Annotated in this window: 191 protein-coding genes and 1 riboswitch; of the genes, 94 read left to right on the top strand and 97 right to left on the bottom strand. The window is 68.5% G+C overall.

Going from position 1 to position 189,903, the window contains the following annotated elements; translation table 11 throughout:
• Positions 1 to 1,132, top strand: a 1,132-nt coding sequence (locus E0H50_RS43195) for an HNH endonuclease signature motif containing protein (RefSeq protein WP_165547370.1), incomplete at its 5' end; no start/stop codon positions are given.
• A gap of 328 nt (positions 1,133 to 1,460) precedes the next feature.
• Here the strand turns inward: E0H50_RS43195 and E0H50_RS32335 are convergent.
• Both E0H50_RS32335 and E0H50_RS32330 read right to left on the bottom strand, forming a co-directional pair.
• Positions 1,461 to 2,204 (bottom strand): metallophosphoesterase, encoded by a 744-nt coding sequence (locus tag E0H50_RS32335; RefSeq protein WP_131294722.1) that lies wholly within the window; start codon positions 2,202 to 2,204, stop codon positions 1,461 to 1,463.
• Between the two features lie 10 nt (positions 2,205 to 2,214).
• A complete protein-coding gene (locus E0H50_RS32330) occupies positions 2,215 to 3,720 on the bottom strand; it encodes a PstS family phosphate ABC transporter substrate-binding protein (protein WP_131294720.1) in 1,506 nt (501 codons plus the stop codon).
• 121 nt (positions 3,721 to 3,841) lie between these two features.
• Here E0H50_RS32330 and E0H50_RS32325 point away from each other — a divergent pair, with 121 nt between their 5' ends.
• The 6 genes from E0H50_RS32325 (at position 3,842) to E0H50_RS32300 (ending at position 9,957) form a co-directional block, all read left to right on the top strand.
• The gene (locus E0H50_RS32325; RefSeq protein ID WP_131294718.1) at positions 3,842 to 5,200 is read left to right on the top strand and encodes a dihydrolipoyl dehydrogenase family protein; all 1,359 of its coding nucleotides are present in this window, start codon (positions 3,842 to 3,844) and stop codon (positions 5,198 to 5,200) included.
• 45 nt (positions 5,201 to 5,245) lie between these two features.
• Positions 5,246 to 6,265 carry an energy-coupling factor ABC transporter permease gene (locus E0H50_RS32320; RefSeq protein WP_131294716.1) on the top strand — a complete coding sequence of 340 codons (1,020 nt, stop codon included), beginning with the start codon at positions 5,246 to 5,248 and terminating at the stop codon, positions 6,263 to 6,265.
• On the top strand, positions 6,262 to 7,020 hold the full coding sequence (gene cbiQ / locus E0H50_RS32315; protein WP_131294714.1) for a cobalt ECF transporter T component CbiQ: 759 nt from the start codon (positions 6,262 to 6,264) through the stop codon (positions 7,018 to 7,020). Before E0H50_RS32320 ends, cbiQ begins: the two co-directional genes overlap by 4 nt.
• The gene (locus tag E0H50_RS32310; protein WP_131294712.1) at positions 7,017 to 7,790 is read left to right on the top strand and encodes an energy-coupling factor ABC transporter ATP-binding protein; all 774 of its coding nucleotides are present in this window, start codon (positions 7,017 to 7,019) and stop codon (positions 7,788 to 7,790) included. Before cbiQ ends, E0H50_RS32310 begins: the two co-directional genes overlap by 4 nt.
• 197 nt (positions 7,791 to 7,987) lie before the next feature.
• Positions 7,988 to 8,773: an SGNH/GDSL hydrolase family protein gene (locus E0H50_RS32305; protein ID WP_131294710.1), complete on the top strand. Its 786-nt coding sequence runs from the start codon at positions 7,988 to 7,990 to the stop codon at positions 8,771 to 8,773.
• Positions 8,774 to 8,967: 194 nt separating this feature from the next.
• The gene (locus tag E0H50_RS32300; protein WP_131294708.1) at positions 8,968 to 9,957 is read left to right on the top strand and encodes a winged helix DNA-binding domain-containing protein; all 990 of its coding nucleotides are present in this window, start codon (positions 8,968 to 8,970) and stop codon (positions 9,955 to 9,957) included.
• Here the strand turns inward: E0H50_RS32300 and E0H50_RS32295 are convergent.
• Positions 9,946 to 12,207 carry an ATP-binding cassette domain-containing protein gene (locus E0H50_RS32295; RefSeq protein ID WP_131294706.1) on the bottom strand — a complete coding sequence of 754 codons (2,262 nt, stop codon included), beginning with the start codon at positions 12,205 to 12,207 and terminating at the stop codon, positions 9,946 to 9,948. The two genes, E0H50_RS32300 and E0H50_RS32295, sit on opposite strands and share 12 nt — an antisense overlap.
• Before the next feature lie 82 nt (positions 12,208 to 12,289).
• Positions 12,290 to 12,835, bottom strand: coding sequence for a MarR family winged helix-turn-helix transcriptional regulator (locus E0H50_RS32290; RefSeq protein ID WP_131294704.1), 546 nt, complete (start codon positions 12,833 to 12,835; stop codon positions 12,290 to 12,292).
• Positions 12,836 to 12,882: 47 nt separating this feature from the next.
• Between E0H50_RS32290 and E0H50_RS32285 the strand changes: the two genes are divergently transcribed.
• The 5 genes from E0H50_RS32285 to E0H50_RS32265 all read left to right on the top strand — a co-directional run bounded on the left by E0H50_RS32285 (position 12,883) and on the right by E0H50_RS32265 (position 17,900).
• The gene (locus tag E0H50_RS32285; RefSeq protein WP_131294702.1) at positions 12,883 to 13,590 is read left to right on the top strand and encodes an SDR family NAD(P)-dependent oxidoreductase; all 708 of its coding nucleotides are present in this window, start codon (positions 12,883 to 12,885) and stop codon (positions 13,588 to 13,590) included.
• A gap of 44 nt (positions 13,591 to 13,634) precedes the next feature.
• Entirely contained in the window at positions 13,635 to 14,684 is a 1,050-nt protein-coding gene (locus tag E0H50_RS32280) for a LacI family DNA-binding transcriptional regulator (RefSeq protein WP_131294700.1), read from the top strand.
• 89 nt (positions 14,685 to 14,773) lie between these two features.
• Complete coding sequence (locus tag E0H50_RS32275; protein WP_202868423.1) at positions 14,774 to 16,060, top strand: extracellular solute-binding protein; 1,287 nt, start codon at positions 14,774 to 14,776, stop codon at positions 16,058 to 16,060.
• A gap of 14 nt (positions 16,061 to 16,074) precedes the next feature.
• The gene (locus E0H50_RS32270) at positions 16,075 to 17,010 is read left to right on the top strand and encodes a carbohydrate ABC transporter permease (RefSeq protein ID WP_131294698.1); all 936 of its coding nucleotides are present in this window, start codon (positions 16,075 to 16,077) and stop codon (positions 17,008 to 17,010) included.
• 74 nt (positions 17,011 to 17,084) lie between these two features.
• Positions 17,085 to 17,900, top strand: a complete 816-nt coding sequence (locus E0H50_RS32265; protein ID WP_238151498.1) for a carbohydrate ABC transporter permease — start codon at positions 17,085 to 17,087, stop codon at positions 17,898 to 17,900.
• A gap of 523 nt (positions 17,901 to 18,423) precedes the next feature.
• On the opposite strand, the gene E0H50_RS32260 is transcribed toward E0H50_RS32265, so the two are convergent.
• The 8 genes from E0H50_RS32260 to E0H50_RS32225 form a co-directional block, all read right to left on the bottom strand.
• A complete protein-coding gene (locus E0H50_RS32260; RefSeq protein WP_131294694.1) occupies positions 18,424 to 18,774 on the bottom strand; it encodes a YciI family protein in 351 nt (116 codons plus the stop codon).
• 73 nt (positions 18,775 to 18,847) lie between these two features.
• Complete coding sequence (locus tag E0H50_RS32255) at positions 18,848 to 19,303, bottom strand: carboxymuconolactone decarboxylase family protein (protein ID WP_131294692.1); 456 nt, start codon at positions 19,301 to 19,303, stop codon at positions 18,848 to 18,850.
• 31 nt (positions 19,304 to 19,334) lie between these two features.
• Positions 19,335 to 20,108 carry a sugar phosphate isomerase/epimerase family protein gene (locus E0H50_RS32250; protein WP_202868422.1) on the bottom strand — a complete coding sequence of 258 codons (774 nt, stop codon included), beginning with the start codon at positions 20,106 to 20,108 and terminating at the stop codon, positions 19,335 to 19,337.
• Positions 20,108 to 20,932: a carbohydrate ABC transporter permease gene (locus E0H50_RS32245; RefSeq protein WP_131294688.1), complete on the bottom strand. Its 825-nt coding sequence runs from the start codon at positions 20,930 to 20,932 to the stop codon at positions 20,108 to 20,110. Before E0H50_RS32245 ends, E0H50_RS32250 begins: the two co-directional genes overlap by 1 nt.
• Positions 20,922 to 21,869: a carbohydrate ABC transporter permease gene (locus E0H50_RS32240; protein WP_238151497.1), complete on the bottom strand. Its 948-nt coding sequence runs from the start codon at positions 21,867 to 21,869 to the stop codon at positions 20,922 to 20,924. Before E0H50_RS32240 ends, E0H50_RS32245 begins: the two co-directional genes overlap by 11 nt.
• Positions 21,866 to 23,176: an ABC transporter substrate-binding protein gene (locus E0H50_RS32235; RefSeq protein WP_131294686.1), complete on the bottom strand. Its 1,311-nt coding sequence runs from the start codon at positions 23,174 to 23,176 to the stop codon at positions 21,866 to 21,868. Before E0H50_RS32235 ends, E0H50_RS32240 begins: the two co-directional genes overlap by 4 nt.
• Positions 23,177 to 23,184: 8 nt before the next feature.
• Positions 23,185 to 24,327, bottom strand: coding sequence for a mandelate racemase/muconate lactonizing enzyme family protein (locus E0H50_RS32230; protein WP_131294684.1), 1,143 nt, complete (start codon positions 24,325 to 24,327; stop codon positions 23,185 to 23,187).
• Positions 24,328 to 24,345: 18 nt separating this feature from the next.
• Positions 24,346 to 25,398: a hydroxyacid dehydrogenase gene (locus E0H50_RS32225; RefSeq protein WP_131294756.1), complete on the bottom strand. Its 1,053-nt coding sequence runs from the start codon at positions 25,396 to 25,398 to the stop codon at positions 24,346 to 24,348.
• Positions 25,399 to 25,513: 115 nt separating this feature from the next.
• On the opposite strand from E0H50_RS32225, the gene E0H50_RS32220 reads away from it, so the two are divergent.
• From E0H50_RS32220 to E0H50_RS32210, 3 genes are read left to right on the top strand one after another with little or no spacing between them, the layout of a single operon-like run.
• Complete coding sequence (locus E0H50_RS32220) at positions 25,514 to 26,404, top strand: LysR substrate-binding domain-containing protein (RefSeq protein ID WP_131294682.1); 891 nt, start codon at positions 25,514 to 25,516, stop codon at positions 26,402 to 26,404.
• A gap of 34 nt (positions 26,405 to 26,438) precedes the next feature.
• A complete protein-coding gene (locus tag E0H50_RS32215; RefSeq protein WP_131294680.1) occupies positions 26,439 to 27,392 on the top strand; it encodes an SDR family NAD(P)-dependent oxidoreductase in 954 nt (317 codons plus the stop codon).
• Positions 27,393 to 27,404: 12 nt separating this feature from the next.
• Positions 27,405 to 28,196: a putative protein N(5)-glutamine methyltransferase gene (locus tag E0H50_RS32210; RefSeq protein ID WP_131294678.1), complete on the top strand. Its 792-nt coding sequence runs from the start codon at positions 27,405 to 27,407 to the stop codon at positions 28,194 to 28,196.
• Here the strand turns inward: E0H50_RS32210 and E0H50_RS32205 are convergent.
• Positions 28,181 to 28,825, bottom strand: a complete 645-nt coding sequence (locus E0H50_RS32205) for a TetR/AcrR family transcriptional regulator (RefSeq protein ID WP_131294676.1) — start codon at positions 28,823 to 28,825, stop codon at positions 28,181 to 28,183. The two genes, E0H50_RS32210 and E0H50_RS32205, sit on opposite strands and share 16 nt — an antisense overlap.
• 100 nt (positions 28,826 to 28,925) lie before the next feature.
• Here E0H50_RS32205 and E0H50_RS43190 point away from each other — a divergent pair, with 100 nt between their 5' ends.
• Both E0H50_RS43190 and E0H50_RS32200 read left to right on the top strand, forming a co-directional pair.
• Positions 28,926 to 29,063 carry a hypothetical protein gene (locus E0H50_RS43190; RefSeq protein WP_165547369.1) on the top strand — a complete coding sequence of 46 codons (138 nt, stop codon included), beginning with the start codon at positions 28,926 to 28,928 and terminating at the stop codon, positions 29,061 to 29,063.
• A 40-nt stretch (positions 29,064 to 29,103) separates the two neighbouring features.
• A complete protein-coding gene (locus tag E0H50_RS32200; RefSeq protein WP_131294674.1) occupies positions 29,104 to 29,487 on the top strand; it encodes a VOC family protein in 384 nt (127 codons plus the stop codon).
• Here E0H50_RS32200 and E0H50_RS32195 read toward each other — a convergent pair.
• Positions 29,484 to 31,448, bottom strand: a complete 1,965-nt coding sequence (locus E0H50_RS32195; RefSeq protein ID WP_131294672.1) for an elongation factor G — start codon at positions 31,446 to 31,448, stop codon at positions 29,484 to 29,486. The two genes, E0H50_RS32200 and E0H50_RS32195, sit on opposite strands and share 4 nt — an antisense overlap.
• 172 nt (positions 31,449 to 31,620) lie before the next feature.
• On the opposite strand from E0H50_RS32195, the gene E0H50_RS32190 reads away from it, so the two are divergent.
• The gene (locus tag E0H50_RS32190) at positions 31,621 to 32,385 is read left to right on the top strand and encodes a phosphotransferase family protein (protein ID WP_165547368.1); all 765 of its coding nucleotides are present in this window, start codon (positions 31,621 to 31,623) and stop codon (positions 32,383 to 32,385) included.
• Here E0H50_RS32190 and pyrH read toward each other — a convergent pair.
• Positions 32,378 to 33,085 carry a UMP kinase gene (gene pyrH, locus E0H50_RS32185; RefSeq protein WP_131294668.1) on the bottom strand — a complete coding sequence of 236 codons (708 nt, stop codon included), beginning with the start codon at positions 33,083 to 33,085 and terminating at the stop codon, positions 32,378 to 32,380. The two genes, E0H50_RS32190 and pyrH, sit on opposite strands and share 8 nt — an antisense overlap.
• Before the next feature lie 132 nt (positions 33,086 to 33,217).
• On the opposite strand from pyrH, the gene E0H50_RS32180 reads away from it, so the two are divergent.
• Both E0H50_RS32180 and E0H50_RS32175 read left to right on the top strand, forming a co-directional pair.
• Positions 33,218 to 33,799, top strand: a complete 582-nt coding sequence (locus E0H50_RS32180) for a VOC family protein (RefSeq protein WP_131294666.1) — start codon at positions 33,218 to 33,220, stop codon at positions 33,797 to 33,799.
• Positions 33,800 to 34,017: 218 nt separating this feature from the next.
• On the top strand, positions 34,018 to 34,965 hold the full coding sequence (locus tag E0H50_RS32175; RefSeq protein ID WP_131294663.1) for a small ribosomal subunit Rsm22 family protein: 948 nt from the start codon (positions 34,018 to 34,020) through the stop codon (positions 34,963 to 34,965).
• Here E0H50_RS32175 and E0H50_RS32170 read toward each other — a convergent pair.
• The gene (locus tag E0H50_RS32170) at positions 34,955 to 35,275 is read right to left on the bottom strand and encodes a nuclear transport factor 2 family protein (protein WP_131294662.1); all 321 of its coding nucleotides are present in this window, start codon (positions 35,273 to 35,275) and stop codon (positions 34,955 to 34,957) included. The genes E0H50_RS32175 and E0H50_RS32170 overlap by 11 nt on opposite strands.
• Positions 35,276 to 35,354: 79 nt before the next feature.
• On the opposite strand from E0H50_RS32170, the gene E0H50_RS32165 reads away from it, so the two are divergent.
• On the top strand, positions 35,355 to 36,155 hold the full coding sequence (locus E0H50_RS32165) for a MerR family transcriptional regulator (RefSeq protein ID WP_131294660.1): 801 nt from the start codon (positions 35,355 to 35,357) through the stop codon (positions 36,153 to 36,155).
• A gap of 6 nt (positions 36,156 to 36,161) precedes the next feature.
• Here E0H50_RS32165 and E0H50_RS32160 read toward each other — a convergent pair whose 3' ends face one another.
• From E0H50_RS32160 to E0H50_RS32140, 5 genes are all read right to left on the bottom strand, one after another.
• Positions 36,162 to 36,923 (bottom strand): SDR family NAD(P)-dependent oxidoreductase, encoded by a 762-nt coding sequence (locus E0H50_RS32160; protein WP_131294658.1) that lies wholly within the window; start codon positions 36,921 to 36,923, stop codon positions 36,162 to 36,164.
• Between the two features lie 70 nt (positions 36,924 to 36,993).
• Positions 36,994 to 37,869, bottom strand: a complete 876-nt coding sequence (locus tag E0H50_RS32155; RefSeq protein WP_131294656.1) for an AraC family transcriptional regulator — start codon at positions 37,867 to 37,869, stop codon at positions 36,994 to 36,996.
• 3 nt (positions 37,870 to 37,872) lie between these two features.
• A complete protein-coding gene (locus tag E0H50_RS32150; protein WP_238151496.1) occupies positions 37,873 to 38,661 on the bottom strand; it encodes an alpha/beta fold hydrolase in 789 nt (262 codons plus the stop codon).
• On the bottom strand, positions 38,658 to 38,804 hold the full coding sequence (locus tag E0H50_RS32145) for a VOC family protein (RefSeq protein ID WP_238151495.1): 147 nt from the start codon (positions 38,802 to 38,804) through the stop codon (positions 38,658 to 38,660). The genes E0H50_RS32150 and E0H50_RS32145 overlap by 4 nt, the downstream gene beginning before the upstream one ends.
• 19 nt (positions 38,805 to 38,823) lie before the next feature.
• Positions 38,824 to 39,780, bottom strand: coding sequence for a helix-turn-helix domain-containing protein (locus tag E0H50_RS32140; protein ID WP_131294654.1), 957 nt, complete (start codon positions 39,778 to 39,780; stop codon positions 38,824 to 38,826).
• A 71-nt stretch (positions 39,781 to 39,851) separates the two neighbouring features.
• Between E0H50_RS32140 and E0H50_RS32135 the strand changes: the two genes are divergently transcribed.
• Positions 39,852 to 40,838, top strand: a complete 987-nt coding sequence (locus E0H50_RS32135) for a saccharopine dehydrogenase NADP-binding domain-containing protein (protein WP_131294652.1) — start codon at positions 39,852 to 39,854, stop codon at positions 40,836 to 40,838.
• Positions 40,839 to 40,898: 60 nt separating this feature from the next.
• Positions 40,899 to 42,497: a hypothetical protein gene (locus tag E0H50_RS32130; protein ID WP_131294650.1), complete on the top strand. Its 1,599-nt coding sequence runs from the start codon at positions 40,899 to 40,901 to the stop codon at positions 42,495 to 42,497.
• A gap of 9 nt (positions 42,498 to 42,506) precedes the next feature.
• On the opposite strand, the gene E0H50_RS32125 is transcribed toward E0H50_RS32130, so the two are convergent.
• Positions 42,507 to 43,958, bottom strand: a complete 1,452-nt coding sequence (locus tag E0H50_RS32125; RefSeq protein ID WP_131294648.1) for an amidase — start codon at positions 43,956 to 43,958, stop codon at positions 42,507 to 42,509.
• A gap of 158 nt (positions 43,959 to 44,116) precedes the next feature.
• Here E0H50_RS32125 and E0H50_RS44035 point away from each other — a divergent pair, with 158 nt between their 5' ends.
• The 6 genes from E0H50_RS44035 to E0H50_RS32095 all read left to right on the top strand — a co-directional run bounded on the left by E0H50_RS44035 (position 44,117) and on the right by E0H50_RS32095 (position 48,774).
• Positions 44,117 to 44,242, top strand: a complete 126-nt coding sequence (locus tag E0H50_RS44035) for a mycothiol transferase (RefSeq protein WP_238151493.1) — start codon at positions 44,117 to 44,119, stop codon at positions 44,240 to 44,242.
• 36 nt (positions 44,243 to 44,278) lie between these two features.
• Positions 44,279 to 44,722: a helix-turn-helix transcriptional regulator gene (locus tag E0H50_RS32115; RefSeq protein WP_131294645.1), complete on the top strand. Its 444-nt coding sequence runs from the start codon at positions 44,279 to 44,281 to the stop codon at positions 44,720 to 44,722.
• A 10-nt stretch (positions 44,723 to 44,732) separates the two neighbouring features.
• Positions 44,733 to 45,143, top strand: a complete 411-nt coding sequence (locus E0H50_RS32110; RefSeq protein ID WP_131294643.1) for a VOC family protein — start codon at positions 44,733 to 44,735, stop codon at positions 45,141 to 45,143.
• 99 nt (positions 45,144 to 45,242) lie between these two features.
• Positions 45,243 to 47,603 (top strand): ATP-binding cassette domain-containing protein, encoded by a 2,361-nt coding sequence (locus tag E0H50_RS32105; protein WP_131294641.1) that lies wholly within the window; start codon positions 45,243 to 45,245, stop codon positions 47,601 to 47,603.
• Positions 47,604 to 47,685: 82 nt separating this feature from the next.
• On the top strand, positions 47,686 to 48,030 hold the full coding sequence (locus E0H50_RS32100; RefSeq protein WP_131294639.1) for a VOC family protein: 345 nt from the start codon (positions 47,686 to 47,688) through the stop codon (positions 48,028 to 48,030).
• A gap of 126 nt (positions 48,031 to 48,156) precedes the next feature.
• Positions 48,157 to 48,774 (top strand): HAD family hydrolase, encoded by a 618-nt coding sequence (locus E0H50_RS32095; RefSeq protein WP_131294637.1) that lies wholly within the window; start codon positions 48,157 to 48,159, stop codon positions 48,772 to 48,774.
• A 1-nt stretch (position 48,775) separates the two neighbouring features.
• On the opposite strand, the gene E0H50_RS32090 is transcribed toward E0H50_RS32095, so the two are convergent.
• Complete coding sequence (locus E0H50_RS32090) at positions 48,776 to 49,186, bottom strand: Ohr family peroxiredoxin (RefSeq protein WP_131294635.1); 411 nt, start codon at positions 49,184 to 49,186, stop codon at positions 48,776 to 48,778.
• Positions 49,187 to 49,263: 77 nt separating this feature from the next.
• On the opposite strand from E0H50_RS32090, the gene E0H50_RS32085 reads away from it, so the two are divergent.
• A complete protein-coding gene (locus tag E0H50_RS32085) occupies positions 49,264 to 50,055 on the top strand; it encodes a helix-turn-helix domain-containing protein (RefSeq protein ID WP_131294633.1) in 792 nt (263 codons plus the stop codon).
• On the opposite strand, the gene E0H50_RS32080 is transcribed toward E0H50_RS32085, so the two are convergent.
• From E0H50_RS32080 to E0H50_RS32070, 3 genes are read right to left on the bottom strand one after another with little or no spacing between them, the layout of a single operon-like run.
• Complete coding sequence (locus E0H50_RS32080) at positions 50,052 to 50,501, bottom strand: GNAT family N-acetyltransferase (RefSeq protein WP_165547366.1); 450 nt, start codon at positions 50,499 to 50,501, stop codon at positions 50,052 to 50,054. The genes E0H50_RS32085 and E0H50_RS32080 overlap by 4 nt on opposite strands.
• Positions 50,502 to 50,514: 13 nt before the next feature.
• Complete coding sequence (locus E0H50_RS32075; protein ID WP_131294629.1) at positions 50,515 to 51,963, bottom strand: dihydrolipoyl dehydrogenase family protein; 1,449 nt, start codon at positions 51,961 to 51,963, stop codon at positions 50,515 to 50,517.
• Between the two features lies 1 nt (position 51,964).
• A complete protein-coding gene (locus E0H50_RS32070) occupies positions 51,965 to 52,540 on the bottom strand; it encodes a hypothetical protein (protein WP_131294627.1) in 576 nt (191 codons plus the stop codon).
• 138 nt (positions 52,541 to 52,678) lie between these two features.
• Between E0H50_RS32070 and E0H50_RS32065 the strand changes: the two genes are divergently transcribed.
• Positions 52,679 to 53,242: a TetR/AcrR family transcriptional regulator gene (locus E0H50_RS32065; RefSeq protein WP_131294625.1), complete on the top strand. Its 564-nt coding sequence runs from the start codon at positions 52,679 to 52,681 to the stop codon at positions 53,240 to 53,242.
• 3 nt (positions 53,243 to 53,245) lie between these two features.
• Positions 53,246 to 54,106 carry a PHP domain-containing protein gene (locus E0H50_RS32060; protein WP_202868421.1) on the top strand — a complete coding sequence of 287 codons (861 nt, stop codon included), beginning with the start codon at positions 53,246 to 53,248 and terminating at the stop codon, positions 54,104 to 54,106.
• On the opposite strand, the gene E0H50_RS32055 is transcribed toward E0H50_RS32060, so the two are convergent.
• Together E0H50_RS32055 and E0H50_RS43185 are read right to left on the bottom strand one after the other, a co-directional pair.
• Positions 54,071 to 55,153: an NAD(P)/FAD-dependent oxidoreductase gene (locus E0H50_RS32055; RefSeq protein WP_131294623.1), complete on the bottom strand. Its 1,083-nt coding sequence runs from the start codon at positions 55,151 to 55,153 to the stop codon at positions 54,071 to 54,073. The genes E0H50_RS32060 and E0H50_RS32055 overlap by 36 nt on opposite strands.
• Complete coding sequence (locus tag E0H50_RS43185; protein ID WP_165547365.1) at positions 55,140 to 55,289, bottom strand: hypothetical protein; 150 nt, start codon at positions 55,287 to 55,289, stop codon at positions 55,140 to 55,142. Before E0H50_RS43185 ends, E0H50_RS32055 begins: the two co-directional genes overlap by 14 nt.
• A gap of 62 nt (positions 55,290 to 55,351) precedes the next feature.
• On the opposite strand from E0H50_RS43185, the gene E0H50_RS32050 reads away from it, so the two are divergent.
• Complete coding sequence (locus E0H50_RS32050) at positions 55,352 to 56,341, top strand: GlxA family transcriptional regulator (RefSeq protein ID WP_131294621.1); 990 nt, start codon at positions 55,352 to 55,354, stop codon at positions 56,339 to 56,341.
• A 61-nt stretch (positions 56,342 to 56,402) separates the two neighbouring features.
• Here E0H50_RS32050 and E0H50_RS32045 read toward each other — a convergent pair whose 3' ends face one another.
• Positions 56,403 to 56,720: a hypothetical protein gene (locus tag E0H50_RS32045; protein WP_131294619.1), complete on the bottom strand. Its 318-nt coding sequence runs from the start codon at positions 56,718 to 56,720 to the stop codon at positions 56,403 to 56,405.
• A 126-nt stretch (positions 56,721 to 56,846) separates the two neighbouring features.
• Here E0H50_RS32045 and E0H50_RS32040 point away from each other — a divergent pair, with 126 nt between their 5' ends.
• The 3 genes from E0H50_RS32040 (at position 56,847) to E0H50_RS32030 (ending at position 58,543) form a co-directional block, all read left to right on the top strand.
• Positions 56,847 to 57,143, top strand: a complete 297-nt coding sequence (locus E0H50_RS32040; protein ID WP_202868420.1) for a helix-turn-helix transcriptional regulator — start codon at positions 56,847 to 56,849, stop codon at positions 57,141 to 57,143.
• Positions 57,144 to 57,221: 78 nt separating this feature from the next.
• A complete protein-coding gene (locus E0H50_RS32035; RefSeq protein WP_131294615.1) occupies positions 57,222 to 57,920 on the top strand; it encodes a class I SAM-dependent methyltransferase in 699 nt (232 codons plus the stop codon).
• A gap of 35 nt (positions 57,921 to 57,955) precedes the next feature.
• A complete protein-coding gene (locus E0H50_RS32030) occupies positions 57,956 to 58,543 on the top strand; it encodes a hypothetical protein (RefSeq protein WP_131294613.1) in 588 nt (195 codons plus the stop codon).
• Positions 58,544 to 58,548: 5 nt separating this feature from the next.
• On the opposite strand, the gene E0H50_RS32025 is transcribed toward E0H50_RS32030, so the two are convergent.
• The gene (locus tag E0H50_RS32025) at positions 58,549 to 58,953 is read right to left on the bottom strand and encodes an NUDIX domain-containing protein (protein ID WP_131294612.1); all 405 of its coding nucleotides are present in this window, start codon (positions 58,951 to 58,953) and stop codon (positions 58,549 to 58,551) included.
• Between the two features lie 68 nt (positions 58,954 to 59,021).
• Here E0H50_RS32025 and E0H50_RS32020 point away from each other — a divergent pair, with 68 nt between their 5' ends.
• Positions 59,022 to 59,516, top strand: a complete 495-nt coding sequence (locus E0H50_RS32020) for a DinB family protein (protein WP_238151491.1) — start codon at positions 59,022 to 59,024, stop codon at positions 59,514 to 59,516.
• Between the two features lie 86 nt (positions 59,517 to 59,602).
• Here E0H50_RS32020 and E0H50_RS32015 read toward each other — a convergent pair whose 3' ends face one another.
• Together E0H50_RS32015 and E0H50_RS32010 are read right to left on the bottom strand one after the other, a co-directional pair.
• Entirely contained in the window at positions 59,603 to 60,148 is a 546-nt protein-coding gene (locus E0H50_RS32015; protein ID WP_131294610.1) for a hypothetical protein, read from the bottom strand.
• Between the two features lie 64 nt (positions 60,149 to 60,212).
• Positions 60,213 to 61,103: an acetamidase/formamidase family protein gene (locus E0H50_RS32010; RefSeq protein ID WP_131294608.1), complete on the bottom strand. Its 891-nt coding sequence runs from the start codon at positions 61,101 to 61,103 to the stop codon at positions 60,213 to 60,215.
• A gap of 186 nt (positions 61,104 to 61,289) precedes the next feature.
• Between E0H50_RS32010 and E0H50_RS32005 the strand changes: the two genes are divergently transcribed.
• Positions 61,290 to 61,778: a GNAT family N-acetyltransferase gene (locus E0H50_RS32005; RefSeq protein WP_131294606.1), complete on the top strand. Its 489-nt coding sequence runs from the start codon at positions 61,290 to 61,292 to the stop codon at positions 61,776 to 61,778.
• A 301-nt stretch (positions 61,779 to 62,079) separates the two neighbouring features.
• On the opposite strand, the gene E0H50_RS32000 is transcribed toward E0H50_RS32005, so the two are convergent.
• From E0H50_RS32000 to E0H50_RS31975, 6 genes are all read right to left on the bottom strand, one after another.
• The gene (locus tag E0H50_RS32000; RefSeq protein ID WP_131294604.1) at positions 62,080 to 62,475 is read right to left on the bottom strand and encodes a DUF3592 domain-containing protein; all 396 of its coding nucleotides are present in this window, start codon (positions 62,473 to 62,475) and stop codon (positions 62,080 to 62,082) included.
• Positions 62,476 to 62,569: 94 nt separating this feature from the next.
• Positions 62,570 to 63,658 (bottom strand): endonuclease/exonuclease/phosphatase family protein, encoded by a 1,089-nt coding sequence (locus E0H50_RS31995; protein WP_165547364.1) that lies wholly within the window; start codon positions 63,656 to 63,658, stop codon positions 62,570 to 62,572.
• 312 nt (positions 63,659 to 63,970) lie between these two features.
• Entirely contained in the window at positions 63,971 to 64,888 is a 918-nt protein-coding gene (locus tag E0H50_RS31990) for an aminoglycoside phosphotransferase family protein (protein ID WP_165547363.1), read from the bottom strand.
• 156 nt (positions 64,889 to 65,044) lie between these two features.
• A complete protein-coding gene (locus tag E0H50_RS31985) occupies positions 65,045 to 65,821 on the bottom strand; it encodes a class I SAM-dependent methyltransferase (protein WP_131294598.1) in 777 nt (258 codons plus the stop codon).
• A gap of 106 nt (positions 65,822 to 65,927) precedes the next feature.
• A complete protein-coding gene (locus E0H50_RS31980; protein ID WP_131294596.1) occupies positions 65,928 to 66,512 on the bottom strand; it encodes a DEAD/DEAH box helicase family protein in 585 nt (194 codons plus the stop codon).
• Positions 66,509 to 67,246: a class I SAM-dependent methyltransferase gene (locus E0H50_RS31975; RefSeq protein ID WP_131294747.1), complete on the bottom strand. Its 738-nt coding sequence runs from the start codon at positions 67,244 to 67,246 to the stop codon at positions 66,509 to 66,511. The genes E0H50_RS31980 and E0H50_RS31975 overlap by 4 nt, the downstream gene beginning before the upstream one ends.
• An 89-nt stretch (positions 67,247 to 67,335) precedes the next feature.
• On the opposite strand from E0H50_RS31975, the gene E0H50_RS31970 reads away from it, so the two are divergent.
• Positions 67,336 to 68,259 carry a phosphotransferase family protein gene (locus E0H50_RS31970; protein WP_131294594.1) on the top strand — a complete coding sequence of 308 codons (924 nt, stop codon included), beginning with the start codon at positions 67,336 to 67,338 and terminating at the stop codon, positions 68,257 to 68,259.
• Entirely contained in the window at positions 68,256 to 69,182 is a 927-nt protein-coding gene (locus E0H50_RS31965; protein WP_238151490.1) for a phosphotransferase family protein, read from the top strand. Before E0H50_RS31970 ends, E0H50_RS31965 begins: the two co-directional genes overlap by 4 nt.
• 162 nt (positions 69,183 to 69,344) lie before the next feature.
• Here E0H50_RS31965 and E0H50_RS31960 read toward each other — a convergent pair whose 3' ends face one another.
• Entirely contained in the window at positions 69,345 to 70,118 is a 774-nt protein-coding gene (locus tag E0H50_RS31960) for a class I SAM-dependent methyltransferase (protein ID WP_165547362.1), read from the bottom strand.
• Between the two features lie 379 nt (positions 70,119 to 70,497).
• Here E0H50_RS31960 and E0H50_RS31955 point away from each other — a divergent pair, with 379 nt between their 5' ends.
• Positions 70,498 to 71,220, top strand: coding sequence for a class I SAM-dependent methyltransferase (locus E0H50_RS31955; RefSeq protein ID WP_131294590.1), 723 nt, complete (start codon positions 70,498 to 70,500; stop codon positions 71,218 to 71,220).
• Between the two features lie 5 nt (positions 71,221 to 71,225).
• Here E0H50_RS31955 and E0H50_RS31950 read toward each other — a convergent pair whose 3' ends face one another.
• Positions 71,226 to 71,561 carry an HIT domain-containing protein gene (locus tag E0H50_RS31950; RefSeq protein WP_131294588.1) on the bottom strand — a complete coding sequence of 112 codons (336 nt, stop codon included), beginning with the start codon at positions 71,559 to 71,561 and terminating at the stop codon, positions 71,226 to 71,228.
• A 60-nt stretch (positions 71,562 to 71,621) separates the two neighbouring features.
• Here E0H50_RS31950 and E0H50_RS31945 point away from each other — a divergent pair, with 60 nt between their 5' ends.
• From E0H50_RS31945 to E0H50_RS31925, 5 genes are all read left to right on the top strand, one after another.
• Positions 71,622 to 73,376 (top strand): ABC transporter transmembrane domain-containing protein, encoded by a 1,755-nt coding sequence (locus E0H50_RS31945; protein WP_131294586.1) that lies wholly within the window; start codon positions 71,622 to 71,624, stop codon positions 73,374 to 73,376.
• Entirely contained in the window at positions 73,369 to 75,102 is a 1,734-nt protein-coding gene (locus tag E0H50_RS31940) for an ABC transporter ATP-binding protein (protein WP_202868418.1), read from the top strand. The genes E0H50_RS31945 and E0H50_RS31940 overlap by 8 nt, the downstream gene beginning before the upstream one ends.
• Positions 75,103 to 75,129: 27 nt before the next feature.
• Entirely contained in the window at positions 75,130 to 76,650 is a 1,521-nt protein-coding gene (locus tag E0H50_RS31935; protein ID WP_131294582.1) for a serine hydrolase domain-containing protein, read from the top strand.
• Positions 76,651 to 76,739: 89 nt separating this feature from the next.
• Complete coding sequence (locus E0H50_RS31930) at positions 76,740 to 77,066, top strand: YciI family protein (RefSeq protein ID WP_131294580.1); 327 nt, start codon at positions 76,740 to 76,742, stop codon at positions 77,064 to 77,066.
• The gene (locus E0H50_RS31925; protein ID WP_131294578.1) at positions 77,063 to 78,289 is read left to right on the top strand and encodes an RNA polymerase sigma factor; all 1,227 of its coding nucleotides are present in this window, start codon (positions 77,063 to 77,065) and stop codon (positions 78,287 to 78,289) included. Before E0H50_RS31930 ends, E0H50_RS31925 begins: the two co-directional genes overlap by 4 nt.
• Here the strand turns inward: E0H50_RS31925 and E0H50_RS31920 are convergent.
• From E0H50_RS31920 to E0H50_RS31910, 3 genes are read right to left on the bottom strand one after another with little or no spacing between them, the layout of a single operon-like run.
• The gene (locus tag E0H50_RS31920; RefSeq protein ID WP_238151488.1) at positions 78,274 to 79,005 is read right to left on the bottom strand and encodes a DUF3626 domain-containing protein; all 732 of its coding nucleotides are present in this window, start codon (positions 79,003 to 79,005) and stop codon (positions 78,274 to 78,276) included. The genes E0H50_RS31925 and E0H50_RS31920 overlap by 16 nt on opposite strands.
• Positions 79,006 to 79,013: 8 nt before the next feature.
• Positions 79,014 to 79,493, bottom strand: coding sequence for an NUDIX domain-containing protein (locus tag E0H50_RS31915; RefSeq protein ID WP_131294574.1), 480 nt, complete (start codon positions 79,491 to 79,493; stop codon positions 79,014 to 79,016).
• 1 nt (position 79,494) lies between these two features.
• The gene (locus tag E0H50_RS31910; RefSeq protein WP_131294572.1) at positions 79,495 to 79,890 is read right to left on the bottom strand and encodes a tautomerase family protein; all 396 of its coding nucleotides are present in this window, start codon (positions 79,888 to 79,890) and stop codon (positions 79,495 to 79,497) included.
• A 104-nt stretch (positions 79,891 to 79,994) separates the two neighbouring features.
• On the opposite strand from E0H50_RS31910, the gene E0H50_RS31905 reads away from it, so the two are divergent.
• Entirely contained in the window at positions 79,995 to 80,459 is a 465-nt protein-coding gene (locus tag E0H50_RS31905) for an NUDIX domain-containing protein (RefSeq protein ID WP_131294570.1), read from the top strand.
• On the opposite strand, the gene E0H50_RS31900 is transcribed toward E0H50_RS31905, so the two are convergent.
• Entirely contained in the window at positions 80,448 to 81,278 is an 831-nt protein-coding gene (locus E0H50_RS31900; RefSeq protein ID WP_131294568.1) for a phosphotransferase, read from the bottom strand. The two genes, E0H50_RS31905 and E0H50_RS31900, sit on opposite strands and share 12 nt — an antisense overlap.
• A gap of 72 nt (positions 81,279 to 81,350) precedes the next feature.
• Between E0H50_RS31900 and E0H50_RS31895 the strand changes: the two genes are divergently transcribed.
• Positions 81,351 to 82,304: an aldo/keto reductase gene (locus E0H50_RS31895; protein ID WP_131294566.1), complete on the top strand. Its 954-nt coding sequence runs from the start codon at positions 81,351 to 81,353 to the stop codon at positions 82,302 to 82,304.
• A 17-nt stretch (positions 82,305 to 82,321) separates the two neighbouring features.
• On the opposite strand, the gene E0H50_RS31890 is transcribed toward E0H50_RS31895, so the two are convergent.
• The gene (locus E0H50_RS31890; protein WP_131294564.1) at positions 82,322 to 82,831 is read right to left on the bottom strand and encodes a cysteine dioxygenase family protein; all 510 of its coding nucleotides are present in this window, start codon (positions 82,829 to 82,831) and stop codon (positions 82,322 to 82,324) included.
• Positions 82,832 to 82,905: 74 nt separating this feature from the next.
• On the opposite strand from E0H50_RS31890, the gene E0H50_RS31885 reads away from it, so the two are divergent.
• Positions 82,906 to 83,784: a LysR family transcriptional regulator gene (locus tag E0H50_RS31885; protein ID WP_131294562.1), complete on the top strand. Its 879-nt coding sequence runs from the start codon at positions 82,906 to 82,908 to the stop codon at positions 83,782 to 83,784.
• A gap of 37 nt (positions 83,785 to 83,821) precedes the next feature.
• Entirely contained in the window at positions 83,822 to 84,463 is a 642-nt protein-coding gene (locus E0H50_RS31880) for an HAD family hydrolase (protein WP_131294560.1), read from the top strand.
• A gap of 79 nt (positions 84,464 to 84,542) precedes the next feature.
• On the opposite strand, the gene E0H50_RS31875 is transcribed toward E0H50_RS31880, so the two are convergent.
• The 5 genes from E0H50_RS31875 to E0H50_RS31855 form a co-directional block, all read right to left on the bottom strand.
• Positions 84,543 to 85,418 (bottom strand): metallophosphoesterase family protein, encoded by an 876-nt coding sequence (locus E0H50_RS31875; protein WP_131294559.1) that lies wholly within the window; start codon positions 85,416 to 85,418, stop codon positions 84,543 to 84,545.
• A gap of 24 nt (positions 85,419 to 85,442) precedes the next feature.
• Positions 85,443 to 85,521: riboswitch (ZMP/ZTP riboswitch) on the bottom strand.
• An 8-nt stretch (positions 85,522 to 85,529) separates the two neighbouring features.
• The gene (locus E0H50_RS31870) at positions 85,530 to 86,081 is read right to left on the bottom strand and encodes an isochorismatase family protein (protein WP_131294557.1); all 552 of its coding nucleotides are present in this window, start codon (positions 86,079 to 86,081) and stop codon (positions 85,530 to 85,532) included.
• 523 nt (positions 86,082 to 86,604) lie between these two features.
• On the bottom strand, positions 86,605 to 86,910 hold the full coding sequence (locus E0H50_RS31865; RefSeq protein ID WP_202868417.1) for a DUF1905 domain-containing protein: 306 nt from the start codon (positions 86,908 to 86,910) through the stop codon (positions 86,605 to 86,607).
• Positions 86,892 to 87,596: an alpha/beta fold hydrolase gene (locus tag E0H50_RS31860; RefSeq protein WP_131294555.1), complete on the bottom strand. Its 705-nt coding sequence runs from the start codon at positions 87,594 to 87,596 to the stop codon at positions 86,892 to 86,894. Before E0H50_RS31860 ends, E0H50_RS31865 begins: the two co-directional genes overlap by 19 nt.
• Entirely contained in the window at positions 87,596 to 88,573 is a 978-nt protein-coding gene (locus E0H50_RS31855) for a helix-turn-helix transcriptional regulator (RefSeq protein ID WP_131294553.1), read from the bottom strand. The genes E0H50_RS31860 and E0H50_RS31855 overlap by 1 nt, the downstream gene beginning before the upstream one ends.
• Positions 88,574 to 88,666: 93 nt before the next feature.
• Between E0H50_RS31855 and E0H50_RS31850 the strand changes: the two genes are divergently transcribed.
• Positions 88,667 to 89,626, top strand: coding sequence for a helix-turn-helix transcriptional regulator (locus E0H50_RS31850; protein WP_131294551.1), 960 nt, complete (start codon positions 88,667 to 88,669; stop codon positions 89,624 to 89,626).
• A 96-nt stretch (positions 89,627 to 89,722) separates the two neighbouring features.
• On the opposite strand, the gene E0H50_RS44030 is transcribed toward E0H50_RS31850, so the two are convergent.
• Positions 89,723 to 90,025, bottom strand: coding sequence for a hypothetical protein (locus E0H50_RS44030; RefSeq protein ID WP_238151485.1), 303 nt, complete (start codon positions 90,023 to 90,025; stop codon positions 89,723 to 89,725).
• Between the two features lie 15 nt (positions 90,026 to 90,040).
• Between E0H50_RS44030 and E0H50_RS44025 the strand changes: the two genes are divergently transcribed.
• Entirely contained in the window at positions 90,041 to 90,640 is a 600-nt protein-coding gene (locus tag E0H50_RS44025; RefSeq protein ID WP_238151483.1) for an LppU/SCO3897 family protein, read from the top strand.
• Positions 90,641 to 90,674: 34 nt separating this feature from the next.
• Here E0H50_RS44025 and E0H50_RS31840 read toward each other — a convergent pair whose 3' ends face one another.
• Together E0H50_RS31840 and E0H50_RS31835 are read right to left on the bottom strand one after the other, a co-directional pair.
• The gene (locus tag E0H50_RS31840; RefSeq protein WP_131294547.1) at positions 90,675 to 91,100 is read right to left on the bottom strand and encodes a nucleoside deaminase; all 426 of its coding nucleotides are present in this window, start codon (positions 91,098 to 91,100) and stop codon (positions 90,675 to 90,677) included.
• Positions 91,101 to 91,105: 5 nt separating this feature from the next.
• Entirely contained in the window at positions 91,106 to 91,957 is an 852-nt protein-coding gene (locus tag E0H50_RS31835; RefSeq protein WP_131294544.1) for a TIGR03619 family F420-dependent LLM class oxidoreductase, read from the bottom strand.
• Positions 91,958 to 92,050: 93 nt separating this feature from the next.
• On the opposite strand from E0H50_RS31835, the gene E0H50_RS31830 reads away from it, so the two are divergent.
• Genes E0H50_RS31830 through E0H50_RS31820 form a run of 3 tightly spaced genes read left to right on the top strand, consistent with a single transcriptional unit; the run spans position 92,051 to position 94,143 of the window.
• On the top strand, positions 92,051 to 92,512 hold the full coding sequence (locus E0H50_RS31830) for an Lrp/AsnC family transcriptional regulator (protein ID WP_131294542.1): 462 nt from the start codon (positions 92,051 to 92,053) through the stop codon (positions 92,510 to 92,512).
• An 18-nt stretch (positions 92,513 to 92,530) separates the two neighbouring features.
• Positions 92,531 to 93,370 carry a hypothetical protein gene (locus E0H50_RS31825; protein WP_131294540.1) on the top strand — a complete coding sequence of 280 codons (840 nt, stop codon included), beginning with the start codon at positions 92,531 to 92,533 and terminating at the stop codon, positions 93,368 to 93,370.
• Positions 93,367 to 94,143, top strand: a complete 777-nt coding sequence (locus E0H50_RS31820) for an SDR family oxidoreductase (protein WP_131294538.1) — start codon at positions 93,367 to 93,369, stop codon at positions 94,141 to 94,143. The genes E0H50_RS31825 and E0H50_RS31820 overlap by 4 nt, the downstream gene beginning before the upstream one ends.
• A gap of 4 nt (positions 94,144 to 94,147) precedes the next feature.
• Here the strand turns inward: E0H50_RS31820 and E0H50_RS31815 are convergent, their stop codons facing one another.
• Both E0H50_RS31815 and E0H50_RS31810 read right to left on the bottom strand, forming a co-directional pair.
• The gene (locus tag E0H50_RS31815) at positions 94,148 to 94,579 is read right to left on the bottom strand and encodes an OsmC family protein (protein WP_131294536.1); all 432 of its coding nucleotides are present in this window, start codon (positions 94,577 to 94,579) and stop codon (positions 94,148 to 94,150) included.
• Positions 94,580 to 94,620: 41 nt separating this feature from the next.
• Entirely contained in the window at positions 94,621 to 95,271 is a 651-nt protein-coding gene (locus E0H50_RS31810) for an SDR family oxidoreductase (RefSeq protein ID WP_131294534.1), read from the bottom strand.
• 17 nt (positions 95,272 to 95,288) lie between these two features.
• On the opposite strand from E0H50_RS31810, the gene E0H50_RS31805 reads away from it, so the two are divergent.
• Positions 95,289 to 96,071: an alpha/beta fold hydrolase gene (locus E0H50_RS31805; RefSeq protein ID WP_131294532.1), complete on the top strand. Its 783-nt coding sequence runs from the start codon at positions 95,289 to 95,291 to the stop codon at positions 96,069 to 96,071.
• On the opposite strand, the gene E0H50_RS31800 is transcribed toward E0H50_RS31805, so the two are convergent.
• Positions 96,036 to 97,922 carry a propionyl-CoA synthetase gene (locus E0H50_RS31800; RefSeq protein ID WP_131294530.1) on the bottom strand — a complete coding sequence of 629 codons (1,887 nt, stop codon included), beginning with the start codon at positions 97,920 to 97,922 and terminating at the stop codon, positions 96,036 to 96,038. The genes E0H50_RS31805 and E0H50_RS31800 overlap by 36 nt on opposite strands.
• A 49-nt stretch (positions 97,923 to 97,971) precedes the next feature.
• On the opposite strand from E0H50_RS31800, the gene E0H50_RS31795 reads away from it, so the two are divergent.
• On the top strand, positions 97,972 to 98,892 hold the full coding sequence (locus tag E0H50_RS31795) for a threonine/serine dehydratase (RefSeq protein WP_131294528.1): 921 nt from the start codon (positions 97,972 to 97,974) through the stop codon (positions 98,890 to 98,892).
• On the opposite strand, the gene E0H50_RS31790 is transcribed toward E0H50_RS31795, so the two are convergent.
• Positions 98,885 to 99,493: a rhomboid family intramembrane serine protease gene (locus E0H50_RS31790; RefSeq protein ID WP_131294526.1), complete on the bottom strand. Its 609-nt coding sequence runs from the start codon at positions 99,491 to 99,493 to the stop codon at positions 98,885 to 98,887. The genes E0H50_RS31795 and E0H50_RS31790 overlap by 8 nt on opposite strands.
• 110 nt (positions 99,494 to 99,603) lie before the next feature.
• Here E0H50_RS31790 and E0H50_RS31785 point away from each other — a divergent pair, with 110 nt between their 5' ends.
• On the top strand, positions 99,604 to 100,803 hold the full coding sequence (locus tag E0H50_RS31785; RefSeq protein ID WP_131294524.1) for a Cmx/CmrA family chloramphenicol efflux MFS transporter: 1,200 nt from the start codon (positions 99,604 to 99,606) through the stop codon (positions 100,801 to 100,803).
• On the opposite strand, the gene E0H50_RS31780 is transcribed toward E0H50_RS31785, so the two are convergent.
• Complete coding sequence (locus E0H50_RS31780; protein WP_131294522.1) at positions 100,745 to 102,154, bottom strand: APC family permease; 1,410 nt, start codon at positions 102,152 to 102,154, stop codon at positions 100,745 to 100,747. The genes E0H50_RS31785 and E0H50_RS31780 overlap by 59 nt on opposite strands.
• 40 nt (positions 102,155 to 102,194) lie before the next feature.
• Here E0H50_RS31780 and E0H50_RS31775 point away from each other — a divergent pair, with 40 nt between their 5' ends.
• Together E0H50_RS31775 and E0H50_RS31770 are read left to right on the top strand one after the other, a co-directional pair.
• The gene (locus tag E0H50_RS31775) at positions 102,195 to 103,148 is read left to right on the top strand and encodes a DUF389 domain-containing protein (RefSeq protein ID WP_131294520.1); all 954 of its coding nucleotides are present in this window, start codon (positions 102,195 to 102,197) and stop codon (positions 103,146 to 103,148) included.
• Between the two features lie 156 nt (positions 103,149 to 103,304).
• Positions 103,305 to 104,252: a MarR family transcriptional regulator gene (locus E0H50_RS31770; protein WP_131294518.1), complete on the top strand. Its 948-nt coding sequence runs from the start codon at positions 103,305 to 103,307 to the stop codon at positions 104,250 to 104,252.
• Here the strand turns inward: E0H50_RS31770 and E0H50_RS31765 are convergent.
• The gene (locus E0H50_RS31765) at positions 104,249 to 104,857 is read right to left on the bottom strand and encodes an HNH endonuclease family protein (protein WP_238151482.1); all 609 of its coding nucleotides are present in this window, start codon (positions 104,855 to 104,857) and stop codon (positions 104,249 to 104,251) included. The two genes, E0H50_RS31770 and E0H50_RS31765, sit on opposite strands and share 4 nt — an antisense overlap.
• A gap of 234 nt (positions 104,858 to 105,091) precedes the next feature.
• Here E0H50_RS31765 and E0H50_RS31760 point away from each other — a divergent pair, with 234 nt between their 5' ends.
• Positions 105,092 to 106,408, top strand: a complete 1,317-nt coding sequence (locus E0H50_RS31760; RefSeq protein WP_131294514.1) for an acetamidase/formamidase family protein — start codon at positions 105,092 to 105,094, stop codon at positions 106,406 to 106,408.
• Here the strand turns inward: E0H50_RS31760 and E0H50_RS31755 are convergent.
• Entirely contained in the window at positions 106,405 to 107,166 is a 762-nt protein-coding gene (locus E0H50_RS31755) for a YaaA family protein (protein ID WP_131294512.1), read from the bottom strand. The two genes, E0H50_RS31760 and E0H50_RS31755, sit on opposite strands and share 4 nt — an antisense overlap.
• Positions 107,163 to 108,107, bottom strand: a complete 945-nt coding sequence (locus E0H50_RS31750) for an aldo/keto reductase (RefSeq protein WP_202868416.1) — start codon at positions 108,105 to 108,107, stop codon at positions 107,163 to 107,165. Before E0H50_RS31750 ends, E0H50_RS31755 begins: the two co-directional genes overlap by 4 nt.
• A 34-nt stretch (positions 108,108 to 108,141) precedes the next feature.
• Here E0H50_RS31750 and pepN point away from each other — a divergent pair, with 34 nt between their 5' ends.
• The 3 genes from pepN to E0H50_RS31735 all read left to right on the top strand — a co-directional run bounded on the left by pepN (position 108,142) and on the right by E0H50_RS31735 (position 113,211).
• A complete protein-coding gene (gene pepN, locus E0H50_RS31745; protein ID WP_131294510.1) occupies positions 108,142 to 110,592 on the top strand; it encodes an aminopeptidase N in 2,451 nt (816 codons plus the stop codon).
• A 204-nt stretch (positions 110,593 to 110,796) separates the two neighbouring features.
• Complete coding sequence (gene sepH, locus E0H50_RS31740; RefSeq protein ID WP_131294509.1) at positions 110,797 to 112,122, top strand: septation protein SepH; 1,326 nt, start codon at positions 110,797 to 110,799, stop codon at positions 112,120 to 112,122.
• Positions 112,123 to 112,149: 27 nt separating this feature from the next.
• Positions 112,150 to 113,211, top strand: a complete 1,062-nt coding sequence (locus tag E0H50_RS31735; RefSeq protein WP_131294507.1) for a hypothetical protein — start codon at positions 112,150 to 112,152, stop codon at positions 113,209 to 113,211.
• On the opposite strand, the gene E0H50_RS31730 is transcribed toward E0H50_RS31735, so the two are convergent.
• A complete protein-coding gene (locus E0H50_RS31730) occupies positions 113,208 to 114,185 on the bottom strand; it encodes a BtrH N-terminal domain-containing protein (protein ID WP_238151479.1) in 978 nt (325 codons plus the stop codon). The genes E0H50_RS31735 and E0H50_RS31730 overlap by 4 nt on opposite strands.
• 234 nt (positions 114,186 to 114,419) lie before the next feature.
• Between E0H50_RS31730 and E0H50_RS31725 the strand changes: the two genes are divergently transcribed.
• Positions 114,420 to 114,827 (top strand): hypothetical protein, encoded by a 408-nt coding sequence (locus E0H50_RS31725; RefSeq protein ID WP_131294502.1) that lies wholly within the window; start codon positions 114,420 to 114,422, stop codon positions 114,825 to 114,827.
• A gap of 636 nt (positions 114,828 to 115,463) precedes the next feature.
• Here the strand turns inward: E0H50_RS31725 and E0H50_RS31720 are convergent.
• Positions 115,464 to 115,847: a winged helix-turn-helix transcriptional regulator gene (locus tag E0H50_RS31720; protein WP_165547361.1), complete on the bottom strand. Its 384-nt coding sequence runs from the start codon at positions 115,845 to 115,847 to the stop codon at positions 115,464 to 115,466.
• A gap of 56 nt (positions 115,848 to 115,903) precedes the next feature.
• Here E0H50_RS31720 and E0H50_RS31715 point away from each other — a divergent pair, with 56 nt between their 5' ends.
• Positions 115,904 to 116,713 (top strand): NAD(P)H-binding protein, encoded by an 810-nt coding sequence (locus tag E0H50_RS31715; RefSeq protein ID WP_131294500.1) that lies wholly within the window; start codon positions 115,904 to 115,906, stop codon positions 116,711 to 116,713.
• Here the strand turns inward: E0H50_RS31715 and E0H50_RS31710 are convergent.
• Positions 116,685 to 117,251: a TetR/AcrR family transcriptional regulator gene (locus E0H50_RS31710; protein WP_131294498.1), complete on the bottom strand. Its 567-nt coding sequence runs from the start codon at positions 117,249 to 117,251 to the stop codon at positions 116,685 to 116,687. The two genes, E0H50_RS31715 and E0H50_RS31710, sit on opposite strands and share 29 nt — an antisense overlap.
• Before the next feature lie 91 nt (positions 117,252 to 117,342).
• Between E0H50_RS31710 and E0H50_RS31705 the strand changes: the two genes are divergently transcribed.
• From E0H50_RS31705 to E0H50_RS31695, 4 genes are all read left to right on the top strand, one after another.
• Positions 117,343 to 118,233 carry a DHA2 family efflux MFS transporter permease subunit gene (locus E0H50_RS31705; protein ID WP_202868415.1) on the top strand — a complete coding sequence of 297 codons (891 nt, stop codon included), beginning with the start codon at positions 117,343 to 117,345 and terminating at the stop codon, positions 118,231 to 118,233.
• Between the two features lie 4 nt (positions 118,234 to 118,237).
• The gene (locus E0H50_RS43575) at positions 118,238 to 118,708 is read left to right on the top strand and encodes an MFS transporter (RefSeq protein ID WP_202868414.1); all 471 of its coding nucleotides are present in this window, start codon (positions 118,238 to 118,240) and stop codon (positions 118,706 to 118,708) included.
• Positions 118,709 to 118,773: 65 nt separating this feature from the next.
• Positions 118,774 to 122,562: a glycosyl hydrolase family 28-related protein gene (locus tag E0H50_RS31700; protein WP_131294496.1), complete on the top strand. Its 3,789-nt coding sequence runs from the start codon at positions 118,774 to 118,776 to the stop codon at positions 122,560 to 122,562.
• A 7-nt stretch (positions 122,563 to 122,569) separates the two neighbouring features.
• Positions 122,570 to 123,658: a Gfo/Idh/MocA family protein gene (locus E0H50_RS31695; RefSeq protein ID WP_131294494.1), complete on the top strand. Its 1,089-nt coding sequence runs from the start codon at positions 122,570 to 122,572 to the stop codon at positions 123,656 to 123,658.
• 63 nt (positions 123,659 to 123,721) lie between these two features.
• Here the strand turns inward: E0H50_RS31695 and E0H50_RS31690 are convergent, their stop codons facing one another.
• The 7 genes from E0H50_RS31690 to E0H50_RS31660 form a co-directional block, all read right to left on the bottom strand.
• The gene (locus E0H50_RS31690) at positions 123,722 to 124,279 is read right to left on the bottom strand and encodes a GNAT family N-acetyltransferase (RefSeq protein WP_238151477.1); all 558 of its coding nucleotides are present in this window, start codon (positions 124,277 to 124,279) and stop codon (positions 123,722 to 123,724) included.
• Positions 124,276 to 125,541, bottom strand: a complete 1,266-nt coding sequence (locus tag E0H50_RS31685) for an ROK family protein (protein ID WP_131294492.1) — start codon at positions 125,539 to 125,541, stop codon at positions 124,276 to 124,278. The genes E0H50_RS31690 and E0H50_RS31685 overlap by 4 nt, the downstream gene beginning before the upstream one ends.
• 68 nt (positions 125,542 to 125,609) lie before the next feature.
• Entirely contained in the window at positions 125,610 to 126,863 is a 1,254-nt protein-coding gene (locus E0H50_RS31680; RefSeq protein WP_131294490.1) for an enolase C-terminal domain-like protein, read from the bottom strand.
• Complete coding sequence (locus tag E0H50_RS31675) at positions 126,864 to 127,739, bottom strand: NAD-dependent epimerase/dehydratase family protein (protein ID WP_238151475.1); 876 nt, start codon at positions 127,737 to 127,739, stop codon at positions 126,864 to 126,866.
• The gene (locus E0H50_RS31670; RefSeq protein WP_131294488.1) at positions 127,736 to 128,629 is read right to left on the bottom strand and encodes a carbohydrate ABC transporter permease; all 894 of its coding nucleotides are present in this window, start codon (positions 128,627 to 128,629) and stop codon (positions 127,736 to 127,738) included. Before E0H50_RS31670 ends, E0H50_RS31675 begins: the two co-directional genes overlap by 4 nt.
• Complete coding sequence (locus tag E0H50_RS31665; protein WP_131294486.1) at positions 128,626 to 129,540, bottom strand: carbohydrate ABC transporter permease; 915 nt, start codon at positions 129,538 to 129,540, stop codon at positions 128,626 to 128,628. The genes E0H50_RS31670 and E0H50_RS31665 overlap by 4 nt, the downstream gene beginning before the upstream one ends.
• Before the next feature lie 3 nt (positions 129,541 to 129,543).
• A complete protein-coding gene (locus tag E0H50_RS31660; RefSeq protein ID WP_131294484.1) occupies positions 129,544 to 130,938 on the bottom strand; it encodes an ABC transporter substrate-binding protein in 1,395 nt (464 codons plus the stop codon).
• A gap of 205 nt (positions 130,939 to 131,143) precedes the next feature.
• Here E0H50_RS31660 and E0H50_RS31655 point away from each other — a divergent pair, with 205 nt between their 5' ends.
• Positions 131,144 to 131,620, top strand: a complete 477-nt coding sequence (locus E0H50_RS31655) for a GNAT family N-acetyltransferase (RefSeq protein ID WP_131294482.1) — start codon at positions 131,144 to 131,146, stop codon at positions 131,618 to 131,620.
• Here the strand turns inward: E0H50_RS31655 and E0H50_RS31650 are convergent.
• Positions 131,617 to 132,672: a DUF4185 domain-containing protein gene (locus E0H50_RS31650; RefSeq protein ID WP_202868413.1), complete on the bottom strand. Its 1,056-nt coding sequence runs from the start codon at positions 132,670 to 132,672 to the stop codon at positions 131,617 to 131,619. The genes E0H50_RS31655 and E0H50_RS31650 overlap by 4 nt on opposite strands.
• A 224-nt stretch (positions 132,673 to 132,896) precedes the next feature.
• Here E0H50_RS31650 and E0H50_RS31645 point away from each other — a divergent pair, with 224 nt between their 5' ends.
• Positions 132,897 to 133,634, top strand: coding sequence for an SDR family NAD(P)-dependent oxidoreductase (locus E0H50_RS31645; protein ID WP_238151473.1), 738 nt, complete (start codon positions 132,897 to 132,899; stop codon positions 133,632 to 133,634).
• Between the two features lie 5 nt (positions 133,635 to 133,639).
• Here the strand turns inward: E0H50_RS31645 and E0H50_RS31640 are convergent, their stop codons facing one another.
• Both E0H50_RS31640 and E0H50_RS31635 read right to left on the bottom strand, forming a co-directional pair.
• The gene (locus tag E0H50_RS31640; RefSeq protein WP_131294478.1) at positions 133,640 to 134,473 is read right to left on the bottom strand and encodes a sulfurtransferase; all 834 of its coding nucleotides are present in this window, start codon (positions 134,471 to 134,473) and stop codon (positions 133,640 to 133,642) included.
• Positions 134,470 to 135,123: a thymidine kinase gene (locus E0H50_RS31635; RefSeq protein WP_131294476.1), complete on the bottom strand. Its 654-nt coding sequence runs from the start codon at positions 135,121 to 135,123 to the stop codon at positions 134,470 to 134,472. Before E0H50_RS31635 ends, E0H50_RS31640 begins: the two co-directional genes overlap by 4 nt.
• Positions 135,124 to 135,232: 109 nt before the next feature.
• Here E0H50_RS31635 and E0H50_RS31630 point away from each other — a divergent pair, with 109 nt between their 5' ends.
• Positions 135,233 to 136,876, top strand: coding sequence for a S8 family peptidase (locus E0H50_RS31630; RefSeq protein ID WP_238151471.1), 1,644 nt, complete (start codon positions 135,233 to 135,235; stop codon positions 136,874 to 136,876).
• Here the strand turns inward: E0H50_RS31630 and E0H50_RS31625 are convergent.
• The 5 genes from E0H50_RS31625 to E0H50_RS31605 form a co-directional block, all read right to left on the bottom strand.
• The gene (locus tag E0H50_RS31625) at positions 136,873 to 138,000 is read right to left on the bottom strand and encodes an alkaline phosphatase family protein (RefSeq protein WP_131294472.1); all 1,128 of its coding nucleotides are present in this window, start codon (positions 137,998 to 138,000) and stop codon (positions 136,873 to 136,875) included. The genes E0H50_RS31630 and E0H50_RS31625 overlap by 4 nt on opposite strands.
• A 4-nt stretch (positions 138,001 to 138,004) precedes the next feature.
• Positions 138,005 to 138,619, bottom strand: a complete 615-nt coding sequence (locus E0H50_RS31620; RefSeq protein WP_131294470.1) for a DUF5998 family protein — start codon at positions 138,617 to 138,619, stop codon at positions 138,005 to 138,007.
• 68 nt (positions 138,620 to 138,687) lie between these two features.
• On the bottom strand, positions 138,688 to 140,337 hold the full coding sequence (locus E0H50_RS31615; protein ID WP_131294468.1) for an FtsX-like permease family protein: 1,650 nt from the start codon (positions 140,335 to 140,337) through the stop codon (positions 138,688 to 138,690).
• A complete protein-coding gene (locus tag E0H50_RS31610; RefSeq protein ID WP_202868412.1) occupies positions 140,334 to 141,035 on the bottom strand; it encodes an ABC transporter ATP-binding protein in 702 nt (233 codons plus the stop codon). The genes E0H50_RS31615 and E0H50_RS31610 overlap by 4 nt, the downstream gene beginning before the upstream one ends.
• 18 nt (positions 141,036 to 141,053) lie before the next feature.
• Positions 141,054 to 142,193, bottom strand: coding sequence for a P1 family peptidase (locus tag E0H50_RS31605; protein ID WP_238151469.1), 1,140 nt, complete (start codon positions 142,191 to 142,193; stop codon positions 141,054 to 141,056).
• 45 nt (positions 142,194 to 142,238) lie between these two features.
• On the opposite strand from E0H50_RS31605, the gene E0H50_RS31600 reads away from it, so the two are divergent.
• Positions 142,239 to 142,763 (top strand): DUF2087 domain-containing protein, encoded by a 525-nt coding sequence (locus E0H50_RS31600; protein WP_131294466.1) that lies wholly within the window; start codon positions 142,239 to 142,241, stop codon positions 142,761 to 142,763.
• Between the two features lie 206 nt (positions 142,764 to 142,969).
• On the opposite strand, the gene E0H50_RS31595 is transcribed toward E0H50_RS31600, so the two are convergent.
• Entirely contained in the window at positions 142,970 to 145,675 is a 2,706-nt protein-coding gene (locus E0H50_RS31595; RefSeq protein ID WP_165547360.1) for a bifunctional acetate--CoA ligase family protein/GNAT family N-acetyltransferase, read from the bottom strand.
• A gap of 41 nt (positions 145,676 to 145,716) precedes the next feature.
• Here E0H50_RS31595 and E0H50_RS31590 point away from each other — a divergent pair, with 41 nt between their 5' ends.
• Genes E0H50_RS31590 through E0H50_RS31575 form a run of 4 tightly spaced genes read left to right on the top strand, consistent with a single transcriptional unit; the run spans position 145,717 to position 149,487 of the window.
• Positions 145,717 to 146,763: an ArsB/NhaD family transporter gene (locus tag E0H50_RS31590; RefSeq protein WP_238151468.1), complete on the top strand. Its 1,047-nt coding sequence runs from the start codon at positions 145,717 to 145,719 to the stop codon at positions 146,761 to 146,763.
• A gap of 10 nt (positions 146,764 to 146,773) precedes the next feature.
• Complete coding sequence (locus tag E0H50_RS31585) at positions 146,774 to 148,474, top strand: AMP-binding protein (RefSeq protein WP_131294460.1); 1,701 nt, start codon at positions 146,774 to 146,776, stop codon at positions 148,472 to 148,474.
• Positions 148,475 to 149,242 (top strand): ABC transporter permease, encoded by a 768-nt coding sequence (locus E0H50_RS31580; RefSeq protein WP_131294458.1) that lies wholly within the window; start codon positions 148,475 to 148,477, stop codon positions 149,240 to 149,242. It begins immediately after the preceding gene.
• Positions 149,239 to 149,487, top strand: coding sequence for a DUF2630 family protein (locus E0H50_RS31575; protein ID WP_131294456.1), 249 nt, complete (start codon positions 149,239 to 149,241; stop codon positions 149,485 to 149,487). Before E0H50_RS31580 ends, E0H50_RS31575 begins: the two co-directional genes overlap by 4 nt.
• Positions 149,488 to 149,499: 12 nt before the next feature.
• On the opposite strand, the gene E0H50_RS31570 is transcribed toward E0H50_RS31575, so the two are convergent.
• The 4 genes from E0H50_RS31570 to E0H50_RS31555 are packed head-to-tail and all read right to left on the bottom strand — an operon-like array spanning position 149,500 to position 152,254.
• Positions 149,500 to 149,922 (bottom strand): TIGR03667 family PPOX class F420-dependent oxidoreductase, encoded by a 423-nt coding sequence (locus E0H50_RS31570; protein WP_131294454.1) that lies wholly within the window; start codon positions 149,920 to 149,922, stop codon positions 149,500 to 149,502.
• Positions 149,923 to 149,952: 30 nt separating this feature from the next.
• On the bottom strand, positions 149,953 to 150,354 hold the full coding sequence (locus E0H50_RS31565) for a CoA-binding protein (protein WP_202868411.1): 402 nt from the start codon (positions 150,352 to 150,354) through the stop codon (positions 149,953 to 149,955).
• Between the two features lie 2 nt (positions 150,355 to 150,356).
• Positions 150,357 to 151,010: a response regulator transcription factor gene (locus tag E0H50_RS31560; protein WP_131294450.1), complete on the bottom strand. Its 654-nt coding sequence runs from the start codon at positions 151,008 to 151,010 to the stop codon at positions 150,357 to 150,359.
• On the bottom strand, positions 150,992 to 152,254 hold the full coding sequence (locus E0H50_RS31555) for a sensor histidine kinase (RefSeq protein ID WP_131294448.1): 1,263 nt from the start codon (positions 152,252 to 152,254) through the stop codon (positions 150,992 to 150,994). The genes E0H50_RS31560 and E0H50_RS31555 overlap by 19 nt, the downstream gene beginning before the upstream one ends.
• 107 nt (positions 152,255 to 152,361) lie before the next feature.
• Here E0H50_RS31555 and E0H50_RS31550 point away from each other — a divergent pair, with 107 nt between their 5' ends.
• The 7 genes from E0H50_RS31550 to E0H50_RS31520 are packed head-to-tail and all read left to right on the top strand — an operon-like array spanning position 152,362 to position 161,435.
• Positions 152,362 to 153,129, top strand: a complete 768-nt coding sequence (locus tag E0H50_RS31550; RefSeq protein WP_131294446.1) for an ABC transporter ATP-binding protein — start codon at positions 152,362 to 152,364, stop codon at positions 153,127 to 153,129.
• Entirely contained in the window at positions 153,129 to 155,072 is a 1,944-nt protein-coding gene (locus E0H50_RS31545; protein WP_131294444.1) for an FtsX-like permease family protein, read from the top strand. The genes E0H50_RS31550 and E0H50_RS31545 overlap by 1 nt, the downstream gene beginning before the upstream one ends.
• A gap of 57 nt (positions 155,073 to 155,129) precedes the next feature.
• A complete protein-coding gene (locus tag E0H50_RS31540) occupies positions 155,130 to 157,577 on the top strand; it encodes a DNA gyrase/topoisomerase IV subunit A (protein ID WP_131294442.1) in 2,448 nt (815 codons plus the stop codon).
• Positions 157,578 to 157,582: 5 nt separating this feature from the next.
• Positions 157,583 to 158,287, top strand: a complete 705-nt coding sequence (locus E0H50_RS31535; RefSeq protein WP_131294440.1) for an LppX_LprAFG lipoprotein — start codon at positions 157,583 to 157,585, stop codon at positions 158,285 to 158,287.
• Positions 158,288 to 158,292: 5 nt separating this feature from the next.
• Positions 158,293 to 159,954, top strand: a complete 1,662-nt coding sequence (locus E0H50_RS31530) for an MFS transporter (RefSeq protein WP_131294438.1) — start codon at positions 158,293 to 158,295, stop codon at positions 159,952 to 159,954.
• Between the two features lie 57 nt (positions 159,955 to 160,011).
• Positions 160,012 to 160,941 (top strand): sucrase ferredoxin, encoded by a 930-nt coding sequence (locus E0H50_RS31525; RefSeq protein ID WP_131294436.1) that lies wholly within the window; start codon positions 160,012 to 160,014, stop codon positions 160,939 to 160,941.
• On the top strand, positions 160,938 to 161,435 hold the full coding sequence (locus tag E0H50_RS31520) for a beta-class carbonic anhydrase (RefSeq protein WP_131294435.1): 498 nt from the start codon (positions 160,938 to 160,940) through the stop codon (positions 161,433 to 161,435). Before E0H50_RS31525 ends, E0H50_RS31520 begins: the two co-directional genes overlap by 4 nt.
• Before the next feature lie 22 nt (positions 161,436 to 161,457).
• Here E0H50_RS31520 and E0H50_RS31515 read toward each other — a convergent pair whose 3' ends face one another.
• A complete protein-coding gene (locus E0H50_RS31515) occupies positions 161,458 to 162,165 on the bottom strand; it encodes a carbonic anhydrase (RefSeq protein WP_131294433.1) in 708 nt (235 codons plus the stop codon).
• A gap of 131 nt (positions 162,166 to 162,296) precedes the next feature.
• On the opposite strand from E0H50_RS31515, the gene E0H50_RS31510 reads away from it, so the two are divergent.
• Positions 162,297 to 163,619: a hypothetical protein gene (locus E0H50_RS31510; RefSeq protein WP_131294431.1), complete on the top strand. Its 1,323-nt coding sequence runs from the start codon at positions 162,297 to 162,299 to the stop codon at positions 163,617 to 163,619.
• 32 nt (positions 163,620 to 163,651) lie between these two features.
• On the opposite strand, the gene E0H50_RS31505 is transcribed toward E0H50_RS31510, so the two are convergent.
• From E0H50_RS31505 to E0H50_RS31480, 6 genes are all read right to left on the bottom strand, one after another.
• Complete coding sequence (locus tag E0H50_RS31505; RefSeq protein WP_131294429.1) at positions 163,652 to 164,866, bottom strand: Gfo/Idh/MocA family protein; 1,215 nt, start codon at positions 164,864 to 164,866, stop codon at positions 163,652 to 163,654.
• Between the two features lie 9 nt (positions 164,867 to 164,875).
• Positions 164,876 to 165,706, bottom strand: coding sequence for a carbohydrate ABC transporter permease (locus E0H50_RS31500; protein ID WP_131294427.1), 831 nt, complete (start codon positions 165,704 to 165,706; stop codon positions 164,876 to 164,878).
• Positions 165,703 to 166,692 (bottom strand): carbohydrate ABC transporter permease, encoded by a 990-nt coding sequence (locus E0H50_RS31495; protein WP_131294425.1) that lies wholly within the window; start codon positions 166,690 to 166,692, stop codon positions 165,703 to 165,705. The genes E0H50_RS31500 and E0H50_RS31495 overlap by 4 nt, the downstream gene beginning before the upstream one ends.
• Positions 166,692 to 168,161 carry an extracellular solute-binding protein gene (locus tag E0H50_RS31490; protein WP_238151465.1) on the bottom strand — a complete coding sequence of 490 codons (1,470 nt, stop codon included), beginning with the start codon at positions 168,159 to 168,161 and terminating at the stop codon, positions 166,692 to 166,694. The genes E0H50_RS31495 and E0H50_RS31490 overlap by 1 nt, the downstream gene beginning before the upstream one ends.
• 18 nt (positions 168,162 to 168,179) lie before the next feature.
• Positions 168,180 to 171,284 (bottom strand): endo-1,4-beta-xylanase, encoded by a 3,105-nt coding sequence (locus E0H50_RS31485; protein ID WP_238151464.1) that lies wholly within the window; start codon positions 171,282 to 171,284, stop codon positions 168,180 to 168,182.
• A gap of 114 nt (positions 171,285 to 171,398) precedes the next feature.
• Entirely contained in the window at positions 171,399 to 172,499 is a 1,101-nt protein-coding gene (locus E0H50_RS31480) for a LacI family DNA-binding transcriptional regulator (protein WP_165547359.1), read from the bottom strand.
• A 253-nt stretch (positions 172,500 to 172,752) separates the two neighbouring features.
• Between E0H50_RS31480 and E0H50_RS43180 the strand changes: the two genes are divergently transcribed.
• Positions 172,753 to 174,663 (top strand): MGH1-like glycoside hydrolase domain-containing protein, encoded by a 1,911-nt coding sequence (locus tag E0H50_RS43180; RefSeq protein ID WP_165547358.1) that lies wholly within the window; start codon positions 172,753 to 172,755, stop codon positions 174,661 to 174,663.
• Here the strand turns inward: E0H50_RS43180 and E0H50_RS31475 are convergent.
• Positions 174,647 to 175,297 (bottom strand): HAD family hydrolase, encoded by a 651-nt coding sequence (locus tag E0H50_RS31475; protein ID WP_238151462.1) that lies wholly within the window; start codon positions 175,295 to 175,297, stop codon positions 174,647 to 174,649. The two genes, E0H50_RS43180 and E0H50_RS31475, sit on opposite strands and share 17 nt — an antisense overlap.
• Before the next feature lie 167 nt (positions 175,298 to 175,464).
• Entirely contained in the window at positions 175,465 to 177,549 is a 2,085-nt protein-coding gene (locus E0H50_RS31470; RefSeq protein WP_131294419.1) for a DNA gyrase/topoisomerase IV subunit B, read from the bottom strand.
• A 392-nt stretch (positions 177,550 to 177,941) separates the two neighbouring features.
• On the opposite strand from E0H50_RS31470, the gene E0H50_RS31465 reads away from it, so the two are divergent.
• Complete coding sequence (locus E0H50_RS31465; RefSeq protein WP_130385795.1) at positions 177,942 to 178,175, top strand: DUF7455 domain-containing protein; 234 nt, start codon at positions 177,942 to 177,944, stop codon at positions 178,173 to 178,175.
• Positions 178,176 to 178,282: 107 nt separating this feature from the next.
• Here E0H50_RS31465 and E0H50_RS31460 read toward each other — a convergent pair whose 3' ends face one another.
• Entirely contained in the window at positions 178,283 to 179,758 is a 1,476-nt protein-coding gene (locus E0H50_RS31460) for an aminotransferase-like domain-containing protein (RefSeq protein ID WP_202868410.1), read from the bottom strand.
• Between the two features lie 81 nt (positions 179,759 to 179,839).
• Here E0H50_RS31460 and E0H50_RS31455 point away from each other — a divergent pair, with 81 nt between their 5' ends.
• On the top strand, positions 179,840 to 180,466 hold the full coding sequence (locus E0H50_RS31455) for a LysE family translocator (RefSeq protein WP_131294415.1): 627 nt from the start codon (positions 179,840 to 179,842) through the stop codon (positions 180,464 to 180,466).
• Here the strand turns inward: E0H50_RS31455 and E0H50_RS31450 are convergent.
• Positions 180,424 to 182,436, bottom strand: a complete 2,013-nt coding sequence (locus tag E0H50_RS31450) for an amylo-alpha-1,6-glucosidase (RefSeq protein WP_131294413.1) — start codon at positions 182,434 to 182,436, stop codon at positions 180,424 to 180,426. The two genes, E0H50_RS31455 and E0H50_RS31450, sit on opposite strands and share 43 nt — an antisense overlap.
• Positions 182,437 to 182,478: 42 nt before the next feature.
• Between E0H50_RS31450 and E0H50_RS31445 the strand changes: the two genes are divergently transcribed.
• From E0H50_RS31445 to E0H50_RS31430, 4 genes are all read left to right on the top strand, one after another.
• Positions 182,479 to 182,964, top strand: a complete 486-nt coding sequence (locus tag E0H50_RS31445) for a DUF456 domain-containing protein (RefSeq protein ID WP_131294411.1) — start codon at positions 182,479 to 182,481, stop codon at positions 182,962 to 182,964.
• A gap of 179 nt (positions 182,965 to 183,143) precedes the next feature.
• Positions 183,144 to 183,680, top strand: coding sequence for a hypothetical protein (locus E0H50_RS31440; protein WP_131294409.1), 537 nt, complete (start codon positions 183,144 to 183,146; stop codon positions 183,678 to 183,680).
• Between the two features lie 77 nt (positions 183,681 to 183,757).
• Positions 183,758 to 184,459, top strand: a complete 702-nt coding sequence (locus E0H50_RS31435) for a response regulator transcription factor (RefSeq protein WP_130385800.1) — start codon at positions 183,758 to 183,760, stop codon at positions 184,457 to 184,459.
• The gene (locus E0H50_RS31430; RefSeq protein WP_131294407.1) at positions 184,459 to 185,958 is read left to right on the top strand and encodes a sensor histidine kinase; all 1,500 of its coding nucleotides are present in this window, start codon (positions 184,459 to 184,461) and stop codon (positions 185,956 to 185,958) included. Before E0H50_RS31435 ends, E0H50_RS31430 begins: the two co-directional genes overlap by 1 nt.
• A 259-nt stretch (positions 185,959 to 186,217) precedes the next feature.
• On the opposite strand, the gene E0H50_RS31425 is transcribed toward E0H50_RS31430, so the two are convergent.
• Together E0H50_RS31425 and E0H50_RS31420 are read right to left on the bottom strand one after the other, a co-directional pair.
• Entirely contained in the window at positions 186,218 to 186,844 is a 627-nt protein-coding gene (locus E0H50_RS31425; protein WP_131294405.1) for an SAM-dependent methyltransferase, read from the bottom strand.
• 60 nt (positions 186,845 to 186,904) lie between these two features.
• Positions 186,905 to 188,218 (bottom strand): MFS transporter, encoded by a 1,314-nt coding sequence (locus E0H50_RS31420; protein ID WP_202868409.1) that lies wholly within the window; start codon positions 188,216 to 188,218, stop codon positions 186,905 to 186,907.
• 93 nt (positions 188,219 to 188,311) lie between these two features.
• On the opposite strand from E0H50_RS31420, the gene E0H50_RS31415 reads away from it, so the two are divergent.
• Positions 188,312 to 189,121, top strand: coding sequence for a phosphotransferase (locus E0H50_RS31415; RefSeq protein WP_131294403.1), 810 nt, complete (start codon positions 188,312 to 188,314; stop codon positions 189,119 to 189,121).
• The last annotated feature ends 782 nt before the right edge of the window (positions 189,122 to 189,903 follow it).

Genomic DNA, 189,903 nt, shown 5'->3' with positions numbered 1-189,903 from the left:
GGGCGTGTTCGTCGCCCCGTCCGACGACCACGGCACCAAGCAAATCTGGGTCCGCGCCGCCGCCGGTGACGTGATCCGCTTCGACGCCACCATCGACGATCTCGCGCGTGCCTTGAAGATCCTCGGCGACCCCGACGACCTGGACCAGCGCCGCGCCAAAGCCCTCGGCTGGATCTCCGACCCCGCCGCCGCCCACCAACTCCTCGAAGTAGCCCGCTACCTCGCCCGAACCCAACCCACCCAAGAACCCCCGCACCCCGCGCCCCCGAACGCCGCGGCCGCGGCCTCGGGCGGTGCGGCCTCGGACGGTGCGGTCGGTGACGGTGGTGCTGATAGTGCTGGTGATGCTGCTTGGGGCGACCCGGATGTGCTGGACTGCACCGACTTCGAGCACGAACCGACGCCGTGCGACACCGCCCCGTCCCACCACGACAGCGGAGACGACCCGGGAGACACGGGCCACACGGGAGACGCGGAGTGCACGGGGGACGTGGATGACGCGGATGCGTTCACGCGGCGGGTGCTGGCCGGTGCGCTGCCGGCTCGGCTCGCGGCGATCAAGCGCAAGGCATACCGCGACGGGCTTGGGGCGGGGAGTGGGCAGCGGAACCGGCACACCCTGTACGTGCATTTGACCGACCGGACGCTTGCTACCGGCAACGGTGTGCTGCGGGTCGAAGAACTCGGACCGCTACTCGCCAGCCAGCTGAGCGAGCTTCTCGGCCACGACCAGATCGTCGTGAAGCCGGTGATCGACCTCCAGGACCAGGTCAGCGTCCACAGCTACGAGATCCCCGACCGGATCCGCGAACGCGTCAGACTCCAGCACCCGGTCGACATGTTCCCGTTCGGCGGGGCCGAGGCTACGGTGCGGATGGATCAGGATCACATCGCGCCGTACGAGCGTGCTGGTCCACCGGGCCAAACGACCACCGACAACCTCATACCGCTGACCCGGATCCATCACCGTGCGAAGACGTTCGGTGGGTGGCGGAGTCGGCGTCTGCCCAGCGGTGCGGTTGATTGGGTCAGCCCGCACGGGTTCCGGTTCGTCGTCGACTACACCGGCACGCATCCGGTGTCGCCGCAAGCCGCCGTTCAATGGGTCCGATGCGAATGGTCCGCCGGCTGACCGAGGTACCGCTGCGGGCCTGTGATGAGCCAATTGGCAAGCCACCTCCCGGTGCGCTCGACTTGCTGCCGGCAACGCCCTTGGCCTGAGTGATCGCCTCCGTCGCCGCTGATCCGCCCCGGAGCCGGGACGTTCGATTTGGTGCATGCCGGCCTGACCCTCGCGCCGCTGATCTCGGCTTGGGGACGCCGTCCAGCCGGACATCCGCCGACACGGCTAGACGCAGCGCGCCTCCAGGCGTAGTCCGACGTACCCCAGCCCTGCTGGCCCGCAGGTTTCCCAAGGACCGCCAGGCCTACATCGCGGGTAAGGGCGCCTTCGTGAACGGTCAGCGGGGGTATCTGTAGATCGTTTGGAGGGGTTCGCCGGCGGTATAGGCGTGGAAGGCGAGGCCGGGGTGGGCTTGGGGGTCTACTACCGAGTCGGTGGTGGGTTCGAAGGGGAGGGGGACGGTGGAGCGGATGCCGGGGGCTCCTAGGACGGGGTGGCCGGCGAAGTGGGTGACGATGGCGTTGTGGACGTGGCCGGTGAGGATGGCCGTGATGGGCTTGCCGGTGAGGACCTCGGCGAGCGGTTCGCGGTCCTCGAGTTTCCACTGGTCCATGACGGGGTGGTACAGGTCGAGTGGCGGGTGATGCATCGCGACGAACACCGGCCCGTCGAACGGTTCCCGCAGTACACCGTCGAGCCACGCCAGCGACTCCGCCGACAGCAGACCGTGGTCCGCGCCGGGGACGGTGGTGTCGACGAGTACGAAGCGCGCGGCGCCGACCTCATGCACCTGGTGCACCGGGTGCGCATCGCCGTCCGATGTCACGAAGGAGTCGAGCCCGGCCCGCAGCGGCGTGCTGACGTCGTGGTTGCCGGGAAGCACCAGGACCGGTACGTCGAAGGACAGTTCGCCGGCGAGCTCGTCGTACTCGGCCGGCAGTCCGTGGTCGGCGAGATCGCCGCTGACCAGGACGACGTCCACCGACGACTCACGCACGTACGACGTGATCTTCCGGAGCCGCGACCGCGCCTCCTCGGAGCCGTCGAGATGCGGGTCACTGAGGTGCGCGATCACGTACATGTTCAGCACATTAGCCGCAGAACCCCGGTGGCAGCTCACCGCACGGCACCAGCCCGCCGCGCTCCAGTATCGGCCGCGCCTGCGTGGAGCGCATGTAGTCGAGAAATGCAGCGGTCAGCGACTTCGCGTCCGGTGCCTGGTACGTGTACGCGTGCTCGACCTCCCAGAACTTGTACGACCGGTCCGCAACCTTCGACGTGTCCGGTACGACGCTGTCGATCGTGACTGCGGCGAGTTCCGGGAACCTCCGTGCCGTGCCGAGTTCGGCGTACCCGATGGCGCCGTCGATCTCGTTCACCCGGGTCAGCAGCTCGTCCGTCGTACCGACCTCGCACCGGTGGTACTTCGCCGCGGCCGCGTCGTCGTCGCGACGGCAGTCGTCGGACGTGATCCCCAGCTCCTGGACGCCGCCGAGCACCTTCTCCCGGAACACCCGCCGCGAGCCGGAGTCGGGGCCGACCCGGCTGACCATCCGGATCGGCAGGTTCTCACCGCCGAGCTGGTTCCAGTTGGTGACCTTGCCGGTGTAGATGTCGCGGAGTTCGGCCGCGGTCAGTCCGGTGACACCGGCCGACCGGTTGACGACGACGGCGAACACGACGACCGCGACCGCCTCGCCGTTGAGACTGGGCGAATCCTGCGCGGGCCCGTCCGACATCGCGATCACCTTGCTCGCCGCGGCCGGGTCCTTCGCCCCGAGGCTCGCGAGGTCCTGGACGCCGCGCAGGCTGCCGTTGGACGCGATGACGATGTCTGCCTGTGAGCACTCGCTCGCGTACGCGCTGCGCAGCTCGGTCATCGTCGGCTCCACCGCGGTCGACCCGCTGACCCGGAGCTGCCCCGACGAGCAGTTGTCCGGCGGCTGCAGTACGTCGACGAGGAAGAACGCGACGAACGCGCCGACGAGCACCAGCGTCGTCGCGCCGAAGATGAGCGTACGGCGACCCGGTCCGCGCGGCCGCGGCTCGTGGTAGACACCGCCGTTCGCCCCGCCGGCCAGGTACCCGGAGTGCTTGACCTCCTTGCCCTTCCCGGACAGCACGAGCAGGAACTTGAAGTGGTCGCCGCGGTTGATGGCGAGTTTCGGCACCGTGATCGTGTCGGTGTCGACGTATTCGGCCGGCTTCAGGTCCTTCTCGATCAGGTCGCCGAGTTTGGGCGGATGCGACTCGACCACCTTCATCCGGACGATCTTGCGGCCCGGGAAGCTGAACTCGACCTCGCCCTGCATGTCGCGGGCGTCGATGTCGGTGCCGGCGTTGTCCACGCGGAGCAGCACGATGCTCGGCTCCTGGACCGGCCGGCCCTGGTGCACGACCTCGATGTCGACCATCTCGCGGGCGCGGTCCTGGCGCGGGTGGACGCCGATCTGCGCGTCCACCTGGACCCGGTACACGAGTCGTTTGCGGCGCCACAGGTACCGGTCGAGCAGCCACACGATCGACGTACCGAGGAGTGAGACGAGGGCGATGACGGTGCCGAGATCGATGGTGCCGAGCTCAGAGAAATCGAACAACTTTGTCCTCACTTCTACGAGGACGGAACGTTAGTGGCCGGTGGTGAACGGCTGCTTACGGTGCGATGACGCGCCGGGTGGAGACTTGGCCGGTCCGGGCTGCTCTGGGAGATTGGGCGGCATGGCTGAACAGGTTGATGTCGTCGTGGTGGGGCTCGGGGTCGGCGGGGAGGAGACGGCTGGGAGGCTGGCGCAGGCCGGGCTGCGCGTGGTCGGGATCGAATCCCGCCTGGTCGGCGGCGAGTGCCCGTACTACGGGTGCATCCCGAGCAAGATGATGATTCGCGCCGCGAACCTGATCGCGGAGACCCGTCGCGTCGACGGCATCGCCGGTACGGCGACGGTGCAGCCGGACTGGGCGCCGGTCGCCAAGCGGATCCGCGAGGAGGCGACCGACACCTGGAACGACCAGGTCGCCGTCGACCGCCTGGTGAACAAGGGCGCCACGGTCATCAAGGACGTTGCCACCGTCACCGGCCCGAACACGGTCCGCGCCGGCGACACCGAGTACGAGGCCGCCCGCGGCATCGTGATCGCGACCGGGACGGTCCCATCGGTCCCGCCGATCGACGGGCTGGCCGGTACGCCGTACTGGACGAACCGTGAGGCGATCGAGGCCGAGACGCTTCCCACGTCGCTGGTCGTGCTGGGCGGCGGCGCGATCGGTATGGAGCTGGCGCAGGTGTTCGCGCGCTTCGGCGTCCAGGTCACCGTGGTCGAAGGTGCTCCCGAGGTGCTGTCGATGGAGGAGCCGGAGTCGGGCGAGCTGGCCCGTGAGGCGCTGGCGCGCGACGGCGTGACCTTCCGCCTCGGCGCACACGCGCAGCAGGTCGGGTACGCCGACGGCACGTTCACCGTCACGCTCGCGGACGGGGCGACGGCGCGCGGCGAGAAGTTGCTGGTGGCAACCGGTCGGCGGGTGGCCACCGCGGAGCTCGGCCTGGACAAGCTCGGTCTGGACCCGTCGGCGCGGCGGGTCGAGGTCGACGAGCACGTCCGCGCCGGCGACAAGGTCTGGGCGGTCGGCGACGTCACCGGGGTCGGCGCGTTCACCCACAACGCGATGTACCAGGCCGACATCGCCGTACGCGACATCCTGCAGGAGGCGGATGCGCCGACCGCGAGTTACCACGCGATGCCGCGGGTCACGTTCACCGACCCGGAGATCGGGGCGGTCGGGCTGACCGAGAAGCAGGCCCGGGACGCGGGGCTGAACGTACGGACCGGGTCGACCCCGATCCCGGCCTCGACCCGCGGCTGGATCCACAAGGCCGGCAACGAGGGGTTCATCAAGGTCGTCATGGACGCCGACCGGGGCGTGCTGGTCGGGGCGACGAGCGCGGGCCCGACCGGCGGCGAGGTGCTGAGTGCGCTGGCGGTCGCGGTACACGCAGCGGTACCGGTGAGCACTCTGCGTCAGATGATCTACGCGTATCCGACGTTCCACCGCGCGATCGGTGAGGCTCTCCGGCCGTTGTAGGAGGTTCTTGTTGCGATCGGGTCGCAAGAAGATCAAGATATTCGCGTGCATGTTCCTGACGGCTTCTTCAACGCGTCCACCTCCGTCGCCACCGGCCTGATCGCGGCCGGGGCGGTCGGCTTCAGCCTGCAGCGGGCGAACCGTGAGCTCCGCGAGACCGGTCCGGCGCTGGCCGGGCTGACCGCGGCGTTCGTGTTCGCGGTGCAGATGGTGAACTTCCCGGTCGGCGCGGGGACCAGCGGCCACCTGCTCGGTGGTGCGCTCGCGGCGGCACTGGTCGGGCCGTGGACCGCGGTCCTGGTGATGTCGACGGTGCTGCTGGTGCAGGGGCTGTTGTTCGCCGACGGCGGGTTGACGGCGCTGGGTACGAACATCACGTTGATGGGCCTCATCACCGTGCTCGTCGGGTACTTCCTGACGCGGGCGCTGCTGAAGGTCCTGCCGCGCCGGGTCGGCAGCGTCGTACCCGCGGCGACCGTCGGCGCGCTGGTGTCGGTCCCGGTCGCGGCCCTGGCCTTCACCGGGCTGTACTCAATCGGCGGCGCGGTTGACATCCCGCTCGGCAAACTCGCGACCGCGATGGTCGGCTGGCACATCCTGGTCGGCATCGGCGAGGCCGTGATCACGGCCGCGGTGCTCAGCGCGGTCGTCGCGACCCGCCCTGATCTTGTGTACGCCGCCCGGCACCTGCAGCAGGACCTCGTGCTGGTCGATGCCGACGGCAACACTTCGACGGTCTCGCCGGACCGGCCGATCGCCGCCAAGCCGGCCGGCCGATCGCTCGGTGTCGGCATCGCGGTGACGCTGCTCGTAGCGGGCGGCCTGAGCCTGTTCGCGAGCGCGCACCCGGACGGGCTCGAGTTCGTCGGCGCCAAGCTCGGGTTCGAGGGCGCCGCGAAGAGCTCGGCCGTCGCGGGCAGTCCGCTGGCCGATTACGGCGTCCACGGCATCGGCAACGCCCAGGTGTCCGGCGCGTTGGCCGGGATCATCGGCGTACTGGTGACGATCGTCGTCGGCCTCGCGATCGCGAAGCTTGCCTCGCTCCGGACCAACAAAGCGTCATGAGTGGGGACGGGCTGCTCGTCGCGGTCGACAGTCCGGTGCACCGCGTCCCGGCGCAGGTGAAGCTCGTCGCGCTGTTCGTGTTCGTGCTCGCCGTCGTCTCCACCCCGGCCGCGATCTTCTGGGCGTTCGGCGTGTACGCCGTGATGCTCGTCGCGGCTGTTGCCGTGGCGAAGGTTCCGGCGACCGTGGTGTCGCGACGGCTCGCGGTCGAGACCCCGTTCATCGTGTTCGCGTTACTGCTGCCGTTCGTCGCGACCGGCCCGCAGGTCGACGTACTCGGGCTACACCTGTCTCAGTCGGGTGTGCTCGGTGCCTGGAACGTACTGGCGAAGGGCACGCTCGGCGTGATCGCGGCGATCCTGCTGTCGGCGACGACCGCGCCGCGCGACCTGCTGGCCGGGCTCGAGCGGCTGCGACTGCCTTCGACCCTGGTGGCGATCCTGTCGTTCATGGTTCGGTACCTGAGCGTGGTGTCGGACGACCTGCACCGGATGCGGGTCGCTCGGGAGTCCCGCGGGTACAACGGCGGGAAGGTCGGTCATCTGAAGGCGGTCGCCGGGGGAGTAGGTGCCCTGTTCGTCCGCAGCTTCGAGCGCGGCGAGCGCGTCCATCTGGCGATGCGCTCGCGTGGCTACACCGGACAGATGCCGCTGCTGAGCGTCTCGGGCGCTACCCGCACGCAGTGGCTGGAGGGTCTCGCGATCTCCCTGGCCGCGGTGGCGATCGCGGTCGCGGCTAGGGTGGTGAGCTTGTGAGCGGTCCTGCGATTCAGGTCGAGCGGCTGGTGTTCGCCTATCCCGATGGGCGGCAGGCGTTGTTCGGCGTCGACTTCACCGTGGAGCGCGGCGAGCGGGTCGCGCTGCTCGGTCCGAACGGCGCCGGCAAGACCACCCTCGTGCTGCACCTGAACGGCATCCTCGGCTCGGTCGCCGGCGGCACCGGCAGCGGCCGGATCCAGATCGGCGGCACCGCTGTCCATCGCGAGCATCTCGCGGCGATCCGGCGCAAGGTCGGGCTGGTGTTCCAGGATCCCGACGACCAGCTGTTCATGCCGACGGTCCGCGACGACGTGGCGTTCGGTCCCGCGAACCTCGGGTTGCGGGGCTCGGAACTCGACGACCGCGTCCACGAGGCGCTGGTCCAGGTCGGTATGCAGGACCACGCCGGCCTCGCCCCGCACCACCTGTCGTTCGGTCAGCGCCGCCGGGTCGCGGTCGCCACGGTTCTCGCAATGCGCCCCGAAGTACTGGTCCTCGACGAACCGTCGAGCAACCTCGATCCTGCGGCCCGCCGCGAGCTCGCCGACATCCTTGCCGGGCTCGACGTGACGTTGCTGATGATCACCCACGACCTGCCGTACGCGCTGCAACTGTGCGAGCGGAGCCTGCTGATGGACGGCGGCCGGATCGTGGCCGACGGCAAGACCCGTGACCTGCTCGGCGACGCCGATCTGATGGCCGGGCACCGGCTCGAGCTCCCGTACGGTTTCGATCCGCTGTCCGTCCCCGGTCCGGAGCGTGCCTGAAGATCACCGCGGTCACCGTCGACGTCACGTCGGTGCTAGCCGCTGCCGACGGGACCGGGTTTGTCCAGTTGGTGACGGTCACCTGGAATCCACGGTGAATTTGTTACCAGGATCTTGTTTGTTACTCGCCGGTCGGGGAAGGTGACGTTAAGTACTTCAGTCGCTACCTCCCGCTCAGGCAAAGGCGGTCCGCCCCCATGAAGTCATTCGCCAGTTTGCTCTCCGCCGCGGCCCTCGGCGCCGCGATGCTCCTCAGCCCAGGTGTCGCGCACGCCGCGGCACCGAACTACGTCGCCCTCGGCGACTCCTACGCCTCCGGTGTCGGGACCCGCACCTACATCGAGAGCAGCGGGTCCTGCCAGCGCTCGACGAAGGCGTACGCCTACATCGACGCTGTCCGGATCGGCGCCAACCTCACGTTCGTGGCCTGCTCCGGCGCGCGGGTCGCGGACGTCACCGCGAACCAGTTGTCGTCGGTGACGAGCTCGACCAACATCGTCTCCGTCCAGGTCGGCGGCAACGACGCCGGGTTCTCGTCGGTGATCACCGAGTGCGCGAAACCCTCGAGGCTCGGCGACTGCTCGAGTGCCGTCGCGAACGCCAACGCGATCATCAACAACACCCTGCCCGGCCGGCTGAACAGCCTGTACTCGTCGATCCGCAGCCGCGCCTCGTCGGCGAAGGTCGTGGTGGTCGGGTACCCGCGGCTGTTCAACGGCACCGACTGCAACGCCGGCACCTTCTTCAGCCCGGACGAGATGACCAAGCTGAACGCGACCGCCGACCTGCTGAACTCGAAGGTCCAGGCCTCGGCGAACTCGGCCGGTTTCACCTTCGTGAACCCGACGTCGAAGTTCATCGGCCACGCGGTCTGCGGCAGCCCCGAGTGGATCAACGGCCTGTCCAACCCGGTCAGCGAGTCCTATCACCCCAACGTGACCGGCCAAGCGGCGTACGCCGACCTGGTCCAACCCGCCCTCTGACCGAGCCGCATTTCCCTGGCTGACCCACCAAATGGGGGGTTCCTGACCCGCATTCCGGGTGGGGAACCCCCCATTTCGTGGGTGAGCCAGGCAAATTCGTGGGTCAGCCAGGCAAATTGGTGGGCCGGCCAGGCAAATTTGGAGATGCGGACGGGGCCGGTTCGTGGTGTCATGCTGAGGTGGCGCGGAGGTCTGTGGACTGGTTACTGGCGGCCAGGATGCAGGCCAACTGCCTTGCGCGTCCGGTGAACGAGGCCGGCCCCGGAGGGGTGGCCGACGTCGTGCGCCGGACGGGGGGACTCCAGGCGCAGACCTGGCGAGGAGCGGCGTACGCCGTCCGCGCCCGATCGACCGCGACCACGCTCGCCGACGTCGCGACCGCCCAGGAAGCCGACCGCTCCGTGATCCGCGGCTGGTTCATGCGCGGCACCCTCCAACTCGTCGCGACCGAGGACGCCGGCCCGCTGCTCGGCCTGCTCGGCCCGAAACTCATCAAGGACACCGAACGCCGGTACGGCGAACTCGGCCTGCCGGACCGCATCCGCGCCGAGGCCGCTGACGTACTCGAGAATCACCTGCTCGCGCACGGACCGAGCAACCGCGCCGAGCTGGCCGACGTACTCGTCCGCGCCGGGCTGATCGCGGAGCCGAAAGGACAGGCGGTGTACGCGCTCATCCGGCATACCGGCCTGCTCGGACGCCTCTGTTACGGACCCGGGGAGACCTGGGTCGCCGTCCGCGACTGGCTGGGCAAGCCGTTGGTCCTCGAAGGCGATCCCGAGGACCTGGCTCGCCGCTATCTGACCGCCTACGGCCCGGCCACCGCCCGCGACTTCGCCACCTGGTCCGGCCTTCCGGTGCCGCTCGCCCGCAAGGCCGTGGACGCGGTGGCCACGACCTCCTTCGAGATCGAGGCCACCGAAGCCCACGCCGTCGACGATCTGCCCGGCTGCCACGACGTACGACTCCTGGGTGAGTTCGACGCCTACCTACTCGGCTATCAGAACCGCCACGTCGACCTGCCGAAATCGATCTTCCCGGGCGGCGGCATGCTCCGGCCCGCCATCGTGCGAGCCGGACGCCCCATCGGCACGTGGACGCACGCCACCCTCGCGGTGGACCTCTTCGAACCAGCCGACCTCACCCAGGAGCTCGTGGACATCAACCGTTTCTCAGGCCACTGACACGTACTCGCGGAGATGCTCGGCAGTGATCGTCGGGCTGCTCTCGACCAGGTCCGCGGGCGTCCCGGTGAAGACGACCTGACCACCGTCGTGACCGGCTCCCGGCCCGATGTCGATGAGCCAGTCGGCGTGCGCCATCACCGCCTGGTGATGCTCGATGACGATGACCGTGTTGCCTTGGTCGACGAGGGTGTCGAGCATGCCGAGCAGCTTGTCGACGTCGGCCAGATGCAGCCCGGTCGTCGGCTCGTCGAGGATGTAGATCGACCCGGTCCGGCCCATGTTGATGGCCAGCTTCAGCCGCTGACGTTCGCCACCGGACAGAGTCGTCAGCGGTTGCCCGAGCCCGATGTACCCGAGTCCGACCGTCGCCAGCCGGTCCAGGATCGTCCGCGACGTACCGGTTGTGAAGAACTCCCGTGCCTCGGCCACGGTCATCCGCAGTACTTCGCTGATGTTCTTGCCGCGCAGCCGGTACCCGAGCACCTCGGCCGTGAACCGCGCGCCGTTGCAGTCCTCGCACACGGACGCGACCTCGGCCATCATCGCGAGGTCCGTATACACCAGCCCGATGCCCTTGCAGGTCGGACACGCACCGACCGAATTCGCGCTGAACAACCCCGGCTTCACCTTGTTCGCCTTGGCGAACGCCGCGCGAATGGGATCCAGCACCCCGGTGTACGTCGCCGGGTTGCTCCGCTTCGACCCGCGGATGGGCTCCTGACCGGCGATGATCACGCCGTCCCGTCCCGCCAGCGAGCCGTGGATCAGCGAACTCTTCCCGGATCCCGCGACCCCGGTGACGACTGTGAGGACGCCGAGCGGTACGTCGACACTCACGTCGCGCAGGTTGTGCAGCGTCGCGTGCTCGATCGAGATCTTCCCGGTCGGCCGCCGTACGTCGTCCCGGACGGTCACCCGGTGATCGAGGTACTGCCCGGTGAGTGTCCCGGACGTCTTCAGACCGGCGACGTCGCCGGCGTAGCAGAGCCGCCCGCCGGACAGCCCCGCGCCGGGACCGAGGTCGACGACATGGTCGGCGATCCGGATCGTCTCCGGCTTGTGCTCGACGACGAGCACCGTGTTGCCCTTGTCCCGCAGTTGCAGGAGCAGGTCGTTCATCTGCTGGATGTCGTGCGGATGCAGGCCGACCGTCGGCTCGTCGAAGACGTAGGTGACATCGCTCAGGCTGGATCCGAGATGACGCACCAGCTTCACCCGCTGCGCCTCGCCGCCGGACAGCGTCGACGACTCCCGATCCAGGCTCAGGTACCCGAGACCGATGGTCACGAACGACTCGAGCAGCTGCCGGAGCCCGTCCAGCATCGGCCCGACGCCCGAATGCTTGACCCCGGCAACGAACTCGGCGAGATCGCTGATCTGCATCGCCGAACAGTCACCGATCGTCCGCCCGTCCACGGTCACGCTCCGGGCCTCGGCGTTGAGTCGTACGCCGCGGCACTCGGGGCAGGTCTCCTGGCGGATCGCACGCTCGGCGAACGCCCGCGCCTGGCTCTGCATGGACTGCGGATCCTTGCTCAGGTACTGCCGTTTCAGCTTGGTGATCAGGCCCTCGAAGGTCAGATTGCTCTTCCCGACCCGGATCTTGATCGGCTCCTGGTAAAGGAACTGCTGCCAGGTCTCGGCCGGGTAGTCCTTCAGCGGCAGGTCTGGGTCGAACAGACCTGACTGCGCCATGAGTTGCCAGTGCCAGGTGTCGACCGAGTACCCGGGGGCCTTGATCGGCCCCTGGTTGAGGGTCTTCTCGCGATCCACGAGCTCGTCGAGGGTGAACTCGGTGGTCCGCCCGAGGCCTTCGCACACCGGGCACATGCCTTCGGCCCGGTTGAAGCTGAACACCGAGGGCGGCCCGGCGTACGGCGTACCGGCGCGGCTGAACAGGACCCGGAGCATGGTGTGGGCGTCGGTCGCCGTACCGACGGTGGAGCGGGCGTTGGCGCCGATCCGTTCCTGGTCGACGATGATCGCGGCGGACAGGTTCCGCAGGGCGTCCACGTCCGGCCGGCCGAGGCTCGGCATGAAGTTCTGCACGAACGCGGTGTAGGTCTCGTTGATCAGCCGCTGGGACTCGGCGGCGATGGTGTCGAAGACGAGGGAGGACTTGCCGGAGCCGGAGACTCCGGTGAAGACGGTGAGCCGGCGTTTGGGGATGTCGAGCGAGACGCCGCTGAGGTTGTTCTCGCGGGCGCCGCGCACCTGGATGACGTCGTGACTGTCAGCAGGAAGCATCCTTCAATGGTCTCATTGAACCGCCCTTACGAACTTTGCTCCGGGGATGCCTCCTGGCAAGGGGCGCAAACCTTCAACGCCGTCAGGAAGGTTTGCGCGCCACCCGTGCGACCTCGTCGAGCAGATCCTGGAGCTGTCCCGCGAGCTGGGTGCGTGCGGCGGGGGACAGGGATGCGACCAGTTCGGACTCCCGCGTGAGGACCTGGTCGACGGTTCGCTCGATGAGATCGTGGCCGGCCTCGGTGAGCGTGACGACGACCGCGCGGCTCCCGTCGCCGGCGGATCGCCGGGTGACCAGGCCGCTGTCCTCGGCGCGGGCGACCCGCTGCGAGATCGCCCCGGCGGTGACGAGCGTTCGGCGGGACAGTTCGCGCGTACTGAGCTCGTACGGCGTGCCCGCACGCCGCAGCACGCTGAGCAGATCAAGGGTCGCGGGGTCGACGCCGGCGTCCGCCAGCACCCGGCGCCGGTCGTCCGCGAACAGCTTCGCCAGCCGCCACAGGGGAGTGACGATTTCGATCGAGTCGGTCGGCGTACCGGGGCGCTCGCGCTGCCAGGCGCGGGCGATCTCGGCGGCGGGGTACGGACTCGGGGCATCGAGCGGATAGGTGTCGGCCACGGGACCCATGGTACGTTTAGACCTAAATATTTAGAGCTAAACGTGAGGGTGTGGCGATGAGGACGATCGTGGTGACCGGGGGAGCGACCGGGATCGGGCGGGCGACCGCGGAGCGGTTCCGTGCCGACGGTGACGAGGTGGTGATCACCGGGCGGCGCGCCGACGTACTCGCGAAGACCGCCGCGGATCTCGGAGCCAGGGGAGTGGCGTGCGACGCGACTGACCCGGCCCAGGTCGAGCGGCTGCTGGACGAGCTGCCCGAGCGGGTCGATGTCCTGGTCAACAATGCCGGCGGCAACACCGATTTCGGCCGGCCGGACGGCGATCTCGCGCAACTGAAGGCGAACTGGCTGGCGAACCTCGACGCCAACCTGATCAGCGCGGTCCTGACGACGACGGCCCTGGCGCCACGACTCAGCACCGCCGTCGTGCATCTCGGCTCGATCGCCGGCGCCCGTGGACCCGGTTCGTACGGCGCCTCGAAGGCCGCGCTGGCGATGTGGAACGTCGACGCGGCGACCGAGCTCGGGAGGCAGGGCGTGACCTCCAATGTCGTCGCGCCGGGCTTCACCGCCGACACCGAGTTCTTCCAGGGCCGGCTCACCGGCGAGCGTCGCGAGACTCTGCTCCAGGCGACGCTGACCAAACGCGAAGGGCACGTCGACGACATCGCCGGCACCATCCACTTCCTCGCCTCACCGGCCGGCCGTCACCTGACCGGTCAGGTCCTGCACGTGAACGGCGGCGCCCTGGTGACGCGGTAGTCCACGCTGCGTGACAACGTGTGCCAGGTGTGACAATGGGCGGCATGCGTCCCACCGTCAAAGATGTCGCCAAGCTCGCCGGGGTGTCGCCGAAGACGGTGTCGAACGTGATCAACGGCGTCGTCTTCGTACGCCCCGAGACCCGCGCCCGGGTGGAGAGCGCGCTCGCCGAGCTCGACTACGTGCCGAACATGAGCGCCCGCGGTCTGCGCAACGGCCGCTCCGGCATGATCGCGCTGGCGCTGCCCGACCTGCTCCGGCCGTACTCCGCGGAGATCGTCCATCTGGTCGTCGAGCTCGCCCACGAGCGCGGCTGGGGTGTGCAGATCGAGCAGACCGCGGCCGAGCCCAAGCGCGAGTTCGAGCTGCTCTCGAAGGCCCGCGCGTACCTCGTGGACGGCCTGATCCTGAACCCGGTGAACCTCGACGACAGCGCCGTGATGACGGCCGGCCCGCTGCCGCCGCTCGTGCTGATCGGTGACGTCGACCAGGACGTGGTGAGCCAGGTCGCGATCGACAACGTCGCGGCCGCCCGGGACCTGACGAAGCACCTGCTGGCGCAGGGCTGCCGCCGGATCGCGGCCGTCGGTACGCCGGAGGTCCCGCGCGGCTCGAGCGGCGCGGGAGTCCTCGGCGGCTCGGCCGAATCCCCGGGGACGGCGGCGTCGCGGCTGCGGACCGCGGGATATCGCCAGGCGCTCGAAGAGGCCGGCGTACCGATCGATTCGAGCCTGGAGATCAGTCTGGACCGCTGGCGGCCCGAGGGCGCCGCGACCGTGGTGGGGAAGTACCTGGCCGAGCACGAGTTGCCGGACGCGTTCTTCTGCTTCACCGACACGTTGGCCTCCGGCGCCTTGTCCGCACTGTGGAGCGCGGGTGTCGACGTCCCGAAGCAGACGCTGGTGGCCGGGTTCGACAACATCCTCGACAGTCAGTTCATGATCCCGCCGCTGACCACGATCGCGTTCGACCGGCGTGAGTTCGTCGCCGCGGCCCTCGACCTGCTGGCCGAGCGGATGGCGGACAAGGACGCGCCGCCACGCAGGGTGATGATCCCGCATCGCGTCGTGGTGCGCGCCAGCACTACACGCTAACAAGCGGTTTCCCACAAAACTCAACATGAAAGTCTTGTGTGCGCTGTTCCAACGATGTAATCATTCGGTCGATCCGCGAAGGAGACCGTATGACTGAACATTTCTCCCGGCGTACGCTGCTGAAATCCGCAGCAGCGCTCGCCGGTGGTGGGTTGCTCGCCGGGTGCGCGCCCGGCGGGTCGGCAGCGAACCTGAACTACTGGCACCTGTTGACCGGTGGTGACGGGACGGTGATGGCAGGCCTGGTGGACGCCGTCAACGCCGCGAACCTCGGCTTTCGCACGACCCAGACGGTGCTCGCCTGGGGTCCGCCGTACTACACGAAGCTCGCGATGGCGTCGGCCGGCGGCCGCGCTCCGGACGTGGCGATCATGCACGCCTCCCGGATCGCCGGCTACGCGCCCGGCGGCCTGCTCGAGCCGTGGGATCTCGACCTGCTCGCCGAAGCCGGCCTGCGCAAGGAGGACTTCCCGGCCCGCGTCTGGGAGAAGTGCCAGTACGACGGGAAGCTGTACGCGATCGCGCTCGACACGCACCCGTTCGTGCTCTACTACAACACCGATCACGCCGAGAAGGCCGGTGTCACGGAGGCTCTGCACTCGCTGAAGAGCCCGGAGGAGTTCACCGAGGTCGCGACCAAGCTGCAGAAGGTCACCGGGAAGCACGGCCTGTCGTACGGCTACCTCGGTGACGGCGCGCAGATGTGGCGGCTCTGGTACACGCTCTACAAGCAGACCGGCGCCGAGATGACGTTGGTGCCCGGGCAGAAGGCTCAGGTGGACAAGGACGCCGCGGTGCAGACGCTGACCTTCGTCCAGTCGCTGCTCAACGACACGATCGCCTCGCGCAGCGGCGACGGCGGTACGGCGACCAGCGAGTTCCTGCACGGCGAGAGCGGCATGTTCTTCGGCGGGGTGTGGGAGCTCCCGGTCCTGAAGGAAGCGAAGTTGCCCGTCGACGCGGTGCCGATCCCGACCATGTTCGGGACCCAGGCGGCGTACGCGGACTCGCACTCGTTCGTGCTGCCGCGGCAGTCGAAGGTGTCGCCGGAGCGCCGCAAGCACGTGTACACAATGGTGGCCGAGTTGCTGAAGCGGTCGGTGAAGTGGGCCGGCGGCGGGCACATCCCGGCGTACCAGCCGGTCGCGACGAGCGCGGAGTACCAGGCGCTGAAGCCGCAGTCGAACTACGCGGGGATCCCGGCGTACGTGAACTACGACCCGGATGTGTGGTTCAGCGGCGCGGGCAGCGACTTCCAGAACTACTTCGCCGAGAACGTGCAGAACGTGTTCCTCGGCAGTGGTGATCCAGCGGCCGGGTTCGACGGTTTCGTCGCCCGGCTGAACAAGCTGCTCGACCGTCCGCAGCCGGTGTGAGAGAGGAGGCACAGATGTCTACTGCAATCGACACTCCGCCTGCGACGGCGGAGCAGGTCACCGCTCAGGGCAAGGCTCGCGCGAAACGCGGCGAGACCCTGGCGGGTTGGGCGTTCGCGGCGCCGTTCGCCGTACTGTTCGTGCTCTTTCTCGTGGTGCCGGCGATCTACGGCCTGTACCTCAGCTTCACCGGCGAGACGCTGACCGGCGCGGGGAGCGGACTCGTCGGCTTCTCGAACTACGCGGACGCGTTGCGCGACCCGGACATGTGGAAGTCGCTCGGGAACACGGTGTGGTTCACGGTGCTGAGCACGGTCCCGCTCATCGTCTTGTCGCTCGCGTTCGCACTGCTCGTGAACCTCGGCCTGCCGGGGCGCTGGCTGTGGCGGCTGTCGTTCTTCCTTCCGTACCTGCTCGCGTCCACCGTCGTGGTGATGTTCTGGAGCTGGATGTACAACCCGAAGCTCGGGCTCGTCAACGGCGTCCTCGCGGAGTTCGGGATCGCCCCCGTCGCCTGGCTGCAGGATCCGAACGTGGCGATGATCTCGGTCGTGGTCACCACGCTGTGGTGGACGATCGGGTTCAACTTCCTGCTCTACCTGGCGGCGCTGCAGAACATTCCCGAGCAGCAGTTCGAGGCCGCGGCGCTCGACGGCGCGGGCAAGTGGCGGCAGCTGTTCTCGATCGTGATCCCGCAACTGGCGCCGACCACGGCGCTGCTGGTCACGTTGCAGATCCTCGCGTCGCTGAAGGTGTTCGACCAGATCTACATGCTGACCAACGGCGGTCCGGCCGGGACGACGCGGTCGATCGTGCAGTACATCTACGAGTCCGGCTTCACCGGCTACCGGTTCGGTTACTCGTCGGCCATCTCGTACCTGTTCTTCGCGCTCATCGTCCTGGTGTCGCTGGCGCAGTACAAGCTGATCAACCGCAGGAGCGCCGCATGAGCACGTACACCTTGAGCCGTGGAATCAGCCGGGGCATCAAACAAACGCACAAGCCAGGCGAAAACCCCTGGAGCGTGTCCAGAATTGCCGCGCTGCTCGTGCTTGCGGTCCTGGCCGTAACCTGGCTGGTGCCGTTCGCGTGGGCGGTGCTCACGTCGTTGAAGAGCGAGGCGGACGCCGGTGCGTCGCAGATCACACTGAGCCCGCCGGACGGGTTGAGCTTCGAGGCCTACCGCAAGGTGCTGTCGGCGGGCGACATCCCGTCGTGGGCGTGGAACAGCCTGATCACGTCGGTGGCGATCACCTTCGTCACGGTGGCCACGTCGGCGCTGGCCGGGTACGCGTTCTCGCGGGTGAACTTCAAGGGCAAGCGGCTGCTGTACGCCGCGATCATCGCGGCGATCATCATCCCGCCGCAGCTGCTGATCGTGCCGTTGTTTCGGCAGATGCTGGCGTTCAACCTGGTCGACACGTACTGGGGCATCATCCTGCCGCAGGCGTTCGCGCCCGCGATGGTGCTGATTCTCAAGCGGTTCTTCGACCAGATCCCGGTCGAGCTGGAGGACGCGGCCCGGGTCGACGGCGCCGGGCGGCTGCGGGTGTTCTGGTCGGTCGTCCTGCCGTTGTCGCGGCCGATCCTCGCCGCGGTGGCGATCTTCGTGTTCATCGGGGCGTGGAACAACTTCCTGTGGCCGTTCATCGTGACCACGGACGCGGACCTGATGACGTTGCCGGTCGGCCTGCAGACGGTGAAGAGCGCCTACGGGCTGCAGTACGCGCAGAACATGGCGTCCGCGATCCTGGCCGCGCTGCCGCTGGTCGTGGTGTTCCTGTTCTTCCAGCGCCAGATCATCAAGGGCATTGCTACCACTGGCTTCGGTGGTCAGTAACGGCGGCCGGTGAAGGCCGGCAACACAGGCTGGACAGGGATTCCGGCACTCGGGATTCCGGTCACCATCCCTTGAAAACGTCGTCACTCTCAGCGAGGGTTGCCTGATCTATCACTCGGGGAGAGTAACGATGAGAAGGGGGAAGTGTGTCAGCGATGAGTAGGCTCGCCGAGCAGTGCCGTGATGTGAGGAGTCACGGCAACGCGGGACTCGGGCGGGCTGCGATCCAACCGGCGGTGTGTACCGGCATCCACGAGGTGAACTCGTCGATTCCGTCGGTGCGGCCGCGACGCGTGGCGTTGCTCAGACTGAGCAACGGACTGACCACCACGCTACGACTCGGCGACGGTGACACCGCGCCGGCGCCCGGCACTACCGTCTACGTCCGAGGTGGCCGGGGCATGGGTGACGAACCCGCCTCAGGTGGGGTCACCCTAGCGTCAGCGGTCTGAGTCAGTGACTCGCCGGTCTCAGGTGTCCAACGCCCAGCTGAGGCCGGCAAGTCCCTGGACAGGTTCAACGGCTAGCCCTCCGTCGGGTCCGTGAACTCCCGGATCTCGATGGGGGAGTACGGGGCCTCCGGCAGCCGTCCGGCGATCTCGGTCGCGCGCTCCAGACTGCAGTCGACCAGGTAGTAGCCGGCCAGCACTTCCTTCGCCTCGGTGAACGGCCCGTCCGTCACCGTCGGTACGCCGTCCCGCACCCGGACCACGCGCGAGTTGGCGATGGTCAGCGGCCTGTCGTCGACGTGCTCACCGCGCGTCTTCAGTTCGTCGATGAGCTTGCCGTGCTGTTCCATCACCTGGGCGATGCCCGCGGCGTGCAGGGTGTCCCAGGTCTCTTGATTCCCGTAGATCAGCAGCATGTATTTCATTGGCTTGCCTCCATTCACCGGGATACGTCGGAGCCCCGGACGTCTTCTCGACATCCGGGGCTCACGATAGTTGTCACCAGGTGGCACCGGCCGGAGCCCGCACCGTCGTGTTCAGGCGGTTGAACAGGTTGGTGAGGCCGATCATCAGGATGATCGCCGACAGTTCCTTCTCGTCGAAGTGGTCGGCGGCGGCGTTCCAGATCTCGTCGGTGACCGCGGTCGGGTTGTCGGCCAGCCGGGTCGCGGCCTCGGTCATCTCGAGGGCCGCGCGCTCGGCGTCGGTGAACAGGTCGGAGTCCCGCCAGGCGGCGACCTGGTGCAGCCGCTCGTCGGTCTCGCCGTTCTTCAGCGCCGACTTGACGCCGCCGAACACACACGGCGAGCAGCCGTTGATCTGGCTGGCCCGCAGGTGCACGAGTTCGAGCGTCGTACCGTCGGTGCCGGACTGCCCGATCGCCTTGTAGATGTTCTGGATGCCCTTCGTGGCGTCGGGCAGAACCATGGCGGGGTTGGTCATCCGTGCTTGCATGATCGCTTCTCCATCAGGGTTTGGTTGCTTTTCACTCCCTTGACGGATGCTGCGCGGCGGATGTGACAGCGAACCGCAGATCTCTTTCCAGCCGTTCCTCGACAGGCCCCGCGGAGTACTGCGCGGTGAGGCAGATCGGGCCGCTCCACTGCAGTTGCCGCAACGCGGCGAACACGGCGGACCAGTCGGACAGCCCTTCCTCGGCCTCGACGAAGTTTGTCTTCCAGGCGCCGTCCGTCCGGAGGTAATGCACGTTCTTCAGGTTGACGATGCCGAGGCGGTCCGCGCCGAGCTCCAAAGTCACCGCGGGATGGTCACCGGCGAGCGCGTCGTGCGCGGCGTCCCACACGAGCTTGAACCGATCGGGCAGCCCGTCGAGCAACTGCAGTACGCCGAGCGTCGACGACACGTATCGCCCGTGATGCGGTTGCACCCCGACCTGTACGTCGTACCGCTCGGTGAGTACTGCGGCGTCCTCGAGCAGCTCGCGGTTGCGCCGTACGGAGGCGGCGTACCCGTCGAGGCCGAGGTCGGCCATGATCCGGATCATCGGGACGCCGGACTCCGCGCAGGCGGCGAAGACCTGCTCGGACAGGTCGCTCGCGACGCTGATCGGTTCGATGCCCTCGGCCCGTAACTGGGCGGTGAACTTCGGCAGCTCGGCCTCGGCGCTCGCCGGTGTCACGTACGCCGTGTCGCGGACCGGGACCTCGGCGCCGGCGAACCCGAGTCCGGAGATCAGCCGGCCGAGTTCGTCACCGGGCAACCCGAGCCAGGGTTTGGTGAAGACGGACCACAGATACATCAACGACCTCCCAGGCCACTCATGGTGATGCCACGGACGAACCAGCGTTGGGTAAGGAAGAACAGGATGATCAGAGGCACGGTGGTGACGGTGGCCGCCATCAACAGCAGGTTCCACTGGGTGCCGTTGGTGTCCTGGAACACCTGCAGGCCGACCGAGGCGGTCCGGGTCGCGTCGCTGTTGGAGATCACCAACGGCCACAGCAGGTTGTTCCACTGCCCGATGAACTTGAACACCGCCAGCGTCGCGATGGCGGGCACCGCGAGCGGCACGATGACGCGGACGAACGCCTGCCACCGGTTGGCGCCGTCCAGCCGGGCGGCCTCTTCGTAGTCGCGCGGGATACCGAGGAAGAACTGCCGGAGCAGGAACACCCCGATCGCGGTGAACGCGTGCGGCAGGATCATGCCCGGCCAGGTGTCGATCCCGTGCAGCTTCGCGACCAGCACGAACTGCGGGATCAGCGTCACCTGCGACGGGATCATCAGCGTCGCGAGGTAGATACCGAACAGCCAGCTGCGGCCGGGGAAGCTCAGCCGCGCGAACGCGTACGCCGCGAGCGCCGCGGTGACCGTTTCGAGCAGCGTCGTACCGGCGGCGAAGTAGATCGTGTTCAGCAGGTACTTGCCGAGCGGGACCAGCTCGAACGCGCGGGTCAGGTTCTCGGGATGCCAGCTGCTCGGCCAGAACGACGGTTTCGCGGCCATCGACTCGCCGTCTGACTGGAACGCGACGAGCACCATCATGACAACCGGGACCAGCGTGATCGCGGTGACCAGGAAGCAGGTGAAGACAATGAGTTTGCGCCGGATCTCAGTTGTCATAGTGAACCAACTTCCGCTGGAACAGGAACTGGCCCGCGGTGATGATCACGATGAACGCGAACAGGACCAGCGACTGCGCGGCGGCGTATCCCTGGTCGTAGTTCTCGAAGCCGGTCCGGTAGATGTACATGACCAGCGTGGTGGTGCGGGTACCCGGGCCGCCGTTCGTCATGATCAGCGCCTGGTCGAAGACCTGGAACGATCCGATCACCGACGTGACGATCACGAAGAACAGCGCGGGGGACAGCATCGGCAGCGTGATGTGCCGCAAGCTCTTCCACGGCGACGTACCGTCCACCCGGCCCGCTTCGTACAGTTGCTGCGGGATCGCCTGGAGGCCGGCGAGGAAGACGACCATGCCGAAGCCGAAGCTCTTCCAGACGCTCATCAGGATCAGCGCGGGCATCGCCCAGGTGTCGGAGATCAGCCAGGCCGGGCCGGTGATGCCGAACCGTCCGAGCACGGCGTTCACCAGGCCGTCGTGCGGGATGTAGAGCCAGATCCAGACGAACGCGACCGCCACCGTGATGGTTGCGTACGGCAACAGGAGCAGGCTGCGGAAGACGGCGATGCGGCGCAGCCCGGAGTTGAGCAGGAGGGCGAGCAGCAGGCTGACGAGGATGGTCAGCGGGACGCTCACCAGCGTGAAGTACGCCGTACTGCCGAGCGCTGACCAGAACGTCGGGTCGGGGCCCAGGCGGGCGAAGTTGTGCACGCCGGCCCAGGTGGGCGCGCTGAACAGGTTCCAGTTGAGCAGCGAGATGACGCCCGCGGCGAGGACCGGTCCGGCGGTGAAGATCAGGAAGCCGATGAGGCTGGGCAGGATGAAGAGCCATGCCGTGAGCGCCTCCCGGCTGCGCCAGCGCGGCGGCGGGGCTTGTCTGGTCTGTGCCGGTGTCGTGATGGCCGGTGCGGTCTCGATGGCCACTGTGCTCACCCCTTCCTGCCTGTGGCTTGGCGGACGGTGTCGAGATGCTGCCGCATCAGTACGTCGAGGCGCGGCGTCAGGCCGGTGATGGCTTCCGCGACGCCGACCTGGCCGAGGAACGTGCGCGGAAGATCCTGACCGAGCAGCTGCTTGACCTGGTTCCAGTTCGTGGTGACGTCGAAGGCGTGGCCGCCGGCGATCTTGCCGGCCAGGATGTCCTGGACGATCCCGAGATTGTCGGGCGGCGGCTGGAACGCGCTGCCGGCGCTGAGCCGGGCCGGGTTGTTGCGGCCGGCCTTGGCGTAGATGTCGAGCGCGCCGGTGCTGGTCAGGGTCTTGAGCAGCTTCCACGCGAGGTCGAGCTCGGCGCCCTCGCGGACCCCCGATGGAATCGCGAAGCTGGATCCCGAGACCCGCGGCGTACTCCCGTTCGCGCCGGCCGGGAACGGGATGATGTCCCAGTCGAACTTGGCCTTGCGGGCGTTCACGACCTGCCACGGCCCGTTCTGCATGAACGCGACGTTGCCCTGCATGAAGTTGGACAGGGAGCTCTCGGTGACCAGGTTCTTGATCGGCGGCGTGACCTTGTCCTTCACGAACAGGTCGATGACGAACTGCAGCGCCTCCATCGCCTCGGGGTCCTTGAGCGCGCTGCGGCTCGCGTCGGCGCTCATCACGTTCCCGCCTGCGCAGTAGACCCATGACACCAGGTCGTCGATGGCCGGCGCGCAGGTGAAGCCGTACTGCTCGCCGGGTTTCGTGAGCTGCTTGGCGAGGTCGCGGAACGTTGCCCAGGACATCGGTTCGGTGCGGGACGGCAACGGGATGCCCTGCTTCTTCAGCAGGTCCTTGTTGTAGTACATGACGGTCGGGGCGACGTCGAACCCGATCGCGTACGTCTTGTTGTTGAAGCCCGAGATCTTCCGGCTGGTGTCGTAGAAGTCGTCGAGTTCGAAGTCGGGGTCGGCGGCGATCAGGTCGTCGAGCGGCCGGTGCGCCCCGCGCGCGGCGTACGTCGGGATCAGGGTGCCGTTGAGCGCGGTGACGAGGCTCGCCGTACCGCTGACGAGTTGCAGGTCGAGTTTCGTCGGGTAGCCGCTGGACGGGGTCAAGGTGGCCACGGACTTCACGCCCAGCTGCTGCTCGACGTACTTGCCGAAGTCCTCCCAGACCTTCTTCTCGGCGGCACTGCTCGACCACATCGCCCAGGTGGCGGTGCCGTCCGGCGGCCCCGACGAACATCCGGCCGCGACGGCCCCGACACCGGCCAGGCCGGTCAGCTCGAGAAACCTGCGGCGGGTCAGGTTGGTCCTCATGGTTCTCCTCACCGATAGAGCAGGTCGATCGACTCGGCGCGGATGCGCTCCTCGTCAACCTCGACGCCCAGTCCAGGGGCGGTGGGGACCGTTGCGACGGCCTTGGTGATGCTCAGCCCGTCCACGTACAGATCGGTCAGCAGTTCCGGCCCGTTGAGTTCGGCGGGCAGGGCGAGCTCGAGCTGACTGAACACGTGCAGCGCGGCGGCGAACGCGACTCCGCAGTCGGTCAGGCCGCTGGCGAGCAGTTCGACGCCGCCCGCCAGCGCTGTCTGGGCGGTCTTCAGGGCGTTCCGCAGGCCGCCAGACTTGCAGACCTTGACCACGACCAGGTCGGCGGCGTTCAAGCGGATCGCGCGGGCGAGGTCCTGGGCGGAGAAGCTGCCTTCGTCGATGGCGACCGGGAGGCCGATGAGCTCGCGCACCCGCTGCATCGCGAGGGTGTCGGTGCTCGGGACGGGTTGCTCGACGCAATGCACCGTCCGGATGTGGTTGATGCGGTCTTGCAGCTGCTTGAGGGCGCTCGGGCGGTAGGACTGGTTGGCGTCCAGCCACAGCGGTTTGCCGTCGGCAACTTCCGCGACGGTCTCGATCGCGGCCGTGTCCGCGTCCAGGTCGCCGCCGATCTTGACCTTGTACCCCGCATAGTCCGACGACTGGAGTGCGTGTTCGCGGACCGTCTCCTGGTCCCCGACCCCGATGGCCGAGCAGAGCGGGATCTCGTCGTGGATCTTGCCGCCGAGCAGCGCGTGCACGGGCACGCCGGCGAGCTTGCCGGCCGCGTCGTGCATCGCGACGTCGACGGCGGCGCGGGCGAACGGGAAGCCGTTCGAGACCGCGGGGCTGAGGCGCTTGGCGGCGCGCTGGTGGAAGAGCTCGACGTCGAACGGGGTGAGTTCGAGAAGGATCGGGGCGAGGTGGCGGCGGATGACGACGGCCATCGTCTCGGCGGTCTCGTAGCTCCAGCTGGGGAGCGCTCGTTGCTCTCCCCAGCCGACCACGCCGTCCTCGGTGGTGAGCTTCACGAAGATCACCGCGCCGGCCTGGTCGGGGGCGGCGTCCGGTGAACCGACGGCGCCGCTGCCGAGGACGAACCGGCGCGCGAACGGCACCGCGACCGCGAAGACCTCGACCTGAGTGATGCGGGACATGATGATCGGTCCTCTCGGTCAGGCGGCGATGGACCAGAGGGTGGGGTCGACGAAGCTCGGGCCGCGGGTGCCGTCGTCGAGCCATTGGAGGGCGTCCTTCAGCACGTAGCCCGCGAGCGCGAGATGACCCTCGGCGGTGTCGCCGGCGATGTGCGGTGTGAGCAACAGGTTCTCCGCGCGGAGCGCGCTCTCGGCCAGTGTCGGCGGCTCCGGATCGTAGACGTCGAGCGCCGCGTAGATCCGCCCGGAGACGGCATGTTCCAGCAGCGCCTGCTGCTCGATCGCCGGACCGCGCGAGGAGTTGATCACGACCGCGCCGTCCGGAAGCCGCTCGATCAGCGCGCGCGAGATCATGCCCTTCGTCTCCGGCACGTTCGGCACATGGATCGAAAGGAAAGCGCTCTCGGCCGTTTCCGGCAGCTCGGCCAGCCGGACCCCGAGCTCCGCAGCGCGCTCGGCGCTCAGGTACGGGTCGTACACGACCACGTCGCACCCGAACGGCTTGAGCAGCATGATCAGCGCCCGCGCCGTACTGCTCGCGCCGATGATCCCCACCTTCGCGCCGGCCAGCTCGTGCCCGCGATACGCCGTCTGCTTCCACCCGCCGCCGCGGACCGCGCCGTCGAACCGGGCGAGCCGCCGGGCCAGCGTGAGCATCGACGCCAGGCAGTACTCGCCGACGGACCACGCGATCCGCGGACCGGCCGAGAACACCCCGACGCCCTGGTCGAGGATGACCGGGTCGATCAGGTTCTTCACGGTGCCCGCGGCGTGCGCGACGACCTTCGGGCCGTTACCGTCGGCCCACAGTTCCTTGCCGAGGTGCGGCGTACCCCAGCTGGTCAGCAGTACGTCCGCGCCTGCCGCCAGCTCGGCGACGGCGGCCGGGTCGAGCGCCGGCGGCTTCGCGAGCGATCCCTCGCCGACGGTGTGTCGCGGCTCGGCCCACACCACCTCGAAGCGGTCCTCGAGCAACCGGCGAGCGTCCGCGTCGACCACGTCGTCGGCACGTTCCGGGGACATCAGCGCGGCAAGTCTGGGCGCGGGATTCGACACCGTGTTCGACACCATGTTCGACACCGTGGAAGCTCCTTCAGCTGGACGTGACTCCGACGGTAGGCGCTTTCCGTTATGCCGGTCCAAGCCTATTTACGTATGGACCGATACCGTGCTTGCATAGGCCGCCATGGACGTGTCGCTCCAGCAACTCCGTGGATTCGTCGCCGTCGCCGAGGAACTGCACTACGGCCGGGCCGCCCAGCGCCTGAACCTGACCCAGCCGCCGTTGACCCGCCAGATCCAGGGCCTCGAACGCACGCTCGACGTTCGCCTCTTCGATCGCACCGGCCGCGGCGTCCGGCTGACGGCGGCCGGGGGAGTCTTCCTCGAGCACGCCCGCCGGGTGCTGGCGCTGCTGGAAGTCGCACCGGAGGCGACCCGGCGTGCCGCGGACGGGACGACCGGGACGCTCCGCCTCGCCTTCACCGCGATCGGTGCGTACGCCGTACTCGCCGACTTCCTGACCATGGTCGGGAAGCGGACGCCCGGGGTGACGGCCGAGCTGACCGAGTTGGTGAGCCCGGCACAGTTCGAGGCACTGGCGAATCTGGAGATCGACCTCGGCCTGGTGCGCCCGCCGATCCCGGCGCAGTTCGAGTCGCTGCTGGTGCATTCGGAGGACCTGGTCCTCGCCGTACCCGCCGCGCATCCACTGGCGGTGGGCGACCGGGCGGTGTCGCTGGTGGACGTGACCGACGACTACATCGGGTACAGCCCGGAGGGATCGCAGTACCTGCACGACATCTGCGCGGCGATGATCGGCATGGATCGCTACGCCGTCAGCCAGCTGGCGTCGCAGGTGCCCACGATGCTGGCGCTGGTCCGCGCCGGCCTCGGGTGTGCGTTGATCCCGCGCTCCATCATGGCGATGGGCGTCGAAGGCGTCCGCTATCGCGAACTCGACGCGGCCGACGCGCACTCGGTCACCCTGCACGCGTGCTGGAGCCCGGACAATCCGAACCCGGCCCTGCAGCGTCTGGCCGAATCGCTGCGGCTGGACCCGCATCTCGCGACTTGACCTAGAGCGAACTCTAATTCGTACGCTCGACGGTATGAGTGCACAACACAAGATCGGCTCGGGTTTCGGGCACGACAGCACCGCGGACGACGTACTGGCCGGGATCGACCTCACCGGCAAGCTCGCGATCGTCACCGGTGGATATTCCGGTCTCGGCCTGGAGACCACCAAGGCGCTGGCGAAGGCCGGCGCGCAGGTCGTCGTCCCGGCGCGGCGCCCGGATGCGGCGCGGGAACTTCTGGGTGACCTCGCCGAGGTCGACGAACTGGACCTGGGCTCGCTGGAGAGTGTGAAGGCGTTCGCCGAGCGGTTCCTGGCGTCGGGCCGGTCGGTGGACATCGTGATCGACAACGCGGGCATCATGGCGTCGCCGGAGACGCGGGTCGGGCCGGGGTGGGAGGCGCAGTTCGCGACCAACCACCTGGGGCATTTCGCGCTGGTGAACCGGTTGTGGCCGGCCATCTCGGCTGGTGCCGCGGACGGTGGCGCGCGGGTCGTGTCGGTGTCGTCGACCGGTCATCGGCGGTCGGACATCCGGTGGGACGATCTCGAGTTCCGGCTGGGGTACGACAAGTGGGAGGCGTACGGGCAGGCGAAGACGGCCAACGTGCTGTTCGCCGTCCAGCTCGATGCCCTCGGCAAGGACTCCGGCGTCCGGGCGTTCGCGCTGCATCCCGGTGGGATCCTGACCCCGCTGCAGCGGCACCTGGAGAAGCAGGAGATGGTCGACTTCGGCTGGATCGACGAGGACGGCAACGCGTTGAACCCGGCGTTCAAGAGCCCGGAGCAGGGCGCAGCGACGCAGGTCTGGGCGGCGACGTCGCCGCAGCTCGATGGGCTCGGCGGAGTGTTCCTGGAAGACTGCGAGGTCGCCGAGGTGTCGAGCGACGAAGCGCCAGGGGTACGCCCGTATGCGATCGACCCTGCTGCGGCTGAGCGGCTTTGGACGGTGTCGGCGCAGCTCACCGGGGTGAACGCGTTCGGGTAGGCTGCTTCGGCTGTGGGGGTTCCCTCTTCTGCTGTCGAGCTCGGCCCCGTTGTCGAGCGGTTGCGCGCGTCCGGTTGTGTGTTCGCCGAGGACGAGGCTGCGCTGATCGCCGAGACCGCGCGCGACGCGGCCGAGCTCACCGCGATGGTCGACCAGCGGGTCGGCGGGTTGCCGTTGGAGTACGTCGTCGGCTGGGCCTCGTTCCGCGGGTTGCGGATCGCGGTCGATCCCGGGGTGTTCATCCCGCGTCGGCGTACCGAGTTCCTGGTGGCCGAGGCGCTGCGGGTCACCGTCGCGGGTTCGGTCGTGGTCGACCTCGGCTGCGGCACCGGGGCCTTGGGTGCCGCGGTCGCGGCCGAGTGCGAGGTACCGCTGTACGCCGCTGACATCGAGGCGGCCGCGGTGCGTTGTGCTCGCCGGAACCTGGAGCCGTTCGCCGGGACGGTGTTCCAGGGCGACTTGTTCGCGGCGTTGCCGGAGCGGTTGCGGGGCGAGGTCGACGTACTGCTCGCGAACGTGCCGTACGTGCCGACCGACGAGATCCGGCTCCTCCCGCCGGAGGCCCGGCTGTACGAGCCGCGCGTCACGCTGGACGGCGGCCCGGACGGCCTCGCGACACTGCGCCGCGTGGTCGCCGGCGCCGCCGAATGGCTGAAGCCCGGCGGCCACCTGTTCGTCGAGATGAGCGATCACCAGGCACCGCTCGCGCGGGCGGTGATGATCTCGCAGGGATTGGATGCCGAGATCACCACGGATGACGACCTCGGCTCGAACGTTGTCCGCGGCACTCAGTCCGCCGGGTAGCCGGCGAGGGACGGCGCGAGCAGGTCGAATGCACGACGGCCTTCCTCGGCGACGATGCCGGCGATGTCCGCGGTGGGGAGACCCGCGAGCGTGAGGTCCTGGATGCGCTGGAACAGGATGCGGTGCACCGCGCCGAGCAACCCGGCGGCCGTTCGTACGGCGATGTCGTCCGGCTCTGCGCCGGCTGACTGCGCGAGGGCGGCGGCCAGGGCCTGCTCGCGTTGATCGTGGAGACTGCGCAGGCAGACGGTCAGCGTGGGACTGTCGGCGATCATCCGGGTGAACTCCGGTCCGGCGAATCCTGCCACCGGATCCTGCGCGGCGACCGCGGCCTCGAACGCGCGGCGGAGCGCCGTGTACGCCGATTCGCCTGCCTGGCGTGTGGTCACCGCGTCGGCCAGTGAGGCGACGAACGCGGCCTGATGGTCGAGGGCCAGATCCTCCTTGCGGGCGAAGTAGTTCGTCACGGTCTTCTTCGCGACCCGGGCCGCGGCGGCGACCTCGGCGATGGTCGTCTCCTCGAAACCCTGCGCGATGAAGAGCCGCGTGGCCTGGTCGGAGATCAGTTGCCGCGTCTCCTGCTTCTTGAGCTCGCGCAGCCCGAGGGGAGCGGTCGTCGTGGTGTCCATGGCCGCAATCATACCCTCGGTGTAAAAGTATGTTGACACTAGCTACGATCCCTGGCTAAAGTTACTCCCGTTGTAAAAATACTCCGAAGGGAAGTAGTGGATGCCTACTCCGAAACACGGTGCGGCCGGCCCGGCGTTCGTCCGCCGCGGCGACCGACGGCGGACGGCGCAGACCCGCGTCGTGCGTTACCAGCAGCCGGTGGCCCGCCGCCTCACCACGCGGCGCGGCAACCGCTGATCGCAGTTCGTCCGTTCACCGAGTTCTCCGGAAGGAACCCATGAAGATCAACGCATCCACCCTCTCGCTGACCGTCGACGACGTCGCCGCCTCGCACACCTTCTTCACCAAGCACCTCGGGTACGCCGAGGAAGTCGCGGCCGAAGGGTTCGCGAAACTCACCCGCGACGACGACGCCGTCGATGTCGTCCTGCTGCAGCGCGGCATCGAGATCCTGCCGCCCGAGCAGCGTGACCAGCGCGCCTCGGGCCTGATCCTGGCGTTCACGATCAGCGGCATCGAGGCCGAGGAGCAGCGCCTGCGCTCCGAAGGCGTCACGATCTCGATGCCGCTGCGCGAGGAGCCCTGGGGCGAGAAGCTGTTCCAGGTCACCGACCCCAACGGCGTCGTCGTACAACTGGTCGAGTGGACGACGCCGGCTTAGACCCGGCGTTGTACATGGAGCAGGTACTCCCGGCGGTTGAGGGGGTCGTGGTCGGTGCGCGGGCGTTCCGGGACCGGGCCGGTCACCGGTTGGTAGCGCTCGAACGCCGACTCCAGGACGCCCTCGCCGCGGGTCAGGGCGGGAAGTTGCTGCTCGAGTTCGTACACGGCGGTCGCGGGAATTTCTCCTTCCAGGGTTGAGGTTTCCGCGGCCAGCGCAGGGACCTGCGGGATCGCCCGGAGCCGGGCGAGGGCCGCGAGTACGGCGCGGGTCGTGTCGGTCGGGATCTCCAGGCGGAAACGGTGCATCGGCTCGTGGACCGACGTACCCGCTTCCTGAAGTGCGGTCATCAGGACCAGCGGGGTGAGGAACCGGAAGTCGCCGGCCGTGCTGGACATGCTCTTGTCGAACACGGCATGGGCGTGACTCTGGCGCGCGGAGTACCCCGAGTGCGTCATCACCACCCGGGCGTCCGGGATCTGCCAGCCGTGGATGCCCTGGTGCAGGGTTTCGCGGACGGTTTCCTCGACGGCCTTGATGAACGCGTACGGCATCGAGCCGAGTTCGACCGCCAGTTCGAAGGTGACGCCGGCGTTGACCGGTGCCGCCTCGACGCGGAGGCCGACGGTGGCGAGGAACGGGTTGGCGTCCTTCTTGTTGAACTCGACCGCCTGCCCGGTGCCGGCGATCCGCTCGATGCAGATCGTGGTGGTCTCCCGGAAGTCGACCTCGATGCCGAAGTCGGTCGCGAGCGTCGACTCGATGACCTCCTTCTGGACCTCGCCGTACAGGGAAACGTAGGTTTCCTGACGCAGGTCGTCCTGGCGGAGGTTGATCAGCGGGTCCTGCTCGGCCAGCTGGGTGAGTGCGACGCGGAGGTTGCCCTTGTCGGAACGCTTGCGCGGGGTGATGACCGTTTCGAGCGTGGGCGGAGAGAACGCCGGTGCGGAAACAACGTGCTGTTCCGTTGCGGAAACGTTCCGGAAATCGGTCAGGGTGTCGCCGATGCGGATTTCCGCGAGTCCCCAGAAGCGGCCGATCTGGCCCGCGTGGATCGCGGCCGCGGGGCCTTCGCCGACGACCTCGAGCGCGGTGATCTTCCCGTCCGCGGCGCCGTACCGCACGCGCTCGCGCACCTGGGTGGTGCCGGAGAACATCCGGACGTAGGCGATCTTCTCGCCGGCCGGTCCGCGTTCGACCTTGAACACGGTGCCGTCGAGCGGTACGCCGGTGGTCCGGGCGCGGGGGAGCAGTTCCCGGATGCCGTCGGCGAGCGCTTCGGTGCCCGCGCCGGTGATCGCGGAGCCGAAGTACACCGGCTGGACGATCGCCCGGTGCGTCTGCGCGACGAGTGCCTCGTGCAACGACAGCGGCTCGTTGTCGACGTACCGCTGCAGCAGCGCGTCGTCGTGCCGGGTGAGGACCTCCAGGAGGGTGTCCTCCTGCACGATGGGTTTGAATGCCGCCTCGGAGGTTCCGAGGTACGCCGCCTCGCCCATCGGGACGATCTCCCGGGTGAGCTTCGCGGCGATCTCGCGCAGTACGCCGTCGTACCGCGCGCCGGGCCGGTCGAGTTTGTTGACGAAGATCAGGGTGGGGATGTGCAGGCGTTGCAGGGTGCGCATGAGCACCCGCGTCTGTGCCTGGACGCCTTCCACCGCCGAGATCACCAGCACCGCGCCGTCGAGCACGCTCAGCGCGCGCTCCACCTCGGCGATGAAGTCCGGGTGTCCCGGGGTGTCGATCAGGTTGATACCGACGTCGCCGATCGTGAACGCGGCGACCGCGGACTTGATCGTGATCCCACGCTGCCGTTCGAGCGCGAGTGAGTCGGTCTGGGTGCTTCCGTCGTCGACGCTCCCGACCTCGTCGATGACACCGGCGGCGTACAGCAGCCGCTCGGTCAGGCTGGTCTTTCCGGCGTCAACATGCGCCAGGATCCCAAGATTCAGTACTTCCACGCCGCTTCATGTCCTTAGAACAGATGCCAAAGGTCTCCGCAACAGCCATGAAGCGAGGTCGCACAACGGACTCCTTTGAATGACACCTGCTCGTTCGGTACGCCCCGAGTACACCAACCCTCCCCACCCGCGACAAACCATTTAGCCCCCGCCTACACCTAGGCTGACGCAGGTGCTCGACCCCACCGCGCTCGCAACACCCCACGTCGGTCCCGTCATCAGCGCCACACCGGTGAACGGGTTCGTCGGCAACCAGACCTTCCGCCTGGAAACACGCGCTGCCGTCTATTACTTGAAGACCGGCGCAACGGTGGCCGAGGAGGCCGGCGCGTGCCGGCGCGCGCGATCGGTCGGCGTACCTGCGCCTGAGGTGATCGCGTCGTCTCCCGACTACTTGCTCACGCGAGAGCTTCCGGGCCGCCCACTCGAGGCCGACTCACCGAACCATGGCGCCGTCCTGCGGACGGCGGGAGAGTGTGTGCGGCGCGTGCACACGATCGTCGACCCATCGGTGTCCTGGGCCGACCGCCTGCTGGGTGTGCTGGACGGCCTCGACGTCCTCCCGGACCGGCTCTCGGCGCGCGTGCGGGAGGTGACGCCGAAGTTCATCGAGAGTGTCGCGGGCGTGACACCCGCCTTGCTGCACGGCGACCTGCATCTGCGCCACCTACACGCAACCGGTGCCGAGCTGACCGGGATCCTCGACTGGGGCGACACGACGTACGGCGACCCGCTGTTCGACCTCGCCCGGATGTCCATGGCCGGCCCGGCGGCGACGACCGCCTTCCTGACCGGCTACGGCGCCATCGACGCACCGCCCCGGACCCTCTCGATGTACCGCGTGCTCTGGTCGCTCATCGCCTTACAGGCCGAGCACGCAGCGGGCGGCGACTGGTTCCAGCCGCACCTCGACACGATCGCGCGGGAGCTCAGTTGATCAGGGTGCCGAGGGGAGTGCCGTTGAGGATGGCGGAGGCGGCGCCGGGGCGGTCTATGTCGAAGACGTGGAGGGGGAGGTGATGGTCGCGGGCGAGGATGAAGGCGGTTTGGTCCATCACGCCGAGGCCGCGGTCGATGACCTCGGCGTAGCTGAGGTGGTCGAACCGGCGGGCGTCGGGGTGCTTGTTCGGGTCGGCGTCGTACACGCCGTCGGTGCCGTTCTTCGCGACCAGCAACGCGTCCGCCTCCAGTTCCACGGCGCGCTGCACCGACGGGTAGTCGGTGGTGGTGAACGGCTGTCCGTTGCCGCAGGCAAGCAGGACGATCGAGCCCTTCTCCAGGTGCCGGAGCGCGCGCAGCCGGATGTACGGTTCGGCCAGGTTGTCGATCGGGATCGCGGTCATCAGCCGGACGCCGTGCGCGCCGAGCGCCGCGAGCCGCCCGCGCAACAGGACCGCGTTGATGACGGTGCCGAGCATGCCGATGTTGTCCGCCTCGACCCGGTCGATACCCCAGTCGTCCGCGCGGTTGCCGCGGAACACGTTCCCGCCACCGACGACGACCGCGACCTGGACGCCGGTGGCGCGCAGCGCGATCACCTCGGTCGCGAGATGCGTGAGCCGGTCACTGGCGAAACCGAACTCGCTGGGGCCGGCGATCGCCTGGCCGGACAGCTTGAGGACAAGCCTGCGGTACATGCCGCTCCGATCTGTTAGGCGGAAGGCACACCCGATCCCGGCGTACCGCCAGCACATCTATCACGGGCCGGTTCCGCCGTGCGCCGCGATCTGCGACGCAGACCTGTCGGTGCGGAGTCCTAGCCTTGGGGGATGGATGAGTTGCAGGACTGGCGGAAGCTTGCGCAGCGGCTGCACGCGCGGTTCTTGATCGATGCGTATGCGGACGGCGTGCGTTTCGTGGCGGCGGTCGGCGAGGTGTGTCAGGACGTCGGGCCCGAGGTGCGGCTCGGCGAGACGTTCGTGGACGTCGCGACTCGTGACGCGGAACTCGCGGGACGGATCAGCGCGGTCGCGGCCGAGCACGGTCTGACTGCCGACCCGTCGGCTGTGGCGCAGCTCGAGATCGGGCTGGACACGGCGGATCTGGTCGAGGTCGGGCCGTTCTGGGCCGCGGTGCTCACCGGCAGCACGGACTCCTTCCAGGGCAACGACATCATCGACCCCACGGGCCGCGTCGCCGCCCTGTGGTTCCAGGGCACGACACCGCACGAGACGCCTCGCCAGCGGTTTCATCTCGACCTCTGGCTGCCACCGGAGGTCGTGCCGGGGCGGATCGAGGCGGCGCTGGCTGCCGGCGGGAAGGTCGTGTACGACGAGGAGGCGCCGGCGTTCATCGTGCTCGCGGATCCCCAGGGCAACAAGGTCTGTCTGTGTATGTCGGAGGGCCGCTAAAACGGGAGCGTAGTACGTCGGTGCTCTGCTACGGTCGTGCTGAATCGAGGAGGTGCGTCATGGCTTGCAAGGTGATCCGGTTCCGCGCCATTCCCTCCTTGGCTGCTGCCTGCTGACAGCTCTTCCCGGACCGATTGGTGCGTCGCGGCGTCTGGCCGCGGATCACGTGCGCCCTCGAACAGGTGCGCACTCCGTGCCGATCGAACCGGAGATCCCTCATGTCCTCCGTGGACATTCAGCTGCATACTGCCCTCGCACGCGCCGTCGCCGGCGTCCCGCATCACGAACTCCGCGGCCGAGTCGCCGCGCTCTCACACCGCTACCGCACCGACCAGGTCGGCGACACGACCCCAGGAATGCGCGACGGCCTCGATGCCCTTGCGTACGCCGTCGTCCGCATGCCGGCCACCTTCCGCGCGCTGCACGCCGCGCTCTCGACTGTGGAGCACCAGCCGACCACTCAGGTGGATCTCGGCGGCGGAACGGGCGCCGCCGCCTGGGCCGCCGCCGCACTCTGGCCGTCCGTCACCACCGAGATCGTCGAACGCCAACCCGCCGCGCTTCACCTCGGCAAACAACTTGCCGCAGGCACCTTCCCGCACGACTGGCGCTGGACCACCGGCGACCTCCGCGACTGGACGTCGCCGACCTCGGTCGATCTGATCACGATCGGCTATGTGCTGAACGAGCTGACCGACGAAGCCCGCAGCGATCTGATCCGCGCCGCCGGCCGGCGGGCGAGGACGATCGTCGTCGTCGAACCGGGCACGCCAAGCGGCCACCGCCGTACCCTCGACGCTCGTCAGCTCCTGATCGAGCAGGGATTCGCGATCGCGGCGCCCTGCCCGCACCAGGGGCCGTGTCCGGTGGACTGGTGTCACTTCGCCGTGCGGCTTCCACGTACCGAATTGCACCGGACGATGAAGGACGCCACCCGCAACTACGAGGACGAGAAGTTCGCGTACGTCGTCGCGACCCGCGGGCCGGTTCAGCCCGCCGCGGCGCGCGTACTGACCCGGCCCATCCGTCGCAAGGGCCAGGTCGTCCTGGACCTGTGCACCGCGACGGGTACGGCGGAGCGCGTCGTCGTACCGAAGTCCTCTCCGTCGTACCGGACCGCTCGGAGCGCGTCGTGGGGTGACGAGTCGCCGCCGATCAGGAGATGACCAGGCGGGTGATCGATCCGTCGGTCAGCGTGAAGGTGAAGTCCAGGTCGGCAGTGCCGCCCGGGAAGTTGCCTTCGAGGTGATGGGTCGCGACGTAGGTCTGTTCGTCGACCTGGCGGGTGCCGGTGAGTTCGGTCGTGTAGCTGTACTCACTGGCCGCGCTCGCCAGCCAGGCGCGGATCTCGTCGCGGCCGCGATAGGTCTTGCCGTCGTTAGTGACCTCGGCGTCGTCGGCGTACCAGCGCATCGCCGCGGGGACGTTCCGGGTGACATGGCTGATCAGGTACTTCGTGATGGTGTCAGGCAGCATGGCGATGATGTTGCGGCCTCTCGGTGGGGGAGACGCAAGGAGTTGACTCTCTCCCCGGGGGAGGGTGCAGGCTGAACGCGTGCGGAGCGGACTGACGATCGGCGAGTTCGCGCGGGCGACGCATCTGAGCGTGCGCACGCTGCGGCGGTACCACGAGAACGGGCTGCTCGAGCCGGCGGCTGTCGACCCGTCGAGCGGCTACAGGTACTACTCCGTCGAGCAGATCCCGTCCGCTCAGGTGATCCACCGGTTGCGCGAGCTCGACGTACCGCTGGCGGAGGTCGGCAAGATCATCGCGACCGACGACCCGGGGCGGCGCGCGGAGCTCGTCGCGGTCCACCTCGAACGGCTGCAGGAGACGCTCGAACGGACCCGAGCGGCCGTGACTTCGCTGCAACGGCTGCTCAGGCCCGCTCCAGGGGACCTCGAGGTCCAGCTCCGCTCGGAGCCCGCCAGATTGGTTGCCGGCATCACCGACATTCTGAGCCTGGACGAGGTTCTCCCGTGGTACGACGGTGCGATGGCCGAACTGGATGCTGCCGTGGCGAGGCCGGTCGGTCCGCCCGGCGGGCACTACGACGACGAACTGTTCGCCGAGGGCCGCGGGACCGTGCTCGTCTACTACCCCGTGTCCGAGGCGCCGTCGCTCGGCCGCGTGCGCCCGGTCGAACTGCCCGCCGCCGAGCTCGCAGCCACGATTCACCGTGGACCCCACGACGACATCGACGTCACCTACGGTCGGCTTGCGACCTGGGTACACGAGCATGCCCTCGCCGTTGCGGGACCGGTGCAGGAGACGTATTGGATCGGTCCGCGAGACGACTCCGATCCGGCGGCCTGGCGTACCGGCATCGCGTGGCCCGTCTTTCGGGTCAGCTGACTGGCCTCAGAGCTCGTAACCGCCGGAGGCCTCCAGGGTCTGGGCGGTGATCCAGCCGGCGTCGGGGGAGCCGAGGAACGCGATGACCTTGCCGACGTCGTCGGACTCGCCGATCCGGCCGAGCGCGGTGCGTTCGGCGATCGGTGGGATCAGCTCCGGATGCTGGGCGAACGCGTCGTCGCCCAGGCGGGTCCGGGTCACGCCAGGAGCGACGGCGTTGACCCGGATCCCGCGCGCGCTGAGCTCCTTCGCGAGGTAGCGGGTGAGGACGATCTGCGCGCCCTTCACGCTCGCGTAGACGGAGTACCCGGGTGACGGGCGCGCCGACTCGAGCGCCGACGTACTCGTGGTGTAGACGATCGCGCCGTGGTCGGCGAGCAGCGGGAGGAGGGTCTGGGTGAGGAAGTAGGGGCCTTTCAGGTGGACGTTGACCATCTGGTCGAACAGGTCCGCGGTCGTGTCCTCGAACATCACCGGCGGTTGCCCGACGCCGGCGTTGCTGACGAGGAGGTCGAACGATGTGCGGTCCCATCGCCGCAGTACGTCGGTGAGCGCGGTACTGAACTCGGTGAACGTCTCGGGTCGACTGACGTCCAGCGGCAGCGCGGCCGCCGTACCGCCGTCCTTCTCGATCCGCTCGACCGTCTCCAGGCCGCGTTCGCGACTGCCGCGGTAGGTGACGACGACGGCCGTGCCGCGTTTCGCGAGCTCGAACGCCGCGGCCTGGCCGATGCCGGAACTCCCGCCGGTGATCACAGCTACATGCATGATCGTGCACAACTCCTACTGGGTCAGGAACAGGTACCTCACCAGTAGACGATTGATTGCGGGAGAACCGTTAGACCAATGCTCGCGCTGACTTGCCTGATCCTGCTCGATCGCGGCTCGGCGGTGTACCGAACTCACGGCGGTACTCGCGGCTGAACTGGGACGGGCTGTCGTAGCCGACGGCGTACCCGGCACTCGTCACGTCCTCGCCGAGCCCGACCACGCGTAGCCGCGCCTCCTGCAGGCGGATCTTCTTCTGGTACTGGATCGGGGTCAGCTCGGTCACCGTGCGGAAATGCCGGTGGAACGCCGACGTACTCATGCCGGCCATCGCCGCGAGCTCCTCGACCCGGAACGGCTCGGTGTAGTGGTCGCGCATCCAGCGGATGACGCGCGCGACGTGCGACAGGCTGCTGTCCGCGAGACCGATGTCGCGGACGGCGGCGCCTTGGGGACTGCGGAGCAGACGCCAGAGGATCTCGCGCTGGACGAGCGGCGCCAGCACGGGCGCGTCCTCGGGTTCGTCGACCAGGCGGAGCAGGCGGATGACCGCGTCGACCAGCTCCGTCGACGCGCGGCTCACGCTCAGGCCGCGGACCGGTGCGCCCGGTTTCTCGGCAGCGTCGAGCAGCAGTTCGGCGATGACGTCCGGCCTCAGTTCGAGACCGACACCGAGGCAGGGTACGGCGGGCGACGCCTCGACGAAGTGGCCGGTGACGGGCAGGTCGACCGACACGACGAGGTAGTCGCCGGCGCCGTACTCGAAGACGTGCTCGCCGAGCGCCAGGCGTTTCCGTCCTTGCGCGACCAACGCGAACGTTGGCGAGGCCAGGCTGGAGGTCGGTGGGGTCGGCGCCGTGACCACCGACAGCAGCAGCCCGTCGACGGCACCCTCACGGCCAACCGCCTTGACGATCAGCTCGCGCAGCTCCGCCAAAGCGTCCATGTCTCAGGCGTCGAGGAAGGTGGTGACGGTGTCGAGGACCAGGGGCGTGCGGGCGAGGCCGGTGAAGTGCGTCGTACCGGGGAAGATCGCCAGCTGCGAGGCGGGGACACCGACGAAGTCGCCGTTGACGTCGCCGCCGCGGAGCTGATGGAAGCGGACGACGTGCTCGAGCTTCACCGCGTCCGCGTCGCCGAACGTCAGCAGCGTCGGCGCCTCGATACCGCGGATGTCGTCGTCACTCCAGCCGCTGGTGCCGCGGTCGTACCCGCCGAGCTTGTCGAGCAGTGTCTGCAGGTGCTCGTGATCGGGGTGCGGGGACTTCGCGAGGTAGTCGGCCTCCATCGGCGTACCGGCGATCATCTCCACCTTCATCTCGCCGACCGCGGCGTTCTCGTCACGGTCGCCGGACGGGTCGAACGAGACCGACGAGATGACCGCCTTCCGGACCAGCTCCGGGTACTCGATCGCGAGGTACAGCGCGACCGCGCCGCCGACGCTGAACCCGAACAGGTCCGCCTTCGGTACGTCGAGGCGCGCGAGCAGTGCCACCACGTCGGAGGCGAGTTCCGCCGTACCGAGGGGACGGTCGATGTCGTTCGTGTAGCCGTGTCCCTGGAAGTCGGCGGCGATGACCTTCCGCCCGGCCGACAGCCCTTCGAGGAGCTCACCGAACTGCAGGTCAATGTTGAACAGTCCACCGTGCAGCAGCACCAACGGCGTACCGCCCTCACCGTGCACCTCGTAGTACATGCGCAGCCCGTTGACGTCGGCGTACCCAGTCTGCTTGCTCACGGCTCTCCCACCAGTAGACAAAACGGATGCCCCGCCGGATCCGCCAGGACGAACAACGGCTCACCTTCGTCGGCGGTCCGGTCGTACAACAACCTCGCACCGAGCTCCTCGGCGCGCCGCCGATGCCGATGCAGCTCGTCCACCGACGGTACGGCGGTAACCCTAGTCAGTCTCGGGTTGAGGGGAAGCACTTCGGAACGAGCGTCGGTAGGTGTTCGGGGGTACGCCGACGACGCGTTGGAAGTGGCGGCGGAGGGTGGTGGCGGTGCCGAGGCCGGTGGTGGTGGCGATCTTTTCGATGCTGGTGTCGGTGGATTCGAGGAGTTGCTGGGCTCGGCGGACGCGTTGAGTGAGGAGCCATTGGAGGGGTGTCTGGCCGGTGACCGAGCGAAACTGCCGGCCGAGGTGTCGCGGGCTGGTGCTGGCGCGTTTGGCCAGGTCTGTGACGGTCAACGGCTGGTCCAGGCGCTCCTGCGCCCAGGCGAGCAACTGCGCGAGCGAGTGATCGCCGTTCACCTGCACCGGTGTCGCCACGAACTGCGCCTGTCCGCCGGCCCGATGCGGCGGTACGACGAGCCGCCGCGCGACCGTGTTCGCGATCGTCGCGCCGTGGTCGAGGTGGATCAGATGCAGACACAGATCGACTGCCGCCGCCTTGCCCGCCGCCGTCAGTACGTTGCCGTTGTCGGTGTAGAGCACGTCCGGATCCACAACAGCCTCGGGGTAGCGTGCGCTCAGCGCGTCGGCATGCGCCCAGTGCGTGGTGGCCCGGCGTCCGTCGAGCAGCCCGGCCGCTCCGAGCACGAACGCGCCCGTGCACAACGACGCGATCCGCGCCCCGGCCTCGTACGCTGCCCGCACCGCCTCGGCCAGTTCCGCCGGCATCGGCTCGTCGACATCCGCGAGCGCCGGCACGAGTACGGTGTCCGCCCGCGCGATCGCGTCGAGCGGCTCGGTCGGCTCGACGACAAACGGCCCGACCTGGACCGGCCCAGGTCCGCACAGGCGTACGTCGTACCACTCGTCGACCCCGAGCGGTGGGTTGCCGAAGATCTCGTACGCGATCCCGAGCTCGAAATGGAGCAGGTGCCCGGCGGTGGCGACGGCTACGGTGTGCATGTCCGAAAGTGTACGGATGGTGTCGTTCCGGACTCTCACGCCGGTCGGTGGAGTCCGGCGAGACTCGTCCCATGAACGCAATCGTGGTGTACGGCGCCACCGGTCACACCGGCCGCTTCGTCGTCGAGGAACTCCTCCGGCAGAACCTTCCCACCGCCGTCTCCGGACGCAACGCTGCCGCCCTGGCGACTCAGTGGAGTGACCTCGACATCCGCCCGGCCGCCGTCGACGACCCACACGCACTCGACCTGGCCTTGAAGGACGCCGCGGCCGTGATCAACTGCGCCGGACCGTTCGCGAGCACCGCTGACCCGGTCATCGCCGCGGCCGCCCGCGCGGGCATTCCGTACGTCGACGTCGCGGCCGAACTCGAGGCGAACGTGTCGACGTTCGCCCGAGAGAGCGCTGTCCCGGTGATCCCGGCGATGGCGTTCTACGGCGGGCTCGGGGACCTGCTGACGACCGCGGCGCTGGGGGAGCGGACCAGCGCGGACGAGGTGCATGTGGCGTACGGGCTGAGCAGCTGGCATCCCACGCCCGGTACGCGCGCCGCCGGTCAGGTCTCGCACGACCGGCGGAACGGGCACCGCGTTCGCTTCAGCGGCGGCAGGCTGCAGTACCACCAGGACCAGCCGGTCCAGGAGGACTGGACGTTCCCGGATCCGCTCGGCCGGCGCCGCGTGATCGCCGAGTTCACGATGGCCGACGTGATCACGATCCCGGCGCATATCGCCGTACCCGAGGTCCGTACGTACATGACGCTCGAAGCCGCTGGTGATCTCGCGGACTCGGACACGCCGGCACCCGCCGCGGTCGACGAGCTCGGTCGGTCGGACCAGACGTTCGTGGTGGATGTCCGGGTCCGGACCGGCGGCGAGGAACTGCGGGCGACGGCGACCGGGCAGGACATCTACGCGATCTCGGCGCCGCTCGCGGTCGGCGCGGTCCGCCGGATCCTCGCCGGGGACACGCGCGCGTCCGGGGTGGCGTCGGCGGGGGCGATGTTCGACGCCGCCGAGTTCCTCAAGGACTTACCACTGACGCTCGACCTGCCGTAAAACGTTTTCCTGCGGGAGAATCGTGCTCCGGTGTCACCAACGAGCTGGAGGCCGCCCGCCATGCCCGACATCCGCCCGTCCCGCCGTGATCTCCTCCGTCTGACCGCCGCCGGCGCTGTCGCCGGAACTGTCGGCAGTGCTGTCGGCAGTGCTTTCGGTAGTGCGCTTCCCGCGTACGCCGACGGCATCGACTACACGGCCCGGAAAACGTTCGACGACTGGGATCGGCTGTTCCAGGAGGGCGGGCCCGGGCAGCCGGATCAGCCGAACGACAACACGAACCGGGACGGCCGGTCGGGCATGCTCGCCTGGAGCCAGTCGTACGTACTGCTCGGCCTGGTCCGGATGTACGAGAAGTACCGCGACACGTATTACCTGGACCGCCTGATCGACAACGTCGACCAGGTACTCGCGGTCCGTGACAGCGAACGTGGCGTCACGGACTACCGCGGTCTCTCGCTCCCCGCCTGGCGAGCCGACCACCCGTACACCACGGGCTACGCGACCCTTGCCGACAGCAACGGTCAGCCGCTGCTCGACCTCCGCGAGGCACTCTCGTACGCCGAGGACACGACCGTCGCCGTCACCGCCGGGACCCGTCCGGACACGTTCACGGTCCAACTCGTCAACACCTTCGTGAACCGCACGGTCACCCTCACAGACCTGTCTCTGGATCCGGCCAGTCCCGACTACGCCGTGAGCCGGATCTACGCGGCTGCCCCGGGACCGCTGCAGCTCACCGCCGTCGATCGACGGCCGACGCCAGGCGCGGGCGACGTACCGCGGCTCGGCACGTACGAGATGCAGTGCAAGCCGGTGATCTTCGCCGTTCACACCGGGATGATCACGTACCCGATCGCGAGCTTCGTGCGGCTTGTCGCGGGCTCGCCGGTTCTTCGCCGGCGCTACCACCGGAAGGCAGCCGAGTACCTCATGGCCTGCCGGGAGGCGGTCGCCGTACATGACTGGGAGTACGAGGACGGCGGTCACCTGATCTGGCCCAAGGGGCAGCCGCTCGCGTACGACGGGTGCGAGCAGCCGATCAACCAGTCCGTGGGCCTCGGGCAGACGCTGGTCGAGCTCGCGCTGGCGACCGGAGACAGCGGCTACCGGCGGAAGGTCGCCGCGATGGGACGGATGCTCGCTGGCCAGCTCACCGTGGACGCTGCAGACGCCTGTCTGTGGCACTACTGGCCGGCCGGCGGCCGCATCTACCAGGGATTCACGAAGACGGGGGACCCGGAGACCGACGTCTCGATCTTCACGCCGTCGGGTGGTCCGGCGCGGCAGTTCGAGGACATCAGCCACGGCGCGATCGACGTCGAGTTCGCCGTCCGGGCGTTCCGTGCGCGGCTCGCGTTCACCGGCCGGGACATGGAGCGGATCGCGCGCACATTCACCCAGAACGTCGCGACCACCGACGCCAACGGACTCCCCGCCGTCCACACGACCGTCGCCGGCACCGCGATGGGCGCAGCCTCGGTCGCACACCAGGCTCCGCGCTGGATGCAGATCAGCCCCTGGGACCCGAAAGTGCACGCACACTGCCTCGCCCTCTACAACCGCTACCAGCCAACCCCAGAACGCGACGGCCAACAGGCAATCGGCTTCGGCTGGCTCCTCGCCAACGTCGCGTACCTCAACTGGGGAGCTCGATGACCTAGTTGCCTACCTTGGCGCCTGGAAGCCTCCGATCTTCTGCTCGAGTAGTTCAGCCAGGCGTAGTGGGGTGCGGTCCTCGAACATCGGGCCGATGAGTTGCACTCCCACCGGCAGGCCTTCGGGTGACGGGCCCGTCGGGATCGCGGTGGCGGGTAGACCTGGCTTGGTGGCCAGGCCGGCCCAGACGAGCTGGTCGAAGTACGGGTGCTCGACGCCGTCGATGTCGATTCGGCGTTCCAGCACGTTCGGGTTGTGGTCGTGTGGGAACGCGGGAGTCGGCGTGATCGGGCACACGACTGCGTCGAACTCGGCGAAGAACTGCCGCCAGTCGTGACGGTGGAGTTCGCGGCGGGTGGTGATTTCGATCCAGTCGCGGTGACTGAACACCATCGCGCGCAACTGCGCCGCCGCGAGACTCCGATCGTCCGCGCTCAGTTCGGCGGCGCGGACCCGCAGCTGTTCGTACTCCTCGACAGGGAAACGCGCAACGGAGCCTGAGAACAGGAACTGCATGTAGAGAATCGCGGCCTCGGTGAGATCGGGCAGCAGCGAACTGTGCCGTTCGACGCGGGCGCCACCGTCGGACAGCGCGTCGGCCACCCGGTTCACGCCCGCCCGCACCGCGGACCCGGTCGGAAGGAGCGGATGGTCCTCGAGCACCAGGACCCGGAAGTCGGAGAGCCGCTCGTGGCGCGCGGGCGGCAGCGTCACGTCGTACGCGATGCCCTGCGTCAGCGGATCCGGTCCGGCCATGACGTCGAGCAGAAGCGTGAGGTCGCGGGCAGAGCGCGCCATCGGGCCGGCGACGGCGAGGTCGAGGTCGACCGGCAAAGCCGGTTCCGGCGGCACGACCATGCCGCGCGTCGCCACCAGTCCGACGGTCGGTTTGTGTGCGTAGATGCCGCAGAAATGCGCCGGGGTTCGCAACGAACCGGCCAGGTCCGAGCCGATCGACAATGCGCCGAATCCGGACGCCAGGGCCGCCGCTGATCCGCCGGAGGATCCGCCCGGTGTGCGGTCGTGATCCCACGGATTGTTCGTGGTGCCGTAGATCTCGTTGAAAGTCTGGATATCTTGCAGGCCCAACGGAACATTCGTCTTACCGAGCACCACCGCGCCCGCGGCCTTCAGCCGCGACACCTGTACGGCGTCCTCGGCGGGCAGGAAGTCCCGCTGCTGCGGGATGCCCCAGGTCGTGGGAAGTCCGGCGAGGTTGTATGACTCCTTGACCGTGACCGGGATGCCGAGCAGCGGCCTGCCCTCGCCACGGGCACGCGCCTGGTCGGCGTCGCGAGCGGCGGCCCGCGCACGGTCGAAGTCCGGCGCACAGATCGCGTTGATCGCTTTGTCGTCCCGCTCGATCCGGGTGATCGCCTCGTCGGTCAGTTCCACCGATGTCACGTCGCCGGCACGCAAAGCACTTGTGAGTTCTTCGGCCGTCTGAAAAGTCCATTCCATGAATCGGACCGTACCGACCCCCTGAGGAGGACATAAAACGCGAATTCGCACAATGTCACCATGACGACCGAACTCGAGCAATTGGTGGCGACCCTCGACGCCCTGCGGGCCGGCGTACTGAAGAAACTGGCCGGCCTCTCGGCGACCCGGAAGCCCCGGTGACCCGCAAGGGCACGACGCACAATCTCCGCTGGGCGATCCTGGCCGTGATCGGCGAGACGTCCCGGCACGCCGGCCACGCCGACATCATCCGCGAACAACTCGACGGCACCACCGGCCGCTGAATGACTTCAGGCCGCTGACATGGCAGGATTCCTACGGTGAGTAGCGGAACGACGGACGAACAGCGCCTGCAGGACCTGGCGCGGCTGCGGCGGGTGAAGGACCGGATCGACCGCGAGTACGCGCAGCCGCTGGACGTCGACGCGCTCGCGCGCGGCGCGCACATGTCGTCCGGGCACCTGAGCCGCGAGTTCAAGCGCGCTTACGGAGAGTCGCCGTACGGATATCTGATGACCCGCCGGATCGAACGCGCGATGATGCTGCTGCGGCGCGGCGGCATGAGCGTCACCGACGTCTGCTTCGCGGTCGGCTGCCAGTCGCTCGGCACCTTCAGCACCCGGTTCACCGAGCTGGTCGGGATGCCGCCGAGCGTCTACAAGGAGAACGCCGGCGACGCCACGCTCGGCATCCCGTCGTGTGTCGCGAAACAGGTCACGCGACCGATCAGGAATCGAGAAGCATCTCCGACCTCCGGCGGCTAGGTTGACGCCCATGGAGATCAAGATTCTCGCCAGCTTCCTGCCGCACACCGACCCCGAGGAGTCGCTGAAGTTCTACCGCGACATCCTCGGCTTCGAGGTCCGCACCGATGTCGGCTACGGCGGCATGCGCTGGATCACGGTCGGCCCGGCCGGCCAGCCGGACACCGGGATCGTGCTCTGCCCGCCGTTCGCCGACCCCGGGATCACCGAGGACGAGCGCCGGACCATCGGCGAGATGATGGCCAAGGGCACCTACGCCACCGTGGTGCTGCAGACCGACGACATCGACGGCCTGTTCGAGCGGCTGCAGGCGACCGACGCCGAGGTGATCCAGGAACCGGTCGACCAGCCGTACGGCGTCCGCGACTGCGCGTTCCGCGACCCGGCCGGCAACCACATCCGGATCAACCAGGCATCCTGAAACGACTCTGGGAGAAGACATGAACGAGCGTAGCGAGTTCATCATCAAGCACAGTGCCCTCCGTGCCTCATCCGCGCCCGGAGCGAAGCGAGGACGTGGATGAGCTCCGACGAACACGTTGCCGACAGCCACGACCTGATCCGGGTGACCGGGGCCCGGGTGAACAACCTGAAGGACGTCAGCGTCGAGATCCCGAAGCGCCGGCTGACCGCGTTCACCGGGGTGTCCGGGTCGGGGAAGAGCTCGCTCGTGTTCGGCACCATCGCGGCGGAGTCGCAGCGGCTGATCAACGAGACCTACAGCGCGTTCGTCCAGGGCTTCATGCCGAACCAGGCCCGCCCGGAGGTCGACGTACTCGAGGGCCTGACCACCGCGATCATCGTCGACCAGGAGCGGATGGGCGCCAACCCGCGCTCCACGGTCGGTACGGCGACCGACGCGAACGCGATGCTCCGGATCCTGTTCAGCCGGATCGCGAAACCGCATGCCGGCCCGCCGACGGCGTACTCGTTCAACGTCCCGAAGCGGACCGCGACCGGTTCGATGACCGCCGACAAGGGCGCCGGGGAGAAGAAGGTCGTCCGCGAGGCCGTGTACGCCGGCGGCATGTGCCCGCGCTGTGAGGGCATGGGCTCGGTGACGGACTTCGACCTGACCGCGCTGTACGACGAGAACAAGTCGCTGAACGAGGGCGCGCTGACGATCCCCGGCTACAGCATGGACGGCTGGTACGGCCGGATCTTCCGCGGCGCCGGGTACTTCAACCCGGACAAGCCGATCAAGAAGTACACCAAGAAGGAACTGCACGACCTGCTGCACCGGGAAGCGACCAAGATCAAGGTCGAGGGCATCAACCTCACCTATCTCGGCCTGATCCCGGCGATCCAGCGGTCGATGCTGTCCAAGGACGTCGACGCGATGCAGCCGCACATCCGTGCGTTCGTCGAGCGGGCCGTGACGTTCACGATCTGCCCGGACTGCGACGGGACCCGGCTCGGCGCCGAGGCGCGGGCGTCGAAGATCAAGGGCAAGAACATCGCGGACCTGTGCGCGATGCAGATCACCGACCTGGCCGCCTGGATCCGGGCGCTCAAGGAGCCGTCGGTCGCGCCGCTGCTGAAGGCGCTGGGCGACGCGCTCGACTCGTTCGTCGACATCGGCCTGGGCTACCTGTCGCTGGAGCGGCCGGCCGGCACGCTGTCCGGCGGCGAGGCGCAACGGACGAAGATGATCCGCCACCTCGGGTCGTCGCTGACCGATGTCACGTACGTGTTCGACGAGCCGACGATCGGCCTGCACCCACACGACATCCAGCGAATGAACGAGCTCCTGCTGCAGTTGCGCGACAAGGGCAACACCGTGCTCGTCGTCGAGCACAAGCCGGAGACCATCGCGATCGCGGACCATGTGATCGACCTCGGTCCCGGCGCAGGCTCCGGCGGTGGCGAGGTGGTGTTCGAGGGCACGCTCGCCAAGCTGCGCACCAGCGGGACTCTGACCGGGCGGCACCTGGACGACAAGGCCTCGGTCAAGTCCTCCGTGCGGTCCGCCTCGGGTGCGCTCGAGGTCCGCGGCGCCTCGACCAACAACCTGCAGGACGTCGATGTCGACGTACCGCTCGGTGTGCTGGTGGTCGTGACCGGAGTCGCCGGGTCGGGGAAGAGTTCGCTGATCCAAGGATCGGTCGCCGATCGCGAAGGCGTGGTAGCGATCGATCAGGGCGCGATTCGCGGGTCGCGGCGGAGCAACCCGGCGACGTACACGGGGCTGCTGGACCCGATCCGGAAGGCGTTCGCGAAGGAGAACGGCGTGAAGCCGGCCCTGTTCAGCGCGAACTCCGAGGGCGCCTGCCCTGCGTGCAAGGGCGCGGGCGTGATCTACACCGAGCTCGGCGTGATGGCGACCGTCGAGGCCCCGTGCGAGGAGTGCGAAGGCCGTCGCTTCCAGGCGGCTGTGCTGGAGTACACGTTCGGCGGGAAGAACATCGCCGAGGTGCTCGCGATGCCTGTCTCGGAGGCGCTGACGTACTTCGCCGAAGGCGAGGCGCGGACACCGGCCGCGGAAAAGATCCTGGAGCGCCTGGCCGACGTCGGACTCGGGTACCTGTCGCTCGGGCAGCCGCTGACGACCCTGTCCGGCGGTGAGCGGCAGCGGTTGAAGCTGGCGACGCACATGGGTGAGAAGGGCGGCATCCTCGTCCTCGACGAGCCGACCACCGGCCTGCACCTGGCCGACGTCGAGCAACTCCTCGCCCTGCTGGACCGCCTGGTCGACTCCGGCAAGTCGGTCATCGTCATCGAGCACCACCAGGCCGTCATGGCGCACGCCGACTGGATCATCGACCTCGGCCCCGGCGCCGGCCACGACGGCGGCAAGATCGTCTTCGAAGGCACCCCGGCCGACCTGATCAAGAAGCCGAAAACCCTGACCGGAAAGCACCTCGCGGAGTACGTCGCCTAACTGATCAGGAATCGAGAAGCAGCCGGACGCGGTCGCGAATAGCGTGAGAGTCACTGAACGTCAACGGCAACTTGGAGACGAAATGACTACCAGGCTAGGCGTCAACACGATCCTGCACCCCGTCACGGACCTCGAGAAGGCCAAGCCGGTGTACGCCGCTCTGCTCGGCGTCGGGCCGATGGCCGACTCGCCGTACTACGTGGGGTTCGAGGCCGAGGGCCAGCAGATCGGGCTGGTCCCGAACAGCGACATGACCTCGCCGATCGCGTACTGGCACGTGACCGACATCGAGGCCAAGATCAAGGAGATCACCGAGGCCGGCGGCACCCTCAAGGACGCACCGAAGGACGTCGGCGCCGGGCGGCTCGTCGCCACCCTCACCGACCCCGACGGCAACGTTCTCGGCATTCTCCAGGACCCGTCCTGATCATGTGCCATGTCCCGGAGGAGTACCGCGCGGCGCTGTTCGGCGTACCCCATCAGCCGGAGGAGGCCGTCGCCGTCGAGGAAATCCCGGTGTGCGCGGACGAGCAGCTAGGGCATGATCTCCTGCATGGGCGACCCGATCCGGCACGTGCTGTTCGACGCTGACGGCGTACTGCAGGATCTTCCCGGCGGCTGGTACGCGGCGATGGAGCCGTACCTCGGCGACCGGTCCAAGGAGTTCCTCCACGAGACCTGGTCCGACGAGTTGCCGATGCTCGCCGGGCGTGGTGACTACCTGCCGGTGCTCGCGGCGTCGCTGCAGAAGTACGGCGTGAGCACACCGGCGACCGAGGTGTACGACGCGGTGTGGAAGAACATCGTGCTGATCGAGGAGTCACTCGAGATCGTGCGGACCCTGAAGCGCAACGGGTACGGCGTACACCTCGGCACCAACCAGGAGTGCTACCGCGGCGCGCACATGCGGGAAGCCCTCGGGTACGACGATCTGTTCGACGTCAGCTGCTACTCGTACGACCTCGGCGTCGCTAAACCCGACCCGGCCTTCTTCACCCGCGCCGCGGACCGCATCGGAGCCCCCGCCGACTCGATCCTCTTCATCGACGACACCCCCAAGAACATCACCGGCGCCCGCACCGCCGGCCTCCACGCCGAACAATGGGACTTCACCCAGGGCCACACCACCCTGCACACCCTCTTCACCCACCACGGCGTAACGGCTGCCTAGATCACTCGACGATCAGTTCGACGGGGATGTTGCCGTGGGTGGCGGTGGAGTAGGGGCAGACGGTGTGGGCTGCTTCGATCAGTTTGCGGCCGGGTTCGCCCTGGAGGTGGTCAGGGAGTTCGATCCGTAGAACGGCGGCCAGCGTGAACCTGCCGGTGGCCGGGACGAGGCTGATCTCGGCGGTGACCGCGACGTCTTTGGCGTCGAGGTTCTGGGTCTGGCCAATGCGGTCGAGGACCGTGGAGAAGCAGGCGGCCCAGCCCGCGGCGAGGAGTTGCTCGGGGTTGAGGCCGTCGCCGGTGCCGCCCAGCTCCTTCGGGAGGGCGAGCTGGACGTCCAGCTGCCCGTCGGCGGTGACGGCGCGGGCGTCGCGTCCTGACGACGTTGCTACTGCTGTGTAGGTGGGGTTCATGCGGACAACGATCCGGGGCGGCGGGGGAGCGGCTCAATTACCTCTTTGTTAATGGTCGTCCGTCGTACGCTGATTTTGTGACTGTGCTGGAAGAGCCGCAGACCGCCGGGGAGATGCTTCGCTTCTGGCGGATGCACCGGAAGCTGAGTCAGCTCGAACTGGCCCTCGATGCCGAGGTGTCGACCAAGCATCTGAGCTTCGTGGAGACGGGCCGCGCGCAACCGAGCCGGCAACTGCTGGTGCACCTGTCCAACCATCTCGATCTCCCGCTGGCCGAGCAGAACCGGTTGCTGCTCGCGGGCGGGTTCGCGCCGCGGTACCTCGACGAGCCGTACCACTCCGACGCGATGCTCCCGCTCCGCGAGCCGCTGCGCCAGCTCCTCGACGCCCACCTGCCGAACCCGGCACTGATCGTCGACGGCCTCTGGAACCTGATCGACGCGAACGACGCCGCGTCCCTGCTGTGGGACGGCGTCGACCCCGAACTCCTGAAGCCGCCGATGAACATGCTCCGTCTGGCGATCCACCCGGGCGGCCTCCCCAGCATCTCGTCGATGACCGCGGCGTGCAGCGTCCCGCTCATCCACCAACTGAAACGCAAGAGCCGCGACACCGCCGACCAACCGCTGGCCGACCTCCTCGACGAACTCGAGCCCTACCTCCCCGACCAGCCCATCACCGGCCCGTCCCAACAACCTATGGTCACCCTCGACCTCCAAACCCGCCTGGGCCCCGTCCGCCTCTTCACCCTGATCGCCACCATCGGCGCACCCCTAGAAGTAACAGCCGCCAACCTAGCCATAGAAACCTTCCTCCCCACCGACCCCACCAGCGCCAACCGCCTCCAGGCCTTGGCGCAGTCCGACTAGCGGTGTCGTTGGAGGAGTTGGCGGGAGGACTCGAAGCCCAGGCGTTCGTAGACGGGTACTGCTTTGCTGCCGGAGTGGACTGTTACGTGCAGGGCGCCGGCGGCCATTGCGTGGTCCGCGGCGGCCTTGACGAGGGCTGAGCCGATGCCCCGGCCGCGTGCTTCCGGCAGGACGAAGACGCTCTGGATGTCTCCGGACATGCGGCTGGTCGCGCCAGGTTTCGGAGGGCGTGCGACGAGCGCGACCCACGCCATCCCGACGATCTCGGGCTGGTCGAGCCGCGCGACGTACGCCACGTGTGCGTCGTCACGCGCGGCCCACCACTGCTCGAACTCGTTCGTGAACGCGTCGACCGCCCGCCGCTCCAGCTCCTCGTCGCTGCTGTTCAACCACAGCAGCCGCGCGAGCCCCGCCACATCATCTGTATCAGCCTGACTGATCCGCACGCCCTGAAGTCTTTCATGAAGCCCAGTGCGGGCGATCCGTCTCTAGCAGGCGCAGCCAGATCTCGCTGATCGTCGGATACGCCGGTACGGCGTGCCAGAGGCGATGCAGCGGGACCTCGCCGGCGATGGCGATCGTCGCCGCATGCAGCAGCTCGGCGACGTCGGGCCCGACCGCGGTGAAGCCGATCAGAACGTTGCGGTCGGCATCGACAACCATTCGCGCCTGCCCCCGGTAGTCGTCGGCATGCAGCGCCGCTCCGGCGACCGCACCGAGGTCGTAGTCGACGATCCGGACATTCTTCCCGGCGGCTGCAGAGGCCTCGGCGGACAGACCGACGGCGGCGACTTCGGGATCAGTGAAGATCACCTGCGTCGCGGCACGTACGTCGGCCGTCACCGCGTGCCGTCCCCACGGCCCCAGATCGGGCTGCTCGCCACGCGCTCGTACGGCGATCGCGTCGCCCAGCGCACGACCTTGGTACTTGCCGTGATGGGTCAGGAGAACGCGCTTGTTCACATCACCCGCCGCGTACAGCCAACCATCGCCGACCGGATCTCCGGCGGCGTCGACGACAGCGAGCGTGTCGTCGACGCGCAGCCAGTCGCCCGGCGCGAGGCCGACGTGGTCCAGGCCGAGATCCTTCGTGTTCGGCGTACGCCCGGTCGCAACCAGGACCTCGTCAGCCTCGACGGTCGCACCGTCGGAGAGCGTCAGTTGTACGCCGTCCGCGTCCCCGCGAACCTCAGTGACCTCGACGTCCAGATGAACTGAGACGCCCGCAGCTCGGAGGGCGGCCGTGACGTGCTCGCCGGCGAACGATTCGACCCCAGGCAGCAGCCGAGTCTGCGATACCAGCGTCACCTGCGCTCCGAGCGCGCTGAAAGCGGTCGCCATCTCGGAGCCGACGACACCGCCACCGATGATGGCCAGCCTCGCCGGGATCTTCTGTACGGCGGCCGCCTCGCGACTCGTCCACGGTGCCGCGTCGGCCAGCCCGCGGATCGGTGGCAAGAAGGCGCTGCTGCCCGTGGCGATCACCACTGCGTGGCGCGCTTGCACGGTGGTCGACGTACCGTCCGTCTGCGTGACGGTGACGGTACGGGTACCGGTGATGCGGCCGTGGCCGCGGACGAGATTGATCCCGGCGTGGTTCAGCCACTCGACCTGGCCGGTGTCGCTCCAGTTGGCGGCGAATCGGTCGCGTCGGGCGAGCACCGCGGTCGGGTCGAGGTCGCCGCTGACGGTTCGGCCGGCGGCCGGCAGCGCACGAGCGGCGCGTAAGGCGGCGGCGTCGCGGAGCAGGGCCTTGGTGGGCATGCAGGCCCAGTACGAGCACTCGCCACCGACGAGTTCGTGTTCGACGATCGCTGCGGTCAGACCGCCCTGCACCACGCGGTCGGCGACATTCTCGCCGACCGGTCCGCCGCCGATGATCACGACGTCGAAGAGCTTCTCCGTCATGTCAGCGCCCCTTCGCGGCGAGACGCTGCAGGCGGATCGCGGAGATCAGGAAGAAGATGCCGCCCAGGATCGCGTACCCGGCAACGTTCGTGAGCGCGGGCTCCTCCCCGCCCGCCATCACGATGAAGCTGCCGCCCGCGAGGACCGAGATGCCGCCGCTGAGGATCATCGCCCACTGACCACCGAGGCGGTAGCGCAGGATCGCGACGACCAGCTGCACGATGCCCGCGGTGATCGCCCACGCGCCCCACACCCGCAGCACACTCGGGATCCCGGACCCGGCCGCGACGGCCAGCCCGATCGCGGTGAGCAGGCTCAACGCCATGTTGACGTAGAGCGGCGCCTTCGGGCGCGTCGTCCCCGAGGAACGGAAGTCGATCACCGCCGCCGCGACGTCGAACAGCGGGTAGATCACCAGGAGCGCGGTCGCGCCCGGGTTGATCTTCTTCGCGATCGCCATCATCAGGATCGCCCAGACGAGGGCGAAGCCGAAGCGGACGTAGTACAGCGTGCGCAGCGTCTTCGTACTGTCGGCGCCGGCGACCGGGCCGGCGGTGGGTGCATAGGAACTGGACACCAGGTGCCTCTCAAGGTGAGTAGATAGAACGATCGGTACACCTGGAGCGTGGTGCATGCCGTTGCCCGTTGTCAAGACCGACCGTTCTATCTGCTAACGTCGGAGTACCTGCAGCGGATCGGAAAGGGGAGGCGGGGTATGTCGGAAGCGCGAACGCGACTGCTCAACACGGCGACCGGGTTGTTCTACGTCGAAGGCATTCGTGCTGTGGGCGTCGACCGCGTGATCGCCGAGGCGCAGGTGACCCGCGCGACGCTGTACCGGCATTTTCCGAGCAAGGACGACCTGATCGTCGCGTACCTGACCCAGGCCGACGAGGCGATCCGCGCCCAGGTGAACGCCGCGCGGGCCGAGGACGCCACGCCGGACGACGTCATTCGAGCGGTCAGCCGGTCGATCGCCGACGACATCCAGAGCGCCGGCTTCCGGGGTTGCGCGTTTCTGAACGCCGCCGCCGAGTACCCCGACCCCGCGTTTGCCGTCCACCAGGCCGTCCTCACGCACCGGCAGTGGTTCCTCGAGACGATGACCGAGCTCTTCGCCGACCTCGGAAAGATCGACGCCGAACCCGCGGCCCGCCATTTCGTCATGCTCCGCGACGGCGCCATGGCCGCCGGCTGCCTGACCGACCCCAAGCCGGTCTGCGAAACCTTCCTCCGCGGAGTAGAAGGCCTCCTCACCTACCGCAGCCGCGAACCCTGAGCCGTGCTGCCCGCCGACAATCACGTACACAGCCAGTGGTCCTGGGACGCACTGCACGGCTCCATGGAAGCGACCTGCGAGCACGCGGCCGAACTCGGCGTACCGGCCCTAACCTTCACTGACCACGCCGACTTCACACCGTGGACCATCCCCGCCGGCACGGAACTCCCATCGGAGTGGCGGACCTTCGTCCGCGGCGGGATTCTGACCCCGCCGGCGTTGGATCTGGACGGCTATCTGCAGTCGCTGGAGCACTGTCGCGAACGATTCCCTGGCCTGCGGATCCGGTCGGGTGTTGAGATCAGCGACCCGCACTGGCACCTCGACTCGGTGCAGAAACTCCTAGCGGCCGCCGAGTTCGATCTGGTGATCAGCGCGGTGCACTCGATGACGACTGGCGGCGGCCTCGGTGAGGTTGCGTTGGCGTACGACGCTTGTCCCGCTGCCGAGGTGGTTCACGAGTACTTGGCGGAGACGCTGCGGATGATCGAGCAGTACGACGGGTTCGACGTACTCGCGCATCTCGACTACCCGATCCGGTATTGGCCTAACGGCGAGCCCTTCGACGCAGGTGTGTTCGAGGAGGAGTTCCGTACCGTTCTGCGTGCTCTTGCTGCCGGCGGCAAGGCGTTGGAGATCAACACGAAGGTGCCATTGAGTGCGCAGATCCTGCGGTGGTGGTACGCCGAAGGGGGCGCGGGCGTGACGTTCGGCAGTGACGCGCACGAGGCGGGGGCGCTTGCCCGGGGATTCGCGGAGGCAGTGGCGATCGCGGAGGACTGCGGGTTTCGGCCAGGACCGACGCCCTGGAGCCCGTGGGTGCGGGACTTACGGGAACCGCTCCGGGCGGAAGTCTGCGAGTAGGTCGCTCCTCTCACCGCTGACGATCTCCGACGCGAGCAGCCGGCCGATCACCGGTCCGAGCGTGATGCCGCTGTGCGAGACGGCCTCGTAGTAACCCGGCGCGGACGGCACCGCGCCCACCGAGGGAAACCCGTCGATCGGGATCGGCCGTTCGACAACGCGCGTCTGCGCGATGCGCGAGCCGCTCAGCTCGTGTACGACGTACCGCGCGGCCTCCTGCAACCGGCCGGCGAGCGCGGCAGGAGCTTCGCCGGTGTCGATGAGCGCGTCGACCTCGCGGCTGTGGAGAACCACCGAATCGTTGCCGTCAGGACGGATCTCGACGTGAGGTGCGTGCATCGCCCGGTGAACTGGGACCTGAGGACAGCTGACCCGCGTGACGACGCCAGGCTCGCGCCGCATCGGCAGATGCCGTGAGATCAGCCGAGCGATGTGGGAGGCCCTGGGACCGGCCGCGTTCACCACAGCGGAGACGTGGAGACGGGTCCCATCGGACAGCGAAACGGTCCACCCGCTCCCGTCGGCGTCGATCCCACGGACCGCGGTACCGAACCGATGCTCAGCACCCGCCTCGCGAACCAGACGGCTGACGAGTCGGCGCCCATGCACCCAGGCCTCGTCGGGGTAGAACGCGACGGGAACCTCGTCTGGGATCGACAGAGCCGGTTCAAGGTGGCGGCGAACCTCAGCTCCTGTGATCAACTCGACCCGATAGTCCCACCGAGCCAGCAGATCCACCGTCTCCAGAAGCTGTGCGGGATCGTCTGCCCAGCGCAGGTGGCCGCTGGGATGCCACCACGAGCCCGGCCCGATGGCGTCGGCGAGCTCACGGTACGCCGCCATACCGGCGACGTTCAGGTCGAAGTACGACCTCCGCACGGTCTTGTTGCTGGCGTTGACCCACGAGAACGACCAGTTCGTGACGCCTTCGCCCGGCTGGCCCGCGTCGACGAAGATCACCTGCGCGCCGAGGCGGGACAGATTCCAGCCGACACAGGCTCCGAGGATGCCGGCTCCGATGACGGCAACGGGCTCAGGACTCGTCATGTTCGTCCTTGCTGACAAGGGTTTTCGCCCACTGCTGGGCCTGGTTGCCGAGGAGGTTGTCGGTGAGCCAGCCTGCCGCGACGAGCAGACCAATGGATCCGGCCGTGATGAGTACCGCAAGCACCATGTCACTCATCGTCGAAGAGATCGAAGCGCGCAGACAGTGGCAAGAATGCCGTTCTCCGATAGATTCTGGACATGCATCGAGTGGCGGTTCTGGCGGTCGACGGGATCCACAGCTTCGATCTGGCGATGCCGCTGCAGGTGTTCAGTACGGCGCATTCGCTGCAGAGGGAGCCGGGCGAGATCTTCGGTCCGCGGCTGTACGACGTACGGGTCTGTGGTGATGGTCGCGATCTGATGATGGCGGGCGTCGGGGGAGTGGAGATGTACCGATTCACGCCGCCGTATCCGCTGGCGGCCGCGATCGACGCGGACACCATCGTGGTCATCGGCGTACCCGCGGGTCGCGAACCGCTGACCGAAGCGCTCGATCTGCTGCGCGAAGCGCACCGGAGTGGCATCAGGATCGCCTCGATCAGCGCGGGCGGTGCCAGTGTGATGGCGGCTTCCGGGCTGCTGGACGGTCGGCGGGTGGCGACGCACTGGTCGCGTGCGGACCTGCTCGCGGAGCGATATCCGCAGGTGATCGTCGACACCGACGTGCTCTACATCGACCACGGCGACGTACTCACGTCAGCCGGCGCGGCCAGTGGCATCGACATGTGCCTGCACATGATCCGTCAGGACTTCGGATCCGCGGTCGCCGCCGACGTCGCCCGGCACATGGTCGTCCCACCGCAACGCGACGGCGGGCAGGCGCCGTACATCGCGCACCCGGATCCCGGCGACGACCACGGATCGCTCGAGCCGACGATGCGGTGGCTGCGAGAACGGCTGGGGGAGCAGGTCACGCTCGCGGACATCGCGTCGTACGCCGGACTGAGCCCGCGCACGCTCAACCGGCGATTCCGCGAACAGACCGGAACGACGCCACTGCAATGGTTGCTGCGGCAACGAGTGCATCATGCGCAGGAACTGCTGGAGACAACCGACCTGTCCGTCGAGGAGATCTCGAGGCACTGCGGTTTCGGTACGTCGATCGCGATGCGCCAGCACTTCGCGAAACACATCAGAACATCGCCGATGACGTACCGCCGTACGTTCCGCGCCCGCACCGATCCTTGAGGCTCGCTGTGCATGACAGAGCCCCGCCGCGATGTGCGGCAGGGCTCCGACTTCGGACGACCTAGCGAGCGGTCGGCACCGGCTCGCGGTGGCTGGTGTCGATGGCGAGGTCACCGACGTAGTTGGCGCGCAGAGTGAAACGGTCCCGGCTGTTCGCCTTGACCCACTCCGCGGCCTTTGCGGCGGCTGTGTCAGCCTGCGCCCGGGTCTCCCAGGTGCTGATGGAGACGAAGGCGTTCTTCTCGACCTGGGCAACCCCGTAGGACACGAAACCCTGGCTCTCCTTGAACAGGGGAACCATCCCGGACTTCGCCTGGCCTACGACCTCGTCGAAGCTACCGGTCTTGATGTCGTACAGAGCGACGCGCGTGCAGCGCATGGTGTGCCTTCCTGTGGTGGAGCGGCTCGCGTAAACCCGCGAACCAGTTCCACTCCTGAACCTACGCTAGTAATCTAATACTGGCAATGCAATTCCTAGATCTGTCCATCTAGTATGATGTGTGTCATGCCCTGGGGTTTCCTGACGAACCACGCGCAGGCACTGCTGTGCATCGCGCACGATCCGGGTGTGCGGTTGCGGGAGATCGCGATCGCGCTCGGCATCACTGAGCGCGCCGCCTTCGGCATCGTCACCGATCTGGTGGACGCCGGATACGTGGTCAAGGACAAGAACGGACGTCGCAACCGCTACGCGGTCCAGGTCGACAAGCCGCTGCCGGAGGCTCTGCTCAACCAGCGAACGGTCGGCCAACTCGTGGATCTCCTCGCGCACACCGAGTTGGAGACGCACGACGACACCTGAGCCGGCAGAGCGGCCAAGCGAACTTTCGTGGTCACCGGTACGTCGCACGGTGCGAACTTGCCGACAGAAGGAGCGCTTGTGCCGAAGACCGACTACGACGAGTTCGCTGAGGCGTACTCCGCGGACAACGAGGTCAATCTGCTCAACGGCCACTACGAACGGCCGGCGATGGTGAGCCTTGCCGGTGAGGTATCCGGCCGCCGCGTCCTCGACGTCGGCTGCGGCTCCGGCCCGCTGATGGCGGCGCTCCGCGACAAGGGCGCGATCGTCTCAGGTTTCGACCTGAGCGCTTCGATGCTCGAACTGGCGCACCGGAGGCTGGGGGAGGACGCCGACCTGACCGTCGCGGACCTGGCCAAGCCGCTCCCGTACGACGACGCCGCCTTCGATGATGTTGTGGGTTCCCTGGTCCTGCATTATCTGAAGGACTGGACCGAGCCGCTGGCCGAACTTCGTCGAGTGCTCAAACCGGGCGGCCGCCTGATCCTGTCGCTGAACCATCCGTTCGTCTACACGGCGCTGAACCCCGACGGCGAGTACTTCGACATCGCGGAGTTCTCGTTCGACGCCGAACATGCCGGCCGTACGGTCGTGTACACGATCTGGCACCGGCCGCTGCAGGCGATGTCCGATGCTTTCACGGCCGCGGGTTTCCGGATCTCCGTCATCAGTGAGCCGCCGATCTCCGTGGACACGCCGCCCGAACTGCGTCCGCCGAACATGTTGCATCCGGCAAGATTCATCAGCTTCGTCTTCTTCGTCCTCGAGGCGTGCTGACGGTTCGGGGCACCGTGGTGCCGTAGGGTTCGGGGGTGTCTCAAACCGACGTGCTCGTCCTGCGGCCGGCTGCCGGTCCGCGCCGCGTGGTCCTGAGGTTCACGGCAGTGACCGCCGCGGCCTTCATAGTCGGCGGCGTCGTGGCCGGAGGCCGGGCCGCCTTGATCACCAGCATCGGTCTCGTCGTGCTGCTGGCTGCCAGCATGGCCGTGTACCTTTCGCGGTCCCGCATCGTCGTCACCCCGGCCGAGATTTCGGCGCGCGGGCTGACCTTCCACCGCCGCCGCGACCGCAGGCTCGCCGCCTCGGTGCTCCGGGCAACGGTGGTCCAGCCCGGGGCTGTCTCCGAGACGATCGTCGTACTGGACGCCGGCCAACGCGCCCTGCTGAGCATCAACGGCGCCCTGTACGCGCAAGCCGATCTCGACCGGCTGGTCCACCACCTCGGCCTGCCCATCGGCGGGCCGTCCGGCCCGGTCACCATGGCACAACTGGGCCGCGAACGTCCCGACGCCGTGAGCTGGGCCGGCCGGCACCCGATCGCGTTCCCGCTGCTGTGCGCGCTCGGCTTCGCCGTCATCGCGGTCGTCCTCGGAACCCTGATCGCAGCCCTGACCGGTTGACCTGCCTACTCGGCGGCGGCCTGGACGGCGTTCAGGATGCTCGGCAGGCTTTCCGGGTGGGCCATCTTCAGGTCTGCGAGTTCGTGCGGCCGGAACCAGCGAAGATCGTCGTGCTCCTCGGGCGCGGCGTTGACCGGTTCTCCGGCCCAGTGCGTGACGAGGAACCCGTGCATGTGCAGGGCGGGGTTGCTGACTGTCATCGGTATCGGCACGAGGTCGTGGACCTGTACGCCGACCTCCTCGAGGCATTCCCGACGTACGGCCTGGTGAGGTTGTTCGCCCGGCTCGACGTGTCCGCCGACGAAGGCCCAGCAGTCGGGGTACGCATGACGCAGTGAATTGCGATGCGCCGCGAGCACGAGGCCGTCACGCACGAGGACAGCGGTTGCGATCTGAATCCGGTCGACCATGCCGGCACCCTATGTGCGACCGCCGACATTGAGCGTTGGCCCTGGGGGAGTGTGCAAGGCTGACGGACGTGGAGCGTATCTTTCCTGACGGTGCCGCCGACGAACGTGGCGTGCTGACCGGGTTCCTCGACTGGCAACGAGCAACCGTACGCCGAAAGGTTGACGGGCTGCCGATCGAACTGGCGGACCGCGCCCTGCTGCACACGTCTCCGCGCATGACGATCGCCGGCGTCGTCTCGCATCTCCGGCAGACCGAGTACGACTGGTTCGCCGGCAGCTTCCCGTCCCTCGCGGACGAACCCTTCGAGCCGGCCTCAGACGGAGGCTGGTCGCCCGTCGGCCGAGCAATCACCGATCTGCTGAGCGCCTACGAAGCCGAATGCGCCCAATCGAGACGCATCGTCTCCCAACTGACACTAGACACCATCCAGCACTTCACCCCACCACAGTTCGCCCCCGTCTCGCTCCGCTGGATCCTCACCCACCTGATCGAAGAAACAGCCCGCCACCTAGGCCACCTAGACATCCTCCGCGAACAACTCGACGGCACCCGCGGCTACTGACGACCTCCCAGCAAACTGGCACCGCGACGAGCGGGGGAGCGAGAGCTGACCTTTCACTCTCCGCGGCACACGGTGGGCCTCAGCGGCTACACAGAGACCCAGCAGTAGAGCTTCTGATCGCCGGCCTGTGCTCGTTGGGCCAGTCCGGCCAACTCCTTCAGGAACTCTGCGAGGTCACTTGGGTCGGCCGCGTTCCAGAACTCTTCCGTTTCAGACCACGGTCCGGCCACTCGCTCCAAGGTCTCGTCGCTGGCCTCGGCGAGGGCCGCCGTCAGGGGATCAGTCAGTGTGAACACGAGGCGCTCGCCCCCGTCGCGCATCGCAAGGTGGTGACCGCTTCGAGGATCGTCGACCACGTCGTCGTACGGCCGCCCGGTGAGCAATTCCTCGAGCGTTCCGAGCTGCACGACAGGGTCGATGCCCTTGACCGAAAGCGTGTCGTAAACGACGAGGTCGGGCGCTGCGCTGACCGCGGGCTCTGGCGCCCGGCGCTTGCGGCCGAAGATCCCGCGCTGCCGCCCCTCAGGCGGAGCAACCATCGTCTCCGGACTCCCTGGGCCACCAACACGATCAATGACGGAGGCCGCTTCCTCATCGGATGCAGCTGCGAAGTAGTCGAAGAGCACACCCATAGCGAACATCCTGCACGACGCTGGGTGCTTCTGTGACCGGCAGAACGGCAAAAGTCGGCGAGACTCATCTAGGGGTGTAGGGCAGCAAGGGCTTCTCAACGGTGAGGAGGTCTTCGATTGGGCCTAGCCAGCTCGAGGGGACGAGGAGCTTGTAGGTAGGCGCGTGGGAGACGACGCTCGACACGCGGAGGTCGCCGATCAAGCTGAGGAGGGCGTTGGCCTGCTCGAAGCCGAGTTGCTGGGTGAACCCGAGGTGATGAACGGCGTCCGAGATGGCTTGGGCGTAGGCGTCTTTCTCGGTGAAGCGGCTGCAGAGATGGACGGTCACATCAGAGGTACGGACGATGGGACGGTGCGGACGGGTGCCCGGGATGACCTCGACGGTGAGGTCGCACCAGGAGGCGATCTCAATGCCCTGGCCGCTGATCTCGCCATCGCCCATTGCGGCGTGCGCGTCGCCGATCACGAACCGGCCGGACCCGATGTCGTCGTAGAGATAGAGGGTCGAGCCTGGGGCGAACTCCTTGGTGTCGAGGTTGCCGCCGTGGTCCCAGGGGTCGGCGATCAGTTCGGGCCGGACCAGGCCGAGCCAGCCGAGCATCGGGACAACTGGTACGACGTGATGGCCGTCGAGGATCGCCTGGTCACCGCGGAGTTCGGCGCGGCCGGCGTATTCCTGGTCCGCGGACTCGCGCAGAACGCCGCCCCAGGGCTCCCAGGGGTTGGTGGTGGTGGCGAAGCCGTACCGACCGACGGGGTCGAGCTCGAGGGCGTGGAGATGGAAGGCGAGAGTGTCGCCCGAACTTACGCCCTCGACGCGGAGTGGGCCGGTCAGGAAGGGGTAGTCCGAACCGGGCCAGGTGCGAATCCGGGTTCTCCGACCGGGCTGAAGACTCGCGGCGTCCGGGAGATCGTGGCAGTCCAGATCGACAGGCGGCGCGGCGACGGGGTCCATCACGGCACTGTAGGACCATCGAAGCGATGTCACAGACGATTATCAGATGAGGCAAGTCCCGTTCTTTGACTGGTACCGGCGGGTGTTGGAGTACCGGGAGTCACTGGGACGCAGGAGCGGTGATCGTAGGTGAGTAGGTACCAAATGGCTGGCGCTCGCCGCCGCGAACCTGCCAGGGTGCCGGATATGACCGAGGTTGTGGTACCGCTGACCGTTCGCGATCTGACCGACGCGGACCTTGCAGCCTGCGGCTGGTACGGGACAGCGACGGACCTTGCGTACGTCGCTGAAGCGATTCAGCGTGCCCGCCGAGGCGAGGTCGACTACCTGGCCGTCTGTCCGCCTTCTGATCTGCCAGTTGCTGTTGGTGGCGTTGACTACACCAAACCGCCCGGCGGAGCGACGATCTGGCAACTGTCGGTCCAGGCCGAGCTGCGCTCATGTGGGATCGGCTCAGTCCTGATCGGCGCGTTGGAGCAGCTCGCTCGAGGCCGCGGACTCAGCTGGGTGGAATTAGGCGTGGACGACAGCATGTCCCGGCCCCGTGCGTTGTACGAGCGGCTGGGCTATGTGGTGAGCGGCAGCGAGATCGGCTCGTGGGACCAGGAGGCTGCGGACGGATCAACGGTCCGCTACGAAGCGCGAATCACTCTGCTGCGCAAGCAACTGACCTAGAAGGCCGACGGGACTCTTTGCACCCTCCGGCGTCGGCGTCGGGCTGTCTGTCGTGCTCTCGCGAGTTGAAGGACACCGGACAGCTGCTGCTGCGGTTCACCGCTATCTGGAGGTTGTGAGGGCCATCGCTGGAACGGATGCTTGGACGTAGCTTGTCATCGCTGCGGCGTCGTCCGTACTTGATGGGTTATCCGTTCGTCTTGTGGCTTCTCCCTTCTAATAACAGGGGAGAAGCCACAACATCAGCGGATAGCCCCTGAAATGCGCGGTCGCCGGACAGCTCCACGGATCCAAGCTTGGCTTAACCCGCGATGGCCACTGTCCAGCTGATCGTCAGTAGGACGAGCCCGATTCCGAGGCAGGCGATTGCTCCGTGCCAGCCTCGGTAGCCGTGTACGTCGAGGTAGGCGCGGGTGGGATCCGCGGGGTCGTAGAACACCGGGACCTCGTCTCCCTTGCCGAACGGTCGGCCGATGCCGAAGTTCACCGGGCGGCTCACGTCGCGCCCTTCGAGAGTGCGGAAGTAGTACTTGCCGGTGGAACGATCGGGCTCGCCGGGGGACCTCGACGTTGTGGTGCGGACCTTTGTGATGCGCCCGTTCACCCTGACCGCGCGACGGCCGAAGGCGAACCGCTTGGCCGCGAGTCCGAGGCCCACAGCGACGACGAGACCGCCGACGACTCCAAGCCAAAGCACTCCGCGACCCTACGCCATCTCGAGGTCTCCCGCCCGACGGTGTACCGATAACTGGTAGAAACGGGAGTTGATGAACCGGGAGTAGCGGGGGCGACTAGTTGGACACCGTCACCCTGATCTGAACCTTGTTGTGGTCCGAGGGGAACTGCTCGGGCACCAGGTCTGCGTCGGGCAGCTTGTTGGTCCAGCCTTCTACAGCGACCACGTTGGTGGTTTCATCCTGCGCTCGGGAGACGTAGACCTGATCGATGTGGTTGCCGTTGCAACGGACGGTCGGAACCGAGGTGCAGCTCTGGCGCTGGAATCCGTTGAAGGTGTCGTACGCCGCCCCGGACTTCTCGACGGCCACATTGAAGGCATTGGTACGCAGCCGCGCGTTCCACAGGTAGTCGTTGAGCGGCCGCATGGTGCCGTCGCTGCTCTGGTAGGCGGCCGGGATCGTGACACCGACGGCCGCATCTGCCAGTGATGGGTAACGCGTGCCGTTGGTGTTGAAGTCACCAGTGAGGAAGTCGGGGGAGTCGTGGCCTGCCCACGCGATGTAGCGGGCGTCGGCGAACAGGTCGTCCAACTCCTTGAAGCGCTGGATCTGACCCCTCACGGGGTCGCTGTCTTCACCCGGCCTGGTACCGCCACCCTGAATTGGCACATCCTTCGTGCTCGCGCACACGCCGTCACTGTTCACCGTGGCATCAAGGTCGTAAGTGGTGAGACCGCACTTCGACGACGTGAGATGAACGTTCGCGACGACGATCTCGCGCCCACTCGCGATGTGCTTGAGGGCGACCCAGCTCGCGGTCTTGCCGGCCGCTGCGCCCCCGACGACCACGGTTCCGGACGCGATTCTTCCACTGCTGTCCCTGAGGATCTGGAAGGTCGCGCTCTTCCAGTAGATCGGTCGGGAGTTCGTCGCATAGTCCGCCGCTGTCGTGTAGCCGTTGGCCTGCATGCCATTCCGGAAGTCGGTGCGCCTCGCGTCGTTGCTACCGGCTTCCTGGATACCGATGACATCGGGAGCGTACGAGCCGATCTCCCGGAGCAGGTTTGTCCTCTGGGACGGCCAGGTTGCGCTGTCCGTCCCATTGGCATGAATGTTGTAGGTCCCGACGCGGAAGGTGGCAGACGGTGCGGCCGCCGCCGCGGGACTCGCCAGACCCGAAGTCGCCACCAGAGCCGTCGACATCAGTCCCGCTGCGACAACGCCCCTCAGCCACGACGATGCAAGCGGACGAGTCATTGACCTGCGTTCCCGAGAGATGTTCACAGTTGGCCCTCAGCGATCGTGGGATGGTGCGCCCACCGTACAGAATCCGGCCCGACGGCCCGACCGCTGTTGCATCTGATGAAACGCCCACTCTCAACTGGCAGGCACGAGAGTTGCTGAGGCTGGTCAGATCGTCCAGGTGCGAGTTTTCGCATCTGATGAAACTCGCACTCTTGAAGCGCCGATAACGGACATTATGTCAACTAGTAGTCTGCGTAGCATGGTGTGGCGTCAGGTTGTGAGTCCGTCCAGTGCCGTACGCAGGAATGCGTCGCGTCGTTGTGTTACTGCCGCAGTGTCGAGCCGCCTTCCGTCGGTGGTGAAGCCGGGAAACCCTTTCAACTCGGTAGGTGTGTTCAGTGCGGCGATGGCATCCCAATAGGCAACCGATCTGGCTTCACGGCCGGCCTGCTCTTGCCAGCCGTTCAGCACTTCGTCAGGTGCCTCCGGCCCGTACTGGATTGCCATCTGCAGTCGAAACCCGCACAGATCCACACCTGGATCACCGACGCCGGCTGTCTTCCAGTCGATGAGTGCTGTACAGGTTTCGCCCTCGAACAGCATGTTTCCGGGCCAGGCGTCGCCATGGAGGAACACTTGGTCTCCGGTGGGAACTCCGTGCTTCCTGGTTGTCTCATCGGCGTGTTGCAGCAGCTGCGTGGTCGGCATCCGGCCTTCGCGCCGGTCAGCTGCGTAGTCATCGTCGGCGACCGGTCGCGGCCGGATCCGAAGATGCTTATGGCCTGGACCTGGAATGGCGTGGACCTTGGCCAGAGCTGCACCCGCGTTCCGTAGCCGGGTCTCCGATACGACCGGTGGTAGTGCACTGCTGCCAGGCAGCCAGGTCTCCAATGTCGCCACGGTTCCAAGGGCATGCCCGTCAAGATCGGCGGCCACCAGGCGCGGCGCCGACAGACCGAATTCAGCCGCCAGCTCCAAGGCTCGTGCGTTTGTCGCTACCATGCGCGGCCCGATCCACTCAGGGACCGGCACCTTCAGAACAAGATCGGTGAAACCGCCGCCAGCCATCCGAAGGTGAAACGAGCCAGAATCACGACCCGCCTCCAAATGCAGGGACTCAACGTCTTCGAGCCGGCCGCCGGCCACCTGTGAAACCCACCCCAGCAGCTCATCAGACAACTTGGCCACGCTGTCCTCCGTCGGTCCGGCCATTGATCAACGGCAGTCTTCCGAAGCCTCGCTGACCACGCAACAGACGTGGGGCGGATCCGGCAGGCGGCCCCGCGAGGCGCCCGCAGCACCCGCCCGGCTCCCCCACCCGGTCAGCGGGCACCCTACGGACACTCAGGTCGGACGAACCGGTGTTTGTGCCTTGCTCGCGACCACCATGTAGTTCTCGGCCTCGAGATCGAACGTGCTCATTTCCGTCCGGAGTCCGGCCTGGTGCAGTTCGGCTTCGAGTTGGTCGTGGCGGTAGGGCCAGCAGGACAGCAGTTCTGAGCGGACACGAACCGAACCGGTCGCATCGACTTGCGCGATCGCGATCTCGATGTGGTGCTCGTCCTCCCACTGGGGCGCGATCTCCCAGCGGTAGATCACTAGGGCATCGCGACCGTTTCGGCGGACGAGTCGGTCGCGGATGTCGAGCCGGGAACCTCTGGCCCTCACGAGTTCCCACGTGCGGGATGTGAGTACCAAACGCCCGCCAGGGCGCAGAAGGCGTGACATCGACTCCAGAGCGGCAGCCCGGCCTGTCGCGCCCGCGGCGTGGTGCAGCGAGTTGCCGACGCAGAACACCATGTCGAACGTGTCGTCCTCGAAATGGTCGGGCAATTCTTCCCAGTTCGCCCGCACGGCCTGGACGGATGCACCGAACTCCTCAGACAGCTCTGCAGTCCGACGAACCATCGCTTCGCTGGCGTCAGTTGCGACAACCCGCAGGCCACGACCGGCGAGGCCAACCGCCAACTGCCCGGTTCCGCACGAACAGTCGAGGACGTGAGCGTTCGGCGGCAGGAGACTGAGAACGTCGTCGAACGACGCAGCGAATTCGGCCGGAGGCAACTTTGCATCTGAGATGAGCCATTCGTACACCTCGGCAAGCACGTCATAGTCCGTCACAACCACTACCTCCGTCACGCGGCAGTTCACGGGTGGGGCGCTAGTCCATCAGTAGAGCGAGCCGGGCACCAATGGTTTTCGCAGCGTGGCCAGTGCTAGCACTCCCCTATTGTCCGGTCAGCCAGTTCAAGGTAATTCGGGCGACTTCGGCTGCTGTCAGGTGTTGAGTTTCGAGGCGAAGATGCCGGTGTCTGGTGAGGAAGTCGTCGGCTGGAGTCGGCGTGGAGCCGGCTGGGTCGGTGTTCAGTTGGTGGATTTCCAGGCCCCGGACGTTGTTGTCGGACCATTCGATGTTTCGTTTGCTCGGTTTGGCGGCGAGCCGGGTTTCGCCGCGGTTGCGTACGAGACGCGTTTTCAGGTCGGCGGCGAGCTCCAGCACGCAGACCTCGCCACCGGCTGCCTCGTACGGCGTGACCAGGTCCTCGACGTAGGCGGTGTCAGCTGGGTTCCGCAGGTCCCAGACGAACGTGAAGATCAAATCCAGATCGTTGCGGGCGGCTTCCTCGATCACACGCCGGCGGAATTCGACGTTCAGGACATTGAACGGCGGCGTGCCGTAGCCGAAGGCCTCGACCAGCGGCTCGATGGTGTGGTGATTGTGAAACAATCTGAAATTGCTCTGCGCGGCGATTTCCCGGCCCACCGTCATCTTACCTACAGCCGGTGGTCCAATGATCAGAAGCAGCCTCATGGTTGACCCGGCCGGAGCTTGAAGATCAGGATTCCGAGGTATTTGTTCATCCACGCCTGCTTGTGCGGGTAGCGGCGCCGGGCGTCCTCGGACAGTTGCGGCTCGATCGCGGTCTCGATCCACAGTCCGGCCGCGCTGAACACGTTGATCAGGTCGGAAATCGTGTACGAACGTTTGGTGAGGCTGATGTTCTCGTTCCAGCCGGTAACGTACGAGAACGGCTCGGCCGAGAAGTACTCCTCCCCCAACGACGTCCCATTCTGTTCGGCCCGTTCAACGGCGTACCGGATCGGTTGCGTTTTCGTCAGCACGATGAATCCGTCGTCGGCCAGCATCGCGCGCGCAGCCCGCAGAGTGCGGACCGGATCTTTCGCGTAGCCGAAAGACTGCAGGAACAGGATCCGGTCGAACGTGCGGCCGGCGAGTTCCGGCAGCGAATCCAGCCCGGAGAGATCGCCGCGGATGAATTCCACTCCGGGCGGCGCAGGGCTGAGGAAGTTGCCGCTGACATCGATTCCTACGGACCCGGTCGCGCCGGCTTCGGCCAGCTCGGCGAGCTTGCCGCCGTTGCCGCACCCGAGGTCCAGCACCGACCGTCCGGTGACATCACCTAGAACGTCTCGCTGCGCGGGCCACTCGACAAGGCGATCCAGTGAATCCTCCCTGGACCGCGCCCGCTCGTAGTCCGGAGCGAGTTCCAGCCACGCCTGGCTCGTCTGTGCGTCGTCTGACATCGCCACGAAGCAGACCCTAACCGCTCCCCCGGCACCCAGACCGGCTAATTACGATGCGTCGACGGCTCGTGCGGCCTAGATTGCGGGGGGTGAACCTTTCGCAGCTCGGTACGCCGGTCAGGCCGATGATCCGCGTCCACGGCGGGTTCGCCAACCGGATGTACCGCCTCGACACCGACCAAGGGTCGTTCGCGGTCAAGGAACTGAACGTCGTCGACCGTCGGTCGACGTACCACGTCGAGGACGTGTTCCGGTTCGAGCAGGCGGCCTTCGCTGCCGGCGTACCGATGCCGGAGCCGATCTCCGCGAGCGACACCATGCTCGTCCACCGCTGGGCCGAGGGAGAAAAGGTGCCCGAGGCACCGGTATCGAACGCCTACGCGTTCGAGATCGGCGAGATCCTTGCACGCATTCACGCACTCGACGTCGACTGGCCGCACGAGCCGACCGAGGAACCGGCGTCACATGACTGGCCAGAGCTCGCGGAACACGCGGTGGCGACCGGACAGCCCTGGGCCGACGAGCTCGCCTCCCAGGTCGAGACGTTCCTCGCGATTGCCCAGTTCGTCGACACCTGCGAACGACCGGGCCCCGTCGTACTGACCCACAAGGACATCCAGCCGTGGAACCTGCTCGCGCGAGACGGCCGGCCGGTAGTGCTCGACTGGGAGCTCTCAGGGATGCTCGACCTGTCCGGTGAGCTCGGGTCGACCGCGCTCAGCATCGCGAAAGGACCAGGCCTCGACTCCATCGAGCCTGCCATTTTCCGCGCAGTCCTCGACGGGTACGTCGCCGCGGGCGGAGCGTTGCCGCCTCCGGGACCGAGCTGGTTCGCCTTCATGATCGGCGGCTGGCTGGGGCACACCAGATGGAACGTCCTGCGCTGCCTCACGGGCGCCGAGACGAACAGCGGCCCCGATCTCGCGCTGTCACAGGAGTCGGCAGGCAACGGCGTACGCGGCCTCCCCGAGCTGTTCGCCCGGCTTCCGGAACTCGTGAGGCTGGTGGGGTGACGACGCCTCGCTCGCTCATCGACTCGGTGGTGCGGTCTGTCTGCGGTCGCGACGTCGAGGGTCTCGTTCCGCTCGCCGGCGGCGGGATGAACGAGACGTACCGCGTCGAACTTGCCGGTGATGCGGCGGTCATCGTCCGGATCGCGCGGCAGGAGGTGCCGTGGTTCATCGACGAGGCGTACCTGATGACGGAGGCGCGCGCTGTGGGCGTGCCGACCGCAGAGGTACTCGGCCTCGAGCACCTGGACCACGACGGCGAACTGTTGTCCTTCTCGGTCCAGCAGTTCCTGCCGGGCCGTTCCCTCGACGAACTCGCCGGCGATCTGTCTGCCGCTGACCTCGAGCGGGCAGTCCAGGACGCCGGCGAGATTCTGGCCCGCGTGCACAGTGTGGTCCCGGACGACCAGCGCGGCATCCGCCACGAACTGCGGCTGCCCGAAGAGCGCGAAGTCACCCGAGTGGCAGGCATCGTCAGCGAGAGACTCAACCCGGCGGCAGCCGCGGTCGTCGAACGTGGGGCCGACTACCTGCGCGAAGAGATCACGACCCGCGCCGCTCCCCCGACGACGCTCGTTCATGGCGACTTCTGCCCGAAGAACCTTCTGATCCACAACGGCACCGTCGCCGGCATCATCGACTGGGAGTTCGCCGGACGTACGTCGCCCGCGTACGACTTCGCGCAATGGGAACTCGACGCCGACGAGGTGTTGCAGGACCGGCTGGATCTCGTACGCCGGGGCTACGCGCGGATCGCCGATCCCGAATCGGCCGAGGCGGGCTGGACCGCGGCGTACGCCATCGACTGGGCACTGGAAAAACTCGGCTGGAGAAACCCGGCCACACCCGCGCAGTTCCGACGCTGCGTCGACGTGATCGCCCGCTACACGGCCTCTGCTACAACACTCGGTACAGAGCCGGGGTAATCACCCTCGACGCCGACCACGCGGGGTGCTCCGTGAAAGCCATTCGAGGTGCTGCAAGTACTCGTGTACGGCGGGCGTCCACGGGCCGACCGGGCGGAGTAGGTGGGAGCCGCGGCGCTCGGGACCGCTCGTCTGCCGGCCTCCTCGGAGGTCATGCACGGCTCAGCGGCCCGCTGTGAGGAGGTAGGTGGCGGGGATGCTCATGGCCTGCTCCCCCAGGCCCGGGTACATCTCCTCGATCGGAAATTCTTGCAGAGCGCGTACGGTCAGCCCGGTGGTGACGACCGCGGTGACGACGCTGCCGATGCCCCAGACGAAACTGCGGTGCGGAACATCCGGCGCACCTATTGTTCGGGTGATTTCCGGGGCTTTCAGCGGGTCGTCGTACCCGACGCGGTCGGTGCCGAAATAGTCGCCGCTGACGGACAACGCATTGTCTCCGCGGACCGTCAGAATCTCCCACAGCGGATGATGCTCGCTGATCACCAGGACACCGCCGGCGTTGAGGCGAGAGGCGACCGTGCGCGTCCAATCGGTGAGGTCGGGAACCCAGCACAGGCCGCCCCACGAAATGTAGATGACGTCGAATCCGGTGAGCTCCGCATCCAGCGTCATCATGTCCTGCAGGACGAACGTGACATCGACCCCCAGCGCCTCAGCCTTCGCTCGGCCGGTGGCCAGATGCGACGGCGCGATATCGACGGCGGTGACCTCTGCGCCGAGCCGTGCGAACGTCAACGCCTCATCACCAACCGAACACGCCAGCTGCAGTACGCGGCGGCCGCGGACATCACCGATGGCCGCAAGCTCGTCGTCCGTCAGCGCACTGCCACCGCTCGAGAAGAACTCGACCGGTTCACCGTGACGGTGTGGCGCCAGCCGCTCCCAGTACTCGCTGTTCTGCCTGACGACCTCGGACACTCGCGACTCGGACACAACGCTGACCGTATTCGGAACAGCTCGCCCACGCATCACGATTTGGGCAGCTAGTGTCCTGCGCCCGAAGTTCGCGACATAAGTCCAGGCCCGAAGACGTCATCACGGCGGGCCCGCAGCACATTCCCCAGCAGCGCCGACGGCATCTTTGTGCACCCACCAACCAAATCCCGGCCGATTCCGTGGTCGAGCCGTGCACAAAGAAGCGCCGCGCCGCGACGCGACGGGGCTTTGGGGAGGTCTGCGGACCGAACGTGCCGGTCGGGGACTGCGGGCCGCGCCGGTCGAGCCGCGAGTGCATCGGGATTGACTGATGACGCGAACTTGCGGTGCGGGATACTAGTTTCCTGAGTCCGACTCAGGACACTAGGCTGCCGCAATGCGATCCGAGGGGCGGCCGGAGAACTCACCTTTGGCTGACGGCTGGGATGCCAACGCCGGGGCCTGGATCGAGTGGACCAGACGAGGGCTCGACAGCTACAGCACCCACAAGCACGCCTTCCTCCCGTTGATCCCGCCGCCGGGCCGGCTCACCGTGGACGTCGGCGCGGGTGAGGGCCGGGTCAGTCGTGAACTGCGGGCAGGAGGACATCGCGTCCTCGCGATCGATCGGTCGCCGACCATGATTCGGTCGGCAGCGAAACACCCCGAGGTACCCGTACCGGCGGTTGTCGCCGATGCGGTGAACCTCCCGCTGCCGGACGCGGTCGCCGACTGTGCGGTCGCGTTCATGTGTTTGCACGACATCGACGACGTCGTACCGGCGATCGCGGATGTCGGGCGCATTCTCACCGTCGGCGGGACATTGGTGATCGCGATCGTGCACCCGCTCAATTCCGCGGGCGATTTCGATCAAGGCACGAATCCGCCGTACGTCGTTCCGGATTCGTACACCGAAGCCAGGCATTACACCACCACGCGCACGCGAGACGGTCTGTCGATGACGTACCACGGAATTCACCGGCCGCTGCAGACCTACACCGACGCCCTCGCCGACGCGGGCCTGGTGATCGAGCGTCTCCGGGAATACAGCTCCGATGACCCCGCGAACAAGTGGTACCGGATCCCGCTGTTCCTGCACATCGTCGCGTCCCGCCGCTGAACCGCTCAGCGCTCGGGGCCGCTGTGTACGTGAATGTGCAGGTGCTTGGAGTCCTGGTACTCGCCGAGATTGGTCAGCACCGCGGCCGCCCCGGTGGTTCGCTCGGTCTCTGCCGCGATCGCCTGCACGACCGCGAACAACCGGCGTACGACGTGCTCGTCGGCCGAACTCACCGTGGTGAACGACGCGATGTGCTGTTTCGGCACGACGACGATGTGGTGCGTCCAGTACGGCCGGGTGTGGTGAAACGCCAGCACCAATTCGTCCTCGTGCACGACATCGAGGCGGCTCGGGTCCGGAATCGCCACGTCGCAGTAGAAGTCGTCGCCGCTGTATTGCACCGTGCGAGGATAGCGACTCCCCCTTGTGAAGACGATCACAAGGGGCGATAGGGTGACCGGATGACGCGCGACGGAGTCCGGCGACGTACGGCGCGGGTCCGCGAGTGGCTGGACCGGACCAGCGAGACGGGGAACCCGGCAACCGCCAACGATCTGGCCGGACCGTTCCGCTTCCTCTTCTGGCTCGCGCGGTCCCAGTCGCGGCGCGTCGCGTGGGGCGGAGTGCTCGGCACCTGCTGGATGGTGGGCCTCGCAGTACCTCCGTGGGTGCTGTCCCGCGCAGTTGACGAAGGACTTGTGGCAGGCGACACCAGTGCCCTGATCAGGTGGGCAGTGGTACTGCTGGTCGTCACCGTCCTGAATGCGCTGGTGGGTATCGCTCGGCACCGAACGATGACCAAGGTCCGGATGGACGCATCCTTCCGCGCAGTCCGCGCGGCGGTCGAACACACCTCCCGCTTGGGCGCCTCGTTGCCGGGGCGCGTCAGCACGGGAGAGGTCGTAACGGTCGGCATCGCCGACGTGTACACAGTCGCAATGGCGCTGACCGTCGCCGGCCCTGGCGTCGGCGCGGTCGTCGCGTACGCCGCAATTGCCGTCGTACTGTTCACCACTTCCCCGCTGCTGGCCGCGGTGGTGCTCGCCGGCGTTCCGCTGCTCGCTGTCGCGGTCGGACCGTTCTTGCAGCGCATCGAACGCACTGGCGGCGAGTACCGCGTGCACCAGGGACGGTTGACGACCCGCCTCGTCGATGTGTTGGCGGGGCTTCGTGTGCTGAACGGACTCGGTGGGAAGGCGTTCGTCGCGGAGCGGTACGAGCAGCAGTCGCACGGGCTGGTGGGACACGGCTATCGCGTCGCCGGACCGGCCAGCTGGGTCGGCGCGTTGTCGACGGGTCTGCCGGCGCTGTTCCTGGCCGCGGTCGTGTGGTTGTCGGCGCGCATGGCTGCCACCGGATCCATCACGATCGGCGATGTCGTCGCCGTCTACGGGTACGTCGCCGTGCTCGTCGTCCCGGTGTCCGCGTTCATCGAGGGTGGCGGCGACATTGCCCGCGCTCGCGTGGCCGGGCGACGCATCATCGACCTCCTGAACCTGCCGGTTGCCCCGCACAACGACGGGGCCGTCCCGGACGGCTGCGGCCCCCTGGCCGACCCTGCCTCGGGCGTGATCGTTCGTCCGGGCGTGTTGACCGCCTTGGTCGCCGCTCGGCCGGCGGACACGAGGACGGTGATCGAGCGGCTGGGTCAGCTCGACGTCGACGCGAACGTGAGCTGGGCCGGTGTGCCGATCGGCGGTGTCGCGCGGGACGAGTTCCGGCGCCGGTTGGTTGTTGCCGACAACGATGCCGAGGTGTTCGCCGGTACGGTTCGGGACGTTGTCGCGGGCCGGGTCGAGCCTGACGACGACCGGATCCGCGCGGCTCTCCGCGTCGCTGTGGCCGAGGACGTCGTGGAGGCGCTGCCCGGTGGTCTGGACGCGACGATCGCCGCCGGCGGGAGCGATCTGTCGGGTGGGCAGCGGCAGCGGATCCGGCTCGCCCGCGCCGTGTATGCCGCGCCGGACGTTCTGCTCGCGGTCGAACCGACGTCGGCCGTCGACGCGAACACCGAGGCGGCCATGATCGACCGGATCCGCGCAGCCCGGCGCGACACGACAACGGTGATCACGACGTCGTCCCCGCTGGTGCTCGATCGCGCCGACGAGGTCGTCGTACTGGTCGACGGCAAGACGTCGGCGGTCGGGACGCACGCGGACCTGCTGCGCGGCGATGCGTACTACCGCGACCTCGTCTCCAGGACGATCGGTGAGTAGTCAGTTGCCGGTGGCCGGCCCCGCCGAGGTCCGGGCCGCGGCGCGACGTGATCTCCGAGCGGAACGACGTACCGTGGTCGGCCTCGTCCTGGTCAACGGCCTTGCCTCCGCGGCTGGTCTGATCGGTCCGTGGCTGCTCGGCCGCATCATCGACACGATCCAATCGGGCTCCGGGGACGTGCTCAGCACCGTCGACCGGCTGGCCTTCGGCGCACTCGTGTTCACCGTCGTGCAGACGGTGCTGGCGTGGTGGGCGCTCAAGATCGGCTACCGGTTCGGGGAGCGTACGGCGGCGCGTGTTCGGGAGCGGTTCTTGCGGCGGACTCTGGCGCTGCCTCCACGGGTCGCGGACCACCTTCCGGCCGGCGACCTGATCGCTCGCGGAAGCACCGATGCGTCGGTGGTGGCGTTCACTCTGCGATCGGCTGTGCCTGAGGTGCTGGTGGCGCTGGTCCACGCCCTGTTCCTGATCGTCGCGGTGCTCGTCTTGGACCTCTGGCTCGGGCTGTGCGGGCTGGTGTCTCTGCTCGGCGTCGCCGCGGCGGTGCGCTGGTACGTACGACGTGCGCGGCCGGCGTACCTCGCGGTTGCCGCAACCGGTGCGGACATGGCCGACGTCGTCGCCAGCACGGCCAAAGGCGCCCGTACGGTCGAACTTCTCGGACTGGAACGGCGCCGTTCCGAGGTGACCGAAGCGGCCGTTACTCGAGCCCGGTCCGCGCGGCTGAGCGCTCTGTGGTTGCGGACTGTGCTGTTTCCGTGGGCGGAGGTGTCGCTGGCGCTCCCGGTGGTGGGAGTTCTTTTGATCGGCGGTGCCTTGTACGCCAATGATCTGGTCAGCCTCGGGGTCGTGGTGACGGCCACGGTCTACCTTCGCCAGCTCGTCGGGCCCCTCGACACCCTGATGCTCTGGATCGAACAGCTCCAAGGCGCCGGTGCGTCGTACGCGCGTGTCGAAGGGCTGGCGGATGTGCCCACGACCGAGTCCGAGCCCACCGGGAGCGCTGACGGCGACCGTATCCGGGTGGACAACGCGCACTACAGCTACACGGGGGCTCGCGACGTACTTCGGGGAATCGACCTCGTCGTGCAGCCTGGCGAACGCTTGGCCGTCGTCGGCACCTCCGGAGCCGGGAAGTCGACCCTCGCGCGGCTGCTCGCCGGTCTCGACCGCCCGCACACCGGGTCGGTGACCATCGGCGGTACGCCGGTTGCGGACCTGCCGCCTGACCAGCTCCGCGAACACGTCGTACTGATCACCCAGGACCATCACGTCTTCCACGACACTGTGCGGGACAACCTGCTGATCGCGAAACCGGACGCGACGGACGACGAACTGCGCGCGGCGCTTGCCGCGGTCGGAGCCACGTGGTGGGAGGACCTGCCGGACGGGTTGGACACTGACCTAGGCGAAGACCTCGACGATGCCGGCGCCCAGCAACTCTCGCTCGCCCGCGTCGTCCTCGCCGACCCGCACACCCTGATCCTCGACGAAGCGACCGCCCTCCTCGATCCGAAGACGGCACGCCGTACCGAGCAGTCCCTGGCCGCTGTCCTCCAGGGCCGCACCGTCATCGCCATCGCCCACCGGCTCCAGACAGCACATGACGCCGACCGAATCGCCGTCATGGAGGCCGGCGAACTCGTAGAGCTCGGCACCCACGACGAACTCGTCCACGCGAACCACGTCTACGGCCGTCTCTGGCACACCTGGCACAACTCGTAGACCGGCAACCTGCTGTAGAAACGTTCTGTGCTGAACAAGCGGGTCATCGCTGGGCTGCAGCGACGTGTGGACGGGTTGTTGACGCAGCATCAGGTTCCGGGGATCGCCGTCGGGATCTGTGACGCGAGTTCGATGCTGTGGTCAGCCGGGTTCGGGAGTACGCGGGCCGGCGGCGGTGCGCCGGTGACCGCGGAGACGATGTTCGGCGTCCAGTCGTGTTCGAAGATGTACACCGCGACGGCGGTTCTCCTCGCGGTCCGGGACGGGCTGGTGGACCTGGACGTTCCGATCGTCGAGTACCTGCCGGAGATGCGTCTCAACAGTTCCTTCGACGCTCGACCCGAGCGTCTGATCACGCTGCGGCATCTCCTCAATCACACTGCTGGATTCACCCACGAGGCGCCCGTCGGATCGAACTACGCCGTCGGCCGGGAGTCGTTCGGCGCCCATTGCCGCAGCATCGCCGACACCTGGCTGCGGTTCCCCGTCGGCCACCACTTCCAGTACTCGAATCTGGGGATCGACCTCGCCGGATACATTCTCGAGCGGCGCAGCGGAGTGCCGTTCGACCGCTTCGTACGCCGGACGGTGCTCGAGCCACTGGGCTTGCGGCGTACGACGTTCAACGCAGCGGAGATCCGGCGTGAGAAGGACCGTGCGATCGGTCACGCGTCGGGCCACGCGCACATCCCGGTGCGGGTCCCGATGGTTGCCGCGGGCGGGCTGTACACGAGTGTCAACGACGCCTGCCGATTCATCCAGTTCCAGTTGGGCAGTGGTGCGCTGCTTGCCGAGATGCACAAGGTGCCGGGCGAGGACCGCGGATATGGGCTCGGTCTCGCGGTCACTCAGGCGCACGGTGTGCCCGTGCGCGGGCATGGTGGTGGCGGGTTCGGGTTCCTGTCGGACATCTACTGGGCGCCGGACGCTTCGATCGGCGTCGTCGTACTGACCAACTCGACCACGCACCCGTTCCAGTGGGAGCTCGCCGCGGAGATTTTCCGCGAGGTGGTCCCGCACCGACCTGCGCGAAAGGTCACTCCTCCCCCAGAGGTAGCTGCTGGACCGTTGGCCGGTCTGGCGGGCAACTACAGCGGGAGCGGGTCCGACCAGGTCACATTCGCGGTGGAGGGAGACCGAGGCTTCCTGGTCCGGGGCGAGACCCGGCATCCGGTGCGGTTCCTCGGTCCTCTCGAGTTCATGGTCGAGCACGAGCGATTCAGGTTCCGCGACCTCGACGACGCTGGACACCCGGCGTACCTCGAGGACGACGGAGGCGTTCGCTATCGCAACGACGTACCGGCCCCGGCGCCGGCCGCCGCGGACGGGCCGTGGAACCGGGACTACGCGGTCCGCGTGTACGGCGTCCGCGCCGCCACGGCCCGGTTGCGCAAGGAGAACGGCGTACACCTCTTCGACCACTGGCACGGCGGAACAGTCCGCCTACGCCGCCACCGCCCCGACCTGTACATCTCCGCAACCGGCGAAGCCCTCGACCTGACCCGCACACCCCCGACCTACGCCAACATCCACCTGCATCCCCTGTGACAGAAAGTCCGCTGGGTGTGTAGGAATGGCGGGGGTGGGTTCGTTGGGTGGGTGTAGGCAGGGTTGAGCTGAGTGGACTGGAGATCGTGATGCAGTATCTGATTTCTGTGATTGACCATCGGACGGGGTCGGCGACCGCGGAGGAGATGGCGGCGATCGATGCCTTCAACGAGCAGTTGATGGCGGGCGGGCACTGGGTGTTCGCGGGTGGGTTGAGTGCGCCGAGCGACGCGACGGTGATCGACGCCCGGGGGGACGGCGAGCCGATCTTCACCGACGGGCCGTACCTGGAGTCGAAGGAGCACATGGCCGGGTTCTGGGTGTTCGAGGCGCCGGATCTGGACGTGGCGCTGAAGCTCGCCGCCGCGGCGTCGAAGGCGTGCAACCGCCGGCTCGAGGTGCGGCCGTTCCTGTGAGCGACGTCGACGAAGCGATCACCCGGGTCCACCACGAGGAATGGGCGCGGGTGGTCGCCTCGCTGACCAGGCGGTTCGGTGACCTCGACATTGCCGAGGAGGCGGCCGCCGAGGCGTTCGCGGCGGCGGTCGAGCGTTGGCCCGCCGACGGCGTACCGCCCAACCCCGGCGCCTGGCTGACCACCACCGCCAACCGCCGGGCGATCGACCGGATCCGGCGCGAGAGCAAACGTGACGACAAGCAGAAGGAGGCTCAGATGTCGTACGGCGAACCGCCCGAGCCCCTCGGTGTGATCGACGACGAGCGGCTCCGGCTGATCTTCACCTGCTGTCATCCGGCGCTCGCGATGGAGACGCGCGTGGCGCTGACGCTCCGGATGATCGGCGGCCTGACCGTGCCGGAGATCGCCCGCGGGTTCCTGGTCCAGGAGACCGCGATGGGCCAGCGGATCACGCGCGCGAAGGCGAAGATCAAGGCGGCCCGGATCCCGTACCGGGTGCCGTCCGCGGAGGACCTTCCGGGACGCGTGTCCGGCGTACTCGCGGTGCTGTTCCTCGTCTTCAACGAGGGGTATCTGGCGACCGGCCCGGACACGGACCCGGTCCGTCACGAGTTGACCGCCGAGGCGATTCGGCTCACCCGGCTGATCCGGGTGCTGCTGCCCGAGGACGGCGAGGTCGCGGGTCTGCTCGCGCTCATGCTCCTCATCGATGCGCGGCGTACCGCACGCGTGTCGGCGACCGGCGAACTGATCGCGCTGCGCGACCAGGACCGCGGTGCCTGGGACACGGCGTTGGTTGCCGAAGGCCACCGTCTCGTCCGCGAACGCCTCGCGACCCGGCAGCCACCGGGCCGCTATCAGATCCTCGCGGCGATCAACGCCGTCCACACCTCGGCCCGCGACGCGGCGGACACCGACTGGTCACAGGTCGTCGCGCTCTACGACCAGCTCGTCCGCGTCGATCGCTCACCGATCGTCGCGCTGAACCGCGCGATCGCGGTCGCCGAGCTCGACGGTCCGGAGGTTGCGCTGGCGACGATCGACCGGCTGAGCGACAAGCTGTCCGGGTACCACGCGTACCACGCTGCGCGCGCCGACCTGCTGCGACGGCTGGGCCGCAGCCAGGAGTCACGGGCCGCGTACGACGCCGCGATCGAGCTGGCCGAGAACACAGCCGAGGTCGCGTACCTGAGCCGCCGCCGCGATCAGCTGGTCAGCTGACGGCCGTAGCGCGCGAGGTAGTGCCAGACGTACTTGATCGACTGCGCCGGATGGTCGCGGACGGCTTGGCCGAGCAGGTCAGGGGTGAGTTCCGGGCCGAGCGTGCGGGCGAGGTCGACGATCTCCGCGCCGCGGTACGACGGATCGAAGGCGGCCGGGTCGGCGCGGAACCCGGGGTGGTACTCGATCGGGCAGCCGAGCTCGCGGGCGGCGTCCTCCACCGGCGTACCGATGAACGACGGGTCGAGGACCACCGCCTCGACGTCGATCGCGAGACGGACCGCGCCGTGCACCTGTGCCTCGACGTAATCGTCCAGGTCGTCGAGGCGTGCCGCATCGGCCAGTTGGCACAGTCGCGGCAGGACGTCGCGGTCGCCGAAGTCGGCCGGGGAGCGCGCGGAGTCCGGGTAGCAGAACGTCGCGCGCTCGATCGTGCCGGGTTTCAGCCGCAAGTACGACGACCCGAAGCGGATCGCGCCGCCGTACGCATCACGCCGCCGGTTCCACACCCCGTACACGGGCCGATCCAGCTCCGGTCGGTCGTCGTACCGCCCGGAGAACAACCGGCTCTCCCACTCCCACCGGTCTCCCCCGCGGAACGCCGTCAGCCCGCCGTTGGAGATCCCCGTCGCGAACTGCGACCGGTAGGTCCCGTCCGCGGCGATCGACTCGATCACCGTCCGCGCGCCATGCGGCCAATTGGGATGGAACTGCATCGTGAGCATCAGAACGGCCCCGTCTCACGCCCGTCGGCGCCGACCATGATGAATCGAAGCCGCTCGTCGAACCGGCCGGCGGTGAGCCAGTGCGCGAACGCGATCCGCGCGGTCGGCGGCATGTCGAGCGTCGCCGGGTCCATTGACAGATCGAACCACCGGAGGTCGCCCTCGGTGCAGTCCGTCGGCCCAGGCACCGTGAGGTTTGCGGTGAAGTAGTACGTCGTACGCACCTCTTCGCCGGTGTCGCGTACGGCGACGTACCGCAGCGCGAGGTCGGTGAGTTGGTCGGCCGTGACACCGACCTCCTCGTCCAGCTCGCGGAGCGCGGCCGCTGTCGGGTCGGTGAGCTCGTGTGGCTCGAGGTGACCGCCGATGCCGACCCAGGAGTCGGCGATCGCGCGGGATCCGCGGCGGTAGAGGAGCAGCACGCTTCCCTCGCGCACGAGGAAGACCGACGTCAGGTGCCGGGCCGAGCGGAGTGACACGTCAGACGTTGACGTTGAAGCCGAGGTCCAGGTCGCACGCGGCCTGGCCGCCGCGGATCCCCCAGTTCGAGGTGGGGTGGTCCCGGACGAGGATCGTGACGTGGTCCGCGGGGATGCCGAAGGGCTTCAGGTTGCCGACGATCTCGGTGTAGAGCTTGCGCTTGGCGTCGACCGAGCGGCCGGCGAAGCAGTCGACGGTGACGAGGGTGAAGAACTCGGGCGTGGTCAGCCGCGGCGAGCATGCGAACCGATGCGGGGCATGGACGACCAGACGCACATCCTTGTCCTGCGGCGGGATCTGGAACGCGGTGACGAGCGCACCGTGCACCGCCTCGATCAGTCCGGCCTCGTCGGTCTCGGAGTACTCACGACGAACCTCGATCTGCGCACTGGGCATCAACAAATCCTTCCACAATCGGCAGCAACACCCCCGACCCCATCACGAAGCAGCCACTCCGGCGACCGAATTCCTGTCGGTGGTGGCGGGCAGACTGCGTTGACATGAGTGCGAGGATTCCGCGTGGGGCGGCGGTTGTGGTTGAGGCGGGCACGGTTTTGGTGGTGAAGCGGTACCTGCGGCAGGGGGCGGCCGCGGAGTGCGTGATGTGCGAGTACGGCGACGTACCGGGGCCTCGGTGTGAGGGGCATCGGTACGCCGTACTTCCCGGTGGGCATGTGGAGGCGGGTGAGTCGGCGGCGGGTGCTGCGCTGCGTGAGCTCGAGGAGGAGACGACGCTGACCGGCACGCTGGACCGGTTGCTGTGGACCGGCACGCACAACGGGCGGCCCGCGTACTACTTCCTGGTCAGCGACGTGAACGGCGTACCGCGACTGTCAGGTGACGAAGCGGTGGAGCATTGTGCGACGAATCATTTCGAACTGCGGTGGGCCGACGCGGCGGACCTGGAGCGATTCGGGATCTACCCGCCCGAGCTGCGCGGACGTTTGACACGCCTACTTGAGTAAGGCCTCGGCGATCATTCGATGTCCTTGCTGCTCGAAGGACTCGTCGCCGACCTGGTGCGCCCACACCGCCGTGCTGATCGCCTCCCGCAGCCGGGCGCGCTGCCAGGCCGCCGGGTCGCGCGGGTCCGAGCCGTAGCCGGTGATGAACGCCGGCTCCAGACTCGGCTGAGTGCGGAACTGCTGCGCGGCGAGACGAACGAGGTCGGTGTACGCCGGGCGCAGGTCCGCGCGGCCGAAGTCGATGACGCGGACAGTGCCATTGTCGATGAGCCAGTTGCGGGGCTGCCAGTCGCCGTGGGTCGGCACGAGCGTCGCGGGCGGGGTCGGCCACGCCTCGATCGTTGCCCGGAGAAGGTCGGCCAGCTCAAGCGCGATCCGGTGCGGCCTGTCGAGTATCGCGAGCGTGCGCTGGTTCTCACGGGATTCGTAGGTGTCGTCCGGTACGGCGGATTGCCGGTGAAATGTCGCGAGCAGTTCGCCGGCCTGGTGATAAGTGTCGAGCGCCCATTCGTAGGGCGTTCCTTCGACGAGCTCACCGGGTAGGAAACGGGTCAGCAGCAGCTTCGCGTCCTCGTCCGCGTGGACCATTTCGGGGGCGCTCCCCCGCTCGGTCCACGGCCGCAACCAGTTGCGGTGGGCACGGATCTCGCGGGCGAGATGGTGGTCGGCCTCGTCGCCGGCCTTCGCGATGTAGCGCACTCCGTGATGCTCGAGCTCCAGGACCAACGTCCCGATCAGGCCCCAGCTGTGGTCACGCACGATCACGGCGGACGGTAGCCAGTCGTCGAGGAGTTGTTGCTGTCGTCCGGTGAGTCCCACGCGCACGAGAGTAGCGCAAGAAATATGCGGGAAAGGGTGGACGAATTACTTGGAAGGATTTATCCTGGCCGAATGCAGAATTCACAGGAGAATGCGTCCCTAACAATTAACTTATCACCGGGAATTGCAGAAAGCAAGTCCGGCGAATTCTGGACACTCGGAGAGGTCGCGGTCCGGCGGATCGGGTTCGGCGCGAAGCGGCTCGCGGGCGGCGGCAGTGACGCCGGGGCCGACGGGGCCGGCGGCGCCGACGTGCAGGACCGGGCGATCGCGCTGCTGCGACGGGTCCTCGAGCTCGGGGTGAATCACATCGACACCGCGGCGTTCTACCCGAGCCACGGGCTGGCCGGCGAGACCCGGTTCGAGAGCCTGGGGTGGGCGAACGACGTGATCCGTCGCGCGCTGGCGCCGTACCCGGAGGAGTTCGTGCTCGCGACGAAGGTCGGCCCGACCGATCACGGGCTGGCGCGGCCGGACGAGTTGCGGGACCTCGTCGAGAGCGACCTCCGCGCCCTCGGCGTGGACTCGCTGGACCTCGTGTATCTGCGGCAGATGGGCCTGGACTCGATCGCGGAGCACTTCGGTGTCCTGGCCGAGCTGCAGGCGAAGGGCATGATCCGGCACCTGGGTGTCTCGAACGTGCGGGTCGCGCAGCTGCACGAGGCGCGGGAGATCGCGCCGGTCGTCGCGGTGCAGAACCGGTACAGCGTGGGGTTCGGGCGAGTGAATGACGAGATCTTGCAGCTGTGCGGTGAGCTGGGGATCGCGTTCATCCCGTTCTTCACGCTCACCGCGGAGTCACGGGAGGCCGGCGGGGTGCCTGATTCGGCGCCGGTGCAGGAGATCGCGGATCGCCACGGGGCCACGGTTGCGCAGGTCCGGTTGGCGTGGACGCTGAGCCGCGGGGAGCACGTGCTCGCGATCCCGGGTACGTCGAGCGCGCGCCACCTGGAGGAGAACCTGCGCGCCGGCGAGCTCACGCTGTCGGCCGAGGAACTCGCCGTCCTGGACGCGGTCGTCGACTGACCGATGCGGCTCGGGCGTCAGTCGTAGAACCGCCGGACGCTCGAGCCGATCCGGGTCACGTCGGTGCCGTAGATGTGCAGCGAGATCGCGGTCTCGGCGAAGGTGTTGTGGACCCGGTGGATGTCGCCCGGCGGCGCGAACGCGCTCACCTCGCCGACGTGGTTGTCACTCGCGCCGATCCGCCGCAGGTCGGCGTCGAACAGTTCCTCGTGCTCGACGCCCTGGAGTACGCCGACCACGCACCAGGTCACGTGATCGTGAATCCGCGTCAGCTGCCCCGGCCGCCACACCACCGCGATGATCGAGAACGAACCGTCCGGCTCGACGTGCAAGGTGTGGCTCTGGTAGCCGTCAGGCGATCCGAGGCGCTGTTCGGCGGTCAGTACGTCGGGGCGCGGGAAGTTCTCGCGCAGCCGGGCCCCGACATGCTGCGCCGTTGTGGTCCAGTCGGCGTGCTCCTCGAGGGCCCCCCGAATGCCGCTGATCAGGTCGGTGAGCTCGCTGGTGGTGATCGCTGTTGTGGTCATGTCTTGAGCCTGCTCCGGCCAACCCATAACGTCTAATGCCAAGTTTCGTCCTCACCCATAGATGGAATTGATACATGCTCGATGTCACGAGGTTGCGCGTGATCGACGCGGTCGCACGCCACGGCTCGGTGACCGCGGCCGCGCGCGAGTTGCACTACTCCCAGCCGTCCGTCACGCACCACCTCGCGCGCCTGGAAGCCGAGACCGGCGCGCAACTGCTGCAGCGCGTCGGGCGCGGCATCCGGTTGACCGAGGCCGGGCGGCTCCTCGCGGACCGCGCCGCCGAGATCATCGGCCGGATCGACGCCGTCGATGCCGAGTTGGCGGCGCACGTCGGTCTGAGCGCGGGCCGGATCCGTTTGGCCGGTTTCTCGTCGGCGATCGGAGCACTCGTTCCGGCCGCCCTCGCCCAGCTGGCCGCGAAGCATCCCGGGCTGGAGGTCAACCTGGTCGACACCCATCCACCCGAAGCGTTCGAGCTGCTCCGCACCGGGAAGGTCGACGTGGCGATCGTCTTCCGGTACGACGAGACCGCGCCCGAGCCGGCCGGCGTACGGCTGCACCATCTCGTCGACGATCCGCTGTACGTGCTGTCGAACGGACCGTCCACGCTGGCCGGCCTGCGCGACGCGACCTGGATCGCCGGGTGCGATCGGTGCCGCAGCCACCTGATCGCGCTGTGCGCTGCCGAGGGCTACGCACCACGGATCGGCTACACCTCCGACGACATGGTCGTGATGCAGGCGCTTGTCGCGGCCGGCCTCGGCGTGACGACGATGCCGGGCCTTGCGCTGCGCACCCACCACGTCGCAGGCATCACCGCGAGCGAACTGCCCGGTTCCCTACGCCACGTGTACGCCGCGACGTACGGCGAACCGCCCGACCCACCGCCGATCGCCGCCCTGGTCAGCGCCCTCCAGGAGTCCGCGCGACAGGAGTCCGCGGGGCGGTGACGTACGATCGCGCGGTCCGGACGAGAGGATCTGTGGGATGCGTGCTGTTGCGTTCTTCGACGTCGACGGCACCTTGGTGCCCGGGATCTCGTCGGCGGTGTACCTGGGTGGGTACCTCGGCCACCAGGAGGCGGTCGCCGAGGCGGAAGCGGCCTGGGACGCCGGCCTGATGGACCCACGGTCGGTCGAGGAACTCGACGCACGCGGCTGGGCCGGCACCAGCGAGGCGCAGATCCGGGAATGGCTCGAGGACATTCCGCTGGTCGACGGAATCGCCGAGGTCGTCGAGTGGTGCCATGCGCACGAGGTCGTGCCGGCGCTGGCAACTCTCGCGTGGCGACCGGTCGGTGAGTTCTTGTGCTCGCGATTCGGCTTCGTCGAGGCGTCCGGACCGACGCTGGAGGTGCGGGACGGGATCTACACCGGCATCTCACTGACCGGCAGCGACGAGTTCAAGAAGCGAGACTTCGCCCGCGACTTCGCGAACAACCACGGTCTGACACTCTCAGGCTGCGCCGCCATCGGAGACAGCCTCTCGGACCTCCCGCTGTTCGCCGAAGTCGGCCTGGCCATCGGCTTCAACGCAACCCAAAAGGCCCGAGCCCTCGCCCACACCAACCACACCGGCCCAGACCTCCGCGCAATCCTGCCAGCCTTCGAAGCATGGCTCGGATCCTGAAACCATCCTGTTCGACCTCGACGGCACCCGGACGCCGACGTACCGCGGGTGCGGGAGCTGACTCAGGTCCTGCAGGTTCTCAGGCGCTGACCTCCTCGGTTGTGTCCGAGCCGGTCTGCGGGTCGTAGACGTAGACTTCCGTGCCGGTCCGGGGATCGCGGGCGTGCACGGTGTGGAACATCGGGCCGAACGCTCTGCCGAGCTCGACGATCGTTGCGCCCGCGCCGAGCACACCGCGGACCAGCGCACTCGGCGCGGTGAGGTCGATTCGGGTGATGACGCCTGGCGTTACCCAGACCGGTTTGTTCGCCAGTTGGGCGGTCAGTTGGTGATGTAGGTGTCCGCACAGGACTGCCTGCACGTCGGTGTCGGCCAGGACAGCGCCTAGGGCCTCAGGCTCCTGAAGTACTGCGGACCGCTGATAGGGCACAGCGTCCGTCCACACCGGTGGATGGTGAAGTACGACGATCGACCCGGCCGGTGCAGGTGTGCTCAGCTCGGCTGCTAGCCAGTCCAGCTGGTCGGGGCCGAGTACGCCGTACGTCTCGCCTGGGACGAGGCTGTCGAGGGTGATCACGCGCAGCCCGGCGACCGAGCTGACGGCCGCGATCACGCCGTCGAGGCCTGCGGCCCGGCCGATCGGTGCGCCGTCCGGACCGAGATGACCGTGGCCGAGTGCGGCCGTGAAGCCTTCGCGGCGATCGTGGTTGCCGGTGCAGTACACGTGCGGGATGCCGCGCTCTGCGGCGAACTGGCCGACCAGGTCGCGGACCGTCGTACAGCCTGCGGCCGAGCCGTCGTCCGCGATATCGCCACTGACCACCACCAGATCCAGGTCTGGAACCCGCCGTACGTCGTGCAGCAGACCGCGGAGCGCGCTGACTCCGTCGACTCCGTCCTCGTCCGGGCCGGTGCGGCTCACGTGGGTGTCGGACAGGTGCAGGATCCGGACCATGACGTGACTCCTCGATGTCGTTGCCTTAGGCACCCAGGCGGTCGATGCCTGTCACGTCACTCCCCGGTGGTCCGGCCCACCCTCGCCAGTCGTGTACGGCCACCTTAACGGCTAGCCGAAGGTCATCTCATCGGTCTTCTGGACGGTGGCGGTGCGGCCCGGCGCTCGGTGGTTCTCCCAGTAGAGGTTGGTGTGGGCGATGACCTTGTCGGGCGTCGGCGCGCCCCATTCGGTCAGGTCCTCGGTGGTGTGGGCGTCGGCGACCAGGGTCACGTCGTACCCGCGGACCATCGCGCCGTGGATCGTCGAGCGGATGCACTCGTCGGTCTGCGCGCCGCTGACGATCAGGTGGCCGATGCCGGCGCGGGCGAGGACGTCTTCCAGGTCGGTCGCTTCGAAGCTGTCGGCGTACGTCTTGTGGACGAGCGACTCCGAGCCCTCCCGGGACAGCTCGGGCACGAGTTGCCACTCGGCGCTGTCCTTCACGAGGTGCTCGCTGGAGTGCTGGACCCAGACGACCGGGACTCCCCCGGCGCGGGCCTTGCCGACGAGGGTGCTGATGTTGGCGACGACGCGATCGCGCTCGTACGCCTCCCCCACGACACCGTTCTGGACGTCGATCACGAGCACGGCCGTGTGCGGCCGATCGGACAACGTGGACATCTCGGCTCCTCTCCAAACGTGTACGGCGAACGCTAGACCCGACCGCCGACAGTCTTTGAGGGCTCTCCTGTCCGATGTGTGGGTGATGACCAGCCCGATCCGGGGTCGTGAGACAGGCAATGGTGAGTGGGCACCTGATATTGCCCGTCCCCGGTCACCATTGCCTGTCCCCACCCCCCACCATCGGTCTGGCGGTCGGTCACCAGCGGGATAGAACGGGTCCGGCGGCCTTCTCGTGCGAAGGGTGCCCCGGCAGCGGGCTGCGTCGTCGGCCCGCGTGAGCTGTCTTGGTGGGAACGAAACCGTCGCGATATGCAACTTTGTATCCCCGCTCTTCGGGTCCGCCCCGGGACCGGGCAGCCGAGCGAACCCCCACGTCCCACCCACCACTTCCCAAGGGCCGCGGGGCCCCAAACCGGTTCGGGGAGGATCACCTCCCGTATCCGGGGTGCAGGGCTCCCCGATCCCGGACGAGATGGTCCCCGAACTGGTTTGGGGAGCGAGAGCGACCACGCGGTACGGGTCAGCTTCGCAACCGCAGCCGAACGGTCGGTACGTCGCCGTCGTCGAGATCCTCCGCCCGCCGTACGGCGGCCTTCACCGGCAGGATGTACCGCCCGTCCTTGGGGAACATCGACGTGTCCCAGACGCTCGCGCCGATCTCGGCGGTCACCGGGATCATTCCCCACCCGTACGTGACGAAGTTCGACTCCGCCTCGAAGTAGGCGCTCTCCTCGTCCGGGACAGTGATGAAGTACCACGGCGCCGGCCCGCGCCAGTACCAGATCTCGCCGGCGAACTCGATGTCGTTCAGGTCGCTTCCAGCCACTCGTCCAGCACTCCCATGAACTCGTCGAGGTGTCCGTACCACACCGAATGCCCCGCACCCGGCACCGTCCGGACCCAGAATCCCATCTCTTCCAGCTCCCGCGCCCGCTCCGGCGAGACGTAGCGGCTCGGGTCGGCCCGAACCACCAGCGACGGCACCGCCGGCCTTTCGACCGATTGTCCGATGTACGAACGCTCAAGCGCGACGGCCGTCTCGACGTCGAACCGAGCAGCCGCCTCCGCCTCGACCCGGCAGTCTTCAGCGGACCAACCGGGCCGGGGAGCCAGCCGCTCCACTGTGCGTGCGGCGCGGGAGGTCGTGAAGCGTTCGCGCAGTTCCGCGGCCGGTGCCGGTGGGTCGGTGGACGGGCCGGAGAAGGGTACGTCGACGTACACGACGCGACTGGCCCGGAGGCGAGGCAGCGCGTGGGACAGCACGATCGCGCCGAGTGAGTGGCCGATCGCGAGCGCAGGCGGGGTATCGACGGCCGCGAGTACGGCGTCGACGAACAGCTCCATCGTCGCGTCAGGGGCACGTGGAGCGTCGCCGTGACCGGGCAGGTCGATCGCGACCGCCCGGTAGCCGCGAGCCGCCAGCGCGGGGCCGACCGCGTGGTACTGCGAGGCGGCGCCGCGCATGCCGTGGACGAGGAGCGCCACGCGGTCGCCGGATCCCCAGATGAGCATCAGCCGGGCAGGTCGGTGCTGGGATCGTCGAGCGGCTCTGTGCTCGCGGCCAGTAGGCGTCGTGCGAGGAACTGGGCGGCGGCCAGCAGTTCGGGGCCGCCGATGATGCGGAACGGGGCGCGGATCTCGGCGAGGTGGGACGCGTACCAGTCGGGCTCGTCGGTGCTGGCCAGGAGCCGGGTGCGGTTGTCGTCGATGGGATCCAGACGACCCATACTGCGCGGGATCCAGCAGGCCGCATCCGCCAGAGGTGCGTCGATCTCGACCTCGATCGGGTACCGCCAGCCGAGCGCGAGGTGTTCCTCCACGGCGGCCAGCGGATCGAGATCGGCCGGTGGCTCGAACGACGCCGGTTGCGCCTCGACCTTGGTGATCTTGTCGACGCGCAGCACGCGCCGGGCGTCCTTGGCGTGCGACCAGCACAGCAGGTACCAGCGACCCCGGCGTACGACGACCGCCCACGGGTCGACGTCCATCGACCACTCGTCCTGGTGCCGCCGGTACCCGATCGTCACGCGCCGCGCGTCCGCGCTGTGCGACACGAGGGCGGCGGTGATCTCGGGATCCGGGGTCCGGGCCCCGGGATCGGGGCCGCGCGCGGGGACCCGGCGGATCGCGTCGGTCGACCGGGCGACGGCCTCGGGCAGCACCCGGACGATCTTCCCAAGGGCGTCCTCGACCGGATCCGCGGCGCCGCGCGGTCCCTCGAGCACCGCCATCAACAGGCCGAGCGCCTCGGTCGGGCTGAACATCAGCGGCGGCAGCCGCAGACCGCGTCCGACCCGGTAGCCGCCGTAGGGCCCACGCACCGACTCGATCGGGATGTCGGCCTCGCGCAGGATCGCGACGTACCGGCGAGCCGCGCGCTCGGAGACGCCGAGCTTGTCCCCCAGTTGCTCCGCGGTGATCCCGGGGCTGTTCTGGATCAGCTCCAGGACCATCAAGGTCCGCGCCGTCGGGCTCACGTCGTACGCCATCAGTCACCATTCCGGAAGAAGTCCGTCCGGATCTGAGGGTAGCCCGTTTTAACTGCTCAGACGGTGAGCGGTTTGTCTGCGACGATCGGGGGCATGCGCGCGGATCGGTTGGTGGCGGTGCTGTTGCTGATGCAGGCCCGGGGCCGGGTGACCGCGGCCGACGTCGCGGCGGAGCTGGAGATCTCGGTGGCGACCGCGCGCCGGGACCTGGAGGCACTGTCGACGGCCGGCATCCCGGTCTATCCGCAGCCAGGTCGCAACGGCGGCTGGCAGCTGGTCGGCGGTGCCCGGACCGATCTGAGTGGCCTGACGGCGACCGAGGCGCAGGCGTTGTTCCTGCTGGTCGGGCCCGCGGCATCGATCGCGCCGGACGCGAAGGCGGCCTTGCGCAAGCTGGTCCAGGCACTGCCGGGCACCTTCCGCGAACACGCGCAGGCCGCGGCCGAGGCGGTCGTGATCGACCCGGCCCGCTGGGGCGAGCACGTGAAGGAACGCCCGGAGCTGGTACGTCGCCTGCAGGACTCCGTCGTACGGCGGGAGCGGGTCCGGCTGGTGTACTCGGGACGCGGCCGGGAGACGTCGGAGCGGGTGGTGGATCCGCTCGGTCTCGTGGACAAGGACGATGTCTGGTACCTGATCGCGTGGACGGAGAAGGGGCAGCGGACGTTCCGGATCGACCGGGTCGTCGACACCGAGGCGACCGGCGAGACCTTCGAGCGGCCGGACGGGTTCGAGCTGTCGTCGGCGTGGGCGGAGATCGTCGAACGGATGGAGGAACGCCGATCGGGGCTGACGGCAACTGTCCTGATGGACGAACGGTTCGTGTGGGTGATGCGGGACCGGCTCGGCCGCAACTGCGAGGTCGACGGGACCGACGGCGACCGGGTCCGGCTCAAGGTGACCGCGCCGACGCCGTTGATGATCGCGCAGCATCTGGCCGGTTGGGGCGGGTCGATCGAGGTCGTGGATCCGCCGTCGGTGCAGGCGGAGCTGGCGCGTCTTGGCCGGGAATTGACGCAGCGCTATGCCGCGGTGGACCACCGGGATGAGTAAGGTGCCATGGTTCATCGTGTCCCGACACCGCCCCTCAATCAGCCTCAGGAACCATCCGTGACCACATCCCCTCCCCAGCCGCCGCAGAACCCGTACTCAGGTCAGCCGGACGGCTACGGTCCGCCACAGCAGCAGTTCCCGCAGTACAGCCAGCCGGGCCAGCCCCAGCAGCCGGATCAGTACCAGCAGCCGGGTCAGCCCCAGCATGGTCAGCCCGGTCAGCAGCAGTACGCGGGGCAGCCGGGTCAGTACCAGCAGCCGTACGGCGGTCAGCAGGCCGGCCAGACGTTCCCGCAGGACGGCGGTCAGCAGTACCCGCCGCAGGGCCAGTACCCGGGCCAGCAGTACCAGGGTCAGCAGCAGTACCAGCAGGACCAGTCGTTCCCCCAGCAGGGGCATGCACCCCAGGGTCAGATGGCCTGCCGCTTCTGCGGCGGCTACCCGGCGACCGAGGCCACCGTGCGCGGTCACCAGGGCCTGATCATCATCATGCGGTTCCTGAAGCTGCAGGGGCCGTTCTGCCGGACCTGCGGGGTCGCGTCGGTGCGCGACATGACCGCGAAGAGCCTCTGGCAGGGCTGGTGGGGTATCGGTTCGTCGATCATCAACCCGATCACGATGCTGATGAACATCGGCCCGATGCAGAAGTTCAAGGGTCTGCCCGAGCCCACGCCGGGTCCGGGCCGCCCGATGGACCCGGGCAAGCCACTGTTCCAGCGGCCGGCGATCCTCGGTCTGCTGCTGCCGATCGCGCTGATCGGCGTGATCGTGTTCGCGAACCTGAACTCGACCGAGTCGAAGGCCAAGATCGGCGCGTGCGTCGTCAACCAGGGCACGTCGGTCAATCCGGACGTGAAGGTCGTCGACTGCGGGTCCTCGGAGGCCGAGTACAAGATCGTCGACAAGATCGACGACTCGACCGACGACAGCCAGTGCGGCGAGAACGCCGAGGCGTCGTACGTCTACCAGAGCGGTTCGACGAAGTACACGCTCTGCCTCACCCCGGTGAAGTAGCGAGTGTGGGGTCCCGGCGACGGGACCCCACACCTCAGCTGTAGTACCCGTCGACCGGCACGCGCGCCTCGTCGTACAGCGCCGGGCCTTCCAGCGGTACCTCGGGGAAGCCGCCGGCCGGCTTGAGTCCGTCGAGCTGTTCACCCGACAGCGCGAACACGACCTTGCCGAGGCCGGATCTCGCGAGCGCTCCCGAGCACATCCCGCACGGCTGGCAGCTCGTGTACATGGTGGTGCCGGCCGCGACCTCGGGCGCGAGGTGCTGGGCGGCCCAGACCGCGAGCTTCAGCTCCGGGTGGAAGCTGATGTTCCCTTCGGTGAGCGTGGTGTTCCGCTCCTCGATCAGCACGGCGCCGTCCGGGCCGACCAGCAGCGAGCCGAACGGCGGGTTCCCGCCGCTGCGTGCCTCCGCGGCGAGCGCGATCGCACGGCGCAGGAATCCTTCTGCCTCAGGTGTCACAGGTGTCACGTGGTCTCCAGTCCAGTTCGTCGCGCGGCGATCGTCGCCAGCGCCTGCCAGGCCGTCTCGGGCCGTTCGGTCTCGTCAGGATCGCCGACGAACGGATCGAGTACGACGCTCTGCGCGCCGAGTTCCCGCAGTACCGCGAGGTCTCGCATCACCTGGTCGATCGACCCCTCCCCCGCCACCCGATCGTCGTCGGGCAAGGGCTCGTCCGTCAGCCGGAGCAGGATCCGCGGCGCGAACCCTGGCAGCGGCCGGTCCTCCTCCGCCGCGACCGTCCGCAGCCGATCGAGCCCCGACCGGAGCTGCTCGATCGTTTGCCGGAGCGGGTGCCACGCGTCGCCGTACCGGACGGTCCGGCGCAACCCCGCCGTACTCGAACCGCCGACCCAGATCGGGACCGCTGCGTCGCCGTAGTCCGCCTTGTCGGCCCAGACGCGCCGCAGCTCGGCAAGCAGCTCGTCCGTGTCCCGGCCGCGGCGCGCATGCTCCGCGCCGAGCGCCTCGAACTCCTGCCGCGCCCAGCCGACCCCGACGCCGAGCACCAGCCGCCCGCCGCTCAGCGCGTCCAGGTTCGCCGCCATCCTTGCCACCAGCAACGGATGCCGGTACGGCGCGATCAGCACGGTCGTGCCCAGCCGGACCCGCTCGGTGATCCCGGCCAGCCAGCTCAGCGTGGTGAACGGTTCGTAGAACGGCGCGGGGTACTGCTCCGCGACATCCGGCGTGATCACCACATGGTCCGACACCATCAGCAGGTCGTACCCGAGTCCCTCGACGACGCGCGCCCAGTCCCGCAGCCGCGCCGGGTTCGTTCCCGGGCCGAAGTTCGGCACATTCACTCCAAGTTCCACGCCCTCAGGCTATCCAGGCGGCGACGCACTTCTGAAGACATTCCTCCCGGCGTACGTCGTCGTTCGCCGGGGAATCGACGGTAGATTGTGCGTATGACCGAGAGTCTCGATCCGACCGACTGGGCGATCCTCAGCGAACTGCAGGACGACGCCCGGATGTCCCTGACGCAACTCGGCAAGCGGGTCAACCTGAGCGCCTCGGCGACCACCGAGCGGGTGCGCCGGCTGGAGTCGATCGGCGTGATCACCGGGTACCGCGCCGAGGTCGACCTGACGAAGGTCGGCTACCCGGTGCTGGCCGTCGTCCGGCTGAAGTACCCGGGCAACAAGCACGAGCCGCTGCACCGCCTGCTCGCCGAGCGGCGCGAGATCCTGGAGTGCCTGCGCACCACCGGCGACGACTGCTACACGCTGAAGGTCGCCGCCGCGTCGATGCCGCACCTCGAGGAACTCGTGAACGAGCTGACCGACTTCGGCAGCACGACCACGAACCTCGTCTACTCACAGACCCAGCGCTATCGCGGCCCGCAAAAGCCAGTGACCGATCAGGCGTGAGGATGAGAGCGTTACCCGGTGCTCAAGGTGCTGGGGATCGACGTCACGCCTGACCTGCTGGAGCGATGGGTCGACTGGCTCGCGCCGGACGAGCAGCCGTTCTTCGTCACGAGGAAGCAGGCGAGCGCCTGGAAGCTGACGACGGAAGACCGCGAGCCGAGCCGGGAGGATCGCGACACCTACCGGACGTACGCCGTCGACCCCAAGGCCGCTCGGACTGCTTGGCTGCGCCAGGAGGCGTACGACGCCTTGCCGAAGGCGGCGCGGGCGGCGCTGGTGCGGGCGCAGGTCGGCTACGACCGTGGGGCGGTTCCGACGGTGCGGAAGTGGTCGCGGATCGTCGGGGCGGAGGTGTGGCAGCAGGCGGACGGGTATCGGTTCGTCTGGTGGAAGTCGCTCCTGCGCGAGCCGGCGCGCGTGCTGCCTGACGTCGTGAGCCAGGATCTGGGGCCGAGCCGGCATGCCGAGGTCAGGTCCTGGCCCGCGGCGCTGCCCCGCGTGCGCGAGTTGGCCGGCACGTTTCCGGACGGCAGCGGGCCGAACTGCTTCGGCACCGTGATGGCGGGCTGCGGCGTCGACGGCGCCGAGTCGGTGTGGATGGTGCGCGAGCCCTTCGAGGAATGGTTGGCGAACCACACCGACCGCGGCGGCAAAGACGACGTACCGGGCACTGTCTTCGTCTGGCGTGACGCCGCGCGGCTGGTCCAGCACGCGGCGCTGACCATCGGCGACGGATGGATGATCCACAAGCCGTCGCAGTCCTGGATGACGCCGCGGAAGGTGCGGACGGTCGCCGAAGTGAAGCGCGCCACGCGGACTGCCGGCTGGCGGCTGGAGCGTCATAAGCTGGTCGCGTGAGGTTGCTCGTCACTGGGGCCGCTGGTCTCCTGGGGCGTGAACTCCTGCGCACGGGCACCCACGAGGTGGTCCCGACGTACCACTCGCAAGAGATGCCGGGTGGGGTGCAACTCGACGTACGGCGACGCGACGCCGTCCGCGACGTGATCCGCAGCGTCCGCCCGGACGGGATCATCCACACCGCCTACCGGCAGGACGACTGGGCGACCACCGCGGACGGCGCTGTCAACGTCGCGCTGGCGGCCGAGGGCGTGAGGCTCGTCTTCGTGTCGAGCGATGCGGTCTTCGGGCCTCGGGAAACGCCGTACGCCGAGCACGAGTCACCCTGCCCGATCACGGCGTACGGCGCGGCGAAGGCGGCGGCCGAGACGGCGATCCGCGCCATCACACCGGAGGCGATCATCGCGCGGACCTCGCTGATCGTCGGATCGGACGGTCACTCGGAGGAGGAACGGCGCGTACGACGGCTCGCGGCCGGCGAACCCGGTGCGTTCTACACCCACAACATCCGCTGCCCGGTCCACGTCAACGACCTCGCGACGGCCCTGCTCGAGCTCCTCATGTCAGACGTCATCGGCGTCACCCACGTGGCCGGCCCCGAAGCGCTCAGCCGACTCGACCTCGGCCGACTGATCGCCGTTCGCGACGGTCTCGACCCACAGGCGCTGCCGTTCACGCCAGGTACGCCGTCGGACATCCGTCTCGACTGCAGCCGTACTCAGGAAGCCCTGAAGACCCGGCTTCGGCCGGCAAGCGAGTTCCTACTCCCCTGACTGCTCAGGCGTCGTTGACCGTCGTGGTGACCGGCGTGCCGAGCTCGACGGTGCGACTGACCGTGCAGAGGCGGTCGTGCGACATCTTCACGGCGCGCGGCAGCGCCTCGCGGGCCTTGTCGCCGTCCTCGCCCTCGGGGAAGTTGATGGTGAACTCGACGGCGAGGTTCTCCATCCGGTTGCCTTCCTCGGCGTCCCGGATCTTGTCGCCGCGGACCACCGCGCTGAACTCGGTCGGCTCGGCCCGCCGGCTGACCACGATGTCGACATCGATCGCCGAGCAGGTCCCGATCGCGGCCAGCAGCAGCTCGACCGGCGTGAAGTCGGTGTCCGCACCGCCCGAGCCGACCGTGATGCTCCCGCCGCGGGCGTTCCGCACCTCGTAGCTGCTGTTCGCGAGCCGCTCGAAAGTTACCTGCCGGAGTGTGTCAGCCATGTCCCGTCACATTCTGTTGCTTGTGGCAACGCCATAGGGGGTCAGAGGTTCTCAAGCGCCTCGGCGACGGGGGTGTCCCCGCCGATCAGCTCGAGCGTCCGGCCGATCGCGGCCGGGGTGTCACAGAGGCCCGCCAGTACCAGCGCGACGTCGTCGCGGGTGATCCGGCCGCGACCGGTCTTGGCGGCGAGGTACACCGTGCCGGTCCCGGGGTCGTCGGTCAAGCTGCCGGGCCGCAGGACGGTCCAGTCCAGGTCCCTGGCGCGCAGGTCCTCCTCGGCAGCCCACTTGGCCCGGAGGTAGACCGTGAACGTCTCGTCGTCGGTCAGCGACGGGGCGAGTTCCGCGTTGATCGAGCCGACCTGGATGTGCCGCCGTACGCCGGCCTGCTCGGCAGCGTCCGCGAACAGCGCGGCCGCACCGCGGTCGACCGTGTCCTTGCGCGCTTTCCCGCTGCCCGGACCGGCGCCCGCCGCGAAGATCGCCACGTCCGCGCCCGTCAGTACCTCGGCCACGGCGCCGGCGTCGGCCTGCTCGAGGTCGAGTACGGCGGCCTGCCCGCCGGCCGCGGCGATGTCGGCCTCGTGGTCCGGGTTCCGCACGACTCCGACCACCTGATGCCCGTCGGCGCTCAGCAACCGCGTCAGCCGCAACGCGATCTGCCCGTGTCCACCCGCAATCACGACTCGCATACCCGCAGACTATCTCTGTGCACGCAACGACCGTTGACGGGACGAGGATCGCGTACCAGGTTCGGGGCACCGGGCAACCACTTGTCCTGCTCGCCGGGCAGTCCAACAACCACACGTGGTGGGATCCGATCCGGGCGGATTTCGAAGCGCACTACCGAACCATCACTTTGGACTGGCGTGGAACCGGCGAGAGCGACAAGCCGGACGAGGTCTACAGCACGCCCGGGTTCGCGGACGACGTGGTCGCGGTGCTCGACGATCTCGGCCTGGACAGCGCGCACGTGTACGGGACGTCCATGGGTGGGCGGGTCGCGCAATGGCTGGCGATCAAGCATCCCGAGCGGGTCAACGCCCTGGTCCTGGGCTGCACCTCGCCCGGCGCGGCGCACGGGTACGAGCGCAGCCAGGAGATCCGCAAGGCGCTGGCCGATCCGGAGCGAAGCGATCGCGTGCTGCTCGAACTCATGTACACCCCGGCGTGGCTCGCTGAGAACCCCGGTCCGTACTACGTGCTCGGTGACGGGTCCATGCCGTCGTACGCCAAAGGCAGGCATCTGGTGGCCAGTAACCGGCATGACGCGTGGGACGGCCTGCCGACCATTGCCGCGCCGACGCTGATCCTGCACGGCACCGACGACATCTTCAGTCCGGTCGCGAACGCGCAACTGCTCGCCGACCGGATCCCCGGGGCCCGCGCCGAACTCGTCACCGGCGCCCGGCACGCCTATTTCCACGAGTTCCGGTCGGTCGCAAGCCTGGCGGTCCTAACCTTCCTGGCCGCCGCGCAGGACCGGACGTAGCGCGTCCAGGACGGCGGGGTCCTCGATGGTCGACGGGACCTGTTCGTCGCGGCCGTCGGCGATCCCGCGCATCGTCCGGCGCAGGATCTTCCCGGACCGGGTCTTGGGCAGTGCGTCGACCACCGACACGTCCCGGAACGCGGCGACCGGCCCGATCTCGCGTCGTACGGCGGCCACCAACTCGTCCCGCAGTACGTCGTCCGGCACCGTCGCGCCCGCCTTGAGGACGACGAAGGCCCGCGGCAACTGCCCCTTGAGCGGGTCGTGCACGCCGATCACCGCACACTCCGCGACCGCCGGGTTCGCCGCGACGACCGCCTCGATCGAGCCCGTCGACAAGCGGTGCCCGGCGACGTTGATGACGTCGTCGGTGCGGCCCATCACGAAGATGTAGCCGTCGTCGTCGATGAACCCGCCGTCGCCGGTCAGGTAGTAGCCGTCGTACTCCTGGAGATAGCTGTCGATGTAGCGCTGGTCGTCGCCCCACAGCGTCGGCAGCGCGCCCGGCGGCAGCGGCAGCCTGATCGCGATCGCGCCCTCCTCGTGCGGCAGCAGTTCCTTGCCGTTCGGGTCGAGGATCCGCACGTCCCAGCCCGGCATCGGCACGGTCGCCGAGCCCGGCTTGGTGGGCAGCGGCTCGAGCCCGCGCGGGTTCGCAGCGATCGGCCAGCCGGTCTCGGTCTGCCACCAGTGGTCGACCACCGGTACGCCGAGATGCTCGTGCGCCCAGTGGTACGTCTCCGGGTCGAGCCGCTCCCCCGCCAGGAACAGCGTCCGGAACATGTCCAGCGGGTGCTTCGCCAGCTCCGCCGCCCCGGGATCCACCTTCTTGATCGCGCGGATCGCGGTCGGCGCCGTGAACAGCGCCTTCACGCCGTGCTCGGAGATCACCCGCCAGAACGCGCCCGCGTCCGGCGTCCCGACCGGCTTGCCCTCGTACAGGACCGTGGTCGCCCCGGCCAGGAGCGGCGCGTACACGATGTACGAGTGGCCGACGACCCAGCCGACATCGGACGCCGTCCACCACACGTCACCCGGCCCGATGTCGTACACGTTGCGCATCGTCCAGGCGAGCGCGACCGCGTGGCCGCCGTTGTCGCGGACGACACCCTTCGGACGTCCCGTCGTGCCGGAGGTGTAGAGGATGTAGAGCGGGTCGGTCGCCGCGACCTGTACCGGCCCGGCCGGCTGCGCCTTCGCGGTCAGCGCCGTCCAGTCGAGGTCCCGTTCGCCCAGTTCAGCCCGGGCCTGCTCGCGCTGGAACACGATCGTGTGCTCGGGCTGGTGCGACGAGATCGTCAGCGCCTCGTCGATGATCGGCTTGTACTCGACCACGCGAGCCGGCTCGATCCCGCACGACGCGGCGACGATCACCTTCGGGCCGGCGTCCTCGATGCGGGCGGCGAGCTCGCGCGGGGCGAAGCCGCCGAAGACGACCGAGTGGATCGCGCCGAGGCGGGCGCACGCGAGCATGGCGACGACGGCTTCCGGGATCATCGGCATGTAGACGATGACGCGGTCACCTTTGCCGACGCCGAGGGAGGCCAGTGCGCCGGCGAACTGCGCCACCTCGTCGCGGAGCTGGGCGTAGGTGTAGGTGCGGCCCGTTCCGGTGACCGGGGAGTCGTAGATCAGCGCCGTACGGCCGCCGTCACCTGCCTCGACGTGCCGGTCGAGCGCGTTGTACGACGTGTTCAGCACGCCGTCGGGGAACCAGTGGAAGATCGGCGCACCGGTCGCGTCCAGCGCCTGGGTCGGCGGTCTCGTCCAGAAGATCGCCTCGGCCGCCTCGAGCCAGAACCCGTGCGGGTCGCCCAGGCTCCGCCGGTAGCTCTCCTCGTACCTGCCCATACCCTGGCCTCCATCCGTCGGCTGTTCCCCATCGTGGCAGGGTTGGAGCATGACGGTAAGCCTCGACGACGTGCAGCAGGCCGCGGAACGGATCGCCGGGCGGGTACGCCGTACGCCGGTGATCGAGGTGGCGCCGGGGCTCACGTTCAAGCTGGAACTGCTGCAGCACACCGGCTCGTTCAAGCCGCGCGGAGCGTTCAACCGGTTGCTGACCGCGAAGGACAGCGGTGAGCTGACCGGGCAGGGCATCGTCGCCGCGTCCGGTGGCAACCACGGGCTGGCGGCGGCATACGCGGCGCGCGAACTCGGCGTACCGGCCCGGATCTTCGTCCCCGAGACGACCCCGGCCGCCAAGCTCGGAAAGCTCCGCACCCTCGACGCCGACATCGTGCAGGTCGGATCGGAGTACGCCGAGGCGTACCAGGCGGCGCTCGCGGCGCGGGACGAGACGGGTGCGTTGCTGGTGCACGCCTACGACCAGCCAGAGGTCGTCGCCGGGCAGGGCACGGTCGGGCTCGAACTGCTGGAACAGGCCGGCAGGTTCGACACGGTCCTCGTCGCGGTCGGCGGCGGCGGCCTGATCGGCGGCATCGCGACCGCCATCGGCGACAACGCGCAGGTCGTCGGCGTCGAGCCGTCACAGGCACCCACCATGCACCGGGCCCTCCAAGACGGAGCACCGACAGACGGCCCGGTAGGCGGCGTAGCAGCCGACTCGCTGGGCGCACGCCGCCTGGGCACCCTCGCCTTCGACGCGGTCCAGGAGCACCACGTGCAGTCCGTCCTCGTCGACGACGACGCGATCGTTGCCGCCCGCAAGCAGCTCTGGCGCGACTACCACCTGGCAACCGAGCACGGAGGAGCAGTCGCCTGGGCGGCCCTTGCGTCCGGCGCCTACCGGCCGGCCGCGGGCGAGCGGGTGGTCGTGGTCGTCTGCGGGGCGAACACCGACCCCGCCACACTCACTTGACGCGTCGCTGCTTGTCGTCGGCCAGGACCCAGGCAGCGAGCGCACCGGCGATACCGCCGAACAGGTGACCCTGCCAGGAGATCCCGTCCTGGGGAAGCAGCCCGCTGAACAGTGCGCTGCCCCAGACCATCACGACGATGATCCCGAGCAGCACCTGACCGAGCCGGCGGTTGAACAGCCCGCGGAGAATCAGGTACGACGCGTACCCGAAGACGAGCCCGCTGGCGCCGATCGTGATCGTGTTCGGCGGTGAGATCAGCCAGGTCCCGAACCCGCCGATCACCGTCACGATCGCGGTCACCGCGAACAGCCGGGCCGCGCCGCTGACCGCGATCAGGGCGCCGAGCGTGACCAGCGGCAGCGTGTTCGAGACCAGGTGACCGAACCCGAGATGCAGGAACGGCGCGGTCAGGATCCCGATCAGGCCGCGCGGCTCGCGGGAGATGATCCCGTACTGGTCCAGCGCGCCGTTCGTCACGGTGTCGATGACCTCGCTGAGCCACATCAGCCCCACCAGCACGACGAGCAGCTTCAGCCCACTGCCGATCCGGGCGGTGTCCACCGCCCGCCCGGTGCGCTTGGCCGGAGTCTGGAAGCTCATACCCCAACGATGCCGTATCGGCGCAAATCTCAGCCTGTGACAGGCGCGGCGACAGCGCACAGTGATCCCTGAGACACTGGGAGTGGCATTCGTCGAGGTGAGGGGGAACGATGCCGATAGCTGTCTATGTCCTCGGGCTGAGCATCTTCGCGCAGGGCACGTCCGAACTGATGCTCGCCGGACTGCTTCCGGAACTCGCGACCGATCTGCACGTCTCGATCCCCCAGGCGGGGCTGCTGATCTCCGCGTTCGCGGTCGGCATGCTCGTCGGCGCCCCGGTCCTCGCGGTCGTCACGCTCACCTGGTCCCGGCGTACGGCGCTGCTCGTCTTCCTCGCGATCTTCGCCCTCACCCATGTCGCGGGCGCCCTGACGTCGAGCTACGCCGTACTGCTCGCGACGCGGATCGTCGGCGCGTTCGTGTACTCCGGGTTCTGGTCGGTGGCCGCGGCGACCGTGGTAGTTCTCGTACCGGCCAATCGCCGCGGGCGGGCGATGAGCGTCGTGACCGGCGGCCTCACGATCGCGACCATCGTGGGTCTCCCGCTCGGCACCGTCCTGGGTCAGCACCTCGGCTGGCAGTCGGCGTTCTGGACCGTCGCCGGCCTGTGCGTGCTCGCGATGGCCGGCGTCGTCGCGACCGTGCCGTCGGACCGGCCCGACGCCGCGAGCACACCGCGGCTCGCAGACGAGTTCCAGGCTCTCCGCAGCACAAGACTGTGGCTGGCCTTCGCCACCACAGCCCTGGTCACCGCCACGATCCTGGTCGTCTTCAGCTACCTGGCCCCGCTGCTGACCCAAACTGCCGGGCTCTCGTCCGGAGCGGTCCCCGCCGTCCTCGCCCTCTACGGTCTCGGGTCCTTCATCGGGATCACGATCGGCGGCCGATTCGCCGACGCGCTGCCGTTCCACACGTTGTTCATCAGCATCACCGGGCTGGTCGTCCTGTCCGCCGCACTTGCACTGACGGCAGGCCTCCCGGTGGTCGCGATCGCCGTGATCGCCCTGCTCGGCGGCTTCGGCTTTGCCGCGAACCCAGCCCTCAACGCCCGCGTGTTCAGCCTGGCCGGGGACGCGCCGACGCTCGCGACCGCGACGAACTTCTCCGCGTTCAACGTCGGGATCACGGCCGGGCCGTGGCTCGGTGGCCTCGCGATCGACGCCGGCGCGGGGTACTCCGCACTCGGCTGGATCGCCGTCGGCACCGGAGCCGCGGCCCTCGCGACCGTACTGCTCGCCGCTCTGCTCCCGGTCAGTTCACCGGACCCTGCGGGTCGAGGTGCGACGGGTCGAAGTCGGGGTGCCGGTTGAACACGTACTTGTTCAGCAGCCAGGTGATGATCCACAGCCCGACGCCGACGAGCATCAGCCAGCCGGCGATCTTGTAGTCCGCCGACGCCCGCCCGGACAACGGGCTCGCCAGGTACACGCACAGGACGACGCCCAGCACCGGCAGCGCGGTCGGCGCGTGGAAGTGCTTGTGCTCGACCCGGTCCCGCCGCAGGACCAGCACCGCGACGTTCACGATCGCGAACACGCACAGCAGCAGGAACGCCGTCGTACCGCCGAGCGCCGCGAGATCGGCGTACCCGATCAGGATGAACGCGAGCAGTGTCGTGAACAGGATCGCGATCCACGGCGTACGGCGCTTGCGCAGCACGCGGCCGAGCGGACCGGGCAGCACCTGCTCGTGCGACATGCCGTACAGCAGGCGGCTGGCCATCAGCATGTTGATCAGCGCCGAGTTCGCGACCGCGAACATCGTGATCCACGCGAACAGTTCGAGCGGGAACCCTGGTGCGCCGGCCTGGACGACCTTGAGCAGCGGCGTCGCGCCCTTGTTCAGCTCGTCCGGTGAGACCAGCGCGACCGCGGAGATCGCGACCAGCACGTAGATGACGCCGGTGATGCACAGCCCGATCAGCATGATCTTCGGGAAGATCCGCACCGGGTCCTTGGTCTCCTCCGCCATGTTCACCGAGTCCTCGAACCCGACCATCGCGAAGAACGCCAGCGCGGTCGCGGCCGTCACCGCGCCGAAGGCCGAATCGCCCTCGGGGGTGTGGAACTCGGTCAGCCGCGAGGTGTCGCCGTCGCCGCCGATCAGCGCCCAGGCGCCGATCGCGATCACGATCAGCAGGCCGCTGAGCTCGACGCAGGTGAGCACGACGTTCGCCTTCACGCTCTCGCCGACGCCACGCAGGTTCACCAGCGCGATCAGGGTCATGAACGCGAGCGCGGTGATCATCAGCAGCGCGCCGCGGTCGGGATCGATGTGCGCGGCGGAGAAGAAGTTCGCCGCGAACGCCTTCGACGCGCTCGACGCCGACGTCAGGCCGGAGCACATCACCGCGAACGTGAGCAGGAAGGTGAGGAAGTGGATCCCGAACGCCTTGTGCGTGTAGACCGCGGCGCCACCGGCCTTCGGGTACTTCGTGACGAGCTCGAGGTAACTGGTCGCGGTCAGCAGGGCGACCACGAACGCGCACAGGAACGGGAGCCAGACCGCACCGCCGACCTCACCGGCGACCTTTCCGGTCAGCGCGTACACCCCGGTCCCGAGGATGTCCCCGACGACGAACAGCAGGAGCAGACCGGGCCCCATGACCCGCTTCAGCTCAGGACGCTCACTTGTTTGCGCTACTGCGGCGGAATCACTCATGAAGGCTCCCCGGAGTCTGTCTGACAGCATGTGGGCCGTGATGCACCTTCGACTCATCGTCCCATCGGACCGCAGTGAGCGCGTCCTGAACACGCTCGTAGCCGACCCTCGAGTCACCAGCATCGTCCGGCTGCCCGGCGCTGCCCGCCGTCCCGAAGGCGATGTCATCGAGTGCGACGTGACCCGCGAGGCCACCTCGGACATCCTCAGCTGGCTCAAGAAGCAGGACCTGTACGACGACGGCGCCGTCGCGCTGGCCTCCGTGGACGCGGCCCCGTCGCGGAACGCCCAGGCCGCGGAGAAGGCGGCGCCCGGCGCACCCGACGACGCGGTCATCTGGGACGCCGTCGTGGACCAGGCGTACAACGAGGCCGGCGGGTCGTGGGTGTACTACGTCTTCCTGACGCTGGCGACGATGATCGCGTCGGTTGCCGTGATCACCGACTCCGCGATCCTGGTCGTCGGCGCGATGGTGGTCGGCCCGGAGTTCGGCGTCGTCGCCGCGCTGGCGGTCGGCCTCTTCCTGCGCAAGGGCGGCCTCACGCAGAGGTCGCTGGCACTGCTCGTGAAGGGGTTCGCGCTGGCGATCGCGCTGACGGCGGTGGCAGCGTTGCTGGCTCGTGCGGTCGGCTGGGTGGACGTCAATGACGTCACGGCGGCGCGGCCGCTGACCGGTTTCATCTGGCGACCGGACAAGTGGTCCGCGGTCGTCGCCGTACTCGCAGGATGTGCCGGTGTCCTGTCGCAGACGGCCGGCCGCGGCAACGCGCTGGTCGGCGTGTTCATCTCGGTCACGACGGTTCCCGCCGCCGGCGACCTGGCGCTGTCCGTCGCGCTGTGGGCGCCACATCAGATCGGCGGGTCCGCGGCGCAGCTCGGCATCAACCTCGCCGGGATGACCGCCGCCGGGGTGGTCACCCTGCTGCTGCAGCGGGTGATCTGGCGCAGTTACCTGAAGGTGAAGCGAAGGACGGGCGCGCGCGTTGAGGCTTGACCAGACGTCCCCTGTCCGATCCGCGCGCGCCCGGCTCAGTCAGACATACCCCACTTGAGGGGTCCCCGCACCTGACGGGGTGTTGACGTATGCCGGACATGGTGCGAACCAGCCAAACCGGTCGAGTCGGTCCAACCGACGAGATAGCCTGATCGGATGCTGGAGTCGGTTGGGGTGGAGCCGTCCGATGAGGAGGCCTACCGCGCGCTGCTGTCGGCGCCGGGCTGCGGCGTCCGCGAACTCGCCGACCGCCTCGGCCGTGACGAGCAGGAGGTCGTCGCGACGGTCGGCCGGCTCGAGAAGCTCGGTCTGCTGACCAGCACCTCCGACGACCCGGTGCGCCTGCTCCCGACCCGTCCCGACGTCGCGGTCGACGCACTGGTCGCCGTACGCCGTGCCGAGCTCGACCGGGTGCGCGCCGAGGCCCGGGTGCTGCTGTCCGAGCTGAGCACGCAGGAGCAGTACCGGCCCGAGAACCTGGTCGAGGTCATCGTCGGCCAGGAGGCGATCGCCGCCCGGTTCGCCCAGCTGCTGAACGGGACCGATCACCAGCTCCTCGTCCTCGACCGGCCGCCGTACGCCGCGCAGGCCGCCGAATCGGACAGCACCGTGCGTGGACTGCTCGGCGACGGGGTCGTCGTCCACGGCATCTACTCCCCCGACTCGCTCGACATCCCCGGCGGCGTCGACGAGGCGTACAGCGCGGCCGACGCCGGTGAGACGTCACGGGTCCATCCGCAGGTGCCGATGAAACTGGCCGTGTTCGACGGCAAGATCGCGCTCCTGCCGCTGTCGGTGGACCAGTTGGTCGACAGCGCGCTCGTCGTGCACCCGTGCGCGCTGCTGGACGCGTTGATCGAGATGTTCTGGCTGCTGTGGGACCAGGCGGTGCCGGTGGTTCCGGCCGCCAAGGCCGACCCGACGGACGCGCGGCTGATGACGCTGCTCGCGGCCGGGTTCAAGGACGACGCGATCGCGCGGCAACTCGCGTTGAGCAGCCGGACCGTCGGCCGCCGGGTGGCCGAGCTGATGGAGACGCTGGGCGCCCGGACCCGGTTCCAGGCCGGCATCCACGCCCAGCGCCGCCACCTGCTCGAGGACTAACAGGTCCCGAGCATCTGCGTCAGTGCAGTCTTCTCCGCGGACTGCAGCGACAGCTTGTACGTGTACTTCACCCAGATCCACTCGCGGGCGTAGATACAGTGCACCGAGGTGTTCGGCGGCTTCCACTCCGACGGGTCCTTGTCACCCTTCGAGCGGTTGCTCGACGCCGTCACCGCGATCAGCTGCGCGATGGTCAGGTTGTTCGCGAACTCCTGACGCTTCGCCTGGGTCCATCCGCTCGCGCCGGACTTCCAGGCCTCCGACAACGGCACGATGTGGTCGATGTCGACGTCCGAGGAGTCGTTCACCCAGGTCGAGTCGTACACGCTGTACCAACGGCCGGCGGTCGGCTGGCAGCTGCTGTCCACGGTCACGCCGGAGCCGTCGCGCTTCAGCACCTCTTCGCGGGTGTCGCAGGTCCCGGACTGGTTGATCCAGTGCGGGAACTTGTCCCGGCTGTAGCCGTCGCTCGAACCTTCCGTCTTCACGGTCAGGCTCGCCAGCTGGGTCGCGGCCGTGCTCGCCGACGGCGGTGTCGGCGGGTACGCCAGCGCCGGTCCGGCACTCAGCGTCCACGCGGTCGCTGCCGCCGCCACGGTTGTCACTAGAGCAGTCGTACGTCGCATCGGTCAGGCCTCCGAGGGTTAGGGCGGATCCCCCCTGACGTTGCTGCCCTACAGCCTTCCCCGATCACAGGCGGTAAGAAACCACCGCGCGATGAAGGCCGTATGAACGTCACTGTCATACCGCGTTCACGCGGCTTCACGGCACCGAAACGCCGGAACGGTATACAGGCGACACCATCCAGTTAAGCCAGTGAGGCGAGTGAGGAGATGCCGATGGCAACCTTCGGTGAGTACGCCGCGTCCCTGCTGCGCTCAGGTCTCGGCCGCCGCGACTTCCTCCGGGCCACCGCGGCTCTCGGCGGTGCGGCCGCCACCACCGGTCTGACCGCCGGTACGGCGAGTGCCGTCGTACCCCGGGAAGTGCTGCAACCGGGCAAGGGCCCGATCCACGGGCGTCACTACCTGCGATCGACGCCGGACCAGGTCCGCTGGGGTTACGTGCCGTCGATCGGCAGCGACCCCGTACTGCGCATGCGGTCCGGGGAGACGGTCACCGTCGACACCGTCTCGCACGAGGGCATCCTCGAAGACCAAGGACGCGACCCGGTCGGGTACTTCGCCGGGCACGGCGTCCGCAGGACATCGGTGCTGGACGACGCGGTCGCCATCGCGCACGACTACGACCGTACGGCGCGGAACTTCGACGTCGACGGCCCGCACGTCGTCACCGGCCCGATCTTCGTCACCGGTGCCGCACCGGGCGACGTCCTCAAGGTCGAGATGCTGTCGATGCTCCCGCGCGTGCCGTACGGCGTGGTGTCGAGCCGCCACGGCAAGGGCGCACTCCCCCGGCTCGCGGGCGGCGGCGTACCGGCCGGGATCACGATCGAGGAGATCATGCCGCCGGTCGCGACGGACGGCCGAGCGACCGGCGATCCGGAGCGGTACGGCAACGTCTCGGTGTTCACGCCGATCCGCGGCCGGCGAGGTGTCATGGCCGGCGGCAACGTGACGTTCCCGCTCAACCCGTTCATGGGGCTGATGGGCGTCGCGTTCGCCGAGGCGTCCGCACCGACCGCGCCCGAGCTGAACTCGATCCCGCCGACCCTCGGCGGCGGCAACATCGACATCAACCTGCTCGGTGAGCGGTCCACGTTCTATCTGCCGGTGTTCGCCGACGGCGCGCTGTTCCATGCCGGCGATCCGCACTTCGCGATGGGCAACGGCGAGGTCGCGCTGACCGCCCTGGAGGGATCGCTGCGGGCCACCTTCCGGCTGACCGTCTGCAAGAAGGGGTCGGGTGACGCACCGTCGGTCGCGTTCGGCTACCCGTTCGCGGAGACGCCGGACGCCTGGGTGCCGATCGGCCTGTCCGACCCCGACGGCAGCCAGAACGGACAGGGCAACGACCTGGACATCGCGATGCGGCGCGCCGTCGTCAACGCGCTCGACTTCCTCGAGACCGACCAGGGCCTGGACCGGGCCGTCGCGTACGCGTACCTGTCAGCGGCCGCCGACTTCGAGGTCTCCCAGGTCGTCGACCGCACGACAGGCGTCCACGGAGTAATCCGCAAGGCCGACTTCGCCTAGTCCTTCTCCACCACGGTCAGGGTCCAGCCGGACGCTGCGCGGTCGAGTTCGGCGTTCCAGCGGTCGCTGATCAGTTTGTGGAGCGACTTCGGCGTGCCGGGGTCCTTGCCGGACTCGAGGAGGTGGCGGGCTACCAGGCCGCGGGTGTGCTTGGCCATGTGTGAGACGACCGAGCGGACGCCGGTGCGTTCGCGGACGACGTTCACCGATACCCACTTGTCCGCCTGGTCGCCGGACGGGCGCCACGCAGCGACGTACATCGAGGAGCGGCAGTCGACGATCACGCCGTCGACGCCGGCCAGTGCGGCGTTCAGCGGGTCGCGCCAGACCGACGCCAGCGGTCCGTGGCCCGGCAGCGTCGTACCCATCGACAGCCGGTACGGCGGGACGCGGTCGGCGGGACGCAGCGCGCCCCAGACCGCGGAGATGACGAGGAGGCGGTTCGCGGCGCGGCGCTTCGTACCGGCGGAGAGCGTGGAGTAGCCGAGGGCGTCGTACAGGACACCTGAGTACAGCTCGGAGACCGGCACGGACGGTTCGGTGCGCCATCTGGTGTTCCGCTCGACCTCGTCGCGCAGCGAAGCCCCGACCTCCAGTACGTCGTGCGCGTCCGCGGAGGCGGAGACCTTCGCCAGCGTCTCGAGCACCTCCTCGCGGACCGGGTTCAGCTCCGGGAACGACAACGTGCCGAGGTCGACGGCACGACCACGCGACCGCCCGGTCTTGCCTTCGGACGGCGGCAGGAGAATCAGGGTCACGTGAGCTCGTCCAGGGCGGCCAGGTCGGCGGCGGTCGGGTCCCAGCGGCCGGCGGCGACGTTCTGCGTGATCTGCTCGGGTGTGGTGGCGCCGGCGATCACCGAGGCGACCGCGGGCTGCGCGGCGAGGCCGCCGATCGCGACGTCGATCATCGACAGGTTCCGTTCGGCCGCAAACGTCTCGAGCGCCTCGATCTTGTCGAAGTCGGCGCGCGCCAGCCGCTCGGGCTGGGTCGCGAGCCGGGAGCCGTCGGGCGCCGCCGTACCGCGCTGGTACTTGCCGGAGAGCAGACCGGACGCGAGCGGGAAGAACGGCAGGATCCCGAGGCCGAGATGCTCGCAGGCCGGGGCCAGCTCGTCCTCGACGTCGCGCTCGAGCAGCGAGTACTGGTTCTGGGCACTGATGAAGTGCTCCAGACCGTTCGACCGGGCGGTCCAGTCGGCGTCGACCACCTGCCAGGCCGCGAACTGCGAGCTGCCGATGTACCTGACCTTGCCCTCGGCAACCAGTTCGGACAGCGCCGCGAGGGTCTCCTCGATCGGCGTCACCGGGTCCGGGAAGTGCAGCTGGTAGAGATCGATCCAGTCGGTGCCGAGCCGCTGCAGACTCGACTCGACCGCCTTGCGGATGTACCGGCGGGAGCCGCGGACGCCCCAGTCGGGCCCGTTGACACCGCCCAGGTCACCGCCGAACTTGGTCGCGATCACGACCTCGTCGCGGCGCGCGCCGAGCGCCTTGCCGAGCAGTTCCTCGCTGAACCCGTGCTCGCCGCGGTAGATGTCCGCGGTGTCGAACAACGTGATCCCCGCGTCGACCGCGGCGTTCACCACCGCGTCCGTCCGGCCCGCATCGAGCCGCCGCCCGAAGTTGTTGCACCCCAGCCCCACGACGCTGACAGTCAGCCCAGAGTCGCCCAGTTGCCGGTACTCCATATCGCTCATGTGCTCAGACTAGTCTCGGCATACAGTGGCCCTCATGCCGAGTCTCACCGTCGACGGCGCCCGCACTCGGGCCGCCGCGCTCTCCGTCCAGTCGTACGACGTCGACCTCGACCTCACCCAGGGCGAGCGGACGTTCGGGTCCGCCACCACGATCAGGTTCAAGGCGTCCAGTCCTTCGACCTGGGTCGACGTGAAACCCGACGAGCTGATCTCCGTGACGCTCAACGGTACGTCGGTCGACGTCGCCGGACTGAACGACGGGCGGCTCGAGCTGACCGGCCTGCAGCCCGAGAACGAACTCGTCGTGGTCGCCTCGATGCTGTACTCGCACGACGGCGAGGGACTGCACCGCGCGGTCGACGCCGCCGACGGGCTCGCCTACACGTACGCGATGTCCTTCCTCGACGCCGGCCCGCGGATCTTCGCGTGCTTCGACCAGCCGGACCTCAAGGCGCCGTACCGCTTCAAGGTCACCGCTCCGGAGGAATGGCTCGTGCTCGGCAACGGCGCCGCGACGCAGGTCTCCCCCGGTCGCTGGGAGTTGGCCGAGACCAAGCCGCTGTCGACGTACTTCGTCACCGTGGTCGCCGGGCCGTACCACCAGATCACCGACGCGCACGACGGCATCGCGCTCAGCGTCGTCTCGCGGCAGTCGCTGAAGGACGCGCTCGAGCGGGAGGCCGCGGACATCTTCGAGGTCACCAAGCGGTCCTTCGACGCGTACCACCGGATGTTCGGGTACCGGTACCCGTTCGGCGACTACCACCAGGCGTTCGTCCCCGAGTTCAACGCCGGCGCGATGGAGAACCCGGGCTGCGTCACGTTCCGGGACCAGATGGTGTTCCGCTCCGCGGTCACCGACGGCGAGCGCAGCCAGCGCGCGCGGACCATCGTGCACGAGATGGCGCACCAGTGGTTCGGCGACACCGTGACGATGAAGTGGTGGAACGACCTCTGGCTGAACGAGTCGTTCGCCGAGTACATGGCGCACCGGGTGTCGACCGAGGCGACCCGGTACTCCGACAACTGGATCGACTTCGCCTACATGCGCAAGTGGTGGGGTCTGCAGGCCGACCAGCGGTCCTCGACCCACCCGGTCGCCGCCGACGCGGTCAAGGACGCGCTCGCCTCGCTCGACGACTTCGACGGGATCTCGTACGCGAAGGGCGCCGCGGTCCTCAAGCAACTCGCGGCGTACCTCGGTGACGACGTGTTCCTGGCCGGCGTGAACGCGCACATCGCCGCCAACGAGTTCGGCAACGCGACGTTCGCCGACCTGGTCGCGAAGTGGACCGACGCCGGCGCGGTCGGTCTGGACGACTGGGCGCAGGCCTGGCTGCGCACACCCGGCCTCGACACGATCAGCGTGTCCCGCACAGCCACCGGATTCACGCTGCACCGGAAGGCGCCCGAGGCCTACCCGGCGGCCCGGCCGCACAAGCTGACGGTCGGCGGGTACGACTCCGAGGGCCGGCGTACGGCGGTCGACGTACTGATCGACGCCGACGAGGTGGACGTCGACCTCGACCCGTCGCTCGCGGTCGTGATTCCGGACGCGGGTGACGACAGCTGGGCGAAGATCCGGCTCGACTCCGTGAGCCTGGAGAACCTGGCGGCGTTGCTGCCGAAGATCGAGGACGGTGTGACGCGGGCCGTCATTCTGAACAGCGTGCGGGACGCCGTCGCCGACGCGGAGCTCGACCCGAGAACCGGGTTCGACGTCGTCCTCGGGATGCTCCCCACCGAGACCAGCGACATCGCGGTCGGGACGCTGCTCAACTGGGCGAACACCCACCTGCTCGGCGTCTACCTGCCGTACGAGCCGTACCGCGGGCAACTGGCCGACGTACTGAGTGCGCGGCTGGAGACCGTCGAGGCCGGAAGCAGCGTGCAGCTGTCGGTGGCCCGCGGGTTGGCGCGGTTCAGCGACGACACCGCCCGGTTGCAGGGCTGGCTCGCGGGCGACGGCGTACCCGAAGGCGTCACGATGGACGCCGACCTGCGCTGGATCGTGACGCTGCAGCTCGCCCGTCTCGGCGCCATCGGCGAGGCCGAGATCGACGCCGAGCTCGCACGGGACTCCTCGTCCGAGGGCATCGTGCACGCCACGCGGTGCCGGGCCGCGTTGCCGACGGCGGCCGCGAAGGAGCGGGCGTGGACGCAGATCACCACCGACGCCGACATCGCGAACTACGAGCTCTACGCCGCGTGCGAAGGGTTCTGGCACCCGACCCAGGCCGAGCTCACCGCGTCGTACGTCGACCGGTTCTTCGCCGAGATCCCCGGCACCGAGAAGCTCCGCTCCGGCTGGGTCGTGGGGACCAGCGCGCAAGGTGCGTTCCCCCGGTACGCGGTCGAGCAGCGGGTGGTCGACCGGGCCGCGGACCTGATCGCCGACGAGTCCGTGGCGGCCGCGATCCGGCGGGCCGTCGGGGACCGCGCGGACGACCTGAAGCGTGCGCTTGCGGTGCGTTCGGCGTTCTGAACGAGCTGTAGAGCTGACGGATGGTTAGCGGTCACACCGTGTTGTGACTACTGTGACTGGTGTGATCAGGAGGACCCTGATGACCAGGCAAGATGGGTATTCGTGACGTAACCTCCACAATGACCGCACGGCACGGCGCGCCGGTCTTGGTCAGGCTCAGCGTCCGGGAGAGACTGTCTAGAACCGCACAGGAGAACAAGGTCAATGCGCGAGGCGAGACTCGTCGGTCTGAGCCAGGATGGGAAACAGCTCATCGTGGCCATGGCAGAGACGGGTGAGGAGTTCGCCGTACCGGTCGACGACCGGTTGCGTGCGGCCCTCCGCGGCGACCGTGCCCGACTCGGCCAGCTGGAGATTCAAATGGAGAGCGCGCTGCGCCCACGAGACATCCAGGCTCGTATCCGCGCCGGCGAAAGTCCCGAGGCAGTCGCTGCCGTCGCCCAGATGCCGATGGAACGCGTCATGGCGTTCGCCGGTCCGGTGCTGGCCGAGCGGGACCACATCGCCAGCCTCGCGCAGCGTGCCTCCGTCCGTCGTCGCGGTGGCGGTGACGCACCCACGCGGAACCTCGGCGCGTGGGTCACCGACCGGCTGCGGACCCGGCAGGTCGACCCGGCCTCGGCCGAGTGGGACGCGTGGCGCCGCGAGGACGGCCGCTGGGCGGTCCGGGTCTCGTACTTCGTCGAGTCCGAGGACAGTGCCGATACCGGGGCGGAGCAGAAGGACGAGAAGATCGCGATGTTCGCGTACGACGCCCCAGGGCGGTACGCGGTGCCCGACGACGACGAGGCGCGGTGGCTCGTCGGCGAGCAGGCACAGGTGACGACGACCACCCCGGTCCAGCCGCAGCCTGGTGAGCGGCGGCTCGCGGCGGTCGCTGACATCGACCCGCTGATCGCACCCGACCACGGCGCCGACAGCTACGAAGCCGGCTTCGAGGACACCGTCGGCCTCCGCCGCCGAAACCACCCTGCCCCCCGCGGCGGCGGGCGTGACACGGACGGCGACGGCCGAGAGTTCGGCCTGGAATCCCGCGATGGTGGACGGGAGTACCCGCGTGAGGTTGCGCGGGAGAGTTCGCGTGAAACCGACCGGGGTCCGCGGCGGGTGCACTCGGTGCCGAACCCGGACGAGGAGCCGACGCTGATCGACGTACCGGTCGACCAGCCCCCGGCGCCACGCCCCGCGGTCCGCGCCGTCGAACGCCCCGCCGACCCAGCCGCCTTCGCCTCCCCCGCCGCGCCGGAGGACCGCCCTGAGCCTGCTCGCCCGGAGCGCACGGAACCAGCGCCCCGTCCAGCAGCCCGTACGTCGGAGCCTCGCCGCCCGGACCCGGCACCCAGCTCCTCTCCCGAACCGAAGACTCCCGAGCAGCCCCCGGCAGCGAGCGCACAGCCGGCCCAGCCCGACAACGCCGAGCCCGCAACCGACGACACCTCGGCCGAGCCCAAGAAGAAGCCTGCCCGCCGAGGCAAGCGCGCCAGCGTCCCCAGCTGGGACGAAATCATGTTCGGCAAGAAGGCCGACTGAACCCGCGGTCCCGTAGTTTCACGGACCGTGCCCACCGACCTCGAACTAGCCGCGCTGGCGGCCGCGAACCTCGCCGTACGACGAGACCCGGCCGCCGCCGACGCCGTGGAGACATGCCGTACGGCGCTCGCAGATCAGGTGCCGGACGGACAGCGGATCGCGCTCCTCGTCGGCTGGGGCTACCTCGCCCTCGACGAACCGACCGAGGCCTGGGAATGCTTCCGCGCAGCCGTCTCCTACGAGACCGAGCCGCATCTGACCGACCGAGCAGCCCTCCTCGCCGGCCTCCTAGCCGCCCGCGAACTCGAAGCACCTGCTCTCGCCGGCGCCTGGTACCGCGCGTCCACCGAGCTCATCACCGTCCTGGACCAGATCAACTTCACGGATGACCTGACCACTCGTCTCACCGACGACCTGATCTGGCCCGATCACCCAGAACTCCGCGCCGACGTCCTCCCGCACCTGGTCGAGTCGCTCGATGCACGGAGCCGATCCCTGGCGGCCCTGACGCTCTACGCCGTGCACCATGCCAACGGCGACTCCGACGCCGCCGTTCGAGCAGCCTGGCAGGTCGTCCGCCTCGGGCATCCGACGTACCTGGCCGCGGCCTGGCTCGGGATCGCAGAGACGCTCATCAAGCAAGGCGACACCGCGACAGCCGCCAAGGCCTGCCAGGAGGCCCGCACCGCCGAAGGCCGTTTCAGTGCGCGGCTCCTGCTGGGACTGGCCGAAGGCTCGGAGCCGGACGTGCAGACCCAGGCCGAGATGCTCCTCGGCACGTTGCAGGGCGACTACTCGAAGCTGGCCGAGTACAAGCTCTCCGAGCAGCACCAGGACGCGATCTTCGAGCTCGGGCTGCGGGCCAAGGATCGGCGCGATCTGCCGGAGGCGACGCGGTGGTTCCGTCAGTACATCGAGGCAGGCTACGCGGCTCATCCGCTGGCGGCCGCCCATCTCGGCGAGCTGGCCTACTGGGTGGGCGACAAGCAGACCGCGCTCCACTGGTACCAGTACACGCTGGACCACACCGACCTCCCCGTCCTGGTCGAGGAAGCCGAACAACGGATGGCCGAACTGCGAGCGTCCTAGGTGGTGCTGAGGCGACTGAGCGACTGCATCGCGTCTCGCTCGATCCTGGACAGGTCCGCGAGAATCGAGCCCGCCTTCACCAGGTACTGGGGATCGAGTGACTCGCCGGCCGTGGCGATCAACCCTGCGACCTCGGTCCACAACGCGGCCGCTTCGCCGTACAGCCGGTGTCCGGTGCGCAGGTCGGCGCTGTCGAGCAGTTCGGTGCACTCGCCGAGAAAGTCGCGGTAGAGGTTCCGGAACAGAGCCCCGCCTGTGCCCGCCTTCTCCATCAAGAGCGCAGCCTGTGGCAGATCCCGCGCCGGGTCATCAGTCCGCTCGAGCCAGATGCGTACAAGCTTGCCGGCCTTCTCGATCCCGCGGTGACCTAGGTTCGCAATCGGCGGGTGCAGAAACGCGTCGGCGCACGCCGTGATCGCAGGAACGATCTGCACCGACGGCTCCCTGGGAGCAGACAGTGTGAAGGACCGGTGCTTGGCGGTCATCGGTCCGCGCGCCGCCCTGGCTTCCGCGAGACTGGTGCGGCTGGTCGATACCGCTCCGCCTTGCTGGTCGGTGTCCAACAGGTACGCGTTCTGGTCGTCGTACCCATGCATCGCCACGACATGACCACCGAAGTGCACCTTCGAGCTGAAGGACTCCAGGTAGTAGCTGTCGAGCTGCAGACCGACCGGTTGACCGGCGTCGATCGAGGCCGCGACGTTCGCCCAGGCCTTCCGCGGCGAGGTCGTCTCTTGGACCAGCAGCTCCAGCTTGAGGGTCCGCGCCAGGTTCCTGGTGAGCTCGAACGGCTTCACCCGTCCCCCGAGGAAGGGAAAGCCGACGCTCTTGCTGTCCCAGTAGATGAAGGACAGACCGGCGCCGAGCCCGAAAAGCATGGCCTCGGACAGATCCACGCCCTGGTGCCGGAGTAGCACGCCGAGCGCAGTCGTCTCGCAGTGCTGGCCGCCTCGGGCTTCGACATCGATAGACACACCCGCATCATGGACCCTCCGGCAACCGGAGACTCCAGTCCCTTGCTGACACATCACGGACAGTCGTCCCAGATCGCGGACGGTGTTTGGCGGTAGACCCGGGGTGCTGTCATGATCGTCGGCATGCAGATGCTGTGTTGTTGCTGTTGTCGCTGACGCGCGCCGACTCTCCGGCGCACGAGGCCCTGACCTTTCCGTGGCCCGCCCGCCGACACAGCACTCACAGGAATTCGCATGAATCTCCCGGCTCTCGCCGATCTGCTCGCATCTCGTGGTCTCCGGCTCCTTCCCGGTTCGTACGCCGTACCGGTCGAGCTGCTCGTCCAGCTGCCCGACGCCACGATCGTCCAGTTCACCGCCCGCGGCACGACACTGCGGCTGCGTAGCTACTCCCCCGACGCGCTGACCGCGATCACGATCCCCGCCGAGTGCGGCTGCGGCGACCACCACCCGCAGACCGGCCCCACCCGCGTCACCCTCAGCCGGTACGCCGTACCGCTGGCCGAGCGCACCGTCGACGGCGAACTCGAGTTCGGTTGGCGCCACCACGAAGCCGGCCTCCTCCCTCTGGCCGACGCCACCACCCACTTCCTCGATCTCCTCGAAACCCTCCACACCCGAACCCTCGTCGGCGTCGCCTGACAACGCAGCGTTGGACGTTCTCCGGTCAGCCGACTGCCGCGGGAGGCGACACCTTCCGGGGGTTGTGGACAGGAAAGACCGGCTCTTGTGACCGATATGTGGGTGGTCGGCCCGGCCCCGGGCGCCTGAGTGTGCGTTTTCGACAGTACGTGTCGAGTGGATGGGTAGTGCACCTGAGCGTGATCGCGCCCGCGCGTACGGCGTCTCGCCGGTGCTCTACCTGTCGATCCGCCGGTACCCCCGCCCGCCCGCCCCGTTTCCCCCCCGCCCCCCCGCAAACCCCGTCCCTGCTCGGGGCTCCCCAAACCAGTTCGGGGAGCCCCACACCCCGAAAACAGCAGGTGATCCGCCCCAAACCGGTTTGGGGAGCTCCGTACCCCTCGGGAAGTCGTGCGCCGGGGAAGTCGTGGGTGGCAGGTGTGCGTTTGCTCTGCTGCCCGGTCCAGGGGCGAATCCCGGCAACCGAGGACACGCACCGGCGTACCGGGAACAGGCAATGGTGACTGGGGACAGGCAATACCAGGTGCCTACCCACCATTGCCTGTTCCCAGATCCCAGACCGGGTGATCACCACCCACACAGCGGACAGGAGAGCCGGAATACCAAGTGCGACCTGTGTCGTGGCCCTGCGCGGGGTCAGGGGCGGCGGTGGGCGGGTTCGGTCGCGTCGAAGTGCTCGCGGGCCGCCTGCACCTTGGTGAGGTTGGGGGACCATTCGGCGAGGGAGTGGAAGAGTGGCGCGAGGCTGCGGCCGAGGGGGCTGATGTCGTACTCGACGCGAGGCGGGACCTCCGCGTGGTACGTGCGGGTGACCAGGCCGTCGCGTTCGAGCTGGCGGAGGCGCTGGGTGAGGACCTTCGGCGTGATCGTCCCGATCCGGCGCTGCAGCTCGACGAACCGCTGGCGCCCGTACTCGTTCAGCGTCCACAGGATCGGCGTCGTCCACCGACTGAAGACCAGGTCGACGACCGGCGCGATCGGACAGGCCTGGGCGGGATCAATCTCTGTGGTCTCCTTCACAAACCCAATACTATCCTCTAGGTACCTACTATCCCGCCGCCAGTAGCGTCGTCGCCATGATCGTGATCACCGGAGCAACCGGCAACGTAGGCCGCCCCCTCGTCCAGACCCTGACCGCCGCCGGCGAGGACGTCGTCCCCGTCTCGCGCCACCTCGAGAACCACGGCGCCGGCCACCAGGCCGACCTCACCAATCCCGCTTCCCTGAAGCCCGCACTGGACGGCGCGAAGGCCGTCTTCCTCCTCACCTCCGCCGACTTCCTTGCCAACGGCAACCTCCAGGACGTCGTCGACGTGATCCGCGACGCCGGCGTACCGCGGGTGGTCCTGCTGTCGTCCCAGGGCGTCGGCACCAAGCGCCACCCCTCGATCCACGAGGACGCGGTGACCGGATCGGGCCTCGACTGGACGATCCTGCGCCCCGGCAACTTCGCCAGCAACGCGTTCGCCTGGGCGGATCCGGTCCGCACCCAGCGCGCCCTCGCCGCCCCGTTCGCCGACGTCGCCCTCCCCGCCGTCGACCCGCAGGACATCGCCGAGGTAGCCGCCGCCGCTCTGCGGGACAGCAGCCACAACGGCGCGATCTACACCCTCACCGGTCCCGAGCCGATCTCCCCGCGTCAGCAGGCCGCAGTCATCGAGCAGGCCATCGGCGAGCCGATCGACTTCACTGAGCTCACCCGCGACCAGGCGCGCGCCAACATGCTCACCTTCATGCCGGCACCTGTCGTCGAGGCCACCCTCGACGTCCTCGGTACGCCGTCCCCGGCCGAGCAGCAGGTCAGTCCCGACGTCGAGAACGTACTGGGCCGCCCGCCGCGCGCGTTCGCGGACTGGGTCAGCCGGAACGTGGCGGCGTTCCGCTGACCAACGGCAGGAACACGTCGTCGACCAGCGACACGAGGGTCGAGGCCGGCACCGGGTCGCGGGTGAACAGCATCTCGTGACGCAGCAGGTTGGTGGGCGCGGTGAGCACCCGTTCGGGAACGTCCGCGGTCGGGATCTCACCGCGCTCCGCCGCCTGCTTCACGATGGTCGCCATCACGCCGGCCATCCCCGTGAACGCCTCTTGATCCAGGTCCGGCGCCTCGGAGAGCAGTCCGTGAAAGATGTCCGGCCCGATGACCGCGAACCGGTCGGTCATCCGCTGCAGCACTTCCAGTACGTCGTCGCGCAGGCTGCCCGTGTCCGGGATGTCGTCGATGATCGAGCCGGTGCGGTACCGCATCGCCGCGATCACGAGCTCCGCGCGATTCCGCCACCGCCGGTACAGCACCTGCTTGCCGGTGTGCGCCCGCGCCGCGACGGCCTCCATCGTCAGCCGCGCGTACCCGGACTCCAGGACCTCGTCCCAGGCCGCGTCGAGCAGCGCCGCCTCGAGCTCCGCACCGCGCCGCCGCTCCATGCACCCTCCAAAAAGAGACCTTGCGTCTCTTAACGATTCGAGCCTACTCTGAAAACCGTAAGAGACGCAACGTCTCTAAGGAGCCGCTCGAATGACCACCACCACGGACCGCCTCGACCGGTCGGTCCTCAAACTCGCCGCCGTGCTCGTCCTCGGCGCCCTCGCCCCGCTGCTCGACAGCACCATCGTCACCGTCGCGCTCCACACCCTCGGCGCCAACCTGCACGCCTCGGTCGCCACGGTCCAATGGGTCAGTACGGCGTACCTGCTCGCGCTGGCCATGGCGGTGCCGATCACCGGCTGGTCGGCGAACCGCTTCGGCGCCAAACGGATGTGGATCGTCGCGCTCGGACTGTTCCTCGCCGGATCGATGCTGTGCGGTGCGGCCTGGAACATCGGCTCGCTGATCGCGTTCCGCGTCCTCCAGGGCATCGGCGGCGGCTTGATGCTGCCGATCCTGCAGACCTTGCTGATGCGCGCCGCCGGCCGCGACCGGATCGGCCGGCTGATGGCCGTCGTCACGCTGCCCGCGACACTCGGCCCGATCCTCGGACCGGTGATCGGCGGCGTTCTGGTCGGTCACCTCGACTGGCGCTGGATCTTCTACGTCAACGCACCGATCTGCCTCGCCGCGATCATCCTCGCGGTACGTACCCTCACGCCTGACCCGCCGGCGACGGCAGCGCGTCTCGACGTCCTCGGTCTGCTGCTGGTCTCCCCCGCCCTCGCCGCGATCATCTACGGCCTCAGCCAAGTCAGCGACCACGGCTTCGGTCAGCCCGCCGTACTCGTACCACTCGCCATCGGCGTACTGCTCCTGGCAGCCTTCGTACTGCGACGCGCCGCGGAGCCGCTCATCGACCTCGCACTCTTCCGCACGAGATCGTTCGCCGCCTCCACCGCGCTGATGTTCCTCACCGGCTTCGGTCTGTACGGCGCGATGCTGCTCCTCCCGCTCTTCTACCAGCAGGGCCCGCGGTGAGACGGTGACTACCGCCGGCCTGCTCCTCGTACCGCAGGGAATCGGCAGCCTGCTCGCCCGTACCGCCGGCGGCCTCACGGATCGCCTCGGCCCGCGCCCGGTCGTCCTTGCGGGGATCGTCCTCACCACCCTCGGGACCATCCCGTTCGCGGTCGACGGCGCGTCGTACTGGCTGCTCGGGGTCGCGCTGGTGATTCGCGGCGCCGGGTTGAGCGGGGTCAATCTCGCGGTGATGGTCGGCGCCTTCCGCGACCTCGAGCCGGCGCAGATCCCGCACGCGAGCAGTACGACGCGGATCATGCAGCAGCTCGGCGGCGCGTTCGGCGCGGCAACCCTCGCCGTCGTCCTGCAGAGTCAGCTCACCGGGCACCACGCGTCGACGGCGTACGCGCACAGCTTCGGATGGGCGATCGGGTTCACCGTCCTGGCCGCCGCACCGGCGTTCTTCCTGCCCCGGCGCCGGACTCTTGAATAAGTAACACGCTTGGTTTAACTTATCCGCGCAGTTGATCTTCCGGTCCGCCACCTGGAGGTTTCAGCATGTCCAGACTTCTCGCGCGGCTTCTCCCCGTCGTGCTGCTGACGAGCGTTCTCGCCGTGCCGACGGCGCATGCCGCCACCATGTATCCCAGTGGGGTCGGTGCCGATCTCGGGCCCGCTCCGACCACGCTCGGCGTGCAGCCCGCCGCCGGCGACGACCCGGCCGGGCTCCGGACCGGCACCGAGCAAGGCCGCACGTACTGGCAGACCAACCAGGCCGCCGGCACCGGCTACCTGGAGTTCGACGTCGACAGCGACTACGTCGACGAGATCGGCACCGACGACGTCCTGGTGACGGTGACCTATCTCGACAGCGGCACCGGCACGCTCGGACTCCAGTACGACGCCAAGGCCGACCCGCAGCAGGACACCACCGACGTCCAGCTCACGAACACCGGCCAGTGGAAGACCGGCGTCTTCGCGCTCACTGACATCGCGTTCAGCAACCGCCTCGGCGACGCCGACGTTCGGCTGTTCGGAGGCAGTGCCGACATCACGATCGCCGGGCTGCGGATCAGTACGGCGGGAGCGTCGGTGCAACTCGGCGCGACACCGGTCCAGAACGGGATCAGCCCGCGGGCCGGTGACGACGCGTCGCACCTGGTGACCGGCATCCAGGACGGTCGCGCGTACTGGCAGACCGACCGCACCGCACCGGCGCCGGGCACGAACTTCTTCTACATGAACGTCGCCGACACCTACCTGTACGACAACCGCGGTCTGGTGCTGGTCAGCATCGACTACTTCGACGAGGGCAGCGGCCAGTTCGGTCTGCACTACGACTCCCCCGGCGAGACGATCCCGGACAAGTTCAAGAATTCCGAGGTCGTGCGGTACGGCGACACCAAGACGTGGAAGACGTTCACGTTCGCACTGCCGGACGCCGTCCTGACGAACCGCTCGAACGGCGGCGACTTCCGGATCCACAACGGCGACGGCGCGGTCGATCTCAAGGTCGCCGCGGTCCGGGTCGCCAAGGTCGCGACCACGCTCGACGTCACCGAAGGGCTCGTCGACCTGATCGGTGAGGCGACCCGCACCGAGAAGGCCGCCCGCGAAGGGACGCGCGACGGGCAGTACCCGGCCGGCAGCCGGGCCACCCTGCAGGACGCGGTCGACAACGCTCAGGCGATCGCGTCCACTCCGGGCGTCACCGACGTACAGGTCAAGGCCGCGCTCACCACGTTGCAGGCCAAGCTGGACGAGTTCACCGCGTCGGTCGTGGACACCAACTTCGCGGACGACGGTACGGCGACCGCTAGCGGCGGGACCGGCGCGGATCAGGTCAACGACAACAACCACCAGACCGCCTGGACCGGTGGCGCGGACTCGTGGCTGCAGATCGATCTTGGAACCCAGCGTCCGGTGAACGATGTGCGGGTCGAATGGGCCGAGGCGTACTCCCCCGACTACGTCGTGCAGGTGTCGAACGACGGTCAGAAGTTCGTCAGCGTCGGCCGGACCGGGGCGCCTGGCGGGAACCAGTTCAGCCGAACGCGGTTCGCGACGGTCAGCGCGCGGTACGTCCGGGTCGCGATGACCGGGGCCGAATCGTTCGCCGTCAAGGAGCTGCAGTTGCGGCTGACCCCGGTCGTGACGCCGACGCCGCGACTCGTGCCGACCAGCAACCCGACCGAGGACGGTGTGGTCGCGGACTTCGACGCGACGCAGTTCGGCGCCGATCGCAGCGGCCGGCGGGACTCCACCAAGGCGATCCAGCAGGCGATCTACGCGTGTCAGGACGCGGGCGGCGGCACGGTGTGGCTGCCGGCCGGGCAGTACAAGGTGACCGACACCATCGAGGTGCACGCGTTCTGCAGCGTCCGAGGTGATCACGGCCAGAAGCTGGGAACCGTGATCATCGCCGACCTGCCGTCCGGAGACGACGGGCCGAGCCTGTTCCGGATCGGCGGCAGCGCCGGCGTTCTCGGCGTGACGACGTACTACCCGTACCAGAACGCGAGTACGCCGGTCCCGTACAACTACACGTTCGAAATCCCGGGCGGTGCCTGGATCGGCAACGAGAACTACATGATGGCGACGGTCTCCGACGTCACCATGCTGAACTCGTACCGCGGGATCGGCATCAGCACGATGCCGAACGATCGAGGCAACGCCCCCAGCTCGGGTCAGGTGCACGAGTCGACGACGATCCGCAACGTCCGCGGTACGGCGCTGTTCGAAGGCGCCCGCGCCTACAACGGCGCCGACGTCGGCACGTGGGAGAACGTTGCCTTCAGCAACTCGTACTGGGCGTCGGCGCCCGCCGCCTACCACCCGCCGGCGCGGGCCGTCCTCGACGCGTGGACCCGGGCACACGGCACCGGCCTGGTGCTCGGCGACCTGGAGTGGGACCAGTTCTACCGGATCGCGCTGTCCGACTACGCCGTCGGCATCCACGTCGTCGCGGGCCAGCGGGCCCAGTTCACCGGCAGCTTCCTCGAGCCCGACGTACGCCGGGTCGGGACCGGGCTGCTCGTCGACATGATGGACGACCGCTGGGGCATGACGCTCGCCGGCGGCCGTGTCGAGGGCGGCATCACCAACAACTCGCGGGGCTACGTGAAGATCACCGGGACCGAGGTCACCGGCACGCAGAGCGGGATCATCCACCACATGTCCGGAACCGCCCCGACGTACCAGCACAAACCGCTGCCGAAACCGGTGCAGCAGCTGTACGTCGTGGATGCGCCGCACGGGGTCGGCTACCTGCCGGACGCGGACGCGACGCGCGCGGTGCAGAAGGTGCTGGATCGCGCCGGACGCGAGGGTGGCGGGATCGTGTACCTGCCCGCCGGGTGGTACCGGATCAGTACGCATCTGGCCGTTCCGGCGAAGGTCGAGCTGCGGGGTGCGTCCGCCGTACCGAACCGGGACCAGGGCGGCGCGAGCGGCGGGACCGTGCTGCACGCCTTCGAGCGCAACACAGAGACAGCACTGATCACCCTCGGCAGCAAGGCCGGTGTGCGCGGTCTGCGGGTGTTCTATCCGGAGAACAACCCTGCCAACGACGTCGTACCGTATCCGTACGCGATCCGCGGGCGAGCCGGTGCGAACTACGTGATCAACGCCGGCTTCCCGAACGCCTGGAACGGCATCGACCTCAGCGGCGACGGGGTCGTGGTCCGCAAGATCGCGGGCGCGTTCTTCGACCACGCGATCGCGATCGGCCCGGGACGGGACGGCCGCGTCGAGGGCGTGCTCTCGAACGGGAACGCGGTCACCCGGGTCGGCTACCAGCAGCCGTACTGGATGAACGAAGGACGCATCTTCGAGCTCGTCATCGACAAGTACATGCGGAAGACCGCGAAGATCGTCACCGTCGACGGGGCCCGGGGGCTGACGCTGCTGAACGTGTTCGCGTACGGGTTCCACGACGGCCTCGTGGTGAACTCCGGTCAGGTGGACGCGTTCAACCTGGGCACCGACAACCTCGGCGGGGACGGGCACACCGTGCGGGTCGTGAGCGGCGACGTCGAGGCGACGAACCTCGCCCGCTACAACGGCGCGACACTGAGCGGTCCGGCGACGTTGCACAACGTGATGGTGATCAACGTCGTCCAGCGCCGGATCAGCGTCGAGGCCGCCGGGAACGGTACGGCGACGATCGCCGGGAACGAGTCCGAGCCGGGAACGTACGAGGTCGGCGCGCAGGTCACAGTGACGGCGACGCCAGGATCGGATAGCGTTTTCCGTGACTGGACCGTAGACGGGACCGTGGTGTCGACCCTGCCGTCGTACACCTTCTCCGTCTCGACGGACCAGGCACTGACCGCGAACTTCACGTAGGAGCGAGATGGCTGACACACAACAGCAGGTCGCGATCGTCGGGTGCGGCATCATCGGCCGCACCCACGCCAAGACCATCGCGGAACGGCCGGACGCGATCGTCACCGCCCTGGTGGACGGTGACGCCGCGGCCCGGGAGGCACTCCAGGCGCAGCTGGTCGAGCTCGGCCGGCCGGAGCCGAAGGTGTTCGACGACCTGACCGCGGCGCTGAGTGGGTCGGACGTCTCCCTCGTCGCGATCTGCACCCCGAGCGGTACGCACGCGGCGCTGGCCGAGCAGGCGCTGAACGAGAAGAAGCACGTCGTGATCGAGAAGCCGCTCGACGTCGACCTGATCCGGGCCCGCCGCCTCGGCGCGGCGGCCACCCGGGCCGGGAGCCACGGCGTGCTGTCGTCGGTGATCAGCCAGCACCGCTTCGACGCCGGCAGCGCGGTCGTCAAGCAGGCGATCGACGCCGGCCGGTTCGGGCAGCTGACGTCGTCCGTCGCGACGGTCGCGTGGTGGCGCAGCGACGAGTACTACGCGTCGGCGGGCTGGCGCGGGACGTGGGCGCAGGACGGCGGCGGCGCGCTGATGAACCAGGGCGTCCACACCGTCGACCTGATGCTGTGGTTCATGGGCCGCCCGGTGAGCATCCAGGCCGAGGCGCTGCGGGCCGCCCACCACGCGATCGAGGTCGAGGACACGGTCGTCGCCACGATCACGTTCGAGAACGGCGCCGTCGGCACCCTGCACGCCACCACCGCGGCCTTCCCCGGCGGCCGCACCCGCGTCTCGGTCCACGGCACTCAAGGCGGCGCCGAGGTCGAGGACGACCGCCTCCGCCGGCTCAACGTCGACGGCTCGAACGACGACCAGCCCGTCGACGCGGGCGAGCCCGGCGGCCACAAAGCGCAGTACGACGACATCCTGACCGCAATCGCCAACGGCACCCAACCAGCCATCACCGTCCAAGACGCCATCGACGCCCTGGCCACGGTGCGGGCGGTCTACATCGCCTCCACCCTCCAACGCCCCGTCAAGTTCGTCGACGTCCTGGAAGGCCGCTACGACGACGTAGACGTCTCCCGCGGAATCGGCCTACCGCCCGCCTGAGATCCAGTTACGTCCGAAGAACTGGCGACACGTCCCACCGGTTCTTCGGACGTAACGGGTGGTTCAAGCGCCGGGCTCGCGGTTGTTCAGGATGCGTTGGTAGAGGTTGCAGTCTTGCCAGTGGCCGTTGATGTGGAGGTACGTCGGGGCCATGCCGATCTGGGTGAAGCCGGTGCGGTCGAGGACTCGTTGGGAGGCGGTGTTGCCGGTGAGGGTGCTGGCTTCTATGCGGTGGAGTTTCAGGTCGGTGTCGGCAATTGCCGCGACTGCTTCGACGGCGCGGGTGGCGAGGCCTTGGCCCAGGGCGTCGGCGGCGAGCCAGTAGCCGAGGGCCGCGCTGCGGAACGGGCCGGGGACCAGGTCGCTCAACGTGATCTGGCCGACGATGCGGTCGCTTGCGGCCAGGACCCACGGGACCACCAGGCCGTTCTTGTAGCGCTCGAGCTGGTATGTGATCCGTTCGGCCTGGCCGACGACGGTGAACCACCGCTCGTCCCGGACCGGCTCCCAGGGCCGCAGGTGTTCGCGGCTCCGGGTCTGTGCGTCGGCGAGGGCGGGGGCGTCAGCGAGGGTCGCGATCCGGATCTCGACGTCCGGCGTCAGCGGTCTGGGCTCGATCACTTGGGCAGCCTACGGGCCTGGCTCGATCCCGAGACCCGAGGGGTGAACGCGTCGTGGAAGATCGTCGACGCCGCCCCGACAGCGGCCGCGTCGGTCTGCAGCATCGACTCCTCGACCGTGACCGGCCGGGTCTCCCGCGCCACCGGATGCGCGTTCACCGCGCGACCGATCTCGGTCAGCAGGATCTCCGAGATCTCCTTGCCGTACGCCGGCCCGCCGAGCACCACGAGATCGATGTCGAGCAGATCCACCAGTCCCACCGCGCCCTGCCCGATCACCCGGGCGACCTGCGTGACCGCCTGCACCGCAGCCGCATCCCCGTCGGCCGCTGCCTTGCACACCGCCCGGTACCGCTTGGCCTCGTCGGTCGCCGCCGGATCGGTCTCGACGTACCCGAACTCGCCCGCGATCACCGGCAGCGACGCCGTCGGATTGCACTCGGGAATCATGCGGGGCCCGTCGACCGGGTCCCACTCCCCCATCCGCAGCGCGGCGATCTGCCCGAACTCGCCCGCGTTCGCCGTACCGCCGCGGTAGATCGAGCCGTTCAGGATCAGGCCGCTGCCGACGCCGGTGCCGAGATAGAGGTACGCGAAGTCCCGCGCCCGCGCCGACCGGCCGATCCACCGCTCGCCGATCGCGGCCGCCGTACCGTCTTTCTCGACCAGCACCGGATGGTTCAGCTTCTGCTGCAGCAGTTGACGGATCTTCAACCCGCGCCAGGCCGGCTGCAGCGGCAGGGCGAGCAGTGTCCCGTCTGCGTCGATCGGGCCTGGTACGGCGACGCCGACGCCGAGCATCGACGCGAGGTCGACCTGGCTGATGCTGAGCGCCGCGTTCACCGTGGCCGCGGTGAGGTCGATCAGCTTGTCCGCCGCGAGGTCGTCGGCGAGGTCGACCGTTTCGCGGCGCACGATCGTGCCGTCCAGGTCGACCACGGCGACCGTGAGCAGTTCGGGATCGATGTGGATGCCGACCGCGTGCGCGGCGTTCGACCGCAGCCGCACCGGCGTCCGCGGCTTGCCGAGCCGCTCCGCGCGCTCCTGTGCCTCCTCCACCAGCAACCCCTGCTGGAGAAGGAGACGCAGGATCCGCGACACGGACTGCTGGGTGAGGCCGGTCCGTCGGGAGATCTCGGTCCGGCTGATGATGCCGGCCAGCCGGATCGTCTCGATGATCACGGCCTCGTTGAACGAGCCCAGGTCGTACTGGTTCGCGCCCGCACGCCGCAGGTCCGCGAGTCCCTCGACCGAATCGCTCATCTCAACCTCCCCGTCTCGTCCCTACTGGCCGTGATCGTACTGCCCGGCGCCCCAGGTCACCCCGCTTGTCATGGTGCTTCGAGCGCTCCGTCGATGCGCCGTACCCCGGCTGCCCACTCGTCGTGACCGGACAGTTCCGCCGGATAACGCGCCGCGGCCTCCAGGTCGACGTCGATGCCCCAGCCGGGCGCGTCGTTCGGACGCAGCCAGCCGTCCTCGATCCGCAGGGTTCCGGGGAACACCTCGTACGTCGCCTCGTTGTAGATGTGCCCCTCTTGGATGCCGAAGGCAACCGATGTCACGTCCAGCGCGACGTTCGCCGCGGCGCCGATCGGCGAGGTGTCGCCGGGGCCGTGCCAGGCCGTCCGGACACCGGAGATCTCGGCGAGATCGGCCAGTTTCCGGGCCGGGGTGAGACCGCCGATGTCCGAGACGTGCGAGCGGATGAAGTCGACACCGCCGTCCCGGATCAGCCGGACCGCGTCGCCGAACGACGTCGTGAGCTCGCCGACGGCCAGCGGGACCGGGGAGGCGGCCCGTACCTCAGGCAGCCGATCCCACAGCTCAGGCGCGAGCACATCCTCCAGAAAGAACAGCCGGTGCTGCTCGAGCGATCGCGCGAGCAGCACGGCCTCCTTCGGCGTCAGCCGCGAGTGCACGTCGTGCAACAGCTCGATGTTGTCGGGTAGCGCCTGTCGCGCCTCCGCAAACAGCTCCGGCGTCGTCCGCAGGTAGTCGCGCGCCGACCAGCCGTTGCGGTACGGCGCATCCGGGTAGAGCGTCGGCACCTGCGGAGCGCCGTACCCGCCGCCGCCCGGTGTCGAGACCTGCAGGCGGATGTGCCGCCAGCCCTGCGTGACCAGCTTCTGCGCGTGGTCGATCGTGTCCTCGATCGTCTTCCCGCTGGCGTGGATGTAGGTGTCGGCGGCCGCGCGGACCTTGCCGCCGAGCAGCTCGTACACCGGCATACCGGCGCGCTTGCCGGCGATGTCCCAGAGCGCCTGGTCGATGCCGGAGATCGCGTTGTTCGTGACCGGTCCGCCGCGCCAGTACCCGGAGTACGACGCCAGCCGGGTGAGGTCGCCGATGTCACCCGGGTAGCGGCCGACGAGCAGCCGCGACAGGTGCTCGTCGACGAACGTCTGGACCGCCTTCCAACGCTGCGTGAAGGTGGCGCATCCGAGCCCGTACAGGCCCGGCTCGGTGGTGTCGATCTTCACGACCACCAGCGGGATGCCTTGCGGTGCCGTGACGATCGCCTTCACCTCGCGGATCCGGATGTCGTCCCGCGCGGGCCACGGCTGGTCGAAGTTCGAGGGCATTCAAGTCTCCAGGGAGAGGGTGGGTAGGTCGAGTTCGTGCCGGGCCTCGAAGCCGAGCACGGTCCGTACGGCGGTCAGGTCGATCGGCACCTCGCGGCCGGCGAACCGCCGCGACCGCGGCACGCCCGGCGCGTACGCGTCCAGCAGGTCCTCGGTCGGGTACGGCGCGTTGGTGGTACTCGCGGTGACGAAGAAAGTGTGGGCGCCCGAGAGCGGAGCCGTCAGCCCGAGCTCGACGGCGTACGCCGCGTCCCGGGTGTCCAGGTAACTCCAGCCCTCCCGCAGTCCGCTGCCCGGATGCGCCCGGACGTGGTCGGACATCTCCTGCAGCACCTCCGGCGAGTTCACGTGCGGGAACCGGAACGCCACCACATCGATCCCCCACCGCCGCCACGCCATCCGCGCGGTGTTCTCGTCGTTCTGCTTAGACAGCGAGTAGGCGTCGCCGACATCGTTCGGCGCCTGCTCGTCCCACGGGAAGTACGGCGGCGCGATCTCGTGCGGGTTGAACGGTACGCCGGTCGCGTTGATGCTGCTCGCGATCACGGCGCGGTCGATGCCGAGCGCACCGGCCTGGGCCAGCACGTTGAACGTCGACACCACGTTGATCGAGTACACCTCGTACGGCGTACCGGCCGACGGATGCGGGAGCGCTGCCAGGTGTACGACGTACTCCACGCCGTCGAGCGCGTGGGCCACGTCGGTCTCGGACCGGGTGTCGCCGATCAGCACCCGGTCCGCCTTCAGGTCCGGGTGCTCGACGTTGGTCAACGCGGTCACCTTCGCGCCCAACGCGTTCAGATGCTCGACCGTCGTCAACCCGATCCGCCCAGCGGCCCCCGTCACCAGCACCCGCCGACCGTTCAGTTCAGTCACTCCTTGATTCCTCCTGCCATTCCCACGCCGCGCAGGAACTGTTTCTGGAACACCAAGAACAACACGACGGGTATCAGAACCGCGAGGAACAGCGCGCTCATCTGCAGGGAGATCTCTGTGGTCTTGGCCACCCGCGGCAGGGCGACCGAGATCGGCTGCAGCCGTGGGTCCGGCAGCACCAGCAGCGGCCAGAGGTAGTCCTTCCACGAACCGATGACGGTCAGCAGCGCGACGACTCCGACGATCGGCTTCGACAACGGCAGGATCAGTGCCGTGAACAGCCTGATATTGCTCGCCCCGTCGATCCGGGCGGCCTCGATCAGCTCGCGCGGGATCGAGTCGAAGTACCGCTTGATGACCAACAGGTTGAAGGCGCTCGCCGCCGACGGCAGCCAGACCGCCCAGAACGTGTTCTGCAGGCTGACGCCCAGGACGGGCATCTTGAGCACGGTCATGTAGAGCGGGACCAGGGAGATCACCCCGGGCAGGAAGAGGGTCGCCAGGACGGCTCCGGTGAGGACCGGTCCCCACTTCGGCCGCAGGATGCTCAGCACGAAGGCTCCCGTCGTACACACGAACAGCGTCGAGATCATCGAGCCGATCGCGATGAACGCGGTGTTGCCCAGGTACGCGCCGATCTGCACGCGGTTCCAGGCGTCGGGGATGTTCTGCGGCTGGATCCCCGACGGCCACAGCTGCATCGGGCCGCGCAGGATGTCCTGGCTGGTGGAGACACCGGACTTGAGCAGCCAGAGCAGGGGTCCGACGCCGGCGATCACCACGCCAATGAACAGCAGCACCTGGATCGCCGGCAACCCGTAGCGGACCACCGAAACTTTCCGGTCGGCGAAGGAGATGATTCCGCGTTCCCAAGAAGTGTCACTGTTCATGTCGTACTCCAGCGGCGGGTGACGAAGTGGTAGACGACCGACAGCACGCACAGCACCCCGGCGAGCAGCACGCTGAGCGCGGTCGCGGCGCCGAAGTCGCCGTTGATGAACGCGTACCGGTAGATCAGCAGCAGGATCGTCGTGGTGGCGTTGTTCGGGCCGCCGCCGGTGAACAGGAACGGTTCGGTGAACACCTGGAACGTCCCGATCAGCTGCAGCAGCATCATGATCAGGATGATTCCGCGGATCTGCGGCAGCGTGACGTGCCAGACCCGGCTCCGGATCCCCGCCCCGTCCAGCTCGGCCGCCTCGTACAACTCCGTCCGTACGCCGGTCAGCGCCGCCAGGTAGATGATCGACGTGGCGCCGGCGCCGGCCCAGGTCGCCTCGAGCACGATCGCCGGCATCGCCAGGGTCTGCGAGTTCAGCCAGGCGAACGGCCCGAGTCCGAACCAGCCGAGGATCGAGTTGAACACGCCCGCCGTACTCGGGTCGTAGAAGAACGTCCACAGCAGGATCGCGGCCACCGGCGGTACGACGGCCGGCAGGTAGGACAGCACGTTGTAGAGCCAGCCGGTCTTGCGTAGTTCGCTGATGAACACGGCCAGGAACAGCGGCACCGGGAATCCGAAGACGAGGGCCAGCAGGGCGAAGTACAAGGTGTTGAGAGCCGCCTGCGGGAGTTGCGGGTCGGTCAGCACGTAGCTGAAGTTCGACATGCCGACCCACTCGGGCGGGGCGACGAGGTTGTTCTTCTGGAAGCTGAGCACCAGGCCGCGGACGATCGGGCCCCAGGAGAAGTACAGGAAGATCAGGACCAGGGGCAGGGCGAAGAAGACCGCGCTGAGCCCGCCGGAGCGATACCAGGTCGTAACGCTCCGGCCGGACTTCTGCGTTCGTTGCTGGAACATGGGCTACCGGGCCAGGCGCGCGTCGATCTTCGCGGCGGTGTCGCTCAGCAGCTTGTCGATGTCCGCATCCTTCTTCGTCAGCACCTGCTGCACCACCGGGTCGAGCAGCGAGTAGACCTCCTGGCCCTTGTTCGACGGCTCGGGCAGCAGCTTCAGCGTCGTCGTCGAGTCGATGTAGCCCTGGAACTGCTTCACCGGGACGTTGACGTACGGCTCACGCCACTTGTTGTACTGGTCGTACGTCTCCTGGCTCAGCGGGCTGATGCCGGGCCGGCCGACGAAGCCCTTGTCCGCGATCGTGGTCTTCGCGTCCTGCACGGCGAGTGCCTCGGTCGTGTACTTGTCGAACTGGTCGAACTTGATCCACTTCAGCGCGGCGACGACCTCGTTCTTGGTCGCCTTCGGGCTGATCATCTTCAGCGAGCCGCCGGTCAGCGTGCCGTGCGGGCCGCCGTCTTGGGGTAAAGCGCCCGCACCGAAGTCGGCGGGCTTCATGCCGAAGTTCTTCACGCTCATGTCGTACGCGTCCGGCGCCTGCAGGACCATGCCGATCTTGCCGGCCGCGAAGTCCTGCCGGACCTCTTCCTGGTTGTAGAGGAACCGGCTGCCCATCGAGTTGTCGGTCCAGCGCATGTCCTTGAGCAGCTGCAGCGCCTTCTTGGTCGGCGCGTCGTTGAAGGTGCTCTTCTTCCCGTCCGGGCTCTCGACGGTGCCGCCCATGCTGTACGTCATCGTGGTCAGCATCCAGCCGCCGGTGTTGTTCGTGGTCAGCTGCGCGTACCCGGCCTTGCCGGTCTTGTCCGCGATCTGCTTGGCGTACTGACGGACCTCGTCCCACGACGTCGGCGGCTTGTCCGGGTCCAGGCCGGCCTGGGTGAACAGCGCGCGGTTGTAGGCGATGCCGACCGAGAAGACGTCGATCGGTACGCCGTAGATCCGTCCGTTCGCGTCCTGGACGATCTTCAGCACGTTCGGGTTCAGGTCCTTGGTCAGGTCGACCAGCTTCAGCTCGTCGGTGATGTCCGGGAGCTGCTTGTTCGGGATCATGTTGGCGGGCTCGGTGAAGCTGATGTTCATCACCGTCGGCAGCGTGCCGCCGGCCACCTGGGCCTGGAAGGTCTGCGCCTCCCACTTGGTCTCGGTCGACTTCACCGTGATGTTCGGGTACTTCGCCGTGAAGTCCTTGATCTTCTGCTCGAACGCCTTGATGTCGTTCGGCTTGTCGGGGGTCGGGCGGTCGCCGATCGTGATGGTGACCGGCGCCTTCTCGTCGATACCGCTACCGGCGCCGCCGGACGCCGCCGGATCCGTCGATTTCGCACACCCCGCCGCCGCGAGCATCAGCCCGGCCACGCCGAGGGCAGTCCCGCGCCTGCCCCACCTGCTCACTCTCGTCATCGGAACTCCTCAGGTTTCCGGATGCCGCCGATGTGCTCTGAGCCACACACCGGCCAGGTCCCGAGTAAGTTAAACCAAGCGTGTTACTAACTCAAGACCTAGATCGAGATGGATGCGGTAACGGTTTCGCTGACGTTGCCCGGGTGTTCCCGGACGTCGCGGTAATCGGGTGGAGGTGGTGACCGGTGGAGGCGAGGATGGGCGCATGTTTCTGCGACCGGCGACCGCCGCTGATCTCCCGTTCCTGCTCGAGATGTTGCTCGAGGCGTGTAACTGGGACGGGACCCCTTGGTACGACGAGGCGAAGGTGCGGCGTGACGATCATGCGTGGCGGTACCTCGACGGCTGGCCGAGCGAGAGTGACTTCGGGGTGGTCGCGGAGCTCGACGGCGCCCCGGCGGGTGCAACGTGGGCGCGGTGCCTCACCGCGGATCGGCCCGGGTACGGGTACATCGCGGACGACGTACCCGAGCTGACCCTGGGTGTGGCGGCCGGCTTTCGCCGGCGCGGTGTCGCGCGGGGCGTGCTGACCGAACTGATCGCGCAGGCGCGCGCAGCGTCGTACGGACAGCTCTCACTCAGCGTGGACCCGGACAACCCGGCCCGAAACCTCTACGAATCGCTGGGGTTCCGGAAGGTCGGCGTCGTCGGCACGTCCGACACGATGGTGGTCGAGCTCTAACCGAAGCCGCGGACGCGGAACTGCATGACACGGTAGGGCCAGCCGGCGTCGGTGTTCCACTGGCTCACTGACAGATGCATGTCCGCGAGGGTGGAGCCCGGGATGACGTACCCGCCGTACAGCTGCGCGACGTGGTTGTCGTCCTCCGAACCCCAGGCGCCGCCGTAGATCAGGGTTTGCCGGTACGCCGTGTAGAGGTTGGACGTCGGCGTGTCCATGATCATGCCGTCGATCCGGTAGTCGCCGGCGTTGAACCACGTCAGCACCCACTTGCCGCCGAGCGGACGCAGGCTCAGCTCGCCGAAGCTCCCACTCAGGATCGGCGTCGCGGGGTTGCCCCACGCCCAGACCCCGTCGCGGTAGCCCCAGGGTTCGTACGCCGCCGGGTTCGCGATCTGCTCCTGGCGGACCCGCTTCAGGATGATCGGCTTGTTGCGCTGGAACCCGGTCGAGTACACGTACACGTACCCGTCGTTGCCGAGTCCCCAGGTCAGCAGCTGGAACATCCCGCCGTCGATGTTCGGGTCGAACTTCGCGCCGGTGTGGTACCAGCTCGCACCGGAGTTGTCCGAACGCCAGATCTCTGTCCACACGACGTTTCCGAGGCCCTTGTTCACCATCGCGTGCAGGTACATCGACCCGCCGATCGTGATCACGTCCGACGGCAGCACGGTCGAGAACGTCGGATTGTCGTGCGGGTAGTCCCACAGCTGCTGCGCCGCGTCGCCCCCGACCGCGCCGGACCACTGCACGCCGCCGTTCAGGTCCGTGGTCGTCGACCACAGTGCGACCGGTGAGCGCCACCAGCCGCCGCCGACGCGCGCCTCCTCGAAGGTGTCGCCGAACATGAACAGCAACCGCCCGTCCGGCGTCCGCGCCGGAATCCCCAGGTCGGTCGCCGCCATCCGGAACCGGTCGGTCAATCCGGGGCCGGTCAGATCGGCCACTTTGTTGGTCAGCACAGCCTGGCTGCTCCCGAAGGCCCGGCCCGGTACGGCGGCCAGCAGGCCGGCACCGACGGCCGCACGGAGGAACGTGGATCGCTTCATCATCGGACTCCCAGGGGCGGTAGATCGGAAATCGATTTCTCGCCACCATCCCGCGCCGCTCCGGTGAAGTCAACCCTTTCGTTATCCGTGCACGAGCACGGTCGCAAGCTGCGTTCGCCTGGGTCGCGCTACCTGGCCGGGTGACTCACCTCACGTGGGGCGACTGTCACGGCCGAGACCGTAGCGGCATCTCGTGGTCGAACAGTCGTTTCCACTGGAGGAGCATGATGACGGAGAAAACCACCGTACTGATCACCGGGGCGAACAAGGGTCTCGGCTACGAAGCGGCTCGTCGGCTGGGCGTGATGGGGTGGAAGGTGTTCCTCGGCTCGCGTGACGAGGGGCGCGGACGGGTCGCCGTTGAGAAGTTGCAGGCCGATGGTGTGGACGTGGTCCTGGTGCCGCTGGACGTCACGTCCGACGAGTCCGTGGCCGGCGCCCTGCAGGTTGTGTCCGGCCACACCGGGCGGCTCGACGTACTCATCAACAACGCGGGTGCGCCGGGGCGGGCCGTTCACCCGGGCGAGGCGACCGCTGACGAGCTGCATGGTGTGTACGACGCCAACGTGTACGGGCCGGTGCGGGTCACGCACGCGTTCCTGCCGCTGCTGCAGGCGGCGAGCAATCCGCGGGTGGTAATGGTGTCCAGCGGCGGCGGGGCCTTCAGTGTGGTGCTGGATCCGGAGCAGCCGGTTTCCAAGATGCACGAGCTCGCGTACAGCTCGTCGAAGGCGGCCCTGAACATGCTCACGGTCAGGTATGCGCAGGCTCTGCCGGGGATCAAGTTCAACGCGATCACGCCTGGTGAGACCGCGAAGCACACGTTCGCCGCCACCGACATGAACAACCACAAGGGTCAGCTCACCGTCACCGAAGGCACTGACGCCATCGTCCGGATGGCCACGCTGGGTCCGGACGGGCCCACCGGGACCTTCGAGGATCGGCTCGGTCCTGTGGATTGGTGAGCGGGTCAATCCTTGCCGGTGGCTACTGGGCGGGTGGGGTCGGTGATCCACTCGGACCAGCTGCCGATGTAGACGGTGGCTGGGAGGCCGGCGGATTCCAGGGCGAGGGCTTCGTGGGCGGCGGTTACTCCGGAGCCGCAGTAGACGGCGGTCTCGGTGTCTGGGGTGACGCCGAGCGCGGTGAAGCGGGCCTGGAGGTCGGCGGGTGCGAGGAAGTGGCCGGTTTCGTCGACGTTCGCGGTGGTCGGGGCATTCACGGCACCCGGGATGTGACCGGCCACCGGATCCATCGGCTCCACCTCCCCCGCAAACCGCTCCGGAGCGCGAGCATCCAGCAACACCCCCTTGGCCGCCACCGCAGCAGCCCCGTCAGCATCCAGAACAGGAATGTGCCCAGGAGTCGCGACGAACCCGCCGACCACTTCACCGGCCGGGACCTCGGTTGTCAGGTTGCCGCCGGTGGACTTCCAGGCGGCCAGGCCGCCGTTGAGGACTTGGACGTTGGTTAGGCCGAAGTAGCGGAAGGTCCACCAGGCGCGGGCGGCGGACATGGAGTTTGCGGCGTCGTAGACCACGACGGGGGTGTCGGCGGAGGTGATGCCGAGGCGGCGGAAGGTCTCGGTCACGGTGATTGCGGCGGGCAAGGGATGGCGGCCGGGGCCGGGGGCGGACGCGAGTTCGGTGTCGAGGTCGACGAAGTACGCGCCGGGCAGGTGGCCGGCGTCGTACGCCTCCTTGCCGGGCGGGCCGGTCAGGTTCCAGGTGACGTCGACCAGCACCGGAGCGGTGGCCGGCGCCCGCAGTTCGTCAACAGAGATCAACGGGCTCAACGGGCTCATGACGCGGCTCCTCCGAACGGCAGGACTTCAGGTGACAAGGTGGCGCGGGCGCGCGCCTGGGTGAGGCGGCGGCGGTGATGCCGGCGACAGAGGACCTCGTACGCGACCTCGTGGTCCACCGACACGATGTCGCCCACCACCAGTTGCTCGCCCTCGGTCACCATCTCCCCACCGATCGTACGGGCGTTGTGCGTGGCCCGTTCACCGCACCAGCACAGCGCCTCGACCTGGAGCAGTTCCATCCGGTCCGCGAGCTCCACCAGCCGCGCCGACCCCGGGAACAACGTCGCCCGGAAATCGGTCAGGATGCCGAAGCAGAACACGTCGATCTGCAGCTCGTCGACCAGCCGCGCGAGCTGCTCGATCTGCAGCGGGCTGTAGAACTGCGCCTCGTCGCACACCACGTAGTCGATCCGGCCGCCGCGTGTCAGCTCGTGCACGACGTAGTCCCAGAAGTCGAACTCCGGGCGCACCTCGACCGCGTCCGCGGACAGTCCCAGGCGCGAGGAGAGCACCGACTCCCCCGCCCGGTCGTGGCTGGTGAAGATCCTTCCGAGCCTCCCGCGTGCCTTGTGGTTGTGATCCATCTGCAGCGCCAGCGTCGACTTGCCGCAGTCCATGGTCCCGGTGAAATACAGGAGCTCCGCCACGGGCGAACATCCTGCCAAGTCAAAGGTCCGGTCCGCACCTCGGGGGCACTCCGGGGTGTGTCGGAGGGGCGGGGTTGGGTTCTGAGCCACGGTTCAGCTTGAATGGATTGTGCGCAAAGCTCTGTTCCTCGTCCTCGCGGCCGTCCTGGTCGCCACCGCCGCGACTCTTCCGGCCGGTGCGGCGCCGGCCCGGTCCGAGGCAGGACTGCGGGCGTACTTCGTGATCACCGCGCCGAACCAGACTGCCAAGGTGACCAGCGCGATCGCCCAGAACGGCGGCACCGTGTACGCGACGTACGACGCGATCGGGGTGATCGTCGCGCACTCTGCGGCCGCCGGCTTCGCGGACAAGCTCCGCGCAGTCCAGGGTGTCCAGAAGGCCGGCGCGACCCGTACCTCCGACCTTCCCGCGGACGTCGCGAACCCGGCCGTCCCGCCGGCGGTCCCGGAGACCCCGACCGCGCAGCCGGAGTCCGACCGCGCGGACATGACCCAGATCGGCGCGGACCGCGCCTGGGCGAAGAACCCCGGCTCGAAGAGCGTCACCGTCGGTGTCCTCGACACCGGGGTCGACGACCTGCACCCGGACCTGAAGGCGAACTTCGACGCGACCCGTTCGGCGTCCTGCGCGTACGGCAAGGCCGACACCCGCGCCGGTGCGTGGCGGCCGGTCGGCGAGCACGGCACGCATGTCGCGGGCACGATCGCCGGCGCGAAGAACGGCATCGGGATGGTCGGGGTCGCGCCGGGCGTGAAGGTGTCGTCGATCCGGGTCGCCGAGGCCGGGAGCCAGCTGTTCTTCCCGGAGAACACGGTCTGCGCGTTCATGTTCGCCGCCGACAAGGGCGTCTCGGTGACGAACAACAGCTACTACGTCGACCCGTGGCTCTACAACTGCCCGACCGACAAGGACCAGGACGCGATCGCCGAAGCCGTCCGCCGGTCCGTGGCGTACTCGGACAGCAAGGGTGTGGTGAACATCGCCGCGGCCGGCAACGAGGACGACGACCTGGCCAACAAGACCGAGGACCCGTCGAGCCCGGACGACTCGACCCCGACCGATCGCACCGTCACGAACGACTGCATCAGCCTCCCGACCGAGCTGCCGAACGTCGTCGTGGTCGCCGCGGTCGACCCGACCAGCGCGAAGTCGCCGTTCTCGAACTTCGGTGAGGGCAAGATCAGCCTCGCCGCCCCGGGCCAGGCCGTGTACTCGACGGTGCCGGGCGGCGGCTACAAGGCGCTCGACGGTACGTCGATGGCGTCGCCGCACGTCGCCGGGGTCGCGGCCCTGCTCCGCAGCGTCGACCCGAAGCTGAACCCGGCGCAGGTCCGCGCCCGGCTCGCCCAGCAGGCCAACGACCTTGCGTGCCCGCCCGCGGCTTCGGGTGAGTGCTCCGGGTCCGCGGGCAACAACTCGTACTACGGCGAAGGTCTCGTCGACGCGGCCGAGGCGGTCGGTGCCGCGGCTGCCCAGCCGCAGGGCGCGATCTCGGTCACCCAGCCGTCCGAGCAGCTCGGCGTCGGCGGCATCCCCGCGATTCCGCTGCTGCTGAAGGGCACCGGCGGTACCGGCGACATCAGCTACTCGGCGACCGGTCTTCCGCCCGGCCTCACCATCGACGCCGAGCGCGGGTGGATCACTGGCGTCCTGACGCCCGGCGCCGGCCGCTACAAGGTGACTGTCACCGCCCGCGACGGCGAAGCGAAGACCGCCAGCACCAGCTTCTTCTGGGACGTCTGGAGCTTCTAGTAGCCCGTGTCGACGAGGAGTGGAATCTCCATCTCGTCCGGGGTCAGGGAGCCGTGCAGACCGATCAGGCCGGCCTCCTGCGCGTGGCGGCGGCTGGCCACCAGCGCGACCGGTCCGAGCGCCGCGACGATGACGTCCCCGAGGCGCGGTGACACCCGCTCCTCGACGATCGCACCGAACCAGCCACGCGCGATCGCCTCGGAGCGGGTCAGCACCAGCGCCTTCTCACCCAGTCGTTCCTTGTAGACGGCGAGTACGTCGGCCTCGGCGCCGGGAACGCAGTACAGGTGACGGAAACGCGACTCCCCGCCGATGAGGGTCAGTCCCTCGGTCAGTGCCGGTTCGGCGTCGAGGTCCACGCGGTGTTCGGGCGCGACGTCGATCATGCCGTGGTCGGCGACAACGAGCAGTACGGCGTCTCGCGGCAGCGCCGAGCGGACCTGTTGGGCGAACGCGTCGGCCGCGCCCAGCTCCTTCTGCCACTGCCAGGAGTCGCAGCCCTGCTGATGGCCGATGTAGTCGAGCTGCGAGTCGTACACGTAGACCAGCGACGACTTCCCCTCGCGACTCGCGAACCGGGTTGCGTCCAGCCGGTCCTCGACGGTGTCGGCACCGCGGTGTGCGCTCCCGCGGAACGCGGCCGCCGTCAGGCCCGACGTGTCGAACCGTGCCTTGCTCACGTTGCGCGTGGCAACACCTGCTGCCGCGGCCCGGTCGAACACGGTCCCGTGCGGTTGCCACCGGCGTGGGTCGACCGGCGCGTCCCACGACAGCGCGTTCAGCAGTGCGCCGGTCTCCGGGACGATCGATGTGTACCCGACGATGCCGTGGGCACCTGGCGGCAGGCCCGTGCCGAGGCTCGTGAGGCTGACAGCGGTCGTCGACGGCACGCCGGCGGTCAGACTGCGGCTCTTCGGGATCAGCGACGACAGGTACGGCGCGGCGTCGCCGTACCGCTGGAGGAGATTCCAGCCGAGTCCGTCCAGCAGGAGGACGGCGTACCGGGAGGCGGGCGGCAGGCCCAGCAGGTTGGTCTCCCCCGGCACCGACAGCGCGCCGGCCACGGACGGCAGGACGTCGGCGAGCGCGCCGCCGCCGTACTGCGGCGAAACCGGCTGGATCACGGCACTACCTGCTGCTGGTCGCGAACGAGAGTGCCTTCGCGAACTCGAGCACCTGCTGGATCCCGGCCGGGCCGTCGGCCGCGGCGCTGATCCGCAGCGAGATGTCGTCGGCCGCGACCGAACCGGTGTACCCGTGGTCGGCCTCGCAGTTCGGGTCGGCGCAGACGGCCGGCTCCAGGTCGATCCGGTTCACCATGCCCCATCCGATGGTCAGCACGACCTCGCCGCTGCCCGCCACCGCCGGGTCGGCCTTGCCGGTGGCGTAGCCCGCCGGGTTCGGTACGACGCGGTTGACCACGACGGCGTTCACGCGGTGCAGCGGGATCGCCTCGGTCGAGGTGGACGCATACGGCGCGCGGATCAGCTCGTCGGCGGCGTGCTCGTCGGTGTGGCCGACGATCAGCCGGGTCGGGGTGAGCGCCAGGATCGTGATGTGCCGCCGGACCTCGTCCCGGTCGAACGTCGGCTCGTGCTGCAGCACATAGGCCCGGATCGGTTCGCCGGCGATCGCCACCTCGAGCGAGTCGGTCACCACGTCGGGGTAATAGCCGCACCGATCGATCGCGTCGCGCAGGTCCGCCGACGCGTCCGCGAGCTCCGGTGTATTCAGGTCACGCATGCCCTCATCCTCGCACGATCGCGACCCAGCGCGTTTCACCCTTCGACGAGACCTGTGGACAGCCGCGATCAGTTCGCACTTGCCTTCCGCAGGACCGGTGCACCGGCAGCGCCCGCGACGGTGACCAGGACGAGCCCTGCGACGACCTGCCCGAGCAGGAGCAGTACGCCGGAACTCCCCTCGGTGATCATCTTGCCGCCGCTCAGCGCCAGCCCGCACAGCGCGCCGAACCCGACGACGGGCAGACCGACACCGACGACCGGTACGACGGCTGCCACGCGGGCCGCTCGCTCAATCACCGACAGCGGTACGCCGGACCGCCGCAGCGCCCGCGCAGGAGCTGCTTGATCCAGCGCAGTACCCACTGCGCCGGCGGCAGTCGAGGCAGCCACGGTGAGGAAGACCAGCGAGAGCAGCAACGCGACACCGATCCGCATGTCGTTGAAGCTCGGGTCGTCTTCACCAGAGGGCATGAACACCGAGATGAACCCAGTGACGAAGCCGGACAGCACCAGTGCGGCGACAGGCCGGAAGGCACCCTTCGGATCGTCTACCAGGCGCCGGCCCGCCAGCAACGTCACAGGTCCGTTGGCCGCCTTCACCATCGCCTTACCCACCAGCTGGACCGCCCACGGCCCGACCACGCGTACGGCGAGTGCCGCGAACCCGACCGCGATCAGCAACGGCAGCAGCGCCGCCTGCACCCCGTAGTACGCCAGCATCACCGGACCGATCACCAGGAGCCCGATGCGCAGCACACTGAGGCCCTTGCGCGTCTGGCCGCGTACGACGCCGAGCGGGGTGATGCTGACGCGTCCGAGGCCGATGAGCGCACTGATGACGGACAGGACGGGTACGGCGACCAGTACGACGAGGACTGTCCACCACCGCACTGTGATGTCACCGACGTACCAGCGGCCGCCGCCGAGTGGGATCTGCGCGATCAGCGGGCTCAGAACGGTGTAGCCGACCACACCGACGACAGCACCCGCCGCAGCGAGCACGGCTTGTTCTACTGCGCTCAGCCACAGCACCTGGGTCCGTGTGGCACCAGCAAGACGCAGTGCGGCCAGTCGGTGCTCGCGACGCTTGGCCGCGACACCAGCAGCCTGTCCGACGAGGCTCAGGATCGGGAACAGCACCAGGATGATGCCGAAGGCCACTGCGATCAGCAGACCGAGCATGCGGCTGTCCCAGACCTTCTCGTTCCAGCTGCTGACGTACTGCGGGTGCTGATCGGCTGGGATCGTCTGCACGCCGCGGATGATGATGAACTCTTCCGGCGAGGACAGGCCCTTGTCGCTGATCACGCCGGTTGGCTTATCGACGCTGTACTGCTTGGCGAGGCTGGACCAGTGCTTGGCGACCTCAGGTGAGACGAAGACCTCGCCCGGCTTGGGTGTGTGGTCAAGGCCGGGAGGTGGTGCGAGTTCGTTGGGGCGGAGGACGGCGAGGTCGAGGACGCTGAGGCGGCGGCCGTCGACGCGCTGGTCGTCGTCCAGGTTCAGCGCGCCGATCGCCGTCGCCGGATCGGCCTTGTCGGCACTCCGCCACCCGATCCGCTCCGAGCGTTGCGACAGGCCGAGCGAGCCGGCGATCAGAAACGTCACGAGCAGCGCGACCACTGCGGTCGCGCCGAAGGCTGCAAGGTTCGCGGCGCGCCCGCCTGGCCCGGGACGCCGTACGAACCGGAGACCGAGGTCCGTCATCGGATTCATCGCACGGCTCCCATGGAGTCGCTGACTCGGCCGTCGACGATGTGCAGCGTGCGGTGGCAACGGGCAGCTACGGCGTTGTCGTGGGTGACGACGACAACGGCGGCTCCGCGGTACGTCGCTGCGCCTACGAGCAGGTCGATGACCTGTGAGCCGGTGGCGGCGTCCAGCGCGCCGGTCGGCTCGTCGGCGAACACCACCTGCGGCTCGCCGACCAGTGCCCGCGCGATCGCGACTCGCTGCGCCTGGCCCCCGGACAGTTCACCGGGTCGGCGACCGACCTCAGCGGCGAGCCCGACCTGAGCGAGCGTCATGCGCGCCCGTCCGATCGCGTCCCGTCGACTCAGGCCGTCGACCATCAGCGGCAGGGCGACGTTCTCGTCCGCTGGCAGCTCGGCGAGCAGTTGGTTGTCCTGGAACACGAAGCCGAGCCGACGACGGCGCAGTACCGTGCGAGCGGCGTCGTTCAGCTGGTCGACACGTTCACCGCCCAGCCACACCTCGCCCTGGTCCGGCGTCAGGATCCCGGCCAGTACGTGCAGCAAGGTCGTCTTGCCGTTGCCACTCGGACCCATGACCGCGAGCGCTTCGCCCGAGCGGACAGCGACGTCCACTCCGGCCAGGCCGACCACGCTTCCGTAGTGCTTGACCAGGCCGTGTCCGCTCAACACAACCTGCGGCTGGGGATTCTGAAAGTTCATGCCCCGAGCCTGTCGCGATCACCGCCCCCGATCGTCGGCCCGCGGACGGGTCTTCCGGTCGCGATCGGGCACCTTTCGACGGTGCGGCGTACTACCCAAGTCGTACGTCAGCCGGTCGGGAACGCCGACGGATAGGCGTCCCGGTAGCTCGGGATCGTCCCGGCCGGGGTGTCCACCGACTCGGCGTTCAGCATCGCGTGCACGATCGCCCCGCGCCAGCGTCCGCGCACCGGCGGCGTACACGGTCTCCAGCCGGCCGAGGGCGGTCGGATCGGTCACGCTCAGCGGCGGCTCGTCCGTCGTCCGGGTCGAGAGCGCGAAGATGCTGTCGCCGTCGACGAGCGTGTGGATCGGGTCGATCGCGCGGGCCAGTCCGTCGTGGGCGACCATCGCCATCCGCTGCGTCGCCGCTTTGTCCAGCGGTACGTCGGTGGCGACGACCGCGATCACGGTGTTCATCGACGGGCCGGGGATGAGGTTGCGTCCGGGTGCCGCGGGCGGCGGCGGTTCGACCGGGGTCCGCAGGTCCGCGAACTCGTCGCCGAGTCCGAGGCGGGCGCCGTACAGGTTGCCGTCGGCATCGACCGTGGAGCCGGCCGCGTTCACGACCACCAGCGCGCCGACCGTCGTACCGTCGTCGAGCCGGACGCTCGCCGAGCCGACGCCGCCCTTCAGCGAGCGGGCCCTGGCGCCTGCCCCGGCGCCGTGGTTGCCCAGGGCAACTGGGTCGGCGGTGGCCGCGGCGATCGCGTCCGTTCCCCAGGACGGCTCCGGGCGGGCCTTGAAGTCGCCGCCGCGGGCCAGGTCGAAGATCACCGCGGCGGGGACGATGGGCACCACGTCGTACTCGCCCTGACCGACGCGGACGCCCTCACCGCGCTCCTCCAGCCAGCGCATCACGCCCCCGGCCGTGTCGAGCCCGAACGCGCTGCCGCCGGTCAGGACGATCGCGTTCACGCCGCCGTTCGAGTTCACCGGTGCGAGCAGGTCGGTCTCGCGGGTGCCCGGCGCGCCGCCGCGGACGTCGACGCTGGCGACGGCCGTCCCGGGGAGGTACACCACCGTCGTTCCGGTCAGGTACGGCGGGTCCACGCGCTCGATCTGCCCAACGAGAACTCCAGGGACATCGGTGATCGCGTTGTGCGGTCCGGGGTGCATGCCGCCGATCCTAATCCGGTTGCGGTGAGCGTTAGCGTGAAAGGCATGAACGCCGATCAGCTCTGTGGTCTGCTCGCCGAACCGTCGAGGTTGCGGACGTACTCCGCCATCGTTCTCGGCGCGTCTACTCCCGGCGAGGTTGCCGGCAGCACCGGACTGGCCGCGCCGGTCGTGGTGAAGGCGCTGCAACGGCTCACCAAGGGCGGGCTGATCGCGGCTGGGCGGGACGGTTTCACGGCGGATGTGGATGCGTTCAAGGACGCCGTACGGGAGAGCCGGCCGGAGTGGGTGCCGTTGGATCCTGATCCGGCGCGCGACAACGTGCTGAAGTCGTTCATCCGGGACGGGCGGCTGACGCATTTCCCGACGTTTCCGGAGAAGTATCAGATCGTGCTCGAGTACGTCGTGCAGTCGTTCGAGGTGGGCCGCAGCTATCCCGAGGCAGAGGTCAACGAGATCCTCAACCGGGTCCACCCCGACCACGCCGCACTACGCCGCGGCCTGGTCGACGCACGACTCCTCACCCGCGAGAACAGCATCTACACGCGGTCCTGGACGTCCCGTCCGTAGTTCGTCGAAGAAGCTGTGCGGGCGATGCGAGAACCTGCCCCACGAGCACAACTGGGGAGCCGTACTGCCCATTGCGGGAGGCCTACGCTCCCCAAACCGGTTTGGGGAGGCGCTCCGCCGGGAGTGGGGAGTCCTACTGCCCGATCCGGGAGGGTAGACCTCCCCAAACTGGTTTGGGGAGGACAGTGCGGTGCCGGAGGGGATGGTTAGGTGAGGCGGCGGGCCGGGGTGTCCTGGCGGGGTTTTTCGTTGGGGGCTATGCGGATTCTCGTGTCGAGGACGGTGGCGCCTTGGGCGGAGACCAGGACTGAGCGGAGGTCGAGGCGGACTACTTCCTCGAGGTCGAGGGTGAGGCGCGAGACGCGGTGCAGGAGGTCCTCGATGGCGGGGATGTCGACGGGGTCCGAGCCGCGGTAGCCGTACAGGAGCGGCGCGGCCTTGACCTCGCGCACCATCTCGGCCGCGTCGCGGGTGGTGAGCGGCGGCATCCGGTACGAGCGGTCGCCGAGCAGATCCGTCGCGACACCGGACAGCCCGAACGTCACCACCGGCCCGAACGACACGTCCTCGATCGTCGAGATCACCACCGGTACGCCGGGCGGCGCCATCTTCTGCACGACGAACTGCGCCCGCGCCGGATCCGCCGCCACCCCGAACGTGTGGGTCATCTCCGCCCAGGCCGCGCGCATGTCGTCCTCGTCGTGGATGTGCCGCCAGATGTCGGCGAGATCCGGCCGCATCCGCCACTGCTCCGCGGTCGCCTTGAGGATCACCTCGAACCCGAGGTCCGCCGCCCGGCCGACCGCCTCGTCCGCGGACAGCACCGGGAACGCCGGCAGCACCGAAATACCGTAGAAGGACAGCAGCCGCTGCCGATCCGCCTCGTCGAGGTCCGCGCCGGACGGGTGCCGCTGCAGGAACTCCGCGACGAAGTCCTCTCCCCCGCCGGTGTCGATCTCCGGCAGGTCCGGGATCCGGCTGTCCGACCGGCGCCGCCACTCCGCGTACTGCGTCGCCTTCGCGAGCGCGCCCACGGCGTACTGCGGGTTGAGGAACGACGGGATCGAGCCACGGGCGGCGCCGCCGTCCTCGTCCGGCACCTGCAGCTCGGCGGGCACGCTCCGGGACGCGAGGAACGTCGACACCACCGGTTTGTCCGAGCCCGCGGCGGCCGCGGCGAGGACCTGCGCGACCTCACCGCCGTTCGACTGCACGGGCGGTGTGTAGATCACCACGACCGAGTGCACCTTGTCGTCGGCGAACACCTCGGACAGCGCGAGACCGAAGTCGGACGCGGTCGCGTCCGCGCTCAGGTTCCGCGGCTCACCCGCGACCTCCAGCCCGCAGCTCGCCATCGTGTCCAGCGCGAGCAGGGTCAGCGCGTCCGAGTTCGAGACGATCGCGACCCGGCGACCGTTCGGCAACGGCTGGTGGGCGAGCAACTGGGCGACGTCGAACAGCTCACCGGTGGTGTCGACGCCGATCAGGCCGCTCTGCCGGAACATCGACTCGATCGCTGCCGGCGGCAAATGGCTGCGGCGCACCAGCTGCCCGACCGGGACGCCCTGGGTCGCGCGTCCGGACTTCAGCGCGATCACCGGCTTCCGTCCCGCCAGCCGCCGCGACACCCGGCTGAACTTCCGCGGGTTGCCGAGCGACTCCAGGTACAGCAGCACGACCTCGGTGGCCTCGTCGGAGTACCAGTACTGCATCAGGTCGTTGCCCGACACGTCCGCGCGGTTGCCCGCCGACACGAAGCTCGACAGCCCGAGACCACGTCCGACCATGTCGGCGAGAATCGGCACGCCCAGCGCACCCGACTGGCAGAAGAACGCCACCCGGCCCTTGCTCGGCATCAGCGGCGACAGCGTCGCGTTCAGCGAGACCCCACTGGCGGTGTTGATCAGCCCCAGCGCGTTCGGCCCGATCACCCGCATGCCGTACGACCGCGCCAGACCGACCAGGTACCGCTGCCGCTTGCGCCCCTCGTCACCGATCTCCGCGAACCCGCTCGACACCACGACCAGCCCGCGCACGCCCTTCGCCGCGCAGTCCAGGACCACGTCCGCGACCATGTCCGCCTTGACCGCGACCACCGCCAGGTCGACGGTGCCCTCGACCTCCCGGATCGTCGGGTACGCCGGGACGCCCTCGATCTCGGTCCCGGGAACGGCCTTCGTGTCGGTGTTCACGGCGTACAGCCGGCCAGGGAAACCGCCGTCGCGGAGGTTGCGCAGGAGCGCGTTGCCGATCGTGCCCTCGCGGCGGCTCGCGCCGATCACGGCGACGGAGGACGGGGTCAGCAACCGCGCGATCGACAGCGCCTCGGAGCGCTGCTCGCGGGCCTGCATCACCCCGAACGACGTGTCGGTCGGCGCGATGTCGAACTCGACCATGATCACGCCGTCCTCGAACTCCCGGGCGACCTTGTACCCGGCCTCGGTGAAGACCGTGATCATCTTCCGGTTGTCCGGCAGTACCTCGGCGACGAACCGGTGGATGCCGTTCTCCCGGGCGGCCTGCGCCAGGTGCTCGAGCAGCAGCTGCCCGAGCCCGCGTCCCTGGTGCGCGTCCTCGATCAGGAACGCGACCTCCGCCGTACGCCGGCCGGTGCCCTCGTAGCGCCCGACGCCGATCATCTCGTCACCGACCGTGACGATCAGCGCGAGCCGCTGGTGGTAGTCGACCTGCGTGAACCTCGCCACGTCCCGGTCGGACAGCTCCGGATACGGGGCGAAGAAGCGGTAATACTTCGACTGTTCCGACACGCGCGCGTAGAACGCCACCAGGAGCGCGGCATCGTCCGGCGTGATCGGTCGCAGGTGCGCGGTCGCGCCGTCCCGCAGGACGACATCGGCCTCGTACTCCGCCGGATACCCGTCCGGAGGCTCAGGGTCATACTGATCCGGCACCTGGACAGCGTACTCAAACAGGCACTTCGGAGGTTGTGAATTTGGTCGAGCGGATCGCGCCGGTGCTGGTGTTCCTGGTCGCGGTGACCGTCATCGCCGAGCTGGCCGACCAGGCCAAGGTGTTCGACGTCGCGGCGCGGGAGGCCGCGCACCTCGCCCGCGGCCGGGTGTGGCGCCTGTGGTTGCTGGTCGTCGTCCTGGCCACTGGCCTCACGATCGTGCTGTCCCTGGACACCTGTGCGGTGCTGCTGACACCTGTGGTGCTGTCGATGGCCCGCCAACTGGACATCCCGCCGAAGCTGTTCGCGTTCACCACCGTCTGGTTGGCCGGTACGGCGTCCCTCCTGCTGCCGGTGTCGAACCTCACGAACCTCCTCGCCCTGCACCCGTTCCGCCAACTGGACGTCAGCTATCTGTCCGTGAGCTGGCGCCCTGCCATCGCCGCAATCCTCGTCACGGTCGTGGTGCTCGCGGTCCTCTTCCACCGCGACCTGCCGCGCCGGTACGTCGTCCCGCCGACACCTGCCGTCGAGGACAAGGTCCTGTTCTGGGGCTCCGCCGCTGTCTGTCTGCTGCTCGGCCCAGCCTTCGTGTCAGGTATCGAGGTGGCGATACCCGCGAGCATCGGGGCGCTCGTGCTGGTCGCTCTGTTCGCAGTACGGCGACGCAGTGTCCTCCGGTGGTCGCTGATCCCGTTCAAGCTGGTCGGGACCGTTGTAGTGCTGTTCACCGTGGTCGGGTTCCTCAGCTCCCACGGGCTCGAGGACCTGCTGCGGCGGATCGCAGGCACCACCTCAGAGCTGCGCCTGAGCGCGACCGCGGCCCTCGGAGCGAACCTCTTCGACAACCTCCCGGCGTACCTCGCCATGGAACCGGTCGCCGCAGACAGCCCCCATCGCATGCTCGCGCTACTCATCGGCGTCAACTGCGGCTGCCTACTCACCCTGTGGGGCTCCCTCGCCACCCTCCTCTGGAGAGCCCGCTGCGACGCCGCCCGCGTGGACATCTCCTGGTGGTCGTTCCTGTGGCGCGGCCTCATCCTCACGCCACTCGTGGTAACCGGAGCTGTCCTCGCTCTGAATGGGTAGTCTGCGCTGCATGGCGACGGAGCAGAGTACTTCGGAGGTCACCCGGGAGTTCCGGACTGCGCGCGACTTCCTGATAGCGCATCGGGACGACTACGAGACGGCGTACCGGGACTTCAGTTGGCCGGCGTTCGAGCGGTTCAACTGGGCGCGGGACTGGTTCGACGCGCTGGCCGTCGAGCAGCCCGAGGTGGCCGCGCTGACGATCGTCGAGGAGGACGGCGAGGTCAACTCGCGGACGTACGCCGAGATGGGTGAGCGGTCCCGTCAGGTGGCCGGCTGGCTGACCGAGGCCGGGCTGAAGCCAGGCGACCGCGTCCTGATCGTGCTCGGCAACCAGGTCGAGCTCTGGGAGACCATGCTCGGCTGCATCCGCGCCGGCGCGGTGATGATCCCCGCCACCACCCTGCTCACCGACGCCGACCTCGCGGACCGCATCTCCCGCGGCAACGTTCGCGCTGTTGTCACCAGCAGCGCCGACACCGCCCGGTACGCCGGAATCGCGGACAACTGCATCCGCGTCGCCGTGGGCGAACCGACGGAAGGCTGGCTCACCTACGCCGACTCCGAGATCTACGAAGGCCCCGTGCCCGAGGTCGACACCGCAGCAAACGACTCGCTGCTGCTCTACTTCACCTCCGGTACGACGAGCCAACCCAAGCTGGTCGAGCACACGCAGGTGAGCTACCCGGTCGGCCACCTGTCCACGATGTACTGGATCGGCCTGCAGCCCGGCGACGTCCACCTCAACGTCTCCTCCCCCGGCTGGGCGAAGCACTCGTGGAGCAACGTGTTCGCGCCCTGGAACGCCGGCGCGACCGTCTTCCTCTACAACTACACGCGCTTCGACGCGTCGAAGATGCTCGACGTGCTGGCGACGTACGGCGTGACCACGTTCTGCGCGCCGCCGACGGTGTGGCGGATGCTGATCCAGGCCGATCTGTCCGCGGTCGAGGTCCGGATCCGCGAGTGCATCTCGGCCGGTGAACCGCTGAACCCCGAGGTGATCGAGCAGGTCCGCAACGCCTGGGACGTCACGATCCGCGACGGGTACGGCCAGACCGAGACGACCGCGCAGATCGGGAACCCGCCCGGCCAGCCGGTGAAGCTCGGGTCGATGGGCCGCCCGCTGCCCGGGTACAGCATCGCGCTGATCGACCCCTCCACGGACGAGATCGGCGACGACGGCGAGATCTGCATCGAGCTGGCGCCCGCGCCGGTCCCACTGATGCGCGGGTACCGGGACGCGCAGGAGCTCACCGAAGAGGTCATGCGGAACGGGTACTACCACACCGGCGACGTCGCGAGCCGCGACGCGGACGGCTACATCACGTACGTCGGGCGCTCGGACGACGTGTTCAAGGCCAGCGACTACCGCATCTCGCCGTTCGAGCTCGAGTCGGTGCTGATCGAGCATCCGGCCGTCGCCGAGGCGGCCGTCGTCCCGTCGCCGGATCCGGTGCGGCTCGCCGTACCGAAGGCGTACGTCGTGCTCGCGGCCGGGCACGAACCGTCGCGGGAGCTCGCCGGGGAGATCCTGGCGTACTGCCGCGAGCACCTCGCGCCGTACAAGCGGATCCGGCGGATCGAGTTCGCCGAGCTGCCGAAGACGATCTCGGGGAAGATCCGGCGGGTCGAACTGCGGACCGACGAGGCCGCGAAGGTCGAGAGCGGGACCGGCGGGCCGACGTACGACGAGGCCGACTTCAAGTAGATGTCCTTCCATACCGGGCTCGGCTGGGCGGCCGTCGGCGTCCTGCCGTTGCTGATCGCGATCGGTGTCGGCGCCTCCCGGTACGCCGGGCTCCGGCACGACAAGGGCATCGTCACGGCGGCGTTGCGCGCGCTCGTGCAGCTCGCCGCAGTCGGGGCCGTGGTCGGCGTCGCGCTGCAGCACACGCTCGGAGCGATCGCGTTCGTGCTGCTGATGTTCGTGGTCGCGACGGTGACGAGCACGCGACGGCTCCAGCATGCCGCGGTCGTCCCACGGCAGTGGATGTACTGCGCGGCCGCGATCGGCGCCGGCGCGTTCATCGTACTGCTGCTGCTCATCCTGCCGGGCGTCGTACCGCGCAACCCGGCCAGCATCCTGCCGATGGGCGGCATCATCGTCGGCGGTGCGATGACCGCGACCACGCTCGCCGGACGGCGCGTGCTGAGCGAGTACGGCAGCCGGTACGGCGAGTTCGAGGCGGGACTGTCGATCGGGCTGCTGCAGCCGGACGCGTTCAAGCTCGTGGTCGGTCCGGTGGCGGGTGATGCCCTGCTGCCGGCCCTGGATCAGACTCGCACCGTCGGCCTCGTCACCCTCCCGGGCGCGTTCGTCGGCATGGTCCTCGGCGGGGCCTCACCGACCCAGGCAGCCGCGCTCCAACTCGTCGTCCTGATCGGCCTGGTCGCGGCCGAGGCGATCGCGATCCTGGTGGTGACGGAGCTCCTGTCCCGTTCGTCCCTTCCGGACGGGCGTACGGTTTCTTCATGAGCGATGACAAGAGCATCTTCAGCCGGATCGACGAACTGGTGGCCGAGGAGCACGAGCTGCGGACCAAGCACGCGGCGGGACAGATGAACGACACCGACGAGCAGAGCCGGCTCCGGGCGCTCGAGGTCGAGCTGGACCAGTGCTGGGACCTGCTCCGCCAGCGCCGTGCCAAGCGTGAGTTCGGCGAGAACCCCGACGACGCCGCCGCCCGCTCCGGCGACACGGTCGAGGGCTACCTCAACTGATAGGTCGCCGGATCAGAAACCGCGCAGTTTCCCGGGGGTGATCCGGATCAGGACCGAGTAGTCGGCGTGGAACTGGTCCGGAGTCATCCCGAGCCCGGCGATGTCGTCGCCGTACTTCGCGTTGTACGCCGCCAGCGCGTCGCCGCTGATCGGGTCCGTGTCGACCACCGCCGTACCGGAGATGACGCCGACGTCTCCCCCGGTGTGGGTCGCGTTGAAATTGACGGTCACCTGCGGGTGGTCGGCCACGTTGTGCAGCTTGGCCTTGTTCGGCTGGCTGCTGATCAGGATCTCGTTGTCGTGCCAGAGGAACCACACCGGGTTCGGCGCCGGCGTACCCGACCGGCCGACGGTGGTCAGCCAGACCACGAGTTCGTCGTCGAGCTGCCGTTCGATCCGCTTGCCGAAGCCGGTGGAGGTGTCGATCGTGAACATCGCTGCCCTTCAGTCGCTGTCAGACGGGTCTCAGGCGGGTCCGAGACGTCCCCACTCGATCGCCGGGCAGTGGTCCATCACCATCGTGAGACCCGCAGCCGTCGTTCGTGCGTAGGCGTCCTGATCCACTACATCGAGCTGGAACCACACCGCCTTCGCTCTGATTCCCACCGCCTGGTCCGCGATGTCCCCGGCCAGCTCGGACCGCACGAACACATCCACGCAGTCCACCGGGAACGGGATCTCCGCGAGCGTCGCGTACCCCTGCTCACCGTGCACCGTTTCCGCGGCCGGATGCACCGGCACGACCCGCTTCCCGTGACTCTGCAGGAACCGCGCCACGCCGTACGCCGCCCGGCTGGTGTTGTTCGACAGCCCCACCACGGCCCACGTGTCGCACTCAGCCAAAATCTTCCGAATCGCCTCGTCCACGACTAGCCCCTCAAATACGTCAGCACTGCGGATACGCGCCGGTCCAACCCTTCGTCCAACCGCAGCTTGGCGAAGATATTCCCGACGTGCTTACGGACGGCGGCCTCACTCACCACCAGGTGCTCGGCGATCGATCCGTTCACCCGGCCCTCCGCCATCAGCGCGAGAACCTCCAGCTCGCGCGGCGTCAGCGCCGACAGCGGACCGTCGTTCCGCCGCCGTGCCAGGAGCTGCCGCACCACCTCAGGGTCGACCACGGTCCCGCCGTCGGCGACGCGGTCCAGTGACTCGAGGAACTCGGTGACATGGCCGACCCGGTCCTTCAGCAGGTACCCGATCCCGCCGGTCGTTGTCTCCAGCAACGACGAGAGATAGGCGTCGGCGACGTACTGCGACAGCACCAGGATCCCGATCGCGGGCAGCTCCGCCCGGATCGCCGCCGCGGCCCGCAGTCCCTCGTCGCTGTGCCCGGGCGGCATCCGTACGTCGGTGATCACCATGTCCGGCGGGTTCTTGCGTACGACGGCCAGCAACGCGTCACCGTCCCCGACAGCGTCCCGTACCTCGTGCCCGGCGCGATCCAGGATGCTGGCCAGCCCCTCCCGCAACAGCAGCGAGTCCTCCGCAAGCACGATGCTCAGTCGCCGAGTTGGCACGGGCACTCCATCCTCAATCGCGTCGGCCCACCAGACGGGCTGTCGACGTCGAGTGTGCCGCCCAAGGCGTCCAACCGCGTCACCAACCCGGTGAGACCCGTCCCGGCGCCCAACTGCGCGCCACCGACTCCGTCGTCCTGCACCGTGATGACGAGCCGGTCGCGGTCCACCCAGCCGGTCACCTCGCACGTCGACGCCTGCGCATGCTTGGCGACGTTCGCGAGCGCCTCACTGACCACGAAGTACGCCGCAGCCTCGATCGGCCCCGGCAACCGCGTCGGGACCGACAGCTGCAGCGTCACCGGCAACGGCATCCGATCCGCCACCTCCCGTACGGCGGCCTCCAGCCCGTGATCCACCAGCACCCGCGGATGAATGCCCCGTACGGCGGCCCGCAGATCCGCCAGCGCGGCCTCCGCCTCGCTGTGCGCCTTCACCACCAGCCGCCGGCCCTCGCCGTCCGGCAGGTCCAGCTCGGCCAGACCGAGTGTCATGGTGAGCCCGACCAGCCGCTGCTGTACGCCGTCGTGCAGGTGCCGCTCGATCCGCACGCGCTCGGTCTCGAACGCGTCCACCAGGTCCAGCCGGGAACGACGCAGCTCGGCGAGGTTCCGCTGCAGCTCCTCCTGCCGGGGTCCGAGCATCGCCCGGGCGAGCGAGGCCTCCGCGCCGGCGATCACCCCGAGCAGGTACGAGCTGACCACGTAGTACGGCGGACCGAACAGGACGAGGAACAGGAGCCCTTCCTCCGCGGTGTCCATCGTCCACGGCCCCATGCCCATCTGGTCGCCGTCCGCGATCACCGGCGAGGCCAGCGTCGTCAGGAGGATGGTCACGCTGAGCCCCGCGAACAGCGCACTCAGCGGCCACACGAAGACACCGAGCACGAAGCCGTACCCGAGCGCCCGCATCGACGCCTGCTCACGGCGCCGGAACGTCAGCTTCGCCCGCCGCGTCAGCCCGGCCGGGAGCTTCGCGTGCGGGCTCTTGATGCCGTCGACGAGCATCATCCCGGCCCGCCGCCGCTCCACCCACCCGATCACCGCGCCGACCAGCGGGAACGCCGTCAGCATCAGGATCCCGATCAGGATCGGGCTCAGCACCGCACTCAACGCGGCCAGCCCGACCAGGACCACGATCGACACCGCCCCCATCGGCACCGACGTGAGGAGGTACGCATAGCTCCGCCACGGCCACGACGAGATCAGGTAGCGCGGCGAAGCCAAGGCGGCCCACACGGTCATGGCCCAACCCTAGGCGGGCGACGGTCGCTGGGCGGTAGCGTGCGCGCTACCGCGGGTCTCCCTTGTGGGCCAGCGTCCAGAGCGGCGTACGGCGGTTTGCTGGAACCATGACCGCTACCGCGCCCGCCTATCCGTTCACCGCACCGGCTGAGCCGCCTGCGCTGCTGCTGGACGGCATCACCAAGACATACCGCTCCAAGGCCGGAGCGGTCGACGCGCTGCGCGGGGTGACGTACCACTTCGCGCGGGGCTCATTCACGGCTGTCATGGGTCCGTCCGGCTCCGGCAAGTCGACGCTGCTGCAGTGCGCGGCGGGGCTCGACCATCCGACCACGGGGACTGTGGTGCTCAACGGGGTCACACTTCTGGGCCTCAACGAGGTAGAGCTCACCAAGCTGCGCCGGGCCGAGATGGGTTTCGTGTTCCAGGCCTACAACCTGCTGCCGTCGCTGACCGTATACGACAACGTCGCGCTCCCCCTGCGACTCACCGGTCGCCGGCCGGCGCGCAACGACGTACAGCGGGTGCTGGAGCAGGTCGGCCTGGAGGGGAAGGCGAAGCGGCGGCCTGCCGAGTTGTCCGGTGGGCAGCAGCAGCGGGTCGCGATCGCGCGGGCGTTGATCACCCGGCCGTCGGTCTTCTTCGCCGACGAGCCGACCGGCGCGCTCGACAGCGGCACCAGCCGGCAGATCCTCGGCCTGTTGCGCGAGGCAACCGACCGCGCCGGCCAGACCGTCGTGATGGTCACCCACGACCCGGTCGCCGCCGCCTACGCCGACCGTGTCCTCTTCCTCGCCGACGGCCTCCTCACCGGCCACCTCGACCGCGCCACCCCCGCACAGATCGCGGCAGCCATGAGCGACCTGGAGCGATGATGTTCTTCCTCAGCCGGCAGACCGTGGGGCGGCATCGGTCGTTGTATGCCGGATCGTTCGTGGCGCTTGCGGTAGGGGTGTTTCTGCTCGGGCTGGCCGCGACTGCGACGGCTGCCACAGTCGCGTATCACGGGCCGGCCTCGGCGAGTATCAGCGTCACGACCCTCGGCGGCGACGGGACGCCGCCCCAGACGGTGAAGGTTCCGTTGTCGGACGCCGATGTGTCCGGGTTGCAGACCGTGCTCAGCATGGTGGGGACGATCAGCGGGTTCATCACGGTCTTCGTGATCGCCAGCACGTTCGCGTTCGCGGTCGCGTCGCGGCGGCAGGAGCTCGGGCTGCTGCGGCTGATCGGCGCGACGCCGCGGCAGATTCGCCGGATGGTGCTCGGCGAGGCGGTGGTCGTGGCGCTTGCCGCCTCGCTCACCGGAGCGGTCGCGGCCCAGCTCGCCACACCGTTCCTCCTGAGCAAGGCGTCGTACACCGAGTTGGCGCCGGTGAAGCTGGAGCCGGCGTCGCCGTGGGTTCCGCTGGCGATCGCCGTCGGGGCCGGGCTGCTGGTGGCGATGCTCGGTGCGCGTTCGGCGGCCCGCCGGGCGGGCCGGGTCGCGCCCATCGACGCGCTGCGGGAGGCCGCCCTGGAGCCGCCGCGGATCGGGCCGGCGCGGATCGTGTTCGGGCTGCTCTTCCTGGCCGGCGCGATCACGATGCTGACGCTGATCCGGCCGTCGAGCGACGAGGGCGCCGTACCGCTCGCGATGTTCACGCCGATGGTGATCGTGATCGCGCTGACCTTGCTCGCGCCGCTCGTCGTACCGCTGGTCGGACGGGTGTGGGCGCTGCCGCTGGTCGCGTGGACGCAGGTGTCGGGCCGGCTGGCCCGCAGCAACGTGCTCGCCGCGCCGCGGCGGAGCGCGTCCCTCGCGGCGCCGATCCTGGCGATCTCGGCGATCGCCGGGTCCATGGTGCTCAGCCTCAGTTTCGCCGCGGACAGTGCCGAGGCGACGATTCGGGATGCTGTTCGCGCACCGATCGTCGTCACCGGAGCAGCCCCGGTTGACGTCGCTGGGGTGAAGGCGGTGGATGCCGGGCTGCCGGTTCAGCTGGTGCGGGTCGCGGCGGACTACGCGGAACTGGAGGACGCGGAGGGGATCGACCCGGGGATTGCCGCGCAGACCCGGGATCTCACTGAGTTGTCAGGCAAGCTGAGTGACCTGACCGGGAACACCGTCGCTGTCAGCAAGGAGATGTCGGGGTTCGAGGGGTACGACGTCGGCGACGAGATCCCGGTGGTGTTCGCCGACCAGGCGTCGGTGAAGCTCCGGGTGGTGGCGGTCGTGAAGAACGCGTTCGGGGTGAACCCGTCGTTCCTCCTCCCGCTCGATCTCGCCCGCAAGCACGCGCCCGATGCGCAGGCCGAGCGCAGTTTCGTGCTGCCCGCCGACGGTGTCGATCCGGGTGAACTTGTGAAGCGCTTGCCCGGCGCGCAGTTGGCCGCGGACTGGGAGGCCGACCAGGCGGAGGGTGTTCGGAAGGGAAACCGGGTCGGGCTCGTCATGCTCCTCGGCCCGGCCGCGCTCTACAGCGCGATCGCGATCGCCAACACGCTCCTGATGGGCAGCCTGCAGCGCCGCCAGGAGTTCGTCACCTCACGGTTGCTCGGCGCGACGCCGGCGCAGCTGCGGCGGATGGTGCTCTGGGAGTCGTCGCTGGTCGGGGCGGTCGCGCTGAGTCTCGGGACCGCGACCACGGTGACGGTCGGGGTACTGATCCGGCACGCGATGACCGCGGGCGTCGCCGACGTACCGGTCACCGTGCCGTGGGGCATCCTGCTGGGTATCGGCGCGCTTTGTCTGATCCTGGCGGTAGGGTCCGCTCTGGCCCCGACGACGTACCTCCTGCGGGTCGCGGCCGGAGAAACAGGTGTTCAGCAGCGAGAATAGGTACGGCGCCAGACCCGTCGCGGCGCCGTACCGGTTGATCGAGGAGTTCGTACCCGCATGGCACGCCGTACCAGCACCGCCGAACCCGAGGACTTCGAGGAGCGCATTCTCGACGTCGACGTCTCCGACGAGATGCGTAACAGCTATCTGGAGTACGCCTACTCGGTGATCTACGCCCGGGCGCTGCCCGACGCCCGGGACGGGCTCAAACCGGTCCAGCGGCGGATCCTGTTCTCGATGGCGGAGAACAACATCCGCCCCGACCGCGGCCATGTGAAGTCGGCCCGCGTCGTCGGTGAGGTCATGGGTAAGTACCACCCGCACGGCGACGGCGCGATCTACGACGCCCTCGTCCGCACCGCCCAACCCTGGTCCATGCGCGTCCCACTCATCGACGGACATGGAAATTTTGGAAGTTTGGACGATGGTCCGGCGGCCATGCGTTACACGGAATGCCGGATGGCGCCGCCGTCGATGGCGATGACGATGGGGCTGGACGAGAACGTCGTCGACTTCAAGCCGAACTACGACGGCCAGGAGACCGAGCCGTACGTGCTGCCGGCCGCCTTCCCGAACCTGCTGGTGAACGGCGCCGCCGGGATCGCGGTCGGGATGGCCACGAACATGGCCCCGCACAACCTGGTCGAGGTGGTGCAGGCGCTGCGGCACCTGATCAAGACACCGGGCGCGGACCTCGACGACCTGATGCGGTTCATCCCCGGGCCGGACCTGCCGACCGGCGGCAAGATCGTCGGCCTGGAGGGGATCAAGGACGCGTACGCGACCGGCCGCGGCAGCTTCAAGATGCGCGCCACCGCCCGCGTCGAGAACGTCACCCCGCGCCGCAAGGGCATCGTGGTCACCGAGCTGCCGTACTCGGTCGGCCCGGAGAAGGTGATCGAGAAGATCAAGACCCTGGTGCAGAGCAAGAAGCTCCAGGGCATCGCGGACGTCAAGGACCTCACCGACCGCACCCACGGCACCCAGCTGGTCATCGAGGTCAAGAACGGCTTCGTCCCCGAGGCGCTGCTCGAGCAGCTGTACAAGCTGACCCCGCTCGAGGACGCGTTCCACGTCAACAACGTCTGCCTGGTCGAGGGACAGCCCCGCACGCTCGGCCTGAAGGAGCTCCTCGAGGTCTACCTCGAGCACCGGTACGACGTGACGCGCCGGCGCAGCGAGTTCCGCCGGAAGAAGGCCCAGGACCGGCTGCACATCGTCGACGGCCTGCTGATCGCGATCCTGGACATCGACGAGGTCATCCAGGTGATCCGGAGCAGCGACGACTCGGCCGCGGCGCGGTCCCGGCTGATCGAGATCTACGACCTGTCCGAGATCCAGGCGAACTACATCCTGGACATGCCGCTGCGCCGGCTGACGAAGTTCTCGAAGCTCGAGCTGGAGACCGAGAAGGGCGAGCTGGAGCGCGAGATCGAGGCCCTGACCGCGATCATCGAAGACCCCGCGCTGCTCCGCAAGATGGTCTCCGACGAGCTCGCCGAGGTCGCCAAGACGTACGGGACGCCGCGGCGGACCGTACTGCTGGAGTCGTCCGGCGCGACCAAGACGGCCGCTGTGCCGCTCGAGGTCAGCGACGACCCGTGCTGGATCCTGATGAGCTCGGCCGGGCTGCTCGCCCGCACGAACGGCGTGGAGCCGTTCGGTCCCAGCGACTCGCGGGCGAAGCACGACGCGATCGTGTCCGCGGTCAAGAGCACCGCCCGCGGGCAGTACGGCCTGATCACGAGCGCGGGCCGGCTGATCCGGCTCGAGTCGCTCGACCTTCCCGCCGTACCGACGACCGCGAGCGCGCCGAACCTGCAGGGTGGTGCGCCGATCGCGGAGTTCGTGTCGCTGGACCCGGGCGAGAAGGCACTGGCCCTGACCACGATGGATCCGGACTCGGTCGGTGTGGCTCTCGGTACGACGGGCGGCGTGGTGAAGCGCGTCGTACCGGATCACCTGAGCAACCGGGACTCGTGGGAGATCATCGGTCTCAAGGACGGCGACGAGGTCATCGGCGCGGTCGAGCTGACCACGGGCGAGGAGGAGCTGTGCTTCATCACCTCCGACGCGCAACTGCTGCACTTCCCGGCGTCGGCTGTGCGCCCGCAGGGGCGGACCGCGGGCGGTATGGCCGGCGTACGGCTCGCCGCGAAGGCGAAGGTGGTCTTCTTCGGGGCCGTCGACACCGCGCGTGAAGCGCAGGTCGTCACCATCGCGGGATCGTCCTCCGCGCTGCCGGGGACCGAGGTCGGCGCGGTGAAGGTGACGCCGTTCAGCGAGTACCCGGGCAAGGGCCGCGGGACCGGCGGTGTGCGGTGCCAGCGGCTGCTGAAGGGCGAGGACGGCCTCCTGCTCGGGTACGTCGGCACCGCGCCGGTGAAGGCCAGCGCGAACAGCGGCGCACCGGTCGAGCTGCCGCCCGTCGACATGCGGCGCGACGGCTCCGGCGTGCCGGTCGCTCAGCCCATCGCTGCATGCGCTCCTGATCTGGCAGGCTGACTTCTGTGAAGAGAGTGCTCGCGCTGTGCGCGGTCGTGGTACTGGCGGTGGCGGGCTGCAGCGACAAGAAGGAGTCCGGCGGCGGAGGCGGGTCCGGTGGCGACGCGGTCGCGCTGCTGACCGATGTCAAGAAGACCATCGACGAGGCCGCCAGCGTGCACATCGTGCTGACCGGGCGCGATCTGCCGGACAACGCGCAGACGCTCGCCAGCGGTGACGGCGTCGCGACGCACGCGCCCGCGTTCAAGGGCAAGCTGACCGTGCGGTCGTCCGGGTCGCCGATCGACGCCGACGTGGTGGCGGTCGGGAGCAAGGTCTACGCCAAGGTGTCGTTCTCCCCCAGCTACATCGAGCTCACACCGGCGCAGCTGGCCGGGCTCGGCGCGCCCGACCCGGCGATCCTGCTCGATCCGGCGAAGGGCCTGACCGCGGTCCTGCCGACGCTCAAGGACGCCAAGGTGAAGGGCGAGACCCGCGAGGGCTCCAAGGTCCTCACCGAGGTCACCGGCTCCGTCGAAGGCAAGTCCCTCCAGGGCATCTTCCCGAAGGCCCCGGCCGACCAGACCTTCCCGAGCACCTTCAAGATCCACAAGGACAGCAAACAGCTGGTCTCGGCGACCATCACCGGCCCGTTCTACACCGGCGCCACCAGCAGCTACGACGTGACCCTGGACAGATACGGCGAAAAGATCGAGATCACGAAGCCGTGAGCTCGATGAGCAATCCGAGGACCCGCCTCACGCTGGCCTCGATCGCTGTCGCGTTCGCGGCGGCCGACACGTACGTCGTCGTACTCGCGTTACCGGACATGATGGCCGGGGTCGGGCTGTCCGCGGACGAGCTGCAGCGGGCGGCGCCGATCATCTCCGGGTTCCTGCTCGGGTACATCGCGGTCCTGCCGCTGATCGGGCGGATCGCGGATGTCGCGGGGCGTACGCCGGTGCTCGTCGGGGCGCTGCTGCTGTTCGCGGTCGGGTCGCTGATCACGGCCGGCGCCTACGACCTGCCACTGGTGGTAACCGGTCGGTTTCTGCAGGGCGTCGGCGGTGGCGGACTGGTTCCGGCGACGCTGGCGCTGGTGGCCGACCTGTGGCCGGCCGAGCGGCGCGGGATGCCCTTGGGCGTGGTCGGGGCAGTGCAGGAGCTCGGCTCTGTACTGGGCCCACTGCTGGGTGCCGCCGTGCTCGCGGTGGCTGACTGGCGGTACATCTTCTGGCTCAACCTGGTCGTCGCTGTCATCCTCGCGCTGCTGCTCCGCGGCCGCTCGCGACCACGCATCTCGGGCGCCGTCGGGTTGCTGGCATGTATTGCGTTAGGCCTCACGCTCACAGCTCCGGATCGACTCGCGTCCGGCGTGACGCTCGGTCTGCCTTTCGTGCCCTTCACCGGGACATCCCGGCTGCTCACGCCGATCGGCGTGGCCACGCTGGTACTGGCGCTTGCCTGGCTCGGGCTCGTACTGGCGCGGACTCGCGGGCACCTGGCTGGGGTGCTCCAGCGAGTCGACCTCGTCGGCGCGCTGCTGCTCGCACTCGCGCTGGCCGGCGTCGTGCTCGCCTTCGCGACGGCAGATCCTGAGCGCGAACTGATGTCGCCTGCCGGACCGTGGCTGCTCGTCGCGGCAGCTGTGTTCGCCGTCGCCTTCGCTCTCTGGCAGCGGCGTACGCCGGCCGCGATCGTGCCTCGCGGCCTGCTGGGTGGACGCCCGGCCTGGGGTTCGCTGGTGGTCAGTTTTCTGATCGGCTGCGCGCTGATCGCGGCGCTGGTCGACATACCGGTGTTTGCTCGCACGACACAGGGCGGTGGGCAGCTCGCGGCCGCGCTGGTGCTGCTGCGGTTCCTGATCGCCCTGCCGGTCGGCGCGGTCGTCGGCGGCTGGCTGACGCGGCGCCACGGGCTCGGGCTGATCACGGGTGCCGGGCTCGGATTGTCCGGGGCGATGTTCGTCCTGATGGCGTTCTGGAGCCGTACGGCGCTGGATCACTGGCCCGCGACCGTCGTACTGCTCGTCTGCGGCTTCGGATTCGGGCTGGCGCTGTCACCGCTGAACACGGCGATGCTCGGTGCGACGCCGTCGGACAGCCACGGCCTGGTCAGCGCGCTCGTCGTCGTCGCGCGGATGGTCGGCATGCTCGTCGGTGTCTCCGCGCTGACCGCGATCGGCCTCCGCCGGTACTACGCGATTGCCGACGGCATCAAATCGCCCAACGAGCTCTGTCCGACGTCCCCCGCCGACTGCCGCCCGTACGTCGACGCGCTCCGGGACGCCGCCGTTTCACAAGTTCACGCAATCTTCGCCGGGGCCGCCGTGTGCGCCTTTCTCGCGGCGATCCTCGGTGTCCTGCTGCTCGGGCGGCGTGGCCCACTTCACAGCTAGCGCACACATGATGATCATCATGAGGGACAGCCGTCTCAGGTCGCGTACCGTTCTGGTGTGACCCCTGCTCCTGCCGCCGGCCTGTGCTCGACGTTCTGTCGGGTGCTGCAGGAGCCGTTGCCCGGTACGGCGGTGGTGGCGAGCGGATGGGTCGTCGTCGAGCAGCCCGGTCCGTGGGGTGCGAAGGCGCCGACGCAGAGTCACCTCGACCCGGGATTCGGTGGCGCCTTCGACGACGAGTGCAAGAAGGTCGACGTACGGTTCGGCCTGATCCGCTCCCCTGGCCGGCACGCGGACTCGGTCGAGCGGTCACACCAGGTCTTCGTCGCCTCCACACGGCCGGGCAATTCGTGGCTGCTCGGCGGGCGGGTCGCGGATCCGTCGGAGCTCAACGACCTCGACCTCGGCGCGGTCGCCCGTGGCGATCGCGCGGGGGCTCTCGCATCGTTGCCCATTCTGACGCCGCTCGACGAACCGATCGTGCTGGTCTGTACCAACGGCAAGCGCGACGAGTGCTGCGCCGTACTCGGACGGCCGCTGGTGGCTGGGCTCGCCGAGCGCGTGCCGGGTCGGGTGTGGGAGGCCAATCACCTCGGCGGGCACCGGTTCGCGCCGACCGCGACGTACCTGCCGGCCGGCACCATGCACGGGCATCTCACGGTCGACACAGCAGTCGAGGTACTGGCCGCGGCCGACCGTGGCGAGACAGTACTGACCGGACTGCGCGGCCGCTCCACCTGGACCAAGCGCGGTCAGGTCGCCGAGGTCGCCGTACGCGAGCTGATCGGCGATCTCTCACTGGATTCATTGCTGGTCGTCGGCGAAGGCGCCGACACTGTCACCGTCCAGCATGTCGACGGGCGGTCATGGATCGTGCCGGTCACCAGCGCACCGGCCGATCCACCCCGTCCGGACTCCTGCGGAAAGGAACCGTTCGCCATGTCGATTCTGCACGCCGGAACCCCAGTCCTAGGAGCAGCGCGATGAGCGAAGGTTTCGACGATCTGCTCGCCGCCAACGCGGAGTACGCCGCCGACTTCCACTACGGCGGCTTCGACGGGATCGCCCATGCCGGGATCGGCCTGGTCACCTGTATGGACTCGCGGATTCCGCCGCTGGAGATGCTCGGGCTCAAGCCCGGTGACGCGAAGGTGCTGCGTTCGGCCGGCGGGCGGGTCACCGAGATCACGATGACCGGCCTGGTCCTGGGCGTCCAGCTGCTCGGCGTCCGGCGGATCATGATCATCCCGCACACCCGCTGCGCGATGGCCGCGATGTCCGAGGACGAACTCCGCGCGAAGGTCGAGCTGGCCGCCGGGAAACCGGCCGGTTACCTGCCCATCAACGTCATCCCCGACCAGCTCGAAGCCCTCCGCCGCGACGTCGCCGCGGTCCGCGAACACCCGCTGATCGGCGACGACATCCTGGTCGGCGGCTTCATGTACGACGTCGACAGCGGCCTTCTGACCCAGGTCGACTGACCGCTTGTCCCGGAGCGGCTGGTCAGGTTTCGAGGGTGACCTTGCCGGTGTCCAGTTCGTAGTAGGCGCCGGCTAGTTGGAGTTTGCCTGATTGTTCTAGTGGCGCGATGACGGGTGATCGGCGGAGTTCGGCCAGGACGTGGGTGACGTTCACGTGGACGGCGTTGGTGAGGCGGTCGCCGGGCTTGCCGGAGATCTGGCGGACGGCCGGGGCGAGGGTGTCCACGAGGTAGCCGAGCTTGCCCGGGTGGGCGGTGGGCCTGTCGAGAGCCTTGATGGTGGCGTCCAGGGCGCCGCAGCGTTGGTGGCCTAGGACGAGCAGGAGCGGGGTGTGGAGTTCGGCGACTCCGAATTCCAGGCTGCCGATCACGGACTGGTCGAGTGCTCCGCCGGCGCTCCGGACGACGACCAGGTCGCCGAGGCCTTGGTCGAAGACGAGCTCGATGGGTACGCGTGAGTCGACGCAGCCGAGGATCGTCGCGAACGGGTGCTGTCCCTTGCTGACCGCGATCCGCCGGGCGATGCCCTCGTCGAGATCCTGCTCCTGCGCGGCCACGAACCGCGCGTTCCCCAACCGCAGCCGCTCGAGCGCCTGCTTGCCATCAGCAACTGAACTCCCGGTCGGCGGGACAGTTCCCACGATCGATTCGTCAGACTGTTGACGTCCACATCCGACCAGTCCGAAAGCCAGTGCGGTGGTGAGGATGCGGCGGCGGGACGGGGTGTTCATGAGCGGTCTCCTCAGGGCGGACGGCGGGGCGGTGCCGTCTCATCGACCGTAGCAGATTGCATACAGTCTGCAGTACCCACGAACACTGAGGATCTCTCGGATCCCGCCCCGAAATCTGATAGACACCCCTTATGAGACTCCGCCCCAGCTCATTCCACCGTTCCCTGGTCGCCGGCGCCCTCGCGCTGACCGCCGTACTCTCCAGCGCACCGATCGCCCAGGCGCTCCCGGACACCGCTCCCGCCTTCCGCGGCGGGCCGGTCACCGGCTGCCTGGACCACTCGATCGTCGGCACCGTCGAGGAGCAGCGACTCGGCCGGGGCATCAACGGCGGCCCGTCGGTGCCCGCCGAGATCCTGCGCCGCTCAGGCTTCGACCGTCAGGTCGACCTGTTCACGCAGCTCCTGTGCCGCGTCCCCAGCCGCCAAGCCGCGGCCACCCTCGTACGCACCCACGGCGAGGCCCTCTGGCGTACGGCGACCCAACGCGCGCAACGCACCCCGACAGGCGCCGACGCCCTCCCGGCAACCGACGACCGCGGACTGTACTGGGCACGCATCTCGATGGCCCTCGCACTTCGGCAATGGCAACCAGCCTTCGGCCTCGGTACGACGGAACGCGCCAACCTGATCCGCTCGTTCGAGTACGCCTCCCGCGGTATCACCAGCACCCGCTTCGCGCCGGGCGTCCGCAAGATCCTCGTCACCGGTTTCGACCCGTTCACGCTCGACGCGGACATCCGGATCGGCAATCCCTCCGGCGCCAACGCGCTGACACTCGACGGTCAGCGCTGGCGGGTGAACGGTACGACGTACGAGATCCAGACGGTGATGTTCCCGGTCCGGTACACCGACTTCGACGAGAGCATGGTCGAGGACGCACTCGCACCGCATTACCGCCCCGGGCCGCAGCACGCCGACCTGGTCATGACGGCGAGCCAGGGTCGGGTGGGGATCTTCGATCTCGAGGTCTTCAACGGGCGCCGGCGGTCGGTCAGCTCGATCGGCGACAACAACAACCTCTGGGGCGGCGGGACGATCAGCGCCCCGGTCGTCTCCCCCAGCATGCCGGCCGGCCCCGAATGGCTGACCTCGAGCCTGCCCCTCGCACGGATGGCGCAGACCGAGGTCCCGCCGTTTCGTACCCGCGTCAACACCTCCGTCCTAGAGATCCCCGCCGGCGAGACCACACCGGTGCGCCGGCCGGACGGTCCCACTGCCGGTTCGATCGCGTCCGAAGGTGCGGGTGGCGGCTACCTCTCCAATGAAGTTGCCTACCGCAACACTCTGCAACGCGACCTGCTCGACCCCTCGATGCCGGCCGGCCACCTGCACGTCCCGGTGCTGTCCTTCGACCTGACCAACAAGACCGCGATCACCGACCCGACCTACGAGGCGAACCGCAACGCCATCGTCGCCGGAGCCCACGCGATCCTGCGATCCGCCCTCTCGTGATCAGAATAGTGGTCATGTGATCACTCTTCTGATCACAGCTTCAGGATGTCGGCCGTTCGGACGGGCAGGCCTGTCTCGAAGGAGCGGTTGGCGGCCAGGCCGGTGACCAAGGCGAGCGCTGCCTGACGCGCATCGGCAACTTCAGCGCCTTCGGTCTCCTCTCCATCCAAGAGCGCTGCGAGGACGCGCGGGTCCGCGCCGCCGTGGCCCTCGTGGTCGTGCTCGACGGTGTGATCGATCGGCTCCGACCACAACGGCCGCACCGTGATGCTGGTAAATGTCGACTCTTCTACATTCAGCTCCAGTCGGCCCCCCGATCCGTTGAACATCACGCGGTAGCCCTCGGCCGGTGAGTACGCCGTGAGGTGGTAGGTCATCGTGGCGCCCGTGTCGTACGAGACGAGCACCGCCATGTCGTCCTCGATCGACACACCTGGCGCGAACACGTTGCGATCCCGGTAATACCCGTCCTCCCCCTCCGCGTCCAGGTAGAGGTCGCGCATCGTCGCGTTGTCGGCGAGCTGCAGCGCGAATGGATCGTCGGCCGCGTCGCTGGATCCGTGCGCCCGGACGTAGTCCCGCGCGTACCCGTGCTCGTGCCCGGGTCCGTAGAACGCCAACTGTCCGCGGGCGTACACCGTTTGCGGTTCGGCGCCGAGCCACCAGTTCACGAGATCGAAGTGGTGACTGGCCTTGTGCACCATCAGCCCGCCTGAGTTCGACTTGTCGCGATGCCAGCGCCGGAAGTAGTCCGCGCCGTGCGAGACGTCGAGCATCCACTCGAAGTGCACCGAATGCACCCGGCCGATCGCGCCCTCGGCGAGCAGTTGGCGCACCCGCCGATGCACCGGATTGAACCGGTAGTTGTACGCCACCGACAACGACCCGCCCGTCTCCCGAACCGTGTCCAGGATGCTCTGCGCCTTCACCGCGTCCGTCGTCATCGGCTTCTCGCAGATCACCCGTACGCCCGCCCGCAGCGCGGCCTCGATGTACCGGTCGTGGGTCGCGTCGACGCTCGTCACCACCACGAGCTCGATCCGCTCCACCCGCAACATCTCGTCGTACCGCGCCGGGGGCCAGAGGTGCGCCGTACGGCGCCCCGCCGCGAGCAGCATGCGGTTGTGGAACGCCATCCGCACCGAGTTCGGGTCGCACAACGCGACCACCTCATACGCGTCCCGTTTGGCCAGCCCTTCGGTGAACAGCTGGGCCCGGTGGCCGGTGCCCACGATCGCAGTGCGCATGGAGTCCTCCTATTGCTTGACCGCGCCGGCCAGGCCGTTGACGAAGAAGCGCTGCAGCAGCACGAAGAGCAAGATGATCGGCGCGAGCGTGATGACGGTGCCCGCGCAGAGGAGCGTCCACTCGGTCGAGTTCTCGCCGATGAACGCGTACATGCCGATCGCCAGCGTGCGCAGCTCGGGACGGCCGAGCGTGAACACCAGCGGGATGAAGAAGCTGTTCCACGCGGTGATCGCGGTGAACAGGCCGACCGTGGCCAGCATCGGGCCGGACAGCGGCAGCATGATCCGCGCGAACGTCTGGTGGAAGTTCGCGCCGTCGACCTGGGCGGCGTCCTCGAGTTCCCGGTCGACGGCCATGAAGTACCCCATGAACAGGAACGTTCCGAAGACCACTCCCCCGGACGCCTGGACGATGACCACCGACCACAGGCTGTTCAGCAGATGCAGCCGCTGCATCAGGTCGAACACCGGGATGATGGTGTACCCGTGCGGCAGGAACAGCGTCGCGGACACCAGCCCGAGACAGAAACCGCGCCCTGGGAACCGTGTACGGGCAAGTACGTATCCCGCGCAGGAAGTGACTACTAAAGTGATCACTACCGTGCCTAGGGTGATCAGAATAGTGTTCATGAAGTATCGGCTGAACGAGGCCTCGCGCCAGGCGTTCAGGTAGTTCGCCCAGAGGAAGTGCGACGGCATCGGGTTCAGCCCGTCGGTGAAGAAGTCGTCGTCGCTCTTCAGCGAGCTCCCGAGTGCCCAGAACAACGGATACAGCCACGCGAGCCCACTCACCAGCAAGGCCACGTGCGTCATCGCGGTCACCACACGCCGCCGTGTCATAGGGCCCTCCGCTTCGCGAGCGATCGCAGTACGACGACCTGCACGACCGAGAACGCGATCAGCAGTACGCCGTACACGAACGACGCGGCCGAGGCGAGGCCGATGTCCGGCTGGACCGCGTTCGCGTTACTCCCACCGAACGCCAGGTGGTAGATGTACGTGTTCACGACCTCGGTGGCGAAGAACGGACCGCCGCTGGTCAGCACCTGGACGAGGTCGAAGATCTGGAAGGTCCCGATCACCGCGAGGATCACGATCACCACGCCGACCGCGCGCAGCATCGGGATCGTGATGTACCGGAAGGTCGCGAACCGGCCGGCGCCGTCCAGCCGGGCGGCCTCGTACAGCTCGTCCGGGATGGTCTGCAGGCCCGCGAGGAAGTACACGAGGTTGTAGCCGAACGTGTGCCAGATCCCGACCAGGATGATGATCCCGAGGGCGAAATGCGGATCCCCCAGCCAGTCGACGTGCTGGTCGATCACCTGCAGCTTCAGCAGCACCGAGTTGATCGAGTCCCCGAAGTTCGACACCAGCAGCTGGATCACGACACCGATCACCGCGGCCGACGTGACGACCGGCAGGAAGAACAACGTCCGGTAGAACGACGCGAACCGCAGCTTCTTGTTGTTCAGCACGAGCGCCAGCGCCAGCGCGAGCACCAGCTGGATCGGTACGACGAACGCGGCGTACACGAAGGTGTGGCCGAGCGACCGCCAGAAGATGCTGTCGTGGACGATCTGGCGGAAGTTGTCCAGCCCCACGAAGTCCGACGGGTCGCCGATCCCGTCCCACTTGTAGAACGTGTAGCCCAGCGAGGCGATGATCGGGTACACCACGAACACCAGCAACAGCACCATCATCGGCGCCAGGTACACGTACGACCACAGGTAGGTCCGGCGGCGGGCGCGACGCCGCCCGGCCGAGCGCGGCGGCTCGGCGCGGGCGGTGTCGGTGGAGTGCTCGCGGACCGGGGCGGTCACCGCCATCAGGCCCCCGGCTTGGTCGTGTAGGGCTTGGTCAGGTCCCAGTCGGAGAACGTGAAATCCTTCGGGCTGACACCCGGCGCCTTCGTGATCGCGTCACCGAGCGCCTGGTTCATCTTGTCGGTCAGTTCGTTCAGCGCGGCCTGCGGATCCTTTAGCTGTCCGGTGTAGACGCCGGCGAGGACGTCGTTGATGTCCGGCTTCACCCCAGGCAGCTGGACGGCCGCCACCTTCGGGTTCCGGATCGTCGGCTGCGGCCCGACGACCGCTGCCCCGGACATCGCGACGTACTGCGCGAACGGAGCGAAGGTCACGCTCTTCGGGTCGTTGTTCTTCGCGTACACCGAGAGTCCCTGCCCCTGCTCGACCCACCGCTTCCCCGCGTCGGGGCTGTACAGCCATTCGAACCACGCCCACGCCTCGTCGGCGTGCGGCGTCTTCGCGTTGACCGCCACGAACTTGCCACCGGGCGGGCCGTAGAACAACGCCTTCGGGTCTCCGGCCGACGGCGTCGGCAGCGTGACCAGGCTGTAGTCGGTGAACTTGTGCTTGGTCCACTCCGGCTGGTTCCAGACACCGCCGACGGTCATCCCGAACCGGCCGCGTTCGAAGAAGGCCCGGGCCTGCTCGTCGGAGATGCTCATCGAGTTCGGGTAGAACCAGTTCTTGTTCTTCCACTCGAGCAGCAGGTTGATGACGTCGAGGTAGTTCCGGTCCGTGCCGAACGTCCACTTCCCCACCCGGTAGTCCATCCCGTCGATACCACCGACGGCCGCACCACCCGGCGTGCCGGCGCCGCGGACGAACAGATCCAGCCACCAGGCCAGGGTCGTGTTCGTCGAGTTGCCGAACCCGAACGGCGCGACCTTGCCACCGCTCTTCGACGCGATCGCCTCCGCGGCGCCGGTGACCTCGTCCCACGTCTTCGGGAGCTTCACGCTGCCGTCGTCGTTCGTCAGTCCGGCGTCCTTGAACACCCCGTGGTGGACGTAGAGCTGCAGCGACGGGGCCGGCGCGGCGAACGGCGCGGTGTAGACCTTCCCGCCGAAGACGTCGACGCCTTCGACGAAGCTGTTCTCCGGGAACCGTCCCTGCCAGGAGTCGGTCGCCCACTTGTCCAGCGGCATGAGCCAGCTCTGCGAGATCTGCTGACTCAGCTGCGGGCTCTTCGGCACCATCAGGATGTCCGGCGCGTTGTTGCTCCGGTACGCCAGCGACACCAGGTCGGCGTACTTGTCGCTGACCTGCGTGGTCTTCTTGACCGCGATCCCGGGATGGGCCTCCTGGAACAGCTTGATCTCGTTGTCGACCCAGCCGGCCTGGCTGGCGTACCAGTCCCAGTAGGTGATGGTCGTCGAGGCCTTCGACGCGCTGGAGCCTCCGTTGCCGGACGAGCAGCCGGCCAGCGCCCCGGCGCCGGCCAGTCCGGCCGCCCCGCGGAGCAGTGTCCGTCGTGAGATGCGTGATGACATGAGTGTTCCTCCAGTGACTTAGCTGCAGGCCGGCGTGGTCGACGACGCGGTCTGGGTCAGTGCGCCGAGCCGCCAGGTGAGTGGGCTGCCGTCCCAGGTGACCGCCACGCGGCGCGGTCGCTGGAAGGGCAGGAACGAGACGGTCTGGCCGCGATCGGACGGTCCGGGGCTGAACGCGTTGTCCGTACCGACGGGGACCGGGATGTAGTAGTTGTTCGCGTTGGAGTACCCGAAGTACGCCGTGTACGTGTTGTCGCCGGTGTTGCGTACGACGCACGCCGCGGTCGGCAGCACCGGGTTGAAGGCGGTCTCCGCCGGACCGGTGCCGGCTGGGGCGGTTGTGGCCATCGGGGCGAAGGACGCGTCGTCGACGAGCAGACTGTCAGTGCCGGTCGTCGTACTGATCCACCATTCGGCCTTGGTCAGCGTGCCGGTCCACGAGACCTGCGTGTCGGCCGCCGAGATCCGGGTCCACCCGGTCGAGGTCACCGCCGCCGAGCCGAGCCGGATCGTCGTCGAACCCGTTGAGGTGGTCAGCTTGAGACTCACCATCGCGGTGTCCGATCCGCTGGCCAGACGCACCCAGGCGGACGAGTCGTAGAACCCGCCGTTCACGACCGCCACGCCCTGCGCCGGCCCGGCCCACGCGGCCGCTCGCGCGGTCACCGACAAGTCGCCGCTACCGGCGTGCGGGGTCGTCGATGCGTTCTTCAGGGTGCACGTTCCCAGGCAGTACCAGCCCGTCGTGTTCGACTGGTTCTCGAGAGAGCCGTTGCTGAGGATCGACGGCGTTGGAAGGCGAGGCGCGACCGCAGGCGGTCCCTGGGCGGGCGGTGGCGTGCCGTCCGTGGGGGTGATGGCGAGGTCGTCGAGGGTGCACTCGGTCGAGGTCGCACCCGGGTTCGACCAGGCGAACGCCTGAATCCACTTCGTCCCGGTCGGTGGCGTGAAGGCGGCCAGCTTCTGCGTGTACGCGCGTTCGTCGGCGTAGGAGAGCACGTACTGGAAGGTCGGCGTACCTGCGGTGGCACCTCCACGTACGCCGGCGTAGCACTGGGTGCCGCCGCCGTTCAGCCTCCCCCAGCCGGACAGCAGGTAGCTCGTGCCGGGCGTGATTCCGGTGAGGTTCTGCGTGACACCGGAGCCCGGACTGAGCGACAGCGCGCCGTGACCGCTGTGGGCGTTCGCCGCGGTCGCCGGACCGGTGCCCAGTGGGGTCCAGCCGCGAGTGCCGGTCTCGAAGTCGCCGTCGCCGATCGGGTTCGGCTGATCGGTGCGCACGGTGGTGGCGATGCCGTCGGTGATCACCTTGACCGACGCGCCGGCCGTGGTCGGCATCGCGACCTTGACCTGCTTGGAGATGCCGTTCACGGTGACCGTCACCAGGTAGTCACCGAGGAAACCGCGCGTTCCGAACGTTCCGGCCGCACTGCTCTGGCCACTCACGCTCGTGTGCCACTGGCGAGTGATCAGGTCCTCCCACACCAGTGCGTTCGGCTTGGGTGACCAGTCGTCGTTGTAGAGCGCCACGCGCGGGTTGTAGATGTTCTTCGTCCAGAGGCCGAAGTTGCTGATCTGGTTCACGTTCGGGTTCGAGAACATCGCGGTCATGAAGTCGCGGGTGTAGTCCGCCTGCAGTTGCAGGTCGTCGGTGTCCACGTCGAACTCCGTGATCGCGACCTTCACACCGAGCGCCGCGAACTGGTCCACGATCGCGAGCAAGTCGTCCGGCGACGTCAGCTGCACGCCGTTGAAATGACTCTCGAACCCGACCAGGTCGATCGGTGCGCCCGAGGCCTTGAGCGACTGCACGATGTTGTAGACATGGTCGCGGTGGCGGGTCTCCCAGCCGTTGTTCTCTACCAGGCCGTAGTCGTTCAGGGCGAGCTTCGCGGTCGGGTCGGCCAGACGCGCCAGCCGGAACCAGGACTCGATCTCGTTCGGCCCGAGGATGTCCTGCAGGCTGTGCTCCGAGTACGGCTCGTTCACGACGTCCCACTCGTCGACGATCCCGGCCAGTGCGCCGGCCTCGTCCAGGACGTGGTTGTTGGCTCGGGTCCGCAGCGCGGCCGGGTCGTTCTGCAGTGTGCTCAGATCGGGCGGCAGGTAGCCCCACGACGGCCAGACCAGGTTGTGGCCGCGGATCCGCAGTCCGCGCTCCCGCATCCACTGCATCGCGGGCAGTGTGATCGTGTCGCGTTCGGTCGGGTTCTCCCAGTGGTTCCACTTCAGGTTGTTGCCCAGGGCCCCTTGGTTGAAGATCGTCGAGGCCTTGCTCTGGTACTGCGCGAGGTCGGCGGCACTGATCCCGCTGGACGGGTCACCGATCAGGCGGGATCCGTCCGAGGCCGCGCCGAACTTGAACGCGCTGGTCTGCTGTACGGCGGAAACGGTCGCGCCGCTGACCGGGTTCCCGGCCGGGTCGACGACCGACACCGCGAGATTTCCCTTACGGTACTGGTCGATCCGGGCGTTGGCCGCCGTACGCCAGGCTGCGTTCGCGTCCCGGCCGTCGTACGTCACCTGCGGGTACCCTGCCGGCGTACCTTGGCCCCAGTTCTGCACGGAGACGGCGGCGATCTGGAAGGTCTGCGCGCCGTACCCGAGCCAGAGGTTCAGATGCGCCGCGGTCGTGGTGCCGGCCGTGTAGGTCGTCGTGGCGCGGAACGGGAACTGGAACTTCTGCCACTCGGTGCCGTACCGGAGCGCGGCGTTGAGCGACTTCTTGTACGGCGACCCGTCGGTCTCGAACACCACGTGGGCGTTACCGGCGCTCGGCGAGATCGCCCGCGCCCACAGTGTGGCGACAAGCGCATCGCCTTGCGTGACAGTCGCGGCCGCCGGTACGCCGAGCGTGATCTCGTACTCGCCGTCGAGACCGGGACTCTGCGGACCGTTCGGGACAGCGATCTGGAGGGCCTTGGTGAAGTTCGGGTTGCCGGTGATCGGGACCTGCTGGGTCGCGTCGGCCGGGAGGCTCTTGAACTCGGTGAAGTTGGCAACGGCATCGGGCGGGAGGACTTCGACGGGGGCGGCGTCGGCGCGCGCAGCGGGCTGGATCGCGACCACTGCGACGGCCGCGACCAGAGCGACGATCACCCCGGTGGCCAGCTTTCTGATCACTGGACGAACCTTTCGGAGGGCGCACAGCAGCGCGGACCCGCCGGCGGTACGCCGGGGTCCTGCACGGGGACTGCTGCGATCGGACGGTCGGGCGGGACCTCGATCCGGGACGGATCAGGCCTTGGAGGTCGTCTTGCTCGGCTGCGAGCGTCCGCGCGGGGATCGGGTCACGGGCACCGGCCCGCAACTCGCCCGGACGATCAGGCTGGTCGGCATCACGAGCCGGGGACGCTCGTCCACCGGCTCCTGGTCATCGGAAACAGCGTCAGGGTCGGCGGGGCCGATCGCGTCGAGCAGCAGCTCGGCGGCGCGCTTGCCCATGTCCACGAACGGCTGCTGAATGGTGGTCAGCGGCGGCCGGATCTGGGCCGCCGACTCGATGTCGTCGAAACCGATCACCGAGACGTCCTCCGGCACCCGCAGCCCGGCCTCGGCCGCGGCGGTCATCACGCCGTACGCCGTCACGTCCGAGTGCGCGAACACGGCAGTCGGACGCTGGTCCGGCGGCAGCGCGAACAGCTCCCCCGACCGCGCGCGGATCTGCTCGGGCAGGAAGTCACCGGGTTTGGTGAGCTCGGGATCGGGCTGGATGCCGGCCGACCGCAGCGCGTCCAGGTAACCGCGGTAGCGGTCCTGGCAGCACCGGTAGACCATCCGTCCCTGGACACAGGCGATGCGCTCGTGTCCCAGCTGGAGCAGGTGGTCCATCGCCGTCAGCGCGCCATCGTAGTTGTCGGCGGTGACCGACGGCAGCGCGACATCGGCGTCGATCGTGTTCACGAGGACGACCGGCAGGCCGTCGGAGTGCAGCTGGACGAGCGGTTCCAGCGGTTGCTCGTGGCTGACCACGAGCAGGCCGGACACCATGCTCGACGTGAGGATGCGGTCGATCAGCGAACCGTAGTCACGGTCGTTGGTCGCGGTGTACAGGATGATGTCGAACCCGCTGCGCTCGGTCACCGCGGCCACCCCGATGTTGATCGAGGCAACCATGTGCCAGGACAGGCCCGGCACGACCATCCCGATCAGCCGGGTACTGCCCTTGGCCAGCGCGGTCGCCGCGAAACTCGGGACGTACCGGTTGCGGCGCATCACCGCGAGCACGTGCCGCCGCGTCGCCGGGTCCACCTTCGGGCTGTTGTTCAGCACCAGGGAGACCGTCGACTTCGAGACACCGGACAGCGCGGCGATGTCACGAATCGTCAGCTTCGCCATCCGGCCACCTCCTTGCGGGATCCGTTGGACTGGTCCAACGGGGTTGTGCACCGGAACGTAACAGCGCCCCGCAACCCCGTCAACACCTGACCCGAAAACGGTTTCCCATCGAGGGATTGCGCCGTACGGCGTCCTCGTGCCACGATCGAACCACCGTATTGGACCGGTCCTACGCAGGCCGGGATCACCTGCCCGGACCGGTCCGGCACGCCCCCGGGCGTCTCGCGCTGTCCGCGAATCAGGAAGGCCGCCCATGCCGCCGTACACCCTCGACGACTTCAGCTTCGACCTGCGTCGCGCCGTACCGCCCGCCGAGCTCTGGGTGCGCAGCGCCACCGCGACCGTCACCCAGCTCGCGAACACCGTCTGCGGCGTCGGCGGCTGGTTCGCTCCCCCACTCGCCGCGCCCGACAGCAGGCTGACGATCTCGTTCGAGGTCGACGGCCGGCGCATCGTCGACGCCGCACGACCCGGTGCCGGTGATCGCGGACTGCTCCCGTGTGGCGGCACCTGGCGACCCGACCGCCTGGTCCGCCACGGCACCTACCACCAGTACGCCGACGGTCGACTGACCTCTCTCGCCGTCGAGTCCACTGTCGCCCCGGGCGCGTCCGGCTACGAACTCACGCTGACGGTCACGAACCGCTCTGCCAACACCCACGAAGTGTCGATCCAGCCCGACCTCGCCCCGACCAAGGCCCACCAGGTACCACTCTCCGAATGGGGCTGGGTCCCACCCGGCCCGGGCGCGGGTGCCGAAATACCCTTCCACCACAGCGATCTGACCGCGACCCTCCCACCCCACGGCACGATCACCTTCACGCTCGCAGTCGGACATACCCCTTCCACCAGCACCCTGACCGACGTGCTCGACCGACTCCCAGTCCTCACGTCCGACATCCCAGGTCTCGAGCAGTACTACCGACGCTCCCTGGCGAGCGGTCTGGTGTGCTGGTGGGATCACCCGGACTTCGTCACCCGCCCGTTCCTCGCGACGTCCGGCCTCGACGGCGGCGCGCTCTGCGCCTACGTCTGGGACACCGGCGGCTACGCGCCCAACCTGCTCAGCCTGATGCTCGGCGACCGCGTCGTCGACATCATCGAGTCGTTCCTCGACGCCGACCTCACCGACCGGTACGCGATCGCTCCCGACGGCACCGGCCTCGGCGTCGCCTACGCGTACAGCGGCTGGTCACTCGTCTCCCTCGCCCGCGCCGCCGCCGCGGAACGCCGGCTCGATCCCACGCTCGTGTCCCGGCTGTACGACGTACTGATCGCGCTCGACAAGCGATTCCAGCCGGACGACCAGACCGGCGTACTGCGGGACTACGGGGATCAGAGCAACCTCCTCGAGATGCGGAGTACCGGCTGGGAGCACGTGGTCGCGAGCCCCAACGCCGAACGCGCCTGGGCCCTCGACACTCTCGCCGACCTGTCCGACCTCACCGGCGCCGCACTGCCGGCCGCTGACCTTCGGGACTCCGCACAACTGATCCGCAGCGAGGTGATCCGTCAGTTGTGGGACGCCGACGCCGGCTGGTTCCGCAGCCGCTACCCGGACGGCCACACCGAACTCGCGTACTCGATCCAGGCGTACGACGTACTTCGCACCGGCGGCTGCCCGCCCGATGTCGTCGCCGCTCTGATCAGCCACTTGCGCCCGGGCGCGTTCCTCGGCGAGTACGGCGTCAGCAGTGTCAGCGCCGAGGATCCACTGCACTACGAGACCGCTGACATCGATTGGTCCGGAGCCGGCGCCTATACCGGCGAGGCCCCGCAACTGGCACTCACTCTCTGGGAACACGGCGAACCAGACCGCGCGTGGGACGTCCTGCGCCGTCTGTTCTGGATGGGCGAGCACTACCCGTACTTCCCCCAGGACCACTACGCCGACAAACCCGGCGCCCCCGCCACCGGCCGCCGCATCAACATCATCGCCGGCCTCACCGGCGCCGAAGCCGTCCTCACCGGCCTCCTGGGCATCCACCCCCACCCCGACGGCTCTCTCACCATCACCCCCACCCCACTTGCCACAGGCAACCTCAACCTGACCAACCTCAGCTACCGCAACCACACAATCGAGCTAGCCGTCGAACCCCGCCATACGACGATCACCGTCAACGGCCACGAGGTCGCGCCAGGGCAGGTCATCCCGCCAAGATGACCGGGAACGCCTTCGCGATCGAGTCGAACTGATGGTCCGCCGTCGGCGCGTCGGGCACGTGGCGATTCCCGATCTGGATCGTGTGGAGGCCTGCTGCGATGCCTCCCGCGATGTCGTGGGAGGGGTGGTCGCCGACCATCCAGCCGTTGGTCAGGGTTGTGCCGGTGTGGGTGGCGGCGAGCTCGAAGATCCGGCGGTCGGGTTTGCGGACACCGACCGTCTCGGAGACGCAGGCATAGTCGATGACGTCGGCGACCCGCGTGTACTCCAACTTCAGCGTCTGCTGGACGGTGCCACCGTTCGTCACCACCGCGATGCGCCACCCGGCGGCACGCAGGTCAGCCAGCCCGTCGAGCACACTCTGCTCCACCCAGGCGAACAGCGGATGTTCCTCGTCGTACGCCGCCACCAACTCATCCACCGGAGCGGCAAGCCCGAACCGCGTCTGGGTCAGCTCGAACAGCTCCGCCCGCGGCCGGAATCCACCGTTGTCATGAGCAACCAGCCACTCGACGCCGGCTTCCCCCAGCCCGTTCGACTCGGCCCACCACCGAGCCCACCTCAGAAACGCCCCGTCCCGATCGATGAGCGTGTTGTCCAGATCAAAACAAACCAACCGAGGCGTCCGCTCCACACCCCCACCCTCACACATCCGCTCCCACAGCATTTGGTGGGTTGGCGTCCGAGATGCAGGGTTGGCGGCCGGGATCTCGGACGCCAACCCTGCATCTCGTGGGTGGACCCACAAGATTCTGCGGGCCTGCGCGTCACCACCCTCAGTCGGAGGGCGTGGGCCTGCTGTCAGACGTCGATGCGGGTTTCGTCGAGTTCGTAGGCGCCTTGGACTATGAACTCCTTGCGGGGGGCTACGTCGTTGCCCATCAGGAGGTCGAAGACCTGGGCGGCGGCTTCGGCGTCGTCGACCGTGATCCGGCGCAGCGTGCGGTGCCGGGGGTCCATGGTGGTTTCGGCCAGCTGGTCGGCGTCCATTTCACCGAGACCCTTGTAGCGCTGCGGCGGCTCCTTCCAGCGGACGCCCTTCTTCATCAGTTCGGCCGTCTTCCGCTGGTACTCCGAGTCGCTGTACGTGTACAGGTACTTGTCCTGCCCCTTCTTCGGGTTCGTCAGCTCGAACCGGTGCAGCGGCGGTACGGCGGTGTAGACCCGCCCCGCCTCCACCAGCGGCCGCATGTACCGGAAGAACAGCGTCGCGAGCAGCGTCCGGATGTGGGCACCGTCGGAGTCCGCGTCCGCCATGAAGATGATCTTGCCGTACCGCGCCTGCTCGAGGTCGAAGGTCCGGCCCGAGCCCGCCCCGACCACCTGGATGATCGACGCGCACTCGACGTTCTTCAGGACGTCCCCGACGGACGCCTTCTGCACGTTGAGGATCTTGCCCCGGATCGGCAGCAGCGCCTGGAACTCCGAGCTGCGCGCGAGCTTCGCCGTACCGAGCGCCGAGTCACCCTCGACGATGAACAGTTCGGACCGGTCGACGTCGTTGCTGCGGCAGTCCGCGAGCTTGGCCGGCAGCGCCGACGACTCCAGTGCGGTCTTCCGCCGCTGCAGCTCCCGGTGCTGACGCGCCGCGACCCGGGTCCGTGACGCGGCGACGATCTTCTCCAGTACGGCGCGCGCCTGCGCCTTGTGCTCCCGCTTCGTCGAGGTCAGGAACGACTCGAGCTCGGACTGCACGACCTTCGCCACGATCCGCGACGCCGCCGGCGTACCCAGCACTTCCTTCGTCTGCCCGTCGAACTGCGGCTCGGCCAGCCGCACCGTCACGACCGCGGTCAGACCCTCGAGTACGTCGTCCTTGATGATCTCCTCGCCGCTCTTCAGCAGCCGGGTGCCGTCGAGGGCGTTCGTGAAGCTCTTCGACAGCGCCCGCTCGAACCCGGCGACGTGGGTGCCGCCCTTCGGGGTCGCGACGATGTTCACGAAGGAACGCAGCTCGGTCTCGTAGCCGTCGCCCCAGCGGACGGCGATGTCGACGTCCAGGTCCCGCTCGACGTCGGTCGGGGTCATGTGGCCGGCGTCGTCGAGCATCGGCACGGTCTCGGTGAAGTGCCCGGTCCCGGCCAGCCGGACGACCTCGGTCACCTTCTGGTCGGTCGCCAGGAACTCGCAGAACTCGCTGATCCCGCCGTCGTGCTTGAAGGTCTCCTCGGTGACCTCGTCGCCGCGCTCGTCACGGATCACCAGCTCGAGCCCCGGCACCAGGAACGACGTCTGCCGCGCCCGGGTGACCAGCTCGTCGTAGTTGAAGGTCGCGTCCTTGGTGAAGATCTGCCGGTCCGCCCAGTACCGGATCCGGGTGCCGGTGACACCCTTCTTCGCCCGGCCGGCCTTCCGCAGCCCCTTGGCCGGCGTGAACGACGCACTCGCCCCGTCGCCGTCGAACTCACCGGCGACACCGCGCCGGAACGACGTCGTCCAGATCACACCGCCGCGGTCGACCTCGACGTCCAGCCGCGCGGACAGCGCGTTCACGACCGAGGCGCCGACGCCGTGCAGACCACCGGACGCGTTGTACGACCCGCCGCCGAACTTGCCGCCGGCGTGCAGCTTGGTGAACACGACCTCGACACCGCTGAGCTTGGTCTTCGGCTCGATGTCGACCGGGATCCCGCGCGCGCGGTCGACGACCTCGACCGAGCCGTCCTTGTAGAGCACGACGTCGATCCGCTCGCCGTGCCCGGCCAGGGCCTCGTCGACGGCGTTGTCGATGATCTCCCACAGACAGTGCATCAGGCCGCGGCTGTCGGTGGACCCGATGTACATACCCGGCCGCTTCCGGACCGCCTCGAGACCTTCGAGGACGAGCAGATGGCGGGCGTTGTACGCCGGGTCGATCTCGGTACTGCGAGGTGTCGGGGCGGCCACAGGGCTCCTTCACTGGATTGCCACACTTACACACCGCAGCTTATGCGGCCGCACCCCCAAAACGTGGCAGGCGGGGCCAGTCAGGACCAGCGGGTGGGTACCGGAGGTAGGTGTCGCGACAGGTATCGATCCGGACTCGATTACGAGTGGCGTACGACACTCCGATTCCGAGCAGACGGTGACGGCATCATGGCGCACAGTGAGAGAAGAAGCACCCCGCCTCCGTGTCTCACCAGAAATCGCCGTGTCGCGAAACGATTCCGCGTCAGCAAGCGTCATACGAAGACAGGTGGTTCGTCTCACATACGGACACGTTGTCCCCACCGGGAAGCGATCCACGTGTCAGGATGTTGCTATCTGGTGAGTACGGAACTAGATGAGATGAGGCCTCAATGACTACAGCACTCGCCCCGAGTTCGGCGCTGTCGGCCGCGGATCGTTGTGACCGCTGCGGTGCGCAGGCCTACGTCCGAGTCACCCTGACCAGCGGTGGGGAGCTACTATTCTGCGCCCACCACGGCCGCGAGCACTCGGAAAAGCTGCGCGACATCGCGATCACCATCCACGACGAGACCGGTCGGCTCGAAGCCACCCCCACCACGGTCGCCGTAGACGACGAGCGGTGACCCACACGCTGTTCTAAACGCGCCGGCGCCGGCGCCAAAGTCATCACAGGCTTCGATGGCGGTTCACCCCAGCGGTGAACCGCCATCCCTCTTTTCACCAACTTTGCTTACACGACAGGTACGCCGGGACCGGGCCCGTGCCGCCGCAGTTCCTGCCAGGCCCGCGACAGCCGTGTGACCGCATCATCAAGCACTTGCTCCGAGTAGGCGAACGGCACCCGTAGGTAGTCGTCGTGCGCACCCGACGGATCCATCGCCTGCCCGGCCACCACCTCGACGCCGTGCCGCAACGCGACCTGGGCGAACACCCGGGCATCCGTGTCCGGCAACCGGACCCACAACGCCGACCCTCCGACCGGCGGCGACCATTCCCAGTCCGGTAGTCGTTCGGTCAGCAGCTCCCCCATCAGCTTCTTCCGCACGGTCGCCAGTCGCGCCCGCGCCGACGTCAGCTCGGTAAGCCGCGGCAGCAGTCGCGCAGTCAGTGCCTGGTCGATGACCGGGCTCCCCAGGTCGGCCAGTGCCTTGTGCCGCGCCAGCCGCTCGGCCAACGGCCGCGACGCCCGGATCCACCCGATCCGCAGTCCACCCCAGACCGCCTTCGACACCGACCCGATCGTCAGCACCTCGGCAGCGTCCGGCGCGTACGCCGCGAGCGGCGGCGGGATCTCCGGACCGGCCGGATCCCAGGCCGAGTACGCGTTGTCCTCGACCACGACGACCTGGTGCCGCGCCGCCAGCTCCGCGACCTGCCGGCGGCGGTACGCCGACATCAGCCGGCCGGTCGGGTTGTGGAACGTCGGCATCACGAACAGCATCGCCGGCTGATGCTCCGCGAACACGGCCTCGAGCAGGTCCGGCCGGATCCCGGCGTCGTCCAGCGGTACGCCGACCACTCGCCCGCCGGCCGCGCCGAACAGGTCGAAGCATCCCGGCCAGCTCGGCTGCTCGATGGCGACCGCGGCGCCGGTGCGCAGGTACATCTGCGTCGCCAGCGCGATCGCCTGGTGCGCGCCGGTCGTGACCACGATCTCGTCGGGCGACGTCGGCAGCCCGCCCTCGGTGAAGTGCTCCGCGATCCGCTCGCGGAGCACCGGCAGACCCCGCGGGTGGTATCCGACGTCGCCGAGCAGTGCGGGCAACTCGTCGGAGGCGAGTTCGATCAGCTCCGACGACAGCTCGGGCAGCCCTGGATCCACGGCGTACGTCAGCGAGATCACCTCGCCCGGTCCGACCGTGATCCGGTGGAACAGCGACTCGCCGTACCCGGCCGGCATCTGCTTGTCCGATCGTGAACGACCCCGTCCGGCCGCGCGCGCGACCGTCGTACCGCTGCCACGCCGGCTCTCGACCAGGCCGCGGGCGCGGAGTTCGTCGTACGCCGCGACGACTGTGGAGCGGCTGATCGCCAACGCGTCGGCCAACCGTCGTTCGGCCGGGAGGCGGGCGCCGACCGGGAGCTCGGCGGAGCCGATCAGGGCGGCGATCTCGTCGGCCAGCCTTCGGTACAGGCCGCCGCTGCGGGTGCTCAGCCGGTGGCCGATCAGGTCGGCCAGCGCCGCCGGGTCTCCAGAACGGTCCACTTCTCCTCGGATTGGCTCGGGTGGACTGCTTCTCGCGCCGCCAGGCTAGTACCGGCAGGCAGTCCAGTTCTAGGAGACGGTATGGGGATCGGGCAATTGGCGGGGTTCGCGGGCGCGACGGTGGTGCTGGTCGGGATGCCGGGGCCGAACAATCTGTACATCTCGCTGCGCAGCCTCACCCAGGGCCGGCGGGCAGGTGTCGTCTCGGCGCTGGCCATCGAGACCGGGACGCTCGTCTACATCGTCGTGACCGCGCTCGGTCTCGCCACCCTTGTGCAGGCGTCGCCCACGCTCTACACCGCGATCACCGTCGCCGGGGCGCTCTACCTCGCGTACCTCGGTCTCAAGCTGCTCAAGGCTCCGGCCAACGACCACTCCGCGGACATCCAGGCCGCGCCGCTCGGCCGCGTTTTCCGCGACGGCGTTGTGGTGAACCTGCTCAACCCGAAGGCCGCGCTGTTCTTCCTGGCGTTCCTGCCGCAGTTCGCGACCCGCGGTGCCGATCCCGGTCAGCTCCGCACCGAACTCCTGCTGCTCGGCGTCGGCGCCCTGCTGATCGGCCTCGCCCTCGACCTCTGCTACGCGGTCGGTGCCGACGCCGTCGGCCGCCGCTTCCGCGGAGCTCGTACGACGAGCCGCCGGCGCAACCTGATCGTCGCGGCAATCTACCTCGGGCTGTCCGCGTTCGCGCTGATCACGGCACTCTGAGGACCTTCGACCACGACGACCGAACCGTTCTCGAGCCGCAGCGACAACGTCTCGCCGCCGACCCGCAACCCAGTGAGTTCGAGCACCTGCCAGGGCACCGAGTCGGCGGGATTGATCGCCAGCGTGCCGCCGGGTACGTCGGGCTCGATGCCGAATGCGGCAACCAGAACGGCGACCGCGGAGGCCGCTGCCCACGCCTGCGGGCGGCACGAGAGCGGGTACGGCGTCGGCGTACTCTCCGCGCTCGTCCCGCGGCCGCCGTACAACTCCGGCAGTCGGTAGCCGAACACCTCCGCCGCGCGGACCAGTCCCGCGACGTACGACGACGCCACGTCGGACTGACCGCTCGCGAACAGGCCTTCGACCGTCATCGCGGTGTCGTGCGGCCACACGCTGCCGGTGTGGTAGCCGAGCGGGTTGAAGCGGGTCATCGCGGTGGACAACGTACGCAGCCCGAAGCCGCTGTTCAGGTCCTCGCCGGCCAGCACGTCGGCGACCGTCTGCTCCTCGTCGGCGTCGAGCAGGCCGGTGCCGAGCAGGTGGCCCATGTTCGACGCGCGGCCGGCAACCGGGTTCTTCGCACCGTCGAGCGCGATCGCCGGGTACCCGTCGACCCAGAACGCGGCGCGGAAGCGCTCCTGCAACGCGGCCGCCCAGGCGCGCCACTCGTCGCCGGACTCGCCGTACGCCTCGAGCAGCTCGGCGCCCTTGACCGCGGCGGCGTACGCGTAGCCCTGGACCTCGCACAGCGCGATCGGCGCGGTCGCCAACGTCCCGTCCGGCCATTGCACCGCGTCGACGGAGTCCTTCCAGCCCTGGTTCGCCAGCCCGTGACCCGACTCGTCGACGTACTCGAGGAAGCCGTCGCCATCGGGGTCGGCGTACTCCTTCATCCAGGTCAGGGCGCGTCGCAGGTTCGGCAGGAGGTCGCGGACCTCGTCGGCGGGCATACCCCAGCGCCACGCCTTGTGCAGCGTCATGATCCACAGCTGGGTCGCGTCGTGGGTGCCGTAGTACACCGCGGGGAGGACCAGGCCGCCGCCGTGATCGGCGACCTCGGCGCGAAGCTCGTGCGGGATCTTGCCCGGCTGTTCCGCCGACCCGACGTCGACCTTGGTGCCTTGCCGGGCGGCCAGCGCGCGCAACGTGCCCGCGGCGAGGGTCGGGTCGACAGGGATCAGCATGCCCGACGAGATCAGCGAGTCGCGGCCGAAGAGCGTGAGGTACCAGGGCGGACCGGCGCCGAGGTAGCGGTCGTCGTCGGCGGCGAGTTGGAGCGCGCGGACGTCCTCCAGCGAGCGGTCCAGCCAGCGTTCGACGCGCGTGTCGTCACAGCGGACGGTGACGTCGTACGGCGTGCGCTCGGCCGGCGGCTCGATCGAGAAGCCGGTGTTCGACTTCGGGAAGTCGGCCGTGACCCGCACGGTGATGGTGAACTCCTCCCCCGGCTCGATGCGTGGCGTGGCCGAGACGCCCGGATCGGCGGTGACGACGACGCGGGTGTCGTCGCTCTCCCAACGCGTACGGCCGGGCCCGTCCGGGAGCGGCGCCAGTTGCGGCAGGTTGACCGCGGCGCCGCTGCGGACCGCGGCGGTACCGGCGAGATCGGTGCCGAGGGCAACATCCAGCCGGCCCTCGATCGCCGACCGGGAACGGTTCACCAGGGTGATCCGCTCGGTCAGTCCCTCGGAGTCGACAGTCCGGGTCCGGTAGAGCATCACGGTCGGGTCGTGCCGGGTGTCGCCGAGTCCCTCGACCATCGCGACGTACTCGTGGGTGGCCGCGTCCCGTTCGTCGACATGCACCGGGAGCGGCTCACGTCCGTCGACGGTCACGCTCAGACGGGACAGGATCCGGCGGTCCCGGGCGTACACGCCCTCGGCGCCGGAACCAGTCAGCTGACCGGACCGGGGCGACAGGACCACCCACGGAGCAGCGAGGGCGGTGACCAGTTCGTGCAATGGGGACATGTCTCCACCCTAAAAGGTCGGTCGGTGCGAGAGAGTGTGGGTATGGAGACAGGGGTGACCGTACTGGTCGGGATCGCGATCTTCGTCGGGATCGTCGGCATCGTCGTACCGATCCTGCCCGGGGCGATCCTCAGTCTGGCGGCGATCCTGGTCTGGGCGATCGTCGAGGGCAGCGCGACCGGGTGGGTCGTGTTCGCGATCGCCGTGGTCCTGATCGGTGCCAGTCAGGTGGTGAAGTACGTCGTACCGGAGCGGCGGCTCCGCGAGGCCGGCGTACCGCGGCGGTCGATGGTCTTCGGGGTGCTGCTCGGCATCGTCGGGTTCTTCGTGATCCCGGTGGTCGGCATGTTCGTCGGGTTCCCGATCGGCGTCTACCTGTCCGAGCTGCAGCGGCAGCGCGACAACTCCGCCGCGTGGACGTCGACCAAGCACGCACTGCGCGAGACCGGCGTGTCCATCCTGATCGAATTCGTCGGCACCTCACTCGCCGCCGCGGTCTGGCTGATTGCGGTGCTCTTCGTTGTCTGAATTGCCAGGGACTTTCCAGTGCCGGCGCAGAGCGCCGTCCAGTCGTCCACGCACCGATTCTTAGGTGATTGCCAGCTTCTTCTTATCCGCAGCGGAGGTCCGTCCAAGCTCCGCGCGCCACCGTGTGAAGGAACAGTGCCGGGTGACGTCCCGGTACGCAGTACGGAAGGCACAGCAGGATGAAGCTCTCACAGAAGCGATGGCGGCTGCTCGGCACAGTGGCCGCCGTGGCCGTGACGACCACGGCCGGCGGGGTCGCCTGGGCTACGAGCAACGCGGACCCGACACCGTCGCCGTCGGCCTCCCCCACCAGTCCGGCCACGCCCGGGCAGCAACAGAAGCCGGACGGACCGGGCAGGGGCGGATTCGGTCCGCGGGGCGAGTTCGGCCTCGGCGGCGCGCTGCACGGCGAGTTCGTCGTACCGAAGGACGGCGGCGGGTACCAGACCGTCGCGACCCAGCGCGGCGAGGTCACCGCGGTCAGCAAGGAGTCGATCACCGTGAAGAGCGCGGACGGGTACAGCCGGACCTACACGCTCACCGAGGACACGCTGGTGAACGCGGCCCGCGACGGCATCGACGACGTGAAGACCGGGAACACCGTGACCGTGACGGCTGTGGTCACGGACGGTAAGGCGACCGCGAGTTCGGTGAACGACGGGACGGTCCGCGACGCGGCCGGTCAGAAGTGGGGGTTCAAGCACGGACCACGGTGAGTGGTCGCGGACGACTCACAGGTGATTGCCAGGAACCTTCCAGGGTTCGCATGGGAACCACCTGCACACTGTGAACCATGAGTCCGCATCTGCTGGTTGTCGACGACGAGCCGAACATCGTCGAGCTCCTGTCCGCGAGTCTGCGTTTCGCCGGGTACGACGTGACCACGGCGACCCACGGCGCCGAGGCGCTGCGCAAGGCGCGGGACGTGGAGCCCGACCTGGTCGTGCTCGACGTGATGATGCCCGGGCTGGACGGTTTCGAGGTCGTACGCCGCCTGCGCGGTGAGGACCGGCACGTGCCGGTGCTGTTCCTCACCGCCCGGGACGCGGTCGAGGACAAGGTGCTCGGCCTGCAGACCGGCGGCGACGACTACGTCACGAAGCCGTTCAGCCTGGACGAGCTGGTCGCCCGGGTCCGCGCACTGCTCCGCCGGTCCGGTCATCGCGAACAGACCACGACCGAGGCCGCCGTACTGCGCTATGCGGACCTGGAACTGAACGAGGACAGTTACGAGGTCTTCAAGTCCGGTCAGGCCGTGCAGCTGTCGCTGACCGAGTTCAAGCTGCTGCGGTGCCTGCTGGAGAACGCCGAGCGGGTGATGTCGAAGGGGCAGATCCTGTCCGCGGTCTGGAACTACGACTTCGCCGGGGACGCCGGCGTGGTCGAGTCGTACATGTCCTACCTGCGCCGTAAGGTCGACACCGGCGACCAGAAGCTGCTCCACACCGTCCGCGGGGTCGGCTACGTCCTGCGGACTCCGCGAGGCCCCAACTGATGCAACTGAACCACCGGCGGTTCGCCGACCGGTACCCGCTGCGCGTCACCATCGTCGTGGTCCTGCTGGCGCTGGTCGCGCTCGCGCTGGCCGCGTCCGGTGTGCTGGCGACCACTATCATGCGCGGCTACCTGATCGACCGCGTCGACGATCAACTGCGGCAGGCTGCTATGCCCCTGTCACACGTCACGAACGATCGGCGCCCGGTGCCTCGCCCAGGCGGTGGGCAGGGGCCGCGGCAGCTGCCGAGCGAGTTCGTCGTGCAGTTCAACGACTCCGAGGGCACCAGCGACAAGGGACCCGTCGGGCAGCGGCTCGCCGACACCGAGCCGTTGCCGAAGCTGCCGACACTCAACCTGAACCAGGTGCGCAACCTCGGCGGGAAGCCGTTCCAGGTGGACGCCGAGTCGGGCGGGGCGACGTGGCGGGTGCTCGCGGTGCCGACCGAGGACGGCAAGGGCTCGGTCATGGTCGCGCAGAGCCTCAAGGACATGGACCACACGATCCAGCGGCTCATCGGAATCCAGGCCGCGGCCGGGGTGATCCTCCTGGTGCTGCTGGCCGGCGTCGGGACCTACGTCGTACGGCGAAGTCTGCGCGGACTCGAGGACGTGGAGCACACCGCGGTCGCGATCGCCGGCGGGGACCTGAGCCGCCGCGTGCCGCAGCGGGACCCGCGGACCGAGGTCGGGCGGTTGTCGCTGGCGCTGAACCAGATGCTCGGGCAGATCGAGACCGCGTTCGCGCAACGCACCGCGTCGGAGTTCGCGGCGCGGCGCAGTGAGGACGCAGCGCGGCAGTCGGAGGAGGCCGCTCGGCAGTCCGAGGACCGGATGCGGCGGTTCGTCGCGGACGCTTCGCACGAGTTGCGTACGCCGTTGACGTCGATCCGGGGGTTCGCGGAGCTGGCCCGGCACCGGGGTGACGTGACGGACGCCGACACGATGCGCCGGATCGAGGACGAGGCCAAGCGAATGGGGCTGCTCGTCGACGACCTGCTGCTGCTCGCGCGACTCGATCAACAGCGTCCGTTGCGCTCGGAGTCCGTCGACCTGCTCCCGATCGCGGCCGACGCCCTGCACAACGCGCAGGCCGTCCAGCCCGACCGCCACATCTCGCTGACGATCCTGCCCGACTCGGAAGCGCCGGTCGTCTCCGGCGACGAGGCACGACTGCGGCAGGTCCTCGGGAACCTGGTCAGCAACGCACTGCACTACACCCCCGTCGAGGCGCCTATCACCGTCTCCGTCGGCACCCGCGGCTCCGAAGCCATCCTCGAAGTCAGCGACACCGGCCCCGGCCTCACCGACGAACAAAAGACCCGCATCTTCGAACGCTTCTACCGAGTGGACACCGCCCGAACCCGCTCCACCGGCGGCTCCGGCCTGGGCCTCTCCATAGTCGCCGCCCTGGTAGCCGCCCACCACGGCCACGTAACCGTCACCAACACCACCCCCCACGGCGCAACCTTCACCATCCACCTCCCCCTCACCACCTAGAACACCCACGCCCGGCTCGGCGCCCCCGCCCGTCAAGCAACTGTGGAATCCGGCTTCATCCGCCGAGTCGTGGATGGTGGTTCGGCTTGATCGTCCCGCCCTTGCCAGCCGCTTGTCCTGGTCGTAGATCTCCCGCGCGAGGCGTTCGCCGTACGGATAGCCCTCGCGCCACGTGTCACCGGCGTACCGTCGGCCCGCAGCAGCACCGGGTTCATGACGACAGACTCAGCCCCGAGGACGACGCCCAGGTGAACAAGCCTCAGCGACGCCGCAGCTTGACCGTGCTGTCCCGCCGGTTGATCGGTACGCCGTCACGCAGCACCTGCGCCCGGTCATGCGCGCGACTGACAAGCGTCTCCCACTCACCATCGGGAAGCGCCAGACTCTCGATCACCTCATCTGGCTCCGGGAAGTGCATCTCAGGGTGCGGATTGTGCTCGCCCGGAGGGAATCCCAGGTGACCTTCGATCAGCAGTACGCCGCCTCGCGCGACAGCCGCTGCCGCCCTCCGCAGGATCTCGTCGCGCGCCAGCTCGGTCTTCGAGTGCAGGAACTGCGCGGACACCAGATCGAACTCCCCCTCCGGGAACGACTTCCCCAGCTCGTGCTGCTGCCAATCGATCCGGTCGTCGACGCCGGCGGCCTTCGCGTGCTCACCCGCGCGCCCCAGCGCGACCGTCGAGATGTCGACGGCCGTGACGGTCCAGCCCCGCTCCGCGAGCCAGATCGCGTCGGCCCCTTCACCGCAGCCGAGGTCGAGCGCCCGGCCCGGCGTCAGGCCGGACACCTCGTCGACGAAGGCGGCGTTCGGCTTGCCGCTCCAGATCTGCTCGTGCTCGGTGTAGAACGCGTTCCAGTGCTCGTCGGGGAGCTGTTCGGTGGTCATGCACCGATGCTGCGCGAACCCATCATGGTGTGGCAAACAATCTTGCCGGACCGGCAAACGCTAGCGGTCCAGGGCCGGCAGTGGCTCGGCCTTCCCGACCACGAAGGCGTACGTCAGCGCTCCGATCACCGCCACCACTCCCGCGACGGCGAACGACGGCAGGTACGACCCGTGGTAGATGTCGAGCAGCAGACCGAAGACGTACGGGCTGATGATCCCGGCGATGTTCGACGCGAAGTTCTGGATGCCGCCGATCGACGCCACGTGCCGCGACGACGGCGCCACGTCGCCCGGCAACGACCAGATCCCGGTCGCCGCGATCGCCAGGCTCGCGTACGAGATCGCCAGGAACAGCAACGCGACGTACACCGACTTCGCCGGCGCCGCGAACACGATCGCCGCGCCGCCGAGCAGCCCGCCGACCATCACGGTCTTCCGGACCCGGGTCACGTCCGCACCGGCCCGGATCCGCCGGTCGGCGACGATCCCGGCGATCCAGCCGCCGGCGATCGCGGTGATCCCGGGCAGCGTGCCGAGCGTCCCGAGCTCCTTCAGGTCGAGCCCGCGGGCGTCCTTCAGGTACGACGGGAACCAGGTCAGGAAGAAGTAGATGACGAAGTTCAGGCAGAAGAAGCCGAGCATCATCCCGCGGATCGTCCGGTACCGGAACAGGTCCCGCCAGCGCACCTGCGCCGCGGCCTCGGAGTCGTTCTCGTCGAGCCGCGCGCCGTTGGACACGATGTAGTCACGCTCCTCGGCGTTCGCGTGCTTGTGCTCCATCGGATCGCGGTAGTACCAGTACCAGACCGCGGCGAGCATGATGCCGAGGACGCCGAGCACGACGAACGAGAAGTGCCAGCTCACCAACGCGATCAGCCCGGTCACGACCGGCAGCGACAGGACTGTCCCGACCCGCGACCCCGAGTCGATCACCGCGCTCGCGAACGCCCGCTCGTGCGCCGGGAACCACCGCGACGCGGCCTTGGTCGCACTCGGGTACGCCGGCGCCTCCCCCGCACCGAGCGCGAACCGGAACGCGAACAACGACCAGAACCCGCGCGCCAACGGCGTCAGCGCGGTGACGATGCTCCACCACAGCGCGGCGAACGTGAACGCCTTCCGCGAGCCCACCTTGTCGGCGAACCAGCCCGCCGCGAGCATCGCACCGTCGTACGCCCAGAAGAACGCGCCGAGGATCAGGCCCTTCTCGGCGTTGCTGAGGTCGAGGTGCAGATCGTCCTCGATGAACGGCAGTGCGACGCTCAGGTTGGCGCGATCCAGGTAATTCAGTGAGAGGCCGACGAACGCGAGCCCTAGGATCAGGTACCTCGTACGGCTGGCTCCGGGTGGAGCCTTCACAGAGGTGGCGGTCACTGTGCGCCTCCGATCGAGTGCGGATCGTGGGCACGTTACCTTGCTCGTCTTCTTTGTGCAGACAAACGTTTCATCCAGCGGAATGAGGGCTCAGTGATCGAGGACGGCGAGGAGATTCCGCTGCTCGGCGGCGACGTGACCGAAGGGTTGGTCCGCGTCGGCGACACCGTACGGCGACCGCCGGGCGAGCGGGCCGCGCTGGTCCAGGACGTGCTGCTGCACCTGGAGAAGGTCGGGTTCGAGGGGGCACCGCGCTTCCTCGGTATCGACTCGGCCGGCCGTCAGGCGCTCACGTACGTCGAGGGCGAGGTCGCGGGCCGTCCGCGACCGCCGTGGATCGCGGACGAGGAACGGATGGTCTCGGTCGCGCGGCTGCTGCGTGCGTACGACGACGCCGTCGAGGAATTCGGGATCCCGGACAACCTGCCCGCGCCGATCGAGCCGTCCGGCCTACCGGACCTGAACGATCCGCCGGAGCTGATCGGCCATCAGGACGTCACGCCGGAGAACGTGGTCTTCCGGGAAGGCCGCGCGTACGCGCTGATCGACTTCGACCTGGCCCGACCGGTGAGCCGGGCCCGGGAGTTCGTGAACCTGATGCTGTGGTGGGCCCCGCTCGGCGCCGACGACGATCTCGACCCCGAACTCCGCGGCCTGGACCGGCCCCGCCGCTGCCGGCTGCTCGCCGACGCCTACGGCCTCTCCCCCGCGGACCGCGCTCGCAGCCTGGAGCTCACGATCGGTTTGAACGAGCGCGCCTGGCACACGATGAAGTACCGCGCCGACACCCTGGGCGGCGGCTGGCAGCGGATGTGGAGCGAGGGAGTAGGTAACAAAATCCAAGCCCGCCAATCTTGGCTCGAATACAACGCCACCTCCCTCACCGGCGCCCTACTCCAGTAAAGAAGAGAGCCCAGAGTAGGTTCTCAAGAAAGAGTCCGGGGCGGGTCTTCAAGGAAGAAGACGAAGAAAGACAGAAAAGGAGAAGGCAGAGGGAGTCCGGCGAACGGTTGGCTCTGCGCGCCGTCGGCGGTCGGCGTTCCGGAGCACGGGATTGACCGCACAGCGGAGAACGCGGCCCTCCTGCCGGATGTGCGGGTGAAGTGCGGGCCGGTGACTGGTTCTGGTGGGTCCCGCCGGTCCCCGTTCCCGACGCCGGCGGGCACGCGGCATGGGCTGCTCGACCGCGACCGGGCATCTGGGGAGAGTTCCTTCCCGGATCGGGCAGGAAACCCTCCCCAACACCTCCCCGCCCAGCCTCATGCCACCGCCGACCCAACGGATCTCGCCATCACGCCATCAACCCAGAAGAACCGGGGTTATCCGTTCGAATTGGGGGTTATCTGCTGGTGTGCGAGCGGAGAACCCCCAACACGCGGGGATAACCCCCTCCCGTGTACAAGCGACCGGCCACCCGGTGACTCCTGGACGTTCAAGGCCCGGCGGAGGCGATTGCTGGAGTCGTTTGATTCACGCAGCGACCGCGGCGCCGGTTGGTGGATGCCGGCGGTCCACCTGACCTCGTCCTCGGACCCTGGGAATGCCGCGACGCGGCAGGCTTGGGGAGGATTACTTGCCGATTCGGCACGGCAGCTTCAGGGGATTGTCGCAACGCCTGAGTTTGGAGGGTGTTGTGGCGGAGAGGTTGTCGCAGGCGCGGCGGCGGGTGGTGCTGGACTTGTTGA

It is taken from the genome of Kribbella sindirgiensis (assembly GCF_004331435.1).
GTDB classification, from domain to species: Bacteria; Actinomycetota; Actinomycetes; order Propionibacteriales; family Kribbellaceae; genus Kribbella; species Kribbella sindirgiensis.
This window is presented reverse-complemented; position numbering and strand designations above follow the sequence as displayed.

Excerpts from the sequence above, each read along its gene's own strand:
- E0H50_RS32335 (WP_131294722.1), bottom strand. The coding sequence starts at position 2,204 with ATGTACGTGATCGCGCACCTCAGTGACCCGCATCTCGACGGCTCCGAG.
- E0H50_RS32325 (WP_131294718.1), top strand. The coding sequence starts at position 3,842 with ATGGCTGAACAGGTTGATGTCGTCGTGGTGGGGCTCGGGGTCGGCGGG.
- cbiQ (WP_131294714.1), top strand. The coding sequence starts at position 6,262 with ATGAGTGGGGACGGGCTGCTCGTCGCGGTCGACAGTCCGGTGCACCGC.
- E0H50_RS32305 (WP_131294710.1), top strand. The coding sequence starts at position 7,988 with ATGAAGTCATTCGCCAGTTTGCTCTCCGCCGCGGCCCTCGGCGCCGCG.
- E0H50_RS32295 (WP_131294706.1), bottom strand. The coding sequence starts at position 12,207 with ATGCTTCCTGCTGACAGTCACGACGTCATCCAGGTGCGCGGCGCCCGC.
- E0H50_RS32290 (WP_131294704.1), bottom strand. The coding sequence starts at position 12,835 with ATGGGTCCCGTGGCCGACACCTATCCGCTCGATGCCCCGAGTCCGTAC.
- E0H50_RS32285 (WP_131294702.1), top strand. The coding sequence starts at position 12,883 with ATGAGGACGATCGTGGTGACCGGGGGAGCGACCGGGATCGGGCGGGCG.
- E0H50_RS32280 (WP_131294700.1), top strand. The coding sequence starts at position 13,635 with ATGCGTCCCACCGTCAAAGATGTCGCCAAGCTCGCCGGGGTGTCGCCG.
- E0H50_RS32275 (WP_202868423.1), top strand. The coding sequence starts at position 14,774 with ATGACTGAACATTTCTCCCGGCGTACGCTGCTGAAATCCGCAGCAGCG.
- E0H50_RS32270 (WP_131294698.1), top strand. The coding sequence starts at position 16,075 with ATGTCTACTGCAATCGACACTCCGCCTGCGACGGCGGAGCAGGTCACC.
- E0H50_RS32260 (WP_131294694.1), bottom strand. The coding sequence starts at position 18,774 with ATGAAATACATGCTGCTGATCTACGGGAATCAAGAGACCTGGGACACC.
- E0H50_RS32255 (WP_131294692.1), bottom strand. The coding sequence starts at position 19,303 with ATGCAAGCACGGATGACCAACCCCGCCATGGTTCTGCCCGACGCCACG.
- E0H50_RS32250 (WP_202868422.1), bottom strand. The coding sequence starts at position 20,108 with ATGTATCTGTGGTCCGTCTTCACCAAACCCTGGCTCGGGTTGCCCGGT.
- E0H50_RS32245 (WP_131294688.1), bottom strand. The coding sequence starts at position 20,932 with ATGACAACTGAGATCCGGCGCAAACTCATTGTCTTCACCTGCTTCCTG.
- E0H50_RS32235 (WP_131294686.1), bottom strand. The coding sequence starts at position 23,176 with ATGAGGACCAACCTGACCCGCCGCAGGTTTCTCGAGCTGACCGGCCTG.
- E0H50_RS32230 (WP_131294684.1), bottom strand. The coding sequence starts at position 24,327 with ATGTCCCGCATCACTCAGGTCGAGGTCTTCGCGGTCGCGGTGCCGTTC.
- E0H50_RS32225 (WP_131294756.1), bottom strand. The coding sequence starts at position 25,398 with ATGGTGTCGAACACGGTGTCGAATCCCGCGCCCAGACTTGCCGCGCTG.
- E0H50_RS32220 (WP_131294682.1), top strand. The coding sequence starts at position 25,514 with ATGGACGTGTCGCTCCAGCAACTCCGTGGATTCGTCGCCGTCGCCGAG.
- E0H50_RS32215 (WP_131294680.1), top strand. The coding sequence starts at position 26,439 with ATGAGTGCACAACACAAGATCGGCTCGGGTTTCGGGCACGACAGCACC.
- E0H50_RS32205 (WP_131294676.1), bottom strand. The coding sequence starts at position 28,825 with ATGGACACCACGACGACCGCTCCCCTCGGGCTGCGCGAGCTCAAGAAG.
- E0H50_RS43190 (WP_165547369.1), top strand. The coding sequence starts at position 28,926 with ATGCCTACTCCGAAACACGGTGCGGCCGGCCCGGCGTTCGTCCGCCGC.
- E0H50_RS32200 (WP_131294674.1), top strand. The coding sequence starts at position 29,104 with ATGAAGATCAACGCATCCACCCTCTCGCTGACCGTCGACGACGTCGCC.
- pyrH (WP_131294668.1), bottom strand. The coding sequence starts at position 33,085 with ATGTACCGCAGGCTTGTCCTCAAGCTGTCCGGCCAGGCGATCGCCGGC.
- E0H50_RS32180 (WP_131294666.1), top strand. The coding sequence starts at position 33,218 with ATGGATGAGTTGCAGGACTGGCGGAAGCTTGCGCAGCGGCTGCACGCG.
- E0H50_RS32175 (WP_131294663.1), top strand. The coding sequence starts at position 34,018 with ATGTCCTCCGTGGACATTCAGCTGCATACTGCCCTCGCACGCGCCGTC.
- E0H50_RS32170 (WP_131294662.1), bottom strand. The coding sequence starts at position 35,275 with ATGCTGCCTGACACCATCACGAAGTACCTGATCAGCCATGTCACCCGG.
- E0H50_RS32160 (WP_131294658.1), bottom strand. The coding sequence starts at position 36,923 with ATGCATGTAGCTGTGATCACCGGCGGGAGTTCCGGCATCGGCCAGGCC.
- E0H50_RS32155 (WP_131294656.1), bottom strand. The coding sequence starts at position 37,869 with ATGGACGCTTTGGCGGAGCTGCGCGAGCTGATCGTCAAGGCGGTTGGC.
- E0H50_RS32140 (WP_131294654.1), bottom strand. The coding sequence starts at position 39,780 with ATGCACACCGTAGCCGTCGCCACCGCCGGGCACCTGCTCCATTTCGAG.
- E0H50_RS32135 (WP_131294652.1), top strand. The coding sequence starts at position 39,852 with ATGAACGCAATCGTGGTGTACGGCGCCACCGGTCACACCGGCCGCTTC.
- E0H50_RS32130 (WP_131294650.1), top strand. The coding sequence starts at position 40,899 with ATGCCCGACATCCGCCCGTCCCGCCGTGATCTCCTCCGTCTGACCGCC.
- E0H50_RS32125 (WP_131294648.1), bottom strand. The coding sequence starts at position 43,958 with ATGGAATGGACTTTTCAGACGGCCGAAGAACTCACAAGTGCTTTGCGT.
- E0H50_RS32110 (WP_131294643.1), top strand. The coding sequence starts at position 44,733 with ATGGAGATCAAGATTCTCGCCAGCTTCCTGCCGCACACCGACCCCGAG.
- E0H50_RS32105 (WP_131294641.1), top strand. The coding sequence starts at position 45,243 with ATGAGCTCCGACGAACACGTTGCCGACAGCCACGACCTGATCCGGGTG.
- E0H50_RS32100 (WP_131294639.1), top strand. The coding sequence starts at position 47,686 with ATGACTACCAGGCTAGGCGTCAACACGATCCTGCACCCCGTCACGGAC.
- E0H50_RS32095 (WP_131294637.1), top strand. The coding sequence starts at position 48,157 with ATGGGCGACCCGATCCGGCACGTGCTGTTCGACGCTGACGGCGTACTG.
- E0H50_RS32090 (WP_131294635.1), bottom strand. The coding sequence starts at position 49,186 with ATGAACCCCACCTACACAGCAGTAGCAACGTCGTCAGGACGCGACGCC.
- E0H50_RS32075 (WP_131294629.1), bottom strand. The coding sequence starts at position 51,963 with ATGACGGAGAAGCTCTTCGACGTCGTGATCATCGGCGGCGGACCGGTC.
- E0H50_RS32065 (WP_131294625.1), top strand. The coding sequence starts at position 52,679 with ATGTCGGAAGCGCGAACGCGACTGCTCAACACGGCGACCGGGTTGTTC.
- E0H50_RS32055 (WP_131294623.1), bottom strand. The coding sequence starts at position 55,153 with ATGACGAGTCCTGAGCCCGTTGCCGTCATCGGAGCCGGCATCCTCGGA.
- E0H50_RS43185 (WP_165547365.1), bottom strand. The coding sequence starts at position 55,289 with ATGAGTGACATGGTGCTTGCGGTACTCATCACGGCCGGATCCATTGGT.
- E0H50_RS32050 (WP_131294621.1), top strand. The coding sequence starts at position 55,352 with ATGCATCGAGTGGCGGTTCTGGCGGTCGACGGGATCCACAGCTTCGAT.
- E0H50_RS32045 (WP_131294619.1), bottom strand. The coding sequence starts at position 56,720 with ATGCGCTGCACGCGCGTCGCTCTGTACGACATCAAGACCGGTAGCTTC.
- E0H50_RS32040 (WP_202868420.1), top strand. The coding sequence starts at position 56,847 with ATGCCCTGGGGTTTCCTGACGAACCACGCGCAGGCACTGCTGTGCATC.
- E0H50_RS32025 (WP_131294612.1), bottom strand. The coding sequence starts at position 58,953 with ATGGTCGACCGGATTCAGATCGCAACCGCTGTCCTCGTGCGTGACGGC.
- E0H50_RS32015 (WP_131294610.1), bottom strand. The coding sequence starts at position 60,148 with ATGGGTGTGCTCTTCGACTACTTCGCAGCTGCATCCGATGAGGAAGCG.
- E0H50_RS32010 (WP_131294608.1), bottom strand. The coding sequence starts at position 61,103 with ATGGACCCCGTCGCCGCGCCGCCTGTCGATCTGGACTGCCACGATCTC.
- E0H50_RS32005 (WP_131294606.1), top strand. The coding sequence starts at position 61,290 with ATGACCGAGGTTGTGGTACCGCTGACCGTTCGCGATCTGACCGACGCG.
- E0H50_RS31995 (WP_165547364.1), bottom strand. The coding sequence starts at position 63,658 with ATGTCGACGGCTCTGGTGGCGACTTCGGGTCTGGCGAGTCCCGCGGCG.
- E0H50_RS31980 (WP_131294596.1), bottom strand. The coding sequence starts at position 66,512 with ATGAGGCTGCTTCTGATCATTGGACCACCGGCTGTAGGTAAGATGACG.
- E0H50_RS31975 (WP_131294747.1), bottom strand. The coding sequence starts at position 67,246 with ATGTCAGACGACGCACAGACGAGCCAGGCGTGGCTGGAACTCGCTCCG.
- E0H50_RS31955 (WP_131294590.1), top strand. The coding sequence starts at position 70,498 with ATGCGATCCGAGGGGCGGCCGGAGAACTCACCTTTGGCTGACGGCTGG.
- E0H50_RS31945 (WP_131294586.1), top strand. The coding sequence starts at position 71,622 with ATGACGCGCGACGGAGTCCGGCGACGTACGGCGCGGGTCCGCGAGTGG.
- E0H50_RS31930 (WP_131294580.1), top strand. The coding sequence starts at position 76,740 with ATGCAGTATCTGATTTCTGTGATTGACCATCGGACGGGGTCGGCGACC.
- E0H50_RS31920 (WP_238151488.1), bottom strand. The coding sequence starts at position 79,005 with ATGCAGTTCCATCCCAATTGGCCGCATGGCGCGCGGACGGTGATCGAG.
- E0H50_RS31910 (WP_131294572.1), bottom strand. The coding sequence starts at position 79,890 with ATGCCCAGTGCGCAGATCGAGGTTCGTCGTGAGTACTCCGAGACCGAC.
- E0H50_RS31905 (WP_131294570.1), top strand. The coding sequence starts at position 79,995 with ATGAGTGCGAGGATTCCGCGTGGGGCGGCGGTTGTGGTTGAGGCGGGC.
- E0H50_RS31895 (WP_131294566.1), top strand. The coding sequence starts at position 81,351 with ATGCAGAATTCACAGGAGAATGCGTCCCTAACAATTAACTTATCACCG.
- E0H50_RS31890 (WP_131294564.1), bottom strand. The coding sequence starts at position 82,831 with ATGACCACAACAGCGATCACCACCAGCGAGCTCACCGACCTGATCAGC.
- E0H50_RS31885 (WP_131294562.1), top strand. The coding sequence starts at position 82,906 with ATGCTCGATGTCACGAGGTTGCGCGTGATCGACGCGGTCGCACGCCAC.
- E0H50_RS31880 (WP_131294560.1), top strand. The coding sequence starts at position 83,822 with ATGCGTGCTGTTGCGTTCTTCGACGTCGACGGCACCTTGGTGCCCGGG.
- E0H50_RS31875 (WP_131294559.1), bottom strand. The coding sequence starts at position 85,418 with ATGGTCCGGATCCTGCACCTGTCCGACACCCACGTGAGCCGCACCGGC.
- E0H50_RS31870 (WP_131294557.1), bottom strand. The coding sequence starts at position 86,081 with ATGTCCACGTTGTCCGATCGGCCGCACACGGCCGTGCTCGTGATCGAC.
- E0H50_RS31860 (WP_131294555.1), bottom strand. The coding sequence starts at position 87,596 with ATGCTCATCTGGGGATCCGGCGACCGCGTGGCGCTCCTCGTCCACGGC.
- E0H50_RS31855 (WP_131294553.1), bottom strand. The coding sequence starts at position 88,573 with ATGGCGTACGACGTGAGCCCGACGGCGCGGACCTTGATGGTCCTGGAG.
- E0H50_RS31850 (WP_131294551.1), top strand. The coding sequence starts at position 88,667 with ATGCGCGCGGATCGGTTGGTGGCGGTGCTGTTGCTGATGCAGGCCCGG.
- E0H50_RS44030 (WP_238151485.1), bottom strand. The coding sequence starts at position 90,025 with ATGCCCCTGCTGGGGGAACGACTGGTCCTGCTGGTACTGCTGCTGACC.
- E0H50_RS44025 (WP_238151483.1), top strand. The coding sequence starts at position 90,041 with ATGGCCTGCCGCTTCTGCGGCGGCTACCCGGCGACCGAGGCCACCGTG.
- E0H50_RS31830 (WP_131294542.1), top strand. The coding sequence starts at position 92,051 with ATGACCGAGAGTCTCGATCCGACCGACTGGGCGATCCTCAGCGAACTG.
- E0H50_RS31815 (WP_131294536.1), bottom strand. The coding sequence starts at position 94,579 with ATGGCTGACACACTCCGGCAGGTAACTTTCGAGCGGCTCGCGAACAGC.
- E0H50_RS31810 (WP_131294534.1), bottom strand. The coding sequence starts at position 95,271 with ATGCGAGTCGTGATTGCGGGTGGACACGGGCAGATCGCGTTGCGGCTG.
- E0H50_RS31800 (WP_131294530.1), bottom strand. The coding sequence starts at position 97,922 with ATGGGCAGGTACGAGGAGAGCTACCGGCGGAGCCTGGGCGACCCGCAC.
- E0H50_RS31795 (WP_131294528.1), top strand. The coding sequence starts at position 97,972 with ATGACGGTAAGCCTCGACGACGTGCAGCAGGCCGCGGAACGGATCGCC.
- E0H50_RS31790 (WP_131294526.1), bottom strand. The coding sequence starts at position 99,493 with ATGAGCTTCCAGACTCCGGCCAAGCGCACCGGGCGGGCGGTGGACACC.
- E0H50_RS31785 (WP_131294524.1), top strand. The coding sequence starts at position 99,604 with ATGCCGATAGCTGTCTATGTCCTCGGGCTGAGCATCTTCGCGCAGGGC.
- E0H50_RS31780 (WP_131294522.1), bottom strand. The coding sequence starts at position 102,154 with ATGAGTGATTCCGCCGCAGTAGCGCAAACAAGTGAGCGTCCTGAGCTG.
- E0H50_RS31775 (WP_131294520.1), top strand. The coding sequence starts at position 102,195 with ATGCACCTTCGACTCATCGTCCCATCGGACCGCAGTGAGCGCGTCCTG.
- E0H50_RS31770 (WP_131294518.1), top strand. The coding sequence starts at position 103,305 with ATGCTGGAGTCGGTTGGGGTGGAGCCGTCCGATGAGGAGGCCTACCGC.
- E0H50_RS31760 (WP_131294514.1), top strand. The coding sequence starts at position 105,092 with ATGGCAACCTTCGGTGAGTACGCCGCGTCCCTGCTGCGCTCAGGTCTC.
- E0H50_RS31750 (WP_202868416.1), bottom strand. The coding sequence starts at position 108,107 with ATGAGCGATATGGAGTACCGGCAACTGGGCGACTCTGGGCTGACTGTC.
- pepN (WP_131294510.1), top strand. The coding sequence starts at position 108,142 with ATGCCGAGTCTCACCGTCGACGGCGCCCGCACTCGGGCCGCCGCGCTC.
- sepH (WP_131294509.1), top strand. The coding sequence starts at position 110,797 with ATGCGCGAGGCGAGACTCGTCGGTCTGAGCCAGGATGGGAAACAGCTC.
- E0H50_RS31725 (WP_131294502.1), top strand. The coding sequence starts at position 114,420 with ATGAATCTCCCGGCTCTCGCCGATCTGCTCGCATCTCGTGGTCTCCGG.
- E0H50_RS31715 (WP_131294500.1), top strand. The coding sequence starts at position 115,904 with ATGATCGTGATCACCGGAGCAACCGGCAACGTAGGCCGCCCCCTCGTC.
- E0H50_RS31710 (WP_131294498.1), bottom strand. The coding sequence starts at position 117,251 with ATGGAGCGGCGGCGCGGTGCGGAGCTCGAGGCGGCGCTGCTCGACGCG.
- E0H50_RS31705 (WP_202868415.1), top strand. The coding sequence starts at position 117,343 with ATGACCACCACCACGGACCGCCTCGACCGGTCGGTCCTCAAACTCGCC.
- E0H50_RS31700 (WP_131294496.1), top strand. The coding sequence starts at position 118,774 with ATGTCCAGACTTCTCGCGCGGCTTCTCCCCGTCGTGCTGCTGACGAGC.
- E0H50_RS31695 (WP_131294494.1), top strand. The coding sequence starts at position 122,570 with ATGGCTGACACACAACAGCAGGTCGCGATCGTCGGGTGCGGCATCATC.
- E0H50_RS31685 (WP_131294492.1), bottom strand. The coding sequence starts at position 125,541 with ATGAGCGATTCGGTCGAGGGACTCGCGGACCTGCGGCGTGCGGGCGCG.
- E0H50_RS31680 (WP_131294490.1), bottom strand. The coding sequence starts at position 126,863 with ATGCCCTCGAACTTCGACCAGCCGTGGCCCGCGCGGGACGACATCCGG.
- E0H50_RS31670 (WP_131294488.1), bottom strand. The coding sequence starts at position 128,629 with ATGAACAGTGACACTTCTTGGGAACGCGGAATCATCTCCTTCGCCGAC.
- E0H50_RS31665 (WP_131294486.1), bottom strand. The coding sequence starts at position 129,540 with ATGTTCCAGCAACGAACGCAGAAGTCCGGCCGGAGCGTTACGACCTGG.
- E0H50_RS31660 (WP_131294484.1), bottom strand. The coding sequence starts at position 130,938 with ATGACGAGAGTGAGCAGGTGGGGCAGGCGCGGGACTGCCCTCGGCGTG.
- E0H50_RS31655 (WP_131294482.1), top strand. The coding sequence starts at position 131,144 with ATGTTTCTGCGACCGGCGACCGCCGCTGATCTCCCGTTCCTGCTCGAG.
- E0H50_RS31650 (WP_202868413.1), bottom strand. The coding sequence starts at position 132,672 with ATGATGAAGCGATCCACGTTCCTCCGTGCGGCCGTCGGTGCCGGCCTG.
- E0H50_RS31645 (WP_238151473.1), top strand. The coding sequence starts at position 132,897 with ATGACGGAGAAAACCACCGTACTGATCACCGGGGCGAACAAGGGTCTC.
- E0H50_RS31640 (WP_131294478.1), bottom strand. The coding sequence starts at position 134,473 with ATGAGCCCGTTGAGCCCGTTGATCTCTGTTGACGAACTGCGGGCGCCG.
- E0H50_RS31620 (WP_131294470.1), bottom strand. The coding sequence starts at position 138,619 with ATGCGTGACCTGAATACACCGGAGCTCGCGGACGCGTCGGCGGACCTG.
- E0H50_RS31615 (WP_131294468.1), bottom strand. The coding sequence starts at position 140,337 with ATGAATCCGATGACGGACCTCGGTCTCCGGTTCGTACGGCGTCCCGGG.
- E0H50_RS31610 (WP_202868412.1), bottom strand. The coding sequence starts at position 141,035 with ATGAACTTTCAGAATCCCCAGCCGCAGGTTGTGTTGAGCGGACACGGC.
- E0H50_RS31605 (WP_238151469.1), bottom strand. The coding sequence starts at position 142,193 with ATGCACCCCGGACCGCACAACGCGATCACCGATGTCCCTGGAGTTCTC.
- E0H50_RS31600 (WP_131294466.1), top strand. The coding sequence starts at position 142,239 with ATGAACGCCGATCAGCTCTGTGGTCTGCTCGCCGAACCGTCGAGGTTG.
- E0H50_RS31585 (WP_131294460.1), top strand. The coding sequence starts at position 146,774 with ATGGCGACGGAGCAGAGTACTTCGGAGGTCACCCGGGAGTTCCGGACT.
- E0H50_RS31580 (WP_131294458.1), top strand. The coding sequence starts at position 148,475 with ATGTCCTTCCATACCGGGCTCGGCTGGGCGGCCGTCGGCGTCCTGCCG.
- E0H50_RS31575 (WP_131294456.1), top strand. The coding sequence starts at position 149,239 with ATGAGCGATGACAAGAGCATCTTCAGCCGGATCGACGAACTGGTGGCC.
- E0H50_RS31570 (WP_131294454.1), bottom strand. The coding sequence starts at position 149,922 with ATGTTCACGATCGACACCTCCACCGGCTTCGGCAAGCGGATCGAACGG.
- E0H50_RS31555 (WP_131294448.1), bottom strand. The coding sequence starts at position 152,254 with ATGACCGTGTGGGCCGCCTTGGCTTCGCCGCGCTACCTGATCTCGTCG.
- E0H50_RS31550 (WP_131294446.1), top strand. The coding sequence starts at position 152,362 with ATGACCGCTACCGCGCCCGCCTATCCGTTCACCGCACCGGCTGAGCCG.
- E0H50_RS31545 (WP_131294444.1), top strand. The coding sequence starts at position 153,129 with ATGTTCTTCCTCAGCCGGCAGACCGTGGGGCGGCATCGGTCGTTGTAT.
- E0H50_RS31540 (WP_131294442.1), top strand. The coding sequence starts at position 155,130 with ATGGCACGCCGTACCAGCACCGCCGAACCCGAGGACTTCGAGGAGCGC.
- E0H50_RS31530 (WP_131294438.1), top strand. The coding sequence starts at position 158,293 with ATGAGCAATCCGAGGACCCGCCTCACGCTGGCCTCGATCGCTGTCGCG.
- E0H50_RS31520 (WP_131294435.1), top strand. The coding sequence starts at position 160,938 with ATGAGCGAAGGTTTCGACGATCTGCTCGCCGCCAACGCGGAGTACGCC.
- E0H50_RS31515 (WP_131294433.1), bottom strand. The coding sequence starts at position 162,165 with ATGAACACCCCGTCCCGCCGCCGCATCCTCACCACCGCACTGGCTTTC.
- E0H50_RS31510 (WP_131294431.1), top strand. The coding sequence starts at position 162,297 with ATGAGACTCCGCCCCAGCTCATTCCACCGTTCCCTGGTCGCCGGCGCC.
- E0H50_RS31505 (WP_131294429.1), bottom strand. The coding sequence starts at position 164,866 with ATGCGCACTGCGATCGTGGGCACCGGCCACCGGGCCCAGCTGTTCACC.
- E0H50_RS31500 (WP_131294427.1), bottom strand. The coding sequence starts at position 165,706 with ATGACACGGCGGCGTGTGGTGACCGCGATGACGCACGTGGCCTTGCTG.
- E0H50_RS31495 (WP_131294425.1), bottom strand. The coding sequence starts at position 166,692 with ATGGCGGTGACCGCCCCGGTCCGCGAGCACTCCACCGACACCGCCCGC.
- E0H50_RS31490 (WP_238151465.1), bottom strand. The coding sequence starts at position 168,161 with ATGTCATCACGCATCTCACGACGGACACTGCTCCGCGGGGCGGCCGGA.
- E0H50_RS31480 (WP_165547359.1), bottom strand. The coding sequence starts at position 172,499 with ATGGCGAAGCTGACGATTCGTGACATCGCCGCGCTGTCCGGTGTCTCG.
- E0H50_RS43180 (WP_165547358.1), top strand. The coding sequence starts at position 172,753 with ATGCCGCCGTACACCCTCGACGACTTCAGCTTCGACCTGCGTCGCGCC.
- E0H50_RS31465 (WP_130385795.1), top strand. The coding sequence starts at position 177,942 with ATGACTACAGCACTCGCCCCGAGTTCGGCGCTGTCGGCCGCGGATCGT.
- E0H50_RS31455 (WP_131294415.1), top strand. The coding sequence starts at position 179,840 with ATGGGGATCGGGCAATTGGCGGGGTTCGCGGGCGCGACGGTGGTGCTG.
- E0H50_RS31450 (WP_131294413.1), bottom strand. The coding sequence starts at position 182,436 with ATGTCCCCATTGCACGAACTGGTCACCGCCCTCGCTGCTCCGTGGGTG.
- E0H50_RS31445 (WP_131294411.1), top strand. The coding sequence starts at position 182,479 with ATGGAGACAGGGGTGACCGTACTGGTCGGGATCGCGATCTTCGTCGGG.
- E0H50_RS31440 (WP_131294409.1), top strand. The coding sequence starts at position 183,144 with ATGAAGCTCTCACAGAAGCGATGGCGGCTGCTCGGCACAGTGGCCGCC.
- E0H50_RS31435 (WP_130385800.1), top strand. The coding sequence starts at position 183,758 with ATGAGTCCGCATCTGCTGGTTGTCGACGACGAGCCGAACATCGTCGAG.
- E0H50_RS31430 (WP_131294407.1), top strand. The coding sequence starts at position 184,459 with ATGCAACTGAACCACCGGCGGTTCGCCGACCGGTACCCGCTGCGCGTC.
- E0H50_RS31425 (WP_131294405.1), bottom strand. The coding sequence starts at position 186,844 with ATGACCACCGAACAGCTCCCCGACGAGCACTGGAACGCGTTCTACACC.